The 230,686-nt window shown below is 61.9% G+C and carries 198 protein-coding genes, 1 tRNA gene and 9 pseudogenes (1 of these 208 cut by a window edge); 81 read left to right on the forward strand and 127 right to left on the reverse strand.

What is annotated here, in order from left to right:
* The first annotated feature begins 304 nt into the window (after positions 1-304).
* Together ACUXVA_RS30245 and ACUXVA_RS30250 are read left to right on the forward strand one after the other, a co-directional pair.
* Positions 305-1,291, forward strand: coding sequence for a Bug family tripartite tricarboxylate transporter substrate binding protein (locus ACUXVA_RS30245; protein ID WP_265082248.1), 987 nt, complete (start codon positions 305-307; stop codon positions 1,289-1,291).
* 360 nt (positions 1,292-1,651) lie between these two features.
* The gene (locus tag ACUXVA_RS30250) at positions 1,652-1,951 is read left to right on the forward strand and encodes a hypothetical protein (RefSeq protein ID WP_265082247.1); all 300 of its coding nucleotides are present in this window, start codon (positions 1,652-1,654) and stop codon (positions 1,949-1,951) included.
* A 539-nt stretch (positions 1,952-2,490) separates the two neighbouring features.
* On the opposite strand, the gene ACUXVA_RS30255 is transcribed toward ACUXVA_RS30250, so the two are convergent.
* The 15 genes and pseudogenes from ACUXVA_RS30255 to ACUXVA_RS30325 form a co-directional block, all read right to left on the reverse strand.
* Positions 2,491-3,993, reverse strand: coding sequence for an aldehyde dehydrogenase (locus tag ACUXVA_RS30255; protein WP_445489935.1), 1,503 nt, complete (start codon positions 3,991-3,993; stop codon positions 2,491-2,493).
* 44 nt (positions 3,994-4,037) lie between these two features.
* Entirely contained in the window at positions 4,038-5,027 is a 990-nt protein-coding gene (locus ACUXVA_RS30260) for an amidohydrolase family protein (protein WP_265082245.1), read from the reverse strand.
* Between the two features lie 12 nt (positions 5,028-5,039).
* The gene (locus ACUXVA_RS30265) at positions 5,040-6,428 is read right to left on the reverse strand and encodes an amidase (RefSeq protein WP_445489937.1); all 1,389 of its coding nucleotides are present in this window, start codon (positions 6,426-6,428) and stop codon (positions 5,040-5,042) included.
* Positions 6,428-6,613, reverse strand: a complete 186-nt coding sequence (locus ACUXVA_RS30270; protein WP_445489939.1) for a hypothetical protein — start codon at positions 6,611-6,613, stop codon at positions 6,428-6,430. The genes ACUXVA_RS30265 and ACUXVA_RS30270 overlap by 1 nt, the downstream gene beginning before the upstream one ends.
* Positions 6,614-6,620: 7 nt before the next feature.
* On the reverse strand, positions 6,621-7,325 hold the full coding sequence (locus ACUXVA_RS30275) for an ABC transporter ATP-binding protein (RefSeq protein ID WP_265082242.1): 705 nt from the start codon (positions 7,323-7,325) through the stop codon (positions 6,621-6,623).
* On the reverse strand, positions 7,318-8,073 hold the full coding sequence (locus ACUXVA_RS30280) for an ABC transporter ATP-binding protein (protein ID WP_265082241.1): 756 nt from the start codon (positions 8,071-8,073) through the stop codon (positions 7,318-7,320). The genes ACUXVA_RS30275 and ACUXVA_RS30280 overlap by 8 nt, the downstream gene beginning before the upstream one ends.
* A gap of 188 nt (positions 8,074-8,261) precedes the next feature.
* On the reverse strand, positions 8,262-9,545 hold the full coding sequence (locus tag ACUXVA_RS30285) for an ABC transporter substrate-binding protein (protein ID WP_445489941.1): 1,284 nt from the start codon (positions 9,543-9,545) through the stop codon (positions 8,262-8,264).
* A 3-nt stretch (positions 9,546-9,548) separates the two neighbouring features.
* Positions 9,549-10,517: a branched-chain amino acid ABC transporter permease gene (locus ACUXVA_RS30290; RefSeq protein WP_265082239.1), complete on the reverse strand. Its 969-nt coding sequence runs from the start codon at positions 10,515-10,517 to the stop codon at positions 9,549-9,551.
* Positions 10,514-10,846 carry an ABC transporter permease subunit gene (locus ACUXVA_RS30295; protein WP_445493371.1) on the reverse strand — a complete coding sequence of 111 codons (333 nt, stop codon included), beginning with the start codon at positions 10,844-10,846 and terminating at the stop codon, positions 10,514-10,516. The genes ACUXVA_RS30290 and ACUXVA_RS30295 overlap by 4 nt, the downstream gene beginning before the upstream one ends.
* Before the next feature lie 91 nt (positions 10,847-10,937).
* Positions 10,938-11,366, reverse strand: a pseudogene (locus tag ACUXVA_RS30300) (ABC transporter permease subunit); the annotation flags it as partial.
* Between the two features lie 3 nt (positions 11,367-11,369).
* On the reverse strand, positions 11,370-12,260 hold the full coding sequence (locus ACUXVA_RS30305) for a polysaccharide deacetylase family protein (protein WP_265082237.1): 891 nt from the start codon (positions 12,258-12,260) through the stop codon (positions 11,370-11,372).
* 1 nt (position 12,261) lies between these two features.
* Complete coding sequence (locus ACUXVA_RS30310) at positions 12,262-12,948, reverse strand: fumarylacetoacetate hydrolase family protein (RefSeq protein ID WP_265083596.1); 687 nt, start codon at positions 12,946-12,948, stop codon at positions 12,262-12,264.
* A 17-nt stretch (positions 12,949-12,965) separates the two neighbouring features.
* Positions 12,966-13,865: a polysaccharide deacetylase family protein gene (locus tag ACUXVA_RS30315; protein WP_265082236.1), complete on the reverse strand. Its 900-nt coding sequence runs from the start codon at positions 13,863-13,865 to the stop codon at positions 12,966-12,968.
* Positions 13,866-13,899: 34 nt separating this feature from the next.
* Complete coding sequence (locus tag ACUXVA_RS30320; protein WP_265082235.1) at positions 13,900-14,532, reverse strand: cysteine hydrolase family protein; 633 nt, start codon at positions 14,530-14,532, stop codon at positions 13,900-13,902.
* A gap of 2 nt (positions 14,533-14,534) precedes the next feature.
* The gene (locus ACUXVA_RS30325) at positions 14,535-15,776 is read right to left on the reverse strand and encodes an alpha/beta hydrolase family protein (RefSeq protein ID WP_265082234.1); all 1,242 of its coding nucleotides are present in this window, start codon (positions 15,774-15,776) and stop codon (positions 14,535-14,537) included.
* A gap of 283 nt (positions 15,777-16,059) precedes the next feature.
* Between ACUXVA_RS30325 and ACUXVA_RS30330 the strand changes: the two genes are divergently transcribed.
* Entirely contained in the window at positions 16,060-16,713 is a 654-nt protein-coding gene (locus ACUXVA_RS30330) for a GntR family transcriptional regulator (protein ID WP_265082233.1), read from the forward strand.
* Positions 16,714-17,349: 636 nt separating this feature from the next.
* Here ACUXVA_RS30330 and ACUXVA_RS30335 read toward each other — a convergent pair.
* The 8 genes and pseudogenes from ACUXVA_RS30335 to ACUXVA_RS30370 form a co-directional block, all read right to left on the reverse strand.
* Positions 17,350-17,637 carry a YciI family protein gene (locus ACUXVA_RS30335; protein ID WP_265082232.1) on the reverse strand — a complete coding sequence of 96 codons (288 nt, stop codon included), beginning with the start codon at positions 17,635-17,637 and terminating at the stop codon, positions 17,350-17,352.
* A 73-nt stretch (positions 17,638-17,710) separates the two neighbouring features.
* Positions 17,711-18,685, reverse strand: coding sequence for a sugar ABC transporter substrate-binding protein (locus ACUXVA_RS30340; protein WP_265082231.1), 975 nt, complete (start codon positions 18,683-18,685; stop codon positions 17,711-17,713).
* Between the two features lie 37 nt (positions 18,686-18,722).
* Positions 18,723-19,700: an ABC transporter permease gene (locus tag ACUXVA_RS30345; RefSeq protein WP_445489946.1), complete on the reverse strand. Its 978-nt coding sequence runs from the start codon at positions 19,698-19,700 to the stop codon at positions 18,723-18,725.
* Positions 19,697-20,647, reverse strand: coding sequence for an ABC transporter permease (locus ACUXVA_RS30350; protein WP_265082229.1), 951 nt, complete (start codon positions 20,645-20,647; stop codon positions 19,697-19,699). Before ACUXVA_RS30350 ends, ACUXVA_RS30345 begins: the two co-directional genes overlap by 4 nt.
* Positions 20,640-22,166 (reverse strand): sugar ABC transporter ATP-binding protein, encoded by a 1,527-nt coding sequence (locus ACUXVA_RS30355; protein WP_445489948.1) that lies wholly within the window; start codon positions 22,164-22,166, stop codon positions 20,640-20,642. Before ACUXVA_RS30355 ends, ACUXVA_RS30350 begins: the two co-directional genes overlap by 8 nt.
* Positions 22,163-23,572 carry an FAD-linked oxidase C-terminal domain-containing protein gene (locus ACUXVA_RS30360; protein ID WP_265082227.1) on the reverse strand — a complete coding sequence of 470 codons (1,410 nt, stop codon included), beginning with the start codon at positions 23,570-23,572 and terminating at the stop codon, positions 22,163-22,165. Before ACUXVA_RS30360 ends, ACUXVA_RS30355 begins: the two co-directional genes overlap by 4 nt.
* A 150-nt stretch (positions 23,573-23,722) precedes the next feature.
* Positions 23,723-24,634, reverse strand: a complete 912-nt coding sequence (locus ACUXVA_RS30365; protein WP_445489951.1) for an NAD(P)-dependent oxidoreductase — start codon at positions 24,632-24,634, stop codon at positions 23,723-23,725.
* Position 24,635: 1 nt separating this feature from the next.
* A pseudogene (locus tag ACUXVA_RS30370) lies at positions 24,636-25,996 on the reverse strand (amidohydrolase family protein).
* Positions 25,997-26,325: 329 nt separating this feature from the next.
* On the opposite strand from ACUXVA_RS30370, the gene ACUXVA_RS30375 reads away from it, so the two are divergent.
* Positions 26,326-27,384, forward strand: coding sequence for a LacI family DNA-binding transcriptional regulator (locus ACUXVA_RS30375; RefSeq protein WP_265082225.1), 1,059 nt, complete (start codon positions 26,326-26,328; stop codon positions 27,382-27,384).
* A 63-nt stretch (positions 27,385-27,447) separates the two neighbouring features.
* Here the strand turns inward: ACUXVA_RS30375 and ACUXVA_RS30380 are convergent, their stop codons facing one another.
* From ACUXVA_RS30380 to ACUXVA_RS30405, 6 genes are all read right to left on the reverse strand, one after another.
* Positions 27,448-27,930: a RidA family protein gene (locus ACUXVA_RS30380; RefSeq protein WP_265082224.1), complete on the reverse strand. Its 483-nt coding sequence runs from the start codon at positions 27,928-27,930 to the stop codon at positions 27,448-27,450.
* A gap of 121 nt (positions 27,931-28,051) precedes the next feature.
* A complete protein-coding gene (locus tag ACUXVA_RS30385) occupies positions 28,052-28,930 on the reverse strand; it encodes an intradiol ring-cleavage dioxygenase (protein ID WP_265082223.1) in 879 nt (292 codons plus the stop codon).
* Between the two features lie 175 nt (positions 28,931-29,105).
* Entirely contained in the window at positions 29,106-30,173 is a 1,068-nt protein-coding gene (locus ACUXVA_RS30390; RefSeq protein WP_445493372.1) for a maleylacetate reductase, read from the reverse strand.
* A 108-nt stretch (positions 30,174-30,281) separates the two neighbouring features.
* Entirely contained in the window at positions 30,282-30,845 is a 564-nt protein-coding gene (locus ACUXVA_RS30395) for an NADPH-dependent FMN reductase (protein ID WP_265082222.1), read from the reverse strand.
* Positions 30,846-31,262: 417 nt separating this feature from the next.
* Positions 31,263-31,586, reverse strand: coding sequence for a (2Fe-2S)-binding protein (locus ACUXVA_RS30400; RefSeq protein WP_265082221.1), 324 nt, complete (start codon positions 31,584-31,586; stop codon positions 31,263-31,265).
* 11 nt (positions 31,587-31,597) lie between these two features.
* Complete coding sequence (locus ACUXVA_RS30405) at positions 31,598-32,836, reverse strand: cytochrome P450 (protein ID WP_445489955.1); 1,239 nt, start codon at positions 32,834-32,836, stop codon at positions 31,598-31,600.
* A 283-nt stretch (positions 32,837-33,119) separates the two neighbouring features.
* On the opposite strand from ACUXVA_RS30405, the gene ACUXVA_RS30410 reads away from it, so the two are divergent.
* From ACUXVA_RS30410 to ACUXVA_RS30450, 9 genes are all read left to right on the forward strand, one after another.
* Positions 33,120-35,450 (forward strand): molybdopterin-dependent oxidoreductase, encoded by a 2,331-nt coding sequence (locus ACUXVA_RS30410; protein ID WP_445489957.1) that lies wholly within the window; start codon positions 33,120-33,122, stop codon positions 35,448-35,450.
* Positions 35,451-36,165: 715 nt separating this feature from the next.
* Positions 36,166-36,771, forward strand: coding sequence for an MSMEG_1061 family FMN-dependent PPOX-type flavoprotein (locus ACUXVA_RS30415; RefSeq protein WP_265082219.1), 606 nt, complete (start codon positions 36,166-36,168; stop codon positions 36,769-36,771).
* Complete coding sequence (locus tag ACUXVA_RS30420; RefSeq protein ID WP_265082218.1) at positions 36,772-38,379, forward strand: GMC family oxidoreductase; 1,608 nt, start codon at positions 36,772-36,774, stop codon at positions 38,377-38,379.
* Between the two features lie 105 nt (positions 38,380-38,484).
* Positions 38,485-40,017 carry an ABC transporter substrate-binding protein gene (locus ACUXVA_RS30425; protein WP_445489960.1) on the forward strand — a complete coding sequence of 511 codons (1,533 nt, stop codon included), beginning with the start codon at positions 38,485-38,487 and terminating at the stop codon, positions 40,015-40,017.
* A 107-nt stretch (positions 40,018-40,124) separates the two neighbouring features.
* Complete coding sequence (locus tag ACUXVA_RS30430) at positions 40,125-41,132, forward strand: ABC transporter permease (RefSeq protein WP_265082217.1); 1,008 nt, start codon at positions 40,125-40,127, stop codon at positions 41,130-41,132.
* Positions 41,133-41,136: 4 nt separating this feature from the next.
* Positions 41,137-42,024, forward strand: a complete 888-nt coding sequence (locus ACUXVA_RS30435; RefSeq protein ID WP_265082216.1) for an ABC transporter permease — start codon at positions 41,137-41,139, stop codon at positions 42,022-42,024.
* Positions 42,021-42,899: an ABC transporter ATP-binding protein gene (locus tag ACUXVA_RS30440; RefSeq protein WP_265082215.1), complete on the forward strand. Its 879-nt coding sequence runs from the start codon at positions 42,021-42,023 to the stop codon at positions 42,897-42,899. The genes ACUXVA_RS30435 and ACUXVA_RS30440 overlap by 4 nt, the downstream gene beginning before the upstream one ends.
* Positions 42,892-43,746, forward strand: a complete 855-nt coding sequence (locus tag ACUXVA_RS30445) for an ABC transporter ATP-binding protein (RefSeq protein ID WP_445489963.1) — start codon at positions 42,892-42,894, stop codon at positions 43,744-43,746. The genes ACUXVA_RS30440 and ACUXVA_RS30445 overlap by 8 nt, the downstream gene beginning before the upstream one ends.
* Before the next feature lie 258 nt (positions 43,747-44,004).
* The gene (locus ACUXVA_RS30450; protein ID WP_265082214.1) at positions 44,005-44,250 is read left to right on the forward strand and encodes a helix-turn-helix domain-containing protein; all 246 of its coding nucleotides are present in this window, start codon (positions 44,005-44,007) and stop codon (positions 44,248-44,250) included.
* Positions 44,251-44,258: 8 nt separating this feature from the next.
* Here the strand turns inward: ACUXVA_RS30450 and ACUXVA_RS30455 are convergent, their stop codons facing one another.
* On the reverse strand, positions 44,259-44,546 hold the full coding sequence (locus ACUXVA_RS30455; protein ID WP_265082213.1) for a hypothetical protein: 288 nt from the start codon (positions 44,544-44,546) through the stop codon (positions 44,259-44,261).
* A 388-nt stretch (positions 44,547-44,934) separates the two neighbouring features.
* Here ACUXVA_RS30455 and ACUXVA_RS30460 point away from each other — a divergent pair, with 388 nt between their 5' ends.
* The 5 genes from ACUXVA_RS30460 to ACUXVA_RS30480 all read left to right on the forward strand — a co-directional run bounded on the left by ACUXVA_RS30460 (position 44,935) and on the right by ACUXVA_RS30480 (position 50,474).
* Positions 44,935-46,062, forward strand: a complete 1,128-nt coding sequence (locus ACUXVA_RS30460; protein ID WP_445489966.1) for a hypothetical protein — start codon at positions 44,935-44,937, stop codon at positions 46,060-46,062.
* A 472-nt stretch (positions 46,063-46,534) separates the two neighbouring features.
* Positions 46,535-47,473 (forward strand): MBL fold metallo-hydrolase, encoded by a 939-nt coding sequence (locus ACUXVA_RS30465; RefSeq protein WP_265082211.1) that lies wholly within the window; start codon positions 46,535-46,537, stop codon positions 47,471-47,473.
* A gap of 246 nt (positions 47,474-47,719) precedes the next feature.
* Positions 47,720-48,916, forward strand: coding sequence for a cytochrome P450 (locus ACUXVA_RS30470; protein WP_265082210.1), 1,197 nt, complete (start codon positions 47,720-47,722; stop codon positions 48,914-48,916).
* Positions 48,917-48,966: 50 nt separating this feature from the next.
* Positions 48,967-49,230 (forward strand): 2Fe-2S iron-sulfur cluster-binding protein, encoded by a 264-nt coding sequence (locus tag ACUXVA_RS30475; RefSeq protein ID WP_265082209.1) that lies wholly within the window; start codon positions 48,967-48,969, stop codon positions 49,228-49,230.
* Positions 49,231-49,289: 59 nt separating this feature from the next.
* Complete coding sequence (locus ACUXVA_RS30480) at positions 49,290-50,474, forward strand: NAD(P)/FAD-dependent oxidoreductase (protein WP_445489969.1); 1,185 nt, start codon at positions 49,290-49,292, stop codon at positions 50,472-50,474.
* A 76-nt stretch (positions 50,475-50,550) separates the two neighbouring features.
* On the opposite strand, the gene ACUXVA_RS30485 is transcribed toward ACUXVA_RS30480, so the two are convergent.
* The 4 genes from ACUXVA_RS30485 to ACUXVA_RS30500 form a co-directional block, all read right to left on the reverse strand.
* Positions 50,551-51,456 (reverse strand): helix-turn-helix transcriptional regulator, encoded by a 906-nt coding sequence (locus ACUXVA_RS30485; protein ID WP_265082208.1) that lies wholly within the window; start codon positions 51,454-51,456, stop codon positions 50,551-50,553.
* 265 nt (positions 51,457-51,721) lie between these two features.
* Entirely contained in the window at positions 51,722-52,090 is a 369-nt protein-coding gene (locus tag ACUXVA_RS30490; protein ID WP_265082207.1) for a DoxX family protein, read from the reverse strand.
* Between the two features lie 227 nt (positions 52,091-52,317).
* Positions 52,318-52,710 (reverse strand): RidA family protein, encoded by a 393-nt coding sequence (locus ACUXVA_RS30495; protein ID WP_265082206.1) that lies wholly within the window; start codon positions 52,708-52,710, stop codon positions 52,318-52,320.
* Between the two features lie 470 nt (positions 52,711-53,180).
* Complete coding sequence (locus ACUXVA_RS30500) at positions 53,181-54,125, reverse strand: MBL fold metallo-hydrolase (protein WP_265082205.1); 945 nt, start codon at positions 54,123-54,125, stop codon at positions 53,181-53,183.
* 187 nt (positions 54,126-54,312) lie between these two features.
* Between ACUXVA_RS30500 and ACUXVA_RS30505 the strand changes: the two genes are divergently transcribed.
* On the forward strand, positions 54,313-55,890 hold the full coding sequence (locus tag ACUXVA_RS30505) for a gamma-glutamyltransferase family protein (protein ID WP_445489973.1): 1,578 nt from the start codon (positions 54,313-54,315) through the stop codon (positions 55,888-55,890).
* Between the two features lie 243 nt (positions 55,891-56,133).
* Here ACUXVA_RS30505 and ACUXVA_RS30510 read toward each other — a convergent pair whose 3' ends face one another.
* The 4 genes from ACUXVA_RS30510 to ACUXVA_RS30525 are packed head-to-tail and all read right to left on the reverse strand — an operon-like array spanning position 56,134 to position 60,839.
* Positions 56,134-57,282 carry an ABC transporter substrate-binding protein gene (locus ACUXVA_RS30510; RefSeq protein ID WP_265082203.1) on the reverse strand — a complete coding sequence of 383 codons (1,149 nt, stop codon included), beginning with the start codon at positions 57,280-57,282 and terminating at the stop codon, positions 56,134-56,136.
* Between the two features lie 28 nt (positions 57,283-57,310).
* Entirely contained in the window at positions 57,311-58,036 is a 726-nt protein-coding gene (locus tag ACUXVA_RS30515; protein WP_265082202.1) for an ABC transporter ATP-binding protein, read from the reverse strand.
* Entirely contained in the window at positions 58,033-59,805 is a 1,773-nt protein-coding gene (locus ACUXVA_RS30520; RefSeq protein ID WP_265082201.1) for a branched-chain amino acid ABC transporter ATP-binding protein/permease, read from the reverse strand. The genes ACUXVA_RS30515 and ACUXVA_RS30520 overlap by 4 nt, the downstream gene beginning before the upstream one ends.
* Entirely contained in the window at positions 59,802-60,839 is a 1,038-nt protein-coding gene (locus tag ACUXVA_RS30525; RefSeq protein ID WP_445489976.1) for a branched-chain amino acid ABC transporter permease, read from the reverse strand. The genes ACUXVA_RS30520 and ACUXVA_RS30525 overlap by 4 nt, the downstream gene beginning before the upstream one ends.
* Positions 60,840-61,236: 397 nt before the next feature.
* Between ACUXVA_RS30525 and ACUXVA_RS30530 the strand changes: the two genes are divergently transcribed.
* Complete coding sequence (locus tag ACUXVA_RS30530) at positions 61,237-62,151, forward strand: MurR/RpiR family transcriptional regulator (protein WP_265082200.1); 915 nt, start codon at positions 61,237-61,239, stop codon at positions 62,149-62,151.
* Between the two features lie 222 nt (positions 62,152-62,373).
* Here ACUXVA_RS30530 and gfa read toward each other — a convergent pair whose 3' ends face one another.
* Both gfa and ACUXVA_RS30540 read right to left on the reverse strand, forming a co-directional pair.
* On the reverse strand, positions 62,374-62,937 hold the full coding sequence (gene gfa / locus ACUXVA_RS30535; protein WP_445489978.1) for an S-(hydroxymethyl)glutathione synthase: 564 nt from the start codon (positions 62,935-62,937) through the stop codon (positions 62,374-62,376).
* A 30-nt stretch (positions 62,938-62,967) separates the two neighbouring features.
* Entirely contained in the window at positions 62,968-64,074 is a 1,107-nt protein-coding gene (locus ACUXVA_RS30540; RefSeq protein WP_265082198.1) for an S-(hydroxymethyl)glutathione dehydrogenase/class III alcohol dehydrogenase, read from the reverse strand.
* 104 nt (positions 64,075-64,178) lie between these two features.
* Between ACUXVA_RS30540 and ACUXVA_RS30545 the strand changes: the two genes are divergently transcribed.
* Complete coding sequence (locus ACUXVA_RS30545; protein ID WP_265082197.1) at positions 64,179-65,111, forward strand: LysR family transcriptional regulator; 933 nt, start codon at positions 64,179-64,181, stop codon at positions 65,109-65,111.
* A 492-nt stretch (positions 65,112-65,603) separates the two neighbouring features.
* Here ACUXVA_RS30545 and ACUXVA_RS30550 read toward each other — a convergent pair whose 3' ends face one another.
* Positions 65,604-66,557: an aromatic alcohol reductase gene (locus ACUXVA_RS30550; RefSeq protein WP_265082196.1), complete on the reverse strand. Its 954-nt coding sequence runs from the start codon at positions 66,555-66,557 to the stop codon at positions 65,604-65,606.
* A gap of 71 nt (positions 66,558-66,628) precedes the next feature.
* Here ACUXVA_RS30550 and ACUXVA_RS30555 point away from each other — a divergent pair, with 71 nt between their 5' ends.
* Positions 66,629-67,066: a winged helix-turn-helix transcriptional regulator gene (locus tag ACUXVA_RS30555; protein WP_265082195.1), complete on the forward strand. Its 438-nt coding sequence runs from the start codon at positions 66,629-66,631 to the stop codon at positions 67,064-67,066.
* Between the two features lie 206 nt (positions 67,067-67,272).
* Here the strand turns inward: ACUXVA_RS30555 and ACUXVA_RS30560 are convergent, their stop codons facing one another.
* From ACUXVA_RS30560 to ACUXVA_RS30570, 3 genes are all read right to left on the reverse strand, one after another.
* Entirely contained in the window at positions 67,273-68,787 is a 1,515-nt protein-coding gene (locus ACUXVA_RS30560; protein WP_445489982.1) for an amidohydrolase family protein, read from the reverse strand.
* Positions 68,788-68,813: 26 nt separating this feature from the next.
* Positions 68,814-70,112 carry a serine hydrolase domain-containing protein gene (locus ACUXVA_RS30565; RefSeq protein ID WP_445489984.1) on the reverse strand — a complete coding sequence of 433 codons (1,299 nt, stop codon included), beginning with the start codon at positions 70,110-70,112 and terminating at the stop codon, positions 68,814-68,816.
* Positions 70,113-70,470: 358 nt separating this feature from the next.
* Positions 70,471-70,977: a MarR family winged helix-turn-helix transcriptional regulator gene (locus tag ACUXVA_RS30570; RefSeq protein WP_265082192.1), complete on the reverse strand. Its 507-nt coding sequence runs from the start codon at positions 70,975-70,977 to the stop codon at positions 70,471-70,473.
* A gap of 287 nt (positions 70,978-71,264) precedes the next feature.
* On the opposite strand from ACUXVA_RS30570, the pseudogene ACUXVA_RS30575 reads away from it, so the two are divergent.
* The 5 genes and pseudogenes from ACUXVA_RS30575 to ACUXVA_RS30595 all read left to right on the forward strand — a co-directional run.
* Positions 71,265-71,477: pseudogene (locus tag ACUXVA_RS30575) on the forward strand (RidA family protein); the annotation flags it as partial.
* A 181-nt stretch (positions 71,478-71,658) separates the two neighbouring features.
* Positions 71,659-73,206, forward strand: coding sequence for a sugar ABC transporter ATP-binding protein (locus ACUXVA_RS30580; protein ID WP_265083592.1), 1,548 nt, complete (start codon positions 71,659-71,661; stop codon positions 73,204-73,206).
* Positions 73,203-74,180 (forward strand): ABC transporter permease, encoded by a 978-nt coding sequence (locus tag ACUXVA_RS30585; protein WP_445489986.1) that lies wholly within the window; start codon positions 73,203-73,205, stop codon positions 74,178-74,180. The genes ACUXVA_RS30580 and ACUXVA_RS30585 overlap by 4 nt, the downstream gene beginning before the upstream one ends.
* Positions 74,177-75,157, forward strand: coding sequence for an ABC transporter permease (locus ACUXVA_RS30590; RefSeq protein WP_265082189.1), 981 nt, complete (start codon positions 74,177-74,179; stop codon positions 75,155-75,157). Before ACUXVA_RS30585 ends, ACUXVA_RS30590 begins: the two co-directional genes overlap by 4 nt.
* 46 nt (positions 75,158-75,203) lie before the next feature.
* The gene (locus tag ACUXVA_RS30595; RefSeq protein WP_265082188.1) at positions 75,204-76,178 is read left to right on the forward strand and encodes a sugar ABC transporter substrate-binding protein; all 975 of its coding nucleotides are present in this window, start codon (positions 75,204-75,206) and stop codon (positions 76,176-76,178) included.
* A 58-nt stretch (positions 76,179-76,236) separates the two neighbouring features.
* Here the strand turns inward: ACUXVA_RS30595 and ACUXVA_RS30600 are convergent, their stop codons facing one another.
* The 6 genes from ACUXVA_RS30600 to ACUXVA_RS30625 form a co-directional block, all read right to left on the reverse strand.
* Entirely contained in the window at positions 76,237-77,205 is a 969-nt protein-coding gene (locus ACUXVA_RS30600; RefSeq protein WP_265082187.1) for a Bug family tripartite tricarboxylate transporter substrate binding protein, read from the reverse strand.
* A gap of 31 nt (positions 77,206-77,236) precedes the next feature.
* The gene (locus ACUXVA_RS30605) at positions 77,237-77,524 is read right to left on the reverse strand and encodes a cupin domain-containing protein (RefSeq protein WP_265082186.1); all 288 of its coding nucleotides are present in this window, start codon (positions 77,522-77,524) and stop codon (positions 77,237-77,239) included.
* A 68-nt stretch (positions 77,525-77,592) separates the two neighbouring features.
* Positions 77,593-78,600, reverse strand: coding sequence for a quinone oxidoreductase family protein (locus ACUXVA_RS30610; RefSeq protein WP_265082185.1), 1,008 nt, complete (start codon positions 78,598-78,600; stop codon positions 77,593-77,595).
* Positions 78,601-78,641: 41 nt separating this feature from the next.
* On the reverse strand, positions 78,642-79,535 hold the full coding sequence (locus ACUXVA_RS30615; RefSeq protein ID WP_265082184.1) for a BKACE family enzyme: 894 nt from the start codon (positions 79,533-79,535) through the stop codon (positions 78,642-78,644).
* A 10-nt stretch (positions 79,536-79,545) separates the two neighbouring features.
* Positions 79,546-80,292, reverse strand: coding sequence for an SDR family NAD(P)-dependent oxidoreductase (locus ACUXVA_RS30620; RefSeq protein ID WP_265082183.1), 747 nt, complete (start codon positions 80,290-80,292; stop codon positions 79,546-79,548).
* Between the two features lie 7 nt (positions 80,293-80,299).
* On the reverse strand, positions 80,300-81,190 hold the full coding sequence (locus ACUXVA_RS30625; RefSeq protein ID WP_445493373.1) for a dioxygenase family protein: 891 nt from the start codon (positions 81,188-81,190) through the stop codon (positions 80,300-80,302).
* Between the two features lie 106 nt (positions 81,191-81,296).
* Between ACUXVA_RS30625 and ACUXVA_RS30630 the strand changes: the two genes are divergently transcribed.
* Positions 81,297-82,325, forward strand: coding sequence for a LacI family DNA-binding transcriptional regulator (locus ACUXVA_RS30630; RefSeq protein WP_445489991.1), 1,029 nt, complete (start codon positions 81,297-81,299; stop codon positions 82,323-82,325).
* Between the two features lie 428 nt (positions 82,326-82,753).
* Here the strand turns inward: ACUXVA_RS30630 and ACUXVA_RS30635 are convergent, their stop codons facing one another.
* The 7 genes and pseudogenes from ACUXVA_RS30635 to ACUXVA_RS30665 all read right to left on the reverse strand — a co-directional run bounded on the left by ACUXVA_RS30635 (position 82,754) and on the right by ACUXVA_RS30665 (position 90,222).
* On the reverse strand, positions 82,754-83,455 hold the full coding sequence (locus tag ACUXVA_RS30635) for a branched-chain amino acid ABC transporter ATP-binding protein (protein ID WP_265082181.1): 702 nt from the start codon (positions 83,453-83,455) through the stop codon (positions 82,754-82,756).
* The gene (locus ACUXVA_RS30640; protein WP_265082180.1) at positions 83,448-84,182 is read right to left on the reverse strand and encodes an ABC transporter ATP-binding protein; all 735 of its coding nucleotides are present in this window, start codon (positions 84,180-84,182) and stop codon (positions 83,448-83,450) included. The genes ACUXVA_RS30635 and ACUXVA_RS30640 overlap by 8 nt, the downstream gene beginning before the upstream one ends.
* Positions 84,169-85,212 (reverse strand): branched-chain amino acid ABC transporter permease, encoded by a 1,044-nt coding sequence (locus ACUXVA_RS30645; protein ID WP_265082179.1) that lies wholly within the window; start codon positions 85,210-85,212, stop codon positions 84,169-84,171. The genes ACUXVA_RS30640 and ACUXVA_RS30645 overlap by 14 nt, the downstream gene beginning before the upstream one ends.
* Positions 85,213-85,302: 90 nt before the next feature.
* Positions 85,303-86,524, reverse strand: a pseudogene (locus tag ACUXVA_RS30650) (substrate-binding protein).
* Between the two features lie 2 nt (positions 86,525-86,526).
* Positions 86,527-87,384 carry a branched-chain amino acid ABC transporter permease gene (locus ACUXVA_RS30655; protein ID WP_265082177.1) on the reverse strand — a complete coding sequence of 286 codons (858 nt, stop codon included), beginning with the start codon at positions 87,382-87,384 and terminating at the stop codon, positions 86,527-86,529.
* Between the two features lie 33 nt (positions 87,385-87,417).
* Positions 87,418-88,932: an amidase gene (locus ACUXVA_RS30660; protein WP_265082176.1), complete on the reverse strand. Its 1,515-nt coding sequence runs from the start codon at positions 88,930-88,932 to the stop codon at positions 87,418-87,420.
* Positions 88,933-89,085: 153 nt separating this feature from the next.
* Positions 89,086-90,222 (reverse strand): substrate-binding domain-containing protein, encoded by a 1,137-nt coding sequence (locus tag ACUXVA_RS30665; protein ID WP_445489995.1) that lies wholly within the window; start codon positions 90,220-90,222, stop codon positions 89,086-89,088.
* 175 nt (positions 90,223-90,397) lie between these two features.
* Between ACUXVA_RS30665 and ACUXVA_RS30670 the strand changes: the two genes are divergently transcribed.
* The 3 genes from ACUXVA_RS30670 (at position 90,398) to ACUXVA_RS30680 (ending at position 92,442) form a co-directional block, all read left to right on the forward strand.
* Complete coding sequence (locus ACUXVA_RS30670) at positions 90,398-90,841, forward strand: MarR family winged helix-turn-helix transcriptional regulator (protein WP_265082174.1); 444 nt, start codon at positions 90,398-90,400, stop codon at positions 90,839-90,841.
* 391 nt (positions 90,842-91,232) lie between these two features.
* Positions 91,233-91,580, forward strand: coding sequence for a hypothetical protein (locus tag ACUXVA_RS30675; protein ID WP_445489998.1), 348 nt, complete (start codon positions 91,233-91,235; stop codon positions 91,578-91,580).
* Between the two features lie 107 nt (positions 91,581-91,687).
* Positions 91,688-92,442 (forward strand): IS5 family transposase gene (locus tag ACUXVA_RS30680; RefSeq protein WP_445490000.1). Its coding sequence is split into 2 segments (ribosomal slippage): positions 91,688-92,020 and positions 92,023-92,442, totalling 753 coding nucleotides; the frame shifts between segments, so codons are not numbered across the junction.
* A 105-nt stretch (positions 92,443-92,547) separates the two neighbouring features.
* On the opposite strand, the gene cnbZ (ACUXVA_RS30685) is transcribed toward ACUXVA_RS30680, so the two are convergent.
* The 7 genes from cnbZ (ACUXVA_RS30685) to ACUXVA_RS30715 are packed head-to-tail and all read right to left on the reverse strand — an operon-like array spanning position 92,548 to position 98,633.
* On the reverse strand, positions 92,548-93,291 hold the full coding sequence (gene cnbZ / locus ACUXVA_RS30685; protein ID WP_445490002.1) for a 2-amino-5-chloromuconate deaminase CnbZ: 744 nt from the start codon (positions 93,289-93,291) through the stop codon (positions 92,548-92,550).
* Positions 93,292-93,344: 53 nt separating this feature from the next.
* Positions 93,345-94,100, reverse strand: coding sequence for a 2-amino-5-chloromuconate deaminase CnbZ (gene cnbZ / locus ACUXVA_RS30690; RefSeq protein ID WP_265082172.1), 756 nt, complete (start codon positions 94,098-94,100; stop codon positions 93,345-93,347).
* Positions 94,101-94,125: 25 nt separating this feature from the next.
* Positions 94,126-94,857 (reverse strand): ABC transporter ATP-binding protein, encoded by a 732-nt coding sequence (locus tag ACUXVA_RS30695; RefSeq protein WP_445490005.1) that lies wholly within the window; start codon positions 94,855-94,857, stop codon positions 94,126-94,128.
* Complete coding sequence (locus ACUXVA_RS30700; protein ID WP_265082171.1) at positions 94,850-95,611, reverse strand: ABC transporter ATP-binding protein; 762 nt, start codon at positions 95,609-95,611, stop codon at positions 94,850-94,852. Before ACUXVA_RS30700 ends, ACUXVA_RS30695 begins: the two co-directional genes overlap by 8 nt.
* Positions 95,604-96,539: a branched-chain amino acid ABC transporter permease gene (locus ACUXVA_RS30705; protein WP_265082170.1), complete on the reverse strand. Its 936-nt coding sequence runs from the start codon at positions 96,537-96,539 to the stop codon at positions 95,604-95,606. The genes ACUXVA_RS30700 and ACUXVA_RS30705 overlap by 8 nt, the downstream gene beginning before the upstream one ends.
* Positions 96,536-97,402, reverse strand: coding sequence for a branched-chain amino acid ABC transporter permease (locus ACUXVA_RS30710; protein WP_265082169.1), 867 nt, complete (start codon positions 97,400-97,402; stop codon positions 96,536-96,538). Before ACUXVA_RS30710 ends, ACUXVA_RS30705 begins: the two co-directional genes overlap by 4 nt.
* A gap of 25 nt (positions 97,403-97,427) precedes the next feature.
* The gene (locus tag ACUXVA_RS30715; RefSeq protein ID WP_265082168.1) at positions 97,428-98,633 is read right to left on the reverse strand and encodes an amino acid ABC transporter substrate-binding protein; all 1,206 of its coding nucleotides are present in this window, start codon (positions 98,631-98,633) and stop codon (positions 97,428-97,430) included.
* 152 nt (positions 98,634-98,785) lie between these two features.
* On the opposite strand from ACUXVA_RS30715, the gene ACUXVA_RS30720 reads away from it, so the two are divergent.
* From ACUXVA_RS30720 to ACUXVA_RS30735, 4 genes are all read left to right on the forward strand, one after another.
* Entirely contained in the window at positions 98,786-99,688 is a 903-nt protein-coding gene (locus ACUXVA_RS30720) for a LysR family transcriptional regulator (RefSeq protein WP_265082167.1), read from the forward strand.
* Between the two features lie 428 nt (positions 99,689-100,116).
* The gene (locus ACUXVA_RS30725; protein WP_265082166.1) at positions 100,117-100,419 is read left to right on the forward strand and encodes a hypothetical protein; all 303 of its coding nucleotides are present in this window, start codon (positions 100,117-100,119) and stop codon (positions 100,417-100,419) included.
* Positions 100,420-101,461: 1,042 nt separating this feature from the next.
* On the forward strand, positions 101,462-101,578 hold the full coding sequence (locus tag ACUXVA_RS30730) for a molybdopterin cofactor-binding domain-containing protein (protein WP_445490010.1): 117 nt from the start codon (positions 101,462-101,464) through the stop codon (positions 101,576-101,578).
* A gap of 295 nt (positions 101,579-101,873) precedes the next feature.
* Positions 101,874-102,779: a LysR family transcriptional regulator gene (locus ACUXVA_RS30735; protein ID WP_445490012.1), complete on the forward strand. Its 906-nt coding sequence runs from the start codon at positions 101,874-101,876 to the stop codon at positions 102,777-102,779.
* On the opposite strand, the gene ACUXVA_RS30740 is transcribed toward ACUXVA_RS30735, so the two are convergent.
* The 3 genes from ACUXVA_RS30740 to leuC are packed head-to-tail and all read right to left on the reverse strand — an operon-like array spanning position 102,759 to position 105,711.
* Complete coding sequence (locus ACUXVA_RS30740; RefSeq protein WP_445490014.1) at positions 102,759-103,691, reverse strand: alpha/beta hydrolase; 933 nt, start codon at positions 103,689-103,691, stop codon at positions 102,759-102,761. The genes ACUXVA_RS30735 and ACUXVA_RS30740 overlap by 21 nt on opposite strands.
* A complete protein-coding gene (gene leuD, locus ACUXVA_RS30745; RefSeq protein ID WP_445490016.1) occupies positions 103,679-104,287 on the reverse strand; it encodes a 3-isopropylmalate dehydratase small subunit in 609 nt (202 codons plus the stop codon). Before leuD ends, ACUXVA_RS30740 begins: the two co-directional genes overlap by 13 nt.
* The gene (gene leuC / locus ACUXVA_RS30750; RefSeq protein WP_445490018.1) at positions 104,287-105,711 is read right to left on the reverse strand and encodes a 3-isopropylmalate dehydratase large subunit; all 1,425 of its coding nucleotides are present in this window, start codon (positions 105,709-105,711) and stop codon (positions 104,287-104,289) included. The genes leuD and leuC overlap by 1 nt, the downstream gene beginning before the upstream one ends.
* A 245-nt stretch (positions 105,712-105,956) precedes the next feature.
* On the opposite strand from leuC, the gene dctA reads away from it, so the two are divergent.
* The 3 genes from dctA to ACUXVA_RS30765 all read left to right on the forward strand — a co-directional run bounded on the left by dctA (position 105,957) and on the right by ACUXVA_RS30765 (position 109,828).
* The gene (dctA, locus tag ACUXVA_RS30755; RefSeq protein ID WP_445490020.1) at positions 105,957-107,294 is read left to right on the forward strand and encodes a C4-dicarboxylate transporter DctA; all 1,338 of its coding nucleotides are present in this window, start codon (positions 105,957-105,959) and stop codon (positions 107,292-107,294) included.
* A 1,386-nt stretch (positions 107,295-108,680) separates the two neighbouring features.
* Positions 108,681-109,031 carry a transposase gene (locus ACUXVA_RS30760; protein WP_445490022.1) on the forward strand — a complete coding sequence of 117 codons (351 nt, stop codon included), beginning with the start codon at positions 108,681-108,683 and terminating at the stop codon, positions 109,029-109,031.
* Positions 109,004-109,828, forward strand: a complete 825-nt coding sequence (locus ACUXVA_RS30765; protein ID WP_445493231.1) for an IS3 family transposase — start codon at positions 109,004-109,006, stop codon at positions 109,826-109,828. Before ACUXVA_RS30760 ends, ACUXVA_RS30765 begins: the two co-directional genes overlap by 28 nt.
* Positions 109,829-110,042: 214 nt before the next feature.
* Here ACUXVA_RS30765 and ACUXVA_RS30770 read toward each other — a convergent pair whose 3' ends face one another.
* The 4 genes from ACUXVA_RS30770 to ACUXVA_RS30785 form a co-directional block, all read right to left on the reverse strand.
* On the reverse strand, positions 110,043-111,059 hold the full coding sequence (locus ACUXVA_RS30770; protein WP_445493374.1) for a prohibitin family protein: 1,017 nt from the start codon (positions 111,057-111,059) through the stop codon (positions 110,043-110,045).
* Positions 111,060-111,133: 74 nt separating this feature from the next.
* Complete coding sequence (locus ACUXVA_RS30775; RefSeq protein ID WP_445490024.1) at positions 111,134-112,846, reverse strand: ATP-binding cassette domain-containing protein; 1,713 nt, start codon at positions 112,844-112,846, stop codon at positions 111,134-111,136.
* 13 nt (positions 112,847-112,859) lie between these two features.
* Positions 112,860-113,027 (reverse strand): hypothetical protein, encoded by a 168-nt coding sequence (locus ACUXVA_RS30780; RefSeq protein WP_445490026.1) that lies wholly within the window; start codon positions 113,025-113,027, stop codon positions 112,860-112,862.
* Positions 113,028-113,035: 8 nt separating this feature from the next.
* Positions 113,036-113,551: a DUF697 domain-containing protein gene (locus ACUXVA_RS30785; RefSeq protein WP_445490028.1), complete on the reverse strand. Its 516-nt coding sequence runs from the start codon at positions 113,549-113,551 to the stop codon at positions 113,036-113,038.
* A 352-nt stretch (positions 113,552-113,903) separates the two neighbouring features.
* On the opposite strand from ACUXVA_RS30785, the gene ACUXVA_RS30790 reads away from it, so the two are divergent.
* From ACUXVA_RS30790 to ACUXVA_RS30800, 3 genes are read left to right on the forward strand one after another with little or no spacing between them, the layout of a single operon-like run.
* Positions 113,904-114,185 carry an acyl carrier protein gene (locus ACUXVA_RS30790; protein WP_445490030.1) on the forward strand — a complete coding sequence of 94 codons (282 nt, stop codon included), beginning with the start codon at positions 113,904-113,906 and terminating at the stop codon, positions 114,183-114,185.
* Positions 114,186-114,187: 2 nt separating this feature from the next.
* A complete protein-coding gene (locus tag ACUXVA_RS30795; protein WP_445490032.1) occupies positions 114,188-114,556 on the forward strand; it encodes a nuclear transport factor 2 family protein in 369 nt (122 codons plus the stop codon).
* Positions 114,553-115,845: a cytochrome P450 gene (locus tag ACUXVA_RS30800; RefSeq protein WP_445490034.1), complete on the forward strand. Its 1,293-nt coding sequence runs from the start codon at positions 114,553-114,555 to the stop codon at positions 115,843-115,845. Before ACUXVA_RS30795 ends, ACUXVA_RS30800 begins: the two co-directional genes overlap by 4 nt.
* Here the strand turns inward: ACUXVA_RS30800 and ACUXVA_RS30805 are convergent.
* The 4 genes from ACUXVA_RS30805 to ACUXVA_RS30820 form a co-directional block, all read right to left on the reverse strand.
* Positions 115,836-119,699, reverse strand: a complete 3,864-nt coding sequence (locus ACUXVA_RS30805) for an amino acid adenylation domain-containing protein (RefSeq protein ID WP_445490036.1) — start codon at positions 119,697-119,699, stop codon at positions 115,836-115,838. The two genes, ACUXVA_RS30800 and ACUXVA_RS30805, sit on opposite strands and share 10 nt — an antisense overlap.
* A gap of 106 nt (positions 119,700-119,805) precedes the next feature.
* Complete coding sequence (locus ACUXVA_RS30810) at positions 119,806-120,036, reverse strand: MbtH family protein (RefSeq protein WP_445490038.1); 231 nt, start codon at positions 120,034-120,036, stop codon at positions 119,806-119,808.
* 5 nt (positions 120,037-120,041) lie between these two features.
* The gene (locus tag ACUXVA_RS30815; RefSeq protein ID WP_445490040.1) at positions 120,042-120,848 is read right to left on the reverse strand and encodes a 4'-phosphopantetheinyl transferase family protein; all 807 of its coding nucleotides are present in this window, start codon (positions 120,846-120,848) and stop codon (positions 120,042-120,044) included.
* 379 nt (positions 120,849-121,227) lie between these two features.
* Positions 121,228-122,400: an acyltransferase family protein gene (locus ACUXVA_RS30820; RefSeq protein ID WP_445490042.1), complete on the reverse strand. Its 1,173-nt coding sequence runs from the start codon at positions 122,398-122,400 to the stop codon at positions 121,228-121,230.
* 765 nt (positions 122,401-123,165) lie between these two features.
* Here ACUXVA_RS30820 and ACUXVA_RS30825 point away from each other — a divergent pair.
* On the forward strand, positions 123,166-124,209 hold the full coding sequence (locus ACUXVA_RS30825) for a linear amide C-N hydrolase (RefSeq protein ID WP_445490044.1): 1,044 nt from the start codon (positions 123,166-123,168) through the stop codon (positions 124,207-124,209).
* Positions 124,210-125,323: 1,114 nt separating this feature from the next.
* On the opposite strand, the gene ACUXVA_RS30830 is transcribed toward ACUXVA_RS30825, so the two are convergent.
* From ACUXVA_RS30830 to ACUXVA_RS30865, 8 genes and pseudogenes are all read right to left on the reverse strand, one after another.
* Positions 125,324-125,692 (reverse strand): zinc-binding dehydrogenase, encoded by a 369-nt coding sequence (locus ACUXVA_RS30830; protein ID WP_445490046.1) that lies wholly within the window; start codon positions 125,690-125,692, stop codon positions 125,324-125,326.
* Positions 125,626-125,988 (reverse strand): PRC-barrel domain-containing protein, encoded by a 363-nt coding sequence (locus ACUXVA_RS30835; protein WP_265081459.1) that lies wholly within the window; start codon positions 125,986-125,988, stop codon positions 125,626-125,628. The genes ACUXVA_RS30830 and ACUXVA_RS30835 overlap by 67 nt, the downstream gene beginning before the upstream one ends.
* Positions 125,989-126,400: 412 nt before the next feature.
* The gene (locus ACUXVA_RS30840; RefSeq protein ID WP_265082511.1) at positions 126,401-126,583 is read right to left on the reverse strand and encodes a CsbD family protein; all 183 of its coding nucleotides are present in this window, start codon (positions 126,581-126,583) and stop codon (positions 126,401-126,403) included.
* A 217-nt stretch (positions 126,584-126,800) separates the two neighbouring features.
* A pseudogene (locus tag ACUXVA_RS30845) lies at positions 126,801-126,938 on the reverse strand (lactoylglutathione lyase); the annotation flags it as partial.
* Between the two features lie 228 nt (positions 126,939-127,166).
* Complete coding sequence (locus tag ACUXVA_RS30850) at positions 127,167-128,144, reverse strand: alpha/beta hydrolase family protein (RefSeq protein WP_445490049.1); 978 nt, start codon at positions 128,142-128,144, stop codon at positions 127,167-127,169.
* 257 nt (positions 128,145-128,401) lie between these two features.
* Positions 128,402-129,016: an undecaprenyl diphosphate synthase family protein gene (locus ACUXVA_RS30855; RefSeq protein WP_445490051.1), complete on the reverse strand. Its 615-nt coding sequence runs from the start codon at positions 129,014-129,016 to the stop codon at positions 128,402-128,404.
* Between the two features lie 151 nt (positions 129,017-129,167).
* Positions 129,168-129,425, reverse strand: coding sequence for a hypothetical protein (locus ACUXVA_RS30860; RefSeq protein ID WP_445490053.1), 258 nt, complete (start codon positions 129,423-129,425; stop codon positions 129,168-129,170).
* A gap of 379 nt (positions 129,426-129,804) precedes the next feature.
* Positions 129,805-132,957, reverse strand: coding sequence for a PAS domain S-box protein (locus ACUXVA_RS30865; RefSeq protein ID WP_445490055.1), 3,153 nt, complete (start codon positions 132,955-132,957; stop codon positions 129,805-129,807).
* Between the two features lie 494 nt (positions 132,958-133,451).
* Here ACUXVA_RS30865 and ACUXVA_RS30870 point away from each other — a divergent pair.
* Positions 133,452-134,803, forward strand: a protein-coding gene (locus ACUXVA_RS30870; protein WP_445487836.1) for an IS3 family transposase whose coding sequence is annotated in 2 segments (ribosomal slippage) — positions 133,452-133,788 and positions 133,788-134,803 — 1,353 coding nt in all. Because the reading frame shifts where the segments join, the coding sequence is not laid out codon by codon here.
* A gap of 51 nt (positions 134,804-134,854) precedes the next feature.
* On the opposite strand, the gene ACUXVA_RS30875 is transcribed toward ACUXVA_RS30870, so the two are convergent.
* Genes ACUXVA_RS30875 through ACUXVA_RS30885 form a run of 3 tightly spaced genes read right to left on the reverse strand, consistent with a single transcriptional unit; the run spans position 134,855 to position 141,726 of the window.
* The gene (locus ACUXVA_RS30875; protein WP_445490057.1) at positions 134,855-135,877 is read right to left on the reverse strand and encodes a hypothetical protein; all 1,023 of its coding nucleotides are present in this window, start codon (positions 135,875-135,877) and stop codon (positions 134,855-134,857) included.
* Positions 135,878-135,895: 18 nt separating this feature from the next.
* A complete protein-coding gene (locus tag ACUXVA_RS30880) occupies positions 135,896-137,359 on the reverse strand; it encodes a hypothetical protein (RefSeq protein ID WP_445490059.1) in 1,464 nt (487 codons plus the stop codon).
* A complete protein-coding gene (locus ACUXVA_RS30885; protein WP_445490061.1) occupies positions 137,347-141,726 on the reverse strand; it encodes a hypothetical protein in 4,380 nt (1,459 codons plus the stop codon). The genes ACUXVA_RS30880 and ACUXVA_RS30885 overlap by 13 nt, the downstream gene beginning before the upstream one ends.
* A gap of 447 nt (positions 141,727-142,173) precedes the next feature.
* Between ACUXVA_RS30885 and ACUXVA_RS30890 the strand changes: the two genes are divergently transcribed.
* Positions 142,174-143,127: a hypothetical protein gene (locus ACUXVA_RS30890; RefSeq protein ID WP_445490063.1), complete on the forward strand. Its 954-nt coding sequence runs from the start codon at positions 142,174-142,176 to the stop codon at positions 143,125-143,127.
* Between the two features lie 24 nt (positions 143,128-143,151).
* Here the strand turns inward: ACUXVA_RS30890 and ACUXVA_RS30895 are convergent, their stop codons facing one another.
* The 3 genes from ACUXVA_RS30895 to ACUXVA_RS30905 form a co-directional block, all read right to left on the reverse strand.
* Positions 143,152-144,174, reverse strand: a complete 1,023-nt coding sequence (locus ACUXVA_RS30895) for a hypothetical protein (protein ID WP_445490065.1) — start codon at positions 144,172-144,174, stop codon at positions 143,152-143,154.
* Positions 144,175-144,768: 594 nt separating this feature from the next.
* Positions 144,769-146,736 (reverse strand): DUF6538 domain-containing protein, encoded by a 1,968-nt coding sequence (locus ACUXVA_RS30900; RefSeq protein ID WP_445490067.1) that lies wholly within the window; start codon positions 146,734-146,736, stop codon positions 144,769-144,771.
* Positions 146,737-146,836: 100 nt separating this feature from the next.
* Positions 146,837-146,911: transfer RNA gene (locus tag ACUXVA_RS30905), tRNA-Gln, on the reverse strand.
* 500 nt (positions 146,912-147,411) lie between these two features.
* Here ACUXVA_RS30905 and ACUXVA_RS30910 point away from each other — a divergent pair.
* From ACUXVA_RS30910 to ACUXVA_RS30920, 3 genes are all read left to right on the forward strand, one after another.
* On the forward strand, positions 147,412-149,193 hold the full coding sequence (locus ACUXVA_RS30910) for an acyl-CoA dehydrogenase (protein ID WP_445490069.1): 1,782 nt from the start codon (positions 147,412-147,414) through the stop codon (positions 149,191-149,193).
* Positions 149,194-149,377: 184 nt separating this feature from the next.
* Complete coding sequence (locus ACUXVA_RS30915; protein WP_265082164.1) at positions 149,378-150,139, forward strand: crotonase/enoyl-CoA hydratase family protein; 762 nt, start codon at positions 149,378-149,380, stop codon at positions 150,137-150,139.
* A 292-nt stretch (positions 150,140-150,431) separates the two neighbouring features.
* Positions 150,432-152,057, forward strand: coding sequence for a bifunctional metallophosphatase/5'-nucleotidase (locus ACUXVA_RS30920; protein WP_445493375.1), 1,626 nt, complete (start codon positions 150,432-150,434; stop codon positions 152,055-152,057).
* 39 nt (positions 152,058-152,096) lie between these two features.
* Here the strand turns inward: ACUXVA_RS30920 and ACUXVA_RS30925 are convergent, their stop codons facing one another.
* Both ACUXVA_RS30925 and ACUXVA_RS30930 read right to left on the reverse strand, forming a co-directional pair.
* Positions 152,097-152,678, reverse strand: a complete 582-nt coding sequence (locus ACUXVA_RS30925) for an EAL domain-containing protein (protein ID WP_445490071.1) — start codon at positions 152,676-152,678, stop codon at positions 152,097-152,099.
* 20 nt (positions 152,679-152,698) lie between these two features.
* Positions 152,699-154,063, reverse strand: a pseudogene (locus ACUXVA_RS30930) (diguanylate cyclase); the annotation flags it as partial.
* Positions 154,064-154,547: 484 nt separating this feature from the next.
* Between ACUXVA_RS30930 and ACUXVA_RS30935 the strand changes: the two are divergent.
* From ACUXVA_RS30935 to ACUXVA_RS30965, 7 genes are all read left to right on the forward strand, one after another.
* Positions 154,548-155,477: a histone deacetylase family protein gene (locus tag ACUXVA_RS30935; RefSeq protein ID WP_445490073.1), complete on the forward strand. Its 930-nt coding sequence runs from the start codon at positions 154,548-154,550 to the stop codon at positions 155,475-155,477.
* A 73-nt stretch (positions 155,478-155,550) separates the two neighbouring features.
* Positions 155,551-155,802 carry an exodeoxyribonuclease VII small subunit gene (locus ACUXVA_RS30940; protein WP_265082161.1) on the forward strand — a complete coding sequence of 84 codons (252 nt, stop codon included), beginning with the start codon at positions 155,551-155,553 and terminating at the stop codon, positions 155,800-155,802.
* A 189-nt stretch (positions 155,803-155,991) separates the two neighbouring features.
* On the forward strand, positions 155,992-157,287 hold the full coding sequence (locus ACUXVA_RS30945) for a hypothetical protein (RefSeq protein ID WP_445490075.1): 1,296 nt from the start codon (positions 155,992-155,994) through the stop codon (positions 157,285-157,287).
* A gap of 336 nt (positions 157,288-157,623) precedes the next feature.
* Positions 157,624-159,549, forward strand: coding sequence for a 1-deoxy-D-xylulose-5-phosphate synthase (gene dxs, locus ACUXVA_RS30950; RefSeq protein ID WP_265082158.1), 1,926 nt, complete (start codon positions 157,624-157,626; stop codon positions 159,547-159,549).
* Between the two features lie 149 nt (positions 159,550-159,698).
* The gene (locus tag ACUXVA_RS30955; protein ID WP_265082157.1) at positions 159,699-160,247 is read left to right on the forward strand and encodes a nucleoside 2-deoxyribosyltransferase; all 549 of its coding nucleotides are present in this window, start codon (positions 159,699-159,701) and stop codon (positions 160,245-160,247) included.
* 1 nt (position 160,248) lies between these two features.
* Positions 160,249-161,004, forward strand: a complete 756-nt coding sequence (locus ACUXVA_RS30960; RefSeq protein WP_265082156.1) for a TlyA family RNA methyltransferase — start codon at positions 160,249-160,251, stop codon at positions 161,002-161,004.
* A complete protein-coding gene (locus ACUXVA_RS30965; protein ID WP_265082155.1) occupies positions 160,997-162,238 on the forward strand; it encodes a class I SAM-dependent RNA methyltransferase in 1,242 nt (413 codons plus the stop codon). The genes ACUXVA_RS30960 and ACUXVA_RS30965 overlap by 8 nt, the downstream gene beginning before the upstream one ends.
* A 274-nt stretch (positions 162,239-162,512) precedes the next feature.
* Here ACUXVA_RS30965 and ACUXVA_RS30970 read toward each other — a convergent pair whose 3' ends face one another.
* Positions 162,513-163,352 (reverse strand): DUF1194 domain-containing protein, encoded by an 840-nt coding sequence (locus ACUXVA_RS30970; protein WP_265082154.1) that lies wholly within the window; start codon positions 163,350-163,352, stop codon positions 162,513-162,515.
* Between the two features lie 191 nt (positions 163,353-163,543).
* Here ACUXVA_RS30970 and clpS point away from each other — a divergent pair, with 191 nt between their 5' ends.
* Both clpS and ACUXVA_RS30980 read left to right on the forward strand, forming a co-directional pair.
* The gene (gene clpS / locus ACUXVA_RS30975) at positions 163,544-163,849 is read left to right on the forward strand and encodes an ATP-dependent Clp protease adapter ClpS (protein ID WP_265082153.1); all 306 of its coding nucleotides are present in this window, start codon (positions 163,544-163,546) and stop codon (positions 163,847-163,849) included.
* A gap of 132 nt (positions 163,850-163,981) precedes the next feature.
* Complete coding sequence (locus ACUXVA_RS30980) at positions 163,982-165,334, forward strand: GDSL-type esterase/lipase family protein (RefSeq protein WP_265082152.1); 1,353 nt, start codon at positions 163,982-163,984, stop codon at positions 165,332-165,334.
* A 32-nt stretch (positions 165,335-165,366) separates the two neighbouring features.
* On the opposite strand, the gene ACUXVA_RS30985 is transcribed toward ACUXVA_RS30980, so the two are convergent.
* The 4 genes from ACUXVA_RS30985 to fabI all read right to left on the reverse strand — a co-directional run bounded on the left by ACUXVA_RS30985 (position 165,367) and on the right by fabI (position 169,596).
* Positions 165,367-166,545: an adenylate/guanylate cyclase domain-containing protein gene (locus tag ACUXVA_RS30985; protein ID WP_265082151.1), complete on the reverse strand. Its 1,179-nt coding sequence runs from the start codon at positions 166,543-166,545 to the stop codon at positions 165,367-165,369.
* Positions 166,546-166,628: 83 nt separating this feature from the next.
* Positions 166,629-167,714: a chorismate synthase gene (aroC, locus tag ACUXVA_RS30990; RefSeq protein WP_265082150.1), complete on the reverse strand. Its 1,086-nt coding sequence runs from the start codon at positions 167,712-167,714 to the stop codon at positions 166,629-166,631.
* Between the two features lie 308 nt (positions 167,715-168,022).
* Positions 168,023-168,622 carry a histidine phosphatase family protein gene (locus ACUXVA_RS30995; RefSeq protein ID WP_265082149.1) on the reverse strand — a complete coding sequence of 200 codons (600 nt, stop codon included), beginning with the start codon at positions 168,620-168,622 and terminating at the stop codon, positions 168,023-168,025.
* 155 nt (positions 168,623-168,777) lie between these two features.
* Complete coding sequence (fabI, locus tag ACUXVA_RS31000; protein WP_265082148.1) at positions 168,778-169,596, reverse strand: enoyl-ACP reductase FabI; 819 nt, start codon at positions 169,594-169,596, stop codon at positions 168,778-168,780.
* Positions 169,597-169,808: 212 nt separating this feature from the next.
* On the opposite strand from fabI, the gene ACUXVA_RS31005 reads away from it, so the two are divergent.
* Both ACUXVA_RS31005 and ACUXVA_RS31010 read left to right on the forward strand, forming a co-directional pair.
* Positions 169,809-170,297, forward strand: a complete 489-nt coding sequence (locus ACUXVA_RS31005) for a sigma-70 family RNA polymerase sigma factor (RefSeq protein WP_265082147.1) — start codon at positions 169,809-169,811, stop codon at positions 170,295-170,297.
* A gap of 265 nt (positions 170,298-170,562) precedes the next feature.
* Positions 170,563-171,332 (forward strand): annotated as a pseudogene (locus ACUXVA_RS31010) (anti-sigma factor family protein).
* 174 nt (positions 171,333-171,506) lie between these two features.
* Here ACUXVA_RS31010 and ACUXVA_RS31015 read toward each other — a convergent pair.
* The 7 genes and pseudogenes from ACUXVA_RS31015 to ACUXVA_RS31045 form a co-directional block, all read right to left on the reverse strand.
* Positions 171,507-173,216: an FAD-dependent oxidoreductase gene (locus ACUXVA_RS31015; RefSeq protein WP_445490082.1), complete on the reverse strand. Its 1,710-nt coding sequence runs from the start codon at positions 173,214-173,216 to the stop codon at positions 171,507-171,509.
* 42 nt (positions 173,217-173,258) lie between these two features.
* Positions 173,259-173,699 carry a type II 3-dehydroquinate dehydratase gene (locus ACUXVA_RS31020; RefSeq protein WP_265082146.1) on the reverse strand — a complete coding sequence of 147 codons (441 nt, stop codon included), beginning with the start codon at positions 173,697-173,699 and terminating at the stop codon, positions 173,259-173,261.
* Positions 173,700-173,731: 32 nt separating this feature from the next.
* Positions 173,732-175,027 carry a TRAP transporter large permease gene (locus ACUXVA_RS31025; protein ID WP_445490084.1) on the reverse strand — a complete coding sequence of 432 codons (1,296 nt, stop codon included), beginning with the start codon at positions 175,025-175,027 and terminating at the stop codon, positions 173,732-173,734.
* Positions 175,028-175,031: 4 nt separating this feature from the next.
* On the reverse strand, positions 175,032-175,547 hold the full coding sequence (locus ACUXVA_RS31030) for a TRAP transporter small permease (RefSeq protein WP_265082145.1): 516 nt from the start codon (positions 175,545-175,547) through the stop codon (positions 175,032-175,034).
* An 85-nt stretch (positions 175,548-175,632) separates the two neighbouring features.
* Complete coding sequence (dctP, locus tag ACUXVA_RS31035; RefSeq protein WP_445490087.1) at positions 175,633-176,490, reverse strand: TRAP transporter substrate-binding protein DctP; 858 nt, start codon at positions 176,488-176,490, stop codon at positions 175,633-175,635.
* 246 nt (positions 176,491-176,736) lie between these two features.
* Entirely contained in the window at positions 176,737-177,405 is a 669-nt protein-coding gene (locus ACUXVA_RS31040) for a GntR family transcriptional regulator (RefSeq protein ID WP_445490089.1), read from the reverse strand.
* A gap of 146 nt (positions 177,406-177,551) precedes the next feature.
* Positions 177,552-178,220 (reverse strand): annotated as a pseudogene (locus ACUXVA_RS31045) (GntR family transcriptional regulator); the annotation flags it as partial.
* A 167-nt stretch (positions 178,221-178,387) separates the two neighbouring features.
* Between ACUXVA_RS31045 and ACUXVA_RS31050 the strand changes: the two are divergent.
* Together ACUXVA_RS31050 and ACUXVA_RS31055 are read left to right on the forward strand one after the other, a co-directional pair.
* On the forward strand, positions 178,388-179,050 hold the full coding sequence (locus tag ACUXVA_RS31050; protein WP_445490091.1) for a hypothetical protein: 663 nt from the start codon (positions 178,388-178,390) through the stop codon (positions 179,048-179,050).
* 1 nt (position 179,051) lies between these two features.
* Positions 179,052-180,461, forward strand: coding sequence for a M24 family metallopeptidase (locus tag ACUXVA_RS31055; protein WP_320109714.1), 1,410 nt, complete (start codon positions 179,052-179,054; stop codon positions 180,459-180,461).
* 23 nt (positions 180,462-180,484) lie between these two features.
* On the opposite strand, the gene ACUXVA_RS31060 is transcribed toward ACUXVA_RS31055, so the two are convergent.
* Both ACUXVA_RS31060 and ACUXVA_RS31065 read right to left on the reverse strand, forming a co-directional pair.
* On the reverse strand, positions 180,485-181,459 hold the full coding sequence (locus ACUXVA_RS31060) for a J domain-containing protein (protein ID WP_265082142.1): 975 nt from the start codon (positions 181,457-181,459) through the stop codon (positions 180,485-180,487).
* Positions 181,460-181,601: 142 nt separating this feature from the next.
* Complete coding sequence (locus ACUXVA_RS31065; protein WP_413776497.1) at positions 181,602-182,093, reverse strand: RT0821/Lpp0805 family surface protein; 492 nt, start codon at positions 182,091-182,093, stop codon at positions 181,602-181,604.
* Between the two features lie 42 nt (positions 182,094-182,135).
* Here ACUXVA_RS31065 and pdxH point away from each other — a divergent pair, with 42 nt between their 5' ends.
* Together pdxH and ACUXVA_RS31075 are read left to right on the forward strand one after the other, a co-directional pair.
* Positions 182,136-182,783 (forward strand): pyridoxamine 5'-phosphate oxidase, encoded by a 648-nt coding sequence (gene pdxH, locus ACUXVA_RS31070; protein ID WP_445490094.1) that lies wholly within the window; start codon positions 182,136-182,138, stop codon positions 182,781-182,783.
* 29 nt (positions 182,784-182,812) lie between these two features.
* On the forward strand, positions 182,813-183,571 hold the full coding sequence (locus ACUXVA_RS31075) for an SDR family NAD(P)-dependent oxidoreductase (RefSeq protein ID WP_265082140.1): 759 nt from the start codon (positions 182,813-182,815) through the stop codon (positions 183,569-183,571).
* Between the two features lie 104 nt (positions 183,572-183,675).
* Here ACUXVA_RS31075 and ACUXVA_RS31080 read toward each other — a convergent pair whose 3' ends face one another.
* Positions 183,676-183,876 (reverse strand): hypothetical protein, encoded by a 201-nt coding sequence (locus ACUXVA_RS31080; protein WP_265082139.1) that lies wholly within the window; start codon positions 183,874-183,876, stop codon positions 183,676-183,678.
* A 293-nt stretch (positions 183,877-184,169) separates the two neighbouring features.
* On the opposite strand from ACUXVA_RS31080, the gene ACUXVA_RS31085 reads away from it, so the two are divergent.
* Complete coding sequence (locus ACUXVA_RS31085; RefSeq protein WP_445490096.1) at positions 184,170-185,597, forward strand: methyl-accepting chemotaxis protein; 1,428 nt, start codon at positions 184,170-184,172, stop codon at positions 185,595-185,597.
* Positions 185,598-185,688: 91 nt separating this feature from the next.
* Here ACUXVA_RS31085 and ACUXVA_RS31090 read toward each other — a convergent pair whose 3' ends face one another.
* Complete coding sequence (locus ACUXVA_RS31090) at positions 185,689-186,669, reverse strand: magnesium transporter CorA family protein (protein WP_445490098.1); 981 nt, start codon at positions 186,667-186,669, stop codon at positions 185,689-185,691.
* A 359-nt stretch (positions 186,670-187,028) separates the two neighbouring features.
* Here ACUXVA_RS31090 and ACUXVA_RS31095 point away from each other — a divergent pair, with 359 nt between their 5' ends.
* Both ACUXVA_RS31095 and ACUXVA_RS31100 read left to right on the forward strand, forming a co-directional pair.
* On the forward strand, positions 187,029-187,706 hold the full coding sequence (locus tag ACUXVA_RS31095) for a L,D-transpeptidase (protein ID WP_265082138.1): 678 nt from the start codon (positions 187,029-187,031) through the stop codon (positions 187,704-187,706).
* Between the two features lie 249 nt (positions 187,707-187,955).
* Positions 187,956-188,645, forward strand: coding sequence for a L,D-transpeptidase (locus tag ACUXVA_RS31100; protein ID WP_265082137.1), 690 nt, complete (start codon positions 187,956-187,958; stop codon positions 188,643-188,645).
* 111 nt (positions 188,646-188,756) lie between these two features.
* Here ACUXVA_RS31100 and ACUXVA_RS31105 read toward each other — a convergent pair whose 3' ends face one another.
* Positions 188,757-189,845, reverse strand: a complete 1,089-nt coding sequence (locus ACUXVA_RS31105) for an extensin family protein (RefSeq protein ID WP_445490101.1) — start codon at positions 189,843-189,845, stop codon at positions 188,757-188,759.
* A gap of 74 nt (positions 189,846-189,919) precedes the next feature.
* On the opposite strand from ACUXVA_RS31105, the pseudogene ACUXVA_RS31110 reads away from it, so the two are divergent.
* Positions 189,920-191,549 (forward strand): annotated as a pseudogene (locus ACUXVA_RS31110) (fatty-acid--CoA ligase).
* A 56-nt stretch (positions 191,550-191,605) separates the two neighbouring features.
* On the opposite strand, the gene ACUXVA_RS31115 reads toward ACUXVA_RS31110, so the two are convergent.
* The gene (locus ACUXVA_RS31115; RefSeq protein WP_445490103.1) at positions 191,606-192,499 is read right to left on the reverse strand and encodes an alpha/beta fold hydrolase; all 894 of its coding nucleotides are present in this window, start codon (positions 192,497-192,499) and stop codon (positions 191,606-191,608) included.
* A 273-nt stretch (positions 192,500-192,772) separates the two neighbouring features.
* Between ACUXVA_RS31115 and ACUXVA_RS31120 the strand changes: the two genes are divergently transcribed.
* Positions 192,773-193,618: a DUF1499 domain-containing protein gene (locus ACUXVA_RS31120; protein WP_265082134.1), complete on the forward strand. Its 846-nt coding sequence runs from the start codon at positions 192,773-192,775 to the stop codon at positions 193,616-193,618.
* A gap of 171 nt (positions 193,619-193,789) precedes the next feature.
* Here ACUXVA_RS31120 and ACUXVA_RS31125 read toward each other — a convergent pair whose 3' ends face one another.
* The 7 genes from ACUXVA_RS31125 to ACUXVA_RS31155 all read right to left on the reverse strand — a co-directional run bounded on the left by ACUXVA_RS31125 (position 193,790) and on the right by ACUXVA_RS31155 (position 202,761).
* The gene (locus ACUXVA_RS31125; protein WP_265082133.1) at positions 193,790-194,707 is read right to left on the reverse strand and encodes an MBL fold metallo-hydrolase; all 918 of its coding nucleotides are present in this window, start codon (positions 194,705-194,707) and stop codon (positions 193,790-193,792) included.
* 97 nt (positions 194,708-194,804) lie between these two features.
* Positions 194,805-195,713, reverse strand: coding sequence for an NAD(P)/FAD-dependent oxidoreductase (locus tag ACUXVA_RS31130; protein ID WP_445490106.1), 909 nt, complete (start codon positions 195,711-195,713; stop codon positions 194,805-194,807).
* Positions 195,710-196,165, reverse strand: coding sequence for an Rrf2 family transcriptional regulator (locus tag ACUXVA_RS31135; RefSeq protein WP_265082132.1), 456 nt, complete (start codon positions 196,163-196,165; stop codon positions 195,710-195,712). The genes ACUXVA_RS31130 and ACUXVA_RS31135 overlap by 4 nt, the downstream gene beginning before the upstream one ends.
* Before the next feature lie 115 nt (positions 196,166-196,280).
* Entirely contained in the window at positions 196,281-197,495 is a 1,215-nt protein-coding gene (locus ACUXVA_RS31140; protein WP_445490108.1) for an acyl-CoA dehydrogenase, read from the reverse strand.
* 53 nt (positions 197,496-197,548) lie between these two features.
* On the reverse strand, positions 197,549-198,640 hold the full coding sequence (gene ribB / locus ACUXVA_RS31145; protein ID WP_445490110.1) for a 3,4-dihydroxy-2-butanone-4-phosphate synthase: 1,092 nt from the start codon (positions 198,638-198,640) through the stop codon (positions 197,549-197,551).
* Positions 198,641-198,839: 199 nt separating this feature from the next.
* Positions 198,840-200,567 (reverse strand): cation:proton antiporter, encoded by a 1,728-nt coding sequence (locus ACUXVA_RS31150; protein ID WP_445490112.1) that lies wholly within the window; start codon positions 200,565-200,567, stop codon positions 198,840-198,842.
* Between the two features lie 100 nt (positions 200,568-200,667).
* Positions 200,668-202,761, reverse strand: a complete 2,094-nt coding sequence (locus ACUXVA_RS31155) for a TonB-dependent receptor (protein ID WP_445490114.1) — start codon at positions 202,759-202,761, stop codon at positions 200,668-200,670.
* A gap of 360 nt (positions 202,762-203,121) precedes the next feature.
* Between ACUXVA_RS31155 and nikR the strand changes: the two genes are divergently transcribed.
* On the forward strand, positions 203,122-203,565 hold the full coding sequence (gene nikR / locus ACUXVA_RS31160) for a nickel-responsive transcriptional regulator NikR (RefSeq protein WP_445490116.1): 444 nt from the start codon (positions 203,122-203,124) through the stop codon (positions 203,563-203,565).
* Between the two features lie 67 nt (positions 203,566-203,632).
* Here nikR and ACUXVA_RS31165 read toward each other — a convergent pair whose 3' ends face one another.
* The 7 genes from ACUXVA_RS31165 to ACUXVA_RS31195 form a co-directional block, all read right to left on the reverse strand.
* Positions 203,633-204,451, reverse strand: coding sequence for an aldo/keto reductase (locus ACUXVA_RS31165; RefSeq protein ID WP_445490118.1), 819 nt, complete (start codon positions 204,449-204,451; stop codon positions 203,633-203,635).
* A 238-nt stretch (positions 204,452-204,689) separates the two neighbouring features.
* The gene (locus ACUXVA_RS31170; protein WP_265082128.1) at positions 204,690-205,610 is read right to left on the reverse strand and encodes a 2-hydroxyacid dehydrogenase; all 921 of its coding nucleotides are present in this window, start codon (positions 205,608-205,610) and stop codon (positions 204,690-204,692) included.
* A gap of 16 nt (positions 205,611-205,626) precedes the next feature.
* Positions 205,627-207,246 carry an ABC transporter ATP-binding protein gene (locus ACUXVA_RS31175; RefSeq protein WP_445490121.1) on the reverse strand — a complete coding sequence of 540 codons (1,620 nt, stop codon included), beginning with the start codon at positions 207,244-207,246 and terminating at the stop codon, positions 205,627-205,629.
* A 1-nt stretch (position 207,247) separates the two neighbouring features.
* Complete coding sequence (locus ACUXVA_RS31180; RefSeq protein ID WP_265082126.1) at positions 207,248-208,087, reverse strand: ABC transporter permease; 840 nt, start codon at positions 208,085-208,087, stop codon at positions 207,248-207,250.
* A complete protein-coding gene (locus ACUXVA_RS31185; RefSeq protein ID WP_265082125.1) occupies positions 208,084-209,055 on the reverse strand; it encodes an ABC transporter permease in 972 nt (323 codons plus the stop codon). The genes ACUXVA_RS31180 and ACUXVA_RS31185 overlap by 4 nt, the downstream gene beginning before the upstream one ends.
* A gap of 97 nt (positions 209,056-209,152) precedes the next feature.
* Positions 209,153-210,703 carry an ABC transporter substrate-binding protein gene (locus tag ACUXVA_RS31190; RefSeq protein ID WP_265082124.1) on the reverse strand — a complete coding sequence of 517 codons (1,551 nt, stop codon included), beginning with the start codon at positions 210,701-210,703 and terminating at the stop codon, positions 209,153-209,155.
* Between the two features lie 52 nt (positions 210,704-210,755).
* The gene (locus ACUXVA_RS31195) at positions 210,756-211,529 is read right to left on the reverse strand and encodes a class II aldolase/adducin family protein (protein WP_265082123.1); all 774 of its coding nucleotides are present in this window, start codon (positions 211,527-211,529) and stop codon (positions 210,756-210,758) included.
* A 116-nt stretch (positions 211,530-211,645) separates the two neighbouring features.
* Here ACUXVA_RS31195 and ACUXVA_RS31200 point away from each other — a divergent pair, with 116 nt between their 5' ends.
* The 3 genes from ACUXVA_RS31200 (at position 211,646) to ACUXVA_RS31210 (ending at position 214,786) form a co-directional block, all read left to right on the forward strand.
* Complete coding sequence (locus ACUXVA_RS31200; RefSeq protein WP_265082122.1) at positions 211,646-212,353, forward strand: GntR family transcriptional regulator; 708 nt, start codon at positions 211,646-211,648, stop codon at positions 212,351-212,353.
* The gene (locus ACUXVA_RS31205; RefSeq protein ID WP_445490124.1) at positions 212,350-213,375 is read left to right on the forward strand and encodes a histone deacetylase family protein; all 1,026 of its coding nucleotides are present in this window, start codon (positions 212,350-212,352) and stop codon (positions 213,373-213,375) included. The genes ACUXVA_RS31200 and ACUXVA_RS31205 overlap by 4 nt, the downstream gene beginning before the upstream one ends.
* Positions 213,376-213,496: 121 nt before the next feature.
* Entirely contained in the window at positions 213,497-214,786 is a 1,290-nt protein-coding gene (locus tag ACUXVA_RS31210; protein ID WP_445490126.1) for an ArgE/DapE family deacylase, read from the forward strand.
* A 35-nt stretch (positions 214,787-214,821) separates the two neighbouring features.
* Here the strand turns inward: ACUXVA_RS31210 and ACUXVA_RS31215 are convergent, their stop codons facing one another.
* Complete coding sequence (locus ACUXVA_RS31215; protein ID WP_445490128.1) at positions 214,822-215,613, reverse strand: IclR family transcriptional regulator; 792 nt, start codon at positions 215,611-215,613, stop codon at positions 214,822-214,824.
* 150 nt (positions 215,614-215,763) lie between these two features.
* Here ACUXVA_RS31215 and ACUXVA_RS31220 point away from each other — a divergent pair, with 150 nt between their 5' ends.
* The 3 genes from ACUXVA_RS31220 to ACUXVA_RS31230 all read left to right on the forward strand — a co-directional run bounded on the left by ACUXVA_RS31220 (position 215,764) and on the right by ACUXVA_RS31230 (position 219,803).
* A complete protein-coding gene (locus ACUXVA_RS31220; protein ID WP_445490130.1) occupies positions 215,764-216,837 on the forward strand; it encodes a Bug family tripartite tricarboxylate transporter substrate binding protein in 1,074 nt (357 codons plus the stop codon).
* A 79-nt stretch (positions 216,838-216,916) separates the two neighbouring features.
* Positions 216,917-217,708 carry an enoyl-CoA hydratase/isomerase family protein gene (locus ACUXVA_RS31225; RefSeq protein ID WP_265082117.1) on the forward strand — a complete coding sequence of 264 codons (792 nt, stop codon included), beginning with the start codon at positions 216,917-216,919 and terminating at the stop codon, positions 217,706-217,708.
* Between the two features lies 1 nt (position 217,709).
* Positions 217,710-219,803 carry an acetate--CoA ligase family protein gene (locus tag ACUXVA_RS31230; RefSeq protein ID WP_445490133.1) on the forward strand — a complete coding sequence of 698 codons (2,094 nt, stop codon included), beginning with the start codon at positions 217,710-217,712 and terminating at the stop codon, positions 219,801-219,803.
* Between the two features lie 20 nt (positions 219,804-219,823).
* Here ACUXVA_RS31230 and ACUXVA_RS31235 read toward each other — a convergent pair whose 3' ends face one another.
* Complete coding sequence (locus ACUXVA_RS31235) at positions 219,824-220,696, reverse strand: LysR family transcriptional regulator (protein WP_445490135.1); 873 nt, start codon at positions 220,694-220,696, stop codon at positions 219,824-219,826.
* A gap of 154 nt (positions 220,697-220,850) precedes the next feature.
* Between ACUXVA_RS31235 and ACUXVA_RS31240 the strand changes: the two genes are divergently transcribed.
* The 5 genes from ACUXVA_RS31240 (at position 220,851) to ACUXVA_RS31260 (ending at position 225,993) form a co-directional block, all read left to right on the forward strand.
* Positions 220,851-222,005: an ABC transporter ATP-binding protein gene (locus tag ACUXVA_RS31240; RefSeq protein WP_445490137.1), complete on the forward strand. Its 1,155-nt coding sequence runs from the start codon at positions 220,851-220,853 to the stop codon at positions 222,003-222,005.
* Positions 222,006-222,045: 40 nt separating this feature from the next.
* On the forward strand, positions 222,046-222,945 hold the full coding sequence (locus ACUXVA_RS31245; protein ID WP_445493376.1) for a carbohydrate ABC transporter permease: 900 nt from the start codon (positions 222,046-222,048) through the stop codon (positions 222,943-222,945).
* Positions 222,942-223,778, forward strand: coding sequence for a carbohydrate ABC transporter permease (locus tag ACUXVA_RS31250; protein ID WP_265082113.1), 837 nt, complete (start codon positions 222,942-222,944; stop codon positions 223,776-223,778). Before ACUXVA_RS31245 ends, ACUXVA_RS31250 begins: the two co-directional genes overlap by 4 nt.
* Positions 223,779-223,808: 30 nt before the next feature.
* Positions 223,809-225,089 carry an ABC transporter substrate-binding protein gene (locus tag ACUXVA_RS31255; RefSeq protein ID WP_445490139.1) on the forward strand — a complete coding sequence of 427 codons (1,281 nt, stop codon included), beginning with the start codon at positions 223,809-223,811 and terminating at the stop codon, positions 225,087-225,089.
* A gap of 85 nt (positions 225,090-225,174) precedes the next feature.
* Positions 225,175-225,993, forward strand: a complete 819-nt coding sequence (locus ACUXVA_RS31260; protein WP_265082111.1) for a phosphodiesterase — start codon at positions 225,175-225,177, stop codon at positions 225,991-225,993.
* Between the two features lie 15 nt (positions 225,994-226,008).
* Here ACUXVA_RS31260 and ACUXVA_RS31265 read toward each other — a convergent pair whose 3' ends face one another.
* Entirely contained in the window at positions 226,009-226,407 is a 399-nt protein-coding gene (locus tag ACUXVA_RS31265; RefSeq protein WP_445490142.1) for a hypothetical protein, read from the reverse strand.
* 216 nt (positions 226,408-226,623) lie between these two features.
* Between ACUXVA_RS31265 and ACUXVA_RS31270 the strand changes: the two genes are divergently transcribed.
* A complete protein-coding gene (locus tag ACUXVA_RS31270) occupies positions 226,624-227,031 on the forward strand; it encodes a hypothetical protein (protein WP_445490144.1) in 408 nt (135 codons plus the stop codon).
* A 304-nt stretch (positions 227,032-227,335) separates the two neighbouring features.
* Positions 227,336-227,797: a translation initiation factor 2 gene (locus ACUXVA_RS31275; protein ID WP_265082108.1), complete on the forward strand. Its 462-nt coding sequence runs from the start codon at positions 227,336-227,338 to the stop codon at positions 227,795-227,797.
* On the opposite strand, the gene ACUXVA_RS31280 is transcribed toward ACUXVA_RS31275, so the two are convergent.
* Positions 227,794-230,686, reverse strand: the 3' portion of a protein-coding gene (locus ACUXVA_RS31280) for an AAA family ATPase (RefSeq protein WP_445490146.1). 584 nt of this gene lie beyond the right edge of the window; 2,893 of the gene's 3,477 nt are visible here — the last part of the coding sequence; its start codon lies beyond the right edge, outside the window; the stop codon is at positions 227,794-227,796. The two genes, ACUXVA_RS31275 and ACUXVA_RS31280, sit on opposite strands and share 4 nt — an antisense overlap.

Below are 230,686 nucleotides of genomic sequence, written 5' to 3' on the forward strand. Positions count from 1 at the left end.
CCCCCTCGCGAACAAGACGAATAGCCCATAGCCCTAAATAGGATTATTGTCAATACACCATCCGCAAAACCGGGGCGGCGGACGCGGCGGCATCGCTTCGGACGGCCAATAGATGCTTTTGCTCGCAGCCGCCAGCACGGCAGTAGCAATCCACCACGCCGGTTCTCACCTTTGCAATCCGGTTCCATTGCCGAAAACCGGCGCAGATCGCATCTATCTGTGTCTCCCCGCAGCGTCGGCGAGCGCCGCATCTCTCAATATGAAGCGCGCAGCCGACGACGCGATGTCACAAAGGATTGCTGCCGTGCGCCCTGCCCCGTTGCTTCGTTTCGCCGCCGCCGCCGTCACCGCGGCCTCCCTTCTGCTGAGCACTGGCGGCGCCTTCGCCGCGGCATGGCCGAGCCGCACCATCAAGCTGATCGTGCCGTTTCCGCCGGGCGGCGCGGCGGACGCGACCGCGCGCATCTATGCCGACAAGCTCGGCGAGGCGCTGCAGCAGACCGTGGTGATCGAGAACAAGCCCGGCGCCGGCACCGCCATCGCCGCCGACTACGTCGCCCATGCCGAGCCCGACGGCTACACTTTGTCGCTGGCGCCGACGGGCCAGCTCGCCATCCTGCCGCATATCAACAAGGAGATTACCTACGATCCGTTCACCAGCTTCGTGCCGGTGTCGAATCTGGCGGCCGTGGCCTATGTGCTGGCGGCGAGCCCCGACGCGCCGTTCGCGAGCGCCCGCGAGCTGATCGCCGCCGCGCGAACCGCGCCGGGCAAATTCACCTATTCGTCGTGCGGCCCGGGCACCTTGTGCCACCTCAGCGGCGAGCTGTTCGAGGGCCAGACCGGCACCGAGCTCTTGCACGTGCCGTTCAAGGGTAGCGCGCAGGCGGTCAACGCGCTCCTGGGCAACGTGGTCAACCTGTCCTTCGACACGGTCACCGTGCTGGCGCCGCAGATCCGCGACGGTAAGGTCAAGGGCCTTCTGGTGACCAGCCGCGAGCGTTCGCCGCAGCTGCCGGACGTGCCGACCGCCGCCGAGGCCGGCGTCGCCGACTACGTCATCGATTCCTGGTTCGGCCTGGTCGCGCCGAAGGGCACGCCGCCGGAGATCGTGGCACGCCTCAACGCCGAAGTGGTCCGCATCGGCGCCCTGCCCGACGTCCGCGCCCGGCTGGAAGCGCAGGGCCTCAGCGTCACCACCTCGACCCCCGACGCCTTCGCGGCGACAATCCGGGCGGACTACGATCGCTGGGGCAAGGTGGTGAGGAACGCGGGCATCAAGGCGTTCTGAGGCGCAGGTTGATGGCGGATGAGATGGGCCTTGCCGAGGGATCGGCAGGGCCTTTTTCGTGTGGGATGGGGCGGCGTGGACATTGACCTGTCGTTCTCCGTGCGAGACGGACCGCATGCGCTGTTGGCAGCCCCCCCGACGTTTGACGAGAGAGCAGGGCTGATTGGGGCGCCTGATGGTCGACGGCAAAGCCGCCGAAAAGCCGCGCAGCCGGCTCCACATTCAAGTGCGTTTTGGGCGACCGGCGTGAATTCATCGCGGGCCAGACCGCATTGCGCCGCAATGCTGTTGCGGCCCATGCGGCGGTGCGTGTTAGGCTATAACGGGGCGCGGCCCGGGAAGGGCCATGGGGGGCGAGCGTTGTTCGACGGTTTCTACAAGTGTGAGTACGGCGTGGGCGACGTGTTCAGTCGCAGCGTGATGTATTGCGCCGACGGCAAGATGCTGGGCGGCAATTCCGCGTTCGCGCACACCGGCACCTATCAGGAAAGGGCGGACGGCGAGGTCTCCGCCGTGATCACCGGGAAACGTCACAACTTCGACCCCGGCATCCGCACGCTGTATGGCTCCGACACCAGCAGGCTGAGCATGCGGGGCCGCGGCGAGAACAATGTCTATCGCTTCGAGGGCGGCTCCTTGAGGGCGCTATCGGTCAGATGAAGGCCGTCCTGCGCGGCTCAGAGGATAACGCGATTGCGACGTTCGGCGTTGAGCCTTGCAGCCTACGCGTCTAGCTTAGCGGGCATCCAGAAGCAGAAAGACACGGCTCCGAAAGTCGGCCGGAACGTCGGTGTTTGCCGATACTTCGACGGACCTTGATCTCCCGGGCTCGAGGTACGGACCGTGACGTCGCCTCGTCCGCCCTGACGTGCGGTCGCTTCTCCAGAAATTCATCGGCCGGACAGCGGCTTCATCGTAAGGATCGCCATCGTCGTTCGTGCCATTGCCGCCAGGTTGAAGCAGCAGGGCTTCTATATTGGCGATGGCTGCTTTGCGCGGCGGGTTCAACCAATCGCTGCAACGCAAAGGCCCGGAATTCTCGATGCACCCTCAGGAAAATTTATCCCAAGTCGATTTCGCTGAAATAGATTATCAGATAGCATTGGTAAGCGATGATACATCCCAGAAATAATTGAATAACCAGCATCGAAGCGCAGACTTACGAACTAGCATGTCCGATTTCCCTTCTCGCAATACTTCTAGCTGTAGCGCTTCTCTTTGCCGTCTTCGGCGTACCAGTCGAACGGCTCATCCGATAGGTTGACGATGACGTTCTGGATCTGGGTGTATTCCTCATAAGCGACAATGCCGTTCTCGCGTCCGATGCCGCTCATCTTGAAGCCGCCCCAAGGCGAGCACGGATCGATACGGTGGTGATCGTTGATCCAGACAATGCCGCTCTGAAGCTGGTGCGCAACCCGGTGAGCACGGGTGACATCGCGCGTCCAGATCGAGGTGGCGAGGCCGAATTCGGTGCCATTCGCAATCGTGATGGCTTCGTCCTCGGTATCAAACGGGATGACACACACCACCGGACCAAAAATCTCCTCCTGAGCGATGCGCATGTTCGGCGTCACATGGGTAAAGATCGTCGGCTGGTGAAAATAGCCATTTTTGAATGGCCTACCTTCCGGCCGCTTGCCGCCGGCCGCGAGCGTGGCGCCTTCCTCCAGGCCGATCTTCACATAACGCTCGGTGAGATCGCGCTGCCGGGCGGACACGAGCGGCCCCATCTGGGTCGCCATGTCCTGCGGATCGCCGATATGGATCGCATTGGTGCGCTTCACCAACTCGGCCACCACTGCATCATGCACCGAACGCTGCACGAGAAGACGCGCGCCTTGCACGCAGGTCTGGCCGCTGGCGATAAAGGACGCGAACAATGCCGCGGCAACGCCGCGTTCGATCGGTGTATCGTCGAACAAGATCACCGCAGCCTTGCCGCCAAGCTCGGCCGACACTTTTGTTAAATTGGCACCGGCGAGCGATGCGACCATCTTTCCGGTCTCGGTGCCGCCGGTAAGATCAATTTTCCTGATGCGCTTGCTGGTGGTCAACGCCTTGCCTGCGGTCGCGCCATACCCCGGGACTACATTGTAGACGCCATCGGGCACGCCAGCTTCCTTGAAGATGTCGCCGAGCAGGAGCGGCGTGATCGGCGCCAGCTCGCTTGGCTTTACGACCATCGTATTTCCTGCCGCCATGGACGGCGCGATCTTCTTGGTCAGGATCAGCAATGGGTGATTCCACGGCGTCACATGGCCGACCACGCCGAGCGGGACACGGCGCGTATAGTTCAAGAATTTCCCGCCGAATGGCGGCACCGTGTCCTCGTGCGTGCGCGCGAGTGCGCCGAAATAGCGAAACCACTCCGGCAAACGGCCGAGCTGCGCGCTCATCTCGCGCCGAGCGCGACCGATCTGATCCACCTCGATGGTGACCAGTTCCGGCAGCTTCGCCGCCAGCAATTCGCCGGCACGATGCATGATATCGCCACGTACGGCGCCGGGCGTTGCCGCCCAGATCTTCGCTGCCTCTTCTGCGGCGTCTATTGCCCGATCGATATCCGCCTCATCGCCTTCCGCGACATCCGCCAGATGGCTTCCGTCCTTCGGATTCTCGACACGAATGACGCGTCCCGTGGAGGCCGATCGAAACTTTCCGCCGATATAGAGCCCATAGGGCTTGCCATCATTCATCATGCGTTATCCTTCCACGCGAACGGTCTCGACTGGGCGCGCTCAATTCACTTGATGCGAAACAGCCTGCTCGCATTGCCGAACAGAACTTTCTCACGGTCCGCATCTGACAGATTCGCTTCCCGCACGAGGCGGACCGGATCTTGGTCGCCCATGTCGAACGGATAGTCCGATCCCATCATGACCCGATCAACGCCGACCGTGGCAATGAGCTGATCGATCAAGCTCGGCGAGAACACGCAGGTGTCGAACCACAGCCGCTTCAGATAGGTCGACGGCGCGTCGGCGGTGAGCTTGCGGACTTCGGGGCGGACCTTCCAGGCATGGTCCATGCGCGCGCTGTAGAAGGGAAAATAGCCGCCGCCATGGGCGATCACGACGTCGAGGTCGGGATGCCGGTCCATGACGCCGCCCATGATGAGATGTGCGATAGCGATCGTCTCTTCCACTGGCTGGCCAACGCTGTTGACCATGAAGAAGTGGCTGAGGCGCTGACCCTGGGAGAAGCCAAGCGGATGAATGAATAACGGCACGCGCAGCTTGACGAGACGTGCATAAAGTGGATCCAGCGCCGCATCTGAAAGCTCGATATCCTCGACACGGGTATCGATCTGGAACCCGCGCAGACCGAGCGTTTCGACAGCATGGACTGCTTCCGCGATCGCGCGCTCCGGAAAGCGCATCGGCAGTGTGCCCATGCCGACGAAATGCGCGGGATCCTGAGCCACCAGCGCGGCGATGTCCTCGTTCTGCACGCGTGACAGCGCGACCAGCAGTTCCTCATCAGCCCAGTAGTTTTGCTGTGCTGGCGCCGGCGCAATCACCTGAATATCGACGCCCATTTTCGCCATCATCTCGCGGCGCTTGGTGATATCTAGCATCAGGCCCGGCAGGATCTTGCCCTGCTCCGCATCGGTCTCGCGGCTCGCCGGCGACATGTCGCGGCGATAGGGATTGTCCATCGGATCGTATTTTCCGGCCACGAGCGGCTCGACGCGCTTGCTGAGGGCGTGTGTATGCATGTCGATGATGGGCATGAAACGTCTCTTCTAGTTAAGTTCGGCTGCGGCCGGCATCCGTTGATGCCAATCGGTTTGGCCTTGATAGGCGTGCGCGGCGCGTAGCAACGCGGCCTCGCTATAAGGGCGGCCGACAAGTTGGAAGGCGATAGGCAGCCCGATAGGATCGAAGCCGCAGGGCACAGAGGCGGCCGGCAGGCCGAGATAGTTGATGCCGCGGGTGCAATGCGTGAGCTGGCCGATCACCCGCGCCACGTCGGCGGGGTCGCCCTCGGTGGTCGCGGCAATGCTCGGCACCGGAATCGAGATCGCCGGCAGCAGCGCCAGATCGGCTGCGCCGATGCACGAGGCGATCCAACCTTGCGTGATCTGCGCGCGCAGCGACAGCGCCTCGACATAGCGCGTGGCGGGATACAGCAACCCCGGCTCGATGCGGGCGCGGACCTGATCGGCATAATCCTGCGGCCGCTCGATCAGCCAGCGGCGATGGATCGTCGCAGCCTCGACGCTCATCAACACCTGCATCAGCGCATTGACCAGCGCCATATCCGGCGGCGCGGTCTCGATGGTGGTGGCGCCGAGTTCTCGCAGCGTCACGACCGCCTGCTCCAGCCGCACGGCGATCACCGGATCGAGCAGTTCGCGGTAGTAGCCACCGGGAATCGCGATGGTCATGCCGCAGATGTCGCCGCTGAAATGCGATTCATAGTCGCGGCCTGATATCACCGACAACAGCCGCGCCGAATCGCGCGCGGTGCGGGTCAGCGGTCCCGTGCAATCCAACGATGCCGACAGCGGCATCACGCCGTCGGTGGGCACCAGGCCCCAGGTCGGCTTCAATCCGACCAGACCGCACATGGCGCCGGGATGGCGCAGAGAGCCGCCGGTGTCGGTGCCGAGCGAGCCGGTGACCAGGCGCGCGGCGACCGCCACGCCGGAGCCCGACGACGAGCCGCCGGGCACGTGGTCCGGATTCCACGGATTGAGCGCGTGGCCGTTGTGTTCGTTGTAGCCGGTCGGGCTCATGGCGAATTCGGCGAGTTGCAGCCGGCCGAGATCAAGCGCGCCGGAGGCATCGAGGCGATCGATCACCGTCGCCGTGACATCGGCACGAAAACCGGCGCGGATCTTGGAGCCGCCGGCGGACAGATCGCCGGCGCGGTAGAACAGGTCCTTGTGCGCCAATGGCACGCCGTGCAGCGGCGGCAGCAGCACGACGCCCGTGGCGCGCAATTTGTCGGCGGCTTCGGCGGCTTCGAGCGCACGGGCGCTGTCGAGGCGAACCACGGCGTTGAGCTTGCGGCCGACGGTGTCGAGCCGGTCCAGCGCCACCGTGGTGGCGGCCACCGAGGTGATATCGCCCTTGGCAAGGGCGTGGGACAGCGCGCAGAGATCGAGTTCGGCAATCGCGTGGGACATCAGGCCTTGTCCGTTGCGGAAAGCCATAGCGGCATCGCATAGGGCGACGAACCGAACGGCAACGCGACGTCGGCGACGCGGCGGTTGGTATCCTTTACCAAAGCGGCGATGCGCGGCACGCGCGTCGCCGCATCCACTGCAAAATTCAGGTCGGCGGCCACTTGCCGCAACAGGTCTTCGCTCATAATGTCCTCACTGCACGCCGAGCCGCTGGAACAGCAGGTCGGTTTGCTGGCTCAGGTCTTTGGCATCGCCCTGATGCACCACCTGGCCGGTTTCAAGAATGTAGACGCGGTCGGCCACCGCCAGCGCGCTGTAGAGGTTCTGTTCGACCAGCAGGATCGACAGTCCCTCGCGCTTAAGATCGAGAATGATCTCCTCGAGATGCTGCACCATCACTGGCGCCAGGCCTTCCGACGGCTCGTCCATCAGGATCAGTTCAGGATCGATCATCAGCGCGCGGCCGACCGCGAGCATGCCGCGCTCGCCGCCGGACAATTGCCCGCCGCGGTGATGGCGGCGCTCGGCCAGCCGCGGAAAGATTCCGAACACCCGGTCGACGGTCCAGCCGTCCTTTGCCCGGGCACTCTTCAGCATGGTGAGATGTTCGGTGACCGTTAGCGACGGAAACAGCCGGCGCCCCTGCGGCACGATGGCGATTTTTCGCGACGCAATGTCATGCGGCTTGAGGCCGACCAGACTGTCGCCGCGCCATGTGATCGAGCCGGAACGGATTTGCGGCGGCACCAGCCCCATGATCGAGCGGATCAACGTGGTCTTGCCCATGCCGTTGCGGCCGAGCAATGCGACGATCTCGCCGGCCTTGACGTCGAGCGAGACGCCGCGCACCACAACCGCCTCGCCATAGCCGCTGTGCAGATCCCTGACCTCAAGCATGACGCGGCTTCCCGAGATAGACTTCCTGTACCTGCTTGTTGCGGCGGATGCCGTCGGGCGCTTCCTCGACCAGGACGCGGCCCTCGAACATGCAGGTGACGTGGTCGACGAGACCCAGCGCGAGGTCCATGTCGTGTTCGATCAGCACCACGGTAATGTCGCGATCCAGACCGCGGATGATCTCGGCAACCATGGAGCGCTCCGACGGCGACAGCCCGGCGGCCGGCTCGTCGAGCAGCAGCAGCATCGGCGTGGTGACCAGCGCGATGGCGATCTCGAGCTGGCGCTGCTCGCCGTAGGACATTTCTTTTACGATGACATCGGCGCGCGCGCCGATCCGCGCCGCATGCAAGGCGGTGTCGATCCGCTGCGCTTCCGCAGCGTCGGTGTCCGGCTTGCCGAACAGCGCAAATTTTCGCGGTGACAGGCCACGCAGCGCCAGAACCATGTTGTCGCGCACGGTGAGGGTCGGAAACAGGTTGGTAATCTGGAAGGTGCGGGAGATTCCGAGCCGGGCGCGGCGATGCGGCGGCAGCCTTGTCACCGCATGACCGTCGAACATGATTTTTCCCGACGTCGGCGGCACCGCGCCGGCGATGGCATTGAACAGGGTAGTCTTGCCGGCGCCGTTCGGCCCGATGATGGCGCGGCGCTGGCCGCGCGGCACGGTCAGGCTGACGCCATCGACCGCGCGCAAAGCGTCGAAGGCGACGACCACATCGGTCAGGGTGAGGATCGGTTCGGACAAGGAGGATTCCAGTTGATGTTGGTAGTCAGTGGCACACTCAAACTCAACAACGAACGTCGTAGGCCCCCTCCCCCCACCGGGGAGAGGGATGGGGTGAGGGTGCGCCACAAACTCTGTACGCGCCAAGCCCCCTCACCCGGATCGCTGCGCGATTCGACCTCTCCCCAACGGGAGGGGTGAAGAAGCCATCAAGCCTTCTTGATGCCCTGGAAGGTGCGCGAATAGGGCGGCTGCTTCATGTAGGTCTCCGGATCGTACTTCCAGAACTGGCCGACCGCCGGATAGGTCTGGATCGGCACATTCCAGAATTTTCCGTCGGCGCGCTTGACGACCTTGCGGATGTAGACGTCGTAGATCGGGTTGCCGTAAGCGTCGAACTTGACCGTCTTGCCCAGGGGCGAATCGTCGAGCTGGGTCTTCAGCACAGTATCGATGAACATGTCGCGGTCCTCGACCTTGCCGCCGATCTTCTTCAGCGCGGCGTCGATCCACATCATGCCGGAATACATCGAGAACCCGTACAGCGACGGAATCTTGCCGTACTTCGCTTCGTATTCCTTCTCGAATTTAACCGTCACCGGGTTGTCCGAACCCTCGGCGAACTGCGCCGCCGAGATGATGCCTTCGCATTCTTCGCCCATGGTGCGGATCACCGACTGGTCCGTGCCGTTCATAGACATCAGCAGCGGCGTCTTCTCTTTCAGACCGAACGAAGCGTACTGCTTGATCAGGCGGGTGGAGTCAGCACCGGTCTCCATGGCGAAGATGGCATCCACCTTGAGCTCGGCGAGCTGACCGAGATACGGGCTGAAGTCCGCGGTATTCAGCGGATGCCAGAACTGCTGCACGATTTCGCCGCCGCCTTCGGTAAACACCTGGGCAAGGCCGCCGCACTGTTCGTGACCGAAGGTGTAGTCCTGGCTTATGGTGGCGATCCGCTTGTAGCCCTGCTTCAGGCACCAGTCGCCGAACGGATGGGTGAAGGCGCTGGCGGTGTAGCCGGCGACGCGGATCACGTTCTTGATGCGGGCGCGCTGGGTCAGGTCATCGGCGGCGATGATCGGAATGAAGTACGGCGTACCGGTGCCCTTAACGTAGTTGGCCACTGCAAGGCCGGTATTGGCGAGAAGGTCGCCGATCAGCATGTCGCATTTGGCCTGCTCGACCAAACGGCGGGCCTTCTGCAAGGCGGTATCGGGATTCGACGCATCATCTTCGATGATCAATTCGACCTTGCGGCCGCCCATCTCGTTCTTGACCTGCTCGAGATAGAACTGCACGCCTTCGACCATCTCCTTGCCGCCGGATGCAACGACACCGGTTAGCGGCGCCAGCAGGCCGATCTTGATCGGCGCCGCCTGGGCCGAGGCTGAGCGCCAGGGTGCGGCGCCGACGCCGGTCGCCGCGAGCACAGCGGTGGTGGTCTTCAGAAATTGCCTGCGGTCCATCTCGATGTCCTTTCGTGACAACATTGACTAGCGCACCTTGCGCGACAGCATGCCGCGCAGCTTGCCTGTGATGCCCTCGGGGGCGAAGATCATGATGAGGACGAAGGTGATGCCGAGCACCATCTGCCAGCGCTCGGTATAGGCGCTGACGACGTTTTCCAATGCGATGATGGCTGCGGCGCCGACGAAGGCGCCGAACAAGGTGCCGACGCCGCCGGCGATCATCATCAGCACGCCTTCGACGGACTGCGCCAGCGCAACCGTCGACGGGCTGACGAAATTGTTGAACATCGCGTACAGCGCCCCGGCCACGCCGGCGAAGAAGCCCGACACCGTGAAGCCGATGAACAGGTGCAGCGGCACGTTATAGCCGAGGCTGCGCATCCGGCTTTCGCTGTCGCGGATGCCGCGCAGGGTGAGGCCGAACGGCGAGTGCACGAACCGCCACATGGCGAACGACACGATGGCCGCACCGGCCAGCACCGCCCAGTAAAACGCATTGTGGCTCAGCAGCATGGCCGGGCGGACGTCAGCGCGCATGCCGTTTTCGCCTCCGGTCACCGGTGTCCAGCGCACGCAGACGCCCCACACGATCATGCCCAGCGCCAAAGTCAGCAGCAGAAAGTAGACGCCGGAGGTTCGCACCGCGAGCAGCGCGAACACCGAAGCGACCGCGGTGGCCGCCAGCACGCCGCACGCAAAGGCCGCCGCAGGCGACAGTCCCAGCTTGGCTGTGCTATAGACGACGACATAAGTAGACACGCCGAAGATAGCGCCGTGTCCCAGCGAGGTGCGGCCGGCGAAACCGGCGAGAATGTCGATCGACATCGCGAGCATGCCGAAGATCAGCACTTCGGTGGCGAGGCCAACCTGATAATTTGACAGCGGCAGCGGCAGACAGGCCGCAACCACCATGACCAGACCGGCAACGATGGCGGCGCGGCCGCTCATGCCGGCGATGCGCGAGGGTTCGGAAACGATAGGAGTCATGGTCATGTGGCACGTCCGAACAGGCCGAGCGGACGGAAGGCGAGCAGTATCGCCATCGGCCCGAAGATGACGAAGTAAGCGAGCTCGGGAAACATCACCTGGCCGAGCGTGTTGAGCAGGCCGACCAGGAGGCTGCCAACGGCGACGCCGACCAGGCTGCCGCGACCGCCGATGATCACCACCGCGAGGCTGAAGGTGAGAATTTCCGCATCCGCCGAAGGATACAGCGACAGGAAGGCGCCGCCCATCAAGCCGCCGAGGCCGGCCAAAGCGGAGCCGAACAGAAAGGTGAACAGGAAGACGCGCTGGATGTTGACGCCGGAGGCCTCCACCATCTCGGCATCGTCGACGCCGGCGCGAGATCAGCGCGCCGAGCCTTGTGCGGTTGAGCAGTAGCCACAGGCCGGCAAACACGAAGATGCCCATGCCGAGCACGAACAGCCGATAGATCGGATAGTATGTGCCGAACACCTTGGTGCCACCGCGCAAGATGGCGGGGATCGGCACCGTAAAGCTGTCGCCGCCCCAGATCACCAGCGACAGATCATTGAGGAAGAACGCGACGCCGAGCGTCAGCAGCACCTGCCGCAACTCGTTGCCGCGGACAAAGCGCAGCAGGCCCTGGTCGAGGACCAATCCGATCGCAGCGATCGCCGCCATAGCACCGACGCCGCCGAGCACGAAGCTGCCGGTCTTCGTCGCCACTGTAAAGCCGACATAACCGCCGAACAGATACAGTGCGCCGTGCGCCAGGTTGACGATCCGCAACAGCCCGAAGATCAGCGTAAAGCCGCTCGCCACCACGAACAGCAACGCAGCAAAGGTCAGGCCGCTGAGGATTTGAAAGATGCTCACTGTCTATGGCGCCCCGGTAGGTGCTTTGGGTCCGACCTCAAGATACCAGTCGAGAATTTGCTCGCCGGTCATGAACGCCACATCCGGCTTCTGCTGGATGGTCTCGAAGATGCGACGAAAGTGTTTCAGGCGATGTGGCGCCCCCATGATGTAGGGATGCACAACCAGTGCCATGATCCGGGCGGAGTCGGCCGAATCGTCATAAATCTGCTCGAACTGGTCGATTGCCCGGTCGTAATATTCCGACGCCTTGTGATGCTGAATCAGCATCATGGCGACGTCGTTGCATTCCTGGGTGTAGGGCACGTTGACGATCGGGGTCGTTGTCGTCTCCAGCCACACCGGCTGGTCGTCCAGCACCCAGTCGCAGACATACTCGTAACCTTCCTGCTTCAGCAGGTCCGGCGTGTTCCAGCTTTCGGTGAGGCCGGGTCCGAGCCAGCCACGCGGGCGCCTGCCGGTGGCGGCTTCGATGACATCGGCGGTCTTGCGGATGTCGTCCTGCTCGTTCTCCACCTTCTGCATGTTGCGCTGGGTAAAGCCGTGGCCAATGAATTCCCAGTTGCGCTCCTTTGCGGCGTCCGCAATCTCAGGATAAGCCGCAATGGCCGCGCCGTTGATCGCCAGCGCCGCCGGGATTTTATAGTCGTCGAACACTTTCAGCATGCGCCAGAAGCCGACGCGGTTGCCGTATTCGTGCCAGGCCCAGTTTGGAATGTCGGGCATCGGCGAGCCGCCGGCGGGCGGCGTCAGCACCGTGCGCGGCATGGTCTGGTTGATGTCCCATTCCTCGACATTGACGATCACCCACACCGCCATGCGCTTGCCGTCCGGCAGCTTGATCGGCGGGCGGGTCACGATCGGCGAATAGGTAATGCGTTCGGTCGGCAGCATGTCAGGCTTCCCGCTCGGTGATGCTGATGGTCAGCGACGGCAGGCCCTCGATGCGGGCGTCGATGACGTCGCCAGGCACAACGGGGCCCACGCCGGCGGGCGTGCCGGTGTAGATCAGGTCGCCCGGATGCAAGGTCATCTGCTGCGACAGCTGCGCCACGATCTCCGGAACGCTCCAGATCATCTGGCCGATGTCGCCGCGCTGCTTCTCGACGCCGTTGACCGACAAAATGATGGCGCAACCTTTGAAATAGCGGGCATCGCGCGCCGGCACGATCGGCCCGCACGGCGCGGAGGCGTCGAAGCTCTTGCCCATTTCCCACGGCCATTTGCGGTCGCGCGATTCATACTGGCGGTCGCGGCGGGTCAGGTCGATGCCGACGGCGTAGCCCCAGATGTGATCGAGCGCCTGCTTGACCGGGATGTTCTTGCCGCTGCTTCCGATCGCGATCACCAGCTCGACCTCGAATTGCAGATCGTCGGTGAACGGCGGATAGGGCACGCGCGCGCCGTCATGAACGACAGCATCGCGCGGCTTCTGGAAGAAGAACGGCGGATCGCGCTCGTCGGCTTCGCCCATCTCGCGGATGTGGTCGAGATAGTTGCGGCCGACGCAATAGACACGCCGCACCGGGAACATGCCGCCGCCGACCACCGGGACTGCGGTGACCGGGATAGAAGACGGCATGCGGGGGAGGGTGGCGTTCACTTGTTCTTGTCCATCTCGGCCTTCTGGCCATTGTACCAGTCGAGGATCTGCTCGCCGTTCCAGTGCACGACGCCTTCGTGGCCGTTGAAATAGTCGTACAGTTCTTCGAGATATTTGATGCGGAACGGCTGGCCGGAAATGTAGGGATGAATCGCCAGCGACACGACCTTCGGGCGGTCCTCGCTCTCCTGGTACAGTCGGTCAAACATGTCGATCGCCCGCTTCTTGAAGTGATCGTTCTCGTGGTGCTGCACCATCATCATCGGAATGTCGTTCAGCTCCACCGTGTAGGGCAGCGTCACCAGCGGCCCCTTGGCGGTATTGATGGTGGTCGGCTCGTCGTCATAGACCCAGTCGCCGATATATTTGACGCCGGCCTCTGCGAGGTATTCCGGGGTGTCGAGCGTCTGCGTCAGGCCGGGCCCGAGCCAGCCGACCGGGCGCTTGCCGGTGAACTTCTCGATGACGTCCATCGAACGCGCAATCATCGCCTGCTGGTCCGGCTCCTTGTGGATCGGTCCCTGCTCATAGGCGTGGCCCATGAATTCCCAGCCGGCGTCCTTGGCTTCCTGCGCGACGCGAGGATAATCCTCGCAGACGCGGGCGTTGATCGACAGCGTCGGCTTGATGCCCTGCTTCTTGTAGAGATCGAAAAAGCGCCAGACGCCGACCCGCATGCCGTATTCGTGCCAGCTCCAGTTGGCGACGTCGGGCAGCAGCACGGCGCCGGTGGGCGCCGGAATGACCTGGCGCGCCATCGGCTTGGAAATGTCCCAGACCTCGAGATTGACGATGGTCCAGATGACGATCTTGGCGCCACCGGGCAGCTTCATCTTCGGTCGGTCGACGATCGCCGAATAGTCGGAGCGCTCGCGCGGCTGCATGGGACCGGTCATGGCTGGCCTTTCAGGTTGTGAATGCGGTGAAGTTTCATGCGGCAAGCCCGTCAAGCTTAATCACCGCGTCGGTGTCCATCACGAAGCCAAAGGCGGTGCGGATGCAGGCGAGGCCCGCTTCGTGCATCGCTGGGCCGTCCATGCTGTCGACGCAGTCCTCGACGACGATCACCGAATAATCTCGGACATTGGCAGAGGTCGTGGTCGCTAGCACGCAGGAATTGGTGTTCACGCCGGTAATCAGCAGCGTGTTGATACCGTGCGATTTCAGCAGGAAATCGAGGTCGGAGCCGAGGAAGCAGTCGTAGCGCTTCTTGGTGGAGACGATGAAGTCCCGCGGATCCAGTAGATCGGGCATCACCGTGCAGCCGGGGCCGCCGATGATGTTGTGCCGCATCACGTTCTTGCGGGTCGCATTGGGATCTTCCGCGCGGGTGCGCCAGAATGGGTTGGCGCGGATCTCCGCTTCGTCGCGGTACGACGTGACCTGATGGATCACAGGGATGCCGACACTCCGGCACCAGTCGAACAACCGCTTGTTGGCGGCAATGATCCGCGTCGCCACGTCCGGTGTGGTCGGCATGGTGGCGACGGTCATGTCGAGATGGCCGCGATGCAGGTCGATCGCAACGACAGCGGCCTTGATGGTGTCGACGCCGAGATTCATCGTTACACCAGCGGGTTGAAGGAGGTCTTCAGCAACGCACGCTGATCGATACCGAACTTGTCGGCGAGCCAGTCGGCCAGCACTTCCTGGCCGATGGTCGGGTTGTCGTGCTGGCAATGCTCGGCGCCGGTCTCGTCGGGCTGCAGCACGCGGAGCGTCGCATCGACTCCGCTGGCGATCGCATGGTCATAGGTCGAGCGTGCCGCAGTGACGGTCAGCACGTCGTGGCCGCCATGCAGCACCAGATACGGCGCCTTCATGTGTTCGAGATGCCCTTCCAGCGTGAACGGCTTCATCAGCACGTGGGCTTCCTTCATGGTCTTGGCGCCAAACACCCAGCGGATGTGCATCGCGAGCCCGAAATCGTCGCCCTTCTGGCCCCACATGTCGTGCACCGACCACACCGCGCCGTGCGAAATCACGGCCGCCAGGCGATGCTCGTAACAACCGGCGCGCGCGGCGTAGAAGCCGCCCATGCTGGAGCCGCAGACGCCGATCTTCGAAGCGTCGACGTCGTCGCGCTGCTCCAGCCAGTCGATGCACTTGCCGACCGGAACTTCGGAATCGACGCGCGTGGCAAGGCCATGGCGGCGCAGCGTGCCGCCCTGGCCGGGCAGATCCACCATCAGTACCGAGATGCCGCGCTGCAGGCAGCCGTGCGCCTGCATGAACCACATCTCGTCCTTGATGGAATCCAGCCCGCCCATGCAGATCAACACCGGCAGCTTCTTGCCAGGGAACGGGGCGCGGATGAAATAGCCGCAGATCGGCTTGCCATCCTCGTAGGGGATATCGACGACTTCACCGGGCGGATTGAGATAGGAGATGAACTTGTGCGAGCAGGCTTCCATCTTCTCGAAGGTCGGCAGCCGGCGGGCATCGTCCGGTTCGAGGTGGAATTCGGCCTGGCGATAGTAGTCCGCAGCCCGGAGGAAGCAGTTCATGGCGGTCCGGATATGGCCGAGCTTTTCCTCGGCCAGACCGCGCTGCCAGTTGCTGTCGGCAATCACCATCCACTCCGCGTGCCAGCTTTCGAGATCGCCCGGGATCATGCGCGATCCGGCCAGCAGCACCTCGCTGACGGCGCCGCCGCCTTCCTGGGTCTCACCGAGGCCGCGACGGAACTGATAGGCGAGCCAGGGATGCTCAGGCCAGTGATGCCAACCGAACGGCTCGTAGTGCGGGCCGCGATCCGAGGTGATCTCCTCGATGGCGTTTTCGCTGATTGGTTTCGCTGCCGCCATGGATCACCTTCGTCGTCATTGACGGCCGTATCATCCTCCAACAGCGCCGTGAGTCAACGACAATTACATACACTTGTTCATCTGCATATCATTTCCGCGCCTTGCCGCATTAATGAGCGGCCGGAATATCGAGCGAATTAGCCAACTATTTTGTTGATGTCAGCGACGCTTGGCCGCACACTTCGTAAGTGTATTCACTTGGGAGCGCCGGATGGTCATAGAGCCTGAACCGATCGATCTCCACCCCCTCGCTGTGGCCCGATCCGGCAACCGATCATTGTCGGTGACAGAGCAGATCCGTGAGGCGATCCTCGACGGGGCGGTCAGCGCCGGCGAGCGCATCAACGAGGTCCGCTTCAGCAAGACGCTGGCGGTGTCGCGCACCCCGGTGCGGGCGGCGTTGCAGGCGCTGGCCGGCGAAGGCCTGCTCGACTACGCGCCCAACCGGGGTTTCACGGTGCGCGAATTCCCGCTCGATGCCATCGTCGACGCCTATGAGATCCGCGCCTCGCTGGAAGGCGTCGCCGCGCGCTTTGCCGCCGAGCGTGGTTTGTCCGCTGAAGAGCGCGCCGTCATCGAACGGAGCCTGATAGCCGGCGATGCGTTGCTGGCGCCGGGCCACTTCGAGGCCGGCGCCATCACCGTCTACCGCGGCATCAATGGCGATTTTCATGACACGCTGCTGGGGGCAGCGCGCAACCGCATGCTCGCCGAGATGATCCGGATCTGCCACCACGTGCCGATGTCGTCGAGCCGCAACATCGTCGCCTTCGAACACCGCGACGTCCGCCGCCGCCATGACGATCACCACCGCATCTTCGAGGCCATCCTGGCGCGGGAGCCCTACCGCGCCGAAATCCTGATGCGCGAACACGTATCCGGGGTGCGAGCTTCTCTCGTCAAGTCGCTAACTGACCAAGCTCAAAAAGGTGAATAGGCGAAAATATGTCCGCTTCGCGCCAGGAGCGGTCGGTCGAGGAAAGCCGCTCAGTATTCTGGCTGCCGCTCCGTGCAATAATGGTCAGTTGCCGCTCCGAACATGCGCCCGCCCGCACCCAGTAAGTCGATGAACGCTATCTTTTCGCACGATCAGGCCTGCGGCATCGCAGCGAGAAGAGGCGGAGCCGCTAAGTCTGCTATTCGAGTCAGCGCGACTACAGATGCAGACCCGCCGATCACGTCCAAAGTCGGATGCTCTGCTGAACAAGAAGATGCTGGGAGCGAATTTAACGTCACTTCTCGAGCGGCCGCCGCGCCGTTATCACGGCCACTCCGATCATGCCACCGTCAGGAATATGATGCACACAGGGCTCCCGACATTCACCGTCCCCTCAGTCATCGTCAGCTTGCCGTTCGACGGTTCGACACTGCGCCACCTTTGAGACCGCGGCGGCTATCGAGACCTCGCTGGAAGTCGAGACGCTCAGGGCTGGCGGAATGTTGCCGATAATCCTGCGTCGGGAAATGAACGCCCGCAGGCCAACTCGTTGCAAAACAGACTGATCGACGGCAGACGGCAGCGTCGACATCCATCGCGGGCGTCAGGTCGCCTGTCGTTCTGGAAACATGTCGGTCAGCCCTGTCGCCGGATAAAGCCTGTGATGCTGACGGTCTCCCAGATGTCCGCCGCGTAAAACGGATCGGCCGCGTTGAAGCGCTCGACAGCCGCGCGATCGGGTGCCTCGATCAGGAACAGGCTGCCGATCATGGTGGTGCCGTCATCCGCGGTCAGCGGGCCGGACATCGCGATGCTGACCCCATAAGGGCTGGTGTCGGACAGGAACGCCTTGTGGGCATCGTAGTTGGCGAGCCGTTTTGGCAGCGCGCCGCGACGGTCAATCGCGTGGAGAGCAAACAGCACATCATATCCTTTGCAGTTGCGTTGTCGGGAGGGGAGCCGTCGCTCTGCGGCGGCGGCCCCCGCCCGGCTTCAGCTATTTCTTCATACCCATTTTCGAACCCTCTTCCCAGCTCGGGCAGGCGCGGGTTTCGAGAGCCACATCATAGGGTTTGTAATTGTCCTTGGTGATGACGGTGGGGGCGAGCACGATCTCAGGCACGATCGGCTGCTTGCGGAGGTCGCGGATCGCGATCATCGTGCCGAGGCAACCCTGCAAAAAGCCGTTGTAGTCGCCGCTGGCCAGCATCTTGCCGCTCTTGATGGCGTCGACGGCTTCCTTCGTGCCGTTGATGCCGACCACCAGCGCCTTGCGGTTGGCGCCGTCCAGTGCTTCGATCGCGCCGACGGCCATCGCGTCGTTGGCGGCCAGCACGCCGTCGATCTCGGAGTTCGACTGCATCAGGTTTTCCATCACCTGCAGCGCTGCCAGGCGCTGATAGTTCGCGGGCTGCGAGGCCACCAGCTTGGCGCCGGCGTTCTCCTTCAGCGCATCGTTGAAGCCGCGGACGCGGTCAACGTTGGTCAGCGAGCCCTTGACGCCCTCGATGATCACGATCTTGCCCTTGCCGCCGAGGCTCTTGAGCAGATAGCGCGCCGTCTCCAGGCCCAGACTGTAATCGTCGGCGCCGACGAAGCTGCTGAACTTGCCGCCGGCCGAGCGGTCGGTGACGTTGACCATGGGAATGCCGGCCGCATTGATCTTCTCTGCACCCGGTACCATCGCCTTGTAGTCGACCGGGATGAAGACGATGGCCGACGGCTTCTTGACGATCACGTCCTCGATCTGGCTGAGCTGCTCGGGGATGCTGTCGGGCTTGGTGGGAATATAGTGCAGGACTTTTGCGTTCATCGATTTCGCCGCAACGTCGGCGCCAACGCGCACTGTCTGGAAATATGGATTGGTCTGGTTCTTGGTGAAGACCGCGATGGTCTCGCCGTCGGCGCGCGCCGCGGAAATCGAGGTGACGCCGGCAAGCCCGAGCGCCAGAACTGAAGTCAGCATTTTCATGGTGGTCCTCCGTGGTGTTTTTTGATTGTTGGGGTGGTTAGAATGCCCGCCGCCTTGTCATGCGGTCGAGCCAGACGGCGAGAATGACGATGGCGCCAGTGACCAGCGGCTGCCGGCTGGCGCTGATCTGCAGCAGGTTCATGCCGTTGAGGACCAGCGTCAGGATCAGCGCACCGATGAAGGTGCCGAACACGGTGCCGACGCCGCCGAACAGGGAGGTGCCGCCGATCAGCACCGAAGCGATGGCCGGCAGGGTCAGCGATTCCCCGATATCCGCCTCGGCCGAATTCAGCCGGGCCAGGAAGATGATCGAGGCAAGGCCGGCCATGGTGCCGGACACCGTGTAAACCAGCAGCAGGCGCGCCGCGACCGGAATGCCCGACAGCCGCGCGGCGACCGGATTGGCGCCGATGGCATAGATCTCCTGACCCCAGGTGGTGCGCTGCGCGAGGATGGTGCCGACCGCGAGAAAGATCACCAGCAAGTAGACCGGAATCGGCAGGCCGAGGAAATAGCCGCTGCCGAGCTGGCGGAACGACGGCGGAAAGCCATGGATGGTTTCGCCGGCCATATACCAGTAGGCGACGCCCTGCAGGATCCACAGCATGCCATAGGTGGCGATGAAGGAGGGAATCCGCAGCGCGGTGACCATGATGCCGTTGGCCAGCCCGATGGCCGCGCCGACGCCGATGCCCACCAGCACGCCCAGCGTCGGCGAGCCGGTGACATGGATCACGGTGCCGGCGAGGCACGCGGTCAGGCCGACATTGGCGCCGATCGAAAGATCAAGCCCGGCGGTCAGCACCACTAGCGTCAGGCCGGCGGCGACGAAGAACATCAGGCTGGCCTGGCGCAGCACGTTGAGAATGTTGTTGAGCGACAGGAAGGAGTCGGTGAGCAACGACAGCAGGACGCAGATCAGCAACGCCGCCAGCAGGCGATACGACAGCTGCAGCACGTCGCCGGAGATATGAAACCCGGTCCGTCCCGGCATGATCTTGGTGGTATCGGTCATGTCCGGCTCCGCAATCCGTCTAAGAACAAGGCCAGGATCACCAGCACGCCGACGCAGGACACCTGCACCGAGGACGGGATCGCCAGCAGGTTGAGGCCGTTGCGCAGCACGCCGACGGTGAGCACGCCGAGCAGCGTGCCGAGCAGCCAGCCATTGCCGCGCTCGAACGAGGTTCCGCCGACCGCGACTGCGGCGATGGCGTCGAACTCCAATCCGAGGCCGGCGGTGGGATGGCCGGCATTCATGCGCGCCGTCATCAGCACGCCGGCGAGCCCTGCCATGGCGCCGCCGATGGCATAGACCACGATCAGCATGCGCTCGACCTTGACGCCGGCGAAGCGCAAGGCGTCGCGGTTGCCGCCGAGCGCAAACACGAAAGTGCCGAGCCGGGTGTGATACAGCAGCAGGTAAAACGCCGCATAGGCGACAATGGCCATCACGATCGGCACCGGCAGCGCCGCGACGGTGCCCGAATAGATCTTCTGGATGGCGACGGGCATGCCGACCACGCTCTGGCCGTCGCTGACGATCAGCGACAGGCCCTGCGCCATGCCGAGCGTGCCCAATGTGGCGACGAAGGGCGGGATGCCCAGGATCGCAACCAGCCAGCCGTTCACCACGCCGAACACGCTGCCGACCGCGCAGGCCGCAAGCATACCGAGCAGCACCGAGCCGGTGGACAGAGTGACGAGCGCGACCACCAGCGACGCCAGCGTGAGCACGGCGCCCATCGACAGATCGAGCCCTTCAGTCATGATGATCAGCGTCATCGGCAGCGCCAGCAGCAGCAGCACGGTAGACTGCACCAGCACGTTGGACAGGTTCGGCACCGTCAGGAAGCCGGGACTGGTGACGGCAAAGGCGGCCACCAGGACGATCAGCATCACGGCGACGCCGGGGATGCTGCGCAAGCGGCCCACCGGCGAGTTCATTGCGACATCATGCATGATGCATCCCCATCCGGACGATGTTTTCTTCGGACAATTCGTGACGCGCCAGTTCGCCGACGATGCCGCCGTCGCGCATCACATAGGCGCGGTCGCAGACATGGACGATCTCCGCCTGCTCCGACGAGATCATCAGCACCGCCGCGCCCTTGGCGACGAGGTCGTCGATCAGCGCAAAAATTTCGGACTTGGCGCCGACATCGATGCCACGGGTGGGCTCGTCGAAGATGAACACCTTGGCGCCCGCGGCCAACCACTTGCCGATCACCACCTTCTGCTGGTTGCCGCCGGACAACAGACCGACCGGCTGCTTGGTCGACGGCGTCGCCACACGCAACTGGCGCACCAGGCCACCGCTCTCCTCGCGCGCGCGCTGTGGCACGAACAAGCCGAGCGGAAAAAGTTTTTGCAGCGCGGAGACCACCAGGTTGTCGCCGACCGATCGGATCAGCGCGAGGCCCTCGGCCTTGCGGCTCTCGGGGATCAGCGCGAGGCCCATGCGCGACGCCTTGTCGGGTCCGCCGCTGCGCAGCCGGCCGTTGAGTCGGATCTCGCCGGCGCTGTTTCGGTCGGCGCCGAAAATGGCACGCGCGACTTCGGTCCGCCCGGAGCCGACAAGGCCGCACAGCCCAACGATCTCACCGGCCCGCACCACCAGATTGATATCCTCGATGCCGCTGGCAGCCGATACGTTGCACACCTCGAGCACGATGGGACCGGGCTCGGCTGCGAAATTGCGTGGATAGCTGGTGTCGACGTTGCGGCCCACCATCAGCCGGATCAACTCGTTCGGCGAGGATTGGCCGGGCATCGCTTCGGCGACCTTCTTGCCGTCGCGCAGCACGGTGATGCGATCGCCAAGCGCGAAAACCTCGGCCATGCGATGCGAGATGTAGACGATGGCCACGCCCTTCGCCTTCAGCTTGGCGATCATGGCGAATAGCAGTTCGGTCTCGCGATCGGACAGCGCCGCCGTCGGCTCGTCCATCACCAGGATGCGGGCATCCTGGCTCAGCGCCTTGGCGATCTCGACCATCTGCTGCTGGGCGACGCCGAGCTTGTGCACCGGCGTCGACGGGTCGATATCGAATCCGATCGTTGCCAGCAAGGCCTTGGCGTCGCGCAGGATCTTGCCGCGGTCGATGGTTCCAGGCAGCCAGCCCTTCGGCTCACGGCCGAGATAGATGTTCTGCGCAATGTCGATATACGGCACCAGCGAGAATTCCTGGAAGATCACCGCGATGCCAAGCTGGCGCGCATCGGCCGCGGAGGACATCTCGACCTTGCGGCCATTGAGAAAGAACTCGCCGCCGTCGGCGGTGTAGGCGCCGCACAGCACCTTCATCAGGCTGGATTTGCCGGCGCCGTTCTCGCCGAGCAGCATGTGGACTTCGCCGGGCCAGATCGCGAACGAGACGTCCTCGAGCGCCTTGACGCCCGGAAACGATTTCGAAATGCCGCGCAGCTCGAACAGCGGCGCCGCCGCGTCGGTGGACGGCATCGGAGCGGAGGCGTTCATTCCGAGACTCCGGCTGCTGCCGGGCGGGATCTGAAGATCTTGCCGGGGTTCATCAGGTTGGCGGGATCGAGTGCATTCTTCAGCATCCGCATCACGTCGACAGCGTCGCCCAGCTCCTGTTCGAGAAAGTCGATCTTGCCGATGCCGATGCCGTGCTCGCCGGTGCAGGTGCCGTCGAAGGCGATGGCGCGCTCGACCATGCGCCGGTGCACGTCCTTGGCGCGCACCATTTCATCCTGGTCGCCGGGATTGACCAGGATCAGTACGTGGAAATTGCCGTCGCCGACGTGGCCGACGATCGGCGCGATCAGGCGGGCAACGTCCAGATCCCTCTTCGTCTCCAGCAGGCATTCGGCGAGCCGCGACACCGGCACGCAGACATCAGTGATCATCGCCCGCGCACCGGGCCGCAGGCCGAGGCCGGCATACAGCGTGTTGTCGCGGGCGTGCCACAACCGTGAGCGATCCTCTGTCGCGGTCGCCCACTGGAAGCCCTGCCCGCGATGATCGGCGGCGATCTCCTCGGCGATGTCGGCCTGCTCCTTCACCCAGGCGTCGGTGCCATGGAATTCGAAGAACAGCGTCGGCGCCTCGCGGTAGGACAATTTCCCATAAGCGTTGATGCCGCGCATCATGACGTCGTCGAGCAGCTCCATGCGCGCCACCGGCACGCCGCACTGGATCACGGCAATCGCCGTCGCCACCGCGTCGTCGAGCGTGTCGAAGCTGCACACCGCCGATGAAATCGCCTGCGGAATGGGATGCAACTTCAATGTCACTTCGGTAATGATCCCGAGCGTGCCCTCGGCGCCGACGAACAGCCGCGTCAGGTCGTAGCCGGCGGCCGATTTGCGCGCGCGTTTGCTGGTGCGAATCACCCTTCCGTCGGCGAGTACGACTTCGAGCGCCAGTACATTGTCCTTCATGGTGCCATAGCGCACCGCCATGGTGCCCGACGCCCGCGTCGACGACATGCCGCCGATGGAGGCGTCGGCGCCGGGATCGATGGGGAAGAACAGCCCGGTGTCACGCAATTGCGCATTGAGCTGCTTACGGGTGATGCCGGGCTGCACCACCACGTCGAGATCGTCGCCGTGGACGGCGACAATACGGTCCATCTGCGAGAAATCCAGACAGACGCCGCCATGGATCGCCGCGGTATTCCCTTCCAGCGAGGTGCCGGCGCCAAAGGCCACCATGGGCATGTTCATGCGCGCGCAGATCTCGACGATACGGCGAACGTCGTCGGTCGATTGCGGGAATACCACCACGTCGGGCGGCGCAGCGGCATGATAGGCCTCGCTACCGCCGTGACCGGCCAGCGTCCCGGCCGCCGTCGTGACGCGCGATCCGAACATCGCGGTCAGGCTATCGGCAACGCTCGCCACGTGATCCATGACACCCATCGTTTCCACCCCTGTGCCGGCCCGTTAATCGGACTCGCGCACCTCGTGTTCTCGCACCTCGTTCAGACAGAACGGCGCCCCGCCGGACTGGTTGTCGTTAGTTTCGGGCCGACGTCGCCGCAGCCATGATGCTGCTTTCCAAAGCCCTCGTCACGCTGCACCGCCCCCATCGGGTTCGCCGAGGCCCGACAGACGCTCGGCCAGGCGCACCGGGGCGATGAAATCGACCTCGCCCTCTCCTTGGGCGATTAGGGATCCGTAGACTTCGCGCATATGCGCAGCGAGCGGCAGCGGTACGTCAACATGGTGGCCGGCGCCGAGAATGAGGTCGAGGTCCTTGGCCATCTGACGGCAGGAAAATGTCGAGTCAAAATTGCGATGGCGCAGTGGTGCCGTCTTGTACTTGACCATCGGCGAGGCGATCGCGCTGTCGTCGAGCACGTTGAGAATGTCCTGCCACGCGATGCCGCCCTTGCGCGCCAGCGCCAGGCTCTCCGCCATCATGCCGGCGGACACCGCGATCATCAGGTTAACGGCGAGCTTGGCGTAGCGCGCCTCCTCGGCGCCACCGAGATACGTCTGCGCCCGCGTGAAACTCGCAAGCACCGGGCGCACACCGTCAAAGGCCGCTTTCGGCCCGGACACGAAACAGGTCAGCGCACCGGTATGGGCGATGCTGGCGTTGCCGGACACCGGCGCGCGCAGATAATGAATTCCCGCGGCCTCCGCCGCCGCACCCAACTCGGCGGAGATCTCGGCACTGACGGTGCTGGTCTCCACGAGAACCGCGCCGGGCGACATCGCCGCGACCACGCCGTCCGGCCCGAGCATGGCGCCGCGCAAGGCCTTGTCATCCGGCAGGGAAGCAATGACCACATCCTTGCCGACGACAGCCGCCGCAGCGCTGGTGGCCGAAACCACCCCCTCGCCCGATGCCAGCGCCAGCCGCTCGGCGCCGCGGTCATAGGCCGTCACATCGAACCCTGCCTTGCGGGCCAGCACAGCCATGGGCAAGCCCATCTTGCCGACGCCGATCCAACCGATGCTTGCTGTCTTGCTCACGTCATGCCGCCTTGTTGATCTGGTTCATGTCATCGATGATGCGGCGGCCGGACGCCGCCAGCGCATCAAGCTTCTGTTGCCGGTCGGCGATCCGCATGTTGCCGTCGCGCTTCTTCCAGGCGCCGGCGATCATCACGGCCTCGACATTGGCCGGACCCGCCTGCATCACCACCGTCGAGACCGGATCGTGCACCGGCCACAGGTTCATGGCGGTGGCATTGAGGATCACCAGGTCGGCCTGCTTGCCGGGGGTCAGCGAGCCGATGCGGTTCTCGAGGCCGAGCATGCGGGCGCCTTCCATGGTCACCCAACGCAGCGCCTCGCGCACCGGGACCGTGGTGGTCGACGGAATCGCGTCGCGCGCGCGCCGCTCCACGCTGTTGTCCAGAGCGCGCTGCGTGGTCAGCGCCATCCGCGCCACCGCGAACATGTCGCCTGATATCACCGACTCCAGATCGACGCCGAGGGACGGCGCAGCACCGAGCTGCCGCAGCCGGCCGGTGATCGGAAAGCCATGGCCCTGGATCAGCTCGTTCTCCGGCGTCACCGAGAACGACACGCCGAGATCGACGAAGAGGCGCAATTCGTCGTCGGTCAGATTGTTGCCGTGCACGATGTTGATATCAGGCCCGACCAGCCCCTCGGCGACGAGAATGCCCCAGCCCTCGGGCGTGCGCGCCGCGCCGCCCCCTGATGCATCGATGCGACGAGGCCGAATTCGCGGGCCAGCGAAAAATCCTGCCGCGCCACGTCGAGGATCGCATAGTGCGGCCCGAGCACGGCGAGACCCAGCGTCATCAGGCCGCTGCTGTCGGCAAACGGCCCGGCCAGCAGTCGCTCGACCTCGCGGCGCGGATGCGGCACTTCGGAAAAATGCGGCTGGCCGGGCTTTGGATCCGGCTTCGGCGAGCCATGGAAGAACGCCGCACGAATGCCGCTCTCGGTCAAGGCGGCCACCGCCGCGTCGGTATGTTCCGGCGTCGGATTGTTGTGGCACCAGTCCACCAGCGTGGTGGTGCCGCAGTCGATCTGGTTGAGCGCGCCGACCAGCGTAGCGATATGGATGTCATCGGGCCGGAACACGGTGGCCAGGCCGGAATGCATCTTTCCGAAATATTCTGGCAGCGTCCAGTTCGACGCGTAGCCGCGCAGCGCGGTCTGCCAAGTGTGCATGTGCGCATTGATCAGCCCGGGGATCACGATGCGTCCGCTGCCGTCGACGATCTCCGCGCCGTCGGCCTCGATATTCGTACCGACGGCGGCGATGCGGCCGTTCTCAACCAGAAGATCGGCGCCGGCGAGATCGCCCAGCGTGTCATCCATGGTGATGAGCGTGGCCGCCTTGATCAGGACGCGCGTCATCGGCGCATGCCCGCAACCCGCGCGTCTGCGTCCGACCGATGGGTCGCCCACGTCATGCTGCTGTGATCAATGAGTTGCCTCACCGCGACGCTCCTCCGCGCGACCATCTTCGTGGCCATTGCATCGCCGCCTCCGTGACCTAAGTCCGGTGGCTGCGTTTCATTCCCGGCGCCAATCTCGATTCTATGCACACGTTTGTCAACGGTCCGTTGCAGCCTATTTTGACGCAGCGTGCGATGCTGCTCTGCAACATCAGGAGCTGTCGCCCTCGCGATGCAGTTCGGCTACAACCGGTCGTCGACCCGTTCGGCACAAAACCGGAAGCAGCAATGGACCGCGCGAAAAAGAAGGATGGCAAGACACCGCCGCGGATCGCGCGGGCGACGATCATCGACGTCGCGGAACGCGCCGGCGTGCACTGGTCGACAGTGTCGCGCGCGCTCAATCCGGCAAAGCGGCACCTGATCTCGGCGGAAATGATCGAGCGGATTTCCGCCTGCGTCGAACAACTCGGCTATCGGCAGAACGCCATGGCGTCGGCGCTGCGCACCCAGAAGACCCGCACCATCGGCGTGATCGTGTCGAATCTCGGTGACCCCATCCATCCGCCCATCGTGCGCGCCATCGAGGATCGCTTCGGCGAGATCGGCTACGTCGCATTCGTCGGTAACACCGACAACGATTCCGAACGCGAGGCGGCATTGATCGATCGCTTCATCGCCCAGGGCGTCGACGGGCTGATCGTGGCGACCTTCAAGCTGAAGGATCCGCTGGTCGACAAGTGCCTGCAGGCCGGCGTGCCGACCGTGGCCGTGTTCCGCGATCCGCAGCGGCCAGAAATCCCCAGCGTCCGCGTTGATGACGGCGGCGCGATGGCGCAGGCGGTGCGGCATCTGGTCGGTCTGGGGCACCGGCATATCGCCCATGTCGGCGGTCCCCAAAACGTCTCCACCGGTCGCAACCGCTACCGCGGTTTTGTGCGCGCGCACCGGGCCTCATTCGGCGCCGGCCGCAGCTTGATCGCAACGTTCGGCAAGGCCTTTACGGTCGAGGACGGCCGCGCCGCCTGCGACACGTTGCTGGAACGGCATCCGAGCGTCACCGCGATCGTCGCCGGCAATGACATGCTGGCGATCGGTTGCCTGAGCGCGCTGAACAGCCGCACCATCAGATGTCCCGACGACATCTCGCTGGTGGGTATGAACGACATGCTGTTTATGGACGCCGTCAATCCGCCGCTGACCACCATGCGGACGCCGTCGCACGACCTCGGCCGGAAAGCGGCCGATCTGCTCATCGGTCTGATCGAAGGCAAAGCGATCGCCAGGACCAAGCTTGTCCTGCCTTCCGATCTCATCGTGCGAGCGTCGTCCCGCGCTTTGCTTTGATGCATAGAGCGAGGGGCGGTGTCGTTCTTCTGTCTGAACTCTGACCCGCTTTCCGCCCAGTCGTTAGCGCGGCGGCAATGCGACGACCGCTTCCACTTCGAACAAGGCGGCGTCTGCAGCCAGACGGGACACTTCGACGGTCGTGCTCGCCGGCGGAGCGGCCGTATTGACAAATGTATCGCGGACTTCACGCAGGACCGGAAGCTGCGCCCGGATATCCGTCATATAGTGATTGACCTTGATGACGTCCTTGAAGCTTGCGCCGACGGAGTCCAGTGCGGCCTTCAGGTTTTGGTAGGCCTGTGTCGCCTGCGCTTTGAAATCGCCCGGTTCGCCGGCAAATTTACCATCGGGCTTCACGCCCAACTGGCCCGCAATAAAGATCAGGCGATGCGGACCGGAGACTTCCACGACATGCGTGTAGCCGGGCCCCTTCGCGATGGCCGGCGGATTGGAAAACGTGTTTTCGGCCTGCGCAGCGGTCGCTCCCGAGATCAAGAAAAGTACGCCAACGTTCAACACCATGTTCTTCAGATTCTTAAGCATCGTAATCACACCTTTCGCTGTTTTGTGAAGCGGAGCGAGCAATCAGTCGCAACGCTACCCGTTAAGTCCTGCAGATTTATTCGGCGTTGGCCTGCAAACAACGCGCATGTCGAGCGACGTGCTACGCGACCTTTGGCAGGGCCGGTTTCAGTCCGAAATCGTAATGGAGATGATAGTAAGGTCGATCCTGAAGGCTTCCGTCTGGAGCCGTTCCGGCATCCTTGCGGACGAATTCCCTGATCAGCGTATCCTTGACTCCAAACACCACATCGGAGTCCAGATACTGGTCGCCGGCCACGAATACATGCGTCACGAGTTGCTCGAAGCCGGGTGCCGAGATCATGAAGTGGACGTGCGCAGGCCGCCACGGATGACGCCCTTGCGCCTCCAGCATGTCTCCCACCGGACCGTCATGCGGGATGGGATAGGCGGCAGGCTTGATCGACCAGAACCGAAAGCGACCCTGCCCGTCCGCGTGAAAACGGGCGCGCATCGCCAGATCGCCGATCTTGTCGAGTTGCTGGACGTCGTAGTACCCGTCGTCGTCGGAATGCCAGACGTCGATTGTCGCATCGGCAATCGGCTTGCCGTCCGGCGTCGACACGCTGCCGGTCACGACCATCGGCTCGCCTTCCATACCGCCCGAGATATTGTCGCCCAGTTGCTTTTCCGGAGCCGCCTGCACGAAAAAGGGCCCGAGCACGGTCGTATCGGTCACCCCGACCTCGGCGCCGTGGTTGATGGCATCGACGAGCATCGACACACCGAGTGCATCGGACAGCAGGATGAACTCCTGCCGCTTGTCGTCGCACATCTGCCCCGTGCGCGTCAGGAAAGCGATCCCCTGCTCCCATTCAGCCTGCGTGGGGCGGATCTCGCGGACGAATGCATGAAGATGGCGGATCAGCGCCTCGCTGACCTGCCGGGTCCGCGGCAACTTTGCCTCCGCAACGCGCGCGAGGACAGCATCTGTAATGGTGTTTTCGTTGAAATTTCGCATGACGACCTCACTCTAGCTTCGGCTGGCCGAGGCCTGACAGGCGTTCGACGCATCGGATCGTGACAATGAAACCGACCTCTCCATCGCTTTGGGCAACGAGAGATCCGTCGATTTTGTGCGCCTGCGCGGCGGGCTCCTCCGGACCTCGACGATCCGATCGCGCCCGATCAGCATGTCAGCCCGCCGCTTTTGGACGCTCGCCGTCCCACGCGCGCGCAATCAGGTCGCGAATGGCGTCGCGCTCCAAAGGCCGCGGATTCCAATAGGCATTCTGAACGGCAATATCGGCCGCACGCTCGATTCCGTCGCTCGGCATGCCGATGTCGCGCAAAGCGAGCTTCGCGCCGAGACCCTTCGCGAGATCGAACAGTCCCTGCCCAGCGTCGCTGGCGCCGAGCGCCCGCGCGACGCGCGACGCGGCGACCGGCACGGCAGGCGCATTGTAGGCCATGGCATGCGGCAGCACGATCGTGTGGGTCTCGGCATGCGGGAGATCGAAGGTGCCACCGAGCGTGTGGCACAGCTTGTGGTGCAGACTCATGCCGACGGCGCCCAGACAGGTGCCGCACAGCCACGCACCGCGCAGCGCATCGTCGCGCGCATCGGCATTATCGCCATTGACAAGCCGCGGCAGCGCACTGGCCAGCAGCCTGATCCCCTCCTCAGCCATCAGCGAGATCACGGGATTTCCATCCCGGGCATAGAGCGCCTCGACGGCATGGGCGATTGCATTGATCCCGGATGTGACAGCGAATGCCGCCGGCAGCGTGCGCGTCAATTCCACATCATAGATCACTGTCTCGGGAAGGATCCTGAGATCGGACCGCGTCGTTTTCAATCCGTCTTGGGTCTCGCCGAGAATCGGCGTCATTTCCGATCCGGCATAGCTTGTCGGTACGACGATCTGCGGCAAATCGGTCCGGAAGGCGATCGCCTTGCCGAGGCCGATCGTTGACCCACCGCCGACTGCCACGACGCCATCCGCCGACAGCAGCTTTACCTGCTGCATGGCCTGTTCTGTGATTTCCACCGGCGTGTGCATGGCCGCGCCGGAATAGATCCCGGCCGCGCGATCCCCGATCATGGCGGAGATCGAGTTGCCCTGCTCCAGCCGATGTGGCGTCGTGAGAACAAGAGCGCGCCGGATGCCGAGGCGATCGAGTTCGGCGTTGAGATCGGCGAGGCGCCCGGCGCCAAACAGCACGCGCATGGGCGCAGCCTGATAAATAAAGTTTTCCATGATTCTGCCACCCTCAGATTCTCAGCAACGCGACATACGCCGCAGCGAGCGCGCTTTTCTCCAATCGAACCGGTACGCCTGCCTGGCAGGCGCACCGGCCTTTGAGTCTGCCTATTTGAGTCGTTCCGCGAAGGTAGCGAACGCTTCCAGGTGTGCTTTTACAAAGTTGACTGTCGTTTCGTCGGTGATCTTTCCCGCTTCCACATCGACCTTGCCATTGATGCCGCCGATCATGACTTCGGGCTTCGTAAAGGCGATTGCGTCCAGGAAGACCAGGACCTGACGGAGATGATACTGCATCCTGGCGCCGGCAATCGGCCCCGGAGATCCGGACATGATCGAGACAGGCTTACCTGAAAATGGCGCATCCGGGAGACGCGACAGCCAATCGAGCGCGTTCTTCAATCCGCCTGGAATTGAGTAGTTGTACTCGGGAGACACAACGATGACGCCGTCGGCGGACTTGATAGCCTCCCCCATTGCGACCACGGGCGCCGGGAAGCCGTGTGCATGGGCATCTGCATCGTAGATTGGAAACTGGCCGACGGACTGCAAAAATGTGATCTTCACGTTGGCTGGCGCGAGAGAAGGCAAGGCCTTCGCGAAGGCTGCATGAAAGGAGCCTTTACGAAGGCTCCCGAGCATGACAACGAAGTTGAGAGGGGACTTATTCATAGCATATTCCTATCGTTACGATCAAAGATTTGGGTACTGAGCGGCGGAGATCGCCGCACATTGCGAGTGATGGCAACGCCAGTGACAAAAAAACTGGTCAAGCGTCAATCGGAGCGGATGTAAATTCTCGCGCTGTTCAGATGGGGGCACGCGCAAACCTCTGCTGTACCGCGCGAATCTAATTGATGCTCAGTGAATGAGCATCACGACCTGCCACGGACCAGCTTCACAAGTCGCTCCCCTACGTCGTACCCGAAATTTGCAAAATCATGCGAGAACTACGCGGCAGGTCGGATATCCAAGTGTTTGCCGCGCCACCTATTGGACTAGCAGCCAGTGCGAGCGTCGACTTCAGATATCCCATTATTCTGCCTTGCATAAGGTGCCGCTTCGGCCGGCGCCAGCGCATCGGGAGAATCACACCTGCCGCTCCGGCAGTCTCAGCACGATACCGTCGAGCGCGGACGTAACATGGATCTGGCAGGACAATCGGCTAGTCGGCAGCCGTTCGGTCGCAATGCCCTCGAGCAGCGCATCCTCGTCGTCGCTGACGTCAGGCAGGCGCGCGAGCCAGCTCTCGTCGACATAGACATGGCAGGTCGCGCACATCGCGTTGCCGCCGCATTCGGCCAGAATGCCTTTGAGCCCGTGGCGGGTCGCGGCCTGCATCGCGCTGTCGCCGTCGCTGATCTCGACACGGTCGGACTTGCCGTCGGGATGGATGAAAATGATGGCGGGCATAATATTTCTCCTCAAGCCGGGGTAACGGTGACTGGCAGGCTATCGAGTCCACGCAGCGTGTTGTTGAAACGGCGTTTCGGCTCGCCCGTTATCTCGATCTTGGCAATCCGCTGCGCAAGCGCGGTCAGCATGACCTCACCTTCGAGGCGGGCGACAAGTTGCCCGACACACATGTGGATGCCGGAGCCGAAGCCAACATGACCGGAGGTGCGGCGGGTGATGTCGTAGCTGTCAGGCGCGTCCCAGCGCCGCGGATCGCGGTTAGCGGCCCCGAGGAACATCAGGACCTTCTCGCCTTCGCCTATGCGATGGCCGGATATCTCGACTTCACGCGTGGTCGTCCGGAAGAAGGTCTGGACCGGGCTTTCGAAGCGGACCGCCTCCTCGAACGCGCTGCGCGCCAGCGTCGGATCCTGGCGCAGCAGCGCAAACTGTTCGGGGAATCGCGCGAGACAATAGACGGCGGCCCCAATTCCGTTGACGGTCGTATCGATGCCGGCCGAGAGCAACGCTCGCACGAGGAGCGACGCCTCCGCTCCGGTAATATCGCCGGTATCGGCCCGCGCGTGGATACAGCCGGCAAATCCCTCCGGCGCCACGTTTTCGCGCTGGCATTGCTCCTGGACGTAGGCCTGATGCGGCGCCGAGCGTTCGAGCGCCTTTTGGCGCAGCTCATTCGGCGGACCGAATGCATTGAAGCCAACGACCGCATAGGGCAGCAGATGTTCGCGCCCTTCCTGTTTTAGCCCCAATGCATCGGGGAAGACGGACATCGGGAAGGCTTCCGCCAGGTCGGCGATCGCATCAAAACTTTTCACTTTCAGCAATTCGTCAACCTTTGCGGCAGCGGCGGCGGCGAAGCCCTCGCGCAACCGCTTCACCACGCTTGCCGACAGCACCTGATTCAGCACCGCGCGCGTTCTTGCATGCGCCGGCGGATCGGCTTCGAGAATAATACTCTGCGGACGCCACGGCTTCTCCTTAGCGAAATCGCTAAGGCCCACACCGCGACCCGAACAAAAAGTGAGCGGATCGTTGAGCACGGCGTGCACTTCGGCATAACGCGCCACCGCATAGACGTTCCATTTGTCGAGATAAACGACCGGCCCGGCCTCCCGCAAAAGATCATGGGTCGGATAGGGATCGGAAAAAAACTCGGTTGAGAACGGATCGACGTCCAGATGCGGAATACCTGACAATCCCTCAATCGCGCCGCTGTCGGCTGCCGGTCCGGAATTCGCTGCACTCATTTTGATCTCCCGAATCTCTTTACAGGGTACACGCCGAGTTCTCGCCTAAATCATTAAGACATAACGTCAAATTCCCGGATGTGCTCTCGAAGCTGGCCGTCGCAGCACGGGGCAATCCTTGCCCATCCGTAATATTACAAAAAATACTCTTTGAAATAAAGCGGTAATATTTATAACGTCAACAAAAGCCCCGATAAGCTGAGCAAGCGATCTGGCCATCGAGATTCGAGACCCCGCCCTAAAAAGCAATTTTAATGCCGAATTTGCGAGCGAGAGCAGCAGCATGAAAAAGATGACCCAGACCGCGTCGCATTGGGGCGTATTCAACGTCGAAACTGCCAATGGCGAAATTCTCGGCACCACGCCTTTTTCGAGGGATCCGCGACCAGCCAGCTATGTCGGCTCTCTGCCTGAAACCGTTCGGCATGAGCTGAGGATCGAACGCCCCCACGTGCGGGAAAGCTACCTTCGCCATCGCGAGAAAGCCCCGCGCAACCGAGGTGGCGAAGCCTTCGTTCCGGTTTCATGGGAAGTCGCGCTTGATTTGATTGAAGATGAGCTCCGCCGCGTCAAGGACCGCTACGGTAATGAGGCCATCTATGGGGGGTCCTATGGCTGGGCCAGCGCAGGTCGTCTCCACCACTCCCCCAGCGTCTTGAAACGCTTTCTTGGGCTGCATGGCGGGTACGTCGATAAGGCCGGGAATCATAGCTTCGGCGCCGCGGCTCATATCATGCCTTACGTCATAGGCGACCGAGATGTTCCATCTCAGTCGGTCCCTTTTTCCGAGATGATCGAGCACACAAAGCTCTTCATTATGTTCGGTGGAACCGCTCTCAAAAACTCCCAGATTGATGCGGGCGGTACGGTGCTGCACACGGTGGACGCTTGCTTTGCAGCGGCGAAGGCTCGTGGCATTCGCTTTGTCAACATCAGCCCGTCTCGAGATGATGCTGCTGCATCGCTGGGCGCAGAGTGGCTGCCCATCCGGCCAAATACCGACACGGCCTTTATGCTCGGCTTGGCGCATACCATCGTGGCTGAGGATCGCCACGACCGCGCGTTTCTTGCGCGCTATTGCGTCGGGTTTGAGCGCTTCGAAAACTACTTGCTGGGACGCACGGACGGTGTGCCAAAAGATGCGTCATGGGCGGCTGCGCTCACGGGGATTTCAGCTTCGACCATCGCCGACCTTGCGCGTCGCATGGCGGAGACACGCACATTGATCAACACAAGCTGGTCGGTGCAAAGAGCGGATCATGGCGAACAACCGGTGTGGATGACCGTTACATTGGCGGCGATCCTCGGGAAAATCGGGCTTCCAGGAGGCGGGTTCAGTCTGGGCTTGGGGGCGACCAACAGCATTGGAATGACGTGTCTGGACATCCCGCGACCGAAGCTTCCGCTCGGGCCCAATCCCATCCGCACGCACGTGCCTGTCGGGCGTGTCGCGGAAATGTTGCTTAATCCTGGCACTGAGCTGCAATACAACGGCAAGGCTCTCAAACTCCCCGACATCAAACTGATCTATTCAGTGGGAGGCAACCCGTTTCACCACAATGCCAACCTCAATCGCTTTGTCGAGGCGTGGCAGCGGCCGGATACAATCATCGTCCATGAGCCGTGGTGGACGCCGCCAGCCCGGTTTGCCGACATCGTGTTGCCCGCGACGACCACGATGGAACGGAACGATATCCTCGCCACGGAGCGCACCAGCTTCTATATCGCCATGCATAAGGTGATAGAGCCGGTCGGCCAGAGCAGAAACGATTTTGACGTTTTTGCTGAATTGTCGGCGCGTCTGGGTTTTCATGACGCTTACACGTGCGGTCGCAACGAGATGGGCTGGCTGCGCCACATGTATGAGGAAGCCCGGATAATCGCGCAGGAACGCGGCTACTCGCCCCCTCCGTTCGATACATTCTGGGCCGAAGGATCTTACGAATTCCCGTCGCTTCAACAGGACGAGACATTCTTGGGTGCATTCCGTTCGGATCCCGAAGCGAACCGGCTTGACACCCAGTCCGGCAAAATCGAGCTCACCTCCGCGCTCATCGAGAGTTTCAACTATGACGATTGCCCGGCTCATGCGACCTGGATCGAGCCGGCGGAGTGGCTCGGAAGTGGCAAGGCCGATAAATATCCCATCCATCTTCTCTCTCATCAGCCGTCCGTCCGCTTGCACAGCCAGTTGGATATGTCTCCGGTGAGCCGGGCCTCTAAGCTCAACGGCCGAGAGCCCATCAGTCTGAGCTACGAGGACGCAAGCGCCCGCGGCCTGACCGAGGGTGATCTTGTGCGCGTCTATAATGATCGAGGTGCATTCATAGCCGCGGTAAAGATCGTGGACAGCCTACGCCCAGGGGTTGCCCAGATGGCGACCGGTGCGTGGTACGATCCCTCTGAACCGGGGAAGGTCGGCTCTCTCGAAAAACACGGCAATCCGAACGTCGTGACCGACGACAGGGGCACTTCGCAGTTGGCACAGGGCTCAATTGCGCAGACCGTGCTTGTCGAAATCGAAAAATGCATGGTCGCGCCACCGGTGACAGCATTCGATCTACCGACGATCACCGAGCTTCCCCCACCTCCTCTTGATATCGGAAGCCGCTGATCTCAAAAACCTGGAGCCCCGCTCTATGACGTCGATGTTAGCGCGCAGGACGCGGAGCAATCGCCACGGGACATCCACAGGCCGCGGCTGATGAGGCGAGCGGGTTCATTTCAGGGGCCGTTCTGAGCATTGCGCCGGTGAGCTCTCGGTCTGGCCGGACGGACGCGAGCCCGTGAGGGCCGACTTGGGGCCAAAGAGCGTTGTCGTTCTTTTCCAGAACCGGCACTATCAGGAGAAAATGGGCAACCGGGGGCTGAGGCGCGCAAGGCCCATGTCGTCCTATTAACGGACCAGTACTTATCTCCGCTTGCTTAGCATGTGACGTCTCTACTCATGTCCAGCAACAGGCGCCCCCGTCTATTCGATTCTCTCGTCGGTGCCGCAGCTCTAACCGAATTTGTCGTCCTAGAGGGCGCTCACGCGATGAGCGCTCCAGCTAAAAGCGCCTCACCGATCTTCCCGCCTTTCAGCAGGACAATAAGAAGCGTCTCGGAGCTTGATCCGTTAAGGGCGGGAATAAATGGCCTTTGACCACTACGCGCAGCTTGTGGTGCACCGTCGTTAGGTGGCGGTTGGAGAAGAATACTGCCACGTGAATAGGCAGCTGGGTATGAAAATTACCGCTTGCCAGAATTATGTACAATTCATAACATCGTAATACTGGAAGCTCAAAACTCGGGCCTCATGACAATTTACCTCGTGCGAGAGAATTGCCTTGACCGATCTTGCTGCAAGTGACCTCGACGCAATCTATCCCAGGCCGAATTCGCGTGTGCTCGCGAAAGCGTGTCCTTCGATCGATGGTCATGCTCAGCGGTTCATCGCTATGTCGCCATTCTGCGTGATCGCTACGACGGGTGCAGACGGAAGCGCCGATGCATCACCGCGCGGCGGAAATCCCGGCTTCGTTCATGTCGAAGGCCCCAACCTGCTGTTGATGCCGGATCGGGCCGGCAACAATAGGCTCGACAGTCTCAGAAACATTATCGAAGGAAGCGGCTCTGTCCATCTGCTCTTCTTCGTGCCGGGCATCGATGAAGTGCTCCGGATCAATGGCAGGGGCGTCGTCACCGCTGAACCAGAGCTCCTGAATCGGATGATCGAATTCGGCAAGGAGCCTAGAGCGGTTCTCCGTATAGAAGTGGAAGAAACTTACTTCCACTGCGGCAAGGCCGCAATGCGGTCCAAGCTCTGGTCAGACGAGGCGCGCGTCAAGCGGTCTAGTTTTCCTAGCATCGGTGAGATCAATCATGATCGCACTTCACTCGGCGAGCCGGAACGTCAGGCCGTCGTTGAAGCGATTTATAAAGAGCAGTTGTAAATGGCCAATTCACGCTCAGATCAGAGTTACGAATTCATCGTCGTCGGTGGTGGAACTTCCGGTAGCGTCATTGCCGGCCGGTTAGCCCAGGCAGGCCGTTCGGTCTTGCTGCTTGAGGGTGGCCGCGATGACAATACCTCGTTCATTCACATGCCAGGCGGTTTCGTCCGCTTGTTTACAAGCGATCGAGTGGTGGCTTATCAAACGACGCCACAGAACAATGCCGATTCCCGAACCTTCTTTATCCCGCAGGCAAACACGTTGGGGGGCGGAAGTTCGGTCAACGCCATGATCTATATCCGCGGCTCGGCGGAAGATTACAACGAATGGCGAGATCTAGGATGCACCGGCTGGGGCTGGGATGACGTCTTGCCGTTTTTCAAGAAGTCAGAATGCAACGATACGCTTTCCGAGCCGTATCACGGAGTCGATGGGCCCGTTAAAGTCAGCAACGCCTGGCACGGAATCCCGACCAATCTCGCCTTCATCAAGGCTGGCCAAGAGATTGGACTCCCGTACAATCACGATTTCAACGGTCAGCGACAAGAGGGCGTCGGTTTCTATCAGTCGACTTGCTTCAAGGGGCGTCGCAGCAGCTCTGCGGTGAGCTATTTATCGCCGCGAAATCTTCACCCAAAGCTGACGGTGCGGACGAACTGCAAGGTGCTGAAGCTCGTCATCGAGGGGACGCGGGTAACCGGCGTTGTTTATCGTGGGAAAGATGGTTTAACGCATGAAGAGCGCGCCGCGAGAGAGGTCATACTGGCAGCGGGCGCGCTGGCTTCGCCGAAGATCCTGCAACTTTCCGGAATTGGACCCGCGCCGCTGCTCAAGGACAAGGGTATCGATGTCGTTTACGATGCCCCCGAGGTCGGTGAGAATTTTCAAAACCACGTCGAGGTGCCGTTACATTGCAGGTTGAAGGATCCAATCAGCCTGTTTGGCCAAGACAAAGGCTTTGCTGCACTTAAACATGGTTTGCAGTACGCGCTGTTTCGAAGCGGTCTGTTAGCCTCCAGCATCTGCGAGGCCGGCGCGTTCATCGATACCCAGGGAGCTGGCCGGCCGGACGTTCAGCTCTACCTGATCCCCTCTTTGTTCGGTTCGCCGGAATGGCCTGCACCTCCCGGCCATGGCGTCTCGATCTGCGTGCAGCTGCTGCGGCCCAAATCGCGCGGATCCGTGAGACTGAAGAGTGCCGCACCCGACGACCCCGTGGTTTTCGATGCGGGAGCGCTGGCGCATCAGGATGACGTCGATACCATCGTACGCGGCATCGAGGTCGCGAGGCGGATTATAAAGGCGCCGTCATTGGCCCGACTCGCCAACGGCGAGATCTATTCATCGCCTGAGGGCGAGGAGGACGCCGGTAATCCCGAGGGCTTCGTCAGGAAGTATACCCGCGCGGTCAGTCATGTTGCGGGTACCTGTCGTATGGGGGCTGATACGCGAGCCGTTGTCGACGTGCAGCTCCGTGTTAACGGCTTGTCTGGGCTGAGGGTGGCCGACGCTTCCGTCATCCCGAAATTGGTGAGCGGCAATACCAACGCCATTTCAACGCTAATCGGCGAACGTTGTGCGGATTTCGTACTTCGCAGCCTCGACTAAGGGCTGCCAAACATCGGACGGGCGTGCTCGCGTGCGGGTCTAGATGGAGTGCGAAAATCTGACGTTTTGGTACTTTATTTTTGATGTATATGAGGGGAGACGACTATGCTGCTGACAAGACGCCAGTCGCTCGCACTTGGTGCGGGTGCACTTTTGCAAGAAATGCTTTTCGCAAACTCGCGAGCGGTTGCCGCCGGATCGGATACACTGACCATTGCTTTCAACGTCAATTTGCAAGCCTTCGATCCAACCGTCGGACAACAGTCGGTAAATCCGACGACCCAGGCCATCTATCGCTCGATTTTCGACCAGTACGTCGGTCAGAAGCCCGACCTCACGTTTGAGCCAGGGCTGCTCACGGCCTGGGGTTGGAATGAGGACAAGACCAAGGTCTGGATGGACGTTCGCAAGGATGTGAAATGGCATGACGGCGCGCCATTCACGCCGGAAGACGTGGTCTGGTCGCTGGAGCGCGCCGCGAAAAAAGATGGCGGGAACCCGGCATACTTTATCTGGGCGACCGCCGGAAACTACAAAATCGATGGGAATCGCATCACCGGCGACGTACTGCGCTTCGAGCCGACATTTTTCATGTGGATGGCTTTTCTCACCGCATACGTTTTGCCGAAGGCCTATTACGAGAAAGTGGGCGCGGAAGGCTTCGAGAAAAAGCCAATTGGCACCGGCCCCTATATGGTCGACGAATATTCCGGCAATGCGTTCCTGCGCCTGAAAGCCAGCCCGAATTATTGGGGCCGGAAGCCAACATTCCAGACCGTGATCTTCAAGTTCGTACCCGATGCCACCACGCGCGTGGCCGAGATTGAGTCCGGATCGTCAGACGTCACGCTGGAGGTACCGTACGAGGAATACGATCGGCTGATCGCCAAGAAGGGCCTTGCCGGCGTGGCAGCGCCGATCTCAGACGTCGCCATGATCTTCATCACCAACAAGAACGTGATGCTCGACAAGAACGTCCGACTGGCGGCGATCCATGCGATCGACAAGAAGGCGATCGTCAGTCGTCTGCTGCACGGCTACGGCGTGCCGATCGATACGCTAGAGGCGCCGGAATATTCGGCCTTCGATCCCTCTATCAAGACGTCCTACGACCCGAAGAAGGCGGCCGAACTACTCAAGGCGTCAGGCTACTCCCCAGAGAAGCCGGTCAAGTTCACGATCCAGTCGACGCGCGGGTTCAAGCCGAAAGACTACGAGATGATCCAGGCGATCGTCGGCATGTGGCGTAAGGTCGGCATCGAGGCGGAGATTGAAGTGTACGAGATCGCCAAGCACTTCGAGCTGCGCACCACCCATAAATTGGCGCCCGCTGCCTTCTACAACTGGGGAGACGCGATCGGCGATCCGACCTGCTCGACGGGCTACGCGATGTTCGGCCCCTCGCCACACTCCGCCTGGAAATCGGATGATCTCGACGCGAAAATGGGGCCGCTTTGGGCGGAGAAGGACGAAAAGAAGCGGATCGATGGCTGGAAGGCCGTTAACCGGTACATCGAGGAACAGGGCTACGTGATCCCTCTTCTGCAGTATGTCCAGCCGATCGTCTATAAGTCCTCACTGAAGGTAACGCCGAATACGTCTGGCGCTCTACAGCCCGTATTGGTTGCCAACGCATAGGCCCGAGTACAGGCTTCGATCCACCTCCGCGGTGACTTTCGCTACGGAGGTGGACACTCCGTACGTAGCGACCTCCGAAACATCGACATAAAGACGATGATTGATAGATGAGCCCCATCACTCTCCTCAAGCGATTGATCATGGCAATTGGTACGCTCTTCGGCGTTGCCGTCGTCGTTTTCCTGTTGCTGCGCGTCGTCCCCGGCGATCCGGTCTCAATGATGATTTCGCCAGGCGCCAGCCAAGCCGATATCGCGGCACTGCGTGTCCAATACGGACTTGACGGAAGTATGTTTAAACAATTCGTCATCTGGATTTCGGCTGCACTACGCGGTGACTTCGGTGTCTCGATCTCGCTGCGCCGCGACGTTCTGCAACTGCTTGGAGAACGACTTCCGGCCACGATGGAACTCGCGATCGCCGCACTCGAATTTGCGGTCATCTTGGGCGGAACTGTCGCCATCGTCGGGACCATGGCGCGACGAACCGCGCTGGAGTCGACGATCGATGCCCTCAACGGTTTGTTTTTAGCGATTCCCGACTTCGTCTGGGCCCTGGCACTGGTGCTCGCGTTCGGCGTCTTTCTTCCGATCCTGCCGCTAACTGGAAGGATCGATCCTAGCGTGAGTTCAGGGATGGCGACGCCATTCTATTTTGCAGAGAGTATATTGCGGCTCCGGTTCGACGTATTGGCGGACGTCTCCAGGCATCTCGTGATGCCAATTCTAGCACTTGGGCTGCCACTGGCGGCTGTGATCGCCCGGGTGCTCAAGGGCTCGCTGAACGAGGCCATGGCCCAGGATTACATTCTGCTCGCCAGGCTCAAGGGAATGTCAAAGCTGCGGCTGGTCCTGCAGGAAGCGCTGCGAAACGCCATCGGACCCACGCTGGCACTCACCGGTGTGCAATTCACATTTCTGATCGGCGGCACCGTGATCGTGGAACGCATTTTTGCCTATCCGGGAATCGGCAATATGGCGATCGATGCGATGATCAACCGAGACCTTCCGCTCATCCAAGGGCTTGTTCTGATGTTTGCCGTTATTTTCATTGCTATCAATATTACTGTCGATCTGCTCGCCGTCGTTTTCAATCCAAAGCTCCGTAGGGGCTAGTGCAATGACCCGTGAAGCCGTCATTAACGCAGACCCGAGCAGTTCAAAACGATGTCTACCGACGATCTTGCGCGAGCCCAAGGTGACGATTGGTGGCGGTTTCATCCTGCTGCTGATCTTGATCGCCGTTTTTGCGCCATCGATCGCGCCGAAGAACCCGCTCGATCAAGACCTGATGCTCGCGTCCCTGCCACCGGTTGGATTTGACGGTAACGAGCCAGGCTATTTTCTCGGTACCGACACTCTCGGTCGTGACGTGCTATCGCGGCTCATCTTCGGAACCCGAGTGGCGATGACCGTGGCCTTCGTAGCCGCGGGCCTAGCCGCGTTGCTCGGGACTACGCTCGGTCTCCTTGCCGGCTGGTATCGTGGTTGGGCCGATGTCGCGATCTCGCGGCTGGTCGACATATGGATGGCTTTCCCACCGGTGCTGCTCTCGATCCTGCTCGTCGCCATGTTCGGCGCCGGACTGCGTTCGGTCGTTACCGCAATCGCGATCATCGACTGGACCCGCTTCTGTCGCGTCGTCCGAGCCGAGACAATGGCGCAGGCCCAAAGCGAATATGTCACGGCCGCCCGCGCCGTCGGCTTTCCTGGCCATCGCATCCTGACGCGCGAGATCCTGCCCAATATCGTACCGGCGTTGTTGGCTTTGATAAGCCTGGAAATGGGGATTGCTATCGTCGTTGAGGCCATCCTCTCCTTTGTCGGCCTGTCGGTCTCCTCCGATATCCCGACCTGGGGAGGTATGATCGCAGCGGGCCGTCAATCCATCTACCAGAGCTGGTGGGTGCTGGCGGCTCCGTTGGTCCTACTGTTTGCAACCGTCCTCGCGTTCAACCAGCTTGGCGAAGGGCTTCGCCGCGCTCTCGATCCGGTGCTCCGCCGATGACCGAACCCATTCTCCGAATTCGTAATCTCAGCGCCGTCTCGGACCTCGACAGCGGCACGCCAATTCTACGCCGAGTCAACCTTGAGGTCGCGCCGGGCGAGACGCTTGGCCTGGTCGGCGAAAGCGGGGCCGGCAAGTCTACTATTGCCAAGGCGCTGCTCGGCGTGCTGCCGCACACCGTGCGAATCACGCAAGGCGAGATCGTCTTCGACGGCCATAACCTGCGCACACTGCCGCCGCACGCGTTGCGCCAGATATTCGGCGATGTCATCGCGCTCATCCCGCAGGACCCCCTGACGGCGCTCAATCCCGGCCGGCGGATCGAGTTGCAGCTCACCGACGGCTTGCGCATGCGGCGCGGTATGTCTTGGCGCCAGGCGCGCGAACGCGCGATCAAGCTGCTCGACGAGGTCCACATCTCCGATACCGAGCGTGTGATGCGATCCTATCCACATGAGCTCTCTGGCGGTATGCGACAGCGCGTTCTGATTGCAGCTGCCTTTGCGCTTGAGCCTAAGCTGATCATTGCCGACGAGCCGACCACCGCGCTCGACGTTACCGTGCAAAAACAGATCCTGCGGCTGATTCGCGGTCTTCAGGAGGCGCACCGCACCGCGGTTGTTTTCGTCACACACGACCTCGGCGTCGTGGCACAGATCTGCGACCGCGTTACGCTGCTATTCGCTGGCACGGTGATCGAAGCCGGAAAGACGGCGGAAGTACTGGAAACGCCGACGCACCCTTACACCAAGGCACTAATTGCCGCCGGCCCACGCTACGACCAGCCTGGCGTGGGGCTCGCGCCTGTGCCCGAAGACATCATCAAAACTCTGCGAGCAGATATCGTCGCCTATGACGGAGGGAGCTATGTCTGAGCCCTTGATCTCTGCGACCGGTATTGAGGTCGTCTACGGCAGACACCGCCGCTCCCAAAGCAACGCCGGTGAGCACAAGGTGCTGCACGGCATCGATATTTACATCGATCGTCACGAGACCGTAGGGATCGTCGGCGAGTCGGGTTCCGGAAAGTCGACCCTTGGCCGAGCGCTGCTGAGACTGACTGAGGTTACCGAGGGCAGCATTTCCTTCGACGGGACGGACATAACACATATGCCGGAGCGGCAGATCAGGCCAATGCGGCGGCGCATGCAGATGATCTTTCAGGATCCGATGAGCTCGCTCAATCCTCGGCGGAGCATACGCCAAATATTGACGGAGCCTCTTTTGTTTCATCTCGTGGCGAAGAATAGCGCCGACGCAGAGAGACGCGTGCGATTTTTTTTCGATCGTGTCGGCCTACCCATCAGCTGTCTTGATCGTTCGCCGCAAGAGTTGTCAGGCGGGCAACGACAACGGGTTGGAATCGCGCGTGCAGCTTTGCTTGAGCCAGATTTTGTCTTGGCAGACGAGATCGTCTCCGGCCTGGACGTCTCGACGCAGGCCCAGACCTTGAACCTATTGAAATCTCTGACCCGCGAGATGGGGCTCGCAATGGCTTTTATCAGTCATGATCTCTCGGTGATCCGATCAGTATGCGACCGTGTATACGTTATGCGCCATGGACTAGTTGTCGAGCACGGTCGATGTGACGACATTTTCGCGAATCCGACGGATCCCTACACCAAGCTTCTCATAGATGCGATCCCCCTGCCGCGCATCGACCCGGGTTGGCTCGATCGCGGAGCGACAGAGGTAACCAACGAAGCCGCTCTGACGAATTGATGCCAGAGGCGGAGGGGCGGCGTGCGACGCAGGTTCAATAGTGACGGGAATGATCATTTCGCGTGTCACGGCGCTTATAGACTTCGTATTGGATTTTGCCGCGGCAGCCTCGTTCGATGCGGTTTAGGCGAGTTCGCTACACTCACGGCAGTTACCGTTTCGGCAAACAATCCGGTGCAAGGGGATTTACCCCGGACTGAGCAACGATAGGCCGTAATACATGACTGTTTTTGCCAACGCGTATTTACAGGACTTGGCATGCTGACGGTTACCAACCAGATCAAGGCGGCGCGGGCGTTGCTGGGATGGGGTCAATTCGAGTTATGTAAACGGGCTGGAGTGTCTATATCGACCATTCGGCGTCTTGAGGCCTCCGAAGGATTCATTGAAGCCCACTACGGCACTGTCGTGAAGGTCTGCGATGCGCTGAAATGCGCTGGCATCCACTTCATCGATGGTCCGAATTATGGAGTTCAGCTCACGAATCGGGAAGGTTCACTTTGACTGGTCGATCACTTCTCTACCGCGTGTCCCGACGGCACATCCGGGACGTTTCTCTGACCAGCATGTGGATAGATTGAACGGCGACCATCGCCGCTACTACGCTCATTCGTGATCCGGATTTCAGTGGCGACGAGATCCATGAACGAGGTCGCGATCACGCTGCCATCACCTTGCATGGCTCTGCCTCGCTCATCGATTGTTGCGCGGACCGGTAACGCATGGAGCAGCGCGGCGGCGAGCTCGCTGCTCGTTTCGATGCGACGGCGCAGGCATGGCGTTGCGGTCGATATCGACACGCTGATATAGCCAGCAACGCCTTCGCCAGCATCGAGGGCGCCGTGAGGAGAGGCTGGGATACGAGGAATGAATGAGGAGGCCGACCGCAACCCAACGCATCATAGCGAGCATTCAACGAGGCAGTATCGTTTCTGATGTGATCCGCGCACTTTGAGAAATTGATCGAAGCAGCATGATCGATCGATCATTACTCAAGGAGATATAAAATATATCATTCCAGCTATTATTCTTCTCATAATTGATATCACTGTCGTATTATTATGACGAGCATACTAAATGCGACACCAAGACATCTCATCATCTTGAGCTACGGGTTCTCACAGACGATGATCCTCCATCGAATGATAGCCGCTTCTTGGGCCGTTCGTTTCAAATTGGGGGACTTTGATGCATTACTTTAATCGGACAATAGCGATCACGGCTTGCTTAATAGCAATAACGGCTGGGACAATTCAATTTGCTGCCGCAGCTGATCAAGATGCGCCAGCGCTAAGCAAATCGTTTAAGGCGCCTTCGAAGCCTGCCGATCTGCCATTCTTTCTTATCGTCGACAATCGGGTCACATATTCCTGGATGCCCAAAGGTGTCGATCCGGGCATGTTCAGTGCTCGACCGGACGGCTCAATCAACGGCACGACGCCGAAGAGCGTCTATTCGTTCACCCACTTCGATGCGTGGCAATACGGTACCAACTTCCTGACCTTCTCGATGCTCAAGTCGGGTCACAACGATGCGGCCAGTCCCTGTGTAGCACCTGGGGTCACCATTACCGGGGCTGTGGCAGATTGTGCGGGCGCCACGGAATTCTTCGGTCTTCTGCGCAGCACTTTCGGCCTCAATGAAATCTTTGACACCAAGGCCTTCAGCCTAGGACCTCTGCGCAATATTTCGTTGGAAGTTGGGGCTTTCGGTGAAACGACGAATACCTTTCTCGCTCCCGCCGATCGCCAATTCGTCGCCGGTTTGCAATTCGCGTTCGATCTCCCTTACAAGGGCTTCTTCAATGTGGCGCCCCTGGCATACAAAGAATTCAATCACATCGCTTTCACTCAGTGCGGTCTGTTTGGTCCAGGCGTTCCCGGCGTGAGCTGCCAGGCCGACGGCAACATCGAATTCAAAACCACATGGGCAATCGAGACGAATTGGTACATGGACTTGGGCTTCCTCCCGGAGAATATGCAGTTTTTCTCCATCAGTGGCCGCGCGAGCTGGATCGGACCGAAGGGCGACTCGAATGGGCTCCCGGCGCTCTCCGGTGTTGGACGTTTCAGTACCGCGAGCAAAACGGAGTTTAACAGCGAGCCGATCCGCTTGACGTTCGATGCCGGTAAAGCCTTCATGGGTCCGAAGCATGCGCACGCTGTCGATCTTTGGGTGGCCTACTCCTATTGGCAAAACGTGCACGGTCTTGACCATAACGCAACGCCCGGCGTCTGCACGGTCGCCGCATCCGGCCAGAGTACTAAGAGCTGCACGCAATCCACGGTCTATACTGGCATTACAGTGAAGTTCTGATCTTTGCTCGTGCTAGATTCGCCGTAGCCGAACTGAGCGGGATGGCTTGCCTCGGGGCGAACCTCCCGCTCTTTTTTTACTCTACGGCGGATTCAGCGATCTTCCTGAAACTCCAGCGTTGTTGGAACATGTTCGGCGCGTTCCGGCGCGCTGTCGGAGTTAGCCGCAAGTCGAACAGGACGCCGGCACGACAGCCGGGCTGCCCGTTGACGGACGCCTATGGCGGCTTGCGAGCATCGATCGTCGGACTTTCCGTCGCATGAGACCTTGATGAGGAGAGGCACGCCCGGATCCGCTGCTGGGAGGTCTCTGCAGAGTACCCTGCTGACGCGGGTCCACAACGTGAAACGCGCGTTTCTCATAAAGCCAGGCGCATGGCAGGATTCGGCAGAAGGCATCATGAATTTGCAGGATACCCAGTCTTGATGATGTCAGTTTCGTGACTGGCGTATTCCGCAACGGGAGACATGACATGAAGCTGCCCCCTCTTTTAGACGTTCATCCGGCTCGTGACACAGACTATTCGATTTGGCCTCTCGCTTACTGTCAGTCGCATATGCCGTACGACTTCTTTGGGGGCTCGGGTCTTTACAGCAACAAGGGCATCGTCACGGTTCCGATGATCTACACACTGGTCGTCGGCGGCGAAGTCGGCGGCAAACAGCATGTGGCTCTTGTTGATTGCGGCTTCCAGAAGGGCGAATGGCTGAAGCGTTATTCCTTCTCGGGCTGGGAGGAGCCAAAGGACGTTCTGGAAAGGGTGGGCTTCTCACCGGAGGACGTGGACGTCATTTTGGTCACCCACATGCATTTCGATCATATTGGAAATTTTCGCGCGTTCCCAAACGCCAAACTGTATATCCAGCTCGACGAATATCTCGGGTGGTCGGAAGCAGTATGTAGCGCCCACCAGAACATGAACTCTGACGAAGAGAGAGCCTGGATACTTTCGTCGTTTGACCCAGAAGATCTTGTTCACGCCGCGGAGGGATTGGCCACGGGTCGGCTCTGCTTTGTTCGTGGAGAGGAAGAAATTCTGCCGGGCATCACGGCTCATCTCGCTAAAGATTCACACACGTTTGGCACTCAATTCTTTATGATCCGGACGCATAATGGACCATTCGCGGTCGCTGGAGACGCCGTCTATTGGTACTCGAATGTCGAGAAGATGTGGCCGCCAGGGTACAATCAAGGCAACTCATTCAACCAAATCAAAACGTTTCTGCAAATGCGCGAATTTTTGAAAAACGAGACAAATCGCATTATTCCCGGTCACGATCCAGTTCTCTGGCAGCGCCATCTAACCTGGGTCACTGCTAGCGGAAACCAGGTCGCTGAAGTCAATTTGCGCGACGGAGACAAGTCTCGAAAGCCTTATATCATACCGGCTTTTACGCCGGAATCGTCTTGATTGACTACGTGAACCGCCGGCATTTGGCGATGGTTCGAGGCATCGTCAAGCAGAATCGGTTTCCGGAGGAGATCGGGAAAGATCTCCAGATGCCGTTGAGTGCTTACGTGAGCCGCGGCTGGCCGAGGATCGATGCTCGATCCGACTCGCGGCGGGAAGAAGCATATTAAATTGGATTAAGAAACGTAACCTGCGCCAAGGCAAGAGCAGTCAACACCAAGCCGCGACCACAGAGGAGGAATACCAATGCTCGACACGAATAATCGAATTCCCCAATCTGATTACGATCCCTATCACGACGGCGCGTTGCCCCATCCTTTTCCGGGCTATGACATGCTGCGCGACATGGGTCCGGTTGTCTGGCTAACAAAATACGAGATGTATGCCTTGACGCGCTATTCGCCTGTCAGGCAGGCGCTCAGCGATGACGCAAATTTCGTGTCTGGACGAGGCGTGATGATGAACGATCAACTAAACACTCTTCTGGTCGGCAACACACTCTGCAGCGATGGCGATATGCACACCCGCCTTCGTAAAATTACGGCTGCTCCCATGACACCAGGTGCCCTCAAGGGTCTGCAGGACGAGATCCGCATGGAGAGCGAGGGGCTCGTCGACCGGTTGCTGGGCGATCGGGGCGGACGGTTCGACGCGGTCAAGGACCTTGCTCAATATTTGCCGCTGAAGATCGTGTCGAACGCGGTTGGCGTTGCCGAAGAGGGGCGCGAACGGATGCTGGAATGGTCAGAAGCCGCCTTCAATTGTTTCGGTCCGGCGAACGAGCGCACGTTGCGGTCGCTTCCGGTATTGGGGGAGATGGTGGAATACGCTAGCAGCCAGGCGGTGCGTGGCAAGCTTCGCAAGGGGAGCTGGGCCGATGCCATCCTCGATGCGGCCGACAGTGGCGCCGTTCCCAAAGAAGCCGTCTCAGTTCTAATGGGCGACTATCTTGTACCAAGTCTTGACACCACCATCTCTGGCATTGTCTCGGCTGTATGGCACTTCGCACGATCGCCCGATCAATGGGACAAGGTGCGCAATGACAATGCGTTGGTGCGCAATGCAGTAAACGAGGTATTGCGACTCGAAGCTCCGCTGCAGGGTTTTAGCCGATATGTTGCCAATGACGTTCAGATCGATGGAGTCACTATTCCCAAAGACAGCCGTGTGATCTGTTTCTATGGTGCGGCAAACCGGGACCCGCGACAATTCGAGAACCCAGACCGCTTCGACGTTACCCGGCACAACGCGAACATGCATCTCGCCTTCGGTTTCGGTACACATCAATGCTTGGGCATGAACCTTGCTCGCCTGGAAATCGTATCCCTCTTAACGGCCTTGCTGAGCCGCGTACGGCGCTTCCACATCCGAAATGAAAAACGGCTGATGAATAACGTTGTGCGCGCCTACGAATTACTCGAAGTAGAGGTTGAGTTTGACTGACGCACGAGACAAGCCGTCAGGTTCACGTCTAAGACGTCGAGGATGTCGTCATGGAAACACTTATCCTTAGCATCGAATTGGGAGACGCGACGACTGTTACTGCAACCGCGGGCGAGACATTGATGCGTATTGCATTGGATAACGGCATCACAGGAACCTCCGCAAACTGCGGCGTATCGACGAGTTGCGGGATCAGCCACGTTTATGTGGCACCGCAATCTATTAACTGGTGTCCTATGCGTGGCAAGACTGCAGAGGAGTTGCTAGCCGTCGAAGCCTCTGAATTGCGCAACAATTATCGCCCAGACTGCTAACTCATTATGCGGCCCGAAATGGATGGAATGATTATGCACCTACCCGAAAGCCACTTTTGATGACCGAGCGCGTATTGGTGGTCGGCACCGGCCAAGCAGGCTTCCAACTTGCCGCAAGCTTGCGACAAAAGGGTTTTGCGGGCGACATTACATTGGTAGGTGATGACGCCTCCCCTCCCTATCAGCGCCCGCCTCTTTCGAAGGCCTACCTGAAAGAGGGTAACGAAGAGAGACTGTACTTACGCAATCTGTCTTTCTATCACGAGAATCGGATCTCCCTCTTGCGCGAACGGCGCGTCACGGCATTGGATCGTCGAGAAAAACGCATTACACTGGATGACGGGCGACATCTTGATTGGGATATTCTGGTTTTGGCCACCGGTACTCGGATCGCCTCACCACCGATCAAGGGGGTTAGTCTACCGGGCGTCCATGCCTTGCGATCCATTGAAGATGCGCGGCGCCTGCGTAGCGAAATGGCCACGATGCGGCGCGCCGTCGTGATCGGAGGGGGCTTCATTGGGTTGGAGTTCGCCGCGGTCGCGCGCGAGGCGGGTATCGAAGTCAGTATTGTCGAGAGTGCAGGACGATTGATGGCACGGGCCATCTCACCTCAGATGTCGACAATCGTGCAACAGATTCACTGCGAGCATGGGGTTTCGATATTCCTGAACAGATTCGCTGCATCTGTGGATGCGCAGTCGGATGGTCGGGTGTGCGGGGTGTCGCTGAGCGACGGATGTTTCCTGCCCGCCGACTGCGTAATCTTGGCGACCGGGGTTATTCCGAATACCGAGCTTGCAGAGGCGGCCGGATTGAGTGTCCGCAACGGTATCGTAACAGACCGCTATCTGACGACCGCGGATCCAACGATTCACGCCGTCGGAGACTGTGCGGCTTTTCCCGATCCATTCGGCCCTACACTCATTCGTCTTGAATCGGTACAGGCAGCAGTCGATCACGGACGATGCCTTGCCGAGGTGATTGTGGGCCGCCCTGCTCCTTACGCGGCACTGCCGTGGTTTTGGAGCGATCAGGGCAAGTACAAACTACAAATTGCGGGCTTAGCCGCCCCCGACGACACGGCACGTCTGACACAAACCGAAAAAGGCGGGCAGGTCGTGGTGCGGTCACGGAATGGGCTCGTCACGGCAGTCGAGACTCTGAATGCTCCCGCCGTGCATATGTCTGCACGCAAACTTCTTGCTGACGGCCCTGCGCGAGATATCGCTCTCAGCATCTGAGCGATTGATTGACCCTCGCCAAACTTGCATGCCGGGAGCAGTGTAGTGGCGCATTCTGGGAGACCCTTGCCAAGGCCTACGCAACAGAATCGTGGGACGCTTTCCGATAGCTGCCAGGAGTAACGCCTGCGATCCTTCGGAAAACATGGGTCAGGTGCTCTTGGTGCGAAAATCCGCAGTCAAGCGCAATTTCTGCTATCGAATTTGTTGTATGTCGAAGAAGGCGCTTGGCGCGCTCTACGCGTTGCACCACGATAAACTGATGAGGTGATTTGCTCGTGGCATTTTTGAATTGGCGGGAAAAATATGACGCGCTATGACCGATCAGATCGCTCAGGTCCTGCAACCGTAAATGGCTGTCTAGATTTTGGTCAATGTGGTTCCTAATTTTTTCCAACTGCGCGCTGGTCAGCCCTTTGTCGCACTCCGGTTCCTGGATGGCTTGAGCATTTATCCAGACGAGCCGAGTTGCAATCGACAATGCTACCTGATCTGCATAAAGATTTGATCGATCGGAACGCTTAGCCGCAACTCGCCATGCTTCCATGATCAGCTGCTCCAGCAACTCATCTTTTATAGCGAACAATGGCCGGTAGCTTATTTTGCCAGACACATACCCTAGCTGGTCCGCAGCCTTTCGCATGACGGTTGAGCTCAAATACAGGTGGATTGTTTCCAACTGATCTCGCAAGGTAATGCTAAACTTGCGACCAGCCGGCCAGAAACCTATGCAGCCAGGAGAAACGACTTTACTGCTGGGATTGTCATCGACATTTCCGTCTATGCGCACCGGGCCAGTCAAATGCAAGACGATGAGATGATGATCCAAGGGGTGAAGGTCGGCATGAAAAGGCGCTTCACTCTGATATGAAACGAACAACGAGGACCAGCCGCAGTTTTCGGTGGAAAACCGCACTTGGCAAGTCGGCAAGGTCAGCAGACCGTGCGTGTCGGCGAAGGTAAAAGTCCGAAAGAGACGCATCTCTAGCCGATCTCGATATACCCGCATAAATGTAGGATTAACGATCGCTCGCCGTCAATGGATTAAACTATGAGGCACACCTTAACGCTTGAGCATGTTGGAAACGTTCGAGTTTTCTGTTCTCACAAGTGGGGGCCGCTAAGTTGTCCCATTCTGCTTAGCTTCACCCACGGCATCGACGTCAATAAGCTCCAGTAAAAGCGACACGTCGTCTTAAGACGCCTGAGACGCACGACCAGCCGAGCGCGATCCAAGAGCACTGGGATTAGGTTGTCGCGTGAAGCGCGACGACCAACGAGCACAGCGCCCAAAACACGTGGTATTCGCAACCGCCGAGATTCCAGCTCCATTCGCCGCCAGAAACCTTCAGCACGGAAGCTGCGGCGGTCAGCATAAATATCGCCGATATCCAGCCGGCGAACGTCATGAATATCCCGAACGTCATGCAAACAGTAACGGTTATCTCAACGAGAAGCGACGTGTAGACAAACAGTGCGACCGGACGAAACCCGGCAGCTTGAAAAAATCCGAACACACTGTCACGTGCCGTGAATTTGGCGAGGCTATGAGGGATGTAGGCAAGTCCACAAATCAGACCGAGTTGGCGGATCGGATCGGCAAGATCTAGATTCATTCGACTATCCTTGAAGTGATGCGACGTGAACATGGCGCCGCCCATTCGCAAGTTCGTTCGATTCAAAACCGACAAGGGCGCGCGTAATATGCCGTTGGCGGACTTCGTGCATCGATAACGACGACATAAACGCGCCCGAACTTCAGAAGGAGCATGCCGATTTGAAAGGCAACCGAAACAGCCGGCGAGCGCGACCGACGCCGGCGCCCGCCCACTGCATTCTCATGTCAATCTGCTTTTGCAGCCAACGCTTCCATCTCGACCACCCATTTGGGATTGGCCAGAGCGGACACCACGACCCACGTCGATGTCGGCAGATAGCCTTCCGGCAGATATTTCTTCCGGTGAATGGCGAGGTATTTGATACCAGCGGGATCCGTCGAGTAGACGTTCAAGTGGACAATGTTCTCGGGTCCCATCCCCGCGGCACTTAGAATGGCCAGAGTGTTCAACCAGACTTGGTCGTGCTGGTCTTCAAAGCTCTCCGGCAAGCTGCCATCCGGACGAATACCCGCCTGCCCGGCAATCGAGAGCCATCGAGCATTGGCAGGAATTTCCATGCTATGACTATATGCGCCAACAGGGGGAGCAATTGTGCCGGGATTGGTTCTCTTAAACATGGACTTCTCCGCTCTGGATTTTTTCGGGGTTTTTAACCGCCGGCCCCCTGGTGATCAGGGCGCTTCATGGGATCTCACTAGGTCGTCTCAAGGACGATCGCCATCCTGCGTTTGTCTGCTCACCTCTGCACGAGTTGACCGTAAGAGTTGCAGCACGTCCTCTAACTCTTCTCGAATATCTCTCGCGACCTCGCCGCCAAGCTCGTCACCCCAGTGACAGACGTCGCTACAACGTTCCAGCCAGAGTACACACACCACCGAGGGCTTGGGACAATCGATCTGACACCTATCTTGGCGATCATTGCTGTCAGGCCCCGTGCCAAGCGCGGCTGCTCTGCGGTGTCGCGATCACCGACGCACACTTGCCAGACTCGCCGGCTGCATCAGAGATTTCGTTGCAGAGCACGACGCTGCACGGCAGATATACACAAGCGAACAACGCCTCATACCTCCAACCTTCGCCAGTCTGCTTAGACAAAACGCCAGTCGAACAAATCGCCTTGCCGGCCAACAAGACCAGCAGAACTTCCAGCAAAATGAGCGGTGAACACCGTTGCTCGCTGCTCGGCGGCGTACTCCAGGAACCAACGTCGGGACGCCCGCGCCTTGACCTGATCTTCGCAGAAGACGCTATTCCATTCTGGCCGGAACACCTGCAGCGGCTGATGCATAATATCGCCACCGAACAGCCCGCGCCGCCCCTGATCGACGAATTCGACTGCTACGTGGCCAGGACTGTGGCCCGGAGTTGCATGCAAGATGAGGCCGTTATCCACTGGGCCATCGCCGTCAACGATGTCAGCCTGACCGCTTGCCACGACCGGCAACACACTATCCTCGTAGATGGTGGCAAAAATGCCGGTTCGGCCCGGGCCCGACCAGTGATCATGTTCAGCCTTGGAGAATATATACCTGGCATTCGGAAATGTCGGCACCCAGCGGCCGTCGCGCAGCATCGTGTTCCACCCGCAATGGTCGACGTGCAGGTGCGTACAGCACACGTAATCGACCTGCTCCGGCGTAACACCAGCCTCCGCAAGCCGATCGAGGAACGGCAGGTTTTGTTCATGAAACTGCGGCATGCCGGGCCGGTTCTTATGGTTTCCGCCGCAGCTGTCGATCAAGATCACATGCTTCGGAGTCTTCAAAACCCAAGTATGAACACTGTTGATGAAGCGACCATGAGCCTCGTCAAAGCACGTGGGAATCATCAACCCGCGATGCTGCTCCAGCAGCGCGCGATCCCACTGCGGAAACAGCTCCTCGGGGGTGAAGCTTATTCCGCACTGTTCCGTTACACGCACCACGGAAGTTTCGCCAAAGTGATGGACACTCATCGTCAGATACCCTGAATGCACTCGCTCTGCTGTTTGAAGAGCGTCGGTAAATCGTTTGATCGTCCAACGACTGTACATTACAAAAACCACCTATTGCAAGACATTCGTAATATTCATAACGTGCCCGGAATTCATGCCGCGCGGTCGGGCGGCAACGCACTTCCATCGCAATTGGTGTCCAGCTTAACTGCAGGTACTCCGCCTGACTTCCCGCCTGCTTCGATGCTATTGGCGCGGACGGTGGTTTATAAATTGGGGATACAACATGCGTGATTTCATGGCTCTTGGTCGCTCGGTGGCGGTGGCGGAGAGAGGTATGGCCGCAACGTCGCATCCGCAGGCGACGCTGGCCGCCCTCGACATACTCAGAGCCGGTGGTAATGCAGTCGACGCAGCCGTTGCGGCGATCGCCTTGCAGGGCGTCGTCGAACCGGCGATGACCGGCATAGGCGGCGATTGCTTCGTGCTCTATTCGCCCAAGGGAGGCGATCCAATTGCGCTGAATGGCTCGGGTCGCTCGCCTCTTTTCACCGATGTCGGCAAATATGCTGACGGCTCGCGGCGGGGCATTCCGCAAACGTCGCCTGAAGCAGTGACCATCCCAGGTGCGGTCGACGCTTGGTGCCGGCTCGTGGCCGATCACGGCAGCAGGTCGCTGGAGGAAATCTTTCAACCAGCAGTCAATGCCGCCGAACAGGGCTTTTGCGTTACCCCGCGCGTTGCAGAGGACTGGCGCAAATTCCGCGACCGGATCGAGATTGACCCAAATGCGGCGGCCCAGTTTCTCCCTAATGGTGTAGCACCCACGGTCGGCGACATTCGCGCGCAACCGGCGCTGGGTAGCACCTTGCGCAAGATCGCAAAACATGGACGAGAAGCCTTCTACGGTAGCGAATCTGCCGAAGAAATGGTCGGTATCCTCCGCGCGATGGGAGGTGCCCACACACTGGATGATTTCGATGCGCAGACGACGGACGTTGTGGATCCAATTTCGGCGATGTACCACGATCACGAAGTCGTGGAGTGTCCTCCCAACGGACAAGGGCTTGCCGCGCTTATGATCCTGCGCACATTGGCAGGCTTCGACGTCGGCGCGTTGTCTCAAACGGACCGCATCCATCTGCTCGCGGAGGCGACGAAGGCAGCTTACCGCGCGCGCGACGCCTTCTTCTGCGACCCGGCAACCAGCGCCATCGATCCGGCCTCGTTCCTTGCTGAGAGTTATATCGAACGCATTCGCGCCCGGATTGACATGAACCGCGCGTCCGAACCGGATACGTGGGACGATGTTGAGCACCGCGACACCGTCTACGTGACCGTGGTCGACCGCGACCTCAACACCGTGTCGCTGATCAATTCGCTGTTTACGCCCTTCGGTAGCGGCATCTACGCCCCCAAATCAGGCATCCTACTGCAGAATCGCGGATCATGCTTTCGCTCTATGCCAGGGCATCCCAACTCCCTCGGGCAGCGCAAGCGTCCGATGCACACAATCATCCCAGGCCTCCTACGTCGGAACGGCAGAACCGTGCTGTCATTCGGCGTGATGGGCGGCAACTACCAGGCAGCCGGTCACGCCAATTTGATCTCGAACATCTTTGATATGAAGATGGATATCCAGGCTGCGTCCGAAGCGCCGCGCTCATTTGGCTTCGACGGCGTGTTGGAGGTCGAGACGACAATTCCAGCAGCGATCCAGGACGAACTGCGCAAGCGCGGCCACGACGTACGCTACCCCGTGGAGCCGATCGGCGCCTCCCAGGCAATCCAGATCGATCATGCGCGCGGCATTCTGCTCGGCGCCTCTGACCACCGCAGGGATGGCCTCGCTCTCGGATTTTGAGATGAGGCTGGTGTGGTGACGATCAGACGTCCCGACAGCAACAGTGCCGTTGTGGCCGGCGTAATGCTTACCAGGGAGCGCCTGCTTCAGGCGCTGGCCTGTTACAAATAGTTCTTGACTTAATCGACGCGAGATTCCGGACAACGTCCTGAACCTCTCAATTCTGATCCGGCGTCAGCCTCAAACGCAAAATGCCCGGCGTGAAGCCGGGCACTGCGTCTCGATCAAGAACAATCGGCGAACTTATTTGACGAGACGGAACTTTCCTCCCTTGACCTGAATGAGGAATGCCGAGCGCTCATCGTAGCCGTTATGGTTAGTCGGGCTCATGTTCGACAGGCCGTTACAAAGATAAATCTCTTTGCCAACCTCGATCGCATCGCGCAATGCCGCACGAAATTCTGCCGTACCGGGCTTGCCTGCCTTGAGTGCCGCCGGGATAGCGTTTTCGACGAGAACCATTGAGTCCCACAGATTGGCGCCGAAAGCGGACGGGGTTTCATTATAGACCGCTTGGTAGGCGGCGATATACTTCTCTGAAGGCGCGCGGAACGGGTCATCTTTCGCCATGTCATCAACGATGGTGAAAGCTTCGCCAGCGAAGATCGAGCCTTCGATATCCTTGCCGCCGAGTCGGATGAAGTCGTTGTTTGCGACGCCGTCCGTCGTGTAGATCGGCCCCTTGTAGCCGCGCTCGCGCAACGCCCTCTGTGGCAGCACAGCCGGTGTGCCTGCCCCAGCGACGAATACTGCATCGGGTTTAGAGGCGATGATCTTCAGGATCTGGCCTGTGACGCTGGCGTCGCTGCGCGCATATACCTCGTGCGTCGTCAGCTGGATACCGGCTTGCGGCGCTTTTTCCTCCAGCACATTGTAGTAGCCTTCGCCATAGCCGTCAGCGAAGCCGATGTAGCCGAGTTTCTTGACGCCGATCTTGACCATGTATCTAAGGATTGCGGTGGTCATGATATCGTCGTTGGGCACGACCTTGAACACCCACTTCTTCTTGTCGTCCATCGGCTGAACGAGCACACCACCCGCGGCGAGTGTCAGCAGAGGCGTCTTGGCCTCGGCGGCGACGTCGATCATCGGCAGCGACACCGGTGTTAGCGACGAACCGATCAAGATGTCGACCTTGTCTTCCGCGATCATCTTGCGCGCATTCTGCGACGCCTTGGTCGGGTCAGATTGATCATCGAGCGCGACATAGGTGACTTTCTGCCCCGCGATCTCCTTCGGCAGCGCGGCAACCGTCTTGCTTTGCGGTTGTCCGAGCGCGGCGCCAGGGCCTGACGCGCTCATCGTGATTCCCACTTTGATTTGTGCTTGTGCGCTGCTGGCGCCCAGCAACGCGGTTGCCAGCACGGTCATCCAGAATTTACGTCGCAACATGAAGTCCTCCCCCTTGATTGTCCTGATGTTAGTACTCGTTGCTGCCGAGGCCGAGATAACTTTCGATCAGTCTCGGGTCCTGCGCGATCGCGGATGGCAGACCTTGCGTGGTGATCTCCCCCAACTCCATCACGTATGCGTAGTCGGCGACCTGCAGCGCAGCACGCGCATTTTGCTCGACCAGCAGGATGGATACGCCGCTCGCACGCAATTCGGTCAGGATGTGGAAGATGTCGCGCACAATGCGGGGTGCGAGCCCAAGGCTTGGCTCGTCGAGCATCAGCAGTGTCGGACGCGCCATCAGCGCGCGGCCTATCGCCAGCATCTGTCGCTCGCCGCCGGAGAGCGTTCCTGCAAGTTGCTGGCGCCGTTCCTTCAATCTCGGAAATCGAGTGAATATCTGCTCGAGTGATTCACTGCGTTCACCGCGCGAGCGCCGAATACCACCGAGTCGCAGATTATCCTCGACCGGCATGTCGCTAAACAGTTCGCGACGCTCCGGCACCAGGCACATCCCTGCCTTCACCCGCGCTTCCAGCGGAATCGATATCGCCGGTTTATCTTTGAAAATAATGGCACCACGCGCGTTGAGTAGGCCCATTGCAGCATTCAACAGTGTTGTTTTGCCAGCCCCGTTCGATCCGATGACGGTAACCAATGAGCCGGGCGTCACAACGATCGAAACATTATGAAGCGCCTGCGCCCGTCCGTAGGACACGCAGAGATCGCGTACATCGAGCAGCGGCATCGTCATTCCAAGCCTCCGAGATAGGCTTCCAGTACAGCCGGGTTCTGCCTGATATCCGCGGGTAACCCTTCGGCAATTTTTGTGCCGAAATCCAGCACCACGAGCTTGTTGGCCAGGCTCATGACGAAATCCATGTCGTGCTCGACCAGCAGAACGCTCATGCCCTCAGCGCGAACCTCGCGAAGCAATTTTGCCAAAGCCTTCTTTTCACCGACGCGGAGTCCCGCTGCGGGCTCGTCGAGCAGTAGCAGCGCCGGGTTGAGGCAGAGCGCGCGCGCCACTTCGACGAGGCGCAGTTGTCCAAGCGCCAGTGTTCCCGCCGGATTGAACGCGACGTCGGCGAGACCGACCCGCTGAAGCTCACGCTTCGCGGCAGCGAACAACATGGCTTCTTCGGCGCGATCGAGCTGCATGATCGAGCGCAACACGCCTGCGCGGCCAAGCAGATGTGCACCCAATGCTACGTTTTCGATCACGCTCATGTCGGGAACGATCTCGACGTGCTGAAAGGTTCGGCCGAGCCCGAGCCGTGCGGCGCGTTGCGGTGTCTGCGCCTGCAGAGGATGACCTTCGAACTGGATGCCGCCCGAAGTCAACGGAATCACGCCGGTGATCAGGTTGAATGTTGTGCTCTTGCCGGCGCCGTTCGGACCGATCAGCCCGATGATGCGGCCACTCTCGACGTGGAAGCTCACGTCGTTCACCGCAGTGAGGCCACCAAATTCCTTGCGTGCATCCATCACCTGCAGAAGCCGCGTTCCGAGTGCCGGCAGGTCGCGGGAAGACAGCTTCTTGCCATCGCGTGGCTCCGGCACTTTCGGCGGCGGCGGTGGGCCGAACAGGATCGGCCACAAACCATTGGACGCGGTCTGCAAGACCAGCACCAACACCGCGCCGTAAGCGATGGCGTCGAAATTTCCGGTCTGGCCGAACAACCATGGTAGCAGGTTCTGCAATTGATCGCGCAGCACGGTTATGCCTGCCGCACCGAGAATGGCGCCGTAGACGCGGCCCGCCCCGCCGAGCACCGCCATCAGCAGATATTCGGTGCCGGCATCGATGCCAAACGGGCTAGGCGATACAGAACGCTGGAAATGCGCGTAAAGCCAGCCAGCCAATCCCGCGAGCATGGCCGCGTAAACGAACACCATCAGTTTTGCAGCGGCGGTATCCACGCCAAAGGCTTCCGCCGCGCGCGTGCTTCGGCGGAGTGCGCGGATACCCCGACCGACGCGGCCGCCAAGCAGATTTTGTGTTGCGACCACCGCCAGCACCACCGCGACCCAAACGATGATGAAGAATTCCTTCGGATCGGTGAGTTGATGCGCGCCAATTTTCAGCGCGGGAATGCCGAGCAAACCATCGTGCGCGCCGAGCCAGCTCACATTGCCGAACAGATAAAAGAACGCGATGCCCCAGGCAAGGGTGGCGAGCGGCAGGTAGTGGCCGGACAATCTCACCGTCACCGCGCCGATGCCGGCGGCGACGATCATGGTGACGATCAACGCCGCTGGTAACGTGAGCCACGGCGAAATACCAAAGTACAACGTCAGAACGGCGGTGGTGTACGCGCCAAATCCGACAAATGCGGATTGCCCGAACGAGGTCATGCCGCCGACGCCGGTTAGCAGTACGAGGCCGATGGCAACGAGGCTGGAGATACCGATATAATTGAACAGCGTGATCCAATAATCCGGCAGGAAGCCGGAGAACGGCGCAATCAGAATTAGGATCGCGAAAACAATCGCGATGGCTCGCCCCCGTGTCGGCTTCATTCCCGGTCCTCCACGTGCGGTGCGTAAATCGAGCGCCAGGCCAACACGGGAATGATCAGGGTGAAGACCAGAACCTCCTTGAAATTGCTGGCCCAGAACGAAAACAGCGCTTCGGAGACGCCTACGCCAAGCGCCGCAATCACCGTAAGCGGATAACTCACGAGCCCCCCGATGATCGCGGCGACAAATCCCTTCAAACCGATGAGGAATCCACTGTCATAGAACACCGTCATCAGCGGGCCGATCAGCACGCCCGACACCGCGCCGAGCAGGGCTGCGATGGCGAACGAGAATTGTCCGGCGATCGACGTCGGTATCCCCACCAGCCGCGCACCAACGCGGTTCGACGAACAGGCGCGCAGCGCCTTGCCGAGCAAGGTGCGACCGAAGAACAGCGCGAACAAGACCAGCAGCACGGCGGTGATGATCAGCACTGCGACGCTCTGGCCAGTTACGACAAGACTGCCGAGCGAGAATGATGCATCGTACAGCGGCTTGGTCCCGCTCCCCTCCGGACCGAAAAACAGCAGGCCGAGGCCCATCAAGGAGAAATGCACGCCGAACGCAGCCATCAGCAGCACGAGCGGACTGGATTGCGCCAGAGGCTCGAATGCGATGCGATAGAGCATCGGCCCCATCGGCGTGATCAGCGAGATCGCGAGCAGGATGTCGACCGTCTGGCCGAGCTTGAGCGGCGCGAGCGCTTGCGTCAGCAAAAGCAGGGCGACCGGCAGAGCCAGATCGAGCAGCGCGATCCGGATCAGGCGGCGCAAGTTGATCTCGCGGAAATGCCACGCCACTTCGGTCACCGCAGCCATGACGCCCAGCGCCAGCAGCAGCCACGGCGTCGATGGCATTTGACCATTCTCCAGTGCGGCAACGGTAAGTGCAGCGAAGGCGACAAATTCACCTTGCGGCACGCAGATCACCCGCGTGACGGCGAAGACCAGCACCAGCGCAATCGCCACCAGCGCATATACCGCGCCGTTGATGATACCGTCCTGAAGCAGGAACAGAAATATTGTTGTATCCACCCGCCCTCGCCCCCGGATCGCGCGGTCCGCTGGATCTCGGGTCCGCGTCAACCTAGCAATAGCCTACGATCAAATTCACCAACCGACCACACGTTATGAATATTACGTTTTTATTTCAATAGGTTTTTTTGTAATTCACGATGGCTGAGCGACCAAGCGGCAGACCCATCTGCTCAAACTGCGAAGCAAGTCACCCAGCACGAAAAACACTGCTGCTGCAGGTCATTTATCCATCGTCATCGCTCGGCGCGGTCCGTGCGGCCGAAGCTCTATCCAGGATGGCGACTGCATACTATTGTCGCCTCGCCTGCGAATACCGTCGGCACAGTGGCGCTTTTTTCGCCACATCGATTGTGCTACCTGTAGATACCTGCATAGATTCTGGATTAGAGCCTTCATGACTATCCCCATTCCTTCCCTCGGCACGGTTGCGGAGAGAATTCGTGTCGTGCGCAACCATCTCTCGCCCTCGGAGCTCGCCGTCGCTAACGCGATTATCGAAGGATATCCGACGAGCGGGCTCGTTCCGATCGCCCAGATAGCCGCTGAGGCTCATGTAAGTGGCCCGACCGTACTTCGTCTGGTCAGCAAGCTTGGCTTCGATGGGTATGCCGAGTTTCACGCTGCGCTCAGAGCCGAAATTCAAGAGCGGATCTTCTCTCCGGTTGATGCCTATCCCTCGTCCAAGCGCGGCGGCAACGGATCGACACCCGCAGCAAAGGCCCTCGCTGCCTACCAGGAATGTCTTCGGTCAACATTTACTCATGTCGATGCTGCCGAGCTAAAGTCGGCCGTATCTGCTTTGTCAGATCCCAAGCGACCTATTTACCTGATGGGAGGTCGGGTAAGTTCTATTTTTGCCTCGCACGTTGCAACTTACCTGTCCCAGTTGCGCCGAAACGTCACGCAGATTCCCTCGGATGGTTTCGGCCGAAACTCTTGTATGCTCGATTTAGATCCGAAGAGCGTGGTCGTTCTTTTCGACTACCGGCATTATCAAGAGACCACCGTAAGTTGGGGCATTGAGGCGACGAAGCGCGGGGCTCACCTTATTCTTTTCACCGATCAGTATCTGTCGCCTCTTGCTCAGCATGCGACATCGCTGTTGACGTGCAGCACCAAGGGTCTCGACCCCTTCGACTCACTTGTGGGTGCCTTCGCCCTGACTGAGCTGATTATCGCGGAAGTTGCGCGGTCGATGGGCGCTCCAGCGAGAAAACGCCTGGCCGATATTCTTGCGTTTCAGCAACGGGATGAACAACAATCGTCTCGCGGCATGACCCCGCTTCAGAAGGGCCAGCAAGAACGATGAGCTGCACGCTTTGTTAGCCCGGGCCGCCACGGGCAGCCATCGCAGCGTTTGCGGCAAAGGCTGACTAGATGCGCGCAATCAGTGGAAGTCAGCACTTGCCGATCTCCAACGCGAGAACTTCACGTTCGCGGCCGATGTCTACAGCACAGCCCCGGAGAGATATGTTAAACAAAAATAGGCGCAGCTTCCGTCACCGGAAGCTGCGCCGCTTTCCCTGATGTTTCAGGCCGCCTTCGATTTTGCGACGTGGGTGGCGATCGCATCCATCAGCGCCGGGGACAAACAATCATAAGGCTCGAGCCCGAGTTCCTTGAGACGCGATCGAATGCCCGGCATCTCCGATGGGGCGACGCCAGATTCGATGACCGACGACACAAACGCCGCAAATCCCGGGGCCGCAGAGCCGGTTTCATCGAACAGTTCGGGGTGGATAAAGTCGAGGCCATAGAAAGGATGGGCCTTGTTCTCGATGCGGCCATACATGTGAGTGCCGCAGACCTTGCAGGCGTGTCGCTGGATCGCCGCGGACGCATCGACAATCTGCAACTTCTCTCCGTTCTCAAGCACCGTGACGCTCTCGCGCGGCACCACGGCGACGACCGAGAAAGTCGCACCTTCGGGTTTCCAGCATTTGGTGCAACCGCATGCGTGGTTATGGGCGACATCGCCTTTGATGCCGACCTTGACCGGTTTGTCCTTGCATTTACAGACCAGCGTCCCGCCGGGAAAGTTACCGGAACCCTTCTTTACGCCGGTGTCGATCGATGGGTGAATGTGTACAGTCATGGGCATTCCCTACTTGTTTGACGTTTTGGACTAGAACACCACGACCGAACGGATCGATTTGCCTTGGTGCATCAGTTCGAAGCCCTTGTTGATCTCTTCCAGCTTGAGAACGTGGGTGATCATCGGGTCGATTTCGATCTTTCCGTTCATGTACCAGTCGACGATTTTCGGCACATCGGTGCGGCCGCGTGCACCACCAAATGCTGAGCCTTTCCAGACCCGGCCGGTCACAAGCTGGAACGGTCGCGTGGCAATTTCCTTTCCGGATTCCGCCACCCCGATCACCACGGAGACACCCCAGCCGCGATGGCAGGCCTCGAGCGCCTGGCGCATCACGGTGGTATTGCCAGTGCAATCGAAGGTGTAGTCGGCGCCACCGTCTGTGAGCGCGACTAAGTGAGCAACAATATCGCCGATCTGGGACGGGTTGACGAAATGGGTCATACCGAAACGACGGCCCCACTCCTGCTTGTCACCGTTGATGTCGACCCCGATGATCTTGTCGGCGCCCACCATCCTGGCGGCCTGAATGACGTTTAGCCCAATGCCGCCAAGCCCGAACACGACTACGTTGGCGCCCGGGGTGACCCTGGCCGTGTTGACCACCGCGCCGACGCCAGTCGTCACGCCGCAGCCGATGTAGCAACTCTTGTCGAAGGGAGCATCTTCGCGGATTTTTGCCACGGCTATTTCCGGCAATACCGTAAAGTTCGAGAACGTCGAGCACCCCATGTAATGGAAGATGGGCTGCCCCTTGTAGCTGAAGCGCGACGTGCCATCGGGCATCAGCCCCTTGCCCTGCGTGGCACGGATAGCGGTACAGAGATTGGTTTTGCCCGACAGGCACGACTTGCACTGACGGCATTCGGGCGTGTAAAGCGGGATCACATGGTCGCCCGGCTTGACCGAAATCACTCCTGGACCGATCTCTCGGACAATTCCCGCGCCCTCATGCCCCAGGATGCAAGGAAAGATACCTTCGCTATCGAAGCCATCGAGCGTGTACGCATCCGTATGGCAAATCCCTGTTGCCATGATCTCCACCAGAACTTCACCGGCCCTCGGTCCATCGAGGTCGACTTCGACAATTTCAAGTGGCTTCTTGGCTTCGAACGAGACGGCAGCGCGCGATTTCATGATTTTTTTCTCCCGATCATCGAGAAGCTAAACGCTTCGCGGGATGGTGATAATCCAGGTTTTTCTGAAAACAGTTTTTCCAACCCGCAAAGATGAGGATCTGAATGCAAAGCTGGGAAGGTCTCGATGCGCTCGTAGCGGTCGCCGAAGCTGGCAACTTCACCCGTGCCGCCAGCCGCCTTGGTGTCTCGATCTCACAGGTCAGCCGGGAAATAACCCGGCTTGAGGAGCGCCTCGGTAGTAAACTTTTGGTGCGCAATACCAGACGTGTTGCGCTGACGGAAATCGGGCGGCTGTTTGAGCAACGCTGCCGTCAACTGATCGATGACCGTGAAGCGGCATTCGACTCCGTCACGTCCGGCAAAGACGCGATCAAGGGACTGATCCGCTTGACTTGCGCCATATCTTACGGCGAGCGGACAATCGCTCCGATTATCGGGCGATTCGTGGCCGAGCACCCCGAAATAAGCGTTGACATGGAACTCACCAACCGCGTGCTCGACTTGGTCGCGGACGGCATGGATCTCGCAGTGAGGATCGGTGAAGTCACCGACACTCGTCTTGGTCGAGTTCAACTTGGGTCAAGGTCGCTCCACGTGTGTGCATCTCCTGCCTACGTGGAACGTCACGGCGCTCCCACAAGCTCATCGGATATAGATGCCCATGCATGCCTGCTCGGAACCGCCCAACGTTGGCAATTCAAGACCGCAGGGCAGGACAATTATATCGCCCCACAGGGACGGTGGCGTTGCAATAGCGGCTTTGCAGTGCTGGACGCCGCAATTCAAGGCCTGGGGCTATGCCAGCTCCCCGATTTCTACGTGCAGGATCATTTACGCGACGGAACGCTGGTGGAACTGCTTGCCGAAGAACGCCCCGCGGATCAGGCGATTTGGGCGGTCTTTCCGAAGCGATCACCCCAGCCATCGAGGATCGCCGCCTTGATCAACTTCCTGCAAGAGAACATCTATCTGTCGCCCGAGGCCCGCAACGCTTGTAGCATATCTGCATCCGCAGCTCGCCTATTCCCAGTTTGATCGAATTCGAGGTGGTGGGGTCACCTGCTCACCAATCGAGCCTGAGTGCAGCGTCACTGCAGCGCATTCTAAGGTAGCCTCTTCGTTGTGCATAGAGCGGCTGAACAATGGTCCGCACGTTTATCAACCACCGAGTTTGAAGAATCTACCTTACGTTCTATGGCTGATGCGCCAATAGCCGTCTTTGTGAACCGGCTATCTCGCGAGATGGTCAAACGCGAAATAGCCGATTGCGCTTTAATCAGAGAGAAATGACGGACTTTCGTTGCTGTCCGTTCGAAATCCGGATTGGCCGCGCGATAGTCCTTCAACGCCGCGTCGACCGTGCTGGCTAATGCCCCCTGGTACAGTCAGGGCGCTGGTGTCGCTGATGGCGTTGCCAGCTTTGCGGAGTCCGATCCGCATAACTACCGACGTTGGACGTAAAGCTTGCCGTGGTGGAGCCTTGGTTGAGAACTGGCCGACGCTTCATGGATTTGGCAGGCTTTACAATTACCCGCCACCACCTGGCGCAAGATTGGCGTCGATCCACGCGGACACATCGGTGACAGGAATGGCGTGGCGCTGGTTGAACGTCCCGTCCTTGTTCCAGGCCACGCCACGCCCTTGGGCAAAAGCGGCGCGATACTTTCGCATCATGTTCTGCGGGTCGCGTGCAAGTTCCTCCATCAGAAACGACACGGTCCATTCCGAACGGCTGAATGGGCGATGCAGGGCCGCTTCAAGCTTGTCGGCGACCTCTCCGTAGGTCACGGTATCGCCGGCCAAAAACACAATCTCGTTTCGGATGGTGGGTTCGGCGAATACGATTGCAGCGGTCAGTGCTCCGATATCTTCAGGAGTGGTCAGTGTAACGGCGGTCTCGAGGTTGCCCAGCGCATGAACCTGGCTTTTTGCCAGGTCAACCACGCCAAACTCCGGCTCGAACAAATAGCTCATAAACATGCCGGTCGAGATGATGACCCACTCGGTATCCGTCTGGGCACGCAGCAGTTCACGCACGTCCAACTGTGCGTCGAAAATATCCTGCGGACCGCCGCGGCCGATCAAGTCGAAATCGACACCGAACTGCCATGGGAAATAGCGGGGAATGCCCGATTGCAGTGCGGCCTTCGCCAGTTTCATGGGTGTGTCGATGCCGGCGGCATAGCCGGCACAGCCGATCACAGTGTCATACTTTGCAAACACCGATGCGAGCTCATCGACCGAGCTCTTCACTAAATCGCCTATGACAATCTCAATTCCCAGGCTGCGGATGTCGGCGATATCCCGTTGCTTGGCCGGCGCATCGGACTCGACCGCACTGCCGCGCAGTAGCACGCTGATCTTGGCCCCTTTCACGTCCTTGGCACGACGCGCCAAATTCTTCAGGACCGGAAGACCGAGTTCCCCGGCTCCCAATACGAGGATATTCCGGGACTTAACGGCGGACATTGATGCGTTCATGACTTTAGCCTGTTCGGAAATTCGTTGTCGCCGTAACATGGCGGCGCATCGCCAAGAAGGGAAGAAGGCACATGGATGATACCCCGGTCAGAACGTTGGACCAAGACGCCATTCTCAGCTACTCCCAGACGGTCTGCGATGGCCTGAGGAACGATGATGACGGTTTGCGCCGGGAAGTTCTCGCCCATGCCGGCAACCGCTGGTCGCTCGGCGTCGTTCATACGCTCGGGGTGTATGGCCAGCTACGTCACGCGGAAATCGGCAGACGAATGCATGGTGTCACTCAACGGATGTTGACGCGTACGCTTCGGCAGCTGGAGCGTGATGGGCTGGTTCTTCGTCATGATTTTAGGGAGGTGCCCCCGAGGGTAGAATATGGACTGTCCGACACCGGGATGGAAATGCTGGTTCGCATGGTCCCGCTGTGGACCTGGATCGTCGAAAATGCTGACCGCTTCCGGAAAGCGAGGGGAGACTTCGACAAGACGCTCCTCGATGATAAGTCGTAGCATATTGAGTGCGGCAACGCCCGAACAGTCTCAGATTGCCGCCGCCGGACACAGCGCGGGCGATGGCAGGCTATGTTCGGACGTGAGAGTCACATTCCGCACGAACTCTGCTTAGCGGGTTTGGGGCCCCCCCCCCGAATCGAACCACCACCGCAACGGTGAACGGACAACCGCAACCGATCACGAGATAAATTCACTTACCGCTTCTAGAAGCGAGCACGTTCATATTTACTCGCCGCGACCGTGCGGTCGCGCGCCGCGATCGCAAGCTTGTTCACCGTGCCGAAATCGACGCCCACCAGCTGACCGTTGCGCTTGAGTATTTTGCCGCTCACCATCACGGTGTCGACGTTGCCGGGGTGCATGTTCGCCACCACAGCGCCGACCGCATTGTTGACCGGCGCGACGTTTGGACGGTCCGTGCGGAGCAGGATCAGATCGGCCTCCTTACCCGGCGTCAGCGTGCCGACCTTCCGATCGAGCTTGTTGGCGCGAGCTCCCTCAATGGTCGCGAATTCCAGCACATCGCGTGAGGTCAGGAGCTTCGGCAAGTTCTTCTCGCCCTTGATCCCGCGCTGGAAGACGTCGTTGCGCTGGAGCGCGAAGACCGTCCGCATTTGCGTGAAAAGGTCGCCGGGAACCGAGGTTTCGACGTCGATGCTGAGCGATGGCCGCAAGCCGAGATCCAGCGCTTTCTGAATTGGCGGCGTACCGTGCCCCATCATCATTTCCACGTAACCTGCCATCGATACCGTGCCGCCGCTATCGACCAACATCTTCCACTCGGTATCGTTCAACGTGCAGCAATGAATGTAGGTCGTATCGGGTTTGAGAACGCCCATCTCGCCGAGCTTCTGCACCGTACCGTTGATGAAGTTGCCGACGCCGACATGGATCGAAATAGGCGCACCGACATCGCGCGCGACAGCCCACGTCTCCGCGATCCGCTCTGGCGGTGCCGAGAGACTCGCCAGAAACAGCGTGAGAAGCTGGTCATCGCTGGAGAAGTATTGTTTGCGTAACCGGCGAATGTCATCCGGATATTTCTGTTTCGGATCCTGGCGGTAATCCGGCGACGCGTTCGACGGTGAGCCATAGGCGAACACAGCGCGTATTCCGGAATCCGCCAGGGCCTTGATGCAAGCGTCGGTATGTTCGGGGGTATTCTGGATGTGCGACCAGTCGAGAACTGTCGTGACACCGGAATCGATGGCGCCGAGCGCGCTTAGAAGGTTGGCCGCATAGCAATCGTCGGGCGTGTAAACCGGTCCGAGAACGCGCTGGATGATGCGGAAGTAGTCAGGCAACGAAGCATCGGGAATGATGTTGCGCAGAATGCCTTCCCACATATGACGATGCGTATCGACAAAGCCGGGCATCACGATGGTGTTTGAGGCGTCGATGATCTCGGCATCGTCGATGCTGATATTCGGGGCAATCTGCGCAATCTTGCTGCCTCGCACCAGCACGTCGGCGCTTTCGAAATCGCCGACCGCCTTGTCGAGCGAAATGACGCAAGCGTTCTTGATCAGGATCGGCCGACCCAAGGGGGGCGTCCGCGCGGACTGCTGGGCTCGCGCCGGACTGACCATGGCTGCAGCAGCAACAGGCGCGGCAACAGCTGCGGCAGCGCCCGTGCACAGGAATTGGCGGCGGGAGACCCCCGCCGGCGTGCAACAACCGCAACCACCGGCTAAGCCGCTATGGGGAAAATTAGTCATCGGATTTTTCCTCCAATCGCGCTTACTTAGTCGCGCACAATGCTTGAGTACAACATGTCTTTAAAGAAGTGACGGGCCTGGATGCGGTTGGAGGGTGCCTGAACCATCATGACAGCAACAATGCGGTCTTTGGGATCGACGGTGAAAGAGGTGCCGGCGATCCCAGGCCAGTTGAAATCTCCCGGATTGCCTGGAACAACGGCCATCCCGGCTTGGCGGCGAACGGCAAATCCCAACCCAAAGCCATATCCGGGACCGGCAACCGACGCGGTTGAGCCTCCCAAGCCTTGAATGTGGTCAGACGTCATAAATCTGATGGTCTTGGGCGACAGAATTCTCACTCCGTCCAGTTCGCCTTCATTCATCAACATCTGCGCGAAGCGGAAATAGTCGCTGGCCGTCGAGAACATACCATTGCTGGCCTTGCTGTAAGCTTTGTCAGTTCGCGTGGGCTCCACCGCACTCCACAGTCCCGACTTCATCCGGTCGGCATCATATGCGTCGGCCAGCCTGGTCAGCTTCGATGCCGGCACTTCAAATCCGCTGTCTTGCATGCGGAGCGGATCGAGCACGATTTCCTTCACCAGGCGATCTAACCGCTTACCTGTCATGCGCTCAAGCAGCACGCCCAAGACATCGGTCGACACTCCGTACTCAAACGCAGTGTTCGGTTGCTGTATGAGTGGGATAGCGGCAAGCCGGTTCAAAAACTCTTCCGGCGTGATGTTCGTCTGAATTCCGACTTTCGTGTATTCCTTCGCAATCGTCTTCACGTGCTCAGGTCGAGAAGGGTCTTGAGCCGCGAAAGCATACGTGAAGCCGGACACGTGACGGAGCAGGTCATAGATCGTGATGGACCTGACCAAAGGCACGGTTTCGCCCGACTTGGGATCGACAACCTTCAACACCTTGAGTTCAGGAAGAAGCTTGTCGACAGGATCGTCGAGATTGAACAGACCCTGCTCCCAAAGCGCCATGGCGGTCACGTTCACAACCGGCTTTGTCATGGACATGATCCGGAAGATCGCATTGGTAGGCATCGGAGTCTTGCCGGCCTGATCCAGGGTCCCATGAGCCTCGAAATGGACGAGACGACCATCGCGGGCAATCAAGGTTACCGAGCCGGGCCAGGCTTTTTCGGCGATCTTGCGGTCCAGTCCCGTAGAAAGACGTTGAAGCCGTTCGGCAGAAAATCCAAGTTTGATCGCCGCGCCTGACATGGACTTCTGGTCATCGGCTCCATAAGCAGGCAGGGAGAGATCATAGGCGCTCAGACCGCTAAGTGTGAGCGCAACAAGAGTATAGGCTACACGTATCCGCTTCATCGGGCGCTCCATCTTGAAAATTTTAAAACACACCAAATTCAATCGCTATCTTGCTCACAAGGCTGCCGCCAAAGTATCTTCGAGTCAAGATATTTTATCTTTGTGTAAAGCTATCTCGCTCGGCTTGTCCGCCTTTTGCGAAACAAGCGCCGTTCGGCATCGAGCAGTCAGGCCCGCGCTCGATGAACATGCACAATGCAACACGCCCTCCCACTGTAAGGGAATGCGTATTCGCAAGTTCATTGACGCGATCGGGTGACTTGGGCCGAGGTAATACGAAGCGTCCACTAGAAACAGATTCGTGCGGACTACTTTCTAATACCTGGAATGCCTGACGGGATTAGCGCTCAATCCATTCCTAAGAACTGACCTGCTCGACCGAAACCAGCAGCTTCCGCAGCAACCGGGTCAGCGTCTGGCGCTCGCTGGCCGTGAGAGTCTGGTCGACCGAACGCGACAGCTCAAAGTGCTGGGCAATCGCTTTATCGACCGCGTTTCGCCCCTTCGCCGACAGCGTAATCCTCGCGCCACGTCCATCGTCAGGATCCTGGCGCCTGACGATGAATCCATCCTGCTCGGCACGGCGCAGTCTCGCGGTAAGTCCGCCCGACGACAGCAGGCATTCCGCGTAGAGATCGGTGGGGCGAACGCCCAACGTACCGTCGGCCTCGCGGCGGTAAATCGTCAAAAGCAGATCGAACAATTCCCAATTGAAGCCCTGTTCCTGCAGCGCCGGCTCGATGGCGCTGCGCATGTGAACGGACAGGCGAATAATCCTGCCGACGACATCAAGGTGGCCAGCGTCGAGATCCGGCCGGCGACGGCGCCAACCACTAATAATCTCATCAATCGAATCATTGCTCATGCTGCTGAGCATACAGGCAGAAAGGCACAATAATATGCAATTTCATTTATCTTACCACCGACCTATTTTATCTTGACTCAAAGATAGTTTGGTCCCACGCTTGGGCAACTCGTCAGTTCCATATTGACGGTAACGCGTGCGACGTCCCCAAGGAAACGAACATGACCGCCAACCCGGCCTTTGCAACTTCGCCGACCAATCCGCATATCAAGGAAATCCAGACCCAGCCGGAGCGGAAGCGCGACATGCCCTATGCGCCGGCGATCCGGGTCGAGGTTCCGTGCGGCATGCTGTACATCTCGGGCGCGACGCCTTCGCCGCTCTATCACAAGCATCCGCACGTGCTGGACGAGCACAACCACCCGAATTCGATCGAGGATCAGACCCACCGCGCCATGATGACGATCCAGTCGATCCTGGAGCACGAAGGCTTGGCCTGGACGGATATCGTCAAGGTGACGAAGTATCTCACCGATATCCGCGACCAGGACGGCATGGTGAAGGTGATGAAGGAATATTTCGGGGATTGGACGCCCGCCAGCACGACCATCTGCATCAACCAGGCTGTCGACTCAGGGCGCCCGCGTCGAGCTAGACGTGATTGCCGCGATTCCCCCGCGCAAGTAGACGCCAGGACCTCCCGCCGGCCCCGGGTCCAGGGTCGAACGAGGCCGACAGATGATGCATGGCACCGACGTTCAGGACAGCCGAGAAAATCACGCCGGGCATGCCACTGCGGGCGCAGCGGCCGTGCCGCTGTTGTGCCTCAGCGGAATCGACAAGTCGTTTCCGGGCGTCCACGCGCTGAAGAACGTCTCTCTCGATATTCATGCTGGCGAAGTGCATGTCATTCTCGGCCAGAACGGCGCCGGGAAGTCGACGCTGATCAAGGTGCTGTACGGCGCCTATGCCGCGGAGCGCGGCCAGATCGCCATCGAGGGGCGACCGGTCACGATTGCCCGCCCCGCCGATGCCGCCGCGCTCGGCATCGCGGTGATCTTCCAGGAATTCTCGCTGGTTCCCTATCTGGACATCGCGCAGAACATCTTTCTCGGCCGCGAAGCGAAGTTCAGTCGTTTCGGTCTTGTCGATGCCGCCGCCATGCATGCCGCGGCCCGCATCATCCTCGACGATCTCGGGCTCGACTACGATACCCGGTCCTATGCCGCCGAGCTTGGCGTGGCGCAGCAGCAGATGGTGGAGATCGCCAAAGCGCTGTCGCAAAATGCACGCGTACTGGTGATGGACGAGCCGACCGCCGCGATCTCGGAGCGCGAATCCGAGCGGCTGTTCCAGACCATCGCCCGCTTGACCGAACGCGGCGTCGCCATCGTCTACATTTCCCATCGCATGAAAGAAGTGCAGATGCTCGGCGATCGCATCACCATCCTGCGTGATGGAGCCGTGGTGACAAGCCTGCTGCGCGGTGCCATGAGCCAAACCGAGATGGTTGGCGCGATGATCGGCCGCGCTTCCGGATCCCAGCTGGCGCGTACACCTCGCGCACCAGGGGACCCGGTCCTGTTCGCCGCGGGCATCAGCACCGCAAAACTATCGGATATCTCTATCGAGATCCGCGCCGGCGAAGTGGTGGGTCTCGCGGGACTCGTCGGATCCGGGCGCACCGAAGTCGTCCGCGCGCTATTCGGCGCAGATCCCATCACCAGCGGCGAGATCGCGTGGCTGGGAGCGCCCGCGCCCGGCACGCTGGATGCGCGGGTGCGCGCCGGCATGGCGTTGCTGCCCGAAGACCGCAAGCAGGAGGGCCTCGCATTGGCCCTCGACATCCGCGACAACGCGACCATTGCCTCGCTGTGGCGCAGCTTCACCGCCAGCTGGTTCTCACCGGCCGTCGCGGAGCGCGACACCCGCAAGCTGATCGAGCAGCTGGCCATCGCCGCCCATGGCACGCGCCAGACCGTTCGCACCCTCAGTGGCGGCAACCAACAGAAGGTCGTTCTGGCGAAGTGGCTCGCCGCCGGCGCCAAGCTGTTTTTGCTCGACGAGCCCACCCGCGGCGTCGATATCGGTGCCAAGGTCGAGATTTATCGCCTTATCGACCAACTGGTCGATGGCGGCGCCAGCGTCGTCGTCATCAGCTCGGAATTGCCTGAGCTCGTACAACTGTGCGACCGGGCCTACGTGATGCGCGACAATCGCATCGTCGGCCATCTCGTGGGCGACGCGATGACGGAACGGGCCATCCTCGAACTAGCGGTGCATCAATGAATGTCCTGACGGAGCCCGCGCGCGGGCCGAGCCTCATGCAACGCCTCGGCGCGGTGCCCGGCGCGGGTATTCTGCTGGTGCTGATGTTCGTGCTGTTTACGCTCGCCAATCCGCGATTCCTGTCGCAGACTAATCTCGTCAATGTCGGCCTGCAGACGTCGCTCCTGCTGATGATCGCGCTACCGATGACGCTGATCATCCTTACCGAAGGCCTTGATCTGTCTGCGGGAGCCTTGCTCGGGCTTAGCGGCGTCATCGTCGCCGAGGCGCTGCTCGCCGGCTGGGGAATAACTGCAGCCTGCGCGCTTGCGCTCGCGGTCAGCATCGCGTTCGGTGCCCTCAACGGCGTGATGATAGCCTATCTCGCGCTGCCCGCCTTCGTCGTCACGCTGGGCACGATGGGCCTGATGCAGGGCATCGCGCTGGTCATCACCAATGGCGATCCGGTTGGCGGCTTCACGCCCACCATCGAGACGTTCTATCGATCGCAGCTCGGGGTTGTTCCGACGCCAATTGCCATCGCCGTGATCCTCTATGCCGCGCTCTGGCTGCTGTTATACCGAACACGGCTCGGCAACTATGTGATCGCCATCGGCGGCAACAAGGATGCGCTGCGTCTGGCAGGGATTAGCGCCAATCTCGTCCATCTCGGCGTCTATATGCTCGGCAGCGCGATCATCGGACTATCCGCGGTGCTGTTGATCGGACGCACCAATTCGGCTCACCCGACCGTCGGCATCGGCATGGAATTCGAGGCGATTGCCGCGGTGGTCCTTGGCGGCACTTCGTTCGAGAAGGGACAGGGCTGGCTGTTCGGCGCGGTGCTCGGCGCACTCGCCATCACGGTGCTGCGCAATGGCCTCAACATCCTCTCCATCGACTCGTCGCTGCAGGTGGTGTGCATCGGCATCCTGCTGATCCTCGCTTTGCTGATCGACCAGGCGCGCAAACAATGGCTGAGGCAGCCGACATGACAATCTCCGCAACGCCCCACGTCCGGCCTGCACGACTTTCACCAGACGCGGCTGCCCTGCTTGGTCGTGTGTTCCTGATCGTGCTGATCGCCGGCGCGCTCAGCGCTGTCGATCCCGGCTTCGCGTCGGTCAGCAACCTGCTCAACTTGCTCCGACAGGCGAGCCTGCTGTTCCTCGTTGCCTCCGGCCTCACCCTGGTGATCATTGGCGGCGGCCTCGATCTGTCGGTGGGCGCCAATCTGACGCTGTCGGCCTGTCTCGCAGCCGCCGCAATCAAGTCCACGGGCAATCCATGGTACGGCGTCATTGTCGCCATCAGCACGGGAACGCTGATCGGCTTTGCCAACGGGCTGATGATCAACCGGCTGCGGCTGCCGCCTTTTCTCGCCACTTTCGGCATGCTGTGGGTCGCCCAAGGCATGGCTTACTGGTTCATGGCCGGGCAGACCATCTACGGCATGCCGATGTCATTTCGCTATTTCGGCACCGGATTCTTGCTTGGCGTGCCGCTGCCGATGTGGATCACGCTTGTGATCTGTGTCGCCTGCAGCGTGCTTCTGCGTCGCACCACCTTCGGACGGGAAGCCTACTTCATGGGGGCAAACCAGACCGCGGCATTCCTGTCCGGCGTTCCCGTCGAGCGACGCCGGCTCCTGCTCTACGTGCTGAGCGGCCTGACCGCCGGCGTCGCGGCGCTGGTGTACCTCGCACGGCTGAACGCTGCCGAGCCCGGCATCGGCGAGCCGCTACTGCTGCCGGCCATTGCGGCCGTGCTGGTCGGTGGCACCTCGCTGTTCGGCGGCAGCGGCAACATCGTCGGCACAGTGCTCGGCGCGATCCTGCTGACCATCATTGTCAACGGCCTCAATCTGCTCAACGTCGCCGCGACCTGGCATCCGCTGGTCAACGGCGCCGTCGTGCTGATCGCCATCCTCGCGGACCTCGCCATCAGCAGGCGCCGCTCCGGAGGCACCTGAATCGACCACGTCACTTTTCGCCATCCACAAACCAAAAGGGGCCATCATGCGAACCACAAGACCACTTCGATGCGTTGTCGCCGCGCTGATCTGCGGCACCCTGTCCCACTCGGCCGCCCTGGCCGACGGCGAAACAATTGCGGCATTCACCAAGAACCAGGTGGACCCACATTTTGAAGGCGTGCGGGCCGGCGTCGCACAAATGGCGGCCAAGATGAATGCGACGGTCAAGAACTACACGCCGACCAAGCCCAACAACATCACCGAGGGCATGTCGCAGCTTGAGGATGTCGGCGTCACAAAGCCGAACCTGATGCTGTTCATGCCGATCGACGCCAAGGCGCAATTGCCGACCATCAAGCGTCTGATCGAGTCCGGCCTGCCGATTATCAACTATAACGACCGCGGCGGTGATGCTCCGTATCTCTCCTATGTCGGCCAGGACGACTACAAGCTCGGCTATGAAATCGCAAAGACCCTGTTCGATCATCTCGGCGGCAAGGGCAATGTGGTTATTCTCGAAGGCGTCAAGGGTTCGACCACCGGTGACGAACGCAAGCGTGGCTTCGACGCGGCCGTGAAGGATTATCCGAACATCAAGGTGCTGGCCTCGCAGCCGGCAAATTTCCAGCGCCTGCTCGGCATGCAGACGATGGAAAACCTGATTCAGCAGTTCAGCAATATCGATGGCGTGATCTCCGCCGCCGATGCCTCCGCGCTGGGCGCCATCGAGGCACTCAACGCCGCCGGCCGCAAGAATGTCGCCGTGGTTTCCATCAACGGCGTGCCGGAAGCGGTCGAAGCGGTGAAGGCGGGCACCCTGCTGGCGATCGCTGAATTCGACGGCTTCAAGATCGGCTGCGTCGCCACCGCAGTTGGACTGAATGCGATCCGCGGCAAGAGCGCGCCGAAGCAGATCACCATTCCCGGCGCCATCATCACCAAGGCGAACTACGCGCCCTGGCTCATTCCCTACAAGGACCGGACCTGCCCCGCGCCCGACGCCTATATGACGAAATAAGCGTCCGGCCTCCGGATTTGTCATGCGACCGACGGGCCGGCTCGATGCCGGCCCGTCGCTATTTGGGCGGCAACTCCGCCGACACCGCGACGAGTTTGCCGTAGCGCTCGGCATCGCTGCGCAACTCCGCCTCGAATAGCTCCGGCGTCGAACTGGCGATCTCAACGGCCTGCACGGCGAACTGCTTGCTCAACGCGGGATCGGCCAGCGCTTCGGCAACGTCGCGCGCGATCTGGCTGACGATGGATTTTGGCACTGTGGCGGCGGCGAGCATACCAAACCAGCTATCGTAGACAAACTCCGGCAGACCGGCCTCGGCGAAGGTCGGCACATCCGGCAATTGCGGCATTCGGCTCTTGCCGGTGACTGCCAGCGCGCGCAGCTTGCCGGCCTGGATGGAATCCCCACTGACACCGAAATAGGTGAAGGCGAGATTGGTGTCGCCACGCATGATGCTCATCGACGATTCCGGCAGGCCGCGATGCGGCACCAGCACCATCTTCGTCCCCGTGAGATGCTTGAACAGTTCGGCGGCAATGCCGGTCGCACTGCCGACACCGGCCGAGCTGTAGCTCAGTGAATCCGGCTTGGCCTTGGCTGCTGTGATCAGTTCGGTCAGCGTCTTGTAGGGCGCATCGGGCGGCACGATCAGGATCGCGGGGGTCGAGCCGACACGGCTGATGGTTGCGAAATCCTTGATCGGGTCGAAGCCGAGGTTCTTGTTGATTACGCCAACTACGCTATGGCCGTTCGAGGTCAGCATGATCTGGGAGCCATCCGCCGGCCCCTTGGCGATGCTGCTGACGCCGGCGATGCCCGGCCTGTTCTCAACGATGACCTGCTGCTTCCATTTTGCCGTCAGTCGCTCGGCCACGGCCCTTGCGAGAATGTCGGTAAGGCTGCCGCCGGAAAACGGCACAACGATGCGAACGAGCTGATTGGGATAAGCCTGCGCAAGAGCGGAGCTGCCGGTAATAGCCGTCGTCGCGGCAAGGCCGGCACCGATCATGAATTGTCGGCGGTCCATTATATCCTCCCTGTGTTGAAGTGCCGGGCTTTCAGCCTCTGGCGGAGTTGGGCAGTGGCATTGCAAGCAACACCACAGCCGGTCGTTTCGTCTCATTGCGCAAGGCGCGCGTCTCGTTGGGCGCGATGCGACAGGAATCCCATTGACCGAGCGTCGCTTTGCCCTCCGGCGTCTCGAACGTCACTTCGCCATCGAGCACGACGTAGAATTTCTCTTCCGGCGAGGCGGATGGCGTGATGCCGCCGCCCGGCAGGATCTGGCTCATGCCGAGCCACATCACATCGCTCGGGCCGGCATCGCGGCCCTGGAGACGGAGCATCCGCATGTCCGTATGGCCGGGAGCCTCGTAGCGAGGGGCATCATCGAGACGGACGACATGCATGACGTTTACTCGTTGGGTTGGAAGATGAGACGATCGCGCGACGAGCCGAGCACGGCGACATAGGCCTCTGCCGCGTGCGCCAGCGGATAGATCGCATCCGGCTTGATCGGATACGGCTTCAGAGCGCCGCTCGCGAAGCCGGGCACCAGATCGCGCAGAATTTCAGCAGCCTCCGGCGACGACAGCGACAGCGAGTCGACACCGAAAAACGTGTGCTTGCCGCGATAGAAGGCGAAGATATCGAACGGTACGGTCGTTTTGTTGGACGCGATGAAGATCTGGCGACCGAGATGCGCGAGGGATTTGGTGCCTGCTTCGTAATAGGCTTCGCCGACGGTGTTGTAGACGATATCGACGCCCTTGCCGCCGGTGAGTTCGCGCACCTTGGTTGCGACGTCATCGCGGCTGGAATTGATGACAGTGACTTCGCCATGGGCATCGCCCACATATGGCTCGTCCTTGCGCACGACGCCGATCACGCGGGCGCCCTGCCATGACGCGATCTGGGTGGCGGCCTGGCCGACCTTGCCGTTGAGACCGAGGATCAGAACGGTCTCGCCCGGCTTCGGCATGCCGGTCCGGCGGAAGCCCTCCTGTGCGGTGACGAAGGGCACACCGATGCCCGCGGCTTCCGCCAGGCTGATATTCGCGGGCTTTTCCACCAGCGCCGACGCCTCGACCACCAGATGCGTGGCATGGGTGCCGTCGCGCCGGATGCCGAGTTCGCCGGACGAGCCGAACACCTCCTTGCCGATCAGTTCGGCCGGCCCGTCGATGACGACGCCGGCAAAATCGCGGCCCGGCGTCCGTGGAAATACGGCATGCGGCATCAATCCGAGCGTCGCCTTGGCGTCCGACGGATTGATTGCAGCCGCCTTGATCTCGACCAGCGCATCGCTCGGGCTTGCACAGGCGAGCGCACGCCGCTCGATGCCGAGTATAACGCTCTCGATGCGCTCGGCCTTGGCGGCGACCCGCAGACAGGTGGCAGTCACGTTGGCGAATGTCGTCATTCCGATCCTCTATATGATGTCATGCGGCGCGTCGGATTCGATCAGTTGCCCGGCAGGTCGAACAGCGCACGGGCCTCTGCGGGCGTCGCAATCTGCACGCCGAGTTCCTCGATGATCCGCCGCGCCTTCTCCACCATCGCCGCATTGGACGGGGCCAGCACGCCACGACCGAGCATTACCGCATCTTCCAGACCGGTACGGGCATGACCGCCTGCCAGCACCGACTGCGCAACCATCGGGAAAGTCGCGCGACCGATGCCGATCGCGGTGAAATGCGCATCCGCCGGCAGCAGACCGCGCGCGTAGAGCACGGTCTCCGGCGACGGCTGGAGACCGTATTTGACGCCCATCACGAAAGAGGTCAGCGCCGGGCCGCCGCCCAGCGTGCCGTCAGCCAGAAGATCATGCAGCAGCGCAATGTCGCCGGAATCGAACAGTTCGATCTCCGGCTTGACGCCGGCCGCGCGGATCACCTTCGCCATCCGCCGCACATTGGCGGGCGTGTTGATCACCACCTGCCCGCCGGAATTCATGGTGTTGAGATCGAGCGTGCAGATATCCGGCTTCAGCGCGGTGATATGCGCGACGCGCTCTTCCGGATTCATCAGCGTGGTGCCGGCCGCGGCAACCTTCGGATCGTCCTGCGACGGCACAAAGCGGCCACCGGGACCTGTGGTGATGTTGAGGATCAGGTCGCGGTTGCGGGCACGGATGCGGGCCACGACGTCCTGATAGTATTCGAGCTTCATCGACGGCGCGCCGCTGCCCGGTTCGCGCACATGGATGTGCGCGACCGCGGCGCCCGCATCCGCGGCGCCGAGACACGCATCGGCAATTTCTTCCGGCGTGATCGGCAGATGCGGCGTCTGGTCCGGCCGTGTCAGATTGCCGGTGACGGCGCAGGTGATAACAATCTTGCCGAGGATCGGGCGCATCGGTCTCTCCTTACAACGCCCGGCCGCCATCGACGACGATCAGCGAGCCGGTGGAATAGGTCAAGTGCGTTGCGCAGGCGGCGATGGCGCGGCCGACATCCTCGGCCGTCGCGACACGCCTGAGCGGGATGGTCAGCGCGACCTTTTCCAGCGCAGCCGCATCGCGGCCCGGCACGAAATCGGTGGCGACCACGCCGGGCGACACCGACATCACGCGCACCGCCGGCGCCAGCGCGCGCGCCAGCGACTTGGTCATGGTATCGATGCCGGCCTTGATGGCGGCATAAGCGAGATTGGAGCCGACGCCGCTGAGGCCGGCGATCGACGAGACACTCACGATCAGCCCATCGCCTGACGCTTTGAGAAGCGGCGCGAAGGCGCGGATGGCGGCAAACTGCCCGCGCCAGTTGACCTTGAACATATCGTCGATGCAGTCATCGGTAAGCGCGTCGAGATCGGCGATAGGAATCGGCCTAGTGTAGCCGGCGCTGTTGACGAGGATATCGCAGCGACCGAGTTCCGTTGCGACCTCCGCGGCCAGAGCGGTCAGCGTCGCGGTTTCCTCGACCACGGCGCGTCGCGCGAAATGCCCCTGCCCCGGCAGCCCCGCAAGCAATGTGGTCGCGGCAGCTTCGTCCGAACGCCAGGTCACGACGACCGTTGCGCCTTCGGCCGCAAGCATCCGCGCGGCCGCGGCACCGATGCCGCCGGAACCGCCAATCACCACCGCAACCTTGCCAGAGAGAGAATTCGTCATCGACAGCTCACTTGATAGGGGGATGAGGTAGCACGGCTTCGCCGGGCTCCATCACGAACGTGTAGTTCAGGCTGAACCAGTCACCATCGACGTCGGGGGCGGGCGGCGTGCCCTGGCCCTTGCGGAAATCGCCGATCAGCGCGCGCGTCACGCCGAACACGACGTCGCTCTCCAGGTGCTGGTCGTCATCGACGAAGACCTGGGTGATCAGCGTTTTGAAACCGGGCTTGTAGGCGAGAACATGCAGATGTGCGGGGCGATACGGATGCCGCTTCTGCGCCGCCAGCATCTCGCCGGTCGGCCCATCGGTCGGCACCGGATAGCCCGCCGGTTTGACGGAGCGGAAGCTGAAACGGCCATTTTCATCGGAGATGAAGACGCCGCGCAGATTCATGTCGGCCTGGCCGGCATCCTGGTTTTCATACATTCCAGATGGTGAGGCCTGCCAGACATCGACCCGCACGTTGGACATCGGTCGTCCCTGCCCGTCGCGAATGTTGCAATCCACGAACAGCGGCGCTCCCGGCGTCGGCGAGCGCAGGATCGACGCGCCATTTTCCATTTGCGGCGCGTTGGCGCGCCAGAACGGACCGAGCAACGCCGCCGCGGTCTCGCTGGCGCCGTCCTGCCCGTTGTTGAGGAGGCACACGAGAGTCGATAGCCCGATCGCGTCGCTGAACAGCACAGCCTCGTTATGAGCGTCGTTGGTGGCCTGGCCAATGCGGTTAAGGAAATCGATGGCAAATTCGAATTCAGCCTCGGTCAGCCGAACTTCGCGCGCAAACGCATGAACATGACGAACAAAGGACGCCATGACCGTTCGCAATCGATCGTTAGGCGCCCCACTCATCGCGCCAATCACGACGCCGGTAACATCTTCCTGTTTTGAGATGATCATAACCACTCCCCCGACCGGCAGTTTCTCGTTGTCTTCAATGCGCAATCGATTGCACAAATAATGCAATCGATTGCGCATGTCAATAAAACTGCATAATGTTCGGAGCGTGGGTAAACTGACGACGATCAAAGACCTTGCGCGCGAAGTGGGGGTTCACCCTTCGACGGTATCCCGTGCCTTGGACCCTCTCCGACGCGAACGGATCGGCGAGCCGGTGGTGCGCCGCATCCTCGAGGCTGCTGTCCGACTTGGCTACCGCCCGGACACGGTGGCCGCAAGCCTGCGTGGCGGGCGCTCGAACATGGTCGCGATCATTGTTCCGGATATCGCCAATCCAGTGTTCTCGCCGATCATCAGCGGCCTCGAAAGCGTGCTGTCGGCGCGCGGCTATGCATTGATCGTCGCCGACCCGCAGCCGCGCGGATCGGGTGACGGCGACATCATTCAACGGTTGGTGTCGCGCCGCGTGGATGGTCTTGTACTCGCCAATGTCGCGCTCGAAGACGAGACAGTCGCGCGTTGCGTGGACTGGCGGCTTCCTGTCGTGCTCGTCAATCGCGCGGAAACGGAAGCGCGCGTGCCGTCGGTGGTGCCTGACGACGTGGCCGGCATGCGACTGGCTGTCACCCATCTGCTCGACCTGGGACATCGCCAAATTGTGCACCTTGCCGGCCCCCAGACGGTCTCGACAGGCTCCTTGCGTCGTCGTGGCTTCATTGACGCCATGACTGCGGCCGGCCTTGCGCCGATCGAGGCTGACGTTGAACAAGCCGAGGCATTTACGCGCGAGGCAGGACGCATCGCGGCACGAAGGCTGCTGGCGAGACGGCCGCAAGCCACCGCGATCGTCGCTGCGAATGACCTCCTCGCGCTAGGCGTGTATGAGGCATTGCGCGACATCGGACGACGATGCCCGGACGACCTGTCGGTGATCGGACACAATGACATGCCGCTGGTGGATCTCGTAGAGCCGCCGCTGTCCACGGTACGCATAAGTCACCGCGAGATGGGCGAAGAAACCGGCAAACTGCTGCTCGATCTTATTGAAGGCGTCCGTACCGACGCGCCTCGCGTGGTCACGCCTCCGCTGCTCGTCGCGCGCCGCTCGACGCGCGCATTGCGGCCTCTGCTGTAAGCCAAGAACGCCTGATGTAGCGGTTTGGCTCGCTCGGGAGTGGTCGAGATGGCCGGCACGAGATCGGACTGCCGCCGAATGGACTGATGCCCGCGCCGAGTTTGGCTGCTTGGCCCTGAAAACGGCGCGGCGAGCGATCGTTCGTCGTCAGGCAATTACGCTAAGTGTTTTGATGGGTTAGGTATCACCATCTTCCTCGACGGCGAGCAACGGTATTTCCCATTCCAGCTCGACGCATACGATTGCTTTGCGCCAGAAGCTGCCGTCTACCAGGCTATGTGGTGGGGCGTTTGACGGGGACTTGCCATTGATTGTTTCATTCGAACTCATTCTTCCGGTGCCGAGAGGAGCCACGGTCAAATGACGCTCACTCTGCTCGGCGACGATGCCGTCATTCAGTATGGAAGTCTGGAACGTTGCGGTTCAACTCAAGGCGCGAGAAACTGCACGAGTTTTGGATCACTGCGCACCTGATCCGCGGGGCCCGCCAGCGCGACACGGCCGCGATCCAGCACGTAGGCGGTGCTGGCCACGCGCAGCGCCAGGTCCAGGTGCTGCTCGACGATGACCACAGCGATGTCCTTCGCCAGCAGGATCAGCCGCTCCGTAATCTCCTCGATGACGCCGATCCAGACGCCTTCGGTCGGCTCATCGAGCAGCAGGATACGCGGTTCCGACAACAGCGCGCGGCCGATTGCCAACATTTTTCTTTCGCCGCCCGATAGCGTGCCTGCGGCCTGGTCGAGGCGCTGGCCCAGTTTCGGAAAGATCTCCAGCACGCGATTCACCGCGCCGCTGTCGCGGTTGGTCAGCGCGCCGACCGCAAGATTGTCGCGAACCGAGAGTCTCGCGAACACCGCATGCTCCTGCGGCACATAGCCGACGCCGGCGCGGATACGCTGCTCGGTCGGCAACCGGCTGACGTCGCGGCCGTCCAGACTGACGGAGCCACCCAGCACCGGCAGTTCGCCGACGATCGCCTTCATCAGCGTGGTCTTGCCGGCGCCATTGCGTCCGAGGATCGCAACGCCGCCGCGCCACGGCACGCTGAGCGTGACACCGAACAGCACCTGGCTGCGGCCGTAACCGGCGTCGAGATTCTGGATGTCGAGGAATTTGTCTTCAGGCACGGCGGAGATAGACCTCCTGGACGCGGGGGCACGACTGGATCTGCGCCACGGAGCCGCTGTTAAGCACCGCGCCCTGATCGAGCACGGTGAGCCGGTCGCAAATGTCGCGGATGAAATCGAGATCGTGCTCGACGATCACCAGCGAGCAGCGCGCCTTGATCGGCGCCAGCAATTCGCCGGTGACGCGGCGCTCCTCGAGGCTCATGCCGCCGGTCGGCTCGTCGAGCAACAGAAGTTTCGGCTCCGGCGCCAGCGCCATGGCGATCTCCAGCCATTGCTGTTGGCCGTGCGACAGCGCCGAGGCTGGGTCCGACGCGCGGTCGGCGAGGCGAAACTGCTCGAGCATCGCCATCACCTTGTCATGCAGGATGCCGCGACTGCGCGATAAAACGAGACTCGCGAGAGACGTCTGTGCCTGCAGCGCCAGCAGGACGTTGTCATACAGCGTCAACGCCGGCAGCACGCTGGTGATCTGGAATTTCAAACTCATGCCGGCTCGGGCGCGCTCCGCCGGCGAGAAGTTGGTGATGTCGCGACCGCCGAACGACACCGCGCCCCTCGTCGGGATCTCGGCACCGGCGATGCATTTCATCAGCGTGCTCTTGCCGGAACCATTGGGACCGATCAGGCCGTGAAATTCATTGTCTTCGATGGTCAGGTCGGCGCCGTTCAGCGCCGTCAGCTTGCCGAAAATCTTCACCAGTCCGCGCGCTTCAAGAAGGGCCATGATGTCCCCGCTTCGATGCGCGGCCGAAATTCCCGACCCGCTCGCGTTCGCTGAAAATCAGGCTGACGAGGCCGGCCGGGCGGAACAGGATCACCAGCAGCAGCAGCGTGCCGAGAATGATCGGCCAGATGTCCTGATAGGAGTTCGACAGCCAGAAGCTGACGGCCTCGATGACGACGGTGCCGATCACCGCGCCGATCAGCGTGCCCGCGCCGCCGAACAGGACATACAGCACGACCTGCGTCGACATCACCACGCCCAGCATGTTGGGCCACACAAAACCCTCGTGGAAGGCGTACAGGCTGCCAGCGAGGCCGGCCACGGCGCCGCTGAACGAGAAGATGATCGCCTTGAGGTGCTGCACCTTGTAGCCGAAGAAGGCGATGCGCTGCTCGTTCTCGCGTAGGCCGGCAAGTGCCAGGCCGAACTGCGAGCGCACCAGGAAGCGGCAGCCGAGATAGACGGCCAGCAGAATGCCGAGGGCGAGATAATAGAACGCCGGCCCCTCGGTGAATTCGTAGGATCCAAGCGTCATCGGCGGGATCGAGGGAATGCCGTTCTGGCCGCCAAGGTAGTACCAGCCACGCGCCAGCCGGTCGGCGGCGTAGGAACCGGTTAGCGTGCCCAAAGCAACGAAGATCACGCTGGAGGGATGACGCCCCAGCAGCAGGAAGCCACCGAGCAATAGAGCGAAGGTCAGCCCGATCAGCAGGCCGGCTGGCAGCACCAGCGCCATGGAGGTGATGCCGAGGTCGCGCGCCAGCAGCGCCACGCTGTAGCCGGCGGAACCGAAGAACAGCGCCTGCCCGAAGCTCATGATGCCGGCATAGCCCCACACCAGATCGAACGACAGCGCAAACAGGCACAGGATCAGCACACGGGTGGCATAGACCGTGAGATAGTCCTGCAGCACCAGTGGCAGCAACACGCCGATCGCCAGCACGACGAGTTCCACTATCGGCAGCCGCTGCGCGCGCCAGCCGAAGCGCGGCGGCGACAACGCAGCGGCGGCGTGTGTGGTTTTGGTCATCGCGTTGCCCCAGGCGCAGTATGTCGTCCCCGCGAAAGCGGGGACGACACATTGAATGCGGAGCTATCCTTCATTCCAATCAGCATCCGCTCAACATTCCTTGGGATCGACCAGACCTGCGCTGCGGGCAACGACTTCGTATTTGCCGCCCTTGGCGACCGCTGTGTACATCTTCATCTTGCAATGGCGCTGACCCGGTACCATCTCGGCTGGCCCGCCCGGGCCTTCCGCGATTCTGGCGTGATCGAGCGCCTTGGCCACCGCGTCGCGCTCCACGCTGCCGGCTTCCTTGACCGCGGCTTCCCACAGCTTCAACCCGCGGTAGGTCCCGGTCGCCGCACTGCCTGCCGCGAACAGGAAAGTGCCGGGAAACTGCTTCTCGTAAGCAGCCTGGATCTTGGCGCTGACCGGGTCCTCCGGCGTCAGCGCTTTGAAATAGTCGAGACAGACTGGCGAGGCCTTCTATCTCGTTGGGCTGGTTGATGCCCAGCGTATTCTCGTCGTAGTACACGCAGGCGAGACGCCCACCATTTTTCAGGAAGCCAGCCTCGTAGAGCTGCTTGAACATCGGCCCTACGCCCGGCGGGATCACGGTGTTGAAGACGACGTCGACCTTGTTGGAAATGATGCGGTTGACGGTCGAAGAAAAGTCGATCTGGTCGAGCGGGTAGTATTCTTCCAGCACCACCTCGCCGCCATTGGCCTCGATCACCTTGCGCGCGTAGACGTTCAGCGTGTGCGGCCAGACATAGTTGGAACTCGGCAGCGCGAAGCGCTTGCCGCCATTCTTGACTAGCCAGGGAATGAACTCGTCGCACTGCTGCGCCGGGGTCGGCCCGGTGCAGAACAAGTAGGGCGTGCATTCCTTGCCCTCGTAGAGCTGCGGATAGATATACAGCGTCTTCCCGCGCGACACGATGACGTCCTTGATGGCGTTGCGCATCGAGCTGGTGATGCCGCCAAGCGTGAGGTCGACCTTGTCGCGCTGGATCAGCTTGCGCACGTTGCCTACGGCGACGGCTTCGTTCGATGCGGTATCCTCGATATACAGTTCGAGCGGCCGGCCGAGCAGCCCGCCGGCATCGTTGATCTCCTTGATCACCATTTTCGCGACATTGGCGTCGGCATTGCCGGCATAGCCCATCGGTCCCGTGAGATCGGTGGCGATGCCGACCTTGATCGGGCCCGCGGCAGCGTTGGCCCAGTCCGCAGGGATCACCCAGCTGCCAACGCCGGTCGAGATGGCCGTGGTGGCGAAGGCGAAATTGGAGAGGAAGCGGCGACGGCTGAGTTGGCTGTTGTCGCGATTCATGATCAGACCCCTTTTCCGGATATCAGGCCCTGCGGCCGAAACTTGATGAAGATGATGGCAAGCACGAAGACGAGGACGTCGGCGATCACGGGCGAGATCACCCAGGGCAGCGCCGCCGACAGCGTGCCGATCAGGCCTGCGCCGGCTACCGGCCCCGCGAACGAGCCGATGCCGCCGACCATCACCGCGACAAAGCCCTGGATCAGGAAGCGCAGCCCGAGATCGGCGAACAGCGAGAACACCGGCACGATCAGCGCGCCGGCGAGGCCCGCCAGCGCCGCGCCGAAGGCAAAGGTGGCGCCGTAGATCGCATTGGTGGAGATCCCCGAGGCGCGCGCCAGCGCCGGGTTCTCCAGCGACGCGCGGATCCGCAGGCCGAAGGCGGTGCGCGCCAGCAGCAGATAGCTGCCGCCCATCACCAGCACCGTGATGACGATGATCACCAGCCGCCATGACGAAAAATGCATGGCGCCCAAATTGACCGAGCCGCCGATCGGTTCCGGCACCGAGATGTAGAGACCGCCGATCAGCCCGCGCACGACCTCGCGGATGATCAGGCCGAGCGCATAGGTGCCGAGCATGGCGATGATAGGCGCGGCATAGAATCGCCGCACCACCAGCCGTTCCAGCACGAAGCCCAGCGCGCCGACCGCGAACGGCGCGGCGACCATGCCGAGCCAGACAGGTGCGCCGGCACTGTGCACCACATAGGTGATGTAGGCGCCGAGCAGCACGAACTCGCCCTGTGCGAAATTGAAGATGCCCATCATGCTGGCGATGATGCCGAGTCCCAGCACCACCAGCACCACGATCGCGCCGAAGCTCAGGATCTCGAACAGCGCGATGAACAGATTATCCATGCGGGCATGACCGACGGTGTTTGCGCATCATGCTCACATTGTCTTCCAGTCCGCCGACTGCTCGAAGGCATGCGCGGCGCGGTAGATGGTCGATTCGTCGAAGTGGCGGCCGACCAGCATCAGCCCGACCGGCAGCCCGTCCACCATGCCGCACGGCAGCGACATGGCGGGGTGATGGGAGACGTCGAACGGCGAGGTGTTGGCCAGCATCTCGAACGCCCGCCCCACATTTTCCTCGCGGCTGGCGTTTGCCGCCGGCAGCGGCTGAGCCTTCATAGGCGTGGTCGGCATCAAGAGCAGGTCATAGCTCTCCAGCGCCTTGTCGTAGGCCGCCTTGAGCCGCCGCGAAACGTTGACTGCCTTGCCGTAATAACGCGGGCCATAGATGTTGTTAACGTAGGTACCGAACATCAGCAGCAGCTTGGTGGTCTCGGACAGCGCGTCGGCCTGGCCGCGCCAGCCACGATGCGCGTCCATCAGCGCGGTCGAATACAGGTCGGAGCGGCTGAGGCCGTAGCCGTCGCCCATCATCATGGTCTGGGTCATGCCCTCGGTGCCGATCGGCGTCCAGATCGCGGGTGCCACCATGTGCATGGGGATCGAGATCTCCTCGACGATCGCGCCGATACTGGCAAGCCGCTTGGTGGCCTCGCGCACGCTTTCATTGACAGCGGCTTCGGCGCCGAGTTGCTCGAAACCTTCCTTGAGCACGCCGATCTTCATGCCCTTGACGCCGAGGCCGAGCGACTTGGTATAGTCCGGCACCACCGGCGACTTGATGCGCGGGTCGTAACCGTCGTCGCCCGCCAGCACTTCAAGAAGGAGCGCGTTGTCCGCGACATTGGCGGTCATCGGGCCGGTGTGGTCGATGAAGATCTCGATCGGCATCACCCCGGTATAGGGCACCAGGCCCCATGTCGGCTTCATGCCATAGACGCCGCTGAACGACGCCGGCATGCGGATCGAACCGCCCTGGTCGCCGCCGATCGCCATGTCGACCTCGCCGAGCGCCACCACGACGGCGCTGCCCGACGACGAGCCGCCGGCGGAATAGCCCACCTTGTGCGGATTGTGTACGGGGCCGGTGGAATTGGTGTGGCTGCCGCCGGACATGCAGAACGATTCGCAATGCACCTTGCCGGCGATCTCCGCGCCGGCGTCGAGCATGCGGGTGACGATGATGGCGTCGAAATCCGGCACAAAGCCTTCCAGCGTCGAGGAGCCGTTCATCATCGGCACGCCGGCCAGCATGATGTTATCCTTCAGCGCGACGACCTTGCCCTTCAGCTTGCCGCTGCCCGCGCCCTTCACGCTCGACTTGCGATACCAGGCGTTGCGCGTGTTGTCCTCGGGCGCCGGACGATAGCCGGGCGTGCGCGGATATTTCACCACCGGCACCTCGTCTGGCATGGCGCCGACGACGTTGTAGGCATCCACCGAGCCCTGCATCAGGCCGCGGAACGAGACGACATCTTCATCACTGAGGGACAGGCCGCACTGGTCGGCGAGATCGCGCACCTGGTCGGGCGTGGGAAGGCTGACGGTCAAGAGGCATCTCCGGATCGGTTCGCTGTTGAAGCGGCGTCGCGCGCAAGTCTAACGGCGCGCGCAGTCGCATGAAGGTGACCTCGTCACTAGAAACGGAAATGTTTTCCTTTTCAAGTATTATTTTAGGCCTCTTCTATCGGCGCAATTGATACGTCAGAACGTTCTGATCAATCGAAAGTCCAGCCCGTCAGCTTCGGCAAGATGGATCGGCATCTGCGCGTCACCCCGTCGGATGCGGACGTTGCCGCGCGCGCCCCGGTAGTCGATGTTGGCGGCCGTCGCCAGCAGCGGTTTTGCCGCCAGCGAACCGGTTCGCGCGGCGATGGTTTCGAGGAAGCACAGGCCTTCGTAATTCGATTGCGCGACGGACCCCGGTGGCGGCGCATGGCGGCCGAAGGCGGTTTCGTAGCGGCAGCGGAACGCGTCGTTGTCATGGGACGTCATGTCGACGAAATAGCCGGAGGCGCAAAACAGGTTCTCGGTGTTGGCGGCGCCGATGCCGAGCAGCACGGTTTCGTCCATGGCGCCGCCGAGCCGCAGCATCTTGGCGCCGAGGCCCTGTTTGCCGAAAGCGCGGTTGAACAGGATGGCGTCAGTCCCGATCAGCGAGATCAGCACCACGTCCGGTTTGGCGGCGCGGATCCGCGCCGGCTGCGCGCTGTGGTCCTGCGCGCCGAGCGGCACGAATTCCTCGCCGACCACGCGGCCGCCGGCGTCGGCGATGTAGCGCTTGGTCGCCTTGTGCGCGAGCCACGGCCAAACATAGTCGCTGCCGATCAGGTAAAACCGCGTGGCGCGCTTGGCATCGGCCAGCCACTGGATGGCCGGACGCGACTGCTGCCGCGGAATCTCGCCGATCGCCATCACGCCGGGCGTGCGTTCACCGCCTTCGTAGACCGGCGTGTAGATGTAGGGAACATGGCCGGCGATGACCTTTCGCAGCTCCACCCGCACCGCGCTGATATGCGACCCGACGATGATGTCGGCATCTTCGGCGGCGACGACATCCTGCGCCGTACGCACCACGTCGTCGATATCACCGCCAGCATCGTAAAATGACAGCTCGACCTCACGGCCGAGAATGCCGCCACGCTTGTTGATTTCGGAAGCCGCCAGCAGCGTGCTGTTGGTGGCAGCCGGCCCCCACAGGCCGGCAGGGCCGGACAGCGTGACGAAATTGGCGATGCGCAACTTGCGGCGGTCGCCACGGCGACCGAACGCCTCCGGATCCGACCACGGCGGAAGCGGCGTGGGCGAACCGGCTCTGTCGCGCAGCAGGGATGAGAGCACAGCACTCTCCTTTCGACAGTCAGGGGTCCGTCACCCGGCTAGCCTAGCGCGCCGGTACAATCAGCGGCAACCGAAAACAAGCCATCGGAAAAGATTGAATGTTCAAGGATTCGCATGCATATAGAACAAGCAAAGCCGCCCAATATTCATCCACTCCCAACCCGAAGCATGCACCGTGGCCAAACCGCTGACCCCGAGCCGACCGATCACCGAACATCTCGCTTACCTGCTGGCGCAGGCCAATCGCGAGATCAACCGGCAGCTCGATGCCCGGTTCCGCAAGGAAGGCGTGCCGGTGGAACAGTGGCGGATCCTGAAAGTGCTGTCCGACGGCAAGGGCCATTCGATGGGCGACCTCGCCGACGCCGTGCTGCTGAACCATCCGACGCTGACCAAGATGGTCGATCGCATGGTATCGGACTCGCTGGTGTACCGCGTGCAGGACGCCGACGACCGGCGCAAGGTGCTGATGTTCTCCTCCGACCGCGGCAAGGCATTGACGCAACGGCTCAATGCGCTGGCGCTGAGCCAGGAGGCTCATATCGCCGAGAATTACGGCAACAAGGCCACAGCGGATCTGAAGCGGCTGCTGGAGGGGTTGATCGAGAAGGCGAATTAGGGGGCTGCCATTCCGGGGCTGCAGCTTGCTTCCCGCCCTCCCTGTGGGAGAGGGGGGAAACGCGAAGCGCGGCCGGGGAGAGGGGAGCTAAACTCCGAGCTTATTTGCCCTATAGGGCCTCCGCGTCGGCGGAGTCGGTCGGATTATCGCAGTATGCCGCCTGGTCGGCTGCGTAGGCCGAGATAGGCCGAGATAGGCCAGCACCAGCAGCGCCAGCACGAAGTATATAACGCCGGAACGATCTCGTTGGTTTAACCGAGCGCGTGACTTCCCAAAGCCAAGGCCACTGCCATCAGGTACGCGATGCGAGATACTGCTTGCCTGTGCGCACGCGGCGCAGGGCCACATCGCACGCGTACAACTCGAGTTGCGCAGCGCATTGGGCTGCGCGATGGCCAGCGGCTTCGTGCGCAGCTTCCTCGAGGAAGGAAAGTACATTACGCAACTGTTGCCGGCGCAACTCGATGCTTCACAGATCCAGACCGGCGCGCCGAATGGATTTATCGCCGGCTACTGCCGGGCACTACCGTCGATCACCATCGTGGAGAGGTCAGACGGCTGCTTTGCGCCAGCGGCGGTCAGTCATAGATCAGTTCAATCGGACCAAACTGAAAAGTCGGATTGGATTGACTTGCTCGCGGTGAGCGATGTGGTGGGCGGGGCGGCGGAGGCCTCCACATGTCTGCACGTCTTGTCGCTGGAACTCATCAACCTTGGAACAGGGGCCTGCTTGAATTGATGGTGGAGATCGATGCCATCGCAGCTTTCGACTAGGGTCCGGACCCAATAACCGGATTCCCCTGGCAGCCTGATCGTGATTCACTGCCTCATCGAGGAGGCGGTGAGATGGGTGATTTCTTTTGGTTTTCCGATGCGCAGTGGGCTCGAATTGAGCCGCTGCTTCCGACCGGCGTGCGCGGCAAGCCCCGGGTAGATGATCGTCGTGTGCTAAGCGGGATCGTCCATGCCCTGCGCTGTGGCGGCCGTTGGGCCGACTGCGCCGACGTCTATGGGCCAAAGAAGACGCTTTATAACCGGTTCGTCCGCTGGTCCGAACGCGGCATCTGGCAAGGCATTTTCAGTGAGCTGGCGGGAGCAGGCGATGCGCCGGACCGGCTGTTCATCGACAGCGGCTGCATCAAGGTTCACCGCTGCGCAGGCGGTGGAAAAGGGGGGCCTTGGCTCATGGTATCGGCCGCACGAAAGGCGGACGAAACACCAAGCTCCATGCGGTCTGCGGTGAAAAGGGGCGCCCCTGCGTCCTGCTCCTGACGCCCGGAAACGTTCACGATTGCAGGGTTGCGCAGCTCTGCATCGAGGCGATGCCACCGTCGGCCGAACTCGTCGCGGACAAGGGATACGACAGTCAGGCGCTGCGCGAGTGGTTGGTCGAGCGTGGCACCGAGCCCGTCATTCCCCCGCGCAAGAACCGCAAGATCCAATACGATTACGACCGCGCCATCTACAAGCAGCGCAACGTCATCGAGCGTATGTTCTGCCGCTTCAAAGACTGGCGACGCATCGCCACCCGATTCGACCGCAACGTCCGAAACTTCATGAGTACCATCAGCCTCGCCGCAGCCGTCATCTGGTGGCTGTAGTGAGTCCGGACCCTAGTATCGTCGGCTCTGCGACCGGATTATCTGTCGACGCGTGACGCCGCCCCCTGCTTGGCATTCTCCACCGCGAATGCAACCGGCCCAGATCTAGATCACGATCTCACGCGCCACACGACGGCAATCCATCTCGAAATCGAGATCGACCACCGGCGGCCGGGCGAAATGCCAGGTCAGGCCGGAACGAGCGGCACCGCGCTTCACGAGTTCGTCCGTCACAGCGGGATAGAAGTCACAGACCGAATAGATCTGCGCCACGGTCGTGTCCTGCCACGTGTGACCGAAGGCGGCGAGCCGCCGCTCCATCGAGCCGACGGTCGCTTTCGCCTTGTCGCGAATGGCTTCGGGACCGACCTCACGATAGCGGGCGATGCGTTCCGGATAGCTGCCCGCGCCGTCGCGCGCTTCTGCGCCGCCCGCGATGACGAAGGTCGGCGTTGAATCGGGCTTCGGGCGGGTAAAGGAAAAGGCGTAAAACGACGGCTCGGCCGGTGGCGCGACGTCGGGGCACACGTTGCTGCGGGCGACCGGATTATTGGTGCCGTCGAACAGCCCCCATTCGGCGAGCGTCTTGACGTAATGCTCGTTGAACCGGCGAAAGCCCGCCTCGTCGACGACGGCAGGCGACCGCAGTTCACAGGCGCAAAACGCGGTCAGCGGCCGACCCGCCGCGCGGATGTAGTCTGCGATACGCGCAAAGCCCTCTGCCAGCGGCACCAGCGTATCGAAGCGAACCCGCTCGATCTCGTAATCGGGCAGCGCGGCCACGCCGCTCGAGTACTGAAATACGGCCGGGATATAGCGGTAGCTACCCGTGGGGAAATCCTGCGTCATGGGCTTGCACTCCGGTTCGTGACGGCTTGAACGCACGTCTATTTAGATGCGGCTCAGATCTCGACGACGCGCTCGACATGCACGCGGCGACAATCCATTTCGTATTCCAGGTCGACCACCGGCGGGCGATTGAAATGCCAGGTCACGCCGTTGCGGAACGCGCCGCGGCCGCCGAGCTCGCTCTCCAGCAAGCCATAGACATCCTGCACGGTGTAGAGCTGCACGCCGGTGGTCTGTTCCCAGGTGCCGGAGAACGCGCTCATGCGGCGTTCCATCTCGTCAAGCACCCACTTGGCCTTCTCCAGCATCGCCGACGGGCTGACATCGCCAAGACGTACGGTGTTGTCGCGATAGTCGCCCTTGCCCTCGGCGGATTCGCCGCTGCCGGCGACGACGAAGGAGGCCGGCGCGTCAGCCGCGACCGTCGCATAAGTGAAGGCGTGGAAGCCCGGCTCCGACGGCGGATCGATCTTCGGACAGACGTTGCTGCGCGCGACCGGATTGACGCCGTCTTTCATCACGCCCCATTCGATCAGGGTCTTGATATAGATCTCGTTGAAGTCCTTGAAGCCCTGCTCGGTGAACGGCGCCGGCGAGCGCAACTCGCAGGCCGCGAACGACGTCAGCGGCCGGCCGGCCTTCTGGATGATGTCGGCGATTATCGCAAAGCCCTGCTTCAGCGGCACGACCTTCGAGAACCGCACGCGCTCCAGCGTGAAGCCCGGCAGCGCGCCCACGCCGCAGGAATATTGGCTGACGCCGGGCATGAAACGGTAGCCGCTGTTGGCTGCTTCGACGGTTGCGATCATGAAAGGCCTCGTTGGGGGATAGGGATTAATCTTCGAGGACGCCGAGATAGGCGTCGCGAATGATGGGATCGGCGAGCAGTTCGGCGCCCTGCCCGGTGCGCACGATGCGGCCCATGTCCATAATGTAGGCAGAATGGCAGAGGTCGAGTGCGGTGGTGACGTCCTGCTCGACCAGCAGGATCGACATGCCCTCGGCGTTTAGCGCGCGCAGCGCCGCGACCAGTTGCTCGACCAGCAGCGGCGACAGGCCGAGCGAAAGTTCGTCGATCATCAACAGCCGCGGCGCGCACATCAGCCCGCGGCCGATCGCGCACATCTGCTGCTCGCCGCCGGAGAGAGTGGCGGCGGCCTGGTTGCGGCGCTCGCGCAGCTTGGGAAACGTGGTGTAGACGCGGTCGAGATCGCGGGTGATCTCGGCGCGGGTGATGGAGCGCGAATAGGCGCCCATCAGCAGGTTGTCCTCGATGCTCATGGCGCCGAACAGCCGGCGGCCTTCCGGCACATGGACGATGCCATGCGCCAGGATTCGCGCCGCCGTGACGTTCGACAGGTCCTCGCCGTCGGAGACGTATTTGCCGGACTGGATCGGGATAAGGCCAGACAGTGCGCGCATCAGGGTCGTCTTGCCGGCACCGTTGGAGCCGATCAGCGCGGTGATCTCGCCGGATCGCACCGCCATGTCGATGCCCCACAGCACCTGGATCTCGCCGTAGCCGGCGCAGAGCTGCTGCAGTTCGAGGATCAGGGGCCTATCCACGGGCGGCGTTCCGTTGCGCATATTGCTGGCCGAGATAGGCATCCACCACCGCCGGATTCTTGATGACGTCGCGCGGCGCGCCGTCGGCGATCAACCGGCCGTTATGCAGCACGGCGATGCGGGTGCAGACGTTGAGCACCACCTTCATCAGGTGCTCGATCATCACGATGGTGATGCCCTGCGCCGCTAGTTGATGAATGAGTTTGGTGGCGCGTTCGACCTCGGCACTGTTGAGGCCGGCATTGACCTCGTCGAGGAACAGCAGCTTCGGCTTCATCGCCAGCGCCTTGGCCAGTTCCAGCCGCTTGCGCATTGCCAGCGTCAGCGTCGCCGCCGACTGGTCGGCCTGTGCCTCCAGGCCGACGAAAGCCAGATGAGCAAGGGCTTCCGCGCGCGCCGATTTCAGGCTCTCGCCGGGCTGCGAGAACAGCGCCGCGGAGGCGACGTTGTCGAGCGCGCTGAATTCGGCGAACGGCTGCACGATCTGGAAGGTGCGCGACAGCCCGAGCCGTGCCGCCTGGTAGGTCTTCACCCGCGTGATGTCGCGGCCGTCGAAGGTGACGATTCCGGCGCTGGCCGGCGTGACGCCGCAGATGGTGTTGACCAAAGTCGTCTTGCCGGCGCCGTTGGGGCCGATCAGCCCGAGCACTTCGCCTTTGTTGACGGAGATCGAGACGTCGCTCAGCGCCTTCAGCCCGCTGAAATTGCGCGAGACGTTACTGAGGTGGAGGATTTCGTGCGGCAACTCAGACATGCTTGACCTTCCGCCAGAACATCGCCCAGCGCAGCGAGATCAGGCCGTGCGGCAAGAACAGCAGCAGGATGATGATCAGCACGCCGAGCACGCCGGAATGGATCTGGATGTAATTACGCCAGACGACTTCCTCGAGGCCGAGGTAGAGGAATGCGCCGCACACCACGCCGAGCGGCGAGCCGAGCCCGCCCACCAGCGCCATCACGATCGGCTTCACCGAATACAGGATGTCGAATACGTCGGACGGATCGATGTAGTGCACCCAGGCCGCATAAATGCCGCCGGCGCTGCCGACGAAGCAGGCCGACAGGCCGAAGGCGATGCTCTTGTAGAGCGTGGCATTGAGGCCGACCATGTTGGCCGCGGTCTCGTTCTGCCGGATGCAGTTGAGGCCAAAGCCGAGCTTGGAGACGGAGACGGCGATGACCACCAGCGCGGTGAGCACCAGCAGGCCCCACATCGCGTAGAAAAAGAACGTCGCGTCGGCGAGGATGCCGGACCCCGAGGCGAGCGGAATGTTCAGGCCCATGCCGCCGCCGGTCAGGTCGGTGGCGTTGTTGACGAGTTCGCGAAACACCTCCACCAGCGACAGGCTGGCGATGGCAAAATAGTGCCCGCGCAGCCGTAGCAGCACGGCACCGAGCGCCGCGGCGAGCAGGAACGACGCCATCAGCGTGCCGGCCAAAGCGACCGACAGCGACACGCCCTTGCTGAGCAGGATGCCGGTGGCATAGGCGCCTAGCCCGAAGAACGCCGCGGTGGCGAAGGATGGATAGCCGGCGAAGCCGCCGACCACGTTCCACGACAGCGCGAAGATCGCGTACATGCAGGCCATGGTGCCGACGCGCAGCGCATAGGCGCCGCCGAACAGCGGCAACGACGCGACGACCGCAATCAGAACCAGCAGTGCGAGATGGGCCCGGGTCATTCAAAACCCTTCCGGCCGACCAGGCCCTGCGGGCGAACGACGAGGAAGATGATGAGCAGAACGAAGGACAGCGTGGTCGCGTGCGCCGGGCCGAGATAGACCGAGCCGATGCCTTCCACCAGCGCCAGCAGCACCCCGCCGGCCAATGCGCCGGAGACGCTGCCGAGACCGCCGAGTACGCAGACGACAAAGGCCTTGCCGAGATAGGCCGACGAGGTCAGAGGCGAGATCGGGAAGATCAGTGCCATCAGCACGCCGGCGCAGCCGGCCAGTGCGGCACCCAGCCCGAAGGCGATGGCATAGATCGATTTGACGTCGACACCCATCAGCACCGCGGCATCACGGTCGAGCCGGACGGCGACGATGGCGCGGCCGACCTTGGAGCGACGCAGCAACAGATACAGCAGCCCGGTCAGCGCCAGTGCCGCCGCCGTGGCGATCAGGCGGTCGACCGGGACTACTACGTCGAACAGCGAGACCGAACCGGTCGGCGGGCTCAGCGTCAGCTTGCGATAGTCGGCCTTGAAATAATAGATCATCGCATTGTTGAGGATCAGGTCGAGGCCGAAGGTCAGCGTCAGCGTCACCAGCACCGGGGCTGAGATCACCCGGTTGAGCAGCAGCCGCTGCAGCAGGTAGCCGAAGGCGAAGAACAAGGGCGCGGCAATCAGCAGCGCGTACCACGGCGAGACGTGTGCCCATTGATAGGCGCCCCACGCCAGATAGGCGCCGAGCACGATGAACGAGCCGTGGATCAGGTTGATGACGTTGAGCACGCCCCACACCAGCGAGAAACCGATCGCGATACAAGCATAGAGGCAGCCCAGCACCAGCGCATTGATCAGGACCTGAACGGCCAGCATGTGAAGCCCCCGCCAACCGCCCCGCTCAGTTCACGCCGAGCTTGAACTCGCCCTGCTTGATCGCTTCCGGATACAGCACCACCGGCTTGGCGTTCTGGATCTGGAAGACCGGCGGCTCCAGCGAATTGATCTGGCCGTTGGCGCCGAACTTTACCGGTCCCCAGAACGTCATGACATCCATGCTGGCCAGCGCATCGCGGACCTTGTCGCGGTCCAGCGAGCCGGCCTTCTCGATCGCCAGCTGGAACAGCGCGCCGCTGACCGCCGCCGAGGCCTGGCCGTAGTCGGGTTCGGAATTGTATTTGGCCTTGAACAGTTTGACGAAGTTCGAGGTCTTGCCAAAAATGTCCTTGCCATCGTACTGCTCGGCCGGGTGCCACCACGACGCACTGGAAATGTTTTCCGCACTCTGGCCTGCGGTCTCGATGAAGTCCTGGTAGGCGGGGCCTGCGATCATTGTCACCACCGGCGCCTTCATCTGCTGGTCGGCCATCTGCTTGCGGATCAAGAGCAAGTCGTTGGTGTAGCCGGTGATGAAGATCCACTGCGGCGCCAGCGACTTGATCTGCGACAGCGTCGCGGAATGGTCGAGCGTGTTGATGGCGTATTTCTCGAAATACACCACTTCGAAGCCGTTCGCCTTCGCCGACTTGTCCATCTCCTGCGCGATCGCCAGCGGGAACAGGTCGTTGCGCGCCAGGATCGCGACCTTCTTCACCTCAGGCGCCTTGGCCTTGATGATCTGGGTCAGCGGCGTGGTCAGCGTGTCGTTCGGCGTGAAGGTGCCGAACAGATATTTGTAATTCTGGTCATAGACCTGCGAAGACGAGGCCGAGGCCGCGATTGTCGGCACCTTGTACTTCTCGGAGATCGTGCTCGCTGCCTTGGCGGCGCCGGAGCCGAACGGCCCGAACATGAAGTTCACATTGTCCTGGGTAATCATCTGCTCGGTCGTCTGCACCGAGCGCGGCGTGTTGGACTGGTAGTCGCCGTAGACGATCTCGACCTTATATTTCTTGCCGCCGACATTGATGCCGCCGGCCTTGTTGGCCTCTTCGGCCCACAAATTGTAGCCCATCTGCTGCTTCACGGCCTCCGGCGCCAGCGGCCCGGTGATTGGCAACGGCGCGCCGAACCGGATGACATCCTCGGCGGACGCGATGGAGGCGGACAGGCTGGCGATCGCCAGCAGGACCGAGCCTGAGATGCAAGCGAGCGGGGAGCGATACATCCATATTCTCCATCAGGACGGGAGGCGTCTGTAACGCAAGCATTGCAAATCCACGTTTCGCATAAAAGCATTGAATTTAGACGCAAACGATCTGAAAATCAGAACGCTAATCAGCCGCTGCCGGAACCTTGAGCAGTCATTGAAAGCACCTGATGATCGAATCCACCGCCGTGCGCTACTTCCGGATGGTCACCGAATGCGGCTCGATCAAACAGGCCGCAGCTTCACTGCGGATCGCGCCGTCAGCGATCAGCCGGCAGGTGCAGGGGCTGGAGGAAGAGCTGGCGGTCAAGCTCTTCGAGCGCGGCGCGCGCGGAATGAACCTGACCGACGCCGGCCACGTGCTGTACCGCTACGCCATCGAGAACCGCACCCAGCTCGACGGGCTGCGCAGCCGTGTCGAGGAATTCGACTCGCTGCGCCGCGGCCAGGTCAAGATCGCCACCGTCGAGGGCATGCTGGCGAGCTTCCTGCCGGACTTCTTCGTCGATCTGTCGCGCGACTATCCGGGTATATCGATGAGCGTCACCGCGGTCGGCTCGCGCGACGTCGCGGAGATGGTCGGCCAGAACGACGTCGATCTCGGCCTGGTGTTCGGCCGCGCGCCGCGGCGAGATCTGATCGAACTGGCGCGGATGCGGCAGTCGGTGCACCTGATCGTAGCGCCCGATCATCCGCTGGCGGGCCGGGCGTCCTGCACCATGAAGGACCTTGCCGGGTTGCGCGTCGTGGTGCCCGATCCGTCGTTCGGTATCCGGCAAGAGCTCGACAAGGCCTGCGCCCAGGCCCATGTGCACCTCGAGGTCTGCAACGAGACCAACTCGCTGGCCTTTGCGCAGACAATCGTGGCGCGCACCGAGCTGGCGACGTTTCTGCCACGCGACACGGCGATGCCGTCGATCCAGGCCGGCGCGCTGGTCGCGGTGCCGCTGCACGACAGACGGCTCGAAGCTACCCAGGTCACGCTGGTGCAACTCGCCGCCCGCACTGCCTCGCCATCGACGCGGCTGGTCGCGGAGCGGCTGATCGAGAAGATGAAGGCGACAGAAGGTTAAAGCCAGCCTGCCTCACCGGGCGAGGAAGAGATTCTGCACCGCTCTTGCTCGGAGCTAGGTCAGCTTTGCGCCAATAGCGGTCCCTCGGACACCGGCATCCTCTTTAGAGCAGCCGGTTTCATTTGGTCGTTGGCGGCCTCGGATTTGACCCTGGACTTACAGATCGCTTCATTCAGTTTCCTCGGGCTCAACCATGCAATCCACCTGCACCTTCTGTGAGAAGGATCTGCCAGCCGGCGCGTCGATCTGTCCCCACTGCGGACACCCGCAACCCACGATGCGTGAGGTCCGCCGCAAATGGATAGGTGTTGCGATCACCGTGATCTCAGTGATTATCATCATGGTGGCCTGGCATAAGCTCGTTGGATTTCAGCCCGCTAGGCCGACATAGCCCGGTTCGAGTGTTCCGATGAACTGCGAGACATTGCATGATCGAATTGCTCATCGTTCTGGGGATCGTGACAGCCATCATGCTCGCGATCGTCATTGACCCGAAGCGACGCGCGGCGGCGAAGCAGGACCATGACTTGTCGCTTCGCGATGATGGCGCGGAGGACCTGCTTGCTGCCATGCTGTCGCATCCTAGCGCTGAACCTCTCGAAGGTGTCATTCGGGCTCAGCTCGGATTGCCCGAAGCCGGTGACCAATCCGGCGGCATAGAATGGCCCTCGTCCAACGTCGTCGCCATTTCCCGCTCACGAGGGCCGACGCCGTCATCCTCCAGGCCGTAATAATTTCACGCGCGTTTGCAACGAGATGGGTCTGGAACTGCGATCTGGCAAGGAATAGCCAACTGCGTGGACTCGACTTTTGTTCTCTTTGTGTTCTAATTCGCGGCATGAGTGACAGACCCGCGAGCTGGCGCATGCCGACAGAAAAACAGATGGAAAAGCTGGCATCGCAGCCAGACCGGCCGGCGACGCCGGTAAGCCCGACGCCCGGCCCGGCCGACGACATGCCGCGGGAATACTGGGACGCGGTGCTGCACGATCGTATCAGAAATTCAGCTTGTGACGCAGCGACCACGAGCCGAGGTTCTAGAATTTCATACTGGATCCAGAAAGGAGCTTGTTGATACTCTTTATCTAATAGAGCGTCCGCTACATCAACAGGGCTCAGAAAAGCGTTTTGTACCTGGCCGATGTCAGCGTCTATTGATGTGATTGGCTCTAACTTGCCACTTAGCAGACCTCGAACGACTTGAGCGGCGGCTGTCGTACGTGCCTCCCGCACCATTGTCGGGCTGAAAGGCCAATAGATCCAGGCACTGAACGTCATAAGTGCGATACGGCGCTCATGGGCGGACTTCTCAGTCCGAAGGCCGCATAATAGCTGGATTAGATCCGCCACATCAATCGACAGCAACTTGCAATTCCCTTTTGGGGGTCGATTCGGGGTCGACTTTCACAATAGGGAGAACTTACCGGTTTGAGCAAGTTATTGATATCATTGGCTGGGGCGGGAGGGATCGAACCTCCGAATGGGGGAATCAAAATCCGCCCGGACCTTAAGCAATATCAACGAATATTCTGAATTATGCGGGGAATCCGCCCCTAATCGCATCAATAGGTTAGAGCGCCTTTCAGAATGCGCCGAGTTGGCTGGACGCCGGGCAAGGGCGTACTTACGGCGATCTCGGCGGTCGGGTCGGCAGACATCACGTTCAAAGACGACGATCCTGCTAGGCTTCAACCTCAGCCTCGCCCGCGCCACCAGCGGCATCACGATCGAGCGCTACCTGGTGACCTACGACGTCGGTAGGGCCATCAACCGATGCTGGTCAAGGGCCTGATCGTCGGCGGCGTGGCGCAGGGTATCGGCGACGCGCTGTACGGGGAGTTTATCTATAACGATCGCGGCGAGCCGCTAGCCGTGACCTTTGCGGACTAACTGATGCCAACGGCGCGAGAAGTGCCGCAAGTGGATGTGATCGTCTCCGAGGACGCACCGAGCCCGCTCAATCCGATGGGCGTCAAGGGCGCCGGCGAAGGCGGCTCCAACGCCTTCAACGCGACATTTGCTGCCGCGATCGACGACGCGCTGCGTATGCCGGCGCGACACTCAACTGCCGGTGTTGCCGCAGACGATCAAGGCTCTGCTGCGAAACTAGCTCCTGGCCCGCGGCAGCCAACCAGCGGATACCGCCGGCTAGCCCTGCCCCGCCTCCATGTTGTAAGCAGCGCGCATGGAAATAGCATGGCTCGAGGATTTTCTCGCGGTTCTGGACGAGGGCGGTTTCTCCCGGGCGGCGGAGCGGCGCGCCGTCAGCCAGCCCGCGCTCAGCCGTCGGATCCGCTCGCTGGAGCAATGGGTCGGCGCCGCTCTGTTCGACCGCAACACCCATTCAGTAAGGCTCACCGCCGCTGGCGATCGTTTTCGCCTGGTTGCTGAGGAGACGCTGCGCCGCTTGGAGATCGGACGCGAGGAAGCCTTCGGCGCGGCGCAGGCCGCCTCCGGAACGCTTCGTTTCGCTGCCACCCATGCGCTGTCGCTGACGTTTTTTCCACTGTGGCTGCGCAAGCTCGAAGCCGCCGCACCGATCGAGTCCACGGTTCAGCTAACCGCCGACAATATGGTCGCCTGCGAACGGCTGATGGTGGAAGGCCGGGCCCAGTTCCTGCTGTGCCATCACCATCGCGAAGCAGCCTCACGGCTGACCAACGACGCCTTCCGTTCAATTCATCTCGGGCAGGACATCCTGTTGCCGGTCATGGCGCCGTCGCTGCAGCCGCGCGATGTCGCGGCAGCGCCGTTCCTCGCCTATACGTCGGAATCCGGCATGGGGCGCATTCTCGCCGCGGCCTGGGTTGCCAGCGGCACGCGGGCGCCGGCCGAGCCGGTGTTCGCCTCGCATCTCGCCAGCGTTCTGGCCACCATGGCGCGTGACGGACGCGGCGTAGCGTGGTCGCCGCTCTGCCTGGTGGCGGAGGATCTCGCGACAGGCCGGCTGGTCCGCGCCGGTGGCGCGGCAGATGAAGTGCCGATGGAGATCCGGCTGTTTCGTCCGAAAGCCCGCCAGAGCCCCGGCGCCGAGGCGCTTTGGCTGCTGGCCGCCGGGCTGGCGTCCACCTCAGGCGAAGAACGCGGTTAGTTCTTCGATGGTCTCCTCCGGACGTTCTTCCTGCAGAGTATGGCCGCAATCGAAAGCACGGCCGGAGACTTCCAGCGCCTTCTCCCGCCAGGTCTCGAGCACGTCGTACAGCGCGCCGACCGTACCCTTGCCCCCCCAGATCGCCAGCAGCGGGGCGGTGACGCGCTGATCGGCGTCGGCCTTGTCATGCTCGAGATCGATGGTCGCCGCCGCACGATAGTCCTCGCAGATCGCGTGGCGCGTCGCCGGATCGTTGTAGCAGCGCAGATACTCCGCGAAGGCAGCGGGTTCGGTGGCGCCGGGCGTCTTGACCTGGCCTTCGATATGCGTGCGCAAGAAGAACTCCGGATCCGCGCCGATCATCCGCTCCGGCAACGGCGCCGGCTGGATCAGGAAGAACCACCAGAAGTAACGCGACGCGAATGCCTTGTCGGTTCGCGCATACATGGTGGCGGTGGGCGCGATATCGATCAACGCGACGCGCGACACGGCCTCGGGAAAGTCGAGCGCCATGCGATGGGCGACGCGGGCGCCGCGATCGTGGCCGACCACGGCGAACCGGTCATGACCAAGCGCCCGCATTACAGCGACCTGGTCGCGCGCCATGCTGCGCTTCGAGTAGGCCGCATGATCGGCGCCGCTCTCCGGCTTGCTGCTGTCGCCATAGCCGCGCAGGTCGGTCGCGACGATGGTGAAGCGCTGCATCAGCGCGCCAACCACCTTGCGCCAGGTGACGTGGGTCTGGGGATGGCCGTGCAGCAGCAGCAGAGGCGGCCCCTCGCCGCCTACCGCGGCGCGAATCCTGACGCCGTCCGACAAGCTCACGTCGAGCAGGCGGAAGCCCGCGAGGAACGGCGACGGGCCGCGCTCGGCAAACGTCGCGCCAGTGTCGGGAAGGGTCAAGCCAGCCATGGGTTTTCCGCCAGATAGGATTGTTGAAACGATGTGATGGCAGCGCTGTCCTGCAGCGTCGCGCCGACCGCGTCTAGGCCGAGCACCAGCGCCTGTTTACGGCCAGCCTCGATGTCGAAGCCGACGGACGATCCGTCCGCAAGCTTGATGCGCTGCTCCGGCAGATCGACCGTCAACTTACAAGTAGACGGATCCGAGGCAAGATCGCTGATCCGGCGCACGCTGGCTTCGTCCAGCGCGATGCCGAGCAGTCCGTTGCGCGCGCAGTTGTCGAAGAAAATGCCGGCGAAGCTAGTGCCGATCAGGGCGCGGATGCCGAACTGGCCGAGCCCCCAAACGGCGTGCTCGCGGCTGGAGCCGCAGCCGAAGTTCGGACCGACTACAAGAAAGCTGGCCTGCCGCCACGGCGGCCGGTTCAGCACGAAGGCCGCGCGCTCGGCGCCGTGGCTGTCGAAGCGCAGGTCATGGAAGACGCCGAAGTCGAGGCCGCTGCGGTCGACGCCCTTGAGAAACTGCTTGGGCATGATCACGTCAGTATCGACATTGGCCGCGGGCAGCGCCGCCGCTACGCCCGTCACCTTGGAAAGCGGCTGCATCACTCGGCTCCCATGTAGCGCCGCGCGTCGGTCAGCCGACCGTCGACGGCCGCCGCCGCAACCATCGCGGGGCTCATCAGATGGGTGCGGCCCGCCGCCCCCTGGCGACCCTCGAAATTGCGGTTGGTACTTGAGGCGCAACGCTCGCCGGGGCTAAGCATGTCGTCGTTCATGGCAAGACACATGGAGCAGCCGGATTGCCGCCACTCGAAGCCGGCATCGAGAAAGATCTGGTCGAGCCCTTCGGCTTCCGCCTGCCGGCGCACGCTGCTCGAACCGGGAACGACCATTGCCTGCACGCCGGCCGCGATGCGGCGGCCGCGCAGCACGGCGGCGGCGTCGCGCAGGTCCTCGATGCGGGCATTGGTGCAGGAACCGATGAAGGCACGCTGAATCGCGATATCGGACAGCGACGTTCCCGGCTGCAGGTCCATGTAGGACAGCGCACGCTCGATGTCGCGGCGCCTTGCCGGATCGGGCTCGCGTGCCGGATCCGGAACGAACGAGCCGATCGGCGCAGCCTGGTCGGGGCTGGTGCCCCAGGTCACCATCGGCTCGATCGCGCTTGCCTCGAGCGTTACCTCGCGGTCGAATACCGCGTCTGGATCACTCGCCAGTTCGCGCCACTGCGCAACGGCCCTCGTCCACAGTTCGCCCGTCGGCGCGCGCGGGCGGCCGGCGATATAGGCGAACACCTTGTCGTCCGGCGCCATGATCGCGCCGCGTGCGCCGCATTCGACCGCCATGTTGCAGATCGTCATGCGCCCCTCGACGCTTAGCGCCGCAATGCCGGAACCCGCAAACTCGATCGCATAGCCAGTCGCCCCCGACGCACCGATGGTGCGGATCAGCGCCATGACGATGTCCTTGGCGCGCACGCCGCGCCCGAGCGCGCCGTCGACCGTGACGCGCATCGTCTTGAGGCGTCCGTACGTCAGGGTCTGTGTGGCGAGATAATGTTCGATATCGGACGTGCCGATGCCGAAGCCCAGCGTGCCGAAGGCGCCGTAAGTGGTGGTGTGGCTGTCTCCCGCGGCGATCACCATGCCCGGCAGCACAAGGCCCATCTCCGGCATCACGACATGCTCGATGCCCTGCATCGGATGCAGCACGTCGAACAATTCAATGCCGAAGTTGAGGCAATTTTCGGCAAAATACGCGGCCTGTCGCGCGGCGCCGTCGTCCGGCATCGTCGCGGTCCGCCGCGCCGCGGTGGGATTGACGTGGTCGACCGTACCGAGCGCAGCGCCCGGCCGCCACACCGGACGGTTGGCCTCGCGCAGCGCGGTGAAGGCCTGCGGGCTGGTATATTCGTTCAGCACGGTGCGATCGACATAGAGCAGAAGTTGCTGCCCTGCCTCATCGAGCCGCCGCACGGTATGACCGTCGACGAGTTTGTCGTAGAGCGTCCTTGCGCCAGCCATGTCAAAGCCTCCCTGCGAACTGTGCCCGGCCGGTCGCATGGGGCGCCGGCTGGTTCACGTGTGCATTGTCGGGAGCCAAAATAGCGACGGCCGACCCGGACGGTGATGCAAGCTTTGCATCCATTGATCCGCTTTTTGACCATTCCGGGTGCGTCGCCCGGCACCTAACCTGCCGCACAATCGCAGCGAATGCTGATGGATAGAACAGACCAGCGCCACTGCGGCGCGGCCTGCAGGGGGGCGAAGTGATCTTCAGAAAACTTTACGTGCAGGTGCTGCTGGCCATCGTTGTCGGCGTCATCGTTGGGCTCGCATCGCCGGCCTTTGCCGTCGAACTGAAAGTCTTCAGCGACGTCTTCATCCGGCTGATCCGCATGGTGCTGGCGCCGGTGATCTTCTGCACCGTGGTGCTCGGCATCGCCAAGATGGAGAACATGAAGGAACTGGGCCGCGTCGGCCTGAAGTCTGTCATCTACTTCGAAGTCGCCTCGACGCTTGCCCTGTTAATCGGGCTTCTGGTCGTCAATGTCGTGCGCCCCGGCGTCGGCATGAACGTTGATCCCGCGACGCTCGACACCAAGGCGATCGCCACCTTCACTGCCGCCGCCAAAAAGCAAGACGGCGTGATCGATTTCTTCGTCCACATGATTCCGGTCAGCGTGACCGAGAGTTTCGCGCAGAGCGACATCCTGCAGATCCTGTTCTTCGGCGTGCTGCTCGGCATTGCGCTGTCGCAGGGCGGCCGCGCCGCCACGCCGGTCATCCAGTTCATGGACAGTTTCCTGAACGCCGTGTTCGGCATCGTGCGGATGGTGATGAGATTTGCGCCCCTCGGCGCGCTCGGCGCGATGGCATTCACCGTCGGCCGCTACGGCATCGGCAGCCTGTTTTCGCTCGGCCAGGTGCTGCTCTGCGTCTATGTCACCTGCGCGCTGTTCGTGACGCTGATCTTTGGCGCCGCTGCGCGCGTCAGCGGCTTTCCGCTGTGGCGCTTCCTGAAATACATCAAGGAAGAGATTTTCACCGTCGCCGGCACCTGCTCGTCGGAGTCGGTGCTCCCCCAACTGATGCAAAAGATGGAAGCGGCCGGCGTGCCGAAGTCGGTGGTCGGCTTGGTGATCCCCGGCGGCCTAACCTTCAACGCCGACGGCAGCGCGATCTATTTCACCATCGGCGCGATGTTCATCGCACAGGCCACCAACACGCCGCTCTCGATCTTCGAACAACTCACCATCCTCGGCGTGCTGATGCTGACATCAAAGGGCTCGGCGGGCGTCGCGGGCGCCGGCTTCGTGACGCTCGCGGCGACGCTGGCGGCAATGGACAAGGTGCCGGTTGCCGGCCTCGTGCTGTTACTCGGCGTGGATCGCTTCATGGCCGAAGCGCGCTCCGTCACCAACACGATCGGCAATGCGGTCGGCGCCCTCGTCGTCGCCGCCTGGGAAGGCTGCCTCGACCGCGACAAGCTCGAACGCGCGCTGCGCGGCGAACTCGACGCCGGCGAATCTGCGTCCGGCGCGCTGGCCCCGGAGGCGAACGAACTGGATCTGGCGATGCCTTCGCCAATTGCGTCGAATGCATAGCAGGGACGCAGTGCCCGGCATCAGCAACGGCCGCCGATCATCCTAAGTGATTTTCTTCAGCAGCCGCACCAGCATGCGCTGCTCCTCCGCGGTCAAACGCGCGAAGCGGATAGAGCGCCTCAGGTCGTGTCCCGCGGTCAGAAAAAAAACTGTGTCTGACTTTCGATAATCAGCGTTATTGAACGTCAGACCGGCCGTTTTTTGCTTCCGAGAAAAAAGGTTATCGATCGTCTTTGCCGTCTGAACGAGTAATTCATGAGGCTTTCCTGCGCCACACTGTGCTTTTTCCCAAGTCGTGAGCTGGCGCCCAGCAGTTTACGCCGCCCAACTTGCCGACAGCGCCTCCGCCTGCCGCAGCACGGTCTGCACCGCCGCATCCTGAAGGTCCGGCGGATAGCCAAGGGCCGCACTCGCCGCCGCGAAAGCTCGCGGCAAAAAACTCGGAGGAAATCGGGGCGCGCCGCTGTCCCATGGCGCTAAGGCAGCCGGCCGTGCGGTCCAGTCCAAAAGGGCTGAAAATAGAGCAGCCGACCTCGCGCCGCTTTTAATGCGATTGCGGGAGGACGGGTTAAACACCGCAGCGGACTTAGCGGCAGCACTCACCGAACGAGGTATCCCAGGTGCACGCGGGGGAAACCGCTATTCAGAATAGAAAACATCAAAATGCGAAAAGTGCCTGAGCCGCAGGGCTAAGTACTGGCTGGGGCGGGAGGGATCGAACCTCCGAATGGGGGAATCAAAATCCGCCCGGACCCTAAGCGATTTCAATGCATATTCTGAATGCTGCAGGGAATCTGCCCCTAGTCGCATCAATACGTTAGAGGGCGTTTCAGAATAAGGATGGTTGGCTAGAAGCCCGGCATGGGTGTGTTTGACAGCGATTTCGGCGGTTGAGTCTGCAGACATCAAACGGGGTGACTGATGCCCTTCGCAGTGAGCAGGCCATATCCCGGAAACTGTCCCAGCACTCGCATCCGTCTCTCCTGTCGCGGTCTTCATGGCCCGGCACAGCCAGACCGCGGAGTAAGAATCGTTCGTAATCGTTCAGACGATTAAGGGGATCCAGCCAGAACACCGCATGGTCGACCTCCTTCAACGCGGCTTGTTGCCTGTGCTGGTGCGTCTCCCCTCCAACGAGATTGCTCTTCCCCCGGTGATGTAAAAGGACGAGGCGAAGGATTGGCTGAACGGACTCACGAGGACCAGCAGCGACAGGATCGAACACGTTGCCGCGCAGGCTGACATTGTGCAGGCAGCGGCAGACTTTTTTGGCAATGCTGTGTTTCGGCTTCCAAGATTGCCCCTTATCTGGAGTGGGCCCTCCAAGGTGGACAGATTGGCTTTCAGTAATTGACCGGACGGCCGGCCTTTCAGAGGATGAAGGCCATGAGAAAGCACCGAACCCACAGCGTCGAGTTTAAACGTCAGGTGTCGCAGGAGTATCTGGGCGGCGAGACGCTGCACGGCCTCGCGAAGCGGCATAATGTCTCCCGTAACTTGATCCGCATCTGGATCGAAAAGTATCAGGCAGGCGCGCTCGACGAGGACGTCGCTTCAGCCGGTCTGCTCGAGACCTATGAAGCGCGCATTGCTGCACTTGAGCGCCTGGTCGGCAAGCAGGCTCTCGAGTTGGAGTTTCTAAAGGGGGCTCTTCGGCCACGACCTCGGCTGAAAAGCGAGACTACGTCCGCAATTGTAGACCCCGCGGCATCAGCGTTGCCCAGGGATGCAGGCTGATGGGAATGGCCCGTTCTACTTTCTATGACGAACCGATCCGTGCGGCCGATGACACAACCATCGTCGCGGCGATGGCTGCAATCTGCGACGAGTTCGAGCACTATGGCTGGCGTCGGGTCCAAGCTGCCCTCAGGCAGCAAGGCATGGTCGTCAATCACAAGAAGGTCCGCCGTCTCATGCGCGAGCATGACCTCCAACCCAGAATGCGCCGCCGCTTCACGACAACGACGGATAGCGACCACGACCAGCCGATCTTTCCCAACCTTGCCAAAACCGTGGCGCTTGACGGCCCCGACCAACTTTGGGTCGCCGATATCACCTACGTCACCATCGTTGGTGGCTTCGTTTATGTCGCTGTCATTCTGGATGCCTGGTCCCGGCGGGTCGTGGGTCATGCCATCAGCCGCTCCATCGACGCGCGATTGACGCTCGCCGCCTTGTCAGTCGCGATCGAGAAGCGAAAGCCGCCGCCTGGCTGCGTCCATCATTCTGATCGCGGATCCCAATACGCTGCTAAGATCTACCGCGACTACCTTGCCGAGCACTACATCAAAGGATCCATGGGTCGGCGAGGAAATCCGTACGACAATGCCAAGGCCGAAAGCTTCATGAAGACGCTCAAGGTTGAGGGTGTCTATCCAATGGCTTTCGAGACCTACGCCGATGTTTCCGAGAATCTTCCAAAATTCATTGATTACGTCTACAATACCCGAAGGCTACACTCCGCTCTCGGCTATATCAGCCCCGCGCAATTTGAGAAGCAACACGCCCGGCAGACGGTCAATCCAGTGGCCTGAACCTGTCCGCCCCGAGGGGCCCACTCCAATCAGCATCCAACATTGCCCCCCGCACCATGTCAAAATCCGCGGTAATTCGCAGCGCTTATGCTGCCTCGGGTGGGGTCAACCTTGGGCTCCGATGGGGGGCGCCACGCCGGTTCATAGTCTGACAACTGGGCAAGGCCGGTCAAAGAGCCCTGCCCATCTCGGCGCGGGCAATATAGATCGTTCGCTACGGAGTGGTGGGCGAAGCCGCTCGCTGGCGCACCGACGACCGCTTCTTGGCCGCAGCGGCGGCAGGCAGGGGGCTGTCGCTGTGGTCGACGGCCAACGGCGCGGTGGCCAGCGGTGGGGAGGGCTGATGCAAAAGCTCCATGGGCGCGGCCGGCGCCGTTACAGGCTTGCTGGCCGGATCATTGGCCGGGCCTGGCGTGACCGCCGCCGGCTTTTCACCCTCGAAACCGTTCAGGATGACCGGCAGCCCGCCCGGACCGTTGCCGAGGATGACAACCTTGCTGTTGGGCGACTGCGCCAGTTTCAGCGTGGCCTCGATGCCGGTCCAGCGCAGGTAGGCGTCCGAAATAGTCGGCGCCACGATCTCCTGGAAATTGCGAATTCCCTTGGCTTCGACTTCCTTGCGCTTGCTCTCCAGCTCCTCGCGCTGGACCCGGAATCGGAATTCCTCGACCAGCTCGGCCTGGGTGAATTTCCGTTCGACGGCCGCCTGCAGCGATTCGGGGAGTTGCACTTCCGAGATCAGAACGTCCACCAGCGAGATCATGTTGGCAGAACCCGATTGATCGTTTTTGCCTCCGATGCCGTTGTCGCTGGCGGCCAGCACGGTGTTGTAGATCGCCTCCTGAATGGCATGACGGTCGTTGGCGTAAAGGTCTTCCGCCTTGTATCTGGAAATCGTCTCGCGGAGGACCGAACCCACTTCGGGCAACAGCAGACGATTCAGATAATCGGGCCCGACCGAGCGATGCAACTCGCCCAGCCGTGCCCTGCGCGGACGCCAGCGGACGCTGGCGGTCACCTGCAGATTGAGCCCGTTATTGGCAACGACATCGAAAACCTGCGTGTGTTCCTGCAATCGGCTGTCGTAGGTGATCAGCTTGTCCCACGGGAAAATCAGGTGCACGCCTTCATCCTTGGCAGCGGCAACGACGTCGGTACCGCCGAAGAAGCGCCACCACATCACCCCGGCATGCCCCGCCGGCACCGTGATCACCATATGACGCCACAGCATGAACACCACGAACAGCGCGATCAGCAGCGTGAAGACGATGCCCGTCGACAGTCGACGAAGCGTGCGTTGAACATTCATGTGGAGCTCACCAACTTCAGCTGACCGTCCTCCATGTGATAGCGGCGGTCGGCGAGGTCAAAATATCGCTCGTCATGGGTCACGGCGATGATCGCCTTGCCAGTCGCCTTGATACGCGGAAGCATCGTCCGATAAAAACGTTCGCGATATCCGGGATCCTGGTCCGCAGCCCACTCGTCCAGCACCAGGATGGGCCGCGACTCCGCAAGCGCCAAGGCCAGCGCCAGCCGCTTGCGCTGCCCGGTGGAAAACGCGCCGGCGTCGTAGCCCGTCTCGATATCGGCCGGCAGCTTGTCGGCAATGCCGAGCTGCTCGGCGTTCTGCATGAACGTCGCCAGTCCAGCTTCGTCCAGCCCGTACGGCTTGCGAAATGTGTGGAAGTCCGAAAAAACCGTCGAGAACAGGTTGCGATAGTTTTCCATGCCGAGCTCGGACACCACCGTGTCGTTGACCGTGATGGTGCCGGCCTGCGCCTCGTAGAGTCCGGTCAGCACCCGCAGCATCGTCGTCTTGCCGGAGCCGTTGTTGCCGGTCACGAAGATCAGCTCGCCGGGAGCCGCATCCAGCGTGATGTCGCGGATGGCAAATCCCTGTTCGTCGAGGTTGTGATGGTGGACATAAGAGACGCCCCCCATATGCACACGCTGGAATGCGAACTGTTGTGGCGAAGCGATCTGCGCAGGCTTTGCGCGGTCGTCGAGCGAGCGTTCAAACGCGTCGATGCCGGCCAGCGCGAACCGCGCGATCGACAACGGCTCGGCCGCGCGCACGAAAGCGCCCAGCGGGCCGAGCAGGAACAGCTCGGTGGTCACGATTTTGGACAGTTCCGTCCCCATCACGTCGGAGATCAGCGGCAGGATAAAGACGACCGTCGCGCCCAGCATGTAGGAGGTGGAGCCGGCCAGAATGACCAGATCGCTGATCACCGCGGCGCCGCTGGTGCGGCACCGCGCGACGTGGGCCGAGAGCGCCGAAATGTCCCGATAGATCGCCTCCTGCTTCGGCCGGCTGAGACGAAGCTCCTTGAAGCCGTCGACGAGGTCTTCAGCGCTGGCGCGCAACGCGGCATCGGCACGGGCGGCGCCGATCAGTTGCTCCTTCAGCTCACCCTCGCGGTTGAGATAATACTGAATAATGAGGCCAACGAAGATCACGGTCAGGACGCCGGCGATCAGCGACTGCCAGAACAGGTAGACGATGATGAGCGCCAGCAGGATGGCGTTCTGGAATCCGCTGAGCAGCGGCATGACCGCCTGCGAAACCGCCTCGTAGTGGCGCGCCATGCCATCCAGCAACGCCGAACGACTCATCTGCTGGATATCGCCGAGATCGAGCCGCAGCACCTTGACGGCAACACGGACGCGCTGCTCATGCAGCGCGTCTTCGATCGCCGCGGCACTCTTCCGGAGCAGTAGCGACTGGGTATAGCGATAGAGCAGAAGCAGGCAGACAAAGGCGAGGCCAAGCTTGAGCGAGGCCAGGCCGTCGCTGTCCTCGTTGACTCCCGCGGTGATCACCATGACGACCATGGTCCCGGAGACCGCTGACAGGATGGCCATCAGCAGCAGATCGACCGGCGACGCCAGCGCGATCCCGGGAAATCGGCTGGGGATCGCCAGCCGCACATTCCGGCTCTTCAACAGAAAGTCGATCAGCCGCCTGCCCAGACTCGAGCCTTCACTGGACGTGGACGACTCGGGCCCGCTCATTTCTGAATTCCAACTAGGAGACGTTGCTGCGTGGCGTTCCGAGAAGAAACACGAAGAACATGATCAACGGCGTGAAAATCAGCGACAGCACGAAAAACCCGATAAAGCCGACGACCCGATCCCGCGCCAGATAGGCAACGAGCAGGCAGCAGATCAGATAGACCAGGAAAAGCAGGGCCATCGGTTTGCTTAGGTAGCGGGCTGGCGCTTGGCGCGCTTGAACTCGGCTTTCAAATCATCCGCGATCGCCGCGGCGCTGAAGTCGCCGGGCCTGCCGCCGCCTGCGAGGTGACGGGCAAATACCTTGCCGACGGCATAGGTCGCAGCCGCGCCGAACGCCGCCATCGATGCCATGCCAGCCAATGTACCGACCATCGGCGCGGTCTTCAACGCCGATCCGACCACCGCGCCCGCAGCGGCACCGGGTATCAGGGTCCCCAGCAGCACGGAGACAATGGAATTCGCGGCTTCCTTGCCGAACGGCTTGTCGAACACCGCGCTGAGATCCATCAGCATGCGCGTCTGAACGGCGCCCAAAGCGACGAGGTCGAGAACGGGAAAGGGGACAAGACCGGCTGCTGCCGACCACTTTACCGCTGACGACACGATTTCGCCGACACGATCGAGCCTGGCGTCTTCAACGCCGATGTCCGAAAGCGGGACATCAGCAACAAGGGTCTCATCGAGATGCGTGGCGGAAACCATAATGTGCTAACTCCCCGGATGTATTGTGGCTGTAACACCAAATAAGCAGTTGGCCAATGACCAAACCGGCGATCGCAAAAGGATTCGTGGCACGCGAACTTGCTTGCGAGGTCTGTCGGCCGCTTCTATACGGGGATCAGTTCAACGAAGCCGTCACGTCGGCGCGCGCCGGACATACAGATGCGTTCGCATTGCGTGCCCCGCTCTTCGGAGCAAGGCACGGCCCGCCACGAGCTGGGTTCACCAGTGTGCGAGAGACGAGTGCCCCGACCGGCGTGGGTCGCAGCGTTAGCCATTGAAACTAAAAAGGCGCATCGCTTTCAAACGCGACGTGACAACGGCAGGAACACAAATGCTCGATGCTCAGGAAATCAGAACTATCGTCGACAACGTCATACTTGACGTTGTACAAGTTTCCGGAACATCCTCGAAGCCAGCAGCAGAAGCCATTATCATCGAGCCGCAGATGAAGCTCGACAAGGATTTCGGCCTGGATAGTCTCGACTTCATCGAGCTCTTGAGTGTGCTCGAGACGAAATTCGACGTCGAACTGTCGGACGATGTGTTCGACGCGGTCAATACCGTGGATGATCTCTACAAATACATGGCGGTCACGCTGGCCAAAAAGAGCTAGGCGTGTCTTCGCACGTCGAGCTGGCAAAGAGCTTCCTGAGCATTCTGGGCGGCGGAAACCTGTCGCCGCTGCGGGAGCTGTTCTGCGACGACATTCGATTCGAATATCCGGGAATCAGCGCCATCACCGGCCGCGGCAAGACCGTCGTGCTGCTGAAGCGCATCATGTCGCAATTCACGTCGTTGCAGTTCGAAGCGATCGACTTCGTCGAGCAGGACGATAAGCTCTGCGTCGTCTGGAAGAACGACGGATGGCTGAAGACCGGCGAACCATTCCACAATGAGGGCGTCACCGTTCTGCACATCCGGAACGGCACGATCAGTTTTGTCAGCGATTACTTCAAACAGGACCGAACGGACAGGCAGCCATGACGCACGCACTCTTCGATGCCTCGATGCCCAATCCCGGTTTCCGCAGATCGATCGGCGACGCGGGGCGCCCGATTGACCTGAAGGACCCGGATTTTCATGGCCGGGCAGATCAGTACGATCGCTTCAAGGATCTGCGCGACAACGATCCCGTGTTCTGGAATGGCGACGTCGGAGGATCCGGCTTCTGGGCCGTAACGCGTTTTGACGATGTCGAAGCCGTCACCCGCGACCGTGCCACCTTTTCGAGCGACTACAAGAGGGGCGGGATGCGCATTTTCGACGTCAAGGATGTGACGTCGAATCCCCGTCCGGACATTTTTACGACCGATCCGCCGGATCATACCAGTTTCAGGAAGGCGCTGCAGCCGCAGTTCACTGCCGAAGCGGTCGCCCTGTTCCGGGACGGCATTCGCAGGCGGGTCCGACGCCTGATTGCCGGCGTCGCGGACAAAGGCCATGCCGAATTCGTCTCGGAAATCGCCAGTCCGGTGGCGGCCGGATTGCTCACCGACCTGCTAGAACTCCCGGAAGCCGACGGCGTCAACCTGATGAAATGGTCCAACGCCTTTATCGGCGATGACGACGATGACTATTCGCCATCGGTCGAGTATCGCATTGGATGCGTGCGTTCGCTGGACCAGTATGTAGCGGGTCTTCTCAAGGAGCGGACGGGATCCGGCCGGAACGACGTTCTGACCGTGTTTACGCGAATGACCATCGAGAACGCGCCGCTAGACTTCGAAGGCCTGTGCGAGAATTTCGCGTCCTTCATCGTGGCGACCAACGAGACCGTCCGCCACACCATTTCGAGGTCGATCGTTGCTTTGACCGACTTCCCGGCCGAGCGGGCCAAGCTGCGGGCCGACCTCACCCTGATGCCTTTCGCCGCCAAGGAGTTTGTCCGCTGGGCGACGCCCCTGATCCATTCGCGACGGACCGCGACGCGCGACACGGTTTTGGCAGGGCAGGCCATAAAGGAAGGCGACAAGGTCGTCATCTGGTACAAGTCCGCGAATCGCGACGAGCGACGCTGGCCGGACGCCATGCAGTTTCGCGTCGATCGCTATCGCAGCAGCGACGCACCGGCCCATATCGCCTTCGGGTCCGGCATCAATCATTGCCTGGGCTGGCGCTATGCCGAGATGCAGATCACCGTTCTGTTTGAGGAACTGCTTCAGGTCCTGCCGGATATCCGCGCCGCTTCGCCGCCAAAGCTGCTGCGTTCAAATTTCATCGCGGGCATCAAGGCGCTGGATGTAGACTTCACGCCGGTGGCCTATCAGGCCTGACCTGCATCCTGCGCGAACGCGCCGATCAAATGACGGTTGAGCGAGGCGCCGATGCTTGCCGCCGGGGCCGGATCGAACAGCGCATAGTGGCCGGCATCGGCGTTCTCGATCTCGATCGCCCCGCTGGAGATCGCCGCGAGCGACGATGGCAGATCGGCGTCGACATTGTCGGCGGCGCGGAGAAACACTACCGATCCGCGAATCTGTTGCGGCGTGTGGTCGGCCAGCAGCCGGGCGCTGCGGGTGAAGGCCGCCGAAATCCGGTCGAGCAACGGCTCGCCCGCGCTGTCTGGACCAGGCTGCAGCGCTGCGCCAGCCCCATCCATCATCGACGCCGCCGCGCGGCGGGGATCCATGACGTCGGCATCGACATTGGAAAAATAGGTATCGAGCAGAAACAGCCGGCGCACCTCTTCGCCTTCCGCTTCCAGCAGCCCCGCCATCGCCTGCGCCACGACCCCGCCGAACGACCACCCCATCAGGTAATACGGCCCGGCGGGCTGTACGCGGCGCACGGCATCGACATAGGCCCGGGCCATATCAGCGACCGACGCATGTGGCGGTATCTCGTCCTCGATGCCGCGGGCCTGCAGGCCGTAGACGGGAATCCGCGCGTCCATGCTGCCCAGCATCCGGCCATACACCCGCGCCAGCCCGGCTGCCGGGTGGATACAGAATAATGGTGGCAAGGTGCCGCGGTCACGCAGGCAGAGGATCGGCCGATATGCCGAAGCGGCGGACCCGCGCGCCATCATCGCTTCAGCCAGCGCCCTCGGTGTCGGGTGCGTGAAGACCAGTTCGATCGGCACGTGATGGCCGTGGTCGCTGCGCAAGCGCGACACCAACCGCATAACCATCAGCGAGTGGCCGCCCAGCGCAAAGAAATCGTCCAGTACCGAGACCCGCGCCGCCCCCGTCAGCGTGCCGAACAGCGCGCAGATACGTATCTCCAGATCGGTGCTCGGCTCGACATGGCCGGCGCCATCGTCCTGCGCGAGCGCCGGCAATGACCGGCGATCCAGCTTTCCATTGGCCAGCCACGGCATCGACGGCAGGACCGCGATGACAGACGGAATCATGAAGTCAGGCAGCCCGCGCGCCAGCGCCGTGCGCAAATCCGGTCCGCTGAGCGCGGCGCCGGCGGCCGGCGCGACATAGGCCAGAAGCTGCGCATCGGCGCCGATACCATTCAAAACGACCACGGCGTGTCCGACGCCGGACTGCCGCAATAGAGCGGCTTCGATTTCGGCGGGTTCGATGCGGACGCCGCGCAGCTTCACCTGCTCGTCATCGCGGCCAGAAAAGACGATGTTGCCGTGGTCGTCGAGATATCCGCGGTCGCCGGTGCGGTACATGCGCTGGCCCGGCGCACCAAACGGACAGGCCAGAAAGCGCTCGGCCGTCAGGCGCGGCCGGCGCCAGTAGCCGCGGGCCACGCCAACGCCGGAAATGTAGATCTCGCCGACGACGCCCGGTGGCAAAGGCCGCAGACACGCATCGAGAATGTAGACCTCGTAATTGGCCAGCGCACGGCCGATCGGGATTGGACCATCCCAGTCGGCGGGGACCTCGAAGGCGGTCGCATCGATGCAGGTCTCCGTGGGCCCGTACATATTGAAGAACCGGCAATGCGGCAGCCGCCGGCGAAGCCGGTTCACCAATGGCGTCGGCAGGACTTCGCCGCCGAGGATGAATACGGCGAGGTCCGGCAAGTGGAGTGCCGCATGGTCGGCCAGGACCGCGGCGAAGGCCGGCACCACATCGAGGTGCGTCACCGCCGATCTCGCCATGGCCTGCATGAACCGATCCGGATCGCTGACATCTTCCGGCGGCAGCACGATGCAAGTGCCGCCGGCCGTCAGCGGCAACAACATCTGATGGATGCTGGGATCGAAATTGATCGAACTGCAGAACGCGAATCGCGCGTGAGAATCGACCGCCCACAGGTAACGCTGGTCGTGCAGCTTGTTGACCAGGCTTTGATGCGTCAGGCCGACACCTTTCGGCTGCCCGGTCGATCCGGACGTATAGAGGAGAAATGCCACGTTCAGCGGCGCGACCCGATCCTGCTGAGCCAGAGGCCCCGCCTCGAATCCGGCGATCACATCCTCGAGGCTGCCTTCTCCGACCAGCAGGACTGCGGCAGCTTGCTCGTCGAACATGTCGGCACCGCCGCGCTCGGTGACAACCACGCCTGCGCCGCTATCCACGATCATGGAGTTCAGCCGGTCGGCGGGATATTGCAGATCCAGCGGCAGGCAGACAGCGCCCGCCTTCAGCACCGCAAGCACGGCCACCACCAGGTCCGGACTGCGCGGCAGCGCGACGGCTACCACTGACTCCCCTGCAACGCCGCGGTGGATTAGTGCGCGCGCGAGCCGGTTCGAGCGCCTGTCGAGCTCGTCATAAGTCAACGTCCGGTCGCCGCAGGCGACCGCGATTTCGCCGGCACGCGCCGTGGCCATGGCTGCGAACAGCTCCGGCAGGGTCTGATCGAAAACGGACGACGGCGTGACGTCCGCCGTGCCACGCTGCCGGAATTCCTTGTCGCTGAACAAGGCGAGCGCACCGATCGGAAGCGAGGCCATCGTAAGCTGCTCGACGAGGAACACGATTCGCGACAGATGCCTGTGCAGATCGGCGGGCTGGTACAGCGCGCCATTGCCGTCGAGGTCAAGGCGCAACTGCCCCTGCGCCTTGTTGTGAAACAGCGTCAGCGACAGATCGCGCACCGGGCCGAACGAGAGATAGTGCGACGACGACCGCAGGCCGGAAAACGGCAGGTCAGCGTCAACCGACATGATATTCACGGACAGGCTGAAATAGTCCGGCTCGGCCGCAAGAAGACCTGCGTAATTGCGCAGATCCTCGTAGCGGTAGGATTGGTGACGCAGCGCGAGCCGCAACTGTCGGGAGATGTCTTTCGCCAGCCGCTCGATGGTGAGCGCGGGAGCGACCACGAGTCGGATATGGCATTCATTCGACACCATGGCCGGGAAAGCCATCGCCGAGCTGCCGAGACGGCCGAGCAATTGCGAGCCGAGGAGGACCTGCTGTTGTCCCTGATAGGCCGATTGCAGCACCGCCGCTGCCGCCATCAGGAAATGTTCGGGCCTCAGCCCGGCGCCCGCTGCCCTGTCACGCAACCGTTCCAGCAGACCGGCTGGCAGATAACAGGACTCGCGCCCGACACCGTCGCCCGCCGAAGGGCGCCGCGCCTGGCACGACCAGCTCGTCATCCGTTCGCTGTCGCCGACAACCGTCTCCCAGTAGCGGCGGTCGTCGAGAAACCGTGACGATGCGCGATAGGATCTCTCCTCGCGCGTCAGCGTGGCAATGCCGCCCGCGGGATAGTCCGGGGGAGCCCTGCCCTCGCGGAGTGCTGAATAGGTTTCGGCGACGCGGTTACTGACGATCCAGGCTGACTGACCATCGAGCGCGATGTGGTGATAGATCTGTCCCCACAGCCAGCGCGCCGGACCGATCTTGATCGCGAGCCAGCGAAATGGCGGCTCGGCGTCGAGTTGGAAGCCAGTGCGCAGTTGTTGCTGGATCAGGCCGATGGCCACGGCGCGTGGGTCGGCCGCGCCGCTGACGTCGAACACCGGCAGCAGATAGGCACCGGCCTCCAGAACCCGCTGCCAGAGCGCTTCATCCGCCGCATGAAACCTGAGGCGAAGCGCTTCCGTGGTGGCGACAACTTGTGCGGCGGCCTCGTTCAGGAGCACCGGATCGAGGTCGCCGGCTATCTCCGTATAGAGGCCGGTATTGTAGGCGCAGCCGGATGTGTCGAGCAGATTCCCGAACCAGATATCGCGCTGGCCGCTCAACAGCGGAACGCACTCCGAGGTCATTGGCACTCCGCATCCGGTTTCAGCGCGCGGATCGCGCGGTTGTCAACCAGCACCGCGCCGCACCGTGGATGCGCGGCTGTGACGGTGTCTGGGCAGGGCGTTCTTGTCAACGACGGTCCGTCCGACTCCGAAGCGGCACGGGACGCATGTCGGTCCAGGCCGTCTCGACAAAGGCCAGACACTCCGCCTTCGAACCGATCGGGCCGACGCTGCTCCACCCGGATGGGATGGGCGCGACGGACGGCCAGATCGAATATTGTCCGTCCCCATTGAGGAGAACGACAAATTCGTCGCCATCGATCGTCCAGTTACCTGACATGGCTAACACCGCCTGCATCGACCTCACCTGGCCCCGTCAATCGAAGGACTGACCGCCTGTTCGAGCAACAAATCAAATGGAATCTCCAGCGACACCGGATCGATCGCGGGGCTGAGCAGGGCAACCGAGAGCCGGCATGAACGCGCGCACGGCAGGTCGCTGACGCAGACCGCACCTGACAGTTCCGGCGGCCGCAGCACGTTGGTCGGATCGAGCACATCGATGCTGGTCAACGGCACGCCAAGCCCGACGCCGAACGCCTTGACGACGGCTTCCTTGCGGGTCCACAGCCGCGTGAACATGTGGATCGGCTGGGCGTCCGCGAACACAGCCTGTCGCTCGCGATCGCTCAAGACATCCTTAACGACGAGTTCCAACTCGGTCATGGGAGTAATCGCCTCGACATCGACGCCGACATCGGCCACTCGGCTGATCGCCACCGCCACCGTGCCGCGCGTATGCGACAGACTGGCATGAAGGGTCTGGTTCGCGACCATGAGACGCGGCTTGCCGTCGTTACCGTTCGGCACAAAGCTCCAGGACGCGGGACCGCACGCCGCAACCACCTCGACGCTGCTGGCCAGCAGATAGTGAGCGATGATATAGAGATGGCGGTCATCGGGGACGCGCAGGCGCGCAGCCCGGTCCCGCTCGTGATTCCTGAGCCCCGCCATCATCGCTGTCGGCGCGACGGCCGACGCCGGCAAAGTGACGGCGACAACGCAGGTGGCGCCTCGGGCGACCTCAGACCCCAGCCTATCCCAAGAATCGCCTCCCGCATTGCCCGGCGACCAGTTCGTGACGTTGCCTGGGCTGATGAACATGGTCATGCTTGATGCGGTGAGAACCCTCCACTGCTCCAGCGGGAGCGAAACAGACTGCGGCTAGCTTAGCAGCGTTTCAGGTATGTACAAAAAGTGTCTGAGCCGCAGTGATTAGGTGCTGGCTGGGGCGGGAGGATTCGAACCTCCGCATGGGGGAATCAAAATCAGCGCGGATCGCTATATAAATCAACGCGCATTCCGGAAGAACTAGGGATTTCGTCCCAAATGGATTCAAGAGGTTAGTAGACGTTCCGGAATGCAGAGCGCCTTGTCCTCAGCGGGACAGCTCAGCGCGAGGCGGAGCAGCCAGCCAAGCGCGTGTTTGCGAACGCATCGACCGCCCATACCGGACAGACTACCTGCCAGGTCCGCTATGCTCGACTATTCAGACAATCCTCTTGATCAGGGGTAAGCGTAGCAGGACGCCCGCGATCAAAAAGCAGGTCAAAGACGTTAGGGTGCCCGTGACTGCGAACTTGACAAGGTGTGATGCTTGCACGTTTCGCCAAGCGAGCGCAATTGCAACAAGGACAGGCGGGTGGATGATGAAGATTGTGTAAGCTCGACGCGAGAGCGCCGCCCAGACTGAATTCAAGCTGCCGAAAATTCGATGGAAACTCGAAAGTAGGACCAATATTAGTCCCCAAGCAACAAGCGGCTCCCAGAACGAATAGACGACCGCCTGGACATTCCATCCGCCGGAGGTGTCACCCTTTAGCTCGGGAAAAAACGAGGCCGACAGCACGACGATTGGCAAGATCGGCACCGCAATTCCAGCGATTGCCGACCACACCCATTTTGAATTGTCAGGCACATGCTCTAACCATTTTCCTGATGATCCAACGCATCCGGCAACGAACAGCACCACGTAGCTGGCAAAATATCCAACCTGCAAACCCCACACCTGTGTGCCAACCGGCCAAACGAGCCGAAGTGCAAATGCTGCTGCACCGACGGACAGCGCGGCAAGAGCAATCGCGAAATTGGACGGGAACGTTATTGCAGATAGGCTTGTAGAATGAAAACGCGACGCGATTCCCAGCCAAGCGACATACCCCATCGAAAAGATCAGCAACGCCTGCGCGAACCAAAGCGGACCATTTTCGAACGTGCCACGACCCCATAGCCGCAGAAGGGTAGATAAGAAGGGCTGCCCGTTTGACGTTTGCGCTAAGGCGATCGTTGCAGGCCCTATAAGGAGGCCAAAAACAATCAGCGGAACAGCGAGTCGCAGCAGTCTCTCTCGAACAAAGGTCATAGGACCATTTTTATCGACAGAACCGGGCGTGAAGTACCCGGCGAGAAGAAAGAATAAGCCCATGAAGTAGGCTTGATTCAGAGTGCAAAAGAATATCAGAAGTTTGGTTTCAAACCTTCCGTCGGTCGGAACCTCCCGATAAAACCACCCTCCGATCGCGCCATAGGTGATTGCGGCGTGATGGAATACGACGAGCAATGTAAGTGTCGAGCGCAATGCATCGAGACCAGCATTCCGGCTTTGGGCTGAGGCCACAGCGATATCAGCGCGTGAATGACTTGTCAGCGTTAGTTCGGTCATCGAACAACCCATACTGGAAACATCAGCGAGCTTCGTACTACGATATGGTCGCCACCAGTGCATGGCCAACTCGTTCCGACAAAGGGTAGCGCTAAAGCCCGTTCCAGACCATTCGCGACCAGGTCAAACGAGCAGAAAGTTCAACCGGAGCGCGACATTTTTTCCGAATGGCCAGGGGAATCCCTTTTCAGAATGAAAGAATATGTAAGTTATTGATTCAAAGAATGTATTTGGCTGGGGCGGGAGGATTCGAACCTCCGCATGGGGGAATCAAAATCAGCGCGGTACACTAACAAAATCAACGCGCATTCCGAAAAAATGAGAGAATCCGCCCCGAATGAATTCAAGAGGTTAGCGCTTATTTCGGAACGAGATAGCACGCCGATGAAGTCGAACTTTCCTTCAGGCGCTCATCACTTCATCCATATCTCTGGAGGGGCTGATCATCTTCATCCCGGATTGAGACGAAATGCTGTTGCTTCTCAAACTCCTGAAGCCGCGCCAGACATGCTTCTGGGGGCTGTTGCGATCATCGATGATCGCCACAATTGTCCACAAGATGCTTACGATCGGTCGGGCTCAGATGGACGGTGACGCCAGTACGCATCCCGCAGACTCGCACAGCCTACCCAACAGGGGAATCCCAATCGGGACTCATATGTCGGCATCAATCCACTGGCTATGAAGCCGACCATGTTGAAGCCCACCTGATCGGTGTGCTAATTTTATCTATGGGGATAGAATTCATTTGAATCGGAGAAACGGTTGCATCAAATTCGACTCATTACGCTGACGTCGCTGGTCGCACTGTTGGCAACGGCACCTGTCGCGGATGCTTGCACGCGTGTGACGTATTTAGGTCCGGAAAATACCGTCGTCACCGGTCGCTCCATGGATTGGATGGTGCCGCTGCACACCAATCTCTGGGCTTTCCCCGCAGGACTGAAGCGCAATGGCGCTGCGGGTGCGAACTCCATCAGCTGGACCTCGAAATATGGCAGCGTGATCTCTGCGGCCTACGATTCTGCCACCGCTGACGGCATGAACGAAAAAGGGCTGGTCGCCAACCTGCTCTATCTGTCGGGCACGGAATATGGTCCGCGCGATCCGTCCCGGCCCGGCCTCTCCGTTGCGGGATGGGCGCAGTACGCGCTCGACAATTTCGCGACGGTTGCCGACGCGGTCGCCGCATTGGAAAAGAATCCATTCCAGCTCTCTGGGCCCGCACTTCCCGGCGGCTTTAACCCCACCATGCATTTATCAATCTCGGATCAGAGCGGGGATTCCGCGATTTTTGAGAGCATCGACGGCAAGATCGTCGTCCATCACGGACGTCAGTTTCAGGTGATGACCAACGAGCCCGCTTACGATCAGCAGCTCGCCCTCAATGCCTATTGGCAGGATATTGGCGGCGCCGCGATGTTGCCGGGCACCGACCGCCCGGCGGATCGCTTCGTGCGCGCGAGCTATTACCTCGGCCAATCGCCGCAGACGGCGAAGCCGGTTCAATCCATCGCCTCCATGTTTTCCATCATGCGTAACGCCTCCGTCCCGATGGGCGTGACAAAGGCCGGGGCTCCGAATGTCGCTCCGACCCTCTGGCGCACGGTATCGGACCAGAAGAACATGGTCTATTACTTCGAGGACACTGAGAGGCCGAACGTGTTCTGGGTCGCGATGGACAAGATCGACTTCAAGGCCGGCGCGCCGACGCTGAAGCTCGACCTGTCCGGCGCCCCCATCCTGGCGGGAGATACCGCCGCCGCATTCAAGCCGGTCGCCGCATTTTCCTTCATGCCCGCGAAGTAGCCCTTGCGGGCACCCTTTGCCGGAACAAGCCGACACTGCAGCGGGCCGCCTTCGAGCGGCCCGTTTCTGTTGCGCCATCAAGAATGAAGTTAGCGCATATTTCGGAACGAGATAGCGCGCCAATGAAGTTGAACTTTCGTTCAAGCGCTCATCACTTAATCCATGTCTTAAGAGGGGAGTTATTCGCATCCCGCTATTTCCCCGATTATCCGGCGCAGAGACCGGGTAGAAGCGGCCGAAAGTCTTACTCTCGCGAAAGTGGGAAAGACGATTCTTCCGAAAGGCATGGGAATCGATTTTCGGAATGAAGAACTGACAACCTATTGATTAAATGTAACTATTGGCTGGGGCGGGAGGGATCGAACCTCCGAATGGGGGAATCAAAATCAGCGAGGAACATCAGTGATTCCGGAAACGGCACTAACGTTTTGAATATGGTACTCGCGCCTCTATCCGAGAGATAGCTATATCCTTCAGCTAGTCTACGGTCTTATTGCCTTTGCAATCGCTGTTGCCATCGCGATTCTCGTTATAAACGCTTTGTTTGGCCCCGATATAAAGGAGGAAGCAAAAACAGCATTTGGCTACCTGACGTTTTCTGTATTTTTTTGATCGTGGGAGGCCGCAAACTATTTTTTCCACGATTGCTCTTCAACATTGGGAAGTCTTCTAGAAGAATTGACACCGCTCGCTATTGGCGCAACTTCACGCTGAGCAGCATCATAGTAGGGATTTTTGCGAAACTCCTAATAGGTAAATACTTGCATTGACGGAAAACCGAATTCCAAGCGTGAACCCATAAATCTGCCGGGCTGACGCCGCGCCAGAGTCCGCTTTGCCCAGATAGCCGACGTGTTGCAGCAAAGCAGCGGAATGACGCTAAGTGCCAACAAGAGACTCATGCACGGCAGCAAATTACATTCTATTCGATCACCTCGTCAGCGCGGGTGGGATGGTGAGCCAGCGGTAGATTCGGAATGTGGCGCGCTGGCTATAGATCGCCCATAACGGTCATTCGCGTCTAACGCGGGATGAGTTGGCAACGACGTTGTCAGCGCCTCATTACGTGACACTGCGTCCGCGCGGCGCCTAATCTTCTGCCGGATGTCGCTTATCACAATGCAAGGCAGATCTTCCCGAAGTGTCTTTGCGAAATCTGATGCCTAAACGCAGCCTCGATCTGATCCAGCGGGAATGTTGAGTCGATGATCGGCTGGATGTCGTTGGCATCAATCGCGGCGATCATTTCTTGCTGTTCCTGGCGGGAGGGTGGCGGTCCGGCGTGAAGAAGACCGCTGGTCGGCTTAACGTTCCATATCTCTGGAACGGCCCCGCTCCGGGCGTTCAGGCTGTAACGGATAATCAAACAAAAAGGCCCGCCGGAAGGCGGGCCTTTGGTCCATGACTGCGCCCTGATCAGAACGACGCAGTGCCATAATAGTCGTTGACGGCGCGTGTGCGGGTTGCATCGCCCCAGTTCCATGCATTGTCGTTGCCATATTTCGGCGCGCTCTTGAGCTGGGCTTCGGTTACGCCGGTAACGTACCCGCCGAGCGTGGTGTCGTACTTCAGCGATTGCCAGGGCAGCGGATAGTGATCGTCGCCGATGCCTAGAAAACCGCCGAATGAGAGCACTGCGTAAGACACCTTGCCGCTCTGCTTGTCGATCATCACGCGCTCGATCGAGCCAATCTTGTTGCGGTCCGCGCCATAGACGGCGGTTCCCTCAACCTTGTCGCTGCCGATAAGATTGCCTTGCTCGCTTACTTCCGTAACCATGAGACTTCTCCAAAGTTTGAGTTCACAAACCAGAACGAAGAGCGCGATGAAACGTTCCTGCGGTTCACCTGCTTCAAATCGACGCATTCGTTGGGAACGGGCGACGTCGGCCGTTTACGCACCTCCGCAATAACGCTGCAGCGGTATCTATGGCAGGTGCCGAGAAAACGACGAAAGTTGTGAGAAGTCACAAGCAAGCACGTTCTGGTCGAATTTGGCCATGTCCGATACATTTGGGTCAATCGCGTCGGTTTGACCCTTTGGTGGTCACTTCCGGTCCACCCCGATGAACGGACATCGTCGGTCACGCCCGTCTGGTCCGGTTCGTGCCAATAGGCGACATCGCATCTGTGTCTTGAAATGCAAGAGGCCGCCAACTGAGGCGGCCTCACAAATGTGAAGGTGGTCACCGTTAATCGTTGACGGCTTTCTTGACCGCGTCCTTGAAGCCGCCGACCGCATTCTGAATCTTGCCCGCGACTTGCTGCGTCTTGCCTTCGGTTTCGAGCTTGGCGTCACCGGTCACTTTGCCCGCGACCTCCTTCACCTTGCCCTTGGCCTGCTCCACGGAGCCTTCGATTCGATCTTTGTTCATGTGTTTCTCTCCTTGCTTGCTTCATCCCCTCAACAAAGGGACTATAATAACGATCACTATGAGCGGCCAAAGAACAGCCACAACAGAATGATCACCGGTATCGGCACGCCCAGCAGCCAAAGCAGAACCCCTCGTCCCATGTCAGCCTCCATGATTTCTTATGCATGGAGAACGCAAAAGGTAATGATTGGTTCCAGTACGCGGAGTCGAAAACCTCTCACCAATGTCCGGTGTTGGGCATCGACGTCCACGGCTCTGCGGGCGGTTTCGGCTGGCCCTTCTGCAACAGCTCGATCGAATGCAGATCGGGCGAGCGCACAAACGCCATCGATCCGTCGCGCTGCGGCCGGTTGAGCTAGTGCGGCAGTGTAGCTGCCTACACTCGACACAGGGAAGACGAAGGGCACGATCCAACCAAATATCTTTGGAGGTTGCCGATGACCGAATTGGGTCATTCGCGTCACTCTGGCTGTGCGCCATCACTTCCAGTCTACCCTCGACTCCGGAAATGCCGCTGCACCGCAGCAACCGACGCTTTGTGCCAATCAGCGACATTGGCAGGGTCGCGCAGCCATGCCAGATGTTACTGGCTTCCAGCGAGATGCTTACGGAAAAACCCGATCATCTCAGCGTGAAGGTGTTGATGAAAATCGTTACGGTCGAAGCCCGGCGCATCGGTGCAAGCCGACGGGGTACCCTGCGCTTCCTTCGGGGTGCAGGTTGCAAGGAAAGAGAAGTGTTTGGCGTTTGTCACGAAGTGATAATCCGGTGTTGGAAGCCCTTGTTTGATCGCTGCCGCACAGCATCCTGACAGGCCGTCAGCGTTCTGTGCAGGATCGGAACTCCACAACTGCACCGGAACCGCTACTTCCTTCAGGTTCTTCTCGGGGAACACAAATGCCGGATATGGATCAACGATGACCGCGGCCCTCACGCGCGGATCGGACGTGACTGGCTGACTGAGTGCCTCACCGTTTTCAAGCTGCTTACAGGCCAACAGGCTGGACGTCGCGCAATTGGGCAGGCCCTTTCGCAAATCGGGATTACCACCGATAACAGCAAGACCCGTATAGCCGCCAAACGAAAATCCGTAGAGACCAATACGCCGAGCGTCGATGCGCGCCGCGTCGGGCCAGCCATCGAGCATGTAGTCGATCAGCCGCTTAATATCCGCAGGGCGCTCCACCAGCACCGAAAGGCTATCGGTACGGCTAGTGTCGCGCCAAGTGTCACCGGGATGATTGAGTGCAGCGACGACAAAGCCCGCGTCGGCCAAGGCCGCCGCAGTGTCATGGTGGCCGCCGAACCATCCTCGTCTGCCGTGCGATATCACGATGAGCGGAAGCTTTTCGCCTGTCACTGCGCATCCGGGGACTGCAAAGAAAATGGCACCGCGGGCATCCATTTCTCGCGGGGTCTCCGCACAAGGTGTCCAAACGAGCAGCCTGATCCCCGGTCCCTCCCCGTCAGCAGGAATGTCAAAATTTCTGACCCCCGCCGCGTTCGCCACTGTCAGTTCAAGGAAGAAATAGAAAGCAGACAATAAAACAACGCGACGCATTCTTGGCTCCTGCGGGCAGAGGACCTTCACTATGGGTAGCTGAGCCAACCGATTATGTCGCCTTCGGGTCAATCGCGTCACTCTCGCTGTACGCCGATCACTTCCAGTCTACCCTCAACTACGGACATGCCGCTTCACCGCAGTAACCGACGCTTTGTGCCAATCTCAGACATTCCGACCAATTCAAATTCTGTTGGTTCCGCGAGGAAGCCGCCCGTGGCTTATCCGTTGTCTAAAACCCAGATCAGAACGGTGCATTACCCGCCGAGTGTCTGGTCCTGGTTTTTGAACCAGGCGAGTGCGTGCTCAAAATGCTGCGGATCAAAATCTGGCCAATATTCATCCCTGTAATACAAATCCGCATAAACCGATTGCACCGGAAGAAAACCGCTCAATCGGCGTCCTCCTCCCCAGCGTACAATCAAATCCAGACGTGAAACTTCTTCTGAACGCAGGCCGCCGTTTTTAAGACCGGCCAGATCCCATTCCCAACCGTAGTTGACGAGTAGATTCACCTTCATTCCGACACCCTGACGTTGCCGGAATTCTTTCAACGCCTTGGGGAATTGCGTCGAGGTCTCATCGCCAACAACAAGCAGAGCCGCTCCTCGGCGTGCAATCTCGAAAGCGAATGCAACGCTGGCCTCGCTGAATGCCTGTTTCTGAATGGAAGGCCGCTTGGTGTTGTCCTGGGTAAAGCAGAAGATGGAAGCTTCCTTGATCCCGCATTCTTTACATTTCTCGTACAGCAGCAATCCCGGGTTGATCCCATGAGCATATCCGGCTTCCTTGGGCAGGCCATGATCCATGGCCCAGCGGCGATTTCCATCAGGAATGAAACCGACGTGACTCGGGATGTCATTTTTCGCCATTGCAAACCTTATTCCAACATGATGTGGGACCGTACGATGCGGTGCTGGCCAGAGGGGAATGTCATATGAAGAGCGGCTATGGAAAATGTTTCATTTTCTCCAGACCACGCTGAGAAAGTGCCTTACGCAATCCCTAAACTATAGCAGCCTTTCATTTCGCGCTTTTCGATCTGTAATGAACCTTTCCATAGACGTAATCGCCGTTCAGTACTCGTTTATTCACACTGCGACGATGATGGCTGGCCTTTGTCATTGAGTTCTCGCTGTCCACCTTTACGTTGGGCTTGGTGGTTGCCTGTGCAGTCGAGGCAAGAGCCTGCGTCGGAGGCGTACCTTGCGCAGCCACGCCTCCGATGGTTGCGATGAGCAGAATGCCCATGACGCTCAATAATCGCTGCCAGTTAGACATGAGGTGATATCCGCAAACGTTTTCCGGATCGCCAGACTTTTTAGTCCATCGACTACTGCACGTTCTTGACCCAAATCAACCCGACGCCTGGCAATGTCTGCTTCGGGTCATTCGCGTCACTCTGGCTGTGCGCCATCACTTCCAGTCTACCCTCGACTCCGGAAATGCCGCTGCACCGCAGCAACCGACGCTTTGTGCCAACAACGGAAGTAACCAAACCTCAGGCCGGTCGCACACTCTGGACAACATGAGAGGCCGGCATCAGACGAAGCGGCACGAGCGGAATCGTGTAAGTCGAAATACTGCTTTCGATCCAATATCGGTATTTATTTCTCAATTGTTTGTATAGGCCAGATATGGTTTTTGGATTGAGTGCAGGCTAGTTGCAAATGGTCTCGACACCATCCAGATAGATGGACAATTCGCCCACCCACTTGCGCGACGCACCGGAATCGGCGCTCTCGGCGGCCAGTTCAATGGATCTGCCTATGTCAGTAATGGCCTGAAATCCAAACATGCCTCCCGAGCCCATCATCTGGTGTCCCAGAATCGTTACGGTCTCGAAGTCAACTCGATCCAGGGCATCCAACATCACGATGACATTCTGCTTGCAGTTCTGCAGATACGCGGGGATACGGATTGCGGATTTGGATTTTGCACTCAAACGGATCAGGTCCATCCGGTTGCTTTCGTCTTTCGACGACGAATATGCGATCAGGGAGTGCTCCCTGATCGCCTGCAGCAGCACTTCTTGTTTGATGGGCTTCGTCAAAAAAGCAGTGCATCCCGCCGCCAAACACATTTCCCGATCGCCCTTCAGGGCAGAGGCCGTCAGTGCAATGATCGGCGTGGGCGGCCGATGGTTCCCCTGCTCCCACGCCCGGATCGTCCGAGTTGCGGTCAAGCCATCCATGACCGGCATTTGTCGGTCCATCAAAATTAGGTCGTAGTGTCCGAGCTCAAACATTTTACAGGCGATGGCCCCGGTCTCGGCAATTTCAACCCGGTACGGCGTATCCTCCAGATAAGCCATCGTGATGATGCAGTTGTCGGGAGAGTCCTCCGCCAGAAGAATTCGTAGCGCCGGTAGCGGCAGCTCAGGATCCATACCGACTGGAACAGCCGCTGGCCGATTGACTGTAGCCCAAATCTCGAATGGTACGACGAAAGCAAACACGCTGCCTTTCCCGACTTCGCTTTCGACCCAGATGCGTCCGCCCATCAGTTCCGCCAGGCGTCTCGAAATCGTTAGCCCCAGCCCCGAGCCACCGAACCTGCGCGTGGTCGACGAATCGGCTTGTGTGAAGCGTTCAAACACCTGGCCCAATTTCTCGCTGGGAATGCCGATGCCGGTGTCGGAGACCGTGAACCGCAATGCAGTCGGGACGGAAGGATCTGCATCCGGTGTAACCTGCAAGGTTACTTCGCCCGATTGGGTGAACTTGATCGCGTTGCCAAGCAAATTAAGCAGCACCTGGCGAAGCCGTGTTGGGTCGCCGACCAGGTCGTTGGGCACGCCAGGCGCGATCTCGTACACCATGGCCAATCCCTTTTCACTGGCCCGGACCGCCACCATCTCCGTCACCTTCTCCAGAAGATCGTTCAAGGAGAAGCCGGTCCGCTCCAGCTCGAGCTGCGAGGCTTCGACCTTGGAGAGATCTAGGATGTCGTTGATGAGATTCAGCAAATTGTCGCCGGCGCGGCGAAAGATTTGTACATATTTGTCCTGCTCCGGCGAGAGAGCGGTCTTCGCCAGCAGGTCCGAGATTCCCATGATCGCATTCATCGGCGTTCGGATCTCATGGCTCATGCTCGCCAGAAAATCCGATTTGGTCCGGCTCGCGCTCTCGGCGGCGGCCTTGGCCTGCTGCAATTCCGCCTCCACCCGCTTGCGCTCGGTGACGTCGCGCGCCGCGGCGAAGACGCCCTGCAGCGTCCGATTCCGGTCGTAAAAGGTGGTCGCATTGTAGGACACCACCGTCTGCTTGCCATCACGAGCCCGCGCCGTCAGCTCGTAGTCGGTGACCGACTTTTCACTCAGTACGCGCTTGATCGCAGCCTCGGCTCGCTCCGGATCGGTGAAATAACCCTTGAACGGCGCGCCAATCAACTCGTCGCGCGTACAGCCGGTCAACGCCTCCATCTGCTTGTTGACGTCGGTGATGATGCCCGCCGGATCGGTGGTCATGATCGCGTCGATGTTGGATTCGATCAGCGAGCGGGTGTAGAATTGCTGGTCACGCAGGCGTTGATCGGACTTCTTTTGCTCTTCTTCGACCAGCTTGCGTGCGGTGTTGTCGGTGCCAATGAGCAGATAGCCGATGATAACGTCCTGCGCGTCGCGCAGTGCCGTGACCGACACCACGGCCGGGAATCGGCTTCCATCCTTGCGGATATAGGTCAATTCGTAGATGTCCTCGATCCCGCGCGAGGCCTTGAACACCAGGGCCTCGAAGCCCGGCGTGATCGGGGTTGCGAGCTCGACGCTGAGCGCCTTGGCGCGTGCGATCAGTTCCTGCGGATCAGAAATGTCGGCCGGCGTGATCTTGTTCATCACGTCGGCGGCGGCATAGCCGAGCATGCGCTCGGCGCCGACGTTGAAGATCTGAATGACGCCCTTGGCGTCGGTGGCGATGCTGGAGAAGTTGGCGCTGTTGAAGATTGCGCTCTGCAGGGCGCCCGCCTTGAGTTCGGTGCCGATCAAGAGGTAGCCGATGATGACCTCCTTGGCGTCGCGCAGCGCTGTAACAGACACCACCGCCGGGAATCGGCTGCCATCCTTGCGGATGTAGGTCAGCTCGTAGATGTCCTCGATCCCGCGCGAGGCCTTGAACACCAGGGCCTCGAAGCCCGGCGTGATCGGGGTTCCGAGTTCGACGCTCAGCGCTTTGGCGCGGGCGATCAGTTCCTGCGGATCAGAAATGTCGGCCGGCGTGATCTTGTTCATCACCTCGGCGGCGGCATAGCCGAGCATCCGCTCGGCGCCGACGTTGAAGATCTGAATGACGCCCTTGGCGTCGGTAGCGATGCTGGAGAAGTTCGCACTGTTGAAGATCGCGCTCTGCAGGGCTCCCGCCTGGAGCAGCGCTTCTTCCGCAAGTTTACGTGCGGTGTTGTCGGTGCCAATGAGCAGATAGCCGATGATAACGTCCTGCGCGTCGCGCAGTGCCGTGACCGACACCACGGCCGGGAATCGGCTTCCATCCTTGCGGATATAGGTCAATTCGTAGATGTCCTCGATCCCGCGCGAGGCCTTGAACACCAGGGCCTCGAAGCCCGGCGTGATCGGGGTTGCGAGCTCGACGCTGAGCGCCTTGGCGCGTGCGATCAGTTCCTGCGGATCAGAAATGTCGGCCGGCGTGATCTTGTTCATCACGTCGGCGGCCGTATAACCGAGCATGCGCTCGGCGCCGACGTTGAAGATCTGAATGACGCCCTTGGCGTCGGTAGCGATGCTGGAGAAGTTCGCACTGTTGAAGATCGCGCTCTGCAGCGCGCCAACCCGCGCCGTCTCGTCGTTTCTATTGAACACGGTATCTCCCCAGTGACTCCCGCACTTAGCTGATCGATTACGCGAGAACCGCGGATATCGAAGCTCTTCTTCCCGGGGATCACGCCGCTCCGAGCGCTATCCGGGCCAATGCATATTCGCGCCGGGGCGAAAAGTTCCGTCGGTTCTGTAATTTTTAAAGAAAAGCTTTTTTCGGAAACACTTGATCTGCAACCATCACTGGTTTTCGACCCAAAATGGTTCCCCCGGGATGTCCGAATCGGGTCAACACTCGTCCTGAAGACCCCAACACGCGACTTCCGGTCCTCCCTGTGCCAACGGACATCAACGGACCGGTCCGGTTGGTCCGTATGGTGCCAATAGCGGAAGTGGACCGGCACGCGGTCACAGTCGATATCGGCAAAAACTAATGCCGGATGAAATCTCGGATTTGTTCACCGTCAGCACCCTTGAGACAAATTGAGGGACTTCACGAAGGGAGGATTTCTGGTTCATCGTAGCCGTAAGGAGCGAAGATGAAACAGAAATCCGGACCGGGCAAAGCGCCCGCAGAACAAGTGCTGAAGGACATCCGGCGCCAGACGCGTCGGCATTATTCGGCCGAGGAGAAAATCCGCATCGTCCTGGAGGGGCTGCGTGGTGAGGAGAACATCTCGGAGCTTTGCCGCCGGGAAGGCATCGCCGCCTCGATGTATTACGGCTGGTCCAAGGAGTTCCTGGAGGCCGGCAAGCGTCGATTGGCCGGTGACACTGCGCGAGCTGCAACACCTGGCGAGGTGAAGGATCTTCGTCGCGAGGCTACAGCTCTGAAAGAAGTTGTTGCCGATCTCACCCTGGAGAACCGTCTGCTCAAAAAAAATATGAGCGAGGATGGGGAGGACGAGGCATGAGGTATCCCGCATCCGAGAAGGCCGAAATTATCGAGCTGGTGGAGCAATCGCATCTGCCCGCCAAGCGCACGCTGGACAAGCTCGGCATCCCGCGCGCCACGTTCTATCGCTGGTATGACCGTTACCGTGAGGGCGGGCTGGAGGCGTTGGCGGACCATCGCTCCCGACCGGATCGCGTCTGGAATCGCATCCCGGACGACGTCCGCGGGCAGATCATCGATCTGGCGTTGCAGGCTCCCGAACTGTCACCGAGGGAGCTGGCAGTGCGCTTCACCGACGAGAAAAAGTACTTCGTCTCCGAGGCGTCGGTCTATCGGCTGTTGAAGGCGCATGACCTGATCACCAGCCCGGCCTATGTGGTGATCAAGGCGGCGAACGAGTTCAAAGAAAAGACCACCGCGATCAACCAGCTCTGGCAGACCGACTTCACCTACCTCAAGATCACCGGCTGGGGCTGGTATTATCTGTCGACGGTGTTGGACGACTTCTCGCGCTACATCGTGGCGTGGCGGCTCGGCCCCACTATGTGCGCTTCCGACGTCACGGCTACGTTGGACCAGGCGCTGGCGGCATCGGGCCTTGACAGCGCCACGGTCGTGCACCGGCCGAGACTGCTCAGCGACAACGGCGCGTCTTATGTTGCAGGCGATCTCGCCGACTGGCTCGAAGACAAGGGCATGCGTCATGTGCGGGGAGCACCTTATCATCCGCAGACCCAGGGCAAGATCGAGCGCTGGCACCAGACCTTGAAGAACCGCATTCTGCTGGAAAACTACTATTTACCTGGAGATCTTGACCGACAGATTGGAGCCTTTGTCGAGCACTACAATCACGTCCGCTATCATGAGAGCATCGAAAACGTCACACCTGCCGACGTTTACTTCGGCAGAGCACAGACGATCCTCGCAGAACGCAGACGCATCAAACTCGCCACCATCGCAAACCGTCGCTTGCAGCATCGACTGCAGGCCGCTTAAACTCTAACCCTGATGAGCCAGAGCCTCTCTTCTCGAAGCGCCTGATCAGTCTCAAAGTGCCTGACGACGAACAATGTAGAGTCCCCGATCAGCGGTCGTCATCGCACCCGCAAGTAGGCCATCATCCCCCTGCCTGAATTCGATGGGAGCGCCTAATGCCATTCCCAATAAGGGCGTCTCGGCAAACAGTTGCGCGTGCTCATATGCCAACGTTGCAGCGAAAACGGACGTGAGGCCTTTGCGGCTCATTTCTTCCACTAGAAAACGGCGTATAGCGACACTTACCGCCGTAGGTAACAGAAGAACGCACTCTCCGTTTCTGTACGCAACGGGGAACCTCTCCAGGAACGAGTTTCCGACACGCTCGTTGGCGAGCTCTGCGCGCCTGCTTGGGTCAAATCCGAATTCGGCAAGCATGTCCATCGAAATGCCAAGAGCGGCGAGGTCATTATCGCTAAACCTCACAATCCGCCGCAGGCTACCCAACGAACCGATAATCTTGCTTGAAAGCGACTCCTGCGGAATCTCATTTCCTAGTTGATAGCGCTCCAGCTTAGCGCGGGCACAGACGGCTTCGGAAAGCTGCAACAAGGCGTAGACAGTGTCGCGCAAATGGTTGAACTGTGGTCGCGCGGGTGTCCGCTCAAGCGCATTAAGCACGCGTTGGAGGTCAAATCCTGCCGACTCCCACGTACCTTCTAAGATGCGAAAATTCCCACGCGGCGAGCGTATCAAGGAAACGAATACATCTTCTGCAGGATCTTCCTGGCGGCCCAACCTTTCTGTTCCGATTTCATGGAACAATCGCGCGACGACTTTATCGACCGGCTTGCGGCGACCCAGCCCAACTGCCAGCGAAATATGCACCAGGGCTTCTAAACGAATGCAGTTCGATTGAAGTTCTGGGACTGTTAAAAGCCCGGCGAAGGTCGCAGCAAGCCGAAGGGGATCAAAATCAGCCATACACGCAAGAGCCTCACGATGCTCTTCAATGACCGTCGCAACGGGCACAGCACCGACGCTCGCCGCAATGGCGCGCATTAGCTCCCCCAGGTCTTGCTCGTCATCGTTCAAAGGCGACACCCATGATGGTTAGTCAAAGAAGAACTCTCGCCGCATCGATAGTTCATACTCACCGTAATCCGTCTTGCGGCTCCAGAGGCGCAATTGAGCAACCCACCCAAGGCGCAAGCCATGACGCTCAGAAGCTTGCTCCAAAGCGGATTTATCCATCTCTGTCAGCACTCCGCAGCGTGTGTTGCCGCCGTCTTGAGCGTAGAGAGGCGTCCACTGGTCGTGCCAAATGGATAGCTTCGCCACAATCGAACCATCCGCGTACACCGAAATTCCAGCTTCGTCGCAAGCGACGTCAGGAGGCGTGGGGAAGAGATAGGAAGCAGGCAGCGCGTACCCTGCGACAAGATAGTCAGATAACCAGTAGCCATACGGCATAGGGAACATATCCAGACAAGTAGGCAAGCAACGTCCTACCTTTCCGTAGACGGCGTAGCGTTCAGTATCCTCCTCGTCTAACTTTCCCTCCACCGTAATTGAATCCGGCAACGGCCATCCCGCCCCGGGGGAAAAGTACGGTTCCTTCATATCAGGCGGCACAAAGTCATCAGCAGCGAGGACCGCAGAAACGGTCAGGTCGCCAAATTCATATAGGCTCGCATTGATCGGGGTTAACAAGCTCACGAACCGCATTTCTGAACCATTAGCGTTCGCCGCGATGAGCTTCCGCGCGCTTGCCTCGAGCGAAGCTCCTTCGGCACAACACTCTTCTGGGATATCCGCCAACCATGCAGGGCGATCGAGCGGCATGATGCGAAACAAGCTGCGATTGATCGGCAGACAATCCATGGCGTAGAAACCGGTCTGTTGCGCCGTCATGGCTCCTTCGGCGACTGCACAGGCCAGCATCCGAAGATAGGCCGACCGCATCACGTCGCTCTGAGCCAGCTCGAACTGTCCGACGATTCCACTTCGCGCAAGGTTTCCGACGAAATGGTGCGGAAAGTCCGAATGGGGAATTCCGCCTCGATCCATTAATTTTTGCCACTCAAAGGCCCATTGGCGCGAGAATGGAAACCAATGTCGGCTCTCAAGTCGCTTAATCTGGTTGCTGAAGAGAAAGGGAACATTCTGGGTCTTATGGTCTTCGAAGTACTTCGATGGCACAAAATCGTCCGGGGCCAAGCCGGAATGTGCGGTACGCCATTTGTCCTGCCGATGCCCAATCCCATAAATGTGTTGCAGCAGCATATCTACGATGATCGAAGGCTGATGGATCGCCTCACAAACATCCTTGAACGGAGGCAAGTCTTTGTCAGGAGTACATAGGAGCACCGCAAGACCTGTCGCAATTTCGCTCTCAAACCTTCGTATCGAGAGCCAGTGCAGAAATCCTTTGGTGGCTGCCTTTCCATGCACGGAGGAAGAAAGCAGCTTCGCATACTCACGCGCCGTGACCATGCGCACCATCCGGACAGGCCAATTGAGCCGCTCCAGCAGAATCCGAAGAGTAGAATCCAAGGAAGATGCTACCGAAGCCATGGAATCTCCGGCAAAGGTTGGTCCGCAGTTTCCTCAACTAGGATCGCGACGAGAGTGGCCGTGTAGCGCTCCGCAAGTTCGGTCTGGCCGACCAGGATCAGGAAGCGGACGAGATACCTGAGTCCTATGCTAAAGCCGTAGTCGCGTTTTTCCCAGTACGCCTCGGGCTTCGAAGTGTCTCGAATAAATTCCTTCCAACGATCCTTATAATACTTCGCGGCCCATTCCAGCCGTTTAATGACTTCCTCACTTGAACTCCAATAGCTCTGCCAGCCGCGCCGTACCGCATGCGCCTTAACTAGCCATTTGTAGGCATCTCTTTTTCCTTGGACGGCCAAGCTCACGAGAAACGCGCTATCTAGAATTCTCTCCGTTGAGTAGGTCCTTTCTTCGTCCCGAAAAAACGCTTCAACAGCTCTTAGAGCTTCCCGGCCTTTCTTCTTCTCATGCCAATAAGCGATCCATTGCCTGAGTGCTTCGTCGCGGTGATCATAGCCGAGATTGTCATTTCCAACGCGGGCAACAAGCTGTGCAAATTGTGCGGGCTTGAACTTTCGAACGTCCGGTGGCTTACCTCTGCGTCCGATATCGTCCGAACTACTTCGATCGAATTCCCGACTGGGAGCGATGCCACCAAGAAAACGCTCCTGCTCGGCAAAGGCGAAGCCTGCTCCTGAAACTCCAGCAGCCTTCATGTCAGAGAGAATTAGAACATCTCGGCGTTCCAGGAACGTACGCGCCAACGCCTTCTCAACATCGTTGTCGAAACTTAGCCGCTTGCAGTGGGCTTCGAGCACTTCTTCGGCCAAGTAAAGCCGCTCCGCCTGAATATGGTGGGCGTAGCAATCCGGAAGCTTGTCCGGACACAGCTCCGCGATCAATTTAATAAGCTCGGAGCGAGATCCTCGAACCTCGTCACCATCTGTCATATCCATTATTTGATCGACGACAGGCGCGACTTTCTTCAGCAAGCCGAGCGATTTGGGCGACTTTGCTTTTTGAAGCAGTTCGATTGAGCCAAGCACGTCGTAAATGTAAACGTCCTTATGGAAGGCATAGCCGATAAGGCAATCTGCCGCGCGTTTCACGTACCCCGTGGCGTCGGGCAACCCATAGAGGAGTGCGAACAGGGCGAGTTCCGTCCAGCGTTCAGCCCTCTCGTTGAAGGTCGTTACGGATCGGCTTTCCTTTTCACGCAGGGCATCTAAAAGAATTTGCGCACCAGGTTTTTCCACCAAGATGAAGCGATTTTCCAAATTGTCGTTGAGCCATGCTTCGTCCAACCAGTGTCGCGTATCCCTCGCCGCCGCGAACTGAGCAGCCGGGATGAGTTCGCCGGGAGGGGCTGTGATGAGATGCAGATCAAGGGCGATTTGCCGAAGTGCGCCTTTGAAAGACCAGTATTGCGCGTATTCGGCCTCGGTCGTTCGTCGACCGACCACCTGAGCGACGTTGTTCGATCGCTCAAATACAATCGAAAAACTGGGTTCCGCGCTCCCATTCCCAATGCTGAGAGCGAGATCACGAAGGACGTCCACAGCGGACTTCATCCATCCCATTCTTGTTTCGTCTACGCCGGGAAACACAAGCGAGAAGTTCCCAACGGCGCTCCGGCATGTCGCAAGCACAGAAAAGAACAGCCCGTGAAAAAATCTCTGCAAGCCGGGATTAGGACCCGGAGTGTATTCGTACCTTTCCAGCTCAAGAAAGCCAGGGTCGAACTCGAAATTCAGGATGGGGCAAGGCTCCCCTTGCAGAACGAGATAGCACCCCACAAGAGGCGACGCCCTTGCAGGCCGCACGTCCATACGCGTTTTGAGATCGGCCCCAGCGATGGAGCACGCGCGGAGCAACGCATCGCCAGCCAATACTCGCCAAGCCTTGTACTTCTCGCCCTTCAGTAGTCCGACGAGGTCTACGAGGGCGTCGAGTTGCAATCCGCGAGTCAGGCAATCGAGCAATGCATGAAACATTGAATCATTGGAGGAGCCCCCCTCAACGAAGGTCAGTATCTTCTTGACGCTGATATCTGGCATCCGAGTCAACGCTTCGAAGGCGTTCCGAACCAATGTTTGAAACTCTTCACGGCGTCGATTGCGAAGTACGAGCCAAAGGTTCACGCGTCGCCGCAATTCGGCTTCGCACTCCGCGCTGATTTCATTCGAAAGGTCGTCCGGAAGCGAGCGCAGCAGCGTAATGATTTGCGCGTCCGGGAGTGAGCCGATCTCATCGGCCATATTGAGAACCTGCTGGCGATTTTCCGAGGAGCGCAGCATCGCCTCTAGCAGTTCCGGGTACCGGTGCATCTGGAATTGCGGCCCGTTCTGAAGACGAACTTTCAGGCTCCGGGCTTCGATGCAGCGGCAATAGTCGCCTTTGGAGAAGGCCGCAGTTTCTGCTTCTCGAAGAATGGCGATGAGTTGACTATCGGGCCAGCCAAGGGCGAGAGAATTAATCACCCATTCGCGGGTCGTCTTCGTGAGGAGATCATTGTCCTTACCGACCCTAGCCTTCGCGATCCACAACCATCCCCAACGCCAAAATGGCGGCGCGTCGCGTTCAAGCCACCTGATCACCTTCGGCAGAAGCGCACGGTAGGTACTCTCGTGGTCACTCTGCTCACGCGCGTAAGCGACGATACTGCCGTGAAATGGCATGACCCCCGTTCGGCGATGCTCCAGCAAATGATCTACCTGGTCGAGGTTTCCGCCGCAGCGCCTAAGGCCGTCCGCGGGCCAACGAAACTCCGAGCCGGCGACGAGATGTAATACTTGCTTGCCCTGAGGGCTCAGCCGCCGCCAAAGGCTCCTATAGTAGGTCCGAATATCCCCGTCAGGGCAGCGAGGGAGGGTCTTTACTTCGTCAGAAGTGACGATCGTTCCTCTCCGCACAAGGGTCTCAAAGGAATAGATCAGGTGAAGCGGATGCCCACGAGATATTTTGAAGAAGGCACGGCTAATTTCATCGAGGGTCTCGTTCCGTTGTTCTTTTCTGCGCGCGAAATCATGAAGCCTTAACCGCTTTGCCTTGTCTTGACCTCTAATCCAGTCATCAACCGCTCGCTCGTCCATCGGCGGGATTTCGATCCAGGCCGAGGGACCGGCCCTTGCCAACAGTTTCGCGGGCAACTGTAAATCGGCGACGCGCTGCGTCCCAAAGATCAACACGACATTCTTGGGACAGGGGAGTAGATAGCTGAACAGATGATCCATCTGGTCGATGTTCATGCGTTCCCGCCAGACGTGATCAAGGCCGTCGACCACGACGTAAAACTTTTTATTCTGAGCCGCGAAATATTCCCCGCACGCTTCTAGCCACTTGCGCAGAGTGTTCGGCGCTTCCTCCAAGTTCCGGTCCTCCACGGCTTCGGGATACCGGACCGCCATCTGCTCCATCATCGACCCCGCAATATCCGCGAACGAGATGCGGTCCGTCGTCGTGTCGTCGAGCGAGAGGAAATAGTGGTGGCGAATGCACGGCAGCTTCTTCTTGCTTAGTTCGTTGACCAGGAAGCTGAGATAAGTGCTTTTTCCGCGACCCGGCGTCCCCCAAAGAACGGAGAGAGCGGATCGTCCGGACGTAACGCGTCTGAGAAAGCTATCATGGAAATCTAGGCTGGGAACCGCGTAGACATCCGGCACTAGAAAGTTCTGCGGTATTGGCCTTGGCCGCTTCTTGGAAATGGCCTGAACGAGATGGTCATGACGGATTTTGCCATCCGGTTCTGGCTGCCTTTTCTCCGTTGCCCATCTCCGAACTTGTTGACGGAGAAATAGCCAACCGTCCGTGGTCGTGTCGGTCGGCACAACGGACCCCTTGAGCCGTTGCTCCAGCCCTTGGACATCAGCGAGCTCAGAATGATTGAATTGGAAAATCTTGAAGAAGCCACGCGCCTGCGCAGCGCCACCAAGTTCCTTTTCGATTTCTGCACGTCGAGAAGGCGAGAGATTCGCGAGCTTGACTAGATGCCCCTTAAGCGATCGGTCGAATTCGGCATCGGGCACGCGGTTTGTCCTAAGCTGCGCTTGTCCCAAGACACCCGACTTCCCGTGCTTTTGGATTGAAGTGGCCCACTTTTTCAGTCGGGATGTGCCATTCTTCTTTCGCTCAAGCAGCCAATCCCAACTGAGCGGATATTGGTCTGGATCAACCGTGAACTTAACTTGCGTATATTCAAACTTTCCATCCGTTCGGAGTGCGACAACGTCGTCCAGATAACCAGCGGACCGATCCTCTGATTCCAGTTCGACCCATTCGTAGCGCCCCGGATCACGATAAAAGGCGATCAAGACCTCAATGCCTATGAGATCTTGATACTCAAAAGCTGCCCGAGTAATCGCGGCTGGTTTAAGGGGCGTTTTCGGCAAGAAGCCTCTATAAATTTGGAAGAATCAAAGGAGCTTTCCATCTATTGTAGCAAATATGCAAGTCTTTGCTGCGCGCTCGGGGTGCTAACATGGTCTCCGTCTGGCACGGGCAGTGATGGCGATGCCGGAACGGGCAGCCCTTCATGCGAGTGCCCCTGGCGGCGGAATGCAGCCTCGCGAATGTCGGAATTCTCGTCCATGGTCATCATGCGGGTTAGCCGCTGGATCTCATCCGGTTTCAGCTTTGGGCTACCGAGCGCGTGCAAAGCCGCGTAGGGGGACCTGGCCCGCGCGCGTCAGTCATGCTCTGTTGCGTCTCATAGCCACTCCCGTGCAAAGGTTGACAGCAGAATAGTGATCCGCGTCGAGATCGTTGACAGGTTTTCTGTCGTCGTCGAAACTGCGTGGTCAGTCATCATATGGCTCTCAGACCAAGGGTAAGCAAAAATGAATTCGCCAACAGATCCTGAAAGCTCATGGCGTCCAGGTATGCCGGGTTATTTCGACAATGTCTGGCGCTCGTACCGGAAAGCTATCGACGCAAACCAGTATTCAGTCGCAATTGATCGCGGCCTCGAACTGTTAGAGAGCTACCGCGCGGCAGATCCTGACACGTACTCCACGGAGCACAAGGGAAGCCCCATGTATGCTTTGGGATATGCCGCGTATGCCTCCCATGACTATCCGTCTGCCAGTTTGTTTTTTGACGCCGCCGTAGCTGAGGATATTCGCGAGTTCGGAGTTGGAGCAGACAAGCCAGCCCTATTGTTCATGCGACTGGAGGATAAAGATCAGCAGGTTTTAGCTTCGAAGATTATTCTCGACATCATCCAGGTGGTGCAGCACCTCATCGGAAATTATTGCGCTCGGCCTGGCCATGTCCCCATAACTCTCGACGAAGTACGGACTCACTTTCTCAAGCCGTTAATTGCATCACCCGATGCCCACAAGCGCTCCCTCATCACCGCTTTCATTTCCTTCATAGCAGAATGGAAGTATCGAGCCCGACAGATCGGCTTAGTAGAGAACGGCTCTCGCGAGCCATTTTTCTTGCATATGTTTCGCGGATGCCTGCTTTTCGAGAGCCTACTAAAGGAAAACGGCAGGCGAACAACATCTGGCCTGCCCGTTCTCAGTAGGATGCTGCGGCTCTACGAAAACGAGCTTGGAATCGTTGCTGCATCGATAGACCAATCCTCTACTGACATTGACAGAAAGATTAGAGCAGCCACCTCAAACATGGCCATGCAGCAAACAATCGAGATCACGAACCAACTCCGCAACACTTTTGGCCATAACATCGTATGGGAAGTACCAGCGTTGAACGCCGGTAGCTACAACATCCTCGTTGAGAATATCGCATCAGCCTGCCTTCATACGGTCTCGACCCTCTATCGGTGACGCAATCTCACTCTGTGAAAGCCTTCAGCCGTGCGGAATCCTCCATTTCTCTCGCATCAACTTGGACAGGTCGGCAGCCTCATTAACCGTGAGATTTGACATCTCATCTACTAAATTCCGCAAATGCGCTCCCGATTTTCGTATCGGTGAGAAGAAAACCGCACGATCCTCATCTTTGCTCAAGTTGTAGCTGGCGGTGTGGTGATCCTTGGGTTCTACCTGGCCAGAGAAGAGCTTGTAAGGCAACGCATCCGCGTCGAAGCCGATTTCAGCTATTACTGCCGAGAAGTCTTTGTCGTAGCAGTCCTGCAGAACTTTCATGTTTGTTGACGGGAAGCTGTCTTTGAACTTCTCATTGAACGGTGGCCTGAAGTAGCGAATAAATGCCGCCTCAAAGAGGCTCACTCTTTCCTTCTCGTCGGTGCCAAAGAGTTTGTCTAGCCCCGCCTTAATCCGCTGCCCGCCCGTGGACTTTTCTTCTGCCTTCGGATTGAAAACGGTAATCACTCGCGTCCCAGGCACCACCTGGAGCAAAATCAATTCGAGACGATATCCCTCCGGAACGCCTTGTACCGCGATCTTTTGCAACGTCTCGTGCTTTTTAAGTCGATCCAAGGCGTTCCGTGAGCCATCCGCGCCATATGCTTGGCCGATATATTGAACGTCAAACCGCAGGCAATCATAGGTTAGCGCCATCTTTCGGAATATTTCGTCCGAAGGCAAACCCCTTCGCGCTCCCTGTTCGTCGAGGAGATACCAAAACTCGTCCTCGACCTTCAGCTTCATGCCATCGGGAAGAGGCCAGCTGACGTCATAAATTTTGCCAAGCACTTTCATTGAGACGAAGAGCATCTGTTCTGACTGCCTTACGCTTACGAAATCCATCTTGGGTACTGTACCGATAAGATAGATGTGGCAGCGTTCAATCACTGACATGAAGGGCTTAAGTGCCTCTTCGTCGTAGATAGAGCGAGCCGGAAAGAGCGAAAAACTGTCGGCGTACAAGCTCAGCGCATGCTCGACATCAAATTTCTTGTCTTCCAACATTCACCTGACTCCTGATGATGGAGGTCAACATACCGTAAAGAAACAGCGGGCGGAAGCTGACTGGGGCCTTTGCAGAAGCTCTTAGACCGGAGTTCTTTGAGGAAGTCCGCCAATCGAACAAGGCGCCCACACTCGTGCAGGAGCCACCCCGGCGATTGATGTCAGAGCTGACTTGGAAGCCCGATGTTCCGGCGCCGATCGAGGACGTGGTGTATCTGTTCCAGCGGGGGCGTTTCTCAGGTCCGCAACAATCTCTTCCACGAAGAGAAGTACATCGGTTCGCCGAAAGCGCAGAGCCGCGACGAAGCAATAGTATCGGAAGCCCTCTGGGTCCTTCGCCTCACCTCCGAGAAGGCACCCAAGCTGAACTGTGATCGTGCCCTACCGCCAGAGGCGCCACAAATCCGATGAGGTTCTATTACGGAGCTTAGAAGGCTCAACAGTATTGCTTTTAGGCCTCGTGATTCGGGCCTGTGCGCGCCCAGCGGTGGCTTTTCAGCACGATTTTTTTAGCAAAAGCACAAACCACATGCGAGAAAGTCAAGTAACAAGTCACTTAAAGCTCGATGAGAGGACTTAAAATCCTTCGGGCAGTCAACGATGAGAAAAAATAGCAGCACCGCCGCTTTTCTTCGAACGCGATGGTTGAGAGAAAGGCGCTGTCTTCCGTTCGGCCACCCACGAAATTAGACGAATTTTCTGAGGCTCTAAATTTGCCGTGATCACCGGCAATTTTAGCACAAATTGCATGAGGGTCGTGATCTCATGGGGTTCGCAATAGCGCTCGCTCGTCTCAGATTCCCCACCATGACCGAGCAAATCTGCGCGTTCTTCCTCAGTGACCAATTTCTTCTTCGGCTGCGCACCGAATAGATGTCGAACTGCATGTGCGCCCAAACCTTCCTCGGTGACGCCAGCAGTCATCAATATAGGCTTGAACTCTTTGTAAAATCGATCGCCGAGGGGCGAGCGACTGGATGGCGAAAACAGATCCGGGAAGAGTAGATCGTAGCCGAGCGATTTGATGGCATCGACATATTGGAGAAAGTTGAGCCGAAGGACTTCAGTATGCAAGGGAATGTTGCGCTGGGACTGGTCGTTTTTAATCCGTCTGCGCGCATTCTTGGCGATGTGAAGATACGGAATATTACCGTTGTCGACGATGACTTCGTCGACCATCAAGCCGCAAAGCTCTTCGCGTCGGCAGCCCGTGTAGTAGATTAAGATGGGGACAAAATAGAGAGCGCAGTGGAATATGACCGAGACATTCTCGATCCCGGGCTCGGTCAGCCGATCCCATCCAGCGCGGTTATTGAAGGGCGGCGTCGCAAAAACTGCTTTCAGTTTGTCGATTTCGAGCTTCGGACGGGCGTTTCGCGCCCGCTTACTTTTTCCTTTTACGCGTAATTTTGACAGATCGATTTTGTCGAGCGCGTTCGCGCCACGAACGGAAGCGTAACCAAAGATCTGGCCCAAAAATCCAAGATGGCGATTCAGAGTATCGCGCTCGATACCTCGCTTGTTCTGACCTTTTTCTGCGGCAACTTCTCTGAGCTCTGCGATGGTGCGGTGCTTGTCCCGCGAGGAGCGACCATAATGCGTGTAGACATCGTGACGCAGGAAATCGACAAACCGGGCCATATTTTCTTGGCGAACCAGATTGAGATCGTCGATCCTCTGGTCTTGCAGAAGAAATTTGACCAGCAAATCGGCTATGCTCCTCACCTGTCGCTGGGTTTTTTCATCCCACAAATCATCTTTAGCCTTACCTGCAACGATGCCCTCGACGAACTTCAAGAGCTCTTTCACATGTAGCGATTGCGGTAGCGTCTCTTCGGCGGCAGGCTCGTTCTGGATAGGTCTCGCCTCGAATGAGGCTACAATCGGCGATGTCACCAGCCGATTAACGAAGCTCTGGTCCTCCGGTCGCTCTCCGCCATAGCGACGTTCGACCGCAGCGAGCGCTAGCTTCATGCCCCTGAAATAGACCGACTGAGTCTGCGACAAGTTCATGGCGTTCGGCTGTGCATCGACCTGATCCAGCAGGCGCCGAAGAATATGCGTCTTTGTCGGCACCAATTCGTTGACGCGAAGCATTGCCAGATGGTCGACCACGGCTTCGACATCGCCTGCACTCATGCCGTCGGCGAGCATGATCGCGCGATCGGCGGGGCGGACGACTGCGAACGAACCTTGGGCATCGAGGAGCCGATAGACCCATAGCACGCGTTTGTCGTCTGCTATGGCCCTGTCAGGGTCGAACCCTTCAAAGCTTTTGGCAGTCGCGGCAATCCGCTCGAGCTTGCCGAGATGTGTGGTCACGACAGACCGCAACATCCCGTCGAGCTGGGCCTGCGTCAGGTCAAATTTGGCCTCTTCTGCGAGCATTGCGGCGTCTTCGAATATCGCATCCAGCTTGTTGGCGAGCCTGCGAGCGACAGAAAGTTTTGTCGTTCTCAGGCTCATAAAAACATGCGGACGACCGAGAACGTTGGCAAGGGCGATGGGCGTTCGCCGCCTCCAATAGTAGGTAGCCCCACGGCGAAAGATGTGGACAGCCATTGCAGGCGACACCCTGTGCAGCAGTGATGTGTCGCAGCGCTGTGCATCAGCGCCCCAGCTAGGCCGGTTTTGTGAGCAATTTCAGGCTTGGCAGGCGAGCTGGCTGGGGCGGGAGGGATCGAACCTCCGAATGGGGGAATCAAAATCCCCTGCCTTACCACTTGGCTACGCCCCAATGCCGGCCGCGGCCGGACCGGTCCGGCGCGGTGACCCGCGGCTCCGTGGGTCTATAGGGAGACTCCCCGCATTTCAACCGCCCGCAGGGCGATCCCATGGGGATGGCGGGGCGCGCGGGTGTCGCGGACGCAAGGCGGCCGGGCGAAGCGACGCTTCGCGTGGACGGGCCACTGCGCGGGAGGCGGCGTCGGGATGTTCGGCTTGTCTGCCGGGGGAAGCTGGGCCGGATCTGCGGCGCACCACGCCGCAACAGGCGGCGCGCTGCACCGCGTCCGGGGCACGAGGGAGCGGCGTCGGGGGCCGCGCAGGGGACCGACTCCGGGGAACGGTCCACCGGGCACTGCGGCCGGGGAACGATCGGATGGCGCTGAATCCGGGCGTCCGGGGAACGGGCCGCCGGGTACCGGAGGCTCCAATTCCCGCCCGGCGCTGTTGAGGGCGCCGGCGTTTCGTGGGAAACCCCGGTCAAAGCCCCAAGAATCCCGCGGAGAGACGTTCATGACCTATCGTGCGCCCATCGACGACATGCTGCTGGCCCTCAACTTTGGTGCCGGGCTGCAGGCGGCGCTCGACGCCGGGCATTATGGCGAGTTCGACGCCGACCTCACCAAGACCGTGCTGGACGAGGCCGGCCGCTTCGCCAGCGACGTGCTGGCGCCGCTCAACCGGGTCGGCGACAAGGCGGGCATCAGGCTGGACGCCGGCAAGGTGACCACCGCGCCGGGTTGGCCCGACGCCTACCGGCGCTGGACCGAGGCCGGCTGGAACGCGGTGTCCGGGCCGGAAGCGTTCGGCGGCCAGGGCCTGCCGCTGGCGGTCAACGCCGCCTGCACCGAGATCTGGAGCGCCTCGAACATCGCCTTCGGGCTGTGCCCGCTCTTGACCCTGTCGGCCATCGAGGCGCTCGACGCCCATGGCAGCGACGAGCTGAAGACCATCTATCTGGAGAAGCTGGTGACCGGGGCCTGGACCGGCACCATGCAGCTGACCGAGCCGCAGGCCGGCTCCGATGTCGGCGCGCTCCGCTCGCGCGCCGAGCGCGCCGCGGACGGCAGCTACCGGGTGTTCGGCACCAAGATCTTCATCACCTATGGCGACCACGACATGACCGACAACATCGTGCATTTCGTGCTCGCGCGATTGCCCGATGCGCCCGCCGGCACCAAGGGCATCTCGCTGTTCCTGATCCCGAAATTCCTGGTCAACGGCGACGGCTCGCTGGGCGAACGCAACGACATCTATCCCAGCGGCGTCGAGCACAAGCTCGGCATGCACGCCTCGCCGACCTGCACCATGACCATGGGCGACCACGGCGGCGCGGTGGGCTACCTGATCGGCGAAGAGAATCGCGGCATGCTATGCATGTTCACCATGATGAACCAGGCGCGGCTCGGCGTCGGCCTCGAAGGCGTGGGCATCGCCGACCGCGCCTATCAGCAGGCGCTGGCCTTCGCGCAGGAGCGCAAGCAGGGCCGCGCCGCCGGCAGCAAAAGCGCCGGCATGGACGCCATCATCGTGCATCCCGACGTCAAGCGCATGCTGATGCAGATGCGGGCGCTGACCGCGGCCTCGCGCACCATCTGCTACGCCACTGCGGTGGCGCTGGACATCGCCGCCCGCGCCACCGACCCCAAGGTCCGCGCCCACGCCGCGGCGCGCGGCGCGCTGCTGACGCCGATCGCCAAGGCGTTTTCCACGGATATCGGCAACGAGGTGACGTCGCTGGGCGTGCAGATCCACGGCGGCATGGGTTTTATCGAGGAAACCGGCGCCGCGCAGCATTATCGCGACGCCCGCATCACCGCGATCTACGAGGGCACCAACGGCATCCAGTCCATCGATCTGGTGACGCGCAAGCTTGCGGCCCATGGCGGCGCCGCGGTGTGGACGCTGCTGGAGGAACTCAGCGGGGTGGTGTCGCGGGTCGAGGCCTCCAACGATCCGGCCTTCGGCACCACCGGGACAAAATTGCGCGACGCGCTGGGCGCGCTGGAGCGCACCAGCAGGTGGCTGCTGGCGCAGCCGGCGTCAGCCCCGAACGATGCGCTGGCCGGGGCCACGCCCTATCTGCGGCTGTTCGGCTCCACGCTCGGCGGCTGCATGCTGGCCAACGAGGCGCTGGCAGCGCGCGACGGCGGCAGCGCCGGCGATCCCGCCCGCTACGTCACCCTGGCGCGGTTCTTCGCCGAGAACATCGCGGTGCAGGCCGGCGCGCTGGAGCGCACCGTGATCGACAGCGCGGATTCGGTGACCTCGGCGGACGCGGTGCTGCTGGCATGATGCGATCGTAGCCCGCATGAAGCGGACGCCGGCGCTCGCAGAGCGACGACGGGCGCGAAATCCGGGGCCGTCGTTCCGTTGAAACTCCGCCCCGGATTTTGTCGGCCCGCAAGCGGCGCGCCGACGTCATCCGGGCTACAATCGAGCCCGACGCGACCCGCTGCAACTGGCACAAGGACACGACATGACCGGCCACCTGATTGTCACCGACGAAGACTCGACGCGCGTCATCACGCTGCGCCGCCCGGAGAAGAAGAACGCCATCACCCAGGACATGTATCGCCTGATGTCCGAGGCGATCGACACCGCGCAGAACAATCCGAAGATCCGCTGCATGATCATCACCGGCGGCTCCGGCGTGTTCACCGCCGGCAACGACCTGCAGGACTTCCTGAAGGACGGCACCGAGGCCGCGGCCACGCCGCGCGCCTCCAATGCCATCAAGTTCCTGTATTCGCTGGCGCAGAACACCAAGCCGATCATCGCCGCGGTGGACGGCATCGCCATCGGCATCGGCACCACGCTGCTGTTCCACTGCGACTATGTGCTGGCCTCGACCACCGCGACCTTCTCGACGCCGTTCATCCATCTCGGCCTGGTGCCGGAAGGCGCCTCCAGCCTGCTGTTTCCGCGCACCATGGGGCACCAGCGCGCCTTTTCCATGCTGGTGATGGGCCGCACCGTCAGCGCCGCCGATGCGCGCGAGGCCGGCTTCGTCAACGAGGTGGTGGCGCCCGGCCATACCGAGGTCGAGGCGCGCAAGGTGGCACGCGAGATCTGCGCGCTGCCGGCGGAGGCGGTGGCGATCTCGCGCAAGCTGATCAAGCTGCCGCCCGAGGACCTGACCCGCCGCATCGACCAGGAAAGCCATCTGTTCGGCGAACGGATGAAATCCAAGGAAGCCGTCGCCGCATTCAAGGCATTCTTCTCGCGCAAGAAGGGCTGACGCTCCGACCTCTCCCCGCACTTGCGGGGAGAGGTCGGAGCCTGAGCGCAGCGAGGGCTCCGGGTGAGGGGCGAGGCACGGGGCTTGTGGCCATCGTTCCTGCGTCGATTGCGAAGAAACTGACGACACCAACAGCATGAGGCCTGCAGTGCGATCCGAAATATCTTCCCTGCAGCTGGCCGCGTGCCCCGCCCCTCACCCGACCAGCTCCGCTGCGCTGCGCCGGTCGACCTCTCCCCGTAAAGGACGGGGAGAGGTGAAGATCGCGCGCCTCGCGGTTGCCGCGTTCGCCATGTCGCTGGCGACCTGCGCCCCCGCTTTCGCCCAGTCCCCGACCGTCGATGTCCGCATCCTCGCCATCAACGACTTTCACGGCAATCTGCGGCCGCCGCCGGGCGGCATTGCCATCGACGCCCCCGCGGACAAAACCAAGAAGATCATGGTGGCGGCGGGCGGCGCCGAGCATATGGCGACGCTGGTCAGGCAGCTGCGCGCCGGCCGCGCCAACAGCATCTTCGTCGCCGCCGGCGACCTGATCGGCGCCAGCCCGTTTTTGTCGGCGATGTTCCATGACGAGCCGACCATCGAATCCCTGTCGATGATGGGGCTTGATGTCGCGTCCGTGGGCAACCACGAATTCGACGAGGGCCTGCGCGAGTTGCAACGCATGCAGAACGGCGGCTGCCATCCTGTCGACGGCTGCCGGGGGCCGCATCCGTTCATGGGTGCGACCTTCAATTATCTCGCGGCCTCCACCGTCGAGACCGCGACCGGCCGGCCGGTGTTTCCACCCTATGCCATCAAGCAGTTCGACGGCATTCCGGTGGCCTTCATTGGACTGACATTGAAGGGCACCGCGAACATCGTGTCGCCGGCCGGCATCGCCGGGCTGGAATTCCGCGACGAGGCCGACACCGTCAACGCGCTGGTGCCCGAGTTGAAGGCCAAGGGCGTCGAGGCCATCGTGGTGCTGATCCATGAAGGCGGCTTTCCCACCGGCGACTACAACGAATGTCCGGGGATCAGCGGCCCGATCGTCGATATCGTCAGGAAGTTCGACAAAGCGGTCGACGTGGTGGTGAGCGGCCACACCCACCGCGCCTATACCTGCCAGATCGACGGGCGCCTCGTCACCTCCGGCGACAAATACGGCACCATCGTCACCGCCATCGACCTCAAGCTCGAGCGCGCCAGCCGCGACATCGTCAGCGCCACGGCCGGCAATGTCATCGTCCGGACCAGGGACTACGCGGCCGATCCCGCGCAGACCGCGCTGCTCGCGGCCTATGACAAGGTCGCCGGTCCCATCGCCGCGCGGCCGGCCGGCGCCGTCACCGCGACGTTGACGCGCGTGCCCAACGCGGCCGGCGAAAGCCCGCTCGGCGACATCATCGCCGACGCGCAACTGGCCGCCACCGCCGCGGAGAAAGACGGCGGCGCGGTGCTGGCGATCACCAATCCCGGCGGCATCCGCAACGACATCGCCATGAGCGCCGACGGCGCGATCAGCTACGGCGACGTGTTTGCCGCGCAACCGTTCCGCAACCTGATGGTGACGCGGTCGCTGACCGGCGCGCAGATCAAGACGGCGCTGGAGCAGCAATGGCTGGATCCCAAGCGGCCGCGCATCCTGCAGGTCTCGAAAGGATTCAGCTACGCCTGGGACGGCAGCAAACCGTTCGGCAGCCGGGTCGCGGCGGAGAGCATGATGCTCAACGGCCAGCGCATCGAAGCGGACAAGACCTATCGCGTCACCTTCAACGACTACCTCGCCGCCGGCGGCGACGGCTTCACCGCGCTGAAGGACGGCGCCGCGCAACAGACAGGGGTCTACGATGTCGATGCGCTGTATGCCTACTTCAAGGCCAACAGCCCGGTGTCGCCGGCCGCGGCGGATCGCATCAAACGGCTGGACTGAGCGACGCAGCAGGCCTGCCGCGCCGTCGATCCGACGACGCTATGCCACGTCGCACTTGCTGGTTTCGCCGAGGTCGACGAAGTTGCTGAAGCTGTCGAACGGCTCCGGCCGGCCGATCGCGTAACCCTGTGCGTAGTCCGCGCCGATCTTTTGCAGGGCACGGCGGACGTCGTCGCTCTCGACGAATTCGGCCACCGTCCGTTTCCCCATCACCTTGCCGATGCGCACGATCATCTCGACCATCGCACGATCGATGGGGTCGACCAGCATGTCCTTGACGAAGCTGCCGTCGATCTTGAGGTAGTTGACCGGCAACTGCTTGAGGTAGGAAAACGACGACATGCCGCTGCCGAAATCGTCGAGCGAGAAGCGGCAGCCGACCTGCTGCAGCGTGTCGATAAACCGCCTGGCGTCGGGCAGGTTGGCGATGGCGTTGGTTTCGGTGATCTCAAAGCAGATGAGCGTGGCGGGAATTCCATGCAGGCGCAGCTCCGTGCGGATGTATTCCAGAAAGCCGTCGTCGCGGAACGAGGCACCCGACAGATTGATGGCGCAGGTCGCGATCGGCAGGGCATCGCCATGCGCTGCGCCAGAATCGCAAAGGCATTGCGGATCACCCATCGGTCGATCAGCGTCATCAGGCCGTAGCGTTCGGCAGCAGGAATGAAGCTGCCGGGCGCGATCAGCTGTCCCACTTCGCCGCGCAGGCGCAGCAGCAGCTCGACGTGAAGCCCTTCCCTGCTGCCTGCGGCGAGCGGGACAATATTCTGGGCATACAGGCAGAAACTGTTGCTCTCCAGCGCCTCGCGAATCCGCTGCACCCAGCCCATCTCGCCAACGCGCTGCATCAGTTCGGTATCGCTTGGCGAATAGATCTCCAGGCGGTTGCGTCCGTTCTCCTTGGCCATGTAGCAGGCGACATCGGCGGCCTTGAGCGTCTCTCCGACCGTTGCGCCGGGCTCCGAGATGCACACTAGGCCGATACTGACGGTGACGTTGAACCCACGCCCGCTCCAGACGAAACGCAGCTGCTGGACCGCTTCACGAAGACGCTCGGCGGCAGCGACGGCGAATTCCGATTCGCAATCCTCCAGCAGGATCGCGAACTCATCGCCGCCGAGGCGCGCCAGCAGGTCATCGGCGCGCAGCTCATCCTGCAGCAGGCAGGACAACTGACGCAGCAGTTCGTCGCCGGCGGCATGGCCGCACGTGTCGTTGACGACTTTGAACTGGTCGAGATCGAGGAACATCACGGCCTGCCGACGGTCGCCGACGCCGACCTGCGTCAGCGCCTGCGCCAGCCGGCGCTCGAACTCGCGACGGTTCGCCAGGCTGGTTAGGGCATCGTGGGTGGCCTGGAACGCCAGCCGTCCGCGTTCCGCCTGCAGCTCGTCCGAGAGTTTTTGCCGCTGCACGAGCGCATGGCGGGTCCACCACACGCCGAGCACGATCAGCAGGGCGGCGGTGAAGATGTTGACAACAGCCAGAAGGCGCTTGATGAACCGCGACCCCTGCCCGAGGCTTTCGGAAAACGCCATCGCCAGCGGCGTGAGGCGATCGTTGAGCTCGAAGATCTGGCTCTTGAAGACTTCGACGCGACCGGCCGGAATGTCTCCGCTGACGATCTCCAGATGAATTTCAGCGCCGATATTGACCAGTTCCTGAAGGACAGGGTCGGTATCCCGCCATCTGTCGACAGCCTTGGCGAGATGGCTGACATCGCTGAAATAGCGAAACAACCAAATCAGGCCACCGATATCTTCCGGGTGGTTGCCGCCCTGCCGGAAGCCTTCATAGGCGGCGTCCAGATCCGGCGGCCTCTGTTCCAGCGCCCGGCGTGCCATCCGGTCGCCCAGCGGCACGGCAATTGTCGCCAGATACTGCCGGTAGTATTTTTCATCGCCGGTTTCCGAGTAGAGGCTCAGCGCGTACACCGCTCCCTTCTGGCCCTTTGACCAGAGGCTTTCGCCGGCGACGTAGGCCCTGACTGACGACAACGTTTCCATGCTCACGGCAGCGAGCACCGCCTGTAGCAGGACGATAGCCACGAAGGGCCAGACCGAACGCAGCAGATGGAACGTGGCACTCCGACTTTTCACTGATCGCTTTCACTGACCGCAACATCGCCAAACGGCGCCTCCGGTCCTGCACAGTCGCGTGCTCGCATCAAGGCTGCAAACAGATGCGCGGAACTTCACCATAGCGATATCAATTGCCGCTTTACGCCCTCTGAATCAATCGAGACCCAGCACGGCAAAACGAAGCGACGTCAATTTGAAGTAAAAGGCGAGAGCAAAATTACGTGCATCGCACCATCCGCGCCCTTGTCTGCCACACCATGACTGCTGTTCCGTCACACGCGCGGCAACGCGGTACATGGCTACGCGACGCCATTGCGACGGCCGCGACACGGCCCTTTCCGAACAGACCGTGAGCCACTAGATTACCGTTCAATCGCCACTGCGCATTCGTCCTGCCAGGATCATCCGAATGACCACGCTTTTGTTGTCGAATCCGGCATCGCTCAACCACCTCACCCCGCCCGGCCATCCCGAACGCCCGGACCGGATGCGTGCGGTTGCCCTGACGATGGCCGAGGATCGCTTCAGCGCATTGACGCGCGGCGAAGCGCCGGAGGGCGATCTCGACACGGTCGCGCTGTGCCACGACAACCACTACATCGACGAGTTGCGTCACATCGCGCCGACCACCGGCATGGCCTATATCGACGGCGATACCGCGATGTCGCCGGGCACCTGGGAAGCGGTGATGCGCGGCGTCGGCGGCGCGGTCGCGGCCACCGACGCGGTGATGAAGGGCGAGACCGCCAACGCCTTTGTCGCCACAAGGCCGCCCGGCCACCACGCCGAAATCAACAAGTCCATGGGCTTCTGCTTCTTCGACAATGCGGCGATCGCAGCGCGCTACGCGCAGCGCAAATATGGCATCGCCCGCGCGGCGGTGGTGGATTTCGACGTCCACCACGGCAACGGCACGCAGGATATCTTCTGGGCCGATTCCACGGTGATGTATTGCTCGACGCACCAGATGCCGCTGTTTCCCGGCACCGGCGCCTCAGGCGAACGCGGCGAGCACGACACCGTGGTCAATGCGCCACTCGCCTCCGAAGACGGCGGCCTCAAGTTTCGCGCCGCGTTCGATAACCTGATCCTGCCGCAGTTGCGCAAATTCGCTCCGGAACTGATCATCATCTCCGCCGGCTTCGACGCGCACCGCCGCGATCCGCTGGCGACCCTCAATCTCGATGCCACCGATTTCGGCTGGGTGACCCGCAAGCTGATGGATGTCGCCGACGCCACGGCCGGCGGCCGCATTGTCTCGGTGCTCGAGGGTGGCTATGATCTGCAGGGCCTCAAGGAATCGGTGGGTGAGCACGTCATCGCGCTGATGGGCGCCTGACTTCCCCGCCACAATACGCCCTCAAACCTGTCTTTGACTTCGCGCGAACACGAACGCGCTTCCGGGAATGCGAATGGCCGAGAACACCCATGCGGACGTCAAGAAGCTGAGCTTCGAGCGGGCCATCGAAGAGCTGGAAACGATCGTCAAACGGCTCGAGGACGGCAAGGTGCCGCTCGAGGAATCGGTGGCGATCTACGAGCGCGGCGAGGCCCTGAAGCGGCGCTGCGACGAACTGCTGCGGCAGGCCGAGGCCCGGGTCGACAAGATCACCACCGACGCCAATGGCCAGGCGACCGGCACCGAACCGCTCGATGTCCAGTAGGGCCGCCTGCGTCGGCGCCGCGGCATAAACGCATCACCCTGAGAAATAAGCCGATTTCGGCACTGCGGGACGACGGCTGCAGCACAATTGGGGATATGGCGCGCGGCGCGGGCTGTTATAGTCGGTGTCACTCCGGCGACCCTCGCTGGCGGCGGCGCGTCAAGCGAACTTCGGACCTGGGACAACAGCGTGCGCGTACAGCACCGCCACATCATCTACGTGCAGGGCTACGATCCGCGCGGCCTGGCACAATATTACCGCATGTTTCGCACGGAACTGCGCAAATTCGGCCGACTCTATGACCTCGCCACCACCGTCAGCCGGCCCAAGGGGCCGCCGGAAGGCGAGACCGCGTCCTGGAGCATCGAAACCACCGGCGCCGGCTGGCACACCCGCACCGATTACGATTTCCTGCGCTGGGAAGACCTGATCCAGCGCGACCTCGCCTGGCCGGTCTGGCGCACGCTGGCCTATGCGATCGCCATCTACTGGCGGCTGGTGTTCTCCGGCACCATGGGCCGGTTCTGGTCGGCGCACTGGCGCTTCGCCACTTTCATCAGTTACCCGCACGTCCTGCTGCTGAACGAGGCGATCTGGTCGGCCGGGATCGCATGGGCATTCGGATGGGGTCTGCAGGCGCTCGGCATACACGGCTTCCTGGCCGCCGCGGGCGCCGCTGGCGTATTCGTCGCCGTGCTCGGAACGCTGCTCAAGACCACGGAAAATTACACCTATCTGCTCTATCTGATGTCGGACACCATCTTCACTTGGCAGTTCTCGCACGGCAACCGCCCGGACTGGGATGCGCGGATCGACCGTTTCGCGCAGCACCTCGTCAAGGTCGCCAGCAGCAGCGACGCCGAAGAAATCGTGCTTGTGGGCCACAGCTCCGGTTCGTTCTTGGGGGCGGCGATCCTGGCCCGCGCGCTGCGGCTCGATCCCGAGCTTGGCCGCCACGGCCCGCGGATCGTGCTGCTGACGCTGGGCGGCAACATGCCGATCGTCGGCTTCCACAAGGCGGCGACGGGGTTTCGCGAACGGCTGCGCCAGCTCGCCGTCGAGCCGTCGATCGACTGGATCGATTGCCAGTCGCGCAAGGACGTCATGAATTTCTTCCCCTTCGACCCGATTGCCGGCCAGGGCATCGACGCCGGCCCGAACCGGCGCAATCCGGTCATCGTCCCGGTTCGGTTTCGTGAAGTCATCAGGCCGGAACATTACAACCGCTTCCGCTGGAAGTTCTTCCGGGTGCATTTCCAGTTCGTCATGGCCAATGAGCGACCCCATGCCTACGATTTTTTCATGATCGTCTGCGGCCCGGTTCCCTTGAGAGAACGGATGGACAACCCAACGGCGGCCCTGAAACTGGTCACTGGAGATGGCGAAACGCGCAGTCAGGCCTGGAATCGGCTGAATTTGGGCTCGGAAAGCCCCGGTATCTCCGGTTCCGCGACGCCGGAACCGTCCATCCGCAGGATCGGCTAATCCGGCAGTCCCTGCAACCTTGACCGTGCCGAACGGTTGGGCACGACGGTTGGCTTTGGCAGCCACTTTGGTGTAAAGCGAGAGGGACTATGCGCTGAAGGTCTGGCGAAGCCGCCGGCCGTTAACGTTGATAAGCGCTTCAACCATCAAACGAAAACGTTCGAAAGACGAAGCTGCTAAGAGTGATAGTTATCACATTGATCCCCCGGAGCACATTGTAATGCTTCGAGATCATGTTCCCAGTTCAGGGGCAGCGAATGTCCGGATGGATTTGCCGCGTGGCAGACTCAACCGACGCCAGACGCCGCCCAAGACATGTAAAATTGGAATAACGCCGTGACCGATTTTAGTAAGACGCCGCTTCTCGACACCATCCGGACTCCGGAAGACCTGCGCAAGCTGAAGGTCGAACAGATCCGCCAGGTTGCCGACGAACTGCGTCAGGAGACCATCGACGCGGTGTCGGTGACCGGCGGCCATTTCGGCGCCGGCCTCGGCGTCGTCGAACTGACGACCGCCCTGCACTACGTCTTCGATACGCCGCGCGACCGGCTGATCTGGGATGTCGGCCATCAGGCCTATCCGCACAAGATCCTGACCGGGCGCCGCGACCGCATCCGCACCCTGCGCACCCCCGGCGGCCTGTCCGGCTTCACCAAGCGCACCGAGAGCGACTACGATCCGTTTGGCGCCGCGCATTCCTCGACCTCGATTTCCGCCGGCCTCGGCATGGCGGTGGCCCGTGACCTGTCGGGCGGCAAGAACAACGTTATCGCCGTGATCGGTGACGGCGCGATGTCGGCCGGCATGGCCTATGAAGCCATGAACAATGCCGGCGCGATGAATTCCCGCCTGATCGTCATCCTCAACGACAACGACATGTCGATCGCGCCACCGGTCGGCGCCATGTCGGCCTACCTGTCGCGCATGTATTCCGGCAAGACCTACCGCTCGCTGCGCGAAGCCGCCAAGCAGCTCGGCAAGCACCTGCCGAAGGTGATCGCCGACCGCGCCGAACGCGTCGAAGAGTATTCCCGCGCCTTCATGGCCGGCGGCGGCACCCTGTTCGAGGAACTCGGCTTCTATTACGTCGGCCCGATCGACGGTCACAATCTCGACCACCTGCTGCCGGTGCTGCAGAACGTCCGCGACATGCAGACCGGCCCGATCCTGGTCCACGTGGTGACGCAAAAGGGCAAGGGCTACGGTCCGGCCGAAGCCGCCGCCGACAAATACCACGCGGTGGTCAAGTTCGACGTGGCCACCGGGACCCAGGCTAAATCCAAACCCAATGCGCCGGCCTATCAGAACGTGTTCGGCCAGAGCCTGGTGAAGGAAGCCGAGAAGGACGAGAAGATCGTCGCCATCACCGCGGCGATGCCGTCGGGCACCGGTGTCGACATCTTCAACAAGGCATTCCCCAAGCGCACCTACGACGTCGGCATTGCCGAGCAGCATGCGGTGACCTTCGCCGCCGGCCTTGCGACCGAGGGCTTCAAGCCGTTCGTCGCGATCTACTCGACCTTCCTGCAGCGCGGCTATGACCAGATCGTCCACGACGTGGCGATCCAGAACCTGCCGGTGCGCTTCGCCATCGACCGTGCCGGCCTGGTCGGCGCCGACGGCGCCACCCATGCCGGATCGTTCGACAACGCCTATCTCGGCTGCCTGCCCAACTTCGTCATCATGGCGGCGTCCGACGAGGCCGAACTGGTGCACATGGTCGCCACCCAGGTCGCCATCAACGACCGCCCGAGCGCGTTGCGCTACCCGCGCGGCGAAGGCCGCGGCGTCGATATGCCGGAAGTCGGCATTCCCCTGGAAATCGGCAAGGGTCGCATCGTCCGCGAGGGCAGCAAGATCGCGCTGCTGTCGTTCGGCACCCGCCTCGCCGAATGCGAGAAGGCCGCCGATGAACTGGCGACCTTGGGGCTGTCCACGACCGTCGCCGATGCGCGCTTCATGAAGCCGCTCGACGAGGACATGATCCTCAAGCTGGCGCGCGACCACGAAGTGCTGCTGACCATCGAGGAAGGCTCGATCGGCGGCTTCGGTTCGCATGTGATGCAGTTGCTGGCCGAACACGGCATGCTCGACGGCGGCCTGCGGATGCGCTCGCTGGTGCTGCCGGACGAATTCCAGGATCACGATTCGCCGGCTGCCATGTATGCCTATGCCGGTCTCGACGCCAAAGGCATCGTGAAGAAAGTGTTCGACGCCCTCGGCAAGGACTTCAAGGCCGAGACGGTGAAGCTGGCTTAAAAGAGTACGACGCATACTCCGTTGTCATCGCCCGGCCTGCACGCGATTGCGCGCCAGGGCCGGGCGATCCAGTAAACTCGGATAGCGCGGTGTATACTGGGTCACCCGGTCAAGCCGGGTGACGACATACGAGCCCGGCGGCGAGACACATGAAGATCTACCTCGCAGGCCCCGACGTGTTTCTGCCGGACGCCGTTGATATGGGGCGTCGCAAGGTCGAGGTTTGCGCCCGCGCCGGTCTCACCGGCCTCTATCCGCTCGACAACCTCGTCGATCTCTCCGCTCGCGATGCGTCGCTAAACATCTTCCGCGGCAACGAGGCCATGATGAACGAGGCCTGTGCGATCATTGCAAATCTGACGCCGTTTCGCGGCCCCGGCGCCGATGCCGGCACGGTCTATGAGCTCGGCTACATGGCCGGGCGCGGCAAGCGCTGTTTTGCCTATTCCAACGATCCCGCGCTGTATGTCGACCGCGTCAGCCGGATAAGCGCGGTGACGGCGCAGGACGGCCGCCTTGTCGATGCCGACGGGCTGACCGTGGAAGATTTCGGCCATACCGACAATCTGATGATGATCCATGCGCTGGAGTTGCACGGCGCGCCGCTGGTGGTGCCGCAGGTCCGCCCTGACGACCTCTGGCACGACCTCACTGCGTTCGAGGCCTGCGTGCAGCTTGCCGCGCGTTCGTTGCGCTGACATGGCCAAGCGCAGCATCAACACCCCGACCCCGCGAAAACGCGCCGACCTGCTGCTGGTCGAGCGCGGCCTGTTCGAGAGCCGCGCCCGCGCGCAGGCGGCGATCGAGGCGGGCCTCGTCACCGCCGACGACAAACTGGTCGCGAAAGCCTCGGAGAGCATTGCCGAGGATGCCGCGATCCAGGCAGAGCCCGCGCATCCGTTCGTCTCGCGCGGCGGCGTCAAGCTGTCCGGTGCGCTGGAGCGCTACCCCATCGAGATCGATGATCACGTCTGCCTCGACGTCGGCGCCTCCACCGGCGGCTTCACCGAAGTGCTGCTGGCCAACGGCGCCAGCATGGTGTTCGCCATCGATGTCGGCCGCGGCCAGTTGCACCCTTCGCTGCACGGCCACCCGAAGATCGTCTCCATGGAAGAGACCGACATCCGCGGCTACGAGAACAAGCGACTGCCGGCGCGGCCCGACGTGGTGGTGATCGATGTCAGCTTCATCTCGCTGAAGGCCGTGCTGCCGGTGGCGTTGTCGCTGGCGGCGTCGCCGATGCACCTGCTGGCGCTGATCAAGCCGCAGTTCGAGGCGCAGGGCAAACACGGCAAGCGCGGCATCATCAAGGATGCAGCGGTTCATCAGGAAGTGTGCGACGACATCGTGGCGTTCGCAACGTCACTCGGCTGCGTCGATATCGACGTCTTCCCTTCCTCCATCACCGGCGGCGACGGCAATGTCGAATTCTTTATCGGAGCACGCCGTGGATGAACACCTGACTATCGATCACGTCGGCCAGCGCGGCGACGGCGTCGCCTATGCCGGCGGCAACACCGTGTTCGTGCCTTACACGCTCGGTGGCGAGACCGTCGAGGCCGGGCCGGTCCACGGCCATCCCGACCGCCGTACCCTGATCCGCGTCGATAGCGCGAGCCCCGAGCGAATTGAACCGTTCTGCCCGCATTTCGGCGCCTGCGGCGGCTGCGCCATCCAGCACTGGCAGGCCGCGCCCTATCAGGCGTGGAAGCGCCAGATCGTGGTCGACACCCTGGCCCATGCGAAGATCGCCTGCGAAGTCGCGCCCCTGATCGATGCGCACGGCGCCGGCCGCCGCCGCATGACCGTGCACGCCCGCAAGGGCACCCATGACGTGCTCAAGGTCGGCTTCACCGCCGCCGGCTCCCACGACATCGTCCCGATCGACCATTGCCCGATCCTCGATCCGGGCCTCGAGGGCGCCCTCAACGCCGCCTGGGCGCTGGCCGAGCCGCTGGGGCTCGCCAACGGCAAGCCGCTCGACATCCAGGTTACCGCCGCCAATAACGGCCTCGACGTCGACGTGCGCGGCTCCGGACCGTTGCCGACGCCGCTGATCGCCAAGCTGTCGAGGATCGCTGAAGAACACCGACTGACGCGCCTGACCCGCCACGGCGAGCTGGTGCTGATGCGTGCGCCGCCGGTGATCACCATGGGGACGGCGCAGGTGGTGCTGCCGCCCGGCTCGTTCCTGCAGGCCACCCGCGCCGGCGAGGACGCCCTGGCCGCGCTGGTGCTGGGCTATTGCAAGGGATCGAAAATCATCGCCGACCTGTTCTGCGGCGTCGGCCCGTTCGCGCTGCGGCTCGCGGCGAAGTCGCGCGTCTCGGCGTATGATTCCGACGAAGGCGCCATCCTGTCGCTGCAGCAGGCGGCAAAGGACACCTCGGGCCTGAAGCCGATCAAGGCCGAGGCCCGCGACCTGTTCCGGCGACCGCTGGTGCCGCAGGAATTGCGCGACTTCGATTGCGTCGTGTTCGATCCGCCGCGCCAGGGTGCGCAGGCCCAGGCGGAGAAACTCGCGGCCAGCAAGATCGCGACCGTGGTCGCGGTGTCATGCAACGTGCAGAGTTTTGTGCGCGATGCCAAAATCCTGATCGACGGCGGTTACAAGATGGAGAGCGTGACCCCGGTGGACCAGTTCCGCCACACGCCGCATGTGGAGCTGGTGGCGAGGTTCAGGAGGTAGAGCGGCCCCTTGCTTCCCCTCTCCTCCAGCGCAGCGAAGCTGCGCGCCGCGGGAGAGGGTGCATAGGCGGCCTGCGGCCGCCGTTCCAAAACATAAACGCCGATGCAACGCATCGGCTGTGGCGCAGCGAAGGCGGGAGAGGGTTTTGCCACACGCCCGGTCTTAAAGAGCCCCCTCTCCCGTCTTGAACACGCTACGCGTGTTCAATCCACCCTCTCCCACCTGCGCGCAGCTTCGCTGCGCTTGGGGGAGAGGGGAAAGAAAGCAAGCTCCCCTACCTTCCCCACCGGTCCTGCCAGATCTTCTCGCCGATCAGACAGTTGACCCGCGGCGCCTTGCTGGCATCGGCCACCGGCACGACGCGACGTTCTGGTGTGCGGCCGGCGACTTCCATCACCAGCTTGGTGCGGATGGCTTCCTTGAACTTGTCGCGGTCCTTGATGGTGATCACGAACGAGCCGGGGCCGCCGACGACGCAATCCTCGTAGTACAGATCGAGATTATCGATATCCATGGTCGAGAACGACGGCTCCTTCACCATGATCGGCAGCCCGTTGATCACGATGCCCTTGGCGAGAGCCTCGTCGCGCGCGATGGTCACCGGCGCGCCGTTGTTGTTGGGGCCGTCGCCGGAAATATCGATGACCCGGCGCAGGCCGTGCCAGGAATTCTCGTCGAACAGCGGCATGGCGAAATTGATGGCGCCGGAAATCGAGGTCCGCGACGCGCGCCGGATCGGCGTCTTCATGATCTCGGCGGCCACGGCATCGGCGGATTCCGGACCTTCGATCACGCGCCAGGGGATGATGATCTTCTGGTCGCTCGATGCAGCCCATTCAAAATAGGTCACGGCGATGCGGCCGTTGGGCCCGGTCATCAGCGCCGAGAGAAATTCCTTGGAGATGATGGCCTGGGCATAGCCCTCGCGCTGGATCGCCAGTTCCTCCATGTCCATCGAGTAGGACACGTCAACGGCGAGCACCAGTTCGACATCGACGGTGGGGTCCGGCCGGCCCTGCACCGGCTGCGGTTTCGGCGCGGCAAAGCTGGCGACGTCGCCTCCGGCTATTACTCCGGCGACAAGCACGGCTCCAATCGAGACACACCAGCGCATAGCGGTCCTCCCGTCGAGAGTCGGATCGTGACACGCAAATGACCGCCCGCAAAGCGGGAACCAGCGCCTGCTATCACATTTCAAGTCAGGGATGCATGATTGCCTTGGCGGTCGCCTCGGATCGACAGCCCGGCAACGGTGCGATTATAATGCGCGCCGGACCCGCTCCGCATATTGGAGTTGCCGCCGCAATGCCCGAGACCGTTGTCAAACCACGCAGCAAGGCCAAGCCCAAGGTCGAACGGCCGAAGCTCTACAAGGTCATCCTGGTCAATGACGACTTCACGCCACGCGAATTCGTGGTGCGCGTGCTGCAGGGCGAATTCAGGATGACCGAGGACCAGGCCCACAAGGTGATGATCACCGCGCACCGGCTCGGCGTCTGCGTGGTGGCGGTGTTCACCAGGGACATTGCCGAGACCAAGGCCACCCGTGCCACCGACGCCGGCCGCGCCAAGGGCTACCCACTCCTATTCACGACAGAGCCTGAAGAGTAGAGCGCGCCCGGAAGCTTTCGCGGCGATGCGGAACGGCTCGGCCGAGGGCTTCATCGGCGCAACATGATTTGGCAAACCGCGAGCGGCTGCACTAGGCTGCAACGCGATAAAAAGAAACCACGGGGAAATGCCATGCTGAAGCGGATCGCGACACTTTCAACGCTGCTGCTCCTTGCGCCGCAACTGGCGGCAGCCGAGAGCGCGACAAAATGGGTCGTGAGCTGGGCCGGCTCGGCCCAGGGGCCGTATCCGGTCGGCAATCCCTCGGCGCAGCCCGACCTGAAATTCGCGTTTCCCTCTCCTGCCGCCGGTGCGCGCGACCAGACGTTCCGCCTGATCGTGCGGCCCTCGGTGTGGGGACGGCAGGCCAGGATTCGCCTCACCAACGTGTTCGGAACCCAGCCGCTGAGCGTCGACGGCGTGTTCGCCGGATTGCAGCTCGGCAGCGCAGCGATCGCCAAGGGGACCAACCGGCCGGTCACCTTCGCCGGCAAGACGGCGGTCACCGTGCCGCCGGGCCAATCGATCTGGAGCGATCCGGTCGCTCTCACATTCGTTCGCGATCCGGATGCCGCCGACCTCGCTGGACGCAAGCTTGCGGTGAGCTTTCATGTCGCCGGCGACAGCGGTCCGATGACCTGGCACGCCAAAGCCCTGACCACTTCCTACGTCACGACGCCCGGCGCCGGCGCCAGGGGCCATGACGAAAGCGAGGCGGCGTTTCCCTTTGCCACGGCGTCCTGGTTCTTAATGGACGCGGTGGAGATGAAGATGCCGGCCGACAGCTTTGCGATCGTGGCCTTCGGCGATTCGATCACCGACGGCACGGCATCGAGCATGAACGGCGACGATCGCTGGCCCGACGTGCTGGCGCGCCGGCTGGCCATGCAGCATGGCAACCGGGTTGCCGTGGTCAATGCCGGTATCGGCGGCAATCAGGTCGCCGGGCCGTCGGAATATGGACCGCTGAAGCCGTTCGCGGGCGGCCCCGCCGCCGAGCAGCGGCTCGATCGCGACGTGCTCGGCCTGTCTGGCGTGTCCGCCATGATTTGGCTCGAGGGCATCAACGACTTCAGCAAGAACGGCAACGCCTCGGCCGATCAGGTGATGGACGCCTACCGGCGCAGCATCGCGCATCTGCGCAAGGCTCGCCCGGACCTGCGCATTCTCGGAGCCACCGTGGTCAGCGCGCTCGGCAGTTCGAGTGCCGCGCACGGATCGACGGAGCAGGATGACAAGCGCAAGGCGCTGAACGATTTCATTCGCAGCTCGAAACTGTTCGACGGCGTGATCGATTTCGACAAGGTCGTGACCGATCCGCAAAGCGGCGGCCTCAAGGCGGAGTTCGTGCCCGAAAGCACCACCGGCGGCCCCGGCGACAAGCTGCATCCGAACCGAACCGGCTATCTGGCGATGGGACAGGCGATCGACCTCAAGCTGATGATGCCCAAGGAGACCGAAAAGCCGTCAGCCGCGAAACGCTGAGGGCTCATCCCGCAGATGAGGGCGCGGCAAGGTCAAGAGAACGGTGTCTCATCCTCGCGGCCGTAGACATGCTGGGCTTCCGCAAAGCCGGCGATGGGGAATTCGCCGAGTTCGTGCCAGCCGTCGCTGCAGATGCTCGCGAAGGCCGATGAGGCGACAATGGTGCGGTGGAGCTGTCCGGCAAGCTTTTCCAGCCGCGCCGCGAGATTGACCGCCGGGCCGATGCAGGTGAAGTCGAGCCGGTTGCCGCCGCCGATATTGCCGTAAAGAAGCCTGCCGACATGCAGCGCGACGCCGAAGCGAAAGCGCTCGCGGGTCTCGCCGGTCAGGAACTCCATGGCATCGACGGCCGCGCGCGCCTCGTTCGCCGCGTCGAGAACATGTCCGCACACGGCCTTCGCATCGCCGTCACCGGCAATGGGAAATACGGCGAGCAAGCCGTCACCCATGAACTTCAGCACCTCACCGCCATGCTTCAGGATCGCGGCGACCTGGCAATCGAAATACAGATTGAGAATCTCGACCACCTGCTCGGCCGGCAGCCGGTCCGACAGCGCAGTGAAGCCGCGCAGATCGGACAGCCAGATCGCCGCCTCCATGGTCTCGGTATGGCCGCGGCGGATCTGCCCGGCGAGAATGCGCTCGCCGGCGCGGGGGCCAACATAGGTATCGAGGAGTGTGGACGCGGTGCGGCGCAGGCCGATCACTTCAATCAGCCGGGTCAGCGGCGGCACCAGCCGCTTGAGATCGGCCAGTTGCTCCTCGGTGAAGCCGCCCGGCTGTTTGGTGGTCCAGCTCGACGCATGCACCATGCCATCGACGAACAGCAGCGGCAGCGCGATGTATTCGGTGACGCCCTCGGCGCGCATGTCATCGAAGAACGAAAAACTGTTGTTGCCGGGATTGTCGAGCCGGCAACGCACCTCGACGCCCTCGTGGAATACGACCGCCAGCGGGCTCCGCTTGAACTCCGGCGATTCCTGGATATCGAAATCCACCGACCCGATAGTCACCTCCTCGCCGGAGCGCCAGATGAAATTGCGGCCGAAGATCTCGGGGTGCAGCGTGCGAATGAACACGCCGACGCGCCACAGCGGCAGGCCAGCGGCAACCAGCCGGTTGCAGCACTCTCCCATCATGTCGGCAGGCCTCGGCGTCGATCGCGCGCCGTCGGTCAGCCAGTCGGTGATATCCGAGATGGTGGTGGTCAATGCTACAACCTCAAGCTCGGGCTCGTTTCCTGGATCTGCGAAGCAGCACTTCGTGCTGCGTCGCGTCCGGGGAACGAGGGAGCCTAGCCCACCTGCCCGCGATGGCGCAAAAAGTGATCGGCCAGGACACAGGCCATCATCGCCTCGCCGACCGGCACGGCACGGATGCCGACGCAGGGATCGTGGCGGCCCTTGGTCAGGATGTCGGTGTCGGCGCCGGAGCGGTCGACGGTCTTGCGCGGCGACAGGATCGACGAGGTCGGCTTGACCGCAAAGCGCGCCACCACCGGCTGGCCGGTGGAGATGCCGCCCAGGATGCCGCCGGCATGATTGGAGAGAAACGAGGCCCCGTGATTGGTCATGCGCATCTCGTCGGCATTGTCCTCGCCCGACAGTTCAGCCGCGCCAAAGCCGTCGCCGATCTCGACGCCCTTGACGGCATTGATGCTCATCAGCGCCGCCGCCAGTTCGCCATCGAGCTTGGCGTAGATCGGCGCGCCTAGCCCGGCCGGCACGCCCTCGGCGATCACTTCGATCACTGCGCCGATCGACGACCCGGATTTTCTGATACCATCGAGATAGTCGGCGAAGAAGGCGGCCTTGTCCTTGTCGGGGCAAAAGAACGGGTTGTTGCCGATCTCGTCCCAGTCCCAGTTGTCGCGGTTGATCTTGTGCGGGCCCATCTGCACCAGCGCGCCGCGCACGACCGTGCCCGGCACGATCTTGCGCGCGATGGCGCCGGCGGCGACGCGGGTCGCAGTTTCCCGCGCCGAGGAACGGCCGCCGCCGCGATAGTCGCGCAACCCGTATTTGGCCTCATAGGTGAAGTCGGCGTGACCCGGACGAAACTTGTCCTTGATGTCGGAATAGTCCTTGGAGCGCTGGTCGGTGTTCTCGATCATCAGCGCGATCGGCGTGCCCGTGGTCACCTGTACGCCGGTCTCCGGATGCGCCATCACCCCCGAGAGAATTTTGACGATGTCGGCTTCCTGGCGCTGCGTCGTGAAGCGCGACTGGCCGGGTTTGCGGCGGTCGAGATCGGCCTGGATGTCTTCCACCGCGAGCGGCAGCAGCGGCGGGCAGCCATCGACCACGCAGCCGATCGCCGGCCCATGGCTCTCGCCGAAGGTGGTAACCCGGAACATGTGACCGAAGGTATTGAAGGACATGGGGAAATTCGCCCGGGGTCAGGTGTGGCTTCGTGGGTTGCCAAATCTGCAACCAGACATCTGGTAACGCGGGTGGTCCGAGGGGTCAAACGCCGCCGCAGCGGGGACTCTTCCCTCTCCCACAAGCGCGGCAACGCCGCGCGCAGGCGGGAGAGGGTGGCGCGGACGAAGTCCGCGACGGGAGAGGGGGCGGCCACCAACGCCGGAGAATGCCGCACTCCCCCTCTCCCGGCCGCGCTGGCGCGCGTCCACCCTCTCCCACCTGCGCAGCTTCGCTGCTTGGGGGAGAGGGGAAAGAAGAAGACGCCTCAGCTATACTTCGCCAATCCATTCTCGCTGAACACATACACCGCGCCCTGCTCGATCGGCATCTCGGCGGCGCCGGCGATGGTCTCGACGCCGAGCGCCACCATCAGGGCCCGCGCAGTACCGCCATGAGCCACCGCGACGGTGTCGCCGGTCAGGCTGTCGACCCAGTCGCGCATCCGCAGCGTCACCTCGGCGTAGCTCTCGCCGCCGGGCGCGGGCAGTTCCCATTTGTCGAGCAGGCGCGCCGCGAACAGTTCGGGATGCGACGCTTCCTGCTGCTGCAGCGTGGTGCCTTCCCAATGGCCGAAGCCGATCTCGCGCAACCGGTCGTCGAGCGCATAATCCTCCGCCGGCAGACCGAGCTGGCCGCGCACGAATTCCATGGTCGAGCGGGCCCGGCCGAGCGGGCTGGACACGAAACCGAAGTCGCCCGGTGTGTGGCCGTGCCGCGTCATTAGATCTTTCAGAATGCCGCCGGCATGGGCGGCCTGCACGCGGCCGAGATCGTTGAGCGGAATGTCCTGCGAGCCCTGGAAACGGCCCGCGGCATTCCACGCGGTCTGGCCGTGGCGGATGTAGTAGATGACAGGCATGGGCATGGAAGAGCTCTGCAATTCGTAAACGTCACCCGAGCCTGAACGCCATTGCATTCAGGCGAGAGGAGCGGCGCAGCCGCGTCTCGAAGGGCGACGGCGATGAACAGCATCCGTCGAGGCGTGCCGAAGACGGCGCGCGCTTCAGGATGACGGTGGTGCTAGTCTTTATTGAGCGAAATATCCGGCGCGTCCGGGCGCTTCATGCCGACCACATGGTAGCCGGAATCGACGTGGTGCACCTCGCCGGTGACGCCGCGCGACATGTCGGACAGCAGGTACAGCGCGCTGTCGCCGACCTCGTCGATGGTCACGGTACGGCGCAGCGGCGAATTGTACTCGTTCCATTTCAGGATATAGCGGAAGTCGCCGATGCCCGAGGCGGCCAGCGTCTTGATCGGGCCGGCCGAAATGGCGTTGACGCGGATGTTCTGCTCGCCGAGATCGGCGGCGAGATAGCGCACGCTGGCCTCCAGCGCCGCCTTGGCGACGCCCATCACGTTGTAATGCGGCATCCATTTCTCGGCGCCGTAGTAGGTCAGGGTGATGATCGAGCCGCCCTCGGTCATCAGCTTCTCGGCGCGTTGCGCGATGGCCGTCAGCGAGTAGCAGGAGATCAGCATGGTCTTGGAGAAATTCTCCGCAGTCGTCTCCACATAGCGGCCGTCGAGCCCGTCCTTGTCGGAAAAGGCGATGGCGTGGACCACGAAGTCGATCTTGCCCCACTTCTCCTTCAGCACAGCGAAGACCGCATCCATGCTGGCGGGGTCGGTGACGTCGCAATGGCCGAGCACCAGGCCGCCGAGTTCCAAAGCCAGCGGCTCGACCCGCTTTTTCAGCGCGTCGCCCTGGTAGGTAAATGCGATCTCCGCGCCCTGGGCGTGGCACGATTTGGCAATGCCCCAGGCGATCGACCGGTTGTTGGCCAGGCCGAGAATAACGCCGCGTTTGCCCTTCATCAGGCCTGTGGGTTCAACCATGTGGTGTCCTGTCCGCTTGAAATTCAGCCTTTCGGGGTACACCAGCGGCCCTGCCCGGTACAGCCCAAATGCGCCGGGCAGCCCCCCGTTTACCGTTCCGCGTCAATGCCGGAATAGATGAGCGGCCAAGGTGTTATGACTGGCATGAGCGCCATTTCCGGACCGCCGCTGCAGGATCACCCCTTGGCCCGTCTGCCCATGACATCACAGCCATGAGCGCGTTTCGCGAGAGCGTGGAAAGCATGATCCCGGCCCTGCGCCGCTATGCGCGAGCGCTGGCGCGCGATGCCGACATCGCCGACGACCTGGTGCAGGACACCCTGGTGCGGGCGCTGCGCTCGGAAAGACTGTTCATCGGCGGCGACCTCAGGAGCTGGCTCTACACCATCCTGACCAATCTCAACCGCAACCGGCGCCGCTCGCTGGCGCGGCGGCCTGTGATGACCGAGCTGTATGACAACAATGCCGACGCGTCCGGCACGGAGGCCGAGGGCCGCGACATCGCCCGCGCGCTGGCGTCGCTGGTCGAGGACCAGCGCTCGGTGCTGTTGCTGGTGATGCTGGAAGGGCTGAGCTACCGCGAGGTCGCCGACATCCAGGGCGTGCCGATCGGCACCGTCATGAGCCGCCTCGCCCGCGCCCGCGCCCATGTGAAAGCCTATCTCGAAGGCGCCCGCCCTGCGCTGCGGAGTGTGAAGTGATGGGGATGGTCATGCAACACGTCCTGCTTTCTTGCTTCCCCTCTCCTCCGAACGCGGCCAAGCCGCGTTGGGCGGGAGAGGGTGGATCGAAGGCGCGAAGCGCATTCGAGCCGGGAGAGGGGGAGCGACAGAGCGCTGGGCTTGCCCCCTCTCCCGTCCGCGCTGCGCGCGGCCACCCTCTCCCGCCAGACGCAGCTTCGCTGCGCCCGGGGGAGAGGGGAAAAAGAAGCCGTGCCACTATCATTTTGCACACGAGACCACGCCGATGACCGAACCCAACATGCCCGTCACCGAAGACGAACTGCACGCTTACGTCGACAACGAGTTGCCGGCGGAGCGGGGGGCGATGTCGAGGCGTGGCTCGCCGCGCATCCCGACGAGGCCGCGCGGGTGCAGTCATGGCGGGCGATGGCCGAGACGCTGCATGCGCGCTACGATTCCGTCGCCGACGAAGCCGTGCCGAAGCGGCTGGAGATCGACCGGCTGGTGCAGCAACCGCGCCGCTGGGTCTACGGCGCCATCGCCGCCACGCTGGTGGCCTTCGTCGCGGGCGGCAGCACCGGCTGGCTAGCGCGCGGCGCCACCGCTTCGCCCTCGGCGTTCCGGCATTTCACCGTCGATGCGCTGGACGCCCATCGCCTCTACGTGGTCGAGGTTCGCCATCCCGTCGAGGTCGCAGGCTCCGAACGCGCGCATCTGCAACAGTGGCTGTCGAAGCGCGTCGGCTACGAGATCAAGGCGCCGGAGCTCGAAGGCAGCGGGCTGAAGCTGGTGGGCGGCCGGTTGCTGCCCGGCCCGGAAGCCCCGGCGGCCTTCTTCATGTATGAGAGCCAGAGCGGCGAGCGCTACACTCTGTACACCTCGCGCGCCACCACCGACGCCACGCAGATGCGCTACGCCGCGCAGGACAAGGACGGTGCATTGTTCTGGGCGGAAAAGGGAGTCGGCTACGTAGTCAGCGGCCCAACCGACAAGGACCGACTGAACCAGGTGGCGCGGCTGGTCTATGACCAGACCGAGAAGAGCGGGGGATAGGGCGAACAGCGCTTGCTTTCTTCACCCTCCCTTTTCAAGGGAGAGACTCGAGCGCGCCGCCGGGCGTTCGAACTGGCGCGGCAAAGCAAAGTCCGCTCCGCGTCAGAAGCGAACGCAGAGATGCTGCACGGGCAGGCAATGAGGCTTTCAGCTCGCATCCGATTGAAAGCCATCTCATCCGCTTCCGTATTCGTGTCTCGCGGCATGCATGGCCACTCGCCAGCCAAAGACCAGCGCAGGCCCGAGCGTAGCCCCAGGGCCTGGATACGTGCCACGAAAGACAGAGACCGAGTCGTTGCCACATGCATACAGGCCAGGCACCGGGCCGCCACTCTGCGCGATCACGCGACCATTCTCGTCCGTTGCGATCCCTGCACTGCTTGCAAGATCTGCGGGGTAGACAGCAACCGCGTAGAACGGCCCCGGGCCTATCTCTCGCAGGCACGGATTTGGCCCGTTTGCCGGATCTCCGTTGATCCTGTTTAGGTCCGTCGATCCTCGCCCGAAATCTTCGTCGACGCCGGCGGCGGCGTGGCGGTTGTACCGCCCGACGGATTGCCCGAGTTCGCCAGGGTCAATCTTCGGCTGTATTGCCAACGCAGCAATAGTCTCGGCTTCGATGAGATACCCGGCCTCGATGAAGCGTTTCAGCTTCGTCGTTCCCGGCAAAACCAGGCCAATGCCGTAGTCGTGAATGAACCGTCGGTCGCACACCAGGAAAGACGGGACCGAAGGAACCGTCTCATTTGACTTGAGCATGCCCACGCAGAAGTCATGATAGGAATTGGCCTCGTTCACGAAGCGCCTGCCCGCGCTGTTAACGGCTATCAATCCGGGCTTTGCGCGATCGAGCACAATGTGCGGATAGACAGATGTGGTGCCATCCGGCTTTGTCAGGACAGAGCAAGGCATCCAGAGGCCGGCGCTTTCCGTTGCGTCATCGAGTATCGCCCCAATCCCGCAGGCGGCATCGATGCCGTCTCCCGCGATCTCCGGCGAAGCAAGCGACAACGCAGGCACCGGATTGGGAAACATCTCTTCGCGCAAATGACGGCTCCAGCCTATTCCGCCTGTTGCCAGAACCACGCCTCGCCTTGCACGAACGCGAATGTCTCCCTTCGCATCGGCGATGACGGCACCCACAACCGCCCCGTCGACCGCGATGAGTTCGCGCATCGGCGCGTCATAACGTATAGGTACATCCAAACGTTTCAGGCTCATCAGCAGCCGCGCGACCAACGCATTTCCCATAATAAGCCTGGTGCCGCGGCGATAGCGGATGAGATCCTTCATGTAGCGCGCGACCATGCGGGCGACATGCAGAAAGGCCCGCATGGAGCCGAACGGCTTGAGTAGGAGCGGCAAATCCGCCTTTCCGACCATCATCCCGCCAAATGCCATGAATTCCGAACGCGGCGGACGTACGCGGATGAAATCATCGCCAAGCGAACGACCGTCAAACGGCAACGTGCCAAGGGCACGCCCGCCAAAGGCCGCGCCGGGACGATTGCCGAGATAATCGGGATGGGCGGTGGCCGCGGCGAAGGCGACGTCGGTATTTTCCTCGAGATAGTCGAGAACGGCCGGGCCGCTCTGCAAAAAGGCCTCCCGTAACTCTACTCCTTCATTCCCGCGAATGACGGAGTTCAAGTAGGTGCGCGCGGCCTCGACTGAATCTGGAACGCCGGCCCAGGCGCTCTGTCGGCTGCCCGGAATCCAAACCGTGCCTGCGGACGTCGATGCGACGCCACCCACCATATTCGATTTCTCGCAGAGCAGCACGTCGAGCCCTTCAAGGCTCGCGACAAGAGCAGCGGTCATTCCTGCAGCGCCGGCTCCGACCACCAGCAGATCGACCGTCAAATCCCATGAACGATTGGTCATCACGGAGCTCTGCGCGCAGCACCTGAAGGACGACGGCCCAGGCTAGGCCTCCTGCCCCATCTCCGCGATCGCCCGCACGGCGGCGACATAGCCCTTGGTCCCCAGACCCGCTACGACCGCGGTGACGACCGACGACATGAGAGACTTGTGATATATCGGTTCGCGCCTGTGAATATTCGAAATGTGAAGCTCGATAATCGGGCCGGGAAACATTTTCAGCGCGTCCATGATCGCCATCGACGTGAAGGTGAAGGCAGCCGGATTGATGACGATCCCGGCCGCCTCGTCGTCGATGGCCTCGTGAATCCAATCGATCAGTTCGAACTCCCTATTCGATTGACGAAATGCGACGGGCTGGCCGGGCACGGCCTGGCGACACATCTCCTCGACTTCAACCAGAGTCGTGGTGCCGTAGATTGCCGGTTCGCGCTTGCCGAGACGATTGAGATTTGGCCCGTTGAGGACATAGATCGGCTTGGTCATGGCAGCACCCTCGCGACGATTTCGTACAATGGTCACCCCTTGTAGCCAAGCTGCCTGGGCAGCCACAGGACCGTCTCAGGGACGAAAGTGATCAGCATCAGCACCGCCAGGGCCGCCAGGATGAACGGGATCGCTTCACGTACGATGGCGCCCAACGGTTGTTTGGTCATGTTGGCGATGATGAACAGCAGCAGACCGTAAGGCGGCGTCAGCAGTCCTATCATGATGTTGACCACAACGACCACGCCGAACTGAACAAGGTCGACGCCGAGCGCCTTGGCGGTCGGGATGAAGATCGGCACGATCACCAACAGGATGGTGCTGCCTTCGAGCAGACAGCCGAGGATCAGCAGCACGATGTTGACGAGCAGCAGGAAGCCCATGGGGCTGAGATGGAAGCCGCTCATGAACACCTGAAGCGAATTCGGGATGTTCTCGATCGTGACCACGTAGTTGAAGACCAGCGCACCGGCGATCAGGATGCCGACCGACGTCGTGGCCTTGGAACTCGACAGGATCGCGTCATAAAGCTGCCGCAGCGACAGCGAGCGATACAAAAGGCTCGACACCAGCAAGGCGTAGAGCGCAGCCGCGGCCGCCCCCTCTGTGGGTGTCATGACGCCGCCATAGATTCCGAACAGCAGGATCACCGGCAGCATCAGGGCGGGAAACGCCTTGACGGTGATGCGCGGGATCTCCCGCATCGGCACCGGCGGCTCGACCGGGAAATCGCGGCGATACGAAATCATAGTATTCATGATCATGAAAGCCAGGCCGAGCAGCAGCCCGGGGACAACGCCGCCCAGAAACAGGAAGCCGATCGAGGCGTCCGACACTAAGGCATACAGCACCATCGGAATCGACGGCGGAATGATCGGGCCAATAATCGCCGCGGAGGCAGTGATGGCGCCGGCGTAGGCGATCGGGTACTTGCCCCCTTTGGTCATCATGCCGATGATGATGCGGCCGATCCCGACGGCATCGGCGATAGCCGATCCGGACATGCCGGCGAAAATCACGTTCGACACGACATTGACGTGTCCAAGGCCGCCGCGAAACCGGCCGACCAGCACGAGACAGAACTGCAGCAGGCGATCGGTGAGCGTGCCGACATTCATCAGGTCGGCAGCGAGGATGAACAGCGGCACCGCCAGCAGCACGTAGCTGTTGAACAAGCCGTTGAGGATCTGTTCGGCGGCGGTGCCGAGATCGAGGCCGGCCAGCAGCAGATAAAAGACCGAGGCGACGATCATGGAGTGACCGATCGGCAGGCCAAGCACGCCGAGGCCGACGATCATCAAAACGCACATGGAAAACGGAGTCGTCATCAGATCAATCGCTCAATTGGGCAGGATCGGTCGAAGGCGACGGGCCGCCACGAATTGCATTCCAGACCAGCCAGACATAGCGGCACAGGCAGGCGACCGCGAAAATCACGTAGATCGCATACAGATAGTTCATCGGAATCTTCAGGTAGGCCGACCGCTCCACCTTCATGAAGGCCACGTATTTGTAGGCCGCAGGAAGTGAGATGCCATAGAGCGCGATGAGGATCAGGCCGGACACGATGGTGAAGATGCGGCGCACCTTCTCCGAGACTGCGCTGTAGAAAATATCGAAGCGAACTTCTTCCTTTTCGGAAATCAGGAACGCCGCGCCCCACAGCACGGTCCAGATCCAGCACAGAATGCTGACTTCATCTGTCCAGCCCACCGGCGCATTCAGGATGTATCGGGAAAAAATCTGGACCAGGAAGCTGACGAACATCAGGAACAGAAGCAGCACCGCGACATTCTCTGCACGGCCGCGCAACCAGTGCAGCGTTCTTATCAAATTGCCCTGGTCCACGCGCCAACCCTGCTCACACTTATGAAATATAGTCGCCGTCCCGGCTGGCCCCAAAGTAACCTCAAGGGCCAGCCCCGCCCGTCGGTTACGCGATGGCGTTGATCTTCTCGAGCGCGCCCTTCGGCCAATCGTTGCCGTACTTGTCGAGATACTTCTTTTGCGCAAAGGCACGGAATGCGTTGAGGTCCGGCACATAGACCTTCTTGCCTTCCGCCTTGAAGGCCTCGACTGCTGCCGTTTCCTGGGCAATCGTCTTGGCCGTGCAGTCGTCGATCGCCTTCTCGGCGGCGGCGCGGAACTTGGCCTGCTGATCGGCCGGCATGGCATCCCAGACCTTGGTCGAGATGCACATGACGTCGTAGCCCATCACATGCCCGGTCAGCACGAACTGCGAGGTGACTTCGTCGAACTTCATCAGCTTGCTGGCCACCAGCGGGTTGTCCTGGCCGTCGATCGTGCCGGTCTGCAACGAGGTATACACCTCGGCATAGGCGACTGGGGTCGGGCTGGCGCCAATCGATTCGCCAAGAAACTGCCAGAACTCGCCGGGCGGCATCCGCAGCTTGATTCCCGAAAGGTCGGACGGCCCTTTGATCACCTTGTCGGGCTTCAGATTGACGTGTCGCGCGCCAAAATACACCGGCATCAGAACTTCGATGCCAAGTTGGTCGCGTGCCAGCTTGATGAATTCCTTGCCGACATCGCTCTTGAAAGTCTTTTTGACATGGTCGGCGTCGCGGAACAGATAGGCCGATGTCATCAGCGACCAGGCCGGGATCTGCTTTGAAATGTCCGCCGGCGCGAGGTTGCACATTTCGAGATTGCCACGCTGCATAGCGACAAGTTCGGTGCCCTGCTTGAACAGCGTATTGCCCCAGAATGGTTCAAAGTCGAAATCGTCTTTAATGGCGACGCCAAAAGCCTTGTAGGCTGCGCCGCGCAAGTCCTGTTCGGTGAAAGCGGAACTGAACCGCAGCTTCTTTTTGGACTGCGCCCTCGCGCCTGACGACGCCAAGAGCAAGGCGGATGCGCCTGTCACAAGTGCGCGTCGCCGCGTCATCTCCCGAGCCATCGTTATCCTCCCCAATTGATCGGCCCTTGCGGCCATTGGGATGAATAATGCCCAAACAAAATCCGGATGCAACGATTAATTGAAAAATATAAGATAATTCTTAAAACATATGACAGGCTAAGGAAGCTCATTGGCGGCCAGAGCATGCCGGAGACCGCCCTCGACATGGGTATCGAGAATCGCCTGGGCGGATCTGGCATCCCGCTGCAACGCGCAGTCGAGCAGGCGGCGATGCTCGTCGACGGCAACGTCCCCGCGAAAGCCGAGCGAGATCATCTGGTAGCGCAAGTACTTCTCAAAGACGGCAGCGTGAGTTTGCATCAACAGGCCAGAGCCACACGCCGAAACCAGCGCCTGGTGAAATTGCCAGTCATATTGCTTCCAGATCTCGGTCACGCCGAGTTCGCCGGATTGCATCCGGTCCTCCATCATCGCTAGCTTGTGGTGAGCCGCAACGACGCGCGCCTCCCAATCGATATCGCCCTGGGCGAACGACTGTTCGAGGGCGTGCTTCTCGAGAAGCTGCCGCAGCGCTGCGACCTCCTTCAGGTTCTGCGCCGAAATCGGCGCGACTTCGAACCCCCGCTGGCCTTCGGCAACAACCAGCTTTTCGGATGAAAGCCTGCTCAGAATTTCCCGAAGCGTGCTGACGCTGGTTTGGTATTCCGCGCGCAGCAAATCCAGCTTGAGCTTCCGGCCAGGGGCTAGCTTGCCGAACAGAATGTCACCGCGGATGCGCTTGTAGGCGACCTCGCCGGCTGTTGCGATTGCGGAGGAAGCGGTCATTTGGCTGGCCTTCTTCGCGGGACGGCTGATCGGTTGCGGGACACGCGCTGGGCCTCCGCCGATTTCGGAACATTGCGTTCCGGTTTCACCGCCCTGCTCCGGCTTGACAACGGCCGCCCTGCAGGCAGCGACATGCCGACGCCGGGCAGATCACCTCGCGCTACGGCGGCTTCAACACAGCCTTCGACATGCTGAACGAGCACGGACTTCGCCCGCCCGACGTCGCGTTTCAGGGCGCAATCGAGCAGCGTCCGATGCTCACGCGCCGCAATGCCGCCACGGTAGATCTCAAACACCATCTGGTAGCGGAGGTACTTGTCGTAAATGGACGCGTGGGTCTCCAGCAGCACCTCCGATCCGCAGGCGGAAACAAGCGATTGATGAAATTCGCGATCGTAGTTTTTCCAGCGCTCGGCGGCCGTACGATCGCCCGCGGCGACTTCGTCTTCGAGACGCGCAAGCTTGTGGTGCGCCGCAACAACGCCGCCTTCCCATTCGAGGTCTCCGGCTGCAAACGACGCCTCCAGAGCCGCGCATTCGAGCAGCAGCCGCATCGCTGCGACCTCACGAAAGCCGGTCGAAGAAACTGACGCGACTTCAAAGCCGCGTTGCCCTTCCGCAGCGACAAAACCGTCTGAACACAGGCGATTGAGGATCTCGCGCAGCGTGCTGGCGCTGACGCCATAGGTCTGCCCCACCGAGTCCAGGCGCAGTTTCTGGCCAGGCGCGAGCCGGGCAAAGATGATGTCGTTTTTCAACTGCCTGTAGAGAGCGTCGCCGACCGTTTCGGTTTCGGCAATCTGTTGAGCAAACATCAGGCAAATTCCCGTTAGCTACCGACGCACGCGATATAAAGGCGGTCGTCTCGTCGACAATCATTACACCATACGATTGTAAAATTGCATGAGATAAATTAGACCCGCATCCGCCTGCAGCAAAAAACTCGGGCGTATCTGGGTTTCGATCAGGGAAGGCAACCTCAATGAGCGTGAAAGGATCAGGTTTTCTGGCGATCTGGAGCGACGTTCTTCCCGATCAGGAGACCGACTACCTGCATTGGCTGACCCGCGAACATGCCGCGGAGCGCGTCGGCATTCCCGGCTTTCTCGGTGTCCGGATCTTTCGCGCCAGGTCACCGTCGCTCTGCAGGTATTTCATCCTTTACCGCTTGCTGGATGCGGCGGTCGTCGGCAGCGCGCCCTATCTCGAACGTCTCAATGCGCCGACGCCTTGGTCACAACGCATCATGCCGATCCTGCAGAATTTCGTGCGCGGCGGCGGGACCATTACCATGGAACAGAGCACGGGAAACGGCGCCATGATCGTCCCGGTGATCTGTGGCGCAGCCGACCTCGAGTCCGTCCGAACGGTGTTGCCGGCGGTGCGGGCGTGCGATCGCATCGTCTCGGCACGGCTGCTGGAAGTCGAGCAAGGCGACACGCTGATCGCGACCAAGGAAAAGTCGATCCGCCGCGACGACCGATCGTTCGAGGCCCTGCTGGTTGTCGAGGCTCTGGATGATGCCAGCCTGGACGCCGCACTGGGCATCCTCAACGGTGTCGCCAGCGGCCTCGGCGCGGATACGCTGCGCTTCGACCAGATATTTGCCCTGGATTATGTAGACCTGACGACGGAAGCGGCGTGACATGTCCATCAGTTCGACAGACGAGGCTTCGCACGCAACGTCAACGGATCGTCCGCGCTTTACCGAGAAGCTGGACAAATATCTGGATGATGCCGACCTCGACCTGTTGATCGTCACCTCGAAACACAATGTGCGCTACCTGCTCGGCGGCCATCATCATCACTTCTTCGACTACACCGACGCCATCGGCGTCAGCCGCTACCTGCCGATCCTGGTGTACCCAAAAGGCGGCTGGGAAAACGCCGCCTACTTCGGAAACCGCAACGAGAAGGACCAGATTGCGGCTCGCCGCCAGGAGGGTCACGGCCTTTGGGTGCCCAAAGTTCAGGCCGCCGCGTCGGGTACGCTCGACGCGATGGCACTTGCCGTCCAGCATATCCGCGCGCTCGGCATCACACCTGCGCGCATCGGCATCGAAGCGGCATTCCTGCCTTGGGACGCCGCATCGAGCCTGCAGCAGGCGTTTCCCAATACGGCGCTGGTGGATGCATTGCGACCGCTAGAACGGCTCCGCGCGGTAAAGACGCCTGCCGAGCTGGCGCTGCTCGAGCGGGCCTCCGATCTCGTCGTCGACGCAATGATTTCGGTGGCGCAGGGGCAGCGGCCCGGCGTGCGCAAGCGCGAGATCGTTGAAGCCTTGCGGCTGGCGGAAGTCGAACGCGGCCTTGTCTTCGAATACGGCCTGCTGACGGTGGGGACCCATTTGAACCGTGCGCCGACCAACGACGCCTGGGACGCCGGACAGATCATGTCGATGGATTCCGGCGGCAATCTGGACGGATACATCGGCGATCTCTGTCGCATGGCTATTCTCGGCGAGCCCGACAGTCAGTTGGAGGATCTTCTCGCGGAGGTCCGCGCGATCCAGGACATAGCACGATCCGCGGCCAAGGTGGGCATTCGCGGCGGCGATGTGTTTGCCGCCGGCCAGGCGGCGATGCGCGCTTCACCGTCGGGTGCATCGCTGACGTTTGTGGCCCATGGCATGGGGCTGGTCAAGCCACGAAGCGCCCCGCCTCACCGCCAGCGGACCGATCCCCTATCCCGCGTCCGACGCCGATCTGCCGCTGGAAGCCGGCATGGTGCTCTCGGTCGAAACGACGATGCACCATCCCACGAGCGGCTTCATCAAGCTGGAGGATACGATCGCCGTGATGCAGGAAGGCAGCGTCGGTTACGGAGATTGCGCGCGCGGCTGGATCTGCTGCGGCGGCAACGTCGACGCCTCGCAAGTTTAAGCGTGAGGCTGAGGAACTTCGCGCAAATTCCGCGATACGTCGTCGCCCGTGAGGAATGCGAAAGCGCCTGTCAATCCGGGCCGGTTCGTTTTGCAGGTCTTGAATTCTGCAACAAAGCCGCGGCTCTTCCGCGGCTTTGTTGCGTTTGGGATTCTCTTTTGGGTGATTTGTAAGGAGAGCGTCAGAAATTCCGCCGCTATCGCTCGAGATCGCTGCGCGGATTGTACGGCTTGTTATCGCGCCATTTTTCCATCAGCGCTTCTAGCTCGGCGTCGTGGCCATCCGGTAGCATCACGCGGGTGGTGTAGTAGAGGTCGCCGGCGCTGCCGCCCGGCTTCGGCATGCCTTTGCCCTTGAGCCGAAAATTGCGGCCGCTCGAGGTGTTCTTCGGGATCGACAACTCCACCGCGCCCGACAGCGTCGGCACGCGCACCTTGGCGCCGAGCACGGCTTCATACAGCGTGATCGGCAGCTCGACGCGCAGGTCGCTGCCGTCCACCTTGAAGAAGGCATGCGGCGCGATGCTGATGGTGATCAGTAGGTCGCCGGGCCGATGGTTCGGCGCGGTGTCACCCTGCCCCTTCAGCCGGATCTGCTGGCCGGCGGTGACGCCGGCCGGGATCTTGACGTTGAGCTCCTTGCCGGTGGACAGCCGGACGCGCTTCTCGGCGCCCTGGACCGACTCTTCCAGCGTCACCGACATGGTGACGTTGAGGTCGAGGTCGGGCGCGACAAAGCCGCCGGTATCGTATTCGAAGCCCTGCGGGCCGCCGCGGGCGCCGCGTGCCTGAGCGCCGCCGAACATGCTGTTGAGGATGTCCTCGAAGCCGCCGCCACCGCCGCCGGGAAAGCCCTGCGCGCCCGGTCCGCCGCCAAAACCCTGCTGGAATCCGCGCGGCTGACTACGACCGCCGGCAGCGCCGCCGCCGGGAAAACCCTGGAAGCGCGGCTTGCCGTCGGCATCGATCTCGCCGCGGTCGAACTGCTTGCGCTTGTCCTCGTCGCCGATGATCTCGTTTGCCGAGTTCACTTCCGAAAAGCGCTCTGCGGCCTTCGGATCTTTCTGGTTGTTGTCAGGGTGATGCTTCTTGGCAAGCTTGCGGTAGGCGCTCTTGATCGCCGCAGCGCTGGCGCCCCGCTGCACCCCCAAGACCTCATAGGGGTCGCGCATCCGTCTCAACTCCTTCAGGATAAAAAACAGAAGGCGGGCAACCGGCCCGCACCTCTTTCGACAGGCCAACGGCCTGCCGGGGTGTCATCTGGTATCTTCGTGGCATTTTTGCAACGGGGGGCGCAAGGGCGGCGCTGCGAAATCAGCTCCGCTTCCATGGCTTCAGGGTGTGGACGTCCCAGCGGCCACGCTCGGCGCGGCAGGCGGCGCCCTGCAGCCAGCTTTCCGAGGTGCCGTTGACGTAGCTGGCGAGAAAATCCCGGCAGGTGCGGCCTTCGGCGGTATAGGGGCTGGCCAGCGGGGTCACCGAGCCGCGGGCGCCGGTGGAGGGATTCTCCCACGGCTGGCTGGAATCCTTGCCGCCCTTGGTCAGCACGTCGGAGGCGGCCGTGCGGGCAAAGGCCAGGTCGGCATCGGTGGGTTCGGTCCCGGAGGTCGGCTTCAGCGGCGTGACCGAGCCGGTGACGTCGCCGCCCTCCATCCGGGCGAAGGCGGAGTCGTTGCGGCCAATGCTGCAACCGCCGAGGCCGAAGCCGATTAGAATTGCTGTCAGTGCCACGCCGAGCGAACCGATCGCCGGTAGGCCAATGCGTTGCCGTACCCTATATAGGTCGGACCTATTCAGGGAGCGCAACACGCTCTGGTACGCACGCGGACGCAAATCGGAACTCCGGACATGACCGACACAACCATCAAACACCCAAGCCAGTTAACGTCCGGTGATTTTACGGCGGCAGAGGAGCCGTTTTCCCTGTTCGCCGAATGGTTTGCCGAGGCGGTGACCGGGGAGCCCAACGATCCCAACGCCATGGCGCTGGCGACTGTCGATCCCGACGGCCTGCCCGACGTCCGCATGGTGCTGATGAAGGGCTACGACGCCGACGGCTTCGTGTTCTACAGCCACATCGCCAGCCAGAAGGGCCAGGAGCTCGCTGCCAACCCCAAGGCCGCGCTACTGTTTCACTGGAAGTCGCTGCGCCGCCAGGTGCGGATCCGCGGCCCGGTCACGCCGGTGACCGCCGAGGAGGCCGACGCCTATTTCGCCTCCCGGCCGAAACAGGCGCAGATCGGCGCCTGGGCCAGCAAGCAGTCGCAGCCGCTGGAAAGCCGTTTCGCCTTCGAGCAGGCCATTGCCAGGGAAGCCGCGAAGCATCTGATCGGCAGCGTGCCGCGGCCGCCCGGCTGGACCGGCTGGCGGATCACCCCCCAGCGCTTCGAATTCTGGCACGACCGCCCTTTCCGACTGCATGACCGCATCGAATTCCGCCGCGACGGCGCCGATGCGACCGACAGCGCGTGGACCAAAGTGAGGCTCTACCCGTGAGCTCCGACAGCAGAACGAGACCGACTGGCATGCCCAATAGCGCGACCTCCAATGCCCCCAAGCGCACCTTGTTGCTGACCGGCGCCAGCCGCGGCATCGGCCACGCCACGGTGATGCGGTTTTCCAGCGCCGGCTGGCGGGTGCTGACCTGCTCGCGGCATCCGTTTCCCGAGGAGTGCCCCTGGGATGCCGGCCCCGAGGACCACGTTCAGGTCGACCTCGCCGATCACGCCGACACCACGCGTGCCATCGCCGAGATCAAGGAGCGGCTCGAAGGCGGGATGCTGCATGCGCTGGTGAACAACGCCGCGATCTCGCCGAAGGCCGAAGGCGGCAAGCGGATGGGATCGATCGATACCGATGTAGACACATGGAGCCACGTATTCCGTGTCAACTTCTTCGCGCCGATCATGATGGCGCGCGGCCTGATCGAGGAATTGAAGGCGGCGAAAGGCTCGGTGGTCAACGTCACCTCGATCGCCGGTTCGCGCGTGCATCCGTTTGCCGGCGCGGCCTATGCCACCTCCAAGGCGGCGCTGGCGTCACTGACCCGCGAGATGGCGTCGGATTTCGGACGTCTCGGCGTCCGCGTCAACGCCATCGCGCCGGGCGAGATCGATACGTCGATCCTGTCGCCGGGCACCGACAAGATTGTCGCCGAACAGATCCCACTGCATCGCCTCGGCACACCTGACGAGGTAGCGAAGATCATCTATGTGCTGTGCACGGAAACCAGTTCCTACGTGAACGGCGCGGAGATCCACATCAACGGCGGGCAACACGTTTAGCCGCTGAGTTATCATCCTCCGGCGCGCAATTGTCGCGCTCGAGGGCGCGAGCAATGCATCATCCTCGGCCACGCGAATGGGCGTAGCTGAGGATGGCGGCGTTGTTACTCCGCGCGAAACTTGCGCGCCTTAGCGACCGGGACGCTCACTCCGGCACTGGAGCAATCGTCTTCGGATTCGCCGTCGAGCAGCGCGGCGCCGCAATGCTTGCAGCAGCGCGACGACAGCGCCGTTGCCTTGCGGCCCTGCTGATAGCCCAGGAAGTCGATAACGTTGCGGGCGGCGTTTGCGTCTTTTTCAACCATGGCGTCCTCATCTGTCTGCGAGACTTATCGCAGCAACCTCTCTGCCAATTGTTCAGCGGAACGCTCAAATTTTACCGTTGAGATTCAGGCGGCGGGATCTCCCGGCCGCCCCGCGGGGGCAGTGCAACATCGATGAATATGCGGGTCGCGCTTCGCATGCATTGCGTTGCAGCACCTCAAATGCCGCATCAGCGCAGCAAGTCGGTACCAATTCATGGCTGTAGAATAATCCGCTATTTACCATCGCGAGCGAAATGTCGCACACTCACCCATGGATTCGTGGAGATTCCGCAATGTCGGTGATGCAGATGACAAAGCTGGAAAGTGCCGCAGCGGTTTCATCTGACAGCGAGCGGCTGATCGACCAGCTATCCAACCGTATCGGCGAACTCGGCGTCGAACTGGCTGATGTCGCCGGCAACCTGCAGGAAGTCGCCGGCCGCGTATTAGGCCAGTCCGAACGCTTCAGTCATTTGCAAAGTACGGCGGAGACCATGGTCGCCGCCAACCGCGCAATCGCAAGCGCATCGCATACCGTGCAATCGGCGACGGCGGCGGCGGTCGGTGACATCAGCGATTCCCGCAGCGTGGTCGAGACAGCCGTGCAGCACATCGCCGAGTTGATCAAGGCAGTCGGCCGCATCGAGGAGCGGCTCGGCGCCGTCGGCAGCGCGCTGACCCAGGTCGGCAAGGTATCAAGTTCGATCGCCGCCATCGCCAAGCAGACCAACCTGCTCTCGCTCAACGCCACCATCGAGGCGGCGCGCGCCGGCGACGCCGGCAAGGGTTTTGCCGTGGTCGCCAGCGAGGTGAAGAACCTTGCCGAAGCGACGCGGCAGGCAACGCAGCAGATCGGTGAGACGGTACGCGATCTCGACGGCCAGATCGGCAGCCTGATCGGCGAAACCAGCGACGCCTCGCAGCGCGCCAACGATGCCGGCGACGGCGCGCGGCAGATCCAGGACATCATGGCGCGCGTGCAGGACGGCTTTACCGCGGTCGGTCGCGAGATCGACAGCGTGGCCAATGCAGCGACGTCCAATCTGTCGCATTGCGATGCTGTCATCGACAACCTCAGCGACCTCGCTGGCGGCGTCGAGCTGTCCTCCACCGAATTGAAGCGCGCCGACGACCGCGTCGCCGCCTTGCTCGACATGTCCGAGGAACTGATCGCACTGATCGCCAACAGCGGCGTGGAAACCTCCGACGCGCCGCTGATCCGCATCGTCGTGCAGACCGCGCAGCAGATCGCTGCCGCCTTCGAAGCCGGCGTCGCGCGCGACGACATCAGCCTCCATCAATTGTTTGACGAGAACTATCGCGAAATTCCCGGCACCGATCCGAAACAGTACCTCACCGACTATGTGGCGTTCACCGACCGCATCCTGCCGCCGATCCAGGACCCGGTGCAGACCATGGACCCGCGCATTGCCTTCTCCGTGGCCTGGGCGAAGGGCGGCTATCTGCCGACTCACAATCCGAACTACCGGCTTCCGCAAGGTCCGGATCCAGTGTGGAACAATGCGAACTGCCGCAACCGCCGGCTGTTCAGCGACCGCGCGGTGCGCAAGGTCGCCGCCAATACCAGGCCGTTCCTGCTGCAGACCTACCGGCGCGACATGGGCGGCGGCAACTTCGTTCTGATGAAGGACCTGTCGTCGCCGATCATGGTGGGCGGCCGCCACTGGGGTGCCTTCCGCATCGGCTTCCGGCAGGGGTAGCGTTCTTGCGGCCGGGCGGCGCCCGTCAGCAAAAACCCGCCGGTTGATCCCGGCGGGTTTTTACATTGCGGCAGTAGCGGCGCAGCAAAAGCTACAGCCACCGCTTCCACTTGAAAAACACGTAAGGCAGCGCGCCGGCGAGCAGCATCATGATCAGCGCCATCGGGTAGCCGTGCGTCCATTCCAGTTCCGGCATCATCTTGAAGTTCATGCCGTAGACCGAAGCGATCAGGGTCGGCGGCATCAGCACCACGGCCATCACCGAGAACAGCTTGATGATGTTGTTCTGTTCGAGGTTGACCACGCCCAGCATGGCATCGAGCACGAAGGTGATCTTATTCGACAGATACGAGGCGTGATCGGTCAATGAGGCCACGTCGCGCTGCATGGTCTTGAGCTGCGCGCGCATCTCCTTGGACCATTTGACGCCGTCGGCTTCGGCCGTGACGAAGGTGACCACGCGACCGATCGACACCAGGCTTTCCCGCACCTTCGAGGTGAGGTCGCCCTTGCGGCCGATGGCGATCAGGATTTCCGAATAGCGCTTGGCGTGGCCGGTGCGCATGGATTCGTCAGGCTCGAAAATGTCGTGGCTGACCTGGTCCACGTCGGCGCCCGCGCGTTCGAGAATGTCGGCGCACCGGTCGATCACGGCATCGAGCAGTTCCAGCAGCACCGTCTCGCCGTTGGCGGTGGGCGGCGCCAGCCGGGCCAGCTTCATCTCCACCAGCGCGAAGGGTTTTGGCGCATCGTAGCGCACCGTCACCAGACGATGCCGGGTCAGGATGAAGGTCACGGGTGTGATGCGCGGCGAGTCGGTATCGGCCGCGCACATCAGGCTGGCGGTCATGTAGCGGGCGCCGTTCTCGATATAGAGCCGGCTGGAAATCTCGATCTCCTGCATGTCCTCCCGGGTGGGGATCTCGATCCCGGCCAGCCGCTCCACCGCGTGGTCCTCATCCGGCGACGGCTTGACCATGTCGATCCACACCGAGTTGTCCGGCAGCGCCGCAAGATCGGTGGGTTCGGAGCGCTTCAGGGCGGAATCGGCAGGGGTAAAGACGGCGAGCATGGGCAACTCCGGAACTGGGAAGATGGAGCGAAGCGGACGACCGAATCGGGAGACCACCATGACCGATCGGACCGATCGCGGTCATGACAGCCTTCGAGCAGCGCGCCAACCCCCGTCCCCGGGTACCGATTTCACGGAGGAGTGACCCGAAGCGCACTGCACGCGACCGGGAGCGAGCGCCCTGCCCAAGAAATAGCCGGGCCCGCGGCTGCCTGCGACAATTTGGACACAGGTGACCCGCGACCTGCGTCGCGCGTCGCGGAAGCGCTGGAAATACGGCCGGTTTCGGCGATAATCATTTCCACGGAATCGCGATTTCGCAGCGCCTTTTCGCAGCGCTGGCGTATTGGAACAATCAAATGTCGTCTCTGAAGCTTAGGTTGGGACTTGTGCTGACCGCCGGCCTGATGCTGTCGGGTTGCATGCAGGCCACTACCTACGAGGCCTCCTCGGAAAAGAACCTGAAGCCGCGCGACAAGGAATTGCTGGCCAAGGTATCCTATGTGAAGACACCGGTCGCCGAGCCGTTCCGCCGCGCCATCGTCGAGTTCCACCGCAAGGAACTGCCGGGCTCGATCGTGGTCGATTCCGACAACCATTATCTCTATTACGTCCAGGACGGCGGCAAGGCGATCCGCTACGGCATCACCGTCGGCGAGGAAGCCATGGCGTGGTCCGGCGTCGCCAAGGTCGGCAGCATGACCGAGTGGCCGCCGTGGCACCCGACTGCTTCGGAGATCTCCCGTCTCGGCGTGCCGAAGTTCGTGCCGCCCGGTCCGGACAATCCGATGGGCTCGCGCGCGATGTATCTGTATTCCGGCGGCAAGGACACGCTGTTCCGGATTCACGGCACCAACCAGCCGGAATATATCGGCGCCTCGATCTCCTCGGGCTGCATCCGCATGACCAACGAGGACGTCATCGACCTCTACAACCGCGTCAAGGTCGGCGCCGTTGTCGTGGTGCTCGAGCCCAAGCAGGGCGACTCGCCGGTGAATTCGAAGCTGGCGCTCCAGGGCGGCGCGGCATCGTTCTGATCGCCTGCGGCAGAATTTTAGAATTGAAGAAGGCGTCGGTCGCAACCGGCGCCTTCTTTTTGTGAAAAGGCGCTGCGCGCATGATACACGGCGCCAAATCTGCGACAAATCGGACACACTTTGTGCGCGGCGTGATCGAATGCGCGTGGAAGCACTGTGAATTCTACCGATTTCGATGATACTCAATCTCAATTGAATCGACGCAAGATCGGCGTGCCATGGGCGCCGCTTTACAGTTGGAATGATTTTATGACGTCTCGCATCGTTAGACTGGGACTTCTGGTTGCCGCCGGCCTGATGATGTCGGGCTGCATGCAGGCGACCTCGACCACCTATCAGCCTGCACCGGAAGCCAGCCTCAAGCCGCAGGACAAGGCCCAGCTGGCCAAGGCGCGCTACGTCAATACCCCGGTCGCCGCGCCGTTTCGCCGCGCCATCGTCGACTATCACCGCAAGGAACTGCCCGGTTCCATCGTGGTCGATTCCGACAATCACTACCTTTATTACGTGATGGATGGCGGCAAGGCGATCCGCTATGGCGTCACCGTCGGCGAGGAAGCCCTGGCATTCTCCGGCGTGGCCCGTGTCGGCAACATGGCCGAATGGCCGAAGTGGACGCCGACCAAAGACATCCACGCCCGCATCGAGGGCCTGCCTGCCCAGGTGCCCGGCGGCGTCGACAATCCCCTCGGCGCCCGGGCGCTGTATCTCTATCAGGGCAACAAGGACACCCTGTTCCGAATTCACGGCACCAACCAGCCGGAATATATCGGAGCCTCGATCTCCTCCGGCTGCATCCGCATGACCAACGAGGACGTCATCGACCTCTACAGCCGGGTCAAGCCGGGCAGTGTCGTCGTCGTGCTGGAGCCGAACCACGGCGACTCGCCGTTCAATTCCAAGCTGGCGCTGCAGGGCACCGGTGGCTCGCCCAACTAGGCATCCACCAGCTTCAGGAACTCAAAAAAGCGCCGGTTTTTCCGACGCTTTTTTTATGGGCGATACGGGCGATCCCCGACGGAGCGCTCGCAGCTCCCGGGAGGCTGGAGCTCACCGCAAAAAGCTGAACGGCGACGTCGACGGTGCAGTGCGGCGCTTGCGCGGCTTGGGCTTTGGTTTGACGGGACGATCGGGCTCGGGCTCCGCTTCATCGGCCGCGGGTTCGGCCGCACTGCTCTGCTCCGCCACGGCGGGTGCCGGCGCCGCTTCAGCCTTGCCATCGCCCTTGCCATCACTTTTGTCGGCGACCTCGCGCGGCGGCGCATCGTCGGGACGTATCGCCGGCATCAGCGGCGCCACCTGCGGCAGCGGGTCCCAGACATCCCACTGGCAGATTTTGTAGTTGTTGCGGCGCTCGGCGAGATCGAGATGGATGTGGTCCTCGTGGTAGCCGTCAGAGCCCGGCCCCAGAACGGTGGAAAAGCGCGTGCACATCGTCAGCAGCACCTTTTCGCGCTGCTCACGCGGGGTCGCGCGATCGGTGAGGGCGATGCTCTGGCCGTTGGCGAGTTTCAGTCCGCGCACATCGAGCGCATTGGCGCGGCCGTGCTCCGACATCTTGGCGCCGACCACGCGATTGCGACCGCGGCAATCGAAGGAATCGAAATTGTCGAGCTCGCTGAGCTTGCTGCCGAGACCGGCCGCCAGCGGCGCCATGTCCGTTCGAATCCAGTCGGCAATGGCCGCCGCCATGGTGCAGCGCATGGTGCCGCCCGGCTTCAGCGGCACGCGCGTCCTGTCGGGCAGGATCACCGCCTCGAGATGGACCATGTCCGGGCCGCCACAGGCGCCCGGCCCCTTGATGTCGGGAACGCTGGGCGCAATGGCGATACTGTCATCGAGCGCCACCCGGCAGGCCGATGGCGGCGGCGGTTCGGCCGGTCGCTTTTCGGCGACCGGCGCCGCGGCCTCGGCCGGCTTGTCGCCCTTGTCGGCCTCTGCGGGCGTCTGCAGGTCGGTCACCGGGGCCTCGGCCGGCCGCGGCTTCGGCAGCGGCACGCTGTGGCCGGTCAGGTAGGCCTGCGCCGGTGCAGCGCAGAGCAGCAACACCAGCAAGGCGGCCACGGCGTTAGGCCTTTGGTCGCATCCAGATCTCCCACAAGACCATTCCCGCAACCGGTTCCGCACGCTAAAGTTCATCCCAAGTCCTTGTCGGCTAAGAACTCCCGAGAGGAGGCCCGACAAGACAAGTCAAATCGCGGAGGAACGTTCGAATGCTCGGGTTGATGCAAGACTGGCCTATGCTGTGTCATCGGATTATCGATCATGCCGCGCTGGTCCATGGCGAACGCGAAGTCGTCACCCGGTCGGTCGAAGGCCCCATCCATCGTACTAACTACGCCCAAATTCGCGCCCGTGCCCTGAAGGTCGCCCAACGCCTCGATCGCGACGGCATCCGGATGGGCGACCGCGTCGCCACCATCGCCTGGAATACCTGGCGCCACCTGGAGACGTGGTACGGCATCATGGGTCTCGGCGCCATCTGCCACACCGTCAATCCACGCCTGTTCCCAGACCAGATCGCCTGGATCATCAACCATGCGCAGGATCGCATCGTGATGGTCGACCTCACCTTCATCCCGATCCTCGAAAAGATCGCCGACCGGCTGCCATCAGTCGAGCGCTACATCGTGCTGACCGACAAGGCGCACATGCCGCAGACCACGCTGAAGAACGCGGTCGCCTATGAGGACTGGATCGCCGAAGCCGATGGCGACTTCGCCTGGAAGATGTTCGACGAAAACACCGCCGCCGCCATGTGCTACACCTCGGGCACCACGGGCGATCCCAAGGGCGTGCTGTATTCGCACCGCTCCAACGTGCTGCACGCGCTGATGGCCAATACCGGCGATCTCGCTCGGCGCCAATGCCGCCGACACCATGCTGCCGGTGGTGCCCTTGTTCCACGCGAACAGCTGGGGCATCGCATTCTCGGCGCCGTCGATGGGCACCAAGCTGGTGTTCCCCGGCGCCAAGATGGACGGCGCCTCGATCTATGAGCTGCTGGCCACCGAGAAGGTGACGCACACCGCCGGCGTGCCGACGGTGTGGCTGATGTTGCTCAACCACATGGCGGCCAACAATCTCAAGCTGCCCGACCTGCGCATGGTGGTGTGCGGCGGCTCGGCGATGCCGCGCTCGATGATCAAGGCCTTCATCGACATGGGCATCGGCGCGCGCCATGCCTGGGGCATGACCGAGATGAGCCCGATCGGCACGCTTGCGGCTCTGAAGCCGCCATTCGACAAGCTCGAGGGCGACGAGCGGCTCGACGTGCTGCAGACTCAGGGCTATCCGCCGTTCGGCGTCGAGATGAAGATCACCGACGATGCCGGTAACAAGCTGCCGTGGGACGGCAAGACCTTCGGCCGGCTCAAGGTCCGTGGCCCCTCGGTGTCCGCCGCCTACTTCCGTGTCGACACCAACATCCTCGACGAGGAAGGCTACTTCGACACCGGCGACGTCGCGACCATCGACAAGCACGGCTACATGCGCATCACCGACCGCTCCAAGGACGTGATCAAGTCCGGCGGTGAGTGGATCTCGTCGATCGACCTGGAGAACCTCGCGGTCGGCCATCCCAAGGTGGCAGAGGCCGCGGTGATCGGCGTCTATCATCCCAAATGGGACGAGCGCCCCCTGCTGATCGTGCAGCTCAAGGCCGGCGAGACCGCGACCCGCGAGGAACTACTGGCGTACATGGACGGCAAGATCGCCAAATGGTGGCTGCCCGACGACGTGGTGTTCGTGGAGGCGATCCCGCACACGGCGACGGGCAAGATCCTGAAGACCGCGCTGCGCGACCAGTTCAAAACCTACAGCCTGCCGACCGCAGCGGCGTAAGCAACTCTCCGACCGTCCTCCCCCCGCACTTCGCGGGGAGAGGACGGTCGATGAACTCAAGCCACAACCTTGCGGCCCAGAAAATCCGCGATTTTCTCGGCAATCTCGGCTGCATGGGTTTCCAGTGCGAAGTGGCCGGTATCGAGCAGGTGCACTTCGGCATCCGGAATGTCGCGGCGATACGCCTCTGCTCCGGGCGGCAGAAAGAACGGATCGTGCTTGCCCCATACCGCCAGCAGCGGCGGCTTCGCCGTAGCGAAGTATTTCTGAAACGCCGGATAGAGAGCGACATTGCTGGCATAGTCGAGGAACAGGTCGAGTTGGATCTCGTCATTGCCCGGCCGCGCCAGCAGCGCTGAATCGAGCGTATAAGATTCCGGCGCGACGAGCTTTTCGTCCGACACCCCGTGCACATATTGCCACTTGGTGGTTTCAGGGGTCAGCATGGCGCGAAGCGCGGCGCGGTTGGCAGCGACAGGTTCGCGCCAGTAGGTCTGTATCGGATTCCATCCGGTGCTGAGGCCATCCTCATAAGCATTGCCGTTTTGCGAGATGATCGCGGTGACCTGCTGGGGCCGCGCCAGTGCAAGCCGATAGCCGGTCGGCGCGCCGTAGTCGAAAACATAGATCGCGTAACGCTTGAGGCCGAGCGCATCGACGAAGCCCTCCACCGTCCGGGCTAGATTGCCGAAACTGTAGGTGAAGTTCGCCGCCGCCGGGACGACCGTGAAGCCGAAACCCGGCAAGTCCGGAGCGACGACATGGAAGCGATCCGCCAGCATCGGAATGAGGTTGCGAAACATATGCGACGAGGTCGGGAACCCGTGAAGCAGCAGCAACGTCGGGTGGGCGGGGTTGCCGGCCTCGCGATAGAACATCTCGATGCCGTCAACCTGGACGTTAGGCAGATGGACCATCGGAACGGCGGAAGGGGTGACGTGAACGGTCATGACATCTCTCCTGAATTTTGCCCTTCGCGGCTAGCGAGGGGCGCCGCATCGGTGAAGGCAACATAAACATCCTCGATTTCAGGATTAATGGATAAAAAATGAAAGCCACTATTGCATAATCTGATGGAATAACCCCGTGCCTGCGGCGGGCCGCCCGACCGCTCGCACGGCACACTCCACCCTTGAACTTCCGCGTCCACCGTGGTCTCAAGCGAACAGATTTGCAGCCTGGCCGCACGCGGTCGCCCGCCCCAACCGACAGAAATTCGAAACATGGCCCGCAGGTTTTCCGCGCCCTACCAGATGGAGCCGGTGTCCAGCCTGGCCGCGTGGGCGCGGCGGCTGGCGGTATTTGCGGCAGTGGCCGCGGTGGTCTCCATCGCCATCGTCCGCTTCGGGTTCCTCGAAGTGAAGCCGGCGCTGGCGACGTTCTTTGGCGCGCTGGGTTTTGCCTGCCTGTCCATCCTGGTGGCGCTGGCCGGCTTCGTGGCGATCTGGCGCAACGGCACGCGCGGCATGAGCCGGATCCTGCTGGCGCTGGCGCTCGACGTCGTCATCCTCGCCTACCCCGCTTACCTCGCTTTGCAATACCGCAAGCTACCAGCGATCCACGACATCACCACCGACCCGATCGATCCGCCGCGCTTCGAGGCGCTGGCCCGGCTGCGCACCGGCGACGGCACCAATACCGCGGTCTATGCCGGGCTGTATTCCGCCGAGTTGCAGCGCGCCGCCTGGCCGGACATCGAGCCGGTCGATCTCGATGTCCCCGTGCAGCGCGCTTATGAGGTGGCGCTTGCTGTGGTCAACAAACGCAAATGGCTGATCATCGACGAGCGCGCGCCGCAGCCGCCGCGGCGCATCGGCCGTATCGAGGCCGTGGCGCGCACCCCGATCATGGGCTTTCGCGAGGACGTCACCATTCGCGTGACCCCGGACGGCGAGGGCTCGCGGGTCGATATCCGCTCTTCGTCGCGCTATTTCGAAAGCGACCTCGGCAGCAATGCGGCGCGGGTCACAAAGCTGATCGAGGATATCAACACGGCGGCGGAAAACACACCGGCGCCGAAGAAGCCGACGGCACCGAAGGCGCCGGCGAAGGGTGTGGCGAAGAAGTAGAGCGAAGACGCCAAGCGCTCAGCTTGTCGTCACCCGCGAAAGCGGGTGACCCAGTCCACGCAGACCTTGCGGCTTCATCACAGGCGCCGGTGTTGACTGGGTCGCCCGGTCCCGGCGCGCAATTGCGCGCCAGGCCGGGCGATGACAGTTGAGAGTTTGGAGGCGTGTCGATCACGCCATCCGGTAGCTGCCACCGATCACCGGATCGCCTGATGTCACCACCACACCGCGCGCGACCAGATCTTCCAGGTGCGCCAGCACCGAATAGCCGGCAGCGCCGGTGAGGCGCGGGTCGATGCCGATATAGATCGCACGCACCAGGGTCGGGATATCGGCTTCACCCTTGGCCAGGCGATGCAGGATCGAGGCTTCGCGGGCCCTGCGATGGCGGATCAGGAAGCGGACGTACTTTCGCGCGTCGGGAATTTCCGGGCCGTGGCCGGAGAAATACAGGTCCTCCGGGCGCGCCGCCAGCTTGTCCAGCGAAGCCATGTAGTCGACCATCGACCCATCTGGCGGCGCCACGATCGACGTCGACCAGCCCATCACGTGATCGGCCACGAACAGATAACCGCGCTCGCGCCAGGCGACGGCCATGTGGTTGGCGGTGTGGCCCGGCGTCGCCACGCCTTCCAGCGCCCAGCCGTCGCCCTCGATCGTCTCGCCGTCTTCGACCAGAACGTCGGGTCGAAAATCGCGGTCGGCGCCGGATTCCGGCGAATGCATTTCGCTCTCGTAGCGCGGGCGCGAGGCGCGATGCGCGCCCTCGGCATAGACCGTGGCGCCGGTCGCCGCCTTGAGTGCTGCGGTGTTCGGCGAGTGGTCGCTGTGGGTATGGGTGACGATGATGTGGGTGACGGTCTCGCCCTTCACCGCATCGAGCAGCGCCTGAATATGGGCATCGTTGCGTGGGCCGGGATCGATGATCGCGACCTTGCCCTCGCCGATAATGTAGCTGTTGGTGCCGGTGAAGGTGAACGGCGACGGGTTGTTGCACAGGACTCGCCGCACGCCGGGGCGGACATGATCGACCACGCCCGGGGCCAGCGGATAGTCGCGGTTGAACGGGACGTCGTCGTTGTCGCTCATGGTCGGTCCTTCCGCGCCTGTGTCCGGGCTGGTCACCGGACGCCTCCGATGACTAGCAACCCTTGGCGGGAAATCAAACAGCCGCAACTCGCTGCAGCTATGCGCCGGCCACGCGATCCGGGCTGAAGATCAGCGAGCGGTGGACGCCGACGCCCGCCATCGCGCCGTCTGCCACCGCGAAAGCCACCGAACCCATCGGACGCGCCACGTCGCCGCAGGCAAAAATGCCGGGAACGGAGGTTTCCTTGAAGGCATCGGTCTGCAGGAACGGCCCCATCGGGCCGTCCTCCGTGACGCAGCCAAGCTGCGCGCCGAGCGGCGACGATGGACCCGTGCGCGTCAGCGTGAACATGCCGTCGAGCGCAATGGTGCGACCGTCCACGAGTTCGACATCGAGGGAGGCGCCGGAGAGCCGAACGATCGGCGCGCGCTCGATGGCGACGTTGCGCGCCTGCAGTTGGGCAAGCTGCCCGGCGTCCGGCGCGAAGGCGTCGTTGAGAAACAGCGTCGTCGATCCCCAGTCCGGCAGCATCAAAGCGTGATGCATCGACATCTCCGACGACGCCAGCACACCGATGCGGCCCTGATCGAGTTCATAGCCGTCGCAATACGGGCAATGGAACACGGTCTTGCCCCAGCGCTCCGCAAGGCCGGGAAGCGCCGGCAGCGTATCGGCGACGCCCACGGCGAGGATGACGCGCCGACCGTAATAGCGTGCACCGGTCGCGGTGCCGATCGAGAAGCTACCGGTCGCGCCCTCGCCGGAGGTCGCCTTCGTATCCGCCCATTCCACAGTCGGATAGGCCAATAGTTGCGCGCGGGCATCGGCGGCAATGTCGCCGGGGGGCCGGCCGTCGTGGCCGAGAAACCCATGGGCATGGGCGGCGAAGCGGTTCCGGCGCTGGCCGGAATCCATCACCAGCACGCGGCGGCGGGCGCGCGCCAACTGCAGCGCCGCGGACAGGCCGGCATAACTGCCGCCGACGACAATGGCGTCAAAGGTCATTTCTTCTTCTCCTGCATCTTGTTGCGATGGCCGACCGCGCGTGCGTGAAAATCCGCCGCGAGCTGCGCCAGCGTGACGTCACCGAGCCGGCCGATCAGGACGGCCTCTGCATCGGCAAAGGCCGAGGTGAGCGCGCGGTTGACCGCCTGCTCGACGAGACAGGACGGGCTTTCGAGATGAATGCCCATGGCCATCAGGCCGGGCTTGCCCAGCGCGTCATAGATGTCCTTCAGCGTCACCGCCGAAAGATCGCGCGCGATCTGCCAGCCGCCGCCATGGCCCTTTTCGGAGCGCACCAGGCCAGCCTTGCGCAGTCCGGCCATGGTGCGACGGACCACCACGGCATTGGTGGCCATGCACATCGCCAGCTCGGCCGAGGTCATCGGCCGGTTTTGCTCGGCCATGTGCAGCAACGCGTGCAACGTGGCAGACAGGCGGTTGTCTCGTCTCATGTAACTTATGATGATACATGAAAGAGCGACCGTCAAGCCGCATGGCTTTTTAAGCCCTCAAAACAAAATGCCCGGCACGAGGCCGGGCATTTCGAAATACGGATGGCGGGAGCGGCTAGCCGAACGCCTGGATACCGGTGATGGCGCGGCCGAGGATCAGCGCGTGGACGTCATGCGTGCCCTCGTAGGTGTTCACGGTCTCGAGGTTCTGGGCGTGGCGCATCACGTGGTATTCGATCTGGATGCCGTTGCCGCCGTGCATGTCGCGGGCCATGCGGGCGATGTCCAGCGACTTGCCGCAATTGTTGCGCTTCACCAGCGAGATCATGTCCGGGTGGAAATTGCCTTCATCCATCAGACGGCCGACGCGGAGCGAGCCCTGCAGGCCGAGCGAGATTTCGGTCAGCATGTCGGCAAGCTTCTTCTGCACCAGCCGGGTGGCGGCGAGCGGACGGTTGAACTGCTTGCGGTCCAGCGTGTATTGGCGGGCGCGCGCCATGCAGTCCTCGGCGGCGCCGAGCACGCCCCAGGAGATGCCGTAGCGCGCGCGGTTGAGACAGCCGAACGGGCCCTTCAGGCCGGACACGTTAGGCAGCATCGCGCTCTCGGGCACCACCACGCCGTCCATCACGATCTCGCCGGTGATCGAGGCGCGCAAGGAGAGCTTGCCGCCGATCTTCGGTGCCGACAGGCCCTTCATGCCCTTCTCGAGAATGAAGCCACGGATCTGGTTGTTGTGCTCGGCGGACTTCGCCCACACCACGAACACGTCGGCGATCGGCGCGTTGGAGATCCACATCTTGGAACCGGTGATGCGGTAGCCGTCGGCGCACTTCTCGGCCCGGGTCTTCATGCCGCCGGGATCGGAACCGGCATCGGGCTCGGTGAGGCCGAAGCAGCCGACCCACTCGCCGGAGGCGAGCTTCGGCAGATACTTCTTGCGCTGGGCGTCGTCGCCATAGGCGTAGATCGGATACATCACCAGCGAGGACTGCACCGAGTTCATCGAGCGATAGCCGGAATCGACGCGCTCGATCTCGCGCGCCACCAGGCCGTAGGCGACATAGCTGGCATTGGCGCAGCCATATTCTTCCGGCAGCGTGATGCCGATCAGGCCGAGCTCGCCCATCTCGTTGAAGATCTCGCGGTCGGTATGTTCGTTGAGATAGGCATCGGTGACGCGCGGCAGCAGCTTGTCCTGAGCGTAGGCGCGGGCGGTGTCGCGGATCATGCGCTCGTCTTCGGTGAGCTGGTCGTCGAGCAGGAACGCGTCGTCCCACTGAAAATTCGTCGGGGCCGGCTTGTCCTTCGACTGGGGGCGCACGCTCATCGAAATATCCTTTTTCACATCAGGCCGCTGGCGGTCTCACGCCGGCGCGCACATTAAGTCCTTGGCTTATCACCATCAAGCTGTTCATTGCAGACGATCTCGATACCGAAGCCCGAGAGGCCTTTGTAGTCATGCGCCGAAGAGGTCAGGTGCCGGATCGAGGTGACGCCAAGATCGCGCAGGATCTGCGCGCCAACGCCGATCTCGCGCCACTGCCTGTTGCGGTCGGCTTCCGCCGATTTCGGCGCATCCAGCGGCTCTACGGGAACTCCGGCGGCGCCGTCGCGCAGGTATACCAGCACGCCGCTGCCAGCCTGCTTGAAACGTTCCAGCACGGCCTGCATGCGCGCCGGGCCGGCGAAGATATCCTTGACGATGTTGGGCTTGTGAAACCGCGTCAGCACATTCCTGCCATCGCCGATGCCGTTGTAGACAAAGGCCGCGTGGGCGATGGAGTCGAACGGCGACCGGTAGGCATAGCCCTGCAGCCGGCCGATCGGGCTTTCGGTGGTGAAAGTCGAGACGCGCTCGATCAGTTTCTCGCGTGCCTGCCGGTACGAGATCATGTCGGCGATGGTGACGTGCTTGAGGTTGTGCTTCGCCGCGAAGGCCGCGACCTGCTCGCCCTTCATCACTGTGCCGTCGTCGTTCATCAACTCACTGATGACGCCGACCGGCGGCAGATTCGCCAGCTTGCACAGATCCACCGCGGCCTCGGTATGGCCGGAGCGCATCAACACGCCGCCTTCGCGGGCGATCAGCGGAAACACGTGGCCCGGCCGGGCAAAATCGTTGGCGCCGGCATTGGGATTGGCCAGCGCACGGCAGCAGGAAGCGCGTTCGTCTGCCGAGATGCCGGTGCCGTTGTCGGGCTTGTAGTCGACCGACACGGTGAAGGCCGTTGTGTGGTTGGAATCGTTATTGGCCACCATCGGATCGAGCCGCAGCCGGCGCGCATCGTCGATGGTAATCGGGGCGCAGACGATGCCGGAGGTATGGCGGATGATGAAGGCCATCTTCTCGGCGGTGCATAGCGTCGCCGCGACGATCAGGTCGCCCTCGCCCTCGCGGTCGTCGTCGTCGGTGACCACGACGATCTCGCCATGGGCAAAAGCCTGCAGAACTTCCGGAATCGAATGGGCCATGGCGTGCACTCAGATGACGTGTGGGAACCATATGGCGCAGAGCGGGTGGGGACGCAACCCGCGGCCGCGCGTAGGGCCATGCGGGTTCGCTATGCGGAATGGAGGGAGATTTCGTCCTGTTTTCGGCAGACGCCGGTCTCTTTCTTCCCCTCTCCCACCGGCGAAGCGAAGCTTCGCTGGGCGGGAGAGGGGAAGAAGGCTACGCTAACACTTCCCTGCGTTCCGCCAGTTGGGCGTCCATTTCGGCGCGCTTGTCCTTCAGCAGGCCCTGGTCGGCGGCATTGATCGCTTCGTAGAGCTCGTGGGCGTCGCTCAGCCGGGTGACCGTGACGTAATCGGCGCCGGCGGCGTAAATGTCCGGCACGTCGGCCAGCAGGTCGGCGGTGGAGATGATCTTCGCGGTCGGGTTGATCGACCGGACGTGGCGCACCAGCTTCTCATTATTGGCACCCTTCAGCAGCGAATCCGGGACGCTGAGAATGATGATCTCGGCATGGCCGACGCCGGCATGGACCAGCGTGTCGACATTGCTGATGTCGCCATAGATCACGTGCTGGCCGCGCTCGGCCAGGACCTTGAACACGTTGGGATTGAAATCGACCACGCTGATCTGCTCGAGCAGCGAAGCATTCTGGCGCTCGATCTCGCTGAGCAGCGCGGAGGCTGCGCGAAAGAAGCCGAGGATGACGATGCGGCGGGCATCGCCATGGCCGACCGCGGCGTCCGCGTCCTGCGCCTGGCCGTGATCGAGGTCGCGAATGCCGATCCGCTTCAGCGGCCCGATCAGAAGCCGGGTGATCCGGTCGCTACGCACCATCGCGAAGGTAGATAGCACCGCGAGGAGAACGAAGGCGAAGGATACCGCGCTCGATGTCTGGGTCCTGATATGACCGGCAGCGATGCCGGTCTGGATCACCACCAGCGAGAACTCGCTGATCTGCGCCAGGTTAAGCGCCGGCAGCAGGCTCGCGCGCAGTCCCTGCTTCATCAGGTACAGCGGCGTGAAGGTGGTGATGACGCGGCTGACCACGGTGAAGGCGGCGATGATCAGTGCCAGGCCGATCACCGACAGGTTAGGGATCGGGATGGTCATGCCCAACGCGACGAAGAACAAAGTGATGAAGAAGTCGCGCAGCGTCGTTACCTTGGCGGTGACGTCCAGCGCATAGGGGAAAGTCGACAGCGACACGCCGGCGACCAGCGAGCCCATTTCGCGCGACAGGTGCAGCCGCTCGGCGATCTCGCCGATCAGAAAGCACCAGGCCAGTGCGCCGAGCAAAACCAGTTCCGGTCGTCGGGCGATCTGATGGAACAGGTGGGGCAGAACGTAGCGGCTCAGCACCAGCGCGGTGGCGACGAGCACGCCGACCCTGCCGATAGACAGAAGGATAACGCCGACCTGCAGGTCGGCGAGGCTGGGTTGCACCGCCAGAAACAGGATGGCGAAGATGTCCTGCAGGACCAGGATGCCGAGCGTAATACGACCCGGCAGGGTATCGAGCTCGCGCTTCTCGTACAGCACCTTGACGATGACCACCGTCGACGACAGTGCGCAGGCGACGCAGAGATACAGCGCGTCGAAATGACCGCCGCCAAGCGGCAGGCCGATCGCCATGAAGAACAGCGCGCCGAGCAGGCAGCCCCCGATCAGCTGGCCGCCGGCGGCAAACAGGATGACGCGACCGGCGCGCACGATCTTCTTGAGATCGATTTCCAGCCCGATCATGAACAGCATGAAGATCAGGCCGAGTTCCGAGATGGTGCTGATCGATTCCTCGGACTTGACCCAGCCGATGCCGAAGGGCCCGATGACGAAGCCGGCAATCAGGTAGGCCAGGATCAGCGGCTGCTTGAAGAAATGCGCGGCCAGCCCGACGCCCCACGCAAACAGGATACACAAGGTGATGTCGCGGATAAGATCGTGCATGCCCGGCCAGTCAGGGGTTCGTCGCGGCGCACTGTAACGGCGCTGCCGACACGGGCAAGGGGCGAAATCCGCAGGAAATGTCGCAGGGCGCAGCGGCTGATCAGAACGCGCCAGCCACAGTGATACGCAACGCCAGCGGCTCGACCGGATGCAGGACGCGGTCCATGATACCGGTCTGGCACACGGCGCGGGGCGCCGTCGGCGCGCCCGCGGACGGGAAACACATCGCAAACAGCGAATCGGTCTTCAGCAGCGAGCCATAGGCGTAGGTGATCTGGTCAGTCTTGTTGTCGAGCAGGTTGAAGCCGTCGAGCTGGATGCGCCAGCCATTGGCAAAGCGGTAGCCCAGCTGGCCGTTCAACAGGCCGGCGGCGGGCGAAACAAAGGCGCCGTCCTCGGTGAGCGGACGCGGACCGAAGTAACGGTAGCGCAGCGCGCCGAACCAGCCGGTGTTATGGCCGAGCCGGATGCCGGTGGTGGCAATCATCTCCGGCGCGCCGGGAATGTGATTGCCGGGTGCATTGCCGAGCTGCGATGCCGGGTAGCCGGCGAGGTCCTGATAGGCCGCGGCCTGATCGGCGTTGTCGCCGCGGAAGCGCGCGCGGGTGACGGCGATGTCACCCTCCAGTGTCAGCCAGGGCAGCGGGCGATAGTCGTTGGTCCACTCGACGCCGACCCGGCGGCTGGGACAGCTGGCTTCGGTATCGCCGGCATCCCCCGAGAACAGGATTTCGGAGGCGGAGTCCAGCATGAACAGGGCGACCGAGCTGGTAAGGCCGGGAATGAGCACGCTGCGTAATCCGACTTCGGCGCCCTTGGTCTTGACCAGGAAGGGCGAACGCGAGACCGCCGCGCCATCGCTCGGCGATTCCGTGATGGTGACGCCGCGGGCGTCGTTGCTGTGGAAACCTTCGCCGGCATTGAGGAACAGTTCGGTCTTGGCAAACGGGCCGAGCACGAGGCCGACTTTCGGGCTGCCGATGAATGCGTTGGCCGTGCCGGAATTGGCCGGCGCGAAAGCCGAAACGACAGAGGTGTCGTAATAATCGCCGCGCCAGCCGGCCGTGGTGCGCAGCCAGTCGGTCCAGAACACCGTATTCTGCGCGAACACGCCGACACTGCCCTCCTTCACCGCATCCGAGCGGATCGCGGAGGCGAACTGGCGCCGCACGCTATTATTCAGATCGACCTGGACGTTGTCATAGCGACTCTGCACGCCGACTTCGGTCTCCATCCGCAGGCCGGCGAACTGGTGATTGAACGTATGCGACGCACTGAAGCCGCCGAGCACGCGATCGTCATGCTGGTGGAATTGATCGCCATCGACGGGATTCGACAGGTAATAAGTGAAGTCATTCCAGAGATTCAGCGAACTCCTGATGACGTAGAAATTCGCCTTCGAGGAACCGGCGTCATCGCTGCGCGCCCAGTTGCCGGACAGCGAAAAGCGGCTGGCATTGCCGCCATCGGTCGGATCGAGCGCGCCAAAGCGGCCGATCTCACCCGAGGCGATGGCGCGCAACGGCACCTGGTCGGTGGAATTCCATTTGTTGGCATAGGCCATCGCGGTGAGCGTGAAGCCGTCAGTCGCGGTGCCCTGGCTGTAGCGCATCACGCCGTTGAGTTTCCGCAACTCGTCGGGATTTTCCCACGGGCCATTATAGGTCTGCGCTTCGCCGGCCACCAGCAGCGTGCCCTCGCCGAGCTTCATCGAGGTGACGCCGAAGCCGCGGCGATAGCCGAAACTGCCCGCCGAGATCGAGGCCATGGTCCGGACCACGCTGTCGAGCAGGCCGACATGCACCGAGCCGACCGAGGAGAAGTCGCCCTCGTCCGCGAAATACGGCCCCTTGCGGATGTTGACGGTGCTGATCAGTTCGGGGATCAGGAAATTGAGATCGGCATAGCCCTGGCCGTGGCCGTGAGTGCGCATGTTGACCGGCATGCCGTCGATCGTAACAGCCAGATCGGTGCCATGGTCGAGATTCACACCGCGCAGAAAGTACTGGTTCGCCTTGCCGTCGCCGGAGTGCTGGGTGACGATCAGGCCGGGAACCACTTCCAGCGCCTCCGCCGGTCGTGAAAACGGCCGCGCATTGACGTCAGCGCCACTGACGGTCTTTTCGCTGGCGGCCACCGGAGTCGGCGCCGCCGCGGCTGTGCTGGTGCCGGGTTTACTGCCGTTACCCGCCATGGCAGGCGTCGGCGCCCCCCGGCGCGCGGCCCGGTGATCGCCTCGCGCTCCCGCCCGCGCCCGACTAGGCTGCGCCGCGCGGCGTTGCGGGGCCTCGATCTCCACGGGCGGAAGCGCGGTAGACGGCACCGTCTGGGCCGCCACCTCCGACGCCACAGCTAAAGCGGCGATCAAGAACAGTCCGGCGAACGCGGCTGCAAAACGCTGATGCATCGCGCCCCCAGCGGTTACGCGCGTGATGAAGATGTCCCCTGTGGCACCGGGCAGGCTATGCTGGACCGCAGAACACAATCAAAACTGCCATGACAAGTATGACAATGTCAACAAATCATCATACTTCTGAAAACGACGGGAGACTCTATGCAGCGCATCACGATCACACTCGACGACGAGCTGATGGACGAGCTCGACGCCATGATCGCCGAGCACGGCTACCAGAACCGCTCCGAGGCGATCCGCGATTTCGCCCGCGCCGGCATGCAGCAGGCGACGCAAGACAAGGGCAAGGCCGGAGAATGTGTCGCCGCGCTGGTCTATGTCTACGACCATGCCGCGCGCGACCTGTCGCGGCGGCTGGTAGACAATTATCATCACCACCACGAGCTCGCGCTGGCGACGCTGCACGTGCATCTCGACAACGATCACTGCATGGAGGTCACGGCGCTGCGCGGCTCCGGTCCAGAGGTGCAGCACTTTGCCGACCACGTCATCGCCGAGCGCGGCGTCAAATATGGCCGGGTGGTGATGATGCCGACCGCTACGCGGAAGGACGACGTGAAGAAGGAGCCGCATTCGCACAAGTGAGTGGCGGGTCTTTCTTCCCCTCTCCCACCAACGCCGCTGCGCGGCGCCGGGGGAGAGGGGAAAAAGATCAATCCCATTCCGGCGCAAAGCCGGGGTTCACCAGCCGCTGATTCTTTGGCAATGCCGCGATCGCCTTGCGATCATCCTCGTCGAGGGAGAGCTTCAACGCATCGAGATTGGCCTGCTGACTCTCGGCGCGCGATGCCTTGGGGATCGCAGCGACGCCATCCTGGTCGAGCAGCCATTTCAGCGCCACCTGCGCGGCGCTGGCATGGTTCTTCGCCGCGATCTTTTGCAGCACAACATCGTCGGCGACCTTCCCCTGCGCCAGGGGGCAATAGGCCACCAGCGGAATCGATTTGCTGCGGAGATAGCCGAGCACCTTGGTCTGATCGAGAAAGACATGGTACTCAACCTGGTTGCAGGCGATCGGCGCGCCAATGTCCTCGACCACCCGCTTCAGCAGCGGCAGCGTGAAATTCGCGACGCCGATGGCGCGGGTGCGGCCCTCGTCCTTCAGCTTCATCAAGGTCTCGAACATCGCCGGCAGATCCATGCCCTTCGATGGCCAGTGGACCAGATAGAGATCGACGTAGTCGAGCCCGAGCTTCGCCAGGCTGGCGTCGAACGCCCGGCGGATCGCGTCGGGCGCCAGGTTTTCGTGCCAGACCTTGGTGGTGACGTGGAGGTTGTTGCGGGCGATGCCGGCAGCCTTGATGCCGACCCCGATGGCCGCCTCGTTGCCGTACATCTCGGCGGTATCGATGTGGCGATAGCCCAGCCCGAGCGCGCCTTCCACGGCGGCGGTGCAGGCATCGTCCTTGAGGCGGAAGGTGCCGAGGCCGAGTCGCGGCAGGCTGATGCCCTGAGTCTGCAAATTGTCCATAATGATCTCCGATTGATGCCAAACGCGGGCAGACGGCGTCCTGCCGGTTTGATACGCTGCGCCGCAAGTGAATTCAAATCAGCCGGAGGCTAACGTCGTCATGGAGAAAGCGTTGCGTGCATGGCTGGATTCGCATGGACTGCTGGCGATCAGCGCAGCCGTTCTCGGCGTCATTACGCTGTTGGCCGTGCTGCTGGTCGGCGGCCTGATGCTGTCGGCCTCCTAGGCGCAGCGTCGCTCAATAGCCCCGCGCGCGGTCCACTGCGTCCTTCGGCCTGACGCCGGCCTGCAAGGCTTCGGCAGTGGCGAGGATGGTCTGGCCTACCGCGGGCAGCGTCACGTCGCAGGCGTCATGGGGTGTCAGCACGATGCCGGGATGACTCCAGAAGGCGTGGTCAGCCGGTAATGGCTCAGCGAGAAACACATCAAGCGAGGCACCGGACAGTTGGCCGCTGTCGAGCGCGGCGAATAGATCGGCTTCCACCAGATGCTCGCCGCGGCCGACCTGGATCAGGTAGCCGCCGCGCGGCATTCGGCCGAAGGTCGCGGCGTTGAGAATGCCGCGCGTCTCCGATGTCAGGGGCAGCAGGTTGACCAGAATTTCGCTGCCGGCGAGCAACGCCGCCAGACCGTCGGGACCGTGAAAACCGGCGATGCCCGGCAGCGTCGCCCTGGCGCTACGGCTCCAGACGTTGACCGGAAAACCGAGCGCAGCCAGATCGCGCGCGACGCGCGCGCCGATCGCGCCGTAGCCGAGAATGCCGACCGGCACCTGCCGCGCGGTGCGTGCGCCGAGGCGTTTCCAGGTCCGGTCGCGCTGCTGCGCCAGATAGGTGGCGAAACGCCGCTGATGCCAGATGACATGCCAGATCACGAAGCCGGACATCATCTCGGCCTGCGCCGGCTCTACAACCCGAACCACCTCGATGCCGTCGCGCAGACTCGGATTCATCACAATGCTGTCGGCGCCGGCGGCGATCGAACACACCGCCTTGAGGTTCGGATAATGGTCGAACGCGTCGTCGGGCGGATTCCAGGCCACGGCCAGCGTGACTTCCTCGGCGTTGCCGTCGAGGTGATCGATGAAGCTGATACGGCCGTCGAGACGAGCAATCTCCGAGGCGAGGTGTTTGCGCAGGTTCAGGGTCCTGCTCAGCAATACGCAATGCATGAGATCAGGCAGCCTGCGGTGGCGCGCTCTGGCCGGGAACGGCGGCCAGCAATTCGCGCGTATAGGGATGTTCGGGCGCGGCAAACAATTGCGCCGTCGGCTTCAATTCGACGATGACGCCACGCTGCATCACCGCGATGCGATCGCAAATCTGCGCGGCCACGCGCAAATCGTGGGTGATGAATAGCATCGACAGGCCCAGTCGCGCCTTGAGATCTTCCAGCAGCGCCAGCACTTGCGCCTGAACCGAGACGTCGAGCGCGGACACCGCTTCATCGGCGACGATGATTTCCGGATCGAGCGCCAGCGCGCGGGCAATGCCGATGCGCTGGCGCTGCCCGCCCGAGAATTCATGCGGATAGCGCTCCATGGCGCCGGCATCGAGGCCGACCATGCCGAGCAGGTCGCGGGCGCGCTGCATCGCCGCCTTCGGCTCGGTGCCATGGGCGATCGGTCCGTCGCTGATGATGTTGCCGACTTTTCGCCGCGGATTGAGCGAGGCAAACGGGTCCTGAAAAATCATCTGGATGCGGTGGCGCTGCTCGCGCAGCGCCTTGCCCTCGAGTTTCGTCAGATCGACATCGCCGATCCGCACGGTCCCCCGGTCGGCTTCGATCAGCCGCATCACCAGCCGCGCCACCGATGACTTGCCGGAGCCGGACTCGCCGACCAGGCCGAGAGTCTCGCCCTTGAGGATCGCGAAACTGACTTCATTGGCGGCCTGCACCTTGCGGTCGGGCCTGAACCAGCCGCCGGAGGTGACATAGGTCTTGTCGAGGCCGATCACCTCCACCGCCTTGTCGCGACCATCGAGCGGCGCGCGCACCGGCGGATGCATCGACGGCACCGCGGCGAGCAGCGCCTTGGTGTAGGCGTGCTGCGGCCGGGTCAGCACCTCCGCGGCGCTGCCCTCCTCCACGACCTGGCCATGCCGCAGCACGACGACTCGGTCGGCGATATCGGCGACCACACCGAAATCGTGGGTGATGAACATCACCGCCATGTTGCGACGACGCTGCAGGTCGCGGATCAGCTTCAAAATCTGCGCCTGCGTTGTGACGTCGAGCGCGGTGGTCGGCTCGTCGGCCACCAGCACCGCGGGCTCCAGCGCCAGCGCCATGGCGATCATGGCGCGCTGGCGCTGGCCGCCGGACAATTGATGCGGATAGGCGCGAACGATGCGTTCGGGATCGGGCAGACCCACTTCGCGCGCAAGACCCAACGCCTTGGCGCGACGCGCCTTCGGCGTCAGCAGGCCATGGGCCTCGAACATTTCCATCATCTGTTCGCCGATGCGCATCAACGGATTGAGGGCGGTCATCGGCTCCTGAAACACCATGGCGATGCGGCGACCGCGCACGTCGCGCCAGCCGTCCTCGTCGAGCTTCAGCAAGTCTTTGCCCTCGAGCAGGATCGCACCGGTCTCGGTTCTGACGCTGTCGGGCAACAGGCCCATCAGCGCATGGGCGCACATGGACTTGCCGGAGCCGGACTCGCCGACCACGCAGACGATTTCGCCGGGGATCAGGTCGATCGAGATGCCGTTGACGGCATAGGGACGCTCGGCGCCTTCCGGCAACGCGATCTTCAGGTCCTTGATGGAAACGGCGGGGGTCGCGGTCATATCAGCGGCCGTCCTTGGCGAGGCGCGGATTGAGCGCGTCGTTGAGGCCCTCGCCCACCAGGTTCATGGCGAGCACCGAAAGCAGGATGGCGATGCCGGGAAACACCGTGATCCACCACGCCTGGCGGATCACGGTACGGCCGGCGCCAACCATGTAGCCCCACGAGATCAGGTTGGGATCGCCGAGGCCGAGGAACGACAGCGAGGATTCCAGCAGGATCGCGGTGGCGACCATCAGCGACGCCAGCACGATCACCGGCGACAGCGCGTTGGGCAGGATCTCGCGCCAGATGATCCAGGAATGACTCTGCCCGGTGACGACGGCCGCCTGAACATATTCACGCGTCCGCAACGACAGCACCTCGGCGCGCACCAGCCGCGCCACCGGCGGCCAGCTGACGATGCCGATCGCCGCCACGATGGAATAGATCGAGGGCTGCAGGATCGCCACCAGCACGATCGCCAGCGCGAAGCTCGGAATGGTCTGGAAGAATTCGGTGAAGCGCATCAGGGCGTCGTCGATCCTGCCACCGAAATAGCCGGCGAGGGCGCCGAGCGGCACGCCGACGATCAACGCGACAAGGGTGGAGACGAGGCCGACCAGTAGCGAGACCCGCGCGCCGTAGATCACGCCGGCGAACACGTCGCGGCCGAGCGCATCGGTGCCGAGCGGCACGGTGGACAGCGTGAACGGCGGCAGGAACGGCCGCTGCACCATGCGCCAGGGCGAGTTGGGAAAGATCGACGGGCCGATCAGCGCGATCAGGATCGCGATGGACAGAATGACCAGCCCGATCATGCCGCCGGGATTGCGCAGCATCTGCTTCCAGAATTGCTTCATGATGCGAACTCGATGCGCGGATCGACCAGCCGGTAGACGAGGTCGGTGACCAGGTTGAAGATCAGCACCATCGCCGAACACACCACGAACACGCCGAGCAGCAGGTTGTAGTCGCGCTGCAGCAGCGCCTCATACATCAGCCGGCCGATACCCGGCCAGGCGAACACCGTCTCGGTGATCACAGCGCCGCCGATCAGCGTGCCGGAATGCACCCCGGCCAGCGTCACCACCGGCAGCAACGCGTTGCGCAGCACGTGGCGGCGCTGGATCACGTTGTCACGCAGCCCCTTGGAGCGCGCGGTCTTGACGAAATCGAGCCGCTTCACTTCGAGCATCGAGGCGCGGGTCATGCGGGTATAGGTCGCCATGAAGAACAGGCCGATGGTCATTGCCGGCATTACCAGATGGGCGGCGACATCGGCGACATAAGCGAGACCCTTGTAGTTGCCGCCGACCGTGTCGTAGCCGAAACTCGGCAACCAGCCGAGCGTGACCGAGAACAGCAGGATCGCCATCAGTGCGATCCAGAAAATCGGTGTGGCGTAGAACAGCAGCGCAGCGACGGTGATGGCGCTGTCGGCCCAGGTGCCGGCAAAGCGCGCCGCCAGCGTACCGAACAGGATGCCCAGCGCCAGCGAGATGGCGAAGGCCGTGAGTGTCAGCAGCAGCGTCGCCGGCAGCCGCTCGGCGATCAGCTTGGCCACCGGCTCCTGCTGGCGAAACGAGAAGCCGAGATCGAGGGAGGCGACGCCCTTGACGTATTTGAACAGCTGCTCCGGCAGCGGCCGGTCGAGCGCGAATTTTTCGCGCAGCTGCGCCACGAACAACGGATCGCTGGCGCCGGCCTCGCCCGCCATCACCACGGCGGGATCGCCGGGCGCAAGCCGGATCAGGAAGAAGTTCAGCACGATGATCGCGAACAGGACGATGACGCCTTTCACAATCCTCTGGGCAACGAATGACAGCATCAGAGGTCCATGACAGTCGGATCAGGAGAGAAGTATCGCGTCGATGCCCGGCCTGTCGCGGGGCATCGACCTAGTCGGTGAAGTGCCGCCGATAGACTTACTTGTCAATCCAGGCGTCGCGGAAGCCATCGTTGACGCCGATGCCGGTGGTGATCAGGTTCTTCACCTTGCAGTTGGTGATGGTCGGAAACTGCAGTTCGAGCATCCACGCCACCGGAACGTCCTCGACCAGGATCTTCTGCGCCTTTTCGTAGATCTCCTTGCGCTTGGAATCCGGGGTCGCGACCGCGCCTTCGTCGAACAATTTGTCGATCTCGGGATTGGAATAGCCCTCGACGTTGTTGAACTGCTGACCCTTGGCAATCGCGCTGGAGACGTAGTTGCGGCCGACGCCGAGCGCAGGATCGCCGTACTGGTAGAGGTAAGTGAAGGCGATGTCGTAGTCCCAGTCGCCAATCTTCTGGTTGGAGCCGGGCACGTCGGTAGCGATGGTCTCGATATTGAAGCCGACATCCATCAGGTTCTGCTTCACAGCTTCGCCCCAGCGCTGCCAGGTTTCGCCGTAGGGCAACGGCATCAGGCGGATCTTCTCGCCCTTGTAGCCGGCTTCCTTGAGCAGCGCCTTGGCCTTGGCTGGATCGTACGGATATTTCTTCACGTCGTCGGTGTAGAACTTGATCGAGGATGCCGACGGACCGGTGGCGACCTTGCCGAGCCCGTTCCAGATCACATCCTTGGCGAAGTTGCGGTCGACCGCATACATGATCGCCTGGCGGACCAACTTGTTGGCGGTCGGGCCGGAGCGGTTGTTGAGCCACAGCCACGCCAACGGACTGAAGAATTCCCAGCCTTCGCCGGTGACGCAGGTATTCTTCAGCTTGCTGATGCGCGGGACGTCGAAGTTCTCCACCGAGCCGCCGGGCAGCACATCGACCTTGCCGGTCTCATAGGCCACCGAACGCGCCGCAGCGTCGGGGATGATCTGCCAGTAGATCTCGTCGAGATAGGGCTTGCCCTTGATGTGATAGTTCGGGTTCTTCACCAGCTTGATGAACGAGCCCTTCTGCCATTCCTTGAACATGAACGGGCCGGTGCCGATCGGCGCGTTGTTGTTGGGATTGGTCTTGTAGTCGGTGCCTTCATAGAGATGCTTCGGCATCATCGGCAGCGAGCCGACCTCGAAGATCCCCAGGAACGGACCGAACGGCTGCTTCAGCGTGAACACGACGGTCAGCGGATCCGGCGCCTCGACCTTGTCGAGCTGCACCAGGTTGTTGCGGGCGCGCGCATGAGTCTGCTTCAGCATGTCGATGGAGAACAGCACGTCGGCCGAGGTGAACGGCTTGCCGTCATGCCAGGTCACGCCAGGATGAAGCTTGAACGTGTAGGTCTTGGCGTCCTCGCTGACGCTCCAGCTATCGGCAAGGCCGGGCTGCGGCACCAGCTTCTTGTCGTAGCGCAGCAAGCCCTCGAAGATGTTGCCCGACACCATCTGGGTCGGGCCGTTCTGGATCAGCGCGGTGGTCAGTCCGGGCGGCTCCGGCTGGATCACTGCGTTGATGGTGCCGCCCATTTTGGGTTCCTGCGCAAGCGCCAAGGCGCTGACGCTGCAAGTCAAGGCAAGGCCCAACATCAATTGCTTCAGCATGTAATCCCCCACAGGCGCCCAACGGCGCGTTAATTCGCCGCGTCAAAATGGCCTAGTTGATATAGTCGGCGTCGGTCCGCTCCAGCATGCGCTTGAATGCCGCCCACTCGCCGTCCTTCTGACCTTCGACCTCGATCTTGGCGTAACCGCGGTCATACTGGCCGGCGGTGTGCTGCGCGATGGCCAGCGACGGCCTGATGATTTCGACGCCAGACGACTGCAACGCCAGCTGGGCGCGGCATGAGCGCTCCATGTTGTGCATCAGCTTGAAGGCCTCGCCGACCGAACGGCCGCAGGTCAGGAGGCCATGGTTGCGCAGGATCAGCACCATCTTCGCGCCGAGGTCGCGAACCAGCCGTTCGCGCTCGGAAAGGTCGAGCGCGATGCCCTCGAAGTCATGATAGGCGATCCGGTCGGTGAACTGCATCGACCATTGATTGAGCGGCTGCAAGCCGTCTTTCTGGCACGACACCGCGACACCGGCGACGGTGTGGGTGTGCAGCACGCACAGCACATCATGGCGCGCCGCATGGATCGCGCTGTGGATGGTGAAGCCTGCGGGATTGATGCCGAGGCCCAGGGGATCGTCGACCACCTTGCCGTCGACATCGACGGTGACCAGGTTCGATGCCGTCACTTCCTCGAACCGCATGCCGTAGGGATTGATCAGGAAGCGATCATGGCTGCCGGGCAAGCGCACCGAGATGTGGGTGTAGATGCTGTCGTCGAGGCCGAGCCGGTGAATCAGGCGATAGGCCGCGGCCAGATCGACGCGAACCTGCTGCGTGGCTTCGTCCGTCGGCGTGATGCTTGCATGGATGTTCACGTGCGTGTTCCCTTTGCGATCACGTCCAGCAAACACAAAGGCTCGACATGTTTCAAGATTAAACTGTCGACAGTCGGCGCTTAAATCTTGTACACGAGGATCGAACGGGTTCTCGCATGCGCCTTCTCACCCCTCCTGTCGGGCTCACTGCCCTCGCCGATACTGACCTCGTCGGGCAGCTCGCGCGAATTTTGACGCAGGCCATCATCTCCGGTCAATTGCGGCCCGGCGCCAAGGTGGTGGAGGCCGGCATTGCCCGCGAACTCGGTATCAGCCGCGCACCGGTGCGCGAGGCCGCGCGACTGCTGGAGCGACAGGGGCTGCTGGTGGCGCATCCGCGCCGCGGCTTCTTCGTCCGCAAGCTGGAGCCCACCGATATCGACGAGATCTACGACCTGCGGATCTGCGTGGAGTCGCACGCCGCGGTGCTCGCCGCCAGGAACCTGACCCCGGACTCGCGCGACGCCTTGCGCCGCCAGATCGACGTCCTCAACGAGACGGCCGATCTCGACGACCCCGCGCGCCAGGTCGAGGAGGACTACAAATTCCATCGCCTGATCTGCGAGATCGCCGGCAGCAAGCGTCTGCTGAGGCTGTTCGACGATCTCGCCTCAGAGCTGCGCATGGTGATCGGCCTGATCGGCCGGCTCTACGACGATCCGCGCCGCATCGCCGAGACCCATCAGGTGCTGCTCGACGTCATCGAACAGGGCCATCCAGACATCATCGTCGCCCGCATCGACTATCACATCGGCGCCGCCTGGCGCGAAGTCGCAAAAATGGTCCGCGAAATTCCAACCCCAACCAATGGAGCCTCCACGTGAAGGCCGTCTATACCGACAAGCATCGCAGCCACGATCCGCAATTCTTCCTGGTGCGCGGCCAGGTCCGGCGCACCACCGAACAGCCCGAGCGTGCCGATCGCCTGCTGAAAGGCCTGAAGGACGGCAACCACACGCTGGTCGCGCCTACCGAATTCGGCCAGGGCCCGCGGGCGCGGGTGCACAGTCCGGAATATCTGCGCTTTCTCGAAGGCGCCTGGGACGAGTGGACGCAACTGCCGGATTACGGCCCGGAAATGATCGCCAACTTCCATCCGAACCGCGTGCCCGGCAACTACCCGACCCACATCATCGGCAAACTCGGCTGGCATACGGCGGACACCGCCTGCCCGATCGGCGTCGGCACCTGGGCCGGCGCCTGCGCCTCCACCGACGTCGCCGTGACCGCGGCGCAGATGGTGCTGGATGGCGAAGACGCCGTCTATGCGCTGTGCCGTCCGCCCGGCCATCACGCCTATCGCGACATGGCCGGCGGCTTTTGCTTCATGAACAATTCGGCCATCGCCGCCGAGCATCTGCGGCTCAAGCACGAGCGCGTGGTCATCCTTGATGTCGACGTGCACCACGGCAACGGCACCCAGGGCATTTTCTACGAACGGCCCGACGTGCTGACAGTATCGATCCACGCCGACCCCGTCGGTTACTATCCGTTCGTGTGGGGCTACGCCCATGAGCGCGGCGAAGGCAACGGCCTTGGCGCCAATCTCAACATTCCCCTGCCGATGGGGACCGGCGACGATGGTTACATCGAAGCGATGGCCATCGCCGAGAAGACCATCGCGTCGTTCGCCCCCACCGCGCTGGTGGTGGCGCTGGGCCTCGACGCGTCCGAGCACGATCCGCTCGCCGCGCTGAAGGTCACCACCGCCGGCTTCGGCCGCATCGGCGCTGCCATTGCCCGACTCGGCCTGCCCACCGTGCTGGTCCAGGAAGGCGGCTATCTGTCCGACATTCTCGGTGCCAATCTCACCGCCACCCTCGGCGGTTTCGAAGCCGCGCGATGATGATCGGCAGCGGCCACTCGACGCCGATCTCGGCGTAGCTTCTTCACCTCTCCCCATCGGGGAGAGGTGATCGAGTGCCGCTGTCACGATTTTTTTCAAACTACCAATCCAAGGACTCCCCATGACACTCGATCCCCAACTGCGCGACAAGATCATTGCCGCGGTCGAAAAGAACTTCGACGCCCAAATCAAGTTCACTCAGGATATGGTTCGCCACGTCTCGACGCGCGGCAACGAACACACCATGCAGGACTTCATGTTCCGCGCCATGAAGGAACGCGGCTACAAGATGGAGCGCTTCGAGATGGACCGCGCGGCGCTGGCCGCCCATCCGGGCGCCGGGGCCTGGGACGAGTTGCACTCGACCGCACCGATCGTCGTCGGCACGCATTATCCACGCGACGACAAGGGCCGCTCGCTGATCATGCAGGGCCACGTCGACGTGGTGCCGGCTGGCCCCCACGACATGTGGGCCACCGCACCGTTCGACCCGGTGATTCAGGGCGATTGGATGCAGGGCCGCGGCGCCGGCGACATGAAGGCCGGCTGCGCCTCCAACATCTTTGCGCTCGACGCGCTGAAAAGCCTCGGCCTGCAGCCGGCGGCCACCGTCTATCTGCAATCCGTCGTGGAAGAAGAGTCCACCGGCGACGGCGCGCTGATGACCCATCTGCGCGGCTACAAGGCAGACGCCGTGGTGGTGTCGGAGCCTTCCCACGAGACCATCACCCGCGCCAATATCGGCGTGGTCTGGTTCCAGCTTGAAGTCCGCGGCGTGCCGGTCCACGTGCAACGGATGGGGACCGGCGCCAATGCGATCGACGCCGCCTACCGCGTGATCGGCGAGCTGCGCAAGCTGGAAGCGAAGTGGAACGCGACCAAGGATACGATGGAGCATTTCAAGAACATCGACAAGCCGGTCAATCTCAACATCGGCAAGATCGTCGGCGGCGACTGGGCGTCCTCGGTACCGGCCTGGTGCAAGGTCGACATGCGGATCTCGCTGCTGCCCGGCAAGACCGCGGAAGCCGCGAAGAAGGAGATCACGGAATGCGTGGCGGCCTTCACGCGTGGCGACGCGTTCCTGTCGAACATCCCGCCGACCGTTACCTTCAATGGCTTCCAGGCCGAAGGCTACGAGCTGAAGCCCGGCTCCGACGCCGAAGCCACGCTGGCCGCGGCGCATGAGACGGTGTTCGGCCAGGAGCCGAAGCGCGAAATCTCGCTGGCCTATCTCGACAGCCGGGTTTACGCGCTGTTCGATGACATCCCGACGCTGAACTACGGCTGCATCTCGCGCGGCGTCCACGGCTTCGACGAAGGCGTCAATCTGCCGTCGCTGAAGAAGACCACGACGGCACTGGCGCTGTTCATCGCCGAATGGTGCGGCGTCGAGTCCATCCAGGCCTGAGCCAGCTCAGCGACCGGCCGCGCATCGGCGGCCGGTCAGGATGGAGGATAGTCCAGTTCTGTAATGGCGGCCTTGATCTGCGCGGCGAGATCCAGCAGCGGACCCCACAGGCTTTCGACCACCTCGGCGGATGACCGCTCCGAGGTCACGCTGACATTGACGACGTAAATGGGGCGGCCCTCCAGGACGACCGGCGTGGCGAGCGCAGTCACTCCCGGCTGCCAGGTCGCAAAGCAATATTGCCGTCTTTGAATACTGCTGGCGGCGCCGGCAATTTCCTGCTCGATCAGCGGCCATCGTTTGCGTCCCTTGGCTTTCAATTCGGCCAGCAGCGCCGACTTCTCGGGCTCCTTGGCGACGGCCAGAAACGCCCGACCTAAAGCCGTGAGCTCGATGGGCACCCGATGTCCGGAGACCACGGCACGCTGGGACGCCCGGCTATTGAAGCGCACGGACTCCAGGTACACCATCTCGTCGCCATCTCGCACTGCGAGACCGACATTGATGCGCATGCGCCGAGCCAGCGCCTTCATGAGCGGCGTGGTGACGCGCACAACGGACGATCCCGTGCGTATGGCATGACCGAGGCTGAGCACCGCGGCGCCAAGCCGGTAGGCCCGCTGCACCGGGTCATGTTCGAGATAACCGACCCGAACAAGAGTTTGCGTCAGCCTGCTGACGGTCGCCGGAGACAGTCCCGTTCGTTCCGACAGCTCGCCGTTGCCGAGCAGCTCGGCTCCCGGCCTGAACGCCCTGAGCAACGCCACGCCCCGTTCGAGCGAACGATTGGCCGGCGCCTTCCGTGGAACAAAGCGTGCCGCGTCCATGCTGGCGATCCAATCCGGGTTCCTAGCCGTTCAATAGAACAATCCCTCCAATTCCACCAGTTGGAAATGATGGGGCGGCGGCCGGTCCCGGTTCTGCTAGTGGCTTGGGTGAGGCGGCCTTGGCCTACCTCCGAGAGCGGCACGACTGAGATGCCGCGGTTAAACCCATTGGAGGTAAGCATGTCCAGGACGCGCACGACGCAACGACCCGCGACCGGTTCCGTAGCCCAGGCTTCGCCACATCGGCCAAAACTCCCGCTTCACCACATGATCGCGTCCGCGCTAATGGGTGCCTTGATGGTCGCGGGATCGGTGCCTGCTCGCGCCGAATACCCCGAGAAGATCATCAAGCTCGTGGTTCCCTTCGCAGCCGGCGGCGGGACCGACATCGTTTCCCGGACGCTGGCGCAGGCAGTCTCGACCGACTTGAAGAAGTCGATGATCGTCGAGAATCGGCCAGGCGCGGGCACAATCCTCGGCACCCAGGCCGTCGCGACTAGCGATCCGGACGGCTACACGCTGCTGATGGCCACCTTTGCCCATGCCGTCAATCCAAGCCTGAATGCCAAGCTCCCGTTCGATCCGCACAAGGACTTCGCGCCGGTTTCATTGATCGCAAGGTCGTTCAATATCGTGGTGGTCAGCCCCTCGTCGAACATCAAGTCGATTGCCGACCTGATAGCTGAAGCCAGGAAAAATCCGGACAAGATGAACTACGGCACGTTCGGTATCGGAACATCGGCTCATCTCGCCGGCGAGCTGTTCAACGTCATGGCCAATGTGAAAATGACCACGGTGGCCTACAAGGGCGCCGCACCTGCGATCAGCGATCTGCTCGGCGGGCAGATTCAAGTGATGTTCACAACAGTGGCGAGCGCCGGGGCGCTCGTCGAGTCCGGACAGCTGCGCGCCATTGCGGTGACCTCACCGGAGCGCTCGCCGGCCTACCCCAATATTCCGACCGTGGCGGAATCCGGCGTCCCGGGTTATGCGGCGGAGTCGTGGTACGGCCTGTACGCACCTGCGAAAACACCGGCACCGATCATCGACCGCCTGAACAAGGCGACCAGAGATGCGGTCAGCGCCGGCGCATTCAAGCGCCTCGAAACCAATGAGGGGCTCATCATGGTGGGCAGCTCACCCGCGGAACTGGACGCGTATGTGCACAGCGAGGAGATCCGCTGGGCCAAGCTGATCAAGGACGCCAACATCAAGGCCGAATAATTTCCGACCGGCAATCCCTGCGGATCGCCTGCGATTTGTCCCGCGACGATTTCTACAAACGACGATGAAAGAGAAACATATGACCGGTCTTGTCCAACTATCGATCGATGACGGCGTTGCGATCATCACGCTGCATCGGCCCGAAGTCCGCAATGCGATCAATGACGAGATGCGGGCCGAGCTGATATCCATCATCGAGCAGGTCGGGAATGACAACGCCGTTCGCGCGGTCGTCTTGACTGGCAGCGGCCAGTCGTTCTGCTCCGGCGGCGACGTCGGCGGGATGAAAGAGCGGCTTGCGGTCCCGGCCGGAGACGTCGCCTTCAATGGCTGGCGTCGGCAGCAGCGAACACACAAAGGCGTGGCGGCGTTGCACGGCCTCGGCAAGCCGACCATCGCCGCAGTCAACGGCGCTGCCGCGGGGCTCGGCTGCGATATGGCACTGGCCTGCGATTTCATCGTCGCATCCGAAGAGGCCGTCTTCATGATGAGTTTCATCAAGAGGGGGCTCGTTTCCGACGGCGGCGGCATGTATTTTCTTCCCCGCCGCGTCGGACTGTCCCGCGCCAAGGAGCTCATCTTCACGGGGCGCTCGGTCGCGCCGACGGAGGCGCTCGATATCGGTCTGGCAGACCGCGTCAGCCCCGCCGCCACGCTTGTGAGCGATGCTGCAGCGTGGGGACGCGAGCTCGGGCGCGGCTCCAGCGCGGCGATCGCGTTGTCGAAAGCCATTCTGGACCGCACCTTCGAAACCGCCGAGGAGCAGGTGTTTGCCCTCGGGCGTGAGGCCCAGGCGATCTGCTACACCACCGCCCAGCATCACGACTCCGTAGCCGCATTTCTCGACAAGTCAAAGCGTCGGGAGCGTTGACATGAAGTCGCTGGATCGCCTGATCAGCCCCCGCAGCGTCGCCATCATCGGCGCGTCGACCGACGCCGGCAAGCTGACCGGCCGGCCGCTCGCCTTCCTCGAGAAGTACGGCTACGCCCACGAAATTCTGCCGGTCAATCCGCGCGTCTCGTCGATCGGTCGCCATCCCTGCTTCGCGGACGTTAAGGCGCTTCCGCACGCGCCTGACGTGGCGATTGTGCTGGTAGGTTCAAGCCGCGTCGTCAATATCGTCCGCGATCTCGCCGCGATCGGAACCGGCGCCGCCATCGTGCTAGCCGGCGGCTTCGGAGAGAGCGGTCCGGAAGGTGTGCAGCGGCAGCAAATGCTCAAGGAGGCCGCGGGCACCATGCGCATCCTCGGGCCCAACACGATCGGGCTGGTCAATGTCACCGACGGCGTTGTGCTGTCTGCAAGTGCCGCGCTTGGGGTCAACGCACTGCTTCCCGGTTCTACCGCGCTGGTATCGCAGAGCGGCGGCATCCTCGGCTCCCTGCTCTCGCGCACCGATGCGCTCGGCATCGGATTTTCGAAGCTGATCGCTACCGGTAACGAGGCGGATGTCGATGTGTCGGATCTGATAGAGTATCTGATCGACGACCCCGCGACAAAAGTGCTGGCGCTGTATCTCGAAGGCCTGCGCAAGCCCCAGCAGTTTCGCGACGCCGCGCTCCGAGCGGCGAAAGCGGGCAAGCCGATCGTCGCATTCAAGGTCGGGCGGTCGTCCGCAGGCGCTCAGTCGGCGGTCTCCCACACCGGCGCCCTGGCGGGCTCCGATGCAGCCTACGACGCATTATTCAAACAGCTCGGCATCATCAGGGCTGAGCGGTTCTCGGACCTGCTCGACTTTCCGCTGGTCCTCGGTGGCGGCCGTCATCTGGCGGGGCGGCGTCTGGCCGTGATCACCTCCACGGGGGGCGCAGCCAGCCTGGTGGCGGATGCCGCCGGTCTCGCGGGTTTCGACGTGCCGGCTCCCGAGCCGGCAACTGCCCAACGCCTGAACGCCCTTGCCATCCCCGACGCGGTGCTCGACCGCAATCCGATCGATGTGACCCTTGCCGGGGTCACGCCGCAATACTTTCGCGGAGTCATTGAGGCCGTTCTGGAAAGCGCGTCCTACGATGCGGTCGCAGTCATCCTCGGATCGTCCTCGATGACCCAGCCCGAGATTGTCGGCGAGCCATTGCGCGAATGCTTTGCCCGGTTCGACAAGCCGATCATCGCCTTCGCCAGCCCGCACGCGCCGGACGCCGTGCGGCATTTCAATCTGGCGGGCATTCCGACTTTTGCAGCACCGGAATCGTGCGCCGCAGCCCTGTCGGCGTTGTGGCGCTGGCAGAATGCTCCTGCCCCGGCACCGACCATCGTTGCGGAGAAAAAACCGTCCGACGCCGGCATCCTGGCGATGCTGCGGCCCGGCCCGCTCAATGAATATGAGAGCAAGGCGTTGTTCGCAAAGTTCGGAATGCCAATCGCGCGCGAATTCTGTGCCCAGACCCCCGTGGAAGCACAGGCATGCGCCGGCCGTTTTGACGGCAACGTCGTGGTCAAGGTTCTTTCGCGTGATGTCCTCCACAAGTCTGACGTCGGCGGCGTGGCCGTGAACATTGCCACGGCCGACGTCACCGCAGCCTGCAAGCGCATGGCCGGCGCATTCACGGCGGCAACCGGCCTGGCGCCGGAGGGCTTCCTGGTGCAGGAGCTGGCCAAGGGCGTCGAGCTGATTATCGGCTTCAAGGCAGATGAACAGCTCGGCCATTGCATCCTGCTCGGGATGGGCGGAGTCGCCGCCGAACTGTACAAGGATACGTCACTGCGGCTGGCGCCGATCACGCGAAATGACGCGCGCGAGATGATCGACGAGTTGAAGTCTGCTCCGCTTTTGAAAGGCTATCGCGGCCGTCCCGAGGCGGATATTGATGCCTTGCTGGATGCGTTGATGGCTTTCTCGGATATGGTCGGCACCATCGGCGACCATCTTCTGGAGGCGGAGATCAACCCGCTGTTCGTGGGAGCGAAAGGCAATGGCGTTCGCGCCGCGGATGGCGTCGTGGTGGTGAAGGCGCCGGAGTGCTGACGGCCGTAGCGCGATGCCGGCTAAGCGCCCGGCATCGCGTGGCGCGCGTTGAAGAACAGCTCCACCAGCGCCCCCTTGGTGCCGAACAGCGCAAAAATATATTCGGGCAGCGCGATGTCCATCTCCGACACCACGACTTTCGCGATGCGGTCCGTCCGGCTCGAGCCGTGCTCCCACAGGAAGCCGACGCCGAGCCGGTTGGCGACCGCCTCCAGCATGCCTTCCCGGCTGTTGACGACAATGGCCGGTTCCGGCCGCAACCCTGATGCGCGGAATGCCTTGTCGACGATGCGCTGGGTCGACGAATTGCGCGTGCGAAACACCAGCGGATATTGCATCAGGCCGGTGATGGACATCTGCCCTTGCACATTGAGCGGATGTTCGGGATGGCATATCGCGACCACCCGCTGACTGAGGCAGACCTCGCAGCGGAACCGGCGATCCTGCGGCACCTCGGGGAGCACGGCGACATCGACGCGCTGGTCGGTCACCGCAGCCATGATTTCCGACCAGTTGCCGATTTCGATGCGGACCTGGATCTTCGGGTAAAGTGCCTTGAAGGCCGAAATGAGCGCCATTCCCGGCATCGAATTGCCCAACCCGACGCGCAACTCACCTCCGGCAAGTTCCTCGCGCTGTTCGAGAATGCCGATCGCATCGGCTTCCATCGCCGCCAGCCGGCTGGTCGTGGCGTACAGCTGGCGACACAGCGGGGTCGCCATCAGATGATGGCCGTGGCGGTCGAACAGCTTCACGCCGAAGTCGGCCTCAAGGTCGCGGACCAGCTGGGCGATCGAAGGCTGCGAAACACCGAGACGTCTTGCTGCGGACGAAAAATTGCCGGTTTCGAACACGGCATTCACGGCGCGCATGCGCGCCGACGTCAAAGCCACGATTTTGCGCCTTCTGCCTGACAACAGCGGTATGGCGGAAACCAACAAAGGAGACCGTTGGATTCAACATAGGAAACTCCTTTGACTGTTATGTGACTGTCAACTCCGCCTCTTAACCATCGCCCGTTGCTGCATTGCAATCGGGGTACGGACGATGGCCAGAATAGAACTCAGCGCGATCCGCAAATCGTTCGAATCGACGGACGTCCTGAAGGGCGTCGAGCTTTCGATCGAGGACGGCGAGTTCATCTCGCTGGTCGGCCCCTCCGGCTGCGGCAAGTCCACGCTGTTGCGCATCATCGCCGGGCTGGAATCACAAACCTCCGGCGAGGTGCGCATCGATGGCGCCCAGGTGGATGGAATACGCCCGAGCGCCCGCAACCTGGCGATGGTGTTCCAGTCCTACGCGCTCTACCCGCATCTCAGTGTGTTCGAAAACATCGCCGTTCCACTGCGCATGAAGCGCCTGTCGGCCTTTCAGCGGCTGCCGCTGCTCGGACGACTCATCCCGGGGCGGCGTCACACCGAACGCGGCATCAGCGCGGACGTGGAGAAGGTCGCCGCGCAGCTCGAAATCTCGCCGCTGCTGCACCGCAAGCCGGGCCAGCTGTCCGGCGGACAACGCCAGCGCGTGGCGGTCGGCCGCGCCATCGTGCGCCAGCCGGTGGCGTTCCTGTTCGACGAGCCATTGTCGAACCTCGACGCCAAGCTCCGCGTCCACATGCGCGCCGAAATCGCCCAGCCGCATCGCCGGCTGAAAACCACCTTCATCTATGTCACCCACGACCAGGCCGAGGCCATGACCATGTCCGGACGGATCGCGGTGATGATCGCGGGCGAACTCGTGCAGGTCGGCACGCCCACGGACGTCTACGAGAATCCGCGCGACATCCGCGTCGCGGAGTTTGTCGGCAGCCCGAAGATCAATGTTCTGCCGGGCGCCATCCGTACCGATGGCGGCCTTGAAGTCTTCGGCCGCAGCCTCGCTTTGTCGACAGCGGGGGCCGCCGGCGTATGCAGGATCTGCGTGCGTCCGGAGCGGATCGAACTCGGCACAGGCCCGTTCGCCGGCCATGTCGTGCATCTCGAAAACATGGGCTCCGAGGCGTTCGTCCACATCGGTATCGACGGCATGGACGCTCCGCTCGTCGCCCGGATCAATGATCCCCGGCACTTGCCCGAGATCGGCAGTTCGATTGCCTGCGGCTTCGCCCCCGACGCCGTGCGCGCGTTCGACTCCGGCGGCAAACGCATCGACGCCGTCGGCCAGGCGAGGCTCGAGCGGGTGCGGGAGATCGCCCTTGTCTGACGCCGCACTGACACTGGCCGGAAGCACGGCCGACCGCACGATGTCGATAGCACGCATCGGCATGCGCCGGACGGGCGCATCGCGGACCGCGCTGCTGCTGGTCGCGCCCGCGGCAGTGCTGATAGCCATCGTGCTGCTTGGCCCGCTGGCCAGCGTGCTGGCATTGTCCTTTACCGACTACCAGCTCGGTGCCCCGTCCTTCTCCTGGATCGGCATGGCCAACTACCAGGAGATGATGGCCGACAAGGTGTTCTGGATATCGCTGCGCAATACCCTGACCTACGTCGCGATCGTGGTTCCGGGCTCGGTAGCACTCGGGCTCGGCATCGCGCTGCTGATCCAAAGCGGGACCAGCCTGCGCAGCCGGTACCGCACCATCTATTTTCTGCCGGTGATGGCCACCCTGATCGCCATGGCCATCGTCTGGGAGTTCATGCTGCATCCGCAATTCGGACTGGTGAACGGCGCTTTGCGCGGCATCGGCATCCAAGGCTACAGCTGGCTGCAGGATCGCCATACGGCGCTGTATTCGCTCTGCGCGATCGGTATCTGGCAGGCCGTCGGCTTCAACATGGTGCTGTTTCTCGCCGGCATCGTGTCGATCCCCAGGCAACTCTATGACGCCGCCGAGATCGACGGCGCGGCCAGCGCGTGGTCGCGGTTCCGGCTGGTGACATGGCCGATGCTCGGTCCCGTGACTGCCTTCGTCGTGGTGATCAGCGGCATCCGCTCGTTTCAGGTCTTCGATACGGTGCAGGTCCTGACCAAGGGCGGACCGTCGAAATCGTCCGAGGTGCTGATCTACACCATGTACACCGAGAGCTTCGAATTCTTCCGTTCCGGCTACGGCGCGGCGCTCACGGTCGTGTTCCTGATCTTCGTCCTGCTGCTGACGCTGGTGAAGTCTTTCCTCGCCGACCGCGGAGCGCACGACGCATGAAGCCGCATCCCCGATTTTCACCCTGGGCCCTCGCCCGCCACGCGGTGCTGCTGGGCGGCGCGCTCGTCATCCTGATGCCCTTCATCTGGATGATCTCCACCGCATCGAAACCGCAGACCGAGATCTTCTCCAGCAGCGTGCACCTGATTCCGCAGACCTTCGCGCTGTGGGACAATCTGCGCACCGCCTTCGTCAAGGCCGACCTGTGGCGCATCCTGCTCAACGGACTGATCGTCACGGTATCGATCTTCGTTCTCCAGATTCTGGTGGCGCTGCCGGCCGCCTATGCGCTTGCCAAGCTGCGTTTCCTCGGACGCGACACGTTGTTCGCGCTGGTGGTGTTCTGCATCCTGATCCCGCCGCAGGCGACCGCGATCCCGCTGTTCCTGCTGCTGCATCAGCTCGGCCTGCTGGACAGCTATGCGGCACTGATCCTCCCGTTCACGATTTCGGTGTTCGGCATCTTCCTGATGCGGCAGTTCTTCAAGACCGTGCCCGATGACCTGATCGACGCGGCGCGAATGGACGGCCTGTCCGAATTCGCGATCGTCTGGCGAGTGATGCTGCCAACCGCCATTCCCGCGGTGACGGCCTTCGGAATCTTCTCGGTGGTGGCGCACTGGAACGACTATTTCTGGCCACTGATCGTCATCAACAGCGAGCAGTTGCGGACCCCGCCACTCGCCGTCGCCAACTTTCGCAACAACGAGGCCGGCACGGATTTCGGACCGCTGATGGCCGCCGCCCTCGTCATCATCACCCCGCTCGTCATCGCCTTCCTGCTCGCGCAGCGCCGCTTCATCGAAGGCATCACCATGACCGGCATCAAGTAAGTCACCACACCCCACACCCAGGAGACGACAATGCTCAGAAAATGGATTGCCGCGGCCGCGATCGTGTTCGCTGCCGGCGCCGCGCAGGCGCAAACCCAGACCGAAATCACGATCCAGTATCCCTATCCGGAACTGTTCACCGAAACCCACAAGCGCATCGCCGAGGAATTCGCCAAGATCCGCCCGGACATCAAGATCGTCATGCGGGCGCCCTATGAATCCTATGAAGACGCCACGCAGAAGGTGCTGCGCGAGGCGGTGACCAAACAGATGCCCGACGTTTCGTTCCAGGGGCTCAACCGCGTTCGCGTTCTGGTCGACAAGAACATCCCGGCGGAAATGGATGGCTACATTGCCGCCGAAAAGGATTTCGACAAGCAGGGCTTCCATCAGGCGATGTATGACATCGGCACCGCCAGCGGCAAGGTCTACGCGCTGCCCTTCGCGATCTCGCTGCCCATCGTCTACCTCAACATGGATCTGGTGAAGCAGGCCGGCGGCGATCCCGCCAATCTGCCGAAGACCTGGGACGAACTGATCAAGCTTGCCGCGAAGATCAAGGCGCTCGGTCCCGACATCAACGGCATCACCTATGCCTGGGACATCACTGGAAACTGGCTGTGGCAGGCGCCGGTGTTCGCGCGCGGCGGCACGATGCTGAACGCCGACGAAACCAAGGTGGCGTTCGACGGTCCGGAAGGTAAGTTCGCAATCAAGACGCTGGCGCGTCTGGTGACCGAAGGCGGCATGCCCAACCTCGACCAGCCGTCGATGCGAGCCACCTTCGCCGCCGGCAAGACCGGCATCCACATCACCTCGACCTCTGATCTCAACAAGACCACGCAGATGATCGGCGGCAAGTTCGAGCTGAAGACGCACATCTTCCCCGATGTGGTATCTCCCGCTGGCCGACTGCCGGCCGGCGGCAACGTCGTGATGATCCTGGCCAAGGACAAGGCCAAGCGCGACGCGGCCTGGGAAGTCGTGAAGTTCTGGACCGGCCCGAGGGGCGCGGCGATCATGGCCGAGACCACCGGTTACATGCCGCCCAACAAGATCGCCAACGACGTCTATCTGAAGGATTTCTACGTCAAAAATCCGAACAACTTCACCGCGGTCAGCCAGCTTCCGCTGCTCACCAAGTGGTACGCGTTCCCCGGCGACAACGGTCTCAAGATCACCGATGTGATCAAGGACCACCTCAACACTATCGTCTCCGGCGCACGTGCCAAGGAGCCGGAAGCGGTGCTCGTCGACATGGCCGCCGATGTGCAGAAGCTGCTGCCGAGGACGTCCGCGCAGGCGCGCTGACCTCGGCAATCTCTCAACCATCCGTTCGTCAAACAGCGGAACGCCACGAGCGCTCCGCGAACAGCCTTCAAGGGACCATGCTGCGATGAAATTCGTTATTCTGACCGACACCCATTTCGTCGCGCGTGGCCGCAATATCTATGGGCTTGATCCGGCCGAGCGGCTCGCCGCGGCGATCGAGCGGATCAACCGCGATCATCCGGATATCGCCTTCGTCATCGTCACCGGCGACCTCGCCCATTGGGGCGAGGATCCAGCCTATGAAAATCTCGCCGCAGAGCTCAGCCATCTGGTGGCGCCGACCATCCTGCTGATGGGCAATCACGACAAGCGCGATGCCTTCGGCCGTCACTTCCCGGGCGTGGCCCGCGATGCCGACGGCTTCGTGCAATCCATGCAGGTGTTCGACGCCGCGACGGTGGTCACGCTCGACACCCTGAACGAGGCGGCACCCAACCATGAGGGCCTGCTGTGCGAGGCGCGGCTGGCGTTTCTTGAAAATGCGCTGGCGTCCGCGCCGGAGGACCGGCCGTTGCTGCTGTTCCAGCACCATCCGCCGTTCGACAGCGGCCTGCGTTACATGGACACGATCCGGCTGGCCAATCCCGAGGCTGAATGGGACGTCATCGCGCGCACCCGCAAGCCAGACTACCTGTTCATGGGCCACCTGCACCGGCCGATCGCAGGAGTCTGGCGCGGCATCCCGTTTCATATCCAGCGCGCTCTGGCGCATCAGGTCGCATTCGATCTGGAGACCGCCAATCACATCCCGGGATCGCACGAGCCGCCGGACTACGCCCACGTGACGGTGGATGACGGACATATCGTCATTCACCAGTGCTCGTTCCTCTACGATGGACCGGTCTTCTCGCTGCAGGATCAGGCGGCACTGAACCGCGCCTGACGCGGCGGCGCGGCTTTAGCGCGTCGGCTTCGACCAGTTGCAGATGCCGCCGGAGCGACACGGCCATACCTGGATGCGGGTGTCCGAGGCCTGGGCGTCGAGCGGATTGCCGCGCGACCGGGCCAGTTTACGGCGCGGGCCGACCTGTGGCTTCGCCACAGGCGCGCGGGCCGCCTGCGTTGCGGGAGTGGCCGCGGCGGCCACAGGGGCCGGATCGGCCCTGGCTTCCACCGGTACCGCCTCGAACTGCGCCGGCGGCCCGAGCGGCTTCGGCGACAGCGCGGCGCGATTGAGGTCGAGGCGGAAGAACTCATCGGGACGGTAATTGTCAGCGCGCACGGCGCTACCGCCGAGCAACAACGCGCCGAGCGACGCCGCAACCAGAACTCCAGAAATCAGACGCTTCGCACTCATCACACGCCTCCTGACGCCGGCCGGCGACGGAACTACTCGCTTCTCAAATGTAGGCAGCGACGTCGGCAGTGCCAGCCCGGGGCGCCCCCCGGCGATGCGCCGGGACGCCGTAAATCCCTTGGAGCGTTAACGGCGCATTCGGCTGATTGATCCACCGCAATGCCTGGGGCTGTACCCGAGCGGATGCTGGCGGAAAATTCACCCTTGGAGAATGCCATGACCGCGCACGTCCAGCCCCCGGTGTCCCGAACCCTGATCGAGCGCCTGACCGATTGGCTGCAACGTCGCCGCGGCATCGGCGAGATGAGCCAGCTCGACGCCGCCGAGTTCGCCCGCATCGCCAGCGAGCTCGGCCTGGCGCCGCGCGAGCTCGACGCGCTGGTCCACCGCGGCCCGCACGCCGCCGACGAGATGCCGAAAATGCTGCGTGCACTTGGCTTTACCGAGGAATCCATCGCGAAAATCCAGCCCCCGCAGCGTCAGGAAATGGAACGGGCGTGTTCGCTGTGTCAGCACAAGATCGCTTGCGGCAAGGACCTCGCCGCCAACGCGGTCGCCGACCACTACGAATCCTATTGCAACAATGCCGACACCATCAACGATCTGGCACGCACATTACGCTGACGCCCGGGCTTGCCGCTGAACGGTCGCCGTGCACGGTAAGGTTGATTGGTTAGGTTAAGCGGCGGTTTGCGTTGCAGCGGGTGACCGAACCGATACGGTTCGGCTGTCGGGCAGAACGGGTGCGAAGTCGCTTTCCACCCCGATTTTAATTGCACGGCACGGGACCGTCGTTTTTTTGCGCGTCGACGGTCCCACCCCTTTGGCCGGATCATTATCGCTTGACCGTCCGTCTCACGGGCCCCCGCGCAGCTTGATCCGTCTCAGCGGTTGCGCTTCGGTGCCGCCGGGACCGGGAAAGGCGCAAATGCGAAATCTGGGGATCGCGGCTGCCGCCGCCTTGCTGCTGGCGGGCTGCGCGTCCGTCACGCGCGGAACGACCGAAAACATTTCGATCTCGACGACGCCATCCGGCGCGCAGGCCGACGTGGCGGGGCTCGATATCCCGACCTCCTGCGTCACGCCCTGCGTGGTTCAGGCCAATCGCAATGCCGACATCACCGTAACGGTGAGCAAGCAAGGCTTCGAGCCACAGATCATCCCGCTGACCAAGGAAGTGCCCGGCAGCGGCGCTGCGGGCTTTGCCGGCAATATTCTGGCCGGCGGCATCATCGGCATGGGCGTCGACGCCGCGACCGGCGCCGCCCAGGATCACAAGCCGAACCCGGTCATCGTCACGCTGCAGCCGATCGCGCCGCCGGCGCCGCCGCCACGGCGCGCCGCACCAAGGCCGGCTCCCGCCAAGCCAAAGCCGGTGCCGGTCAGCTAACCGGCGATCTGCTCCAATCTCACGACATCGACCAGATGATCCGGCATCCCTTCGGCGAGTTCGACCACGTGCCGGTGATGTGTGAAGATGATCACCTGACGCTGCCGGCCGACGCTCGCCAGTAGCTGCAAAGACGCCGCGGTCCGCGTCTCGTCGAAGCTGGTGAGCAAGTCGTCTCCGATGAACGGCAGGGCCTCGCCCGCCCGGCGTTCCAGCAGGGCCAGGCGCAGCGCCAGGAACGGCTGATCGCGCGTGCCTTCGCTGAGACCCGCGACCGGCACACGCTCGTTGTCCGTTCTGGCGGCGACGAGGACAGGTTGGTCGTCATTGCCGTAGTCGACGCCAAGACCCGCGAACATCGCGCCGGTCGCCAGCGCGAACAACTCGCTCGCCCGCGCGATCAGCGGATCCTGCACCAATGCCCGGTGCCGCTCGATGGCGATTGCCGCCAGCCGCGCCGCCGCGCTGCGCAGCAGCCAGCGTTCGGAGATCGCCACAAGCTCGGCGCCGGCTTCGGCCCGCTCGGCGGCGGCCGAAGCGGCGTCTCGGCCCCTGATCAACACCTCGGTCTCGCGTTCGCGCTGATGCAGTTGCGCCGAGACGGCCTTCATCTGGTCGAGCAATTGCTCCAGCCGCATGGTTTCGCGGTCGATGTCGCCAGGCAGAAGATCGACATCGAGCCCGGCCTGCTCGGCGCGCAGCGCGTCTTCATCGAGGCCATCGGCGACCTCCAGCAGATCTCGTCGCAGCGCCTCACGCTCCGTCTCCAGCGCATGGCGCATCGTCAGACGGTCGAGCGGCACGACGAGCATCGCCGCGTCGGCCGCGCCGAGCGCCGTACAGGCGTCGCGCAGCACGGTCTCGATGGAGCTGCGTTTCAGCAGCAGTGCGGCGCGGCTGTCGCCGCGCTTCACGCCGGCGTCGCGCAGCCGCTGGCAGGCATCGGCGGCCATGCGCATCTTCGACAGGCGGTCCGCGAGACCGGCAAGGACCTGCTGCGGATCTGCCCCGTTCAGGTCTGGCGCCACCCGCCGCATCACATCCGCGACGTCGCGATCGAACGCCGCAAGGTCGGCCTCGATGCTCGCGACACGGTGACCTTCACTCTCCCAGTTCAACTTCGGCACGGCCACCGACTGCCAGACGATGAGTGCCGCTTCCGCTTCGGCGGGCGAGGCTGACGCCGCGAGGCCGCCGATCGGCTTCAGCGCCGCCGGCCAGAGCCCAGCCAGTTCGCCACGCGCCTGCGTCGCCCGCGCAAGCGCTGCGTCTGCCTCGGCGAGATCACGCTCAGCACGCTGCCTCGCGACGGCACGCTCCCGGGCGTCGGCCCAGCCCTTCTGCAATTCATCAAGCCGGCTTTTTGCCTCGCGAAACAGGATCTCCGCGGGAAGCGCATGCTGTGGCGTGCGCCCCATGCTTTCCAGCAATACCATCACACCGGCCTTTTTGGCCGCCTGGCTCTCGGATAACGCATCGAAATCCGCCTGCTGCACATCCAGCGCAGTCTGCCGACGCACGATCTCGCTGACTCGCTCTTGCCAGCGCGCCATGTCCGCCGGGGAGCGCGGGATAATGCCCGACGCCGTCCAGATACTCCGCCACGCGGCTTCGGCCTCGATGCGGCGCGCCCTCAGACCGTCGCGTGCGGCTTTGATGCGATCATGCTCGCGGCGGCTCTGCTCCAATCGCTCCTGCAGCGCTTCGCGGCGCGCAGCGCGTTCGGTGTCGGTCAGCAGCCGGTCGGTAATGATGTCGATGGCCTTCGTCGCGGATTCGAGGTCCGCCAACCGAGCGTTGCGCACGGCGGCTTCGCCATCGAGCGCACCACGCAAGTGCTGCAGCCGGACATCGCGGTCCTGCCGCGCGTCTTGCAGATCGGCGCGGGTGGATACCGCGCCATCGTTCGACAACCGCGCCAGGTCGATCTCCGCAGCCTCGATCACATCAGTCGTACTGTCGACCAGATCGGCAAGGCGCCCGATCTCCTTGTCGCCCAGCTCCGCGGCTTGCGCATGAGCAGCGATCACTGCGGGGTCGGGTATCGGCAGCGCAGCAAGTCCGTCGAGATCGCCAGCCGGCGGATCGAGCGCCGCATGGGCGGTCGCGACATTCTTGCGTTCAATCTGCAACGCGGCGGCGGCGCGGTGCAGCCGGTCGGCGTGGGTCGGGATATCCGCCAGCGCCTCAAGCCGTTGCCGCAGCGGCTCCGGATCCGTAACCTTATGCGCGACTGCATCATCCGACGTGAAACTTTGCAGTTCGTGCAGCGCTCGTGCGCGCTTTTCTTCGGCGTCGCGCTGCGATCGCTCGGCGCCCTGGAGGCGGTCGATCAGGTCGCGCACCAGTGCCAGCGCGGCATCCGTCGGCAGGCGGTGCAGCAACTCGGTGTGCGATGGCAGGCCAAGCCGATGCGCGGCAGCATTCAGCGTTTCCTGCGCGGCGCGGTGCGCCTCGCGTCGTCGCGGCAGGTCCTCCATCGCCTTGCGCACGGCGCCAAGCCGTTCGCGCAGGGCGTCGATCGCCGCGCCGGCCGACAGCAGGCCGTCATCCACCGCCATCGTCGCGATCGTATTCGCATCCGTGGCGGCGGCGGCATCGAGCGCTGCGACCTCGCCGGCAACCGCGGCATCCGCCGTCAGCGCTGCGCGCCACGACTCCACTTTCGTTGCCGGCACGATCGGCAAGTCTGCAAGTTCGGTGAGCGCGTCGCCGAGCGCCTGCAGCCGCGCCAGTTTCGAGCGCACGCGCTGCGTTCGCTGCAGGCGCGCCAGGTTACGGCCGGTTGCGGCATGATCGGCGGTGAGCGCGGCAAGGTACTGCCGTGCCTCCTGCACCGCGGCCTCGGCGGCTTCCAGCGCCTCGCGGGTGACGACGGCGTCGCGCAAC

It is taken from the genome of Rhodopseudomonas sp. RCAM05734 (assembly GCF_052658035.1).

Bases quoted from the DNA above. Each gene is read 5' to 3' on its own strand.
- ACUXVA_RS30255 (WP_445489935.1), bottom strand. From the start codon at position 3,993: ATGATGAATGATGGCAAGCCCTATGGGCTCTATATCGGCGGAAAGTTT.
- ACUXVA_RS30260 (WP_265082245.1), bottom strand. From the start codon at position 5,027: ATGCCCATCATCGACATGCATACACACGCCCTCAGCAAGCGCGTCGAG.
- ACUXVA_RS30265 (WP_445489937.1), bottom strand. From the start codon at position 6,428: ATGTCCCACGCGATTGCCGAACTCGATCTCTGCGCGCTGTCCCACGCC.
- ACUXVA_RS30270 (WP_445489939.1), bottom strand. From the start codon at position 6,613: ATGAGCGAAGACCTGTTGCGGCAAGTGGCCGCCGACCTGAATTTTGCA.
- ACUXVA_RS30275 (WP_265082242.1), bottom strand. From the start codon at position 7,325: ATGCTTGAGGTCAGGGATCTGCACAGCGGCTATGGCGAGGCGGTTGTG.
- ACUXVA_RS30285 (WP_445489941.1), bottom strand. From the start codon at position 9,545: ATGTTGTCACGAAAGGACATCGAGATGGACCGCAGGCAATTTCTGAAG.
- ACUXVA_RS30290 (WP_265082239.1), bottom strand. From the start codon at position 10,517: ATGACCATGACTCCTATCGTTTCCGAACCCTCGCGCATCGCCGGCATG.
- ACUXVA_RS30295 (WP_445493371.1), bottom strand. From the start codon at position 10,846: ATGGTGGAGGCCTCCGGCGTCAACATCCAGCGCGTCTTCCTGTTCACC.
- ACUXVA_RS30305 (WP_265082237.1), bottom strand. From the start codon at position 12,260: ATGCTGCCGACCGAACGCATTACCTATTCGCCGATCGTGACCCGCCCG.
- ACUXVA_RS30310 (WP_265083596.1), bottom strand. From the start codon at position 12,948: ATGCCGTCTTCTATCCCGGTCACCGCAGTCCCGGTGGTCGGCGGCGGC.
- ACUXVA_RS30315 (WP_265082236.1), bottom strand. From the start codon at position 13,865: ATGACCGGTCCCATGCAGCCGCGCGAGCGCTCCGACTATTCGGCGATC.
- ACUXVA_RS30320 (WP_265082235.1), bottom strand. From the start codon at position 14,532: ATGAATCTCGGCGTCGACACCATCAAGGCCGCTGTCGTTGCGATCGAC.
- ACUXVA_RS30325 (WP_265082234.1), bottom strand. From the start codon at position 15,776: ATGGCGGCAGCGAAACCAATCAGCGAAAACGCCATCGAGGAGATCACC.
- ACUXVA_RS30340 (WP_265082231.1), bottom strand. From the start codon at position 18,685: ATGAAAATGCTGACTTCAGTTCTGGCGCTCGGGCTTGCCGGCGTCACC.
- ACUXVA_RS30345 (WP_445489946.1), bottom strand. From the start codon at position 19,700: ATGACCGATACCACCAAGATCATGCCGGGACGGACCGGGTTTCATATC.
- ACUXVA_RS30350 (WP_265082229.1), bottom strand. From the start codon at position 20,647: ATGCATGATGTCGCAATGAACTCGCCGGTGGGCCGCTTGCGCAGCATC.
- ACUXVA_RS30355 (WP_445489948.1), bottom strand. From the start codon at position 22,166: ATGAACGCCTCCGCTCCGATGCCGTCCACCGACGCGGCGGCGCCGCTG.
- ACUXVA_RS30360 (WP_265082227.1), bottom strand. From the start codon at position 23,572: ATGGGTGTCATGGATCACGTGGCGAGCGTTGCCGATAGCCTGACCGCG.
- ACUXVA_RS30375 (WP_265082225.1), top strand. From the start codon at position 26,326: ATGGACCGCGCGAAAAAGAAGGATGGCAAGACACCGCCGCGGATCGCG.
- ACUXVA_RS30380 (WP_265082224.1), bottom strand. From the start codon at position 27,930: ATGCTTAAGAATCTGAAGAACATGGTGTTGAACGTTGGCGTACTTTTC.
- ACUXVA_RS30385 (WP_265082223.1), bottom strand. From the start codon at position 28,930: ATGCGAAATTTCAACGAAAACACCATTACAGATGCTGTCCTCGCGCGC.
- ACUXVA_RS30395 (WP_265082222.1), bottom strand. From the start codon at position 30,845: ATGAATAAGTCCCCTCTCAACTTCGTTGTCATGCTCGGGAGCCTTCGT.
- ACUXVA_RS30400 (WP_265082221.1), bottom strand. From the start codon at position 31,586: ATGCCCGCCATCATTTTCATCCATCCCGACGGCAAGTCCGACCGTGTC.
- ACUXVA_RS30405 (WP_445489955.1), bottom strand. From the start codon at position 32,836: ATGAGTGCAGCGAATTCCGGACCGGCAGCCGACAGCGGCGCGATTGAG.
- ACUXVA_RS30410 (WP_445489957.1), top strand. From the start codon at position 33,120: ATGAAAAAGATGACCCAGACCGCGTCGCATTGGGGCGTATTCAACGTC.
- ACUXVA_RS30420 (WP_265082218.1), top strand. From the start codon at position 36,772: ATGGCCAATTCACGCTCAGATCAGAGTTACGAATTCATCGTCGTCGGT.
- ACUXVA_RS30425 (WP_445489960.1), top strand. From the start codon at position 38,485: ATGCTGCTGACAAGACGCCAGTCGCTCGCACTTGGTGCGGGTGCACTT.
- ACUXVA_RS30430 (WP_265082217.1), top strand. From the start codon at position 40,125: ATGAGCCCCATCACTCTCCTCAAGCGATTGATCATGGCAATTGGTACG.
- ACUXVA_RS30435 (WP_265082216.1), top strand. From the start codon at position 41,137: ATGACCCGTGAAGCCGTCATTAACGCAGACCCGAGCAGTTCAAAACGA.
- ACUXVA_RS30440 (WP_265082215.1), top strand. From the start codon at position 42,021: ATGACCGAACCCATTCTCCGAATTCGTAATCTCAGCGCCGTCTCGGAC.
- ACUXVA_RS30445 (WP_445489963.1), top strand. From the start codon at position 42,892: ATGTCTGAGCCCTTGATCTCTGCGACCGGTATTGAGGTCGTCTACGGC.
- ACUXVA_RS30450 (WP_265082214.1), top strand. From the start codon at position 44,005: ATGCTGACGGTTACCAACCAGATCAAGGCGGCGCGGGCGTTGCTGGGA.
- ACUXVA_RS30460 (WP_445489966.1), top strand. From the start codon at position 44,935: ATGCATTACTTTAATCGGACAATAGCGATCACGGCTTGCTTAATAGCA.
- ACUXVA_RS30465 (WP_265082211.1), top strand. From the start codon at position 46,535: ATGAAGCTGCCCCCTCTTTTAGACGTTCATCCGGCTCGTGACACAGAC.
- ACUXVA_RS30470 (WP_265082210.1), top strand. From the start codon at position 47,720: ATGCTCGACACGAATAATCGAATTCCCCAATCTGATTACGATCCCTAT.
- ACUXVA_RS30475 (WP_265082209.1), top strand. From the start codon at position 48,967: ATGGAAACACTTATCCTTAGCATCGAATTGGGAGACGCGACGACTGTT.
- ACUXVA_RS30480 (WP_445489969.1), top strand. From the start codon at position 49,290: ATGACCGAGCGCGTATTGGTGGTCGGCACCGGCCAAGCAGGCTTCCAA.
- ACUXVA_RS30485 (WP_265082208.1), bottom strand. From the start codon at position 51,456: ATGCGTCTCTTTCGGACTTTTACCTTCGCCGACACGCACGGTCTGCTG.
- ACUXVA_RS30490 (WP_265082207.1), bottom strand. From the start codon at position 52,090: ATGAATCTAGATCTTGCCGATCCGATCCGCCAACTCGGTCTGATTTGT.
- ACUXVA_RS30495 (WP_265082206.1), bottom strand. From the start codon at position 52,710: ATGTTTAAGAGAACCAATCCCGGCACAATTGCTCCCCCTGTTGGCGCA.
- ACUXVA_RS30500 (WP_265082205.1), bottom strand. From the start codon at position 54,125: ATGTACAGTCGTTGGACGATCAAACGATTTACCGACGCTCTTCAAACA.
- ACUXVA_RS30505 (WP_445489973.1), top strand. From the start codon at position 54,313: ATGCGTGATTTCATGGCTCTTGGTCGCTCGGTGGCGGTGGCGGAGAGA.
- ACUXVA_RS30510 (WP_265082203.1), bottom strand. From the start codon at position 57,282: ATGTTGCGACGTAAATTCTGGATGACCGTGCTGGCAACCGCGTTGCTG.
- ACUXVA_RS30515 (WP_265082202.1), bottom strand. From the start codon at position 58,036: ATGACGATGCCGCTGCTCGATGTACGCGATCTCTGCGTGTCCTACGGA.
- ACUXVA_RS30520 (WP_265082201.1), bottom strand. From the start codon at position 59,805: ATGAAGCCGACACGGGGGCGAGCCATCGCGATTGTTTTCGCGATCCTA.
- ACUXVA_RS30530 (WP_265082200.1), top strand. From the start codon at position 61,237: ATGACTATCCCCATTCCTTCCCTCGGCACGGTTGCGGAGAGAATTCGT.
- gfa (WP_445489978.1), bottom strand. From the start codon at position 62,937: ATGACTGTACACATTCACCCATCGATCGACACCGGCGTAAAGAAGGGT.
- ACUXVA_RS30540 (WP_265082198.1), bottom strand. From the start codon at position 64,074: ATGAAATCGCGCGCTGCCGTCTCGTTCGAAGCCAAGAAGCCACTTGAA.
- ACUXVA_RS30545 (WP_265082197.1), top strand. From the start codon at position 64,179: ATGCAAAGCTGGGAAGGTCTCGATGCGCTCGTAGCGGTCGCCGAAGCT.
- ACUXVA_RS30550 (WP_265082196.1), bottom strand. From the start codon at position 66,557: ATGAACGCATCAATGTCCGCCGTTAAGTCCCGGAATATCCTCGTATTG.
- ACUXVA_RS30555 (WP_265082195.1), top strand. From the start codon at position 66,629: ATGGATGATACCCCGGTCAGAACGTTGGACCAAGACGCCATTCTCAGC.
- ACUXVA_RS30560 (WP_445489982.1), bottom strand. From the start codon at position 68,787: ATGACTAATTTTCCCCATAGCGGCTTAGCCGGTGGTTGCGGTTGTTGC.
- ACUXVA_RS30565 (WP_445489984.1), bottom strand. From the start codon at position 70,112: ATGAAGCGGATACGTGTAGCCTATACTCTTGTTGCGCTCACACTTAGC.
- ACUXVA_RS30570 (WP_265082192.1), bottom strand. From the start codon at position 70,977: ATGAGCAATGATTCGATTGATGAGATTATTAGTGGTTGGCGCCGTCGC.
- ACUXVA_RS30580 (WP_265083592.1), top strand. From the start codon at position 71,659: ATGCATGGCACCGACGTTCAGGACAGCCGAGAAAATCACGCCGGGCAT.
- ACUXVA_RS30585 (WP_445489986.1), top strand. From the start codon at position 73,203: ATGAATGTCCTGACGGAGCCCGCGCGCGGGCCGAGCCTCATGCAACGC.
- ACUXVA_RS30590 (WP_265082189.1), top strand. From the start codon at position 74,177: ATGACAATCTCCGCAACGCCCCACGTCCGGCCTGCACGACTTTCACCA.
- ACUXVA_RS30595 (WP_265082188.1), top strand. From the start codon at position 75,204: ATGCGAACCACAAGACCACTTCGATGCGTTGTCGCCGCGCTGATCTGC.
- ACUXVA_RS30600 (WP_265082187.1), bottom strand. From the start codon at position 77,205: ATGGACCGCCGACAATTCATGATCGGTGCCGGCCTTGCCGCGACGACG.
- ACUXVA_RS30605 (WP_265082186.1), bottom strand. From the start codon at position 77,524: ATGCTCCGTCTCCAGGGCCGCGATGCCGGCCCGAGCGATGTGATGTGG.
- ACUXVA_RS30610 (WP_265082185.1), bottom strand. From the start codon at position 78,600: ATGACGACATTCGCCAACGTGACTGCCACCTGTCTGCGGGTCGCCGCC.
- ACUXVA_RS30615 (WP_265082184.1), bottom strand. From the start codon at position 79,535: ATGCGCCCGATCCTCGGCAAGATTGTTATCACCTGCGCCGTCACCGGC.
- ACUXVA_RS30620 (WP_265082183.1), bottom strand. From the start codon at position 80,292: ATGACGAATTCTCTCTCTGGCAAGGTTGCGGTGGTGATTGGCGGTTCC.
- ACUXVA_RS30625 (WP_445493373.1), bottom strand. From the start codon at position 81,190: ATGATCATCTCAAAACAGGAAGATGTTACCGGCGTCGTGATTGGCGCG.
- ACUXVA_RS30640 (WP_265082180.1), bottom strand. From the start codon at position 84,182: ATGGCCCTTCTTGAAGCGCGCGGACTGGTGAAGATTTTCGGCAAGCTG.
- ACUXVA_RS30645 (WP_265082179.1), bottom strand. From the start codon at position 85,212: ATGACCAAAACCACACACGCCGCCGCTGCGTTGTCGCCGCCGCGCTTC.
- ACUXVA_RS30655 (WP_265082177.1), bottom strand. From the start codon at position 87,384: ATGGATAATCTGTTCATCGCGCTGTTCGAGATCCTGAGCTTCGGCGCG.
- ACUXVA_RS30675 (WP_445489998.1), top strand. From the start codon at position 91,233: ATGGCCAGCGGCTTCGTGCGCAGCTTCCTCGAGGAAGGAAAGTACATT.
- cnbZ (WP_445490002.1), bottom strand. From the start codon at position 93,291: ATGACGCAGGATTTCCCCACGGGTAGCTACCGCTATATCCCGGCCGTA.
- cnbZ (WP_265082172.1), bottom strand. From the start codon at position 94,100: ATGATCGCAACCGTCGAAGCAGCCAACAGCGGCTACCGTTTCATGCCC.
- ACUXVA_RS30700 (WP_265082171.1), bottom strand. From the start codon at position 95,611: ATGTCTGAGTTGCCGCACGAAATCCTCCACCTCAGTAACGTCTCGCGC.
- ACUXVA_RS30705 (WP_265082170.1), bottom strand. From the start codon at position 96,539: ATGACCCGGGCCCATCTCGCACTGCTGGTTCTGATTGCGGTCGTCGCG.
- ACUXVA_RS30710 (WP_265082169.1), bottom strand. From the start codon at position 97,402: ATGCTGGCCGTTCAGGTCCTGATCAATGCGCTGGTGCTGGGCTGCCTC.
- ACUXVA_RS30715 (WP_265082168.1), bottom strand. From the start codon at position 98,633: ATGTATCGCTCCCCGCTCGCTTGCATCTCAGGCTCGGTCCTGCTGGCG.
- ACUXVA_RS30720 (WP_265082167.1), top strand. From the start codon at position 98,786: ATGATCGAATCCACCGCCGTGCGCTACTTCCGGATGGTCACCGAATGC.
- ACUXVA_RS30725 (WP_265082166.1), top strand. From the start codon at position 100,117: ATGATCGAATTGCTCATCGTTCTGGGGATCGTGACAGCCATCATGCTC.
- ACUXVA_RS30730 (WP_445490010.1), top strand. From the start codon at position 101,462: ATGCTGGTCAAGGGCCTGATCGTCGGCGGCGTGGCGCAGGGTATCGGC.
- ACUXVA_RS30735 (WP_445490012.1), top strand. From the start codon at position 101,874: ATGGAAATAGCATGGCTCGAGGATTTTCTCGCGGTTCTGGACGAGGGC.
- ACUXVA_RS30740 (WP_445490014.1), bottom strand. From the start codon at position 103,691: ATGGCTGGCTTGACCCTTCCCGACACTGGCGCGACGTTTGCCGAGCGC.
- leuD (WP_445490016.1), bottom strand. From the start codon at position 104,287: ATGCAGCCGCTTTCCAAGGTGACGGGCGTAGCGGCGGCGCTGCCCGCG.
- leuC (WP_445490018.1), bottom strand. From the start codon at position 105,711: ATGGCTGGCGCAAGGACGCTCTACGACAAACTCGTCGACGGTCATACC.
- ACUXVA_RS30760 (WP_445490022.1), top strand. From the start codon at position 108,681: ATGAGAAAGCACCGAACCCACAGCGTCGAGTTTAAACGTCAGGTGTCG.
- ACUXVA_RS30770 (WP_445493374.1), bottom strand. From the start codon at position 111,059: ATGCTGTGGCGTCATATGGTGATCACGGTGCCGGCGGGGCATGCCGGG.
- ACUXVA_RS30775 (WP_445490024.1), bottom strand. From the start codon at position 112,846: ATGAGCGGGCCCGAGTCGTCCACGTCCAGTGAAGGCTCGAGTCTGGGC.
- ACUXVA_RS30780 (WP_445490026.1), bottom strand. From the start codon at position 113,027: ATGGCCCTGCTTTTCCTGGTCTATCTGATCTGCTGCCTGCTCGTTGCC.
- ACUXVA_RS30785 (WP_445490028.1), bottom strand. From the start codon at position 113,551: ATGGTTTCCGCCACGCATCTCGATGAGACCCTTGTTGCTGATGTCCCG.
- ACUXVA_RS30790 (WP_445490030.1), top strand. From the start codon at position 113,904: ATGCTCGATGCTCAGGAAATCAGAACTATCGTCGACAACGTCATACTT.
- ACUXVA_RS30800 (WP_445490034.1), top strand. From the start codon at position 114,553: ATGACGCACGCACTCTTCGATGCCTCGATGCCCAATCCCGGTTTCCGC.
- ACUXVA_RS30805 (WP_445490036.1), bottom strand. From the start codon at position 119,699: ATGACCTCGGAGTGCGTTCCGCTGTTGAGCGGCCAGCGCGATATCTGG.
- ACUXVA_RS30810 (WP_445490038.1), bottom strand. From the start codon at position 120,036: ATGCAGGCGGTGTTAGCCATGTCAGGTAACTGGACGATCGATGGCGAC.
- ACUXVA_RS30815 (WP_445490040.1), bottom strand. From the start codon at position 120,848: ATGACCATGTTCATCAGCCCAGGCAACGTCACGAACTGGTCGCCGGGC.
- ACUXVA_RS30820 (WP_445490042.1), bottom strand. From the start codon at position 122,400: ATGACCGAACTAACGCTGACAAGTCATTCACGCGCTGATATCGCTGTG.
- ACUXVA_RS30830 (WP_445490046.1), bottom strand. From the start codon at position 125,692: ATGGAACTGGGGCGATGCAACCCGCACACGCGCCGTCAACGACTATTA.
- ACUXVA_RS30835 (WP_265081459.1), bottom strand. From the start codon at position 125,988: ATGGTTACGGAAGTAAGCGAGCAAGGCAATCTTATCGGCAGCGACAAG.
- ACUXVA_RS30840 (WP_265082511.1), bottom strand. From the start codon at position 126,583: ATGAACAAAGATCGAATCGAAGGCTCCGTGGAGCAGGCCAAGGGCAAG.
- ACUXVA_RS30850 (WP_445490049.1), bottom strand. From the start codon at position 128,144: ATGCGTCGCGTTGTTTTATTGTCTGCTTTCTATTTCTTCCTTGAACTG.
- ACUXVA_RS30855 (WP_445490051.1), bottom strand. From the start codon at position 129,016: ATGGCGAAAAATGACATCCCGAGTCACGTCGGTTTCATTCCTGATGGA.
- ACUXVA_RS30860 (WP_445490053.1), bottom strand. From the start codon at position 129,425: ATGTCTAACTGGCAGCGATTATTGAGCGTCATGGGCATTCTGCTCATC.
- ACUXVA_RS30880 (WP_445490059.1), bottom strand. From the start codon at position 137,359: ATGGCTTCGGTAGCATCTTCCTTGGATTCTACTCTTCGGATTCTGCTG.
- ACUXVA_RS30890 (WP_445490063.1), top strand. From the start codon at position 142,174: ATGAATTCGCCAACAGATCCTGAAAGCTCATGGCGTCCAGGTATGCCG.
- ACUXVA_RS30895 (WP_445490065.1), bottom strand. From the start codon at position 144,174: ATGTTGGAAGACAAGAAATTTGATGTCGAGCATGCGCTGAGCTTGTAC.
- ACUXVA_RS30900 (WP_445490067.1), bottom strand. From the start codon at position 146,736: ATGGCTGTCCACATCTTTCGCCGTGGGGCTACCTACTATTGGAGGCGG.
- ACUXVA_RS30910 (WP_445490069.1), top strand. From the start codon at position 147,412: ATGACCTATCGTGCGCCCATCGACGACATGCTGCTGGCCCTCAACTTT.
- ACUXVA_RS30915 (WP_265082164.1), top strand. From the start codon at position 149,378: ATGACCGGCCACCTGATTGTCACCGACGAAGACTCGACGCGCGTCATC.
- ACUXVA_RS30920 (WP_445493375.1), top strand. From the start codon at position 150,432: ATGTCGCTGGCGACCTGCGCCCCCGCTTTCGCCCAGTCCCCGACCGTC.
- ACUXVA_RS30925 (WP_445490071.1), bottom strand. From the start codon at position 152,678: ATGGGTGATCCGCAATGCCTTTGCGATTCTGGCGCAGCGCATGGCGAT.
- ACUXVA_RS30935 (WP_445490073.1), top strand. From the start codon at position 154,548: ATGACCACGCTTTTGTTGTCGAATCCGGCATCGCTCAACCACCTCACC.
- ACUXVA_RS30940 (WP_265082161.1), top strand. From the start codon at position 155,551: ATGGCCGAGAACACCCATGCGGACGTCAAGAAGCTGAGCTTCGAGCGG.
- ACUXVA_RS30955 (WP_265082157.1), top strand. From the start codon at position 159,699: ATGAAGATCTACCTCGCAGGCCCCGACGTGTTTCTGCCGGACGCCGTT.
- ACUXVA_RS30960 (WP_265082156.1), top strand. From the start codon at position 160,249: ATGGCCAAGCGCAGCATCAACACCCCGACCCCGCGAAAACGCGCCGAC.
- ACUXVA_RS30970 (WP_265082154.1), bottom strand. From the start codon at position 163,352: ATGCGCTGGTGTGTCTCGATTGGAGCCGTGCTTGTCGCCGGAGTAATA.
- clpS (WP_265082153.1), top strand. From the start codon at position 163,544: ATGCCCGAGACCGTTGTCAAACCACGCAGCAAGGCCAAGCCCAAGGTC.
- ACUXVA_RS30980 (WP_265082152.1), top strand. From the start codon at position 163,982: ATGCTGAAGCGGATCGCGACACTTTCAACGCTGCTGCTCCTTGCGCCG.
- aroC (WP_265082150.1), bottom strand. From the start codon at position 167,714: ATGTCCTTCAATACCTTCGGTCACATGTTCCGGGTTACCACCTTCGGC.
- ACUXVA_RS30995 (WP_265082149.1), bottom strand. From the start codon at position 168,622: ATGCCCATGCCTGTCATCTACTACATCCGCCACGGCCAGACCGCGTGG.
- fabI (WP_265082148.1), bottom strand. From the start codon at position 169,596: ATGGTTGAACCCACAGGCCTGATGAAGGGCAAACGCGGCGTTATTCTC.
- ACUXVA_RS31005 (WP_265082147.1), top strand. From the start codon at position 169,809: ATGAGCGCGTTTCGCGAGAGCGTGGAAAGCATGATCCCGGCCCTGCGC.
- ACUXVA_RS31015 (WP_445490082.1), bottom strand. From the start codon at position 173,216: ATGACCAATCGTTCATGGGATTTGACGGTCGATCTGCTGGTGGTCGGA.
- ACUXVA_RS31020 (WP_265082146.1), bottom strand. From the start codon at position 173,699: ATGACCAAGCCGATCTATGTCCTCAACGGGCCAAATCTCAATCGTCTC.
- ACUXVA_RS31025 (WP_445490084.1), bottom strand. From the start codon at position 175,027: ATGACGACTCCGTTTTCCATGTGCGTTTTGATGATCGTCGGCCTCGGC.
- ACUXVA_RS31040 (WP_445490089.1), bottom strand. From the start codon at position 177,405: ATGACCGCTTCCTCCGCAATCGCAACAGCCGGCGAGGTCGCCTACAAG.
- ACUXVA_RS31050 (WP_445490091.1), top strand. From the start codon at position 178,388: ATGAGCGTGAAAGGATCAGGTTTTCTGGCGATCTGGAGCGACGTTCTT.
- ACUXVA_RS31055 (WP_320109714.1), top strand. From the start codon at position 179,052: ATGTCCATCAGTTCGACAGACGAGGCTTCGCACGCAACGTCAACGGAT.
- ACUXVA_RS31060 (WP_265082142.1), bottom strand. From the start codon at position 181,459: ATGCGCGACCCCTATGAGGTCTTGGGGGTGCAGCGGGGCGCCAGCGCT.
- pdxH (WP_445490094.1), top strand. From the start codon at position 182,136: ATGACCGACACAACCATCAAACACCCAAGCCAGTTAACGTCCGGTGAT.
- ACUXVA_RS31075 (WP_265082140.1), top strand. From the start codon at position 182,813: ATGCCCAATAGCGCGACCTCCAATGCCCCCAAGCGCACCTTGTTGCTG.
- ACUXVA_RS31080 (WP_265082139.1), bottom strand. From the start codon at position 183,876: ATGGTTGAAAAAGACGCAAACGCCGCCCGCAACGTTATCGACTTCCTG.
- ACUXVA_RS31085 (WP_445490096.1), top strand. From the start codon at position 184,170: ATGTCGGTGATGCAGATGACAAAGCTGGAAAGTGCCGCAGCGGTTTCA.
- ACUXVA_RS31090 (WP_445490098.1), bottom strand. From the start codon at position 186,669: ATGCTCGCCGTCTTTACCCCTGCCGATTCCGCCCTGAAGCGCTCCGAA.
- ACUXVA_RS31095 (WP_265082138.1), top strand. From the start codon at position 187,029: ATGTCGTCTCTGAAGCTTAGGTTGGGACTTGTGCTGACCGCCGGCCTG.
- ACUXVA_RS31100 (WP_265082137.1), top strand. From the start codon at position 187,956: ATGACGTCTCGCATCGTTAGACTGGGACTTCTGGTTGCCGCCGGCCTG.
- ACUXVA_RS31105 (WP_445490101.1), bottom strand. From the start codon at position 189,845: ATGAACTTTAGCGTGCGGAACCGGTTGCGGGAATGGTCTTGTGGGAGA.
- ACUXVA_RS31115 (WP_445490103.1), bottom strand. From the start codon at position 192,499: ATGACCGTTCACGTCACCCCTTCCGCCGTTCCGATGGTCCATCTGCCT.
- ACUXVA_RS31120 (WP_265082134.1), top strand. From the start codon at position 192,773: ATGGCCCGCAGGTTTTCCGCGCCCTACCAGATGGAGCCGGTGTCCAGC.
- ACUXVA_RS31125 (WP_265082133.1), bottom strand. From the start codon at position 194,707: ATGAGCGACAACGACGACGTCCCGTTCAACCGCGACTATCCGCTGGCC.
- ACUXVA_RS31130 (WP_445490106.1), bottom strand. From the start codon at position 195,713: ATGACCTTTGACGCCATTGTCGTCGGCGGCAGTTATGCCGGCCTGTCC.
- ACUXVA_RS31135 (WP_265082132.1), bottom strand. From the start codon at position 196,165: ATGAGACGAGACAACCGCCTGTCTGCCACGTTGCACGCGTTGCTGCAC.
- ACUXVA_RS31140 (WP_445490108.1), bottom strand. From the start codon at position 197,495: ATGAGCGTGCGCCCCCAGTCGAAGGACAAGCCGGCCCCGACGAATTTT.
- ribB (WP_445490110.1), bottom strand. From the start codon at position 198,640: ATGGCCCATTCGATTCCGGAAGTTCTGCAGGCTTTTGCCCATGGCGAG.
- ACUXVA_RS31150 (WP_445490112.1), bottom strand. From the start codon at position 200,567: ATGCACGATCTTATCCGCGACATCACCTTGTGTATCCTGTTTGCGTGG.
- ACUXVA_RS31155 (WP_445490114.1), bottom strand. From the start codon at position 202,761: ATGGCGGGTAACGGCAGTAAACCCGGCACCAGCACAGCCGCGGCGGCG.
- nikR (WP_445490116.1), top strand. From the start codon at position 203,122: ATGCAGCGCATCACGATCACACTCGACGACGAGCTGATGGACGAGCTC.
- ACUXVA_RS31165 (WP_445490118.1), bottom strand. From the start codon at position 204,451: ATGGACAATTTGCAGACTCAGGGCATCAGCCTGCCGCGACTCGGCCTC.
- ACUXVA_RS31175 (WP_445490121.1), bottom strand. From the start codon at position 207,246: ATGACCGCGACCCCCGCCGTTTCCATCAAGGACCTGAAGATCGCGTTG.
- ACUXVA_RS31180 (WP_265082126.1), bottom strand. From the start codon at position 208,087: ATGAAGCAATTCTGGAAGCAGATGCTGCGCAATCCCGGCGGCATGATC.
- ACUXVA_RS31185 (WP_265082125.1), bottom strand. From the start codon at position 209,055: ATGCTGTCATTCGTTGCCCAGAGGATTGTGAAAGGCGTCATCGTCCTG.
- ACUXVA_RS31190 (WP_265082124.1), bottom strand. From the start codon at position 210,703: ATGCTGAAGCAATTGATGTTGGGCCTTGCCTTGACTTGCAGCGTCAGC.
- ACUXVA_RS31200 (WP_265082122.1), top strand. From the start codon at position 211,646: ATGCGCCTTCTCACCCCTCCTGTCGGGCTCACTGCCCTCGCCGATACT.
- ACUXVA_RS31210 (WP_445490126.1), top strand. From the start codon at position 213,497: ATGACACTCGATCCCCAACTGCGCGACAAGATCATTGCCGCGGTCGAA.
- ACUXVA_RS31215 (WP_445490128.1), bottom strand. From the start codon at position 215,613: ATGGACGCGGCACGCTTTGTTCCACGGAAGGCGCCGGCCAATCGTTCG.
- ACUXVA_RS31220 (WP_445490130.1), top strand. From the start codon at position 215,764: ATGCCGCGGTTAAACCCATTGGAGGTAAGCATGTCCAGGACGCGCACG.
- ACUXVA_RS31225 (WP_265082117.1), top strand. From the start codon at position 216,917: ATGACCGGTCTTGTCCAACTATCGATCGATGACGGCGTTGCGATCATC.
- ACUXVA_RS31230 (WP_445490133.1), top strand. From the start codon at position 217,710: ATGAAGTCGCTGGATCGCCTGATCAGCCCCCGCAGCGTCGCCATCATC.
- ACUXVA_RS31240 (WP_445490137.1), top strand. From the start codon at position 220,851: ATGGCCAGAATAGAACTCAGCGCGATCCGCAAATCGTTCGAATCGACG.
- ACUXVA_RS31245 (WP_445493376.1), top strand. From the start codon at position 222,046: ATGTCGATAGCACGCATCGGCATGCGCCGGACGGGCGCATCGCGGACC.
- ACUXVA_RS31250 (WP_265082113.1), top strand. From the start codon at position 222,942: ATGAAGCCGCATCCCCGATTTTCACCCTGGGCCCTCGCCCGCCACGCG.
- ACUXVA_RS31255 (WP_445490139.1), top strand. From the start codon at position 223,809: ATGCTCAGAAAATGGATTGCCGCGGCCGCGATCGTGTTCGCTGCCGGC.
- ACUXVA_RS31260 (WP_265082111.1), top strand. From the start codon at position 225,175: ATGAAATTCGTTATTCTGACCGACACCCATTTCGTCGCGCGTGGCCGC.
- ACUXVA_RS31265 (WP_445490142.1), bottom strand. From the start codon at position 226,407: ATGAGTGCGAAGCGTCTGATTTCTGGAGTTCTGGTTGCGGCGTCGCTC.
- ACUXVA_RS31270 (WP_445490144.1), top strand. From the start codon at position 226,624: ATGACCGCGCACGTCCAGCCCCCGGTGTCCCGAACCCTGATCGAGCGC.
- ACUXVA_RS31275 (WP_265082108.1), top strand. From the start codon at position 227,336: ATGCGAAATCTGGGGATCGCGGCTGCCGCCGCCTTGCTGCTGGCGGGC.